General features: G+C 70.6%; 205 protein-coding genes, 11 tRNA genes, 1 other RNA gene, 3 pseudogenes and 1 riboswitch. Of the genes and pseudogenes, 116 read left to right on the forward strand and 104 right to left on the reverse strand.

The genetic code is table 11. The annotated features are described in order from the left end of the window. Positions 1-91: 91 nt before the first annotated feature. Positions 92-1,141, reverse strand: coding sequence for an ABC transporter permease (locus ACFZDC_RS03625; RefSeq protein ID WP_391319744.1), 1,050 nt, complete (start codon positions 1,139-1,141; stop codon positions 92-94). A gap of 130 nt (positions 1,142-1,271) precedes the next feature. Between ACFZDC_RS03625 and hrpA the strand changes: the two genes are divergently transcribed. From hrpA to ACFZDC_RS03640, 3 genes are all read left to right on the forward strand, one after another. After that, positions 1,272-5,216 carry an ATP-dependent RNA helicase HrpA gene (gene hrpA / locus ACFZDC_RS03630; RefSeq protein ID WP_391319746.1) on the forward strand — a complete coding sequence of 1,315 codons (3,945 nt, stop codon included), beginning with the start codon at positions 1,272-1,274 and terminating at the stop codon, positions 5,214-5,216. 97 nt (positions 5,217-5,313) lie between these two features. After that, positions 5,314-5,388: transfer RNA gene (locus tag ACFZDC_RS03635), tRNA-Asp, on the forward strand. A gap of 144 nt (positions 5,389-5,532) precedes the next feature. Next, positions 5,533-5,724: a DUF6274 family protein gene (locus ACFZDC_RS03640; protein ID WP_391319748.1), complete on the forward strand. Its 192-nt coding sequence runs from the start codon at positions 5,533-5,535 to the stop codon at positions 5,722-5,724. A gap of 460 nt (positions 5,725-6,184) precedes the next feature. On the opposite strand, the gene bldC is transcribed toward ACFZDC_RS03640, so the two are convergent. Both bldC and ACFZDC_RS03650 read right to left on the reverse strand, forming a co-directional pair. Next, positions 6,185-6,391 carry a developmental transcriptional regulator BldC gene (bldC, locus tag ACFZDC_RS03645; RefSeq protein ID WP_003949541.1) on the reverse strand — a complete coding sequence of 69 codons (207 nt, stop codon included), beginning with the start codon at positions 6,389-6,391 and terminating at the stop codon, positions 6,185-6,187. Positions 6,392-6,911: 520 nt separating this feature from the next. Next, positions 6,912-7,754, reverse strand: coding sequence for a hypothetical protein (locus ACFZDC_RS03650; protein WP_391319750.1), 843 nt, complete (start codon positions 7,752-7,754; stop codon positions 6,912-6,914). A 200-nt stretch (positions 7,755-7,954) separates the two neighbouring features. Here ACFZDC_RS03650 and ACFZDC_RS03655 point away from each other — a divergent pair, with 200 nt between their 5' ends. Both ACFZDC_RS03655 and ACFZDC_RS03660 read left to right on the forward strand, forming a co-directional pair. Beyond that, on the forward strand, positions 7,955-9,061 hold the full coding sequence (locus ACFZDC_RS03655) for a Glu/Leu/Phe/Val dehydrogenase dimerization domain-containing protein (RefSeq protein ID WP_391319752.1): 1,107 nt from the start codon (positions 7,955-7,957) through the stop codon (positions 9,059-9,061). Positions 9,062-9,379: 318 nt separating this feature from the next. Beyond that, a complete protein-coding gene (locus tag ACFZDC_RS03660; RefSeq protein ID WP_391319754.1) occupies positions 9,380-9,625 on the forward strand; it encodes a DUF3073 family protein in 246 nt (81 codons plus the stop codon). A 66-nt stretch (positions 9,626-9,691) separates the two neighbouring features. On the opposite strand, the gene purM is transcribed toward ACFZDC_RS03660, so the two are convergent. The 5 genes from purM to ACFZDC_RS03685 form a co-directional block, all read right to left on the reverse strand. Next, a complete protein-coding gene (purM, locus tag ACFZDC_RS03665) occupies positions 9,692-10,759 on the reverse strand; it encodes a phosphoribosylformylglycinamidine cyclo-ligase (RefSeq protein WP_391319756.1) in 1,068 nt (355 codons plus the stop codon). Between the two features lie 43 nt (positions 10,760-10,802). After that, positions 10,803-12,332: an amidophosphoribosyltransferase gene (purF, locus tag ACFZDC_RS03670; RefSeq protein WP_391319758.1), complete on the reverse strand. Its 1,530-nt coding sequence runs from the start codon at positions 12,330-12,332 to the stop codon at positions 10,803-10,805. Between the two features lie 201 nt (positions 12,333-12,533). After that, positions 12,534-12,977 carry an META domain-containing protein gene (locus tag ACFZDC_RS03675; protein ID WP_391319760.1) on the reverse strand — a complete coding sequence of 148 codons (444 nt, stop codon included), beginning with the start codon at positions 12,975-12,977 and terminating at the stop codon, positions 12,534-12,536. 56 nt (positions 12,978-13,033) lie between these two features. Then, positions 13,034-13,831, reverse strand: coding sequence for a sterol carrier family protein (locus ACFZDC_RS03680; RefSeq protein WP_391319762.1), 798 nt, complete (start codon positions 13,829-13,831; stop codon positions 13,034-13,036). A 33-nt stretch (positions 13,832-13,864) separates the two neighbouring features. Then, entirely contained in the window at positions 13,865-14,335 is a 471-nt protein-coding gene (locus tag ACFZDC_RS03685) for a hypothetical protein (protein ID WP_391319764.1), read from the reverse strand. Positions 14,336-14,364: 29 nt separating this feature from the next. Between ACFZDC_RS03685 and ACFZDC_RS03690 the strand changes: the two genes are divergently transcribed. Further along, complete coding sequence (locus ACFZDC_RS03690; RefSeq protein ID WP_391319765.1) at positions 14,365-14,556, forward strand: hypothetical protein; 192 nt, start codon at positions 14,365-14,367, stop codon at positions 14,554-14,556. A 51-nt stretch (positions 14,557-14,607) separates the two neighbouring features. Here the strand turns inward: ACFZDC_RS03690 and purL are convergent, their stop codons facing one another. From purL to purS, 3 genes are read right to left on the reverse strand one after another with little or no spacing between them, the layout of a single operon-like run. Continuing rightward, complete coding sequence (gene purL / locus ACFZDC_RS03695) at positions 14,608-16,866, reverse strand: phosphoribosylformylglycinamidine synthase subunit PurL (protein WP_391319767.1); 2,259 nt, start codon at positions 16,864-16,866, stop codon at positions 14,608-14,610. Continuing rightward, entirely contained in the window at positions 16,863-17,543 is a 681-nt protein-coding gene (purQ, locus tag ACFZDC_RS03700; RefSeq protein ID WP_391319769.1) for a phosphoribosylformylglycinamidine synthase subunit PurQ, read from the reverse strand. The genes purL and purQ overlap by 4 nt, the downstream gene beginning before the upstream one ends. Continuing rightward, positions 17,540-17,803: a phosphoribosylformylglycinamidine synthase subunit PurS gene (gene purS, locus ACFZDC_RS03705; RefSeq protein WP_015659417.1), complete on the reverse strand. Its 264-nt coding sequence runs from the start codon at positions 17,801-17,803 to the stop codon at positions 17,540-17,542. The genes purQ and purS overlap by 4 nt, the downstream gene beginning before the upstream one ends. Before the next feature lie 311 nt (positions 17,804-18,114). Between purS and ACFZDC_RS03710 the strand changes: the two genes are divergently transcribed. The 8 genes from ACFZDC_RS03710 to ACFZDC_RS03745 all read left to right on the forward strand — a co-directional run bounded on the left by ACFZDC_RS03710 (position 18,115) and on the right by ACFZDC_RS03745 (position 22,617). After that, positions 18,115-18,432, forward strand: coding sequence for a histone-like nucleoid-structuring protein Lsr2 (locus ACFZDC_RS03710; protein WP_391319771.1), 318 nt, complete (start codon positions 18,115-18,117; stop codon positions 18,430-18,432). A gap of 156 nt (positions 18,433-18,588) precedes the next feature. After that, a tRNA-Gly gene (locus tag ACFZDC_RS03715) sits at positions 18,589-18,663 on the forward strand. Between the two features lie 76 nt (positions 18,664-18,739). Next, positions 18,740-18,812 (forward strand) — tRNA-Gly (locus tag ACFZDC_RS03720). A gap of 131 nt (positions 18,813-18,943) precedes the next feature. Continuing rightward, positions 18,944-19,882, forward strand: coding sequence for an ATP-binding cassette domain-containing protein (locus ACFZDC_RS03725; protein WP_391319773.1), 939 nt, complete (start codon positions 18,944-18,946; stop codon positions 19,880-19,882). After that, positions 19,879-20,658, forward strand: a complete 780-nt coding sequence (locus ACFZDC_RS03730; protein WP_391319775.1) for an ABC transporter permease — start codon at positions 19,879-19,881, stop codon at positions 20,656-20,658. Before ACFZDC_RS03725 ends, ACFZDC_RS03730 begins: the two co-directional genes overlap by 4 nt. Positions 20,659-20,686: 28 nt before the next feature. Then, positions 20,687-21,907 carry a histidine kinase gene (locus ACFZDC_RS03735; protein WP_391319777.1) on the forward strand — a complete coding sequence of 407 codons (1,221 nt, stop codon included), beginning with the start codon at positions 20,687-20,689 and terminating at the stop codon, positions 21,905-21,907. Beyond that, positions 21,904-22,518, forward strand: a complete 615-nt coding sequence (locus ACFZDC_RS03740; RefSeq protein ID WP_391319779.1) for a response regulator — start codon at positions 21,904-21,906, stop codon at positions 22,516-22,518. The genes ACFZDC_RS03735 and ACFZDC_RS03740 overlap by 4 nt, the downstream gene beginning before the upstream one ends. 23 nt (positions 22,519-22,541) lie before the next feature. Then, a tRNA-Gly gene (locus ACFZDC_RS03745) sits at positions 22,542-22,617 on the forward strand. 41 nt (positions 22,618-22,658) lie between these two features. On the opposite strand, the gene ACFZDC_RS03750 is transcribed toward ACFZDC_RS03745, so the two are convergent. The 6 genes from ACFZDC_RS03750 to ffs all read right to left on the reverse strand — a co-directional run bounded on the left by ACFZDC_RS03750 (position 22,659) and on the right by ffs (position 31,580). Continuing rightward, positions 22,659-23,558, reverse strand: a complete 900-nt coding sequence (locus ACFZDC_RS03750) for a phosphoribosylaminoimidazolesuccinocarboxamide synthase (RefSeq protein WP_391319781.1) — start codon at positions 23,556-23,558, stop codon at positions 22,659-22,661. Between the two features lie 124 nt (positions 23,559-23,682). Further along, a complete protein-coding gene (locus tag ACFZDC_RS03755; protein WP_391319783.1) occupies positions 23,683-25,179 on the reverse strand; it encodes a N,N-dimethylformamidase beta subunit family domain-containing protein in 1,497 nt (498 codons plus the stop codon). A 219-nt stretch (positions 25,180-25,398) separates the two neighbouring features. Further along, the gene (locus ACFZDC_RS03760; protein ID WP_391319785.1) at positions 25,399-27,468 is read right to left on the reverse strand and encodes a hypothetical protein; all 2,070 of its coding nucleotides are present in this window, start codon (positions 27,466-27,468) and stop codon (positions 25,399-25,401) included. A gap of 261 nt (positions 27,469-27,729) precedes the next feature. Further along, on the reverse strand, positions 27,730-28,980 hold the full coding sequence (gene purD / locus ACFZDC_RS03765) for a phosphoribosylamine--glycine ligase (protein WP_391319787.1): 1,251 nt from the start codon (positions 28,978-28,980) through the stop codon (positions 27,730-27,732). Between the two features lie 154 nt (positions 28,981-29,134). Further along, positions 29,135-31,429 carry a DNA polymerase III subunit gamma and tau gene (locus tag ACFZDC_RS03770; RefSeq protein ID WP_391319789.1) on the reverse strand — a complete coding sequence of 765 codons (2,295 nt, stop codon included), beginning with the start codon at positions 31,427-31,429 and terminating at the stop codon, positions 29,135-29,137. 56 nt (positions 31,430-31,485) lie between these two features. Further along, positions 31,486-31,580: signal recognition particle sRNA small type (gene ffs, locus ACFZDC_RS03775), an RNA gene on the reverse strand. A 97-nt stretch (positions 31,581-31,677) separates the two neighbouring features. On the opposite strand from ffs, the gene ACFZDC_RS03780 reads away from it, so the two are divergent. The 5 genes from ACFZDC_RS03780 to ACFZDC_RS03800 all read left to right on the forward strand — a co-directional run bounded on the left by ACFZDC_RS03780 (position 31,678) and on the right by ACFZDC_RS03800 (position 38,481). Next, positions 31,678-31,765: transfer RNA gene (locus tag ACFZDC_RS03780), tRNA-Ser, on the forward strand. 354 nt (positions 31,766-32,119) lie between these two features. Continuing rightward, positions 32,120-34,144: a cell wall-binding repeat-containing protein gene (locus ACFZDC_RS03785; protein ID WP_391319791.1), complete on the forward strand. Its 2,025-nt coding sequence runs from the start codon at positions 32,120-32,122 to the stop codon at positions 34,142-34,144. 130 nt (positions 34,145-34,274) lie between these two features. Then, on the forward strand, positions 34,275-35,171 hold the full coding sequence (locus ACFZDC_RS03790; protein ID WP_391319793.1) for a phosphorothioated DNA-binding restriction endonuclease: 897 nt from the start codon (positions 34,275-34,277) through the stop codon (positions 35,169-35,171). Between the two features lie 79 nt (positions 35,172-35,250). Further along, positions 35,251-38,052: a SpoIIE family protein phosphatase gene (locus ACFZDC_RS03795; protein WP_391319795.1), complete on the forward strand. Its 2,802-nt coding sequence runs from the start codon at positions 35,251-35,253 to the stop codon at positions 38,050-38,052. Between the two features lie 57 nt (positions 38,053-38,109). Then, entirely contained in the window at positions 38,110-38,481 is a 372-nt protein-coding gene (locus ACFZDC_RS03800; RefSeq protein WP_391319798.1) for an SgcJ/EcaC family oxidoreductase, read from the forward strand. On the opposite strand, the gene ACFZDC_RS03805 is transcribed toward ACFZDC_RS03800, so the two are convergent. The 4 genes from ACFZDC_RS03805 to ACFZDC_RS03820 form a co-directional block, all read right to left on the reverse strand. Next, positions 38,447-39,082, reverse strand: coding sequence for a poly-gamma-glutamate hydrolase family protein (locus ACFZDC_RS03805; RefSeq protein ID WP_391319800.1), 636 nt, complete (start codon positions 39,080-39,082; stop codon positions 38,447-38,449). The genes ACFZDC_RS03800 and ACFZDC_RS03805 overlap by 35 nt on opposite strands. A gap of 27 nt (positions 39,083-39,109) precedes the next feature. Beyond that, the gene (locus ACFZDC_RS03810; protein WP_391319801.1) at positions 39,110-40,897 is read right to left on the reverse strand and encodes a copper resistance protein CopC; all 1,788 of its coding nucleotides are present in this window, start codon (positions 40,895-40,897) and stop codon (positions 39,110-39,112) included. Between the two features lie 65 nt (positions 40,898-40,962). After that, entirely contained in the window at positions 40,963-41,724 is a 762-nt protein-coding gene (locus tag ACFZDC_RS03815) for an SDR family oxidoreductase (protein ID WP_391319803.1), read from the reverse strand. Continuing rightward, positions 41,721-42,197, reverse strand: coding sequence for a cupin domain-containing protein (locus tag ACFZDC_RS03820; protein ID WP_391319805.1), 477 nt, complete (start codon positions 42,195-42,197; stop codon positions 41,721-41,723). The genes ACFZDC_RS03815 and ACFZDC_RS03820 overlap by 4 nt, the downstream gene beginning before the upstream one ends. A 343-nt stretch (positions 42,198-42,540) precedes the next feature. On the opposite strand from ACFZDC_RS03820, the gene ACFZDC_RS03825 reads away from it, so the two are divergent. The 6 genes from ACFZDC_RS03825 (at position 42,541) to ACFZDC_RS03850 (ending at position 46,135) form a co-directional block, all read left to right on the forward strand. Further along, a complete protein-coding gene (locus ACFZDC_RS03825) occupies positions 42,541-43,134 on the forward strand; it encodes an HhH-GPD-type base excision DNA repair protein (RefSeq protein ID WP_391319807.1) in 594 nt (197 codons plus the stop codon). 61 nt (positions 43,135-43,195) lie between these two features. Next, positions 43,196-43,864, forward strand: coding sequence for a DUF308 domain-containing protein (locus tag ACFZDC_RS03830; RefSeq protein WP_391319809.1), 669 nt, complete (start codon positions 43,196-43,198; stop codon positions 43,862-43,864). 76 nt (positions 43,865-43,940) lie between these two features. Further along, complete coding sequence (locus tag ACFZDC_RS03835; protein ID WP_391319811.1) at positions 43,941-44,270, forward strand: hypothetical protein; 330 nt, start codon at positions 43,941-43,943, stop codon at positions 44,268-44,270. Positions 44,271-44,314: 44 nt separating this feature from the next. Then, a complete protein-coding gene (locus tag ACFZDC_RS03840) occupies positions 44,315-44,440 on the forward strand; it encodes a hypothetical protein (protein ID WP_391319813.1) in 126 nt (41 codons plus the stop codon). A 658-nt stretch (positions 44,441-45,098) separates the two neighbouring features. Then, positions 45,099-45,395, forward strand: a complete 297-nt coding sequence (locus ACFZDC_RS03845) for a type II toxin-antitoxin system VapB family antitoxin (RefSeq protein WP_004943146.1) — start codon at positions 45,099-45,101, stop codon at positions 45,393-45,395. Positions 45,396-45,493: 98 nt separating this feature from the next. Further along, positions 45,494-46,135, forward strand: coding sequence for a LytR C-terminal domain-containing protein (locus ACFZDC_RS03850; RefSeq protein WP_391319815.1), 642 nt, complete (start codon positions 45,494-45,496; stop codon positions 46,133-46,135). A 16-nt stretch (positions 46,136-46,151) separates the two neighbouring features. On the opposite strand, the gene upp is transcribed toward ACFZDC_RS03850, so the two are convergent. After that, entirely contained in the window at positions 46,152-46,787 is a 636-nt protein-coding gene (upp, locus tag ACFZDC_RS03855) for a uracil phosphoribosyltransferase (RefSeq protein ID WP_391319817.1), read from the reverse strand. Between the two features lie 96 nt (positions 46,788-46,883). On the opposite strand from upp, the gene ACFZDC_RS03860 reads away from it, so the two are divergent. The 9 genes from ACFZDC_RS03860 to ACFZDC_RS03900 all read left to right on the forward strand — a co-directional run bounded on the left by ACFZDC_RS03860 (position 46,884) and on the right by ACFZDC_RS03900 (position 52,307). Beyond that, entirely contained in the window at positions 46,884-47,099 is a 216-nt protein-coding gene (locus ACFZDC_RS03860) for a hypothetical protein (protein WP_391319819.1), read from the forward strand. Between the two features lie 330 nt (positions 47,100-47,429). Beyond that, entirely contained in the window at positions 47,430-47,969 is a 540-nt protein-coding gene (locus tag ACFZDC_RS03865) for a hypothetical protein (protein ID WP_391319821.1), read from the forward strand. Positions 47,970-48,046: 77 nt separating this feature from the next. Next, positions 48,047-48,478 (forward strand): tRNA adenosine(34) deaminase TadA, encoded by a 432-nt coding sequence (gene tadA / locus ACFZDC_RS03870; RefSeq protein WP_391319823.1) that lies wholly within the window; start codon positions 48,047-48,049, stop codon positions 48,476-48,478. A 45-nt stretch (positions 48,479-48,523) separates the two neighbouring features. Further along, positions 48,524-48,608: transfer RNA gene (locus tag ACFZDC_RS03875), tRNA-Ser, on the forward strand. A gap of 172 nt (positions 48,609-48,780) precedes the next feature. Beyond that, the gene (locus ACFZDC_RS03880; RefSeq protein ID WP_391319825.1) at positions 48,781-48,960 is read left to right on the forward strand and encodes a hypothetical protein; all 180 of its coding nucleotides are present in this window, start codon (positions 48,781-48,783) and stop codon (positions 48,958-48,960) included. A 19-nt stretch (positions 48,961-48,979) separates the two neighbouring features. After that, on the forward strand, positions 48,980-49,273 hold the full coding sequence (locus tag ACFZDC_RS03885) for a Dabb family protein (protein ID WP_391319827.1): 294 nt from the start codon (positions 48,980-48,982) through the stop codon (positions 49,271-49,273). A 175-nt stretch (positions 49,274-49,448) separates the two neighbouring features. After that, positions 49,449-50,291, forward strand: coding sequence for a SigB/SigF/SigG family RNA polymerase sigma factor (locus ACFZDC_RS03890; RefSeq protein ID WP_391320686.1), 843 nt, complete (start codon positions 49,449-49,451; stop codon positions 50,289-50,291). A 313-nt stretch (positions 50,292-50,604) separates the two neighbouring features. Beyond that, positions 50,605-51,522 carry a SigB/SigF/SigG family RNA polymerase sigma factor gene (locus ACFZDC_RS03895; protein WP_391319829.1) on the forward strand — a complete coding sequence of 306 codons (918 nt, stop codon included), beginning with the start codon at positions 50,605-50,607 and terminating at the stop codon, positions 51,520-51,522. A 308-nt stretch (positions 51,523-51,830) separates the two neighbouring features. Continuing rightward, positions 51,831-52,307: a hypothetical protein gene (locus ACFZDC_RS03900; protein ID WP_391319831.1), complete on the forward strand. Its 477-nt coding sequence runs from the start codon at positions 51,831-51,833 to the stop codon at positions 52,305-52,307. A gap of 41 nt (positions 52,308-52,348) precedes the next feature. Here ACFZDC_RS03900 and ACFZDC_RS03905 read toward each other — a convergent pair whose 3' ends face one another. Continuing rightward, positions 52,349-52,543, reverse strand: a complete 195-nt coding sequence (locus ACFZDC_RS03905; RefSeq protein ID WP_391319833.1) for a hypothetical protein — start codon at positions 52,541-52,543, stop codon at positions 52,349-52,351. Between the two features lie 205 nt (positions 52,544-52,748). On the opposite strand from ACFZDC_RS03905, the gene ACFZDC_RS03910 reads away from it, so the two are divergent. The 3 genes from ACFZDC_RS03910 to ACFZDC_RS03920 all read left to right on the forward strand — a co-directional run bounded on the left by ACFZDC_RS03910 (position 52,749) and on the right by ACFZDC_RS03920 (position 56,695). Continuing rightward, positions 52,749-53,243: a MarR family transcriptional regulator gene (locus ACFZDC_RS03910; RefSeq protein ID WP_391319835.1), complete on the forward strand. Its 495-nt coding sequence runs from the start codon at positions 52,749-52,751 to the stop codon at positions 53,241-53,243. Positions 53,244-53,256: 13 nt separating this feature from the next. Then, the gene (locus tag ACFZDC_RS03915; protein WP_391319837.1) at positions 53,257-55,770 is read left to right on the forward strand and encodes a DHA2 family efflux MFS transporter permease subunit; all 2,514 of its coding nucleotides are present in this window, start codon (positions 53,257-53,259) and stop codon (positions 55,768-55,770) included. Positions 55,771-55,873: 103 nt separating this feature from the next. Continuing rightward, entirely contained in the window at positions 55,874-56,695 is an 822-nt protein-coding gene (locus ACFZDC_RS03920; RefSeq protein WP_391319838.1) for a YceI family protein, read from the forward strand. Here the strand turns inward: ACFZDC_RS03920 and ACFZDC_RS03925 are convergent. Next, positions 56,678-57,388 (reverse strand): ANTAR domain-containing protein, encoded by a 711-nt coding sequence (locus ACFZDC_RS03925; protein WP_391319840.1) that lies wholly within the window; start codon positions 57,386-57,388, stop codon positions 56,678-56,680. The two genes, ACFZDC_RS03920 and ACFZDC_RS03925, sit on opposite strands and share 18 nt — an antisense overlap. A 54-nt stretch (positions 57,389-57,442) precedes the next feature. Beyond that, positions 57,443-58,105, reverse strand: coding sequence for an ANTAR domain-containing protein (locus tag ACFZDC_RS03930; protein ID WP_391319842.1), 663 nt, complete (start codon positions 58,103-58,105; stop codon positions 57,443-57,445). Between the two features lie 293 nt (positions 58,106-58,398). Between ACFZDC_RS03930 and ACFZDC_RS03935 the strand changes: the two genes are divergently transcribed. After that, positions 58,399-58,743, forward strand: a complete 345-nt coding sequence (locus ACFZDC_RS03935; protein WP_391319843.1) for an STAS domain-containing protein — start codon at positions 58,399-58,401, stop codon at positions 58,741-58,743. A gap of 55 nt (positions 58,744-58,798) precedes the next feature. Then, entirely contained in the window at positions 58,799-59,269 is a 471-nt protein-coding gene (locus ACFZDC_RS03940) for a TIGR03618 family F420-dependent PPOX class oxidoreductase (RefSeq protein ID WP_391319845.1), read from the forward strand. Here the strand turns inward: ACFZDC_RS03940 and ACFZDC_RS03945 are convergent, their stop codons facing one another. The 7 genes from ACFZDC_RS03945 to ACFZDC_RS03975 form a co-directional block, all read right to left on the reverse strand. Further along, on the reverse strand, positions 59,270-60,025 hold the full coding sequence (locus tag ACFZDC_RS03945) for a TetR/AcrR family transcriptional regulator C-terminal domain-containing protein (protein WP_391319847.1): 756 nt from the start codon (positions 60,023-60,025) through the stop codon (positions 59,270-59,272). It abuts the gene before it with no gap. Between the two features lie 227 nt (positions 60,026-60,252). Further along, entirely contained in the window at positions 60,253-62,475 is a 2,223-nt protein-coding gene (locus tag ACFZDC_RS03950; protein ID WP_391319849.1) for a glycosyltransferase family 39 protein, read from the reverse strand. Next, positions 62,472-63,950: a glycosyltransferase gene (locus ACFZDC_RS03955; RefSeq protein WP_391319850.1), complete on the reverse strand. Its 1,479-nt coding sequence runs from the start codon at positions 63,948-63,950 to the stop codon at positions 62,472-62,474. The genes ACFZDC_RS03950 and ACFZDC_RS03955 overlap by 4 nt, the downstream gene beginning before the upstream one ends. Positions 63,951-63,964: 14 nt before the next feature. Beyond that, positions 63,965-65,623, reverse strand: a complete 1,659-nt coding sequence (locus ACFZDC_RS03960; protein WP_391319852.1) for an ATP-binding protein — start codon at positions 65,621-65,623, stop codon at positions 63,965-63,967. Further along, positions 65,620-66,360: a response regulator gene (locus ACFZDC_RS03965; RefSeq protein ID WP_391319854.1), complete on the reverse strand. Its 741-nt coding sequence runs from the start codon at positions 66,358-66,360 to the stop codon at positions 65,620-65,622. Before ACFZDC_RS03965 ends, ACFZDC_RS03960 begins: the two co-directional genes overlap by 4 nt. Positions 66,361-66,543: 183 nt before the next feature. Continuing rightward, positions 66,544-67,416 (reverse strand): DUF2797 domain-containing protein, encoded by an 873-nt coding sequence (locus tag ACFZDC_RS03970; protein ID WP_391319856.1) that lies wholly within the window; start codon positions 67,414-67,416, stop codon positions 66,544-66,546. A gap of 41 nt (positions 67,417-67,457) precedes the next feature. After that, positions 67,458-67,826 (reverse strand): HGxxPAAW family protein, encoded by a 369-nt coding sequence (locus ACFZDC_RS03975; RefSeq protein WP_391319858.1) that lies wholly within the window; start codon positions 67,824-67,826, stop codon positions 67,458-67,460. Positions 67,827-67,908: 82 nt separating this feature from the next. On the opposite strand from ACFZDC_RS03975, the gene ACFZDC_RS03980 reads away from it, so the two are divergent. Further along, complete coding sequence (locus ACFZDC_RS03980; protein ID WP_391319859.1) at positions 67,909-68,400, forward strand: MarR family transcriptional regulator; 492 nt, start codon at positions 67,909-67,911, stop codon at positions 68,398-68,400. A 579-nt stretch (positions 68,401-68,979) separates the two neighbouring features. After that, positions 68,980-69,771, forward strand: coding sequence for a DUF2637 domain-containing protein (locus ACFZDC_RS03985; RefSeq protein ID WP_391319861.1), 792 nt, complete (start codon positions 68,980-68,982; stop codon positions 69,769-69,771). A 79-nt stretch (positions 69,772-69,850) separates the two neighbouring features. Here the strand turns inward: ACFZDC_RS03985 and ACFZDC_RS03990 are convergent. Continuing rightward, a tRNA-Arg gene (locus ACFZDC_RS03990) sits at positions 69,851-69,923 on the reverse strand. 215 nt (positions 69,924-70,138) lie between these two features. Beyond that, positions 70,139-70,229 (reverse strand) — tRNA-Ser (locus ACFZDC_RS03995). A gap of 194 nt (positions 70,230-70,423) precedes the next feature. On the opposite strand from ACFZDC_RS03995, the gene ACFZDC_RS04000 reads away from it, so the two are divergent. Together ACFZDC_RS04000 and ACFZDC_RS04005 are read left to right on the forward strand one after the other, a co-directional pair. Beyond that, a complete protein-coding gene (locus ACFZDC_RS04000) occupies positions 70,424-70,891 on the forward strand; it encodes an SSI family serine proteinase inhibitor (protein WP_391319863.1) in 468 nt (155 codons plus the stop codon). 246 nt (positions 70,892-71,137) lie between these two features. Further along, positions 71,138-75,664, forward strand: coding sequence for a PAS domain-containing protein (locus tag ACFZDC_RS04005; RefSeq protein ID WP_391319865.1), 4,527 nt, complete (start codon positions 71,138-71,140; stop codon positions 75,662-75,664). A gap of 48 nt (positions 75,665-75,712) precedes the next feature. Here the strand turns inward: ACFZDC_RS04005 and ACFZDC_RS04010 are convergent, their stop codons facing one another. Next, positions 75,713-76,294, reverse strand: a complete 582-nt coding sequence (locus ACFZDC_RS04010) for a TetR family transcriptional regulator (protein ID WP_391319867.1) — start codon at positions 76,292-76,294, stop codon at positions 75,713-75,715. 126 nt (positions 76,295-76,420) lie between these two features. Here ACFZDC_RS04010 and ACFZDC_RS04015 point away from each other — a divergent pair, with 126 nt between their 5' ends. Next, positions 76,421-77,626, forward strand: coding sequence for an MFS transporter (locus ACFZDC_RS04015; RefSeq protein WP_391319869.1), 1,206 nt, complete (start codon positions 76,421-76,423; stop codon positions 77,624-77,626). A 30-nt stretch (positions 77,627-77,656) separates the two neighbouring features. On the opposite strand, the gene ACFZDC_RS04020 is transcribed toward ACFZDC_RS04015, so the two are convergent. From ACFZDC_RS04020 to ACFZDC_RS04055, 8 genes are all read right to left on the reverse strand, one after another. Further along, the gene (locus ACFZDC_RS04020; protein WP_391320688.1) at positions 77,657-79,312 is read right to left on the reverse strand and encodes a long-chain-fatty-acid--CoA ligase; all 1,656 of its coding nucleotides are present in this window, start codon (positions 79,310-79,312) and stop codon (positions 77,657-77,659) included. A 233-nt stretch (positions 79,313-79,545) separates the two neighbouring features. Next, positions 79,546-80,103: a SigE family RNA polymerase sigma factor gene (locus ACFZDC_RS04025; protein WP_391319871.1), complete on the reverse strand. Its 558-nt coding sequence runs from the start codon at positions 80,101-80,103 to the stop codon at positions 79,546-79,548. 147 nt (positions 80,104-80,250) lie between these two features. After that, positions 80,251-81,417, reverse strand: coding sequence for a lipid-transfer protein (locus tag ACFZDC_RS04030; RefSeq protein ID WP_391319873.1), 1,167 nt, complete (start codon positions 81,415-81,417; stop codon positions 80,251-80,253). Next, positions 81,414-81,812 (reverse strand): MaoC/PaaZ C-terminal domain-containing protein, encoded by a 399-nt coding sequence (locus ACFZDC_RS04035; RefSeq protein ID WP_391320690.1) that lies wholly within the window; start codon positions 81,810-81,812, stop codon positions 81,414-81,416. The genes ACFZDC_RS04030 and ACFZDC_RS04035 overlap by 4 nt, the downstream gene beginning before the upstream one ends. Before the next feature lie 12 nt (positions 81,813-81,824). Next, the gene (locus tag ACFZDC_RS04040) at positions 81,825-82,856 is read right to left on the reverse strand and encodes an acyl-CoA dehydrogenase family protein (RefSeq protein ID WP_391319875.1); all 1,032 of its coding nucleotides are present in this window, start codon (positions 82,854-82,856) and stop codon (positions 81,825-81,827) included. 1 nt (position 82,857) lies between these two features. Continuing rightward, a complete protein-coding gene (locus ACFZDC_RS04045) occupies positions 82,858-83,808 on the reverse strand; it encodes an OB-fold domain-containing protein (protein WP_391319876.1) in 951 nt (316 codons plus the stop codon). Next, entirely contained in the window at positions 83,805-84,956 is a 1,152-nt protein-coding gene (locus ACFZDC_RS04050) for an acyl-CoA dehydrogenase family protein (protein WP_391319878.1), read from the reverse strand. The genes ACFZDC_RS04045 and ACFZDC_RS04050 overlap by 4 nt, the downstream gene beginning before the upstream one ends. 304 nt (positions 84,957-85,260) lie before the next feature. Further along, complete coding sequence (locus ACFZDC_RS04055; RefSeq protein WP_391319881.1) at positions 85,261-85,575, reverse strand: hypothetical protein; 315 nt, start codon at positions 85,573-85,575, stop codon at positions 85,261-85,263. 370 nt (positions 85,576-85,945) lie between these two features. On the opposite strand from ACFZDC_RS04055, the gene ACFZDC_RS04060 reads away from it, so the two are divergent. Then, on the forward strand, positions 85,946-86,812 hold the full coding sequence (locus tag ACFZDC_RS04060; RefSeq protein WP_391319883.1) for a bifunctional DNA primase/polymerase: 867 nt from the start codon (positions 85,946-85,948) through the stop codon (positions 86,810-86,812). A 39-nt stretch (positions 86,813-86,851) separates the two neighbouring features. Here the strand turns inward: ACFZDC_RS04060 and ACFZDC_RS04065 are convergent, their stop codons facing one another. Together ACFZDC_RS04065 and ACFZDC_RS04070 are read right to left on the reverse strand one after the other, a co-directional pair. Beyond that, a complete protein-coding gene (locus tag ACFZDC_RS04065) occupies positions 86,852-87,514 on the reverse strand; it encodes a hypothetical protein (RefSeq protein ID WP_391319885.1) in 663 nt (220 codons plus the stop codon). Between the two features lie 231 nt (positions 87,515-87,745). Next, positions 87,746-87,830 (reverse strand) — tRNA-Ser (locus tag ACFZDC_RS04070). A gap of 65 nt (positions 87,831-87,895) precedes the next feature. Here ACFZDC_RS04070 and ACFZDC_RS04075 point away from each other — a divergent pair. Further along, a complete protein-coding gene (locus tag ACFZDC_RS04075) occupies positions 87,896-88,219 on the forward strand; it encodes a hypothetical protein (RefSeq protein ID WP_391319887.1) in 324 nt (107 codons plus the stop codon). A gap of 83 nt (positions 88,220-88,302) precedes the next feature. Beyond that, positions 88,303-88,863: a hypothetical protein gene (locus ACFZDC_RS04080; RefSeq protein WP_391319889.1), complete on the forward strand. Its 561-nt coding sequence runs from the start codon at positions 88,303-88,305 to the stop codon at positions 88,861-88,863. Between the two features lie 269 nt (positions 88,864-89,132). Here the strand turns inward: ACFZDC_RS04080 and ACFZDC_RS04085 are convergent, their stop codons facing one another. Further along, positions 89,133-90,629: a trypsin-like peptidase domain-containing protein gene (locus ACFZDC_RS04085; RefSeq protein WP_391319891.1), complete on the reverse strand. Its 1,497-nt coding sequence runs from the start codon at positions 90,627-90,629 to the stop codon at positions 89,133-89,135. 335 nt (positions 90,630-90,964) lie between these two features. On the opposite strand from ACFZDC_RS04085, the gene ACFZDC_RS04090 reads away from it, so the two are divergent. The 3 genes from ACFZDC_RS04090 (at position 90,965) to ACFZDC_RS04100 (ending at position 93,716) form a co-directional block, all read left to right on the forward strand. Beyond that, on the forward strand, positions 90,965-91,792 hold the full coding sequence (locus tag ACFZDC_RS04090) for a glycerophosphodiester phosphodiesterase family protein (RefSeq protein WP_391319892.1): 828 nt from the start codon (positions 90,965-90,967) through the stop codon (positions 91,790-91,792). Positions 91,793-91,966: 174 nt separating this feature from the next. Beyond that, a complete protein-coding gene (locus ACFZDC_RS04095) occupies positions 91,967-92,608 on the forward strand; it encodes an ATP-binding protein (RefSeq protein ID WP_391319894.1) in 642 nt (213 codons plus the stop codon). A 142-nt stretch (positions 92,609-92,750) separates the two neighbouring features. Then, positions 92,751-93,716 carry a DUF5926 family protein gene (locus ACFZDC_RS04100; protein ID WP_391319896.1) on the forward strand — a complete coding sequence of 322 codons (966 nt, stop codon included), beginning with the start codon at positions 92,751-92,753 and terminating at the stop codon, positions 93,714-93,716. 244 nt (positions 93,717-93,960) lie between these two features. On the opposite strand, the gene ACFZDC_RS04105 is transcribed toward ACFZDC_RS04100, so the two are convergent. Both ACFZDC_RS04105 and ACFZDC_RS04110 read right to left on the reverse strand, forming a co-directional pair. Beyond that, entirely contained in the window at positions 93,961-94,575 is a 615-nt protein-coding gene (locus ACFZDC_RS04105; RefSeq protein WP_391319897.1) for a hypothetical protein, read from the reverse strand. A gap of 55 nt (positions 94,576-94,630) precedes the next feature. Then, complete coding sequence (locus ACFZDC_RS04110) at positions 94,631-95,296, reverse strand: bifunctional DNA primase/polymerase (RefSeq protein ID WP_391319898.1); 666 nt, start codon at positions 95,294-95,296, stop codon at positions 94,631-94,633. Positions 95,297-95,902: 606 nt separating this feature from the next. Between ACFZDC_RS04110 and ACFZDC_RS04115 the strand changes: the two genes are divergently transcribed. The 4 genes from ACFZDC_RS04115 (at position 95,903) to ACFZDC_RS04130 (ending at position 100,596) form a co-directional block, all read left to right on the forward strand. Further along, positions 95,903-97,327 carry a SpoIIE family protein phosphatase gene (locus ACFZDC_RS04115; RefSeq protein WP_391319900.1) on the forward strand — a complete coding sequence of 475 codons (1,425 nt, stop codon included), beginning with the start codon at positions 95,903-95,905 and terminating at the stop codon, positions 97,325-97,327. Between the two features lie 136 nt (positions 97,328-97,463). Next, positions 97,464-98,969 carry an aminopeptidase P N-terminal domain-containing protein gene (locus ACFZDC_RS04120; RefSeq protein WP_391319902.1) on the forward strand — a complete coding sequence of 502 codons (1,506 nt, stop codon included), beginning with the start codon at positions 97,464-97,466 and terminating at the stop codon, positions 98,967-98,969. Between the two features lie 93 nt (positions 98,970-99,062). Next, positions 99,063-100,427 carry an aminotransferase class I/II-fold pyridoxal phosphate-dependent enzyme gene (locus ACFZDC_RS04125; protein WP_391319903.1) on the forward strand — a complete coding sequence of 455 codons (1,365 nt, stop codon included), beginning with the start codon at positions 99,063-99,065 and terminating at the stop codon, positions 100,425-100,427. Positions 100,428-100,470: 43 nt separating this feature from the next. Beyond that, positions 100,471-100,596 carry a hypothetical protein gene (locus ACFZDC_RS04130; RefSeq protein ID WP_391319905.1) on the forward strand — a complete coding sequence of 42 codons (126 nt, stop codon included), beginning with the start codon at positions 100,471-100,473 and terminating at the stop codon, positions 100,594-100,596. Positions 100,597-100,767: 171 nt separating this feature from the next. Here the strand turns inward: ACFZDC_RS04130 and ACFZDC_RS04135 are convergent, their stop codons facing one another. Continuing rightward, the gene (locus ACFZDC_RS04135) at positions 100,768-101,340 is read right to left on the reverse strand and encodes a GNAT family N-acetyltransferase (protein WP_391319907.1); all 573 of its coding nucleotides are present in this window, start codon (positions 101,338-101,340) and stop codon (positions 100,768-100,770) included. Between the two features lie 39 nt (positions 101,341-101,379). Further along, positions 101,380-101,823: an ATP-binding protein gene (locus ACFZDC_RS04140; protein WP_391319909.1), complete on the reverse strand. Its 444-nt coding sequence runs from the start codon at positions 101,821-101,823 to the stop codon at positions 101,380-101,382. Positions 101,824-102,065: 242 nt separating this feature from the next. On the opposite strand from ACFZDC_RS04140, the gene ACFZDC_RS04145 reads away from it, so the two are divergent. From ACFZDC_RS04145 to ACFZDC_RS04185, 9 genes are all read left to right on the forward strand, one after another. Then, positions 102,066-102,893 (forward strand): hypothetical protein, encoded by an 828-nt coding sequence (locus tag ACFZDC_RS04145; protein ID WP_391319910.1) that lies wholly within the window; start codon positions 102,066-102,068, stop codon positions 102,891-102,893. Between the two features lie 187 nt (positions 102,894-103,080). Then, a complete protein-coding gene (locus ACFZDC_RS04150; RefSeq protein WP_391319912.1) occupies positions 103,081-103,821 on the forward strand; it encodes a DUF1775 domain-containing protein in 741 nt (246 codons plus the stop codon). Between the two features lie 92 nt (positions 103,822-103,913). Further along, positions 103,914-104,567 carry an SCO family protein gene (locus ACFZDC_RS04155; protein ID WP_391319914.1) on the forward strand — a complete coding sequence of 218 codons (654 nt, stop codon included), beginning with the start codon at positions 103,914-103,916 and terminating at the stop codon, positions 104,565-104,567. After that, on the forward strand, positions 104,564-105,025 hold the full coding sequence (locus tag ACFZDC_RS04160) for a copper chaperone PCu(A)C (RefSeq protein ID WP_391319916.1): 462 nt from the start codon (positions 104,564-104,566) through the stop codon (positions 105,023-105,025). Before ACFZDC_RS04155 ends, ACFZDC_RS04160 begins: the two co-directional genes overlap by 4 nt. Positions 105,026-105,038: 13 nt before the next feature. Next, positions 105,039-106,988: a copper resistance protein CopC gene (locus tag ACFZDC_RS04165; protein ID WP_391319918.1), complete on the forward strand. Its 1,950-nt coding sequence runs from the start codon at positions 105,039-105,041 to the stop codon at positions 106,986-106,988. Between the two features lie 8 nt (positions 106,989-106,996). Next, positions 106,997-108,280: an iron uptake transporter deferrochelatase/peroxidase subunit gene (gene efeB, locus ACFZDC_RS04170; RefSeq protein WP_391319920.1), complete on the forward strand. Its 1,284-nt coding sequence runs from the start codon at positions 106,997-106,999 to the stop codon at positions 108,278-108,280. A gap of 81 nt (positions 108,281-108,361) precedes the next feature. Further along, positions 108,362-109,294 carry a prephenate dehydratase gene (gene pheA, locus ACFZDC_RS04175; RefSeq protein ID WP_391319922.1) on the forward strand — a complete coding sequence of 311 codons (933 nt, stop codon included), beginning with the start codon at positions 108,362-108,364 and terminating at the stop codon, positions 109,292-109,294. A 551-nt stretch (positions 109,295-109,845) separates the two neighbouring features. Further along, a complete protein-coding gene (gene serS, locus ACFZDC_RS04180) occupies positions 109,846-111,123 on the forward strand; it encodes a serine--tRNA ligase (protein WP_391319924.1) in 1,278 nt (425 codons plus the stop codon). Beyond that, entirely contained in the window at positions 111,120-111,923 is an 804-nt protein-coding gene (locus tag ACFZDC_RS04185) for a Cof-type HAD-IIB family hydrolase (RefSeq protein ID WP_391319926.1), read from the forward strand. The genes serS and ACFZDC_RS04185 overlap by 4 nt, the downstream gene beginning before the upstream one ends. A gap of 138 nt (positions 111,924-112,061) precedes the next feature. On the opposite strand, the gene ACFZDC_RS04190 is transcribed toward ACFZDC_RS04185, so the two are convergent. From ACFZDC_RS04190 to ACFZDC_RS04215, 6 genes are all read right to left on the reverse strand, one after another. Next, positions 112,062-112,146 (reverse strand) — tRNA-Ser (locus ACFZDC_RS04190). A 314-nt stretch (positions 112,147-112,460) separates the two neighbouring features. Further along, a complete protein-coding gene (locus ACFZDC_RS04195) occupies positions 112,461-112,631 on the reverse strand; it encodes a hypothetical protein (RefSeq protein WP_391319928.1) in 171 nt (56 codons plus the stop codon). 173 nt (positions 112,632-112,804) lie between these two features. Next, positions 112,805-113,524: an ABC transporter permease subunit gene (locus ACFZDC_RS04200; protein ID WP_391319929.1), complete on the reverse strand. Its 720-nt coding sequence runs from the start codon at positions 113,522-113,524 to the stop codon at positions 112,805-112,807. A 10-nt stretch (positions 113,525-113,534) separates the two neighbouring features. Next, entirely contained in the window at positions 113,535-114,446 is a 912-nt protein-coding gene (locus ACFZDC_RS04205) for an ATP-binding cassette domain-containing protein (protein ID WP_391319931.1), read from the reverse strand. Next, entirely contained in the window at positions 114,443-115,351 is a 909-nt protein-coding gene (locus tag ACFZDC_RS04210) for an ABC transporter permease (protein ID WP_391319932.1), read from the reverse strand. Before ACFZDC_RS04210 ends, ACFZDC_RS04205 begins: the two co-directional genes overlap by 4 nt. Beyond that, positions 115,341-116,306 (reverse strand): ATP-binding cassette domain-containing protein, encoded by a 966-nt coding sequence (locus ACFZDC_RS04215; protein ID WP_391320692.1) that lies wholly within the window; start codon positions 116,304-116,306, stop codon positions 115,341-115,343. The genes ACFZDC_RS04210 and ACFZDC_RS04215 overlap by 11 nt, the downstream gene beginning before the upstream one ends. Before the next feature lie 264 nt (positions 116,307-116,570). On the opposite strand from ACFZDC_RS04215, the gene ACFZDC_RS04220 reads away from it, so the two are divergent. The 10 genes from ACFZDC_RS04220 (at position 116,571) to ACFZDC_RS04265 (ending at position 130,269) form a co-directional block, all read left to right on the forward strand. Further along, positions 116,571-117,413: a M24 family metallopeptidase gene (locus ACFZDC_RS04220; RefSeq protein WP_391319934.1), complete on the forward strand. Its 843-nt coding sequence runs from the start codon at positions 116,571-116,573 to the stop codon at positions 117,411-117,413. Then, positions 117,410-119,164 carry an SDR family oxidoreductase gene (locus ACFZDC_RS04225; RefSeq protein WP_391319936.1) on the forward strand — a complete coding sequence of 585 codons (1,755 nt, stop codon included), beginning with the start codon at positions 117,410-117,412 and terminating at the stop codon, positions 119,162-119,164. Before ACFZDC_RS04220 ends, ACFZDC_RS04225 begins: the two co-directional genes overlap by 4 nt. Positions 119,165-119,428: 264 nt before the next feature. Continuing rightward, positions 119,429-120,376: a MerR family transcriptional regulator gene (locus ACFZDC_RS04230; RefSeq protein ID WP_391319938.1), complete on the forward strand. Its 948-nt coding sequence runs from the start codon at positions 119,429-119,431 to the stop codon at positions 120,374-120,376. Positions 120,377-120,497: 121 nt separating this feature from the next. After that, positions 120,498-121,046: an RNA 2'-phosphotransferase gene (locus ACFZDC_RS04235; protein WP_391319940.1), complete on the forward strand. Its 549-nt coding sequence runs from the start codon at positions 120,498-120,500 to the stop codon at positions 121,044-121,046. 453 nt (positions 121,047-121,499) lie between these two features. Then, positions 121,500-123,710: a plasmid pRiA4b ORF-3 family protein gene (locus ACFZDC_RS04240; RefSeq protein ID WP_391319942.1), complete on the forward strand. Its 2,211-nt coding sequence runs from the start codon at positions 121,500-121,502 to the stop codon at positions 123,708-123,710. 93 nt (positions 123,711-123,803) lie between these two features. Next, the gene (locus ACFZDC_RS04245; RefSeq protein ID WP_391319943.1) at positions 123,804-126,677 is read left to right on the forward strand and encodes an SNF2-related protein; all 2,874 of its coding nucleotides are present in this window, start codon (positions 123,804-123,806) and stop codon (positions 126,675-126,677) included. Beyond that, complete coding sequence (locus ACFZDC_RS04250; protein WP_391319945.1) at positions 126,674-127,918, forward strand: SWIM zinc finger family protein; 1,245 nt, start codon at positions 126,674-126,676, stop codon at positions 127,916-127,918. The genes ACFZDC_RS04245 and ACFZDC_RS04250 overlap by 4 nt, the downstream gene beginning before the upstream one ends. Before the next feature lie 54 nt (positions 127,919-127,972). Next, positions 127,973-128,335 carry a hypothetical protein gene (locus ACFZDC_RS04255; protein ID WP_391319947.1) on the forward strand — a complete coding sequence of 121 codons (363 nt, stop codon included), beginning with the start codon at positions 127,973-127,975 and terminating at the stop codon, positions 128,333-128,335. A gap of 68 nt (positions 128,336-128,403) precedes the next feature. Then, positions 128,404-129,297, forward strand: coding sequence for an LLM class flavin-dependent oxidoreductase (locus tag ACFZDC_RS04260; protein ID WP_391319948.1), 894 nt, complete (start codon positions 128,404-128,406; stop codon positions 129,295-129,297). An 84-nt stretch (positions 129,298-129,381) separates the two neighbouring features. Next, complete coding sequence (locus tag ACFZDC_RS04265) at positions 129,382-130,269, forward strand: HAD hydrolase family protein (RefSeq protein ID WP_391319950.1); 888 nt, start codon at positions 129,382-129,384, stop codon at positions 130,267-130,269. A gap of 76 nt (positions 130,270-130,345) precedes the next feature. Here ACFZDC_RS04265 and cydD read toward each other — a convergent pair whose 3' ends face one another. The 3 genes from cydD to ACFZDC_RS04280 are packed head-to-tail and all read right to left on the reverse strand — an operon-like array spanning position 130,346 to position 136,506. After that, a complete protein-coding gene (cydD, locus tag ACFZDC_RS04270; RefSeq protein WP_391319951.1) occupies positions 130,346-133,903 on the reverse strand; it encodes a thiol reductant ABC exporter subunit CydD in 3,558 nt (1,185 codons plus the stop codon). A 59-nt stretch (positions 133,904-133,962) separates the two neighbouring features. After that, on the reverse strand, positions 133,963-134,982 hold the full coding sequence (gene cydB / locus ACFZDC_RS04275) for a cytochrome d ubiquinol oxidase subunit II (protein WP_391319953.1): 1,020 nt from the start codon (positions 134,980-134,982) through the stop codon (positions 133,963-133,965). A gap of 15 nt (positions 134,983-134,997) precedes the next feature. Further along, positions 134,998-136,506, reverse strand: coding sequence for a cytochrome ubiquinol oxidase subunit I (locus tag ACFZDC_RS04280; RefSeq protein ID WP_391319955.1), 1,509 nt, complete (start codon positions 136,504-136,506; stop codon positions 134,998-135,000). Between the two features lie 207 nt (positions 136,507-136,713). Here ACFZDC_RS04280 and ACFZDC_RS04285 point away from each other — a divergent pair. Next, positions 136,714-137,089, forward strand: a pseudogene (locus ACFZDC_RS04285) (cyclophilin-like fold protein). Between the two features lie 57 nt (positions 137,090-137,146). Here the strand turns inward: ACFZDC_RS04285 and hisC are convergent. Beyond that, the gene (hisC, locus tag ACFZDC_RS04290) at positions 137,147-138,226 is read right to left on the reverse strand and encodes a histidinol-phosphate transaminase (protein WP_391319957.1); all 1,080 of its coding nucleotides are present in this window, start codon (positions 138,224-138,226) and stop codon (positions 137,147-137,149) included. 429 nt (positions 138,227-138,655) lie between these two features. On the opposite strand from hisC, the gene ACFZDC_RS04295 reads away from it, so the two are divergent. The 3 genes from ACFZDC_RS04295 (at position 138,656) to ACFZDC_RS04305 (ending at position 142,287) form a co-directional block, all read left to right on the forward strand. After that, positions 138,656-139,768: a substrate-binding domain-containing protein gene (locus ACFZDC_RS04295; RefSeq protein ID WP_391319959.1), complete on the forward strand. Its 1,113-nt coding sequence runs from the start codon at positions 138,656-138,658 to the stop codon at positions 139,766-139,768. 397 nt (positions 139,769-140,165) lie between these two features. Next, positions 140,166-141,242, forward strand: a complete 1,077-nt coding sequence (locus ACFZDC_RS04300; RefSeq protein WP_391319961.1) for a metallophosphoesterase — start codon at positions 140,166-140,168, stop codon at positions 141,240-141,242. A 181-nt stretch (positions 141,243-141,423) separates the two neighbouring features. Continuing rightward, positions 141,424-142,287, forward strand: a complete 864-nt coding sequence (locus ACFZDC_RS04305; RefSeq protein ID WP_391319962.1) for a hypothetical protein — start codon at positions 141,424-141,426, stop codon at positions 142,285-142,287. Between the two features lie 1,143 nt (positions 142,288-143,430). Here the strand turns inward: ACFZDC_RS04305 and thiC are convergent. Further along, entirely contained in the window at positions 143,431-145,215 is a 1,785-nt protein-coding gene (gene thiC / locus ACFZDC_RS04310; RefSeq protein ID WP_391319964.1) for a phosphomethylpyrimidine synthase ThiC, read from the reverse strand. After that, positions 145,208-145,381, reverse strand: a riboswitch (TPP riboswitch). Its footprint overlaps the gene before it by 8 nt. A gap of 71 nt (positions 145,382-145,452) precedes the next feature. On the opposite strand from thiC, the gene ACFZDC_RS04315 reads away from it, so the two are divergent. Beyond that, entirely contained in the window at positions 145,453-147,036 is a 1,584-nt protein-coding gene (locus ACFZDC_RS04315) for a YibE/F family protein (RefSeq protein WP_391319966.1), read from the forward strand. 88 nt (positions 147,037-147,124) lie between these two features. Here ACFZDC_RS04315 and ACFZDC_RS04320 read toward each other — a convergent pair whose 3' ends face one another. From ACFZDC_RS04320 to ACFZDC_RS04335, 4 genes are all read right to left on the reverse strand, one after another. Continuing rightward, positions 147,125-147,562, reverse strand: a complete 438-nt coding sequence (locus ACFZDC_RS04320; protein ID WP_391319968.1) for an SsgA family sporulation/cell division regulator — start codon at positions 147,560-147,562, stop codon at positions 147,125-147,127. 99 nt (positions 147,563-147,661) lie between these two features. Then, the gene (locus ACFZDC_RS04325; protein ID WP_391319970.1) at positions 147,662-148,576 is read right to left on the reverse strand and encodes an IclR family transcriptional regulator C-terminal domain-containing protein; all 915 of its coding nucleotides are present in this window, start codon (positions 148,574-148,576) and stop codon (positions 147,662-147,664) included. 202 nt (positions 148,577-148,778) lie between these two features. Then, complete coding sequence (locus ACFZDC_RS04330; protein WP_391319972.1) at positions 148,779-148,988, reverse strand: DUF5326 family protein; 210 nt, start codon at positions 148,986-148,988, stop codon at positions 148,779-148,781. 176 nt (positions 148,989-149,164) lie between these two features. Beyond that, positions 149,165-149,482 (reverse strand): cupin domain-containing protein, encoded by a 318-nt coding sequence (locus ACFZDC_RS04335; protein ID WP_391320694.1) that lies wholly within the window; start codon positions 149,480-149,482, stop codon positions 149,165-149,167. A 58-nt stretch (positions 149,483-149,540) separates the two neighbouring features. Between ACFZDC_RS04335 and ACFZDC_RS04340 the strand changes: the two genes are divergently transcribed. The 6 genes from ACFZDC_RS04340 (at position 149,541) to ACFZDC_RS04365 (ending at position 154,376) form a co-directional block, all read left to right on the forward strand. Next, a complete protein-coding gene (locus ACFZDC_RS04340) occupies positions 149,541-149,918 on the forward strand; it encodes a phage holin family protein (protein ID WP_391319974.1) in 378 nt (125 codons plus the stop codon). A gap of 7 nt (positions 149,919-149,925) precedes the next feature. Continuing rightward, positions 149,926-150,417 carry a low molecular weight protein-tyrosine-phosphatase gene (locus ACFZDC_RS04345; protein ID WP_391319976.1) on the forward strand — a complete coding sequence of 164 codons (492 nt, stop codon included), beginning with the start codon at positions 149,926-149,928 and terminating at the stop codon, positions 150,415-150,417. After that, positions 150,414-151,562 carry a cystathionine gamma-lyase gene (locus ACFZDC_RS04350; protein ID WP_391319978.1) on the forward strand — a complete coding sequence of 383 codons (1,149 nt, stop codon included), beginning with the start codon at positions 150,414-150,416 and terminating at the stop codon, positions 151,560-151,562. The genes ACFZDC_RS04345 and ACFZDC_RS04350 overlap by 4 nt, the downstream gene beginning before the upstream one ends. A 214-nt stretch (positions 151,563-151,776) precedes the next feature. Further along, entirely contained in the window at positions 151,777-152,682 is a 906-nt protein-coding gene (locus ACFZDC_RS04355) for a LysR substrate-binding domain-containing protein (protein ID WP_391319980.1), read from the forward strand. 87 nt (positions 152,683-152,769) lie between these two features. Beyond that, positions 152,770-153,252, forward strand: coding sequence for an NUDIX domain-containing protein (locus tag ACFZDC_RS04360; protein ID WP_391319982.1), 483 nt, complete (start codon positions 152,770-152,772; stop codon positions 153,250-153,252). 257 nt (positions 153,253-153,509) lie between these two features. Further along, positions 153,510-154,376, forward strand: a complete 867-nt coding sequence (locus ACFZDC_RS04365) for a GNAT family N-acetyltransferase (RefSeq protein WP_391319984.1) — start codon at positions 153,510-153,512, stop codon at positions 154,374-154,376. A 71-nt stretch (positions 154,377-154,447) separates the two neighbouring features. Here ACFZDC_RS04365 and ACFZDC_RS04370 read toward each other — a convergent pair whose 3' ends face one another. Together ACFZDC_RS04370 and ACFZDC_RS04375 are read right to left on the reverse strand one after the other, a co-directional pair. Then, positions 154,448-154,867 (reverse strand): heme-binding protein, encoded by a 420-nt coding sequence (locus tag ACFZDC_RS04370; protein ID WP_391319985.1) that lies wholly within the window; start codon positions 154,865-154,867, stop codon positions 154,448-154,450. 128 nt (positions 154,868-154,995) lie between these two features. After that, complete coding sequence (locus tag ACFZDC_RS04375) at positions 154,996-156,204, reverse strand: MFS transporter (protein WP_391319987.1); 1,209 nt, start codon at positions 156,202-156,204, stop codon at positions 154,996-154,998. Between the two features lie 143 nt (positions 156,205-156,347). On the opposite strand from ACFZDC_RS04375, the gene ACFZDC_RS04380 reads away from it, so the two are divergent. Both ACFZDC_RS04380 and ACFZDC_RS04385 read left to right on the forward strand, forming a co-directional pair. Further along, positions 156,348-156,806, forward strand: coding sequence for a MarR family transcriptional regulator (locus tag ACFZDC_RS04380; RefSeq protein ID WP_391319989.1), 459 nt, complete (start codon positions 156,348-156,350; stop codon positions 156,804-156,806). Positions 156,807-156,815: 9 nt separating this feature from the next. Continuing rightward, positions 156,816-157,268: a GNAT family N-acetyltransferase gene (locus ACFZDC_RS04385; protein WP_391319990.1), complete on the forward strand. Its 453-nt coding sequence runs from the start codon at positions 156,816-156,818 to the stop codon at positions 157,266-157,268. 58 nt (positions 157,269-157,326) lie between these two features. On the opposite strand, the gene ACFZDC_RS04390 is transcribed toward ACFZDC_RS04385, so the two are convergent. After that, entirely contained in the window at positions 157,327-158,715 is a 1,389-nt protein-coding gene (locus ACFZDC_RS04390) for a serine hydrolase (protein WP_391319992.1), read from the reverse strand. A gap of 991 nt (positions 158,716-159,706) precedes the next feature. After that, on the reverse strand, positions 159,707-161,185 hold the full coding sequence (gene dnaB, locus ACFZDC_RS04395) for a replicative DNA helicase (protein ID WP_391319994.1): 1,479 nt from the start codon (positions 161,183-161,185) through the stop codon (positions 159,707-159,709). Between the two features lie 458 nt (positions 161,186-161,643). Here dnaB and ACFZDC_RS04400 point away from each other — a divergent pair, with 458 nt between their 5' ends. Beyond that, entirely contained in the window at positions 161,644-162,981 is a 1,338-nt protein-coding gene (locus ACFZDC_RS04400; RefSeq protein ID WP_391319996.1) for an MATE family efflux transporter, read from the forward strand. A 142-nt stretch (positions 162,982-163,123) separates the two neighbouring features. Here the strand turns inward: ACFZDC_RS04400 and rplI are convergent, their stop codons facing one another. The 4 genes from rplI to rpsF form a co-directional block, all read right to left on the reverse strand. After that, positions 163,124-163,570: a 50S ribosomal protein L9 gene (gene rplI, locus ACFZDC_RS04405; protein WP_030938854.1), complete on the reverse strand. Its 447-nt coding sequence runs from the start codon at positions 163,568-163,570 to the stop codon at positions 163,124-163,126. An 18-nt stretch (positions 163,571-163,588) separates the two neighbouring features. Further along, entirely contained in the window at positions 163,589-163,825 is a 237-nt protein-coding gene (gene rpsR, locus ACFZDC_RS04410; RefSeq protein WP_003949403.1) for a 30S ribosomal protein S18, read from the reverse strand. 41 nt (positions 163,826-163,866) lie between these two features. Beyond that, positions 163,867-164,454, reverse strand: coding sequence for a single-stranded DNA-binding protein (locus ACFZDC_RS04415; protein ID WP_391319998.1), 588 nt, complete (start codon positions 164,452-164,454; stop codon positions 163,867-163,869). A gap of 75 nt (positions 164,455-164,529) precedes the next feature. Then, positions 164,530-164,820 carry a 30S ribosomal protein S6 gene (gene rpsF, locus ACFZDC_RS04420; RefSeq protein ID WP_369390496.1) on the reverse strand — a complete coding sequence of 97 codons (291 nt, stop codon included), beginning with the start codon at positions 164,818-164,820 and terminating at the stop codon, positions 164,530-164,532. 264 nt (positions 164,821-165,084) lie between these two features. Here rpsF and ACFZDC_RS04425 point away from each other — a divergent pair, with 264 nt between their 5' ends. From ACFZDC_RS04425 to ACFZDC_RS04435, 3 genes are all read left to right on the forward strand, one after another. Continuing rightward, positions 165,085-165,402: a hypothetical protein gene (locus ACFZDC_RS04425; RefSeq protein ID WP_391320000.1), complete on the forward strand. Its 318-nt coding sequence runs from the start codon at positions 165,085-165,087 to the stop codon at positions 165,400-165,402. 177 nt (positions 165,403-165,579) lie between these two features. Next, entirely contained in the window at positions 165,580-166,701 is a 1,122-nt protein-coding gene (gene femX / locus ACFZDC_RS04430) for a peptidoglycan bridge formation glycyltransferase FemX (protein WP_391320002.1), read from the forward strand. A gap of 83 nt (positions 166,702-166,784) precedes the next feature. Then, complete coding sequence (locus ACFZDC_RS04435; RefSeq protein WP_391320004.1) at positions 166,785-167,816, forward strand: alanine racemase; 1,032 nt, start codon at positions 166,785-166,787, stop codon at positions 167,814-167,816. A gap of 90 nt (positions 167,817-167,906) precedes the next feature. On the opposite strand, the gene ACFZDC_RS04440 is transcribed toward ACFZDC_RS04435, so the two are convergent. Continuing rightward, the gene (locus ACFZDC_RS04440) at positions 167,907-169,439 is read right to left on the reverse strand and encodes a glycosyltransferase 87 family protein (protein WP_391320006.1); all 1,533 of its coding nucleotides are present in this window, start codon (positions 169,437-169,439) and stop codon (positions 167,907-167,909) included. Positions 169,440-169,568: 129 nt separating this feature from the next. Next, a complete protein-coding gene (locus ACFZDC_RS04445) occupies positions 169,569-172,232 on the reverse strand; it encodes a transglycosylase domain-containing protein (protein WP_391320008.1) in 2,664 nt (887 codons plus the stop codon). Between the two features lie 362 nt (positions 172,233-172,594). Here ACFZDC_RS04445 and ACFZDC_RS04450 point away from each other — a divergent pair, with 362 nt between their 5' ends. The 3 genes from ACFZDC_RS04450 to ACFZDC_RS04460 all read left to right on the forward strand — a co-directional run bounded on the left by ACFZDC_RS04450 (position 172,595) and on the right by ACFZDC_RS04460 (position 175,850). After that, positions 172,595-173,278, forward strand: a complete 684-nt coding sequence (locus ACFZDC_RS04450; RefSeq protein WP_391320010.1) for a helix-turn-helix transcriptional regulator — start codon at positions 172,595-172,597, stop codon at positions 173,276-173,278. A gap of 43 nt (positions 173,279-173,321) precedes the next feature. After that, positions 173,322-174,404, forward strand: coding sequence for an inositol-3-phosphate synthase (locus ACFZDC_RS04455; protein WP_391320012.1), 1,083 nt, complete (start codon positions 173,322-173,324; stop codon positions 174,402-174,404). Positions 174,405-174,539: 135 nt separating this feature from the next. After that, on the forward strand, positions 174,540-175,850 hold the full coding sequence (locus tag ACFZDC_RS04460; protein ID WP_391320014.1) for an MFS transporter: 1,311 nt from the start codon (positions 174,540-174,542) through the stop codon (positions 175,848-175,850). Between the two features lie 45 nt (positions 175,851-175,895). Here the strand turns inward: ACFZDC_RS04460 and ACFZDC_RS04465 are convergent, their stop codons facing one another. Further along, the gene (locus ACFZDC_RS04465) at positions 175,896-177,338 is read right to left on the reverse strand and encodes a CCA tRNA nucleotidyltransferase (protein ID WP_391320016.1); all 1,443 of its coding nucleotides are present in this window, start codon (positions 177,336-177,338) and stop codon (positions 175,896-175,898) included. A gap of 257 nt (positions 177,339-177,595) precedes the next feature. On the opposite strand from ACFZDC_RS04465, the gene ACFZDC_RS04470 reads away from it, so the two are divergent. The 7 genes from ACFZDC_RS04470 (at position 177,596) to trxA (ending at position 187,406) form a co-directional block, all read left to right on the forward strand. Further along, the gene (locus tag ACFZDC_RS04470; protein WP_391320018.1) at positions 177,596-179,968 is read left to right on the forward strand and encodes a DUF6049 family protein; all 2,373 of its coding nucleotides are present in this window, start codon (positions 177,596-177,598) and stop codon (positions 179,966-179,968) included. 46 nt (positions 179,969-180,014) lie between these two features. Then, a complete protein-coding gene (murJ, locus tag ACFZDC_RS04475; protein WP_391320020.1) occupies positions 180,015-182,381 on the forward strand; it encodes a murein biosynthesis integral membrane protein MurJ in 2,367 nt (788 codons plus the stop codon). 118 nt (positions 182,382-182,499) lie between these two features. Further along, on the forward strand, positions 182,500-184,200 hold the full coding sequence (locus ACFZDC_RS04480) for a protein kinase family protein (protein ID WP_391320022.1): 1,701 nt from the start codon (positions 182,500-182,502) through the stop codon (positions 184,198-184,200). Between the two features lie 22 nt (positions 184,201-184,222). Next, a complete protein-coding gene (sigM, locus tag ACFZDC_RS04485; protein WP_391320024.1) occupies positions 184,223-184,948 on the forward strand; it encodes an RNA polymerase sigma factor SigM in 726 nt (241 codons plus the stop codon). Then, entirely contained in the window at positions 184,945-185,880 is a 936-nt protein-coding gene (locus tag ACFZDC_RS04490) for a zf-HC2 domain-containing protein (RefSeq protein WP_391320026.1), read from the forward strand. The genes sigM and ACFZDC_RS04490 overlap by 4 nt, the downstream gene beginning before the upstream one ends. 171 nt (positions 185,881-186,051) lie before the next feature. Beyond that, positions 186,052-187,023, forward strand: a complete 972-nt coding sequence (gene trxB / locus ACFZDC_RS04495) for a thioredoxin-disulfide reductase (RefSeq protein WP_391320028.1) — start codon at positions 186,052-186,054, stop codon at positions 187,021-187,023. 50 nt (positions 187,024-187,073) lie between these two features. Continuing rightward, positions 187,074-187,406, forward strand: coding sequence for a thioredoxin (trxA, locus tag ACFZDC_RS04500; protein ID WP_097217897.1), 333 nt, complete (start codon positions 187,074-187,076; stop codon positions 187,404-187,406). A 137-nt stretch (positions 187,407-187,543) separates the two neighbouring features. Here trxA and ACFZDC_RS04505 read toward each other — a convergent pair whose 3' ends face one another. The 9 genes from ACFZDC_RS04505 to rpmH form a co-directional block, all read right to left on the reverse strand. Next, the gene (locus ACFZDC_RS04505) at positions 187,544-188,161 is read right to left on the reverse strand and encodes a GNAT family N-acetyltransferase (protein WP_391320031.1); all 618 of its coding nucleotides are present in this window, start codon (positions 188,159-188,161) and stop codon (positions 187,544-187,546) included. A 316-nt stretch (positions 188,162-188,477) separates the two neighbouring features. Beyond that, positions 188,478-189,578: a ParB/RepB/Spo0J family partition protein gene (locus ACFZDC_RS04510; protein WP_391320033.1), complete on the reverse strand. Its 1,101-nt coding sequence runs from the start codon at positions 189,576-189,578 to the stop codon at positions 188,478-188,480. Then, complete coding sequence (locus ACFZDC_RS04515) at positions 189,575-190,648, reverse strand: AAA family ATPase (RefSeq protein ID WP_391320696.1); 1,074 nt, start codon at positions 190,646-190,648, stop codon at positions 189,575-189,577. The genes ACFZDC_RS04510 and ACFZDC_RS04515 overlap by 4 nt, the downstream gene beginning before the upstream one ends. A 289-nt stretch (positions 190,649-190,937) precedes the next feature. Beyond that, complete coding sequence (gene rsmG / locus ACFZDC_RS04520) at positions 190,938-191,654, reverse strand: 16S rRNA (guanine(527)-N(7))-methyltransferase RsmG (protein WP_391320034.1); 717 nt, start codon at positions 191,652-191,654, stop codon at positions 190,938-190,940. 118 nt (positions 191,655-191,772) lie between these two features. Further along, the gene (locus ACFZDC_RS04525; protein WP_391320036.1) at positions 191,773-192,279 is read right to left on the reverse strand and encodes a R3H domain-containing nucleic acid-binding protein; all 507 of its coding nucleotides are present in this window, start codon (positions 192,277-192,279) and stop codon (positions 191,773-191,775) included. Between the two features lie 15 nt (positions 192,280-192,294). Further along, positions 192,295-193,566 carry a membrane protein insertase YidC gene (gene yidC, locus ACFZDC_RS04530; protein ID WP_391320038.1) on the reverse strand — a complete coding sequence of 424 codons (1,272 nt, stop codon included), beginning with the start codon at positions 193,564-193,566 and terminating at the stop codon, positions 192,295-192,297. A gap of 3 nt (positions 193,567-193,569) precedes the next feature. Further along, complete coding sequence (gene yidD / locus ACFZDC_RS04535; protein WP_391320040.1) at positions 193,570-193,935, reverse strand: membrane protein insertion efficiency factor YidD; 366 nt, start codon at positions 193,933-193,935, stop codon at positions 193,570-193,572. Further along, positions 193,932-194,303 (reverse strand): ribonuclease P protein component, encoded by a 372-nt coding sequence (gene rnpA / locus ACFZDC_RS04540; protein WP_391320042.1) that lies wholly within the window; start codon positions 194,301-194,303, stop codon positions 193,932-193,934. Before rnpA ends, yidD begins: the two co-directional genes overlap by 4 nt. Before the next feature lie 20 nt (positions 194,304-194,323). Beyond that, complete coding sequence (gene rpmH, locus ACFZDC_RS04545; protein WP_005482975.1) at positions 194,324-194,461, reverse strand: 50S ribosomal protein L34; 138 nt, start codon at positions 194,459-194,461, stop codon at positions 194,324-194,326. A gap of 373 nt (positions 194,462-194,834) precedes the next feature. On the opposite strand from rpmH, the gene dnaA reads away from it, so the two are divergent. The 9 genes from dnaA to ACFZDC_RS04590 all read left to right on the forward strand — a co-directional run bounded on the left by dnaA (position 194,835) and on the right by ACFZDC_RS04590 (position 207,925). Next, positions 194,835-196,784 (forward strand): chromosomal replication initiator protein DnaA, encoded by a 1,950-nt coding sequence (dnaA, locus tag ACFZDC_RS04550; RefSeq protein ID WP_391320044.1) that lies wholly within the window; start codon positions 194,835-194,837, stop codon positions 196,782-196,784. A 1,219-nt stretch (positions 196,785-198,003) separates the two neighbouring features. Further along, entirely contained in the window at positions 198,004-199,134 is a 1,131-nt protein-coding gene (dnaN, locus tag ACFZDC_RS04555; protein ID WP_391320046.1) for a DNA polymerase III subunit beta, read from the forward strand. 192 nt (positions 199,135-199,326) lie between these two features. Beyond that, on the forward strand, positions 199,327-200,202 hold the full coding sequence (gene gnd, locus ACFZDC_RS04560) for a phosphogluconate dehydrogenase (NAD(+)-dependent, decarboxylating) (RefSeq protein WP_391320048.1): 876 nt from the start codon (positions 199,327-199,329) through the stop codon (positions 200,200-200,202). 52 nt (positions 200,203-200,254) lie between these two features. Then, positions 200,255-201,376 (forward strand): DNA replication/repair protein RecF, encoded by a 1,122-nt coding sequence (gene recF / locus ACFZDC_RS04565; protein WP_391320050.1) that lies wholly within the window; start codon positions 200,255-200,257, stop codon positions 201,374-201,376. After that, positions 201,373-201,909, forward strand: a complete 537-nt coding sequence (locus tag ACFZDC_RS04570) for a DciA family protein (RefSeq protein WP_391320052.1) — start codon at positions 201,373-201,375, stop codon at positions 201,907-201,909. Before recF ends, ACFZDC_RS04570 begins: the two co-directional genes overlap by 4 nt. A 362-nt stretch (positions 201,910-202,271) precedes the next feature. Beyond that, on the forward strand, positions 202,272-204,341 hold the full coding sequence (gene gyrB, locus ACFZDC_RS04575; protein WP_391320054.1) for a DNA topoisomerase (ATP-hydrolyzing) subunit B: 2,070 nt from the start codon (positions 202,272-202,274) through the stop codon (positions 204,339-204,341). Positions 204,342-204,383: 42 nt separating this feature from the next. Continuing rightward, positions 204,384-206,978, forward strand: a complete 2,595-nt coding sequence (gene gyrA, locus ACFZDC_RS04580; protein WP_391320056.1) for a DNA gyrase subunit A — start codon at positions 204,384-204,386, stop codon at positions 206,976-206,978. A gap of 18 nt (positions 206,979-206,996) precedes the next feature. After that, the gene (locus ACFZDC_RS04585; RefSeq protein WP_391320058.1) at positions 206,997-207,737 is read left to right on the forward strand and encodes a DUF3566 domain-containing protein; all 741 of its coding nucleotides are present in this window, start codon (positions 206,997-206,999) and stop codon (positions 207,735-207,737) included. 111 nt (positions 207,738-207,848) lie between these two features. Further along, a tRNA-Ile gene (locus tag ACFZDC_RS04590) sits at positions 207,849-207,925 on the forward strand. Positions 207,926-207,980: 55 nt separating this feature from the next. Here the strand turns inward: ACFZDC_RS04590 and ACFZDC_RS04595 are convergent. The 12 genes from ACFZDC_RS04595 to ACFZDC_RS04650 form a co-directional block, all read right to left on the reverse strand. After that, positions 207,981-209,138, reverse strand: coding sequence for a tyrosine-type recombinase/integrase (locus ACFZDC_RS04595; protein ID WP_391320060.1), 1,158 nt, complete (start codon positions 209,136-209,138; stop codon positions 207,981-207,983). Continuing rightward, a complete protein-coding gene (locus ACFZDC_RS04600) occupies positions 209,138-209,326 on the reverse strand; it encodes a helix-turn-helix domain-containing protein (protein WP_061922262.1) in 189 nt (62 codons plus the stop codon). The genes ACFZDC_RS04595 and ACFZDC_RS04600 overlap by 1 nt, the downstream gene beginning before the upstream one ends. Then, positions 209,323-210,714 carry a replication initiator protein RepSA gene (repSA, locus tag ACFZDC_RS04605; RefSeq protein WP_391320062.1) on the reverse strand — a complete coding sequence of 464 codons (1,392 nt, stop codon included), beginning with the start codon at positions 210,712-210,714 and terminating at the stop codon, positions 209,323-209,325. The genes ACFZDC_RS04600 and repSA overlap by 4 nt, the downstream gene beginning before the upstream one ends. After that, positions 210,711-210,950, reverse strand: coding sequence for a hypothetical protein (locus ACFZDC_RS04610; RefSeq protein ID WP_391320064.1), 240 nt, complete (start codon positions 210,948-210,950; stop codon positions 210,711-210,713). Before ACFZDC_RS04610 ends, repSA begins: the two co-directional genes overlap by 4 nt. An 8-nt stretch (positions 210,951-210,958) precedes the next feature. Beyond that, on the reverse strand, positions 210,959-211,138 hold the full coding sequence (locus ACFZDC_RS04615; protein ID WP_391320066.1) for a hypothetical protein: 180 nt from the start codon (positions 211,136-211,138) through the stop codon (positions 210,959-210,961). A 92-nt stretch (positions 211,139-211,230) separates the two neighbouring features. After that, the gene (locus ACFZDC_RS04620) at positions 211,231-211,776 is read right to left on the reverse strand and encodes a diguanylate cyclase domain-containing protein (protein WP_391320068.1); all 546 of its coding nucleotides are present in this window, start codon (positions 211,774-211,776) and stop codon (positions 211,231-211,233) included. 3 nt (positions 211,777-211,779) lie between these two features. Further along, positions 211,780-212,079: a SpdD protein gene (locus ACFZDC_RS04625; protein ID WP_391320070.1), complete on the reverse strand. Its 300-nt coding sequence runs from the start codon at positions 212,077-212,079 to the stop codon at positions 211,780-211,782. 13 nt (positions 212,080-212,092) lie between these two features. Continuing rightward, on the reverse strand, positions 212,093-212,278 hold the full coding sequence (locus tag ACFZDC_RS04630) for a mobile element transfer protein (protein WP_391320072.1): 186 nt from the start codon (positions 212,276-212,278) through the stop codon (positions 212,093-212,095). Positions 212,279-212,289: 11 nt separating this feature from the next. Then, entirely contained in the window at positions 212,290-212,958 is a 669-nt protein-coding gene (locus tag ACFZDC_RS04635; protein WP_391320074.1) for a DUF2637 domain-containing protein, read from the reverse strand. Continuing rightward, positions 212,955-213,227 carry a hypothetical protein gene (locus ACFZDC_RS04640; RefSeq protein WP_391320076.1) on the reverse strand — a complete coding sequence of 91 codons (273 nt, stop codon included), beginning with the start codon at positions 213,225-213,227 and terminating at the stop codon, positions 212,955-212,957. The genes ACFZDC_RS04635 and ACFZDC_RS04640 overlap by 4 nt, the downstream gene beginning before the upstream one ends. Before the next feature lie 10 nt (positions 213,228-213,237). Next, positions 213,238-214,578: an FtsK/SpoIIIE domain-containing protein gene (locus ACFZDC_RS04645; protein ID WP_391320078.1), complete on the reverse strand. Its 1,341-nt coding sequence runs from the start codon at positions 214,576-214,578 to the stop codon at positions 213,238-213,240. Positions 214,579-214,580: 2 nt separating this feature from the next. Continuing rightward, positions 214,581-214,910 carry a hypothetical protein gene (locus ACFZDC_RS04650; RefSeq protein ID WP_391320080.1) on the reverse strand — a complete coding sequence of 110 codons (330 nt, stop codon included), beginning with the start codon at positions 214,908-214,910 and terminating at the stop codon, positions 214,581-214,583. A gap of 163 nt (positions 214,911-215,073) precedes the next feature. Here ACFZDC_RS04650 and ACFZDC_RS04655 point away from each other — a divergent pair, with 163 nt between their 5' ends. Then, entirely contained in the window at positions 215,074-215,865 is a 792-nt protein-coding gene (locus ACFZDC_RS04655) for a UTRA domain-containing protein (protein WP_391320082.1), read from the forward strand. Next, the gene (locus ACFZDC_RS04660) at positions 215,865-216,530 is read left to right on the forward strand and encodes an ElyC/SanA/YdcF family protein (RefSeq protein WP_391320084.1); all 666 of its coding nucleotides are present in this window, start codon (positions 215,865-215,867) and stop codon (positions 216,528-216,530) included. Before ACFZDC_RS04655 ends, ACFZDC_RS04660 begins: the two co-directional genes overlap by 1 nt. A gap of 488 nt (positions 216,531-217,018) precedes the next feature. Here ACFZDC_RS04660 and ACFZDC_RS04665 read toward each other — a convergent pair whose 3' ends face one another. The 3 genes from ACFZDC_RS04665 to ACFZDC_RS04675 all read right to left on the reverse strand — a co-directional run bounded on the left by ACFZDC_RS04665 (position 217,019) and on the right by ACFZDC_RS04675 (position 220,329). Further along, a complete protein-coding gene (locus ACFZDC_RS04665; protein ID WP_391320085.1) occupies positions 217,019-218,311 on the reverse strand; it encodes a helix-turn-helix domain-containing protein in 1,293 nt (430 codons plus the stop codon). A 1,354-nt stretch (positions 218,312-219,665) separates the two neighbouring features. Then, positions 219,666-219,800: a hypothetical protein gene (locus ACFZDC_RS04670; RefSeq protein ID WP_391320087.1), complete on the reverse strand. Its 135-nt coding sequence runs from the start codon at positions 219,798-219,800 to the stop codon at positions 219,666-219,668. 199 nt (positions 219,801-219,999) lie between these two features. Then, positions 220,000-220,329 carry a MarR family transcriptional regulator gene (locus ACFZDC_RS04675; protein ID WP_391320089.1) on the reverse strand — a complete coding sequence of 110 codons (330 nt, stop codon included), beginning with the start codon at positions 220,327-220,329 and terminating at the stop codon, positions 220,000-220,002. Positions 220,330-220,436: 107 nt separating this feature from the next. On the opposite strand from ACFZDC_RS04675, the gene ACFZDC_RS04680 reads away from it, so the two are divergent. Next, positions 220,437-220,841 carry an STAS domain-containing protein gene (locus ACFZDC_RS04680; RefSeq protein WP_391320091.1) on the forward strand — a complete coding sequence of 135 codons (405 nt, stop codon included), beginning with the start codon at positions 220,437-220,439 and terminating at the stop codon, positions 220,839-220,841. A 465-nt stretch (positions 220,842-221,306) separates the two neighbouring features. On the opposite strand, the gene ACFZDC_RS04685 is transcribed toward ACFZDC_RS04680, so the two are convergent. Together ACFZDC_RS04685 and ACFZDC_RS04690 are read right to left on the reverse strand one after the other, a co-directional pair. Next, positions 221,307-225,503 carry a hypothetical protein gene (locus tag ACFZDC_RS04685; RefSeq protein WP_391320093.1) on the reverse strand — a complete coding sequence of 1,399 codons (4,197 nt, stop codon included), beginning with the start codon at positions 225,501-225,503 and terminating at the stop codon, positions 221,307-221,309. 561 nt (positions 225,504-226,064) lie between these two features. Then, positions 226,065-226,541, reverse strand: a complete 477-nt coding sequence (locus ACFZDC_RS04690) for a hypothetical protein (protein ID WP_391320095.1) — start codon at positions 226,539-226,541, stop codon at positions 226,065-226,067. Positions 226,542-226,743: 202 nt separating this feature from the next. On the opposite strand from ACFZDC_RS04690, the gene ACFZDC_RS04695 reads away from it, so the two are divergent. Both ACFZDC_RS04695 and ACFZDC_RS04700 read left to right on the forward strand, forming a co-directional pair. Then, positions 226,744-227,220: a hypothetical protein gene (locus ACFZDC_RS04695; RefSeq protein WP_391320097.1), complete on the forward strand. Its 477-nt coding sequence runs from the start codon at positions 226,744-226,746 to the stop codon at positions 227,218-227,220. 110 nt (positions 227,221-227,330) lie between these two features. Further along, on the forward strand, positions 227,331-227,519 hold the full coding sequence (locus tag ACFZDC_RS04700; RefSeq protein WP_391320099.1) for a 4Fe-4S domain-containing protein: 189 nt from the start codon (positions 227,331-227,333) through the stop codon (positions 227,517-227,519). A 27-nt stretch (positions 227,520-227,546) separates the two neighbouring features. Here the strand turns inward: ACFZDC_RS04700 and ACFZDC_RS04705 are convergent. Then, positions 227,547-227,903, reverse strand: a pseudogene (locus ACFZDC_RS04705) (glycosyltransferase family 2 protein); the annotation flags it as partial. Here ACFZDC_RS04705 and ACFZDC_RS04710 point away from each other — a divergent pair. Next, positions 227,902-227,982 (forward strand): annotated as a pseudogene (locus ACFZDC_RS04710) (glycosyltransferase family 2 protein); the annotation flags it as partial. The pseudogenes ACFZDC_RS04705 and ACFZDC_RS04710 overlap by 2 nt on opposite strands. A gap of 324 nt (positions 227,983-228,306) precedes the next feature. Here the strand turns inward: ACFZDC_RS04710 and ACFZDC_RS04715 are convergent. Then, positions 228,307-228,633 (reverse strand): DUF6344 domain-containing protein, encoded by a 327-nt coding sequence (locus tag ACFZDC_RS04715; RefSeq protein ID WP_391320101.1) that lies wholly within the window; start codon positions 228,631-228,633, stop codon positions 228,307-228,309. 347 nt (positions 228,634-228,980) lie between these two features. Between ACFZDC_RS04715 and ACFZDC_RS04720 the strand changes: the two genes are divergently transcribed. Further along, complete coding sequence (locus ACFZDC_RS04720) at positions 228,981-229,109, forward strand: DLW-39 family protein (protein ID WP_003999697.1); 129 nt, start codon at positions 228,981-228,983, stop codon at positions 229,107-229,109. The last annotated feature ends 12 nt before the right edge of the window (positions 229,110-229,121 follow it).

A 229,121-nucleotide genomic window follows, 5' to 3' on the forward strand; every position in this document is an offset into this window, starting at 1 on the left:
TAGAGTGCGGTCACGAGGGTGTCCAGGTTCGTCGTCACAAACGATCATGGACACCCTCTCCTCGCGCCCGCAGGCATTTGGAAAGACTCGTCTAGTGCTGCGGGCGGCTCGGGCGGCCGCCCGGGTGGCGGTGGCGCCAGATCAGGAAGACCGCGCAGGAGACGACGGCCCAGCCCGCCAGCACCAGGAAGGGGAAGGCGTGCTGGTACCCCGTGAAGTACACGGCGGTGTGCTGGGCGTTCACGGAGGCCCCGGGCGGGAGCCAGCGGCCGATCGTGCCGAGCGGGGAGGGCAGCAGGGGCCAGGAGACGGCGCCACCGGACGAGGGGTTGCCGAGGAGCACCATCAGGCCCCAGGTCGGCAGCATGGCCCACCGCCCGACCAGGGTGTTGAACATCGTGAACACCAGGCCGGAGGCGAACATCGTCAGGGCGAGGATCAGCCAGGACTCCACGAACGGCAGGTTCAGCGCCCCCAGCAGCCAGTCCACCACCGCGGCGATGGCGAAACCGCCGAGCAGGGCGTAGGCGGCGGTGAAGGCGATGCGCTCCAGGGGGTTGAGCGCCCGGGCGTGCACGCTGAGCTGGATGGCTCCGACGAAGCCGATGATCACGGCTGCCAGCGAGATGTAGAAGATCGCCAGGCCCCGCGGGTCGCCCTTCTGCAAGGGCTTGAGGTCGTGGACGACCACCGGCGTGCCGGCGGCCCTGCCCACCCTCACCGCCGCCTCCCCGAGCAGCTGGGCGACCGACGCCCCGGACGCCCCCGAGACGTCCAGTGTGACCGCGCGCCCGTCGGGCGCCTCGGCCACCGCGAAGACCTTCTGCTCGTCCACCGCCCGTACCGCAGCCTCCCGGCTGTCGTACACCTGCGGCTCGAGCGAGGCGTGCAGGGCCTGCTCCATGCCGTCGACGAACCGCCGGGCGGCCGGCGCGCCGTGGGCGCCGACCACCGCGGTGGGGATGGTGTGCGGGGCCGGGTTGGCCATGGCGTACGTGTAGGAACCGGCGAACAGCCCGGCCGATGCGGCGAGAATCAGCGTCAGGACGGTCGCGGGCAGGAAGGACGACCGCCGGAAGGCCGCCCAGCGCTCGGCCCAGGTGGACGGCCGGCCGTGGAGACCGTGCGGCGAATCGGACATAACGCCCACGCTAGATCACCCGGCCGCCCCTGATCCCTCGGCGGACACCCGTTCCGGGAAACGGGCAGGTCACGGGCACGGGGCAAATCGTTCGCCAGCGATTTCCCCGAGGTGAGATCCTGGACCGCGTATGTCTACGCACCCAGCCCCCGCCCTCGGCACCCTCACCCCCCGCCTGACCGAGTTGTCGCTGCGCGAAGCGCACCGGCTCGGCCGGCGGCTCGAGGGCGCGCGCAAGATCCGTAAGCCGGAGGCCCGTGCCGCCGTCCTCGCCGAGATCGAGGCCGAGATCGACAAGGCCGAGGCACGGATGGACGAGCGGCGCTCCCGTGTGCCCGCCATCGGCTATCCGGAGCAGCTGCCCGTCAGCCAGAAGAAGGACGAGATCGCGGCCGCCATCCGCGATCACCAGGTCGTCATCGTGGCCGGCGAGACCGGGTCCGGGAAGACGACGCAGATCCCGAAGATCTGTCTTGAGCTCGGGCGCGGGGTCAGGGGCATGATCGGGCACACCCAGCCCCGCCGGATCGCCGCGCGCACCGTCGCCGAGCGGGTGGCGGAGGAGCTGAGGACGCCCCTCGGCGAGGCCGTCGGCTGGAAGGTCCGTTTCACCGACCAGGTGAACCCCGACGCCACCTTCGTCAAGCTGATGACGGACGGCATCCTGCTCGCCGAGATCCAGACCGACCGCGAGCTGCGCGCCTACGACACGATCATCATCGACGAGGCCCACGAGCGGTCCCTCAACATCGACTTCCTGCTCGGGTATCTGGCGCAGCTGCTGCCCAAGCGCCCGGACCTGAAGGTCGTCATCACCTCGGCGACCATCGACCCCGAGCGCTTCTCCCGGCACTTCGGGGACGCCCCGATCGTCGAGGTCAGCGGGCGGACGTATCCGGTGGAGGTGCGCTACCGGCCGCTCCTGGAGGAGGAGTCGGAGGACGTCGACCGGGACCAGATCACCGCGATCACGGACGCCGTCGAGGAACTGATGGCGGAGGGCCGGGGCGACATCCTGGTCTTCCTCTCGGGTGAGCGGGAGATCCGCGACACCGCTGACGCCCTGGAAAAGAAGAAGTACCGCTTCACGGAGGTACTGCCCCTCTACGCCCGGCTGTCCCACGCGGAGCAGCACCGGGTCTTCCAGCCGCACACCGGCCGCAGGATCGTTCTGGCGACCAACGTCGCCGAGACCTCCCTGACCGTCCCGGGCATCAAGTACGTCATCGACCCGGGCTTCGCGCGGATCAGCCGGTACAGCCACCGCACCAAGGTGCAGCGGCTGCCCATCGAACCGATCTCCCAGGCCAGCGCGAACCAGCGCAAGGGCCGCTGCGGCCGTACGTCCGACGGCATCTGCATCCGGCTGTACAGCGAGGACGACTTCCTCGCCCGGCCGGAGTTCACGGACGCCGAGATCCTCCGTACGAACCTCGCCTCCGTCATCCTGCAGATGACCGCGGCCGGCCTCGGCGACATCGAGAAGTTCCCCTTCATCGACCCGCCGGACCACCGCAACATCCGCGACGGCGTGCAGCTGCTGCATGAGCTGGGCGCGCTGGACCCGGCCCAGAAGGACCCGCGCAAGCGGCTCACGGACACCGGCCGCAAACTGGCCCAGCTGCCGGTCGACCCCCGCCTGGCCCGGATGGTCCTGGAGGCCGACAAGAACGGCTGTGTCCGCGAGGTCATGGTCATCACGGCCGCGCTGTCCATCCAGGACCCGCGCGAGCGCCCGGCCGAGAAGCAGGCCCAGGCCGACCAGCAGCACGCCCGCTTCAAGGACGAGACCAGCGACTTCCTCGCCTATCTGAACCTGTGGCGGTACGTCCGCGAGCAGCAGAAGGAGCGGGGATCCAGCTCCTTCCGCCGGATGTGCAAGCAGGAGTACCTGAACTTCCTGCGCATCCGGGAGTGGCAGGACATCTACACGCAGCTGCGCACGGTCGCCAAGCAGATGGGTATCCACCTCGCCGAGGAGGACGCCCCCGCCGACCGCATCCATGTCTCCCTGCTCGCCGGCCTCCTCTCCCACATCGGGATGAAGGACGTGAAGGACGGCAACAAGAACGAGTACCTGGGGGCCCGCAACGCCAAGTTCGCGATCTTCCCGGGCTCGGCGCTGTTCCGGAAGCAGCCCAAGTTCGTGATGTCGGCCGAGCTGGTGGAAACCTCGCGGCTGTGGGCGCGGGTCAACGCCAGGATCGAACCGGAGTGGGTCGAGCCGCTCGCCGAGCACCTCCTGAAGCGGACGTACAGCGAACCGCACTGGGAGAAGGACCAGGCCGCCGTGATGGCGTACGAGAAGGTCACGCTGTACGGCGTCCCGATCGTCGCCCAGCGGAAGGTGAACTACGGCCGCATCGACCCCGAGGTCTCCCGCGAGCTGTTCATCCGCAACGCGCTGGTCGAGGGCGACTGGCGCACACACCACAAGTTCTTCACCGACAACCGCAGACTCCTCAGCGAGGTCGAGGAGTTGGAGCACCGGGCGCGGCGCCGCGACATCGTCGTGGACGACGAGACGCTGTTCGACTTCTACGACCAGCGGGTTCCCGAACACGTCGTCTCGGGCGCCCACTTCGACTCCTGGTGGAAGCGCAAGCGCCACGAGCAGCCCGACTTCCTCGACTTCGAGCGGGAGATGCTCATCCGCGAGTCGGCGGAGGCGGTCACCAAGGCCGACTATCCGGACAGCTGGCAGCAGGGCCCGCTCAAGTTCCGGGTGACGTACCAGTTCGAGCCCGGCGCGGACGCGGACGGCGTGACCGTGCACATCCCGCTCCAGGTGCTCAACCAGGTCACCGACGAGGGCTTCGACTGGCAGATCCCGGGCCTGCGCGAGGAGGTGGTGACGGAGCTGATCCGCTCCCTCCCCAAGCCCGTCCGGCGCAACTACGTGCCCGCGCCGAACTATGCGAAGGCGTTCCTGGAGAAGGCGGTGCCCCTGCAGGAGCCGCTGACCGTGACGATGGCGCGCGAGCTGAAGCGCATGGTCGGCGTCCCCGTCGAGGCGGACGACTTCGACTGGGCGAGGGTGCCGGACCACCTGAAGATCACTTTCAGGATCGTGGACGAGCGGCGCCGCAAGCTCGCGGAGGACAAGGACCTGGATGCGCTGAAGCTGCGCCTGAAGCCGAAGGCGAGGAAGGCCCTCTCCCAGGCGGCAGCGGCGACCGCTTCGCGCGAGGGCGGCGAGTCCCTGGAACGCACGGGCGTGACGGACTGGACGATCGGCACGCTGACCCGGGTCTTCGAAACCCGCCGGGCCGGGCAGCCGGTGAAGGCGTATCCGGCGCTGGTGGACGACGGCGACACCGTCTCGGTCCGTCTCTTCGACACCGAGGCGGAACAGGCCGAGGCGATGTGGAAGGGCACCCGCCGGCTGATCCTGCGGAACATCCCGGTGAACCCGGCGAAGTTCGCGTCCGAAAAGCTGACCAACGCCCAGAAGCTGGCGCTCTCCGCCAACCCGCACGGCTCCGTCCAGGCCCTCTTCGACGACTGCGCGACGGCCGCGGCCGACCAGCTGATCGCGGACTTCGGTGGCCCGGTGTGGGACGAGGAGTCGTACCGGAAGCTGTACGACAAGGTGCGTGCGGAGATCGTCGACACGACGGTCCGCACGGTCGGCCAGGTGCAGCAGGTCCTCGCGGCCTGGCAGGCCTGTGAGCGCCGCCTGAAGGCCGTGCGCAGCCCTGCCCTGCTGGCGAACCTCGCGGACGTCCGCCAGCAGCTGGACGCCCTCGTGAAGCCCGGTTTCGTCACCTGGGCGGGCATACGGCGCCTGCCCGACCTGATGCGCTACCTGGTGGCCGCGGACCGGCGCCTGCAGCAGATGCCGACGGGCGTCCAGCGGGACACCACCCGCATGGAGAAGGTCCACGAGATGCAGGACGAGTACGCCTGGCTCCTGGAACAGCTGCCCCAGGGCCGGCCGGTGCCCTCCTCGGTCCTGGACATCCGCTGGATGATCGAGGAGCTCCGGGTCAGCTACTTCGCTCACGCGCTGGGCACGGCGTACCCGGTCTCCGACAAGCGGATCGTGAAGGCGATCGACGCGGCCGTGCCGTAACCGTTCGCGCACAGGGGGTGAGTTCGACCAGGGCGGCTCACCTCCTGTACAGTCTCTTCTCGCAGCGCAACGCAACAAACCGAGCGCCGCGAAACTTGGTCCTGTGGAGCAGTTTGGAGTGCTCGCCACCCTGTCAAGGTGGAGGCCGCGGGTTCAAATCCCGTCAGGACCGCCCAAGAGAAGGGCCCCCGAAAGGGGGCCCTTTCTGCTGCTGCCCTCACGTCCCGCGCAGCCGTCGGCGCCCTTGACGGCGTCACATTCCCTCGGTACCCAGAAGGCAGGGCCCGCTTCCCTCTGTGGCCCCTGGAGGTGGCGTATGGCGGCATCGGCCAGGCACGAGACGCGCGCGCTGCTGAGGGCGCATCTGGCGGCCGCCACGTCCTACCGGCATCTCACCCGCCACTGCCCGATCTGTCATCACCTGCTGCGGCTGACCCTGGACTCCGGCCCCCGCCCCCAGGACGCGGGCGAAGAGGCGCTCGAGGACGAGAACCCCCGCAGCACGTGACCGGCGCCGTCCCCAACACCCGCCAGGACGTGGCACGCTGGAATGCCTGGTTCCACTACCGCACGCGGTCCGGGGGCAACAAGTGCTCCGGCATGTGACGGGAGTCACCGCATGAGTTTTTGAAACAGCGGTACTTACCCCTCTCCTACCACTAGTCAATTTAATATGTGCAATTGCACCAACCGAAAGGCACGTTCACAGTCGTTCCCACACCCCTCCCCAGACTCCGACAAGGGCGCTCACAGCCACCCCGGCACACCCACGAGCAGCGCACAAAAAAGATCGCGCTGGACCCGGCGGAGTCCAGCGCGATCTACGACGCACCCTGTGTCGCTGCCTACAACGTTCTCTTCGGCTTGGGCGTGGGCCCTGTTGGGGCAGGTCCCGCGTCGCTCGGAGCTAGGGTTTCGGGCACCTCGACCGGTTTGGGGACCAGCCGGTTTGCCCGGTATTCAGTTGTTCAGGCCTCGCTGCGCTGCTGCGGGATGCCCGCGAGCAGAGCGCGGACTTCGGCCTCGCGGTAGCGGCGGTGCCCGCCGAGCGTACGGATGGACGTGAGCTTGCCGGCCTTCGCCCACCGCGTCACCGTCTTGGGGTCGACACGGAACATGGTGGCGACCTCAGCCGGGGTCAGCAGCGGCTCGGCATCAGGGGTGCGAGCGGTCATGAGCGGCCTCCTCGGGAGAACCGAACCTTCTCGGTTCTTTCCTCTAAATTCTGCACCTTGACCCGCGTTGCCCGAAATGGACGACGCGAGTCGAGTCGGTTATAGGACGAACGGCTTGTCCTCGGCACTACAACTACACCATCTGTCCAGCCGCGTCGGCCAAACCGATGGAATTGCCCTCCCAGGTGTTCATCAGCGACGGAAGCCGATGGACCATGCCATAGCGGACAGTCACGCCACTGTGACGATCAGTCACAGGGCGATCAGGAGGCACCAGACCCCCCAAAGCGCGCAATGCTGGGATTCCGCCCATAGTGGAGCATAGTTGGACGGAGGAAACCCTCCCCGGGCTCCTTGTCCTATTTTGGCACGAGGGGCGGTAAGAGGCGCAAGGGCCGTGTAAGTGCCGTCCGTCACCCTTGAGGCAAAACGCCCGGATCGGGACCAACATCCCGTCAGGTGGTCTAAGTCCCGTAGACCGTACGTCGTTCCAGGCGATTTCGACCGTGATGTACGTCACTCAGTTCGCGGAACGCCGGTCCCGCACCGTCCGCCACCGCTCCACCAGCCGCCCGTACGCCTCGCCGGCGGCCATCCCGTCGCCCCGGCGCAGCGCCTCGATGCCCTCGGCGACGTCCGCCGCCGAGTGGTCGTCCTCCAGTTCGCCGGCCGGCACCGTGTGCACCAGACCGCCGTAGTCCAGCTCCACCAGCGAGCGCGGATGGAACTCCTCCAGCCAGCGGCCGACGTCCACCAGTCCGTCGATCAGCGGGCCCTCCTCGATGGCGTCCTTCAGCGTGCGCAGCGCCCGTGCCACCCGGCGCCGGGCCTGGACCATCGGCGTGCGGTAGCGCAGCATCGGCGGCACCTCGGCGGTCCCCTTCTCGTACCGGCGCTCCTCGTCGGAGACGAGTACGAACCAGTTGAGCGGGACCTGCCAGGTCGCCGTACGGATCCAGGGGCGGGCGTCCGGGTTGCGGGCGAGCCAGCGCTCGTAGTCCTGGGCGGCCTGGCGGCGCACCATCGGCGGCAGCACCGCGTCCAGCACCGGCGGGGGCAGTTCCTCGGCGAGGTCACCCAGGGCCTGCCAGCCGCGCAGCCGTGTCCGCCAGGGACAGACGCAGACCACGCCGTCGACGTCCAGCACGAAGGCGTCGCCGCTTTCGTGCACCGGCACCGGGATCGGCGGGGTGGGCAGCAAGTCGGCGAGCGAGCGGCGCAGTTCGTCCTGATAGGAGGGGCGGTCGGGGCGCCGGGCGTAGCGCGCCCAGTGCGTGCGCTCGGGCTCCGGGAAGGCGGCCAGCGGCTCGTACACGCGCAGGTACGTGGCGTAGGGGACGACCACGGAGGACACCTTGGGCACGCCTGCTCCCTCCCCATCGGACCCGGCTCGAAACCACTGCAAATCGTCCCACGGTGATGCGTGCAACTACGGCACGCGAGAGTGATCCTTAACACTGCGCGGATGGCTGGTGGGCCGAGGCTCTACGCTCATGCCACAGCACCCGCCACCCGCACGGGGGCTGAGCCCCACCCGCCGCTCTTTACACAGGAGTCACCACAGTGACCGACGTAACCGGCGCACCTGCTGAGGTCCTGCACACCCTGTTCCACTCGGACCAGGGCGGCCATGAGCAGGTCGTGCTCTGCCAGGACCGCGCCACCGGCCTCAAGGCCGTGATCGCCATCCACTCCACCGCCCTGGGCCCGGCCCTCGGCGGCACGCGCTTCTACCCGTACGCGACCGAGGCCGAGGCCGTCGCCGACGCCCTCAACCTCGCGCGCGGAATGTCGTACAAGAACGCCATGGCCGGCCTGGACCACGGCGGTGGCAAGGCCGTGATCATCGGTGACCCGGAGCGCGACAAGACCGAGGAGCTGCTGCTCGCCTACGGGCGCATGGTCGCCTCGCTCGGCGGGCGCTACGTCACCGCGTGCGACGTGGGCACGTACGTCGCCGACATGGACGTCGTGGCCCGCGAGTGCCGCTGGACCACCGGCCGCTCACCCGAGAACGGCGGCGCCGGCGACTCCTCCGTGCTCACCGCCTTCGGCGTCTACCAGGGCATGCGCGCCTCCGCCCAGCACCTGTGGGGCGATCCCTCGCTGCGCGACCGCAAGGTCGGCATCGCCGGCGTCGGCAAGGTGGGCCACCACCTGGTCCGGCACCTGCTGGACGAGGGCGCCGAGGTCGTGATCACCGATGTGCGTGCCGACGCCGTCCAACGGATCCTCGGCCGGCACCCCGAGGGTGTGACGGCCGTCGCCGACACCGAGGAGCTGATCCGGGGCGCCCATGTCGGCGGTCTCGACATCTACGCCCCCTGTGCCCTCGGCGGCGCCCTGAACGACCTCACCGTGCCGGTGCTGAGCGCCAAGGTGGTGTGCGGCGCCGCCAACAACCAGCTCGCCCACCCGGGCGTGGAGAAGGACCTCGCCGACCGCGGGATCCTCTACGCGCCGGACTACGTGGTGAACGCGGGCGGGGTCATCCAGGTGGCGGACGAGCTGCACGGATTCGACTTCGACCGGTGCAAGGCGAAGGCGGCGAAGATCTTCGACACCACGCTGGCCATATTCGCACGTGCGAAGGAAGACGGCATTCCGCCGGCCGCCGCGGCCGACCGGATCGCCGAGCAGCGCATGGCGGACGCCCGCACGGCCCGCTGATCCGGGCTCCGCGGGCCCCGACCGGGTATCCGATCGCACCCACGGGCGGTACCCGTCGGCGGGAACTTAGAGAGAACTCTCACTTCCACCGGCGGGTCGTACCCCGATAAGTGGTTAAAATCGCCACTGACCAGCGAGGACGGGGCGCCTCGAGGGTCCTGTGCACACGCGCGTGCTGCGGGCGACGTACCGTATGGGCGCGGGCTCAGGTACCGTGGAAGCCCTACGGACCGGCCTCTCCATGGAGAGTCCGTTCCAGATCATGAACGCGTGTCAGACTCTGGGGCCGTCGAGCCCCGTCGTTGAGGGGGTCGAGCCATGGGGCGCGGCCGGGCCAAGGCCAAGCAGACGAAGGTCGCCCGCCAGCTGAAGTACAACAGCGGCGGGACGGACCTCTCACGCCTGGCCGAGGAGCTGGGCGCATCGACGTCGAACCAGTCACCGAACGGTGACCGCTTCGAGGACGATGAGCATGACGACGACGACCTCTACTCTCGGTACGCCGACCTCTATGAGGACGACGACGAGGACGAGGGTCCTTCACAGCACCGTCGCGGTGCTTGACCTTGCACTGAGCATGAACCCGGTCGGTGGCACAGCCACCGACCGGGTTCTGTGCTGCCCGCAGGCTCAGCCCGCGTAGTCCCCGACCAGCTCGGCGCCCGTCTCCTTGGCGCCCCGGTCGGTGATCTCGCCGGCGACCCATGCGTCGACCCCGCGGTCGGCCAGGGTCGCGAGAGCCACGTCCGTGGACCCCTCGGGGACGATCGCGATCATGCCGACGCCCATGTTGAGGGTCTTCTCCAGCTCCAGGCGCTCGACGTTCCCGGTCTTCCCGACCAGGTCGAAGACGGCGCCCGGGGTCCAGGTGGCACGGTCGACGGTGGCGTGCAGCTCGTCCGGGATGACCCGGGCCAGGTTGGCCGCGAGTCCGCCGCCCGTGATGTGGCTGAACGCGTGCACCTCGGTGGTGCGGGTCAGCGCCAGGCAGTCCAGCGAGTAGATCTTCGTGGGCTCCAGCAGCTCCTCGCCGAGCGTGCGGCCCAGCTCCGCGACCTCGGACTCGAGGGCCAGGCCCGCCCGGTCCAGCAGGACGTGGCGGACCAGGGAGTACCCGTTCGAGTGAAGCCCGGAGGACGCCATGGCGATCACGGCGTCACCCTTCCGGATACGATCCGGGCCCAGCAGCCGGTCGGCCTCCACGACGCCCGTACCGGCGCCGGCGACGTCGAAGTCGTCCTCGCCCAGCAGACCGGGGTGCTCGGCCGTCTCGCCGCCCACCAGGGCGCAGCCTGCCAGCACACAGCCCTCCGCGATGCCCTTCACGATGGCCGCGACGCGCTCGGGGTGGACCTTGCCCACGCAGATGTAGTCGGTCATGAACAGCGGCTCGGCGCCGCACACCACGATGTCGTCCATGACCATGGCGACCAGGTCGTGGCCGATCGTGTCGTAGACGCCCAGTCGGCGCGCGATGTCGACCTTCGTGCCGACGCCGTCCGTGGCGGAGGCGAGCAGCGGGCGCTCGTAGCGCTTGAGCGCGGAGGCGTCGAAGAGCCCGGCGAAGCCGCCGAGGCCGCCCAGGACCTCGGGGCGCCTGGTCTTCCTCACCCACTCCTTCATCAGCTCTACGGCGCGGTCGCCCGCCTCGATGTCGACGCCTGCCGCTGCGTAGCTGGCACCAGTGGTCTCAGACATGAACCTGGAGAACTTTCGTGTCGTCCTGCTCGAACAGCGGGGGTTACGGGCGGCGGATCGCGTCGGAGGCGGCCGTCGCGGCGGGTCCCGCGGCCAGCTCGGTCTCCAGCAGCTGCTTGCCGAGCAGCTCGGGGTCCGGCAGCTCCATCGGGTACTCGCCGTCGAAGCAGGCGCGGCACAGGTTCGGCTTGGCGATCGTGGTCGCCTCGATCATGCCGTCGATGGAGATGTACGCCAGCGAGTCGGCGCCGAGCGAGGTGCCGATCTCCTCGATGGTCATCCCGTTGGCGATCAGCTCCGCTCGGGTGGCGAAGTCGATGCCGAAGAAACAGGGCCACTTCACGGGCGGCGAGGAGATCCGGATGTGGACCTCGGCCGCGCCCGCCTCGCGCAGCATGCGCACCAGGGCCCGCTGGGTGTTGCCGCGCACGATCGAGTCGTCGACGACGACCAGGCGCTTGCCCTTGATGACTTCCTTCAGCGGGTTCAGCTTCAGGCGGATGCCGAGCTGCCGGATGGTCTGCGAGGGCTGGATGAAGGTCCGGCCGACGTACGCGTTCTTCACCAGACCCGCGCCGAAGGGGATGCCGGACGCCTCCGCGTAGCCGATGGCGGCCGGGGTGCCGGACTCCGGGGTCGCTATGACCAGGTCGGCCTCCACCGGGGCCTCCTTGGCCAGGCGGCGGCCCATCTCGACGCGGGAGAGGTACACGTTCCGGCCGGCGATGTCGGTGTCCGGGCGGGCCAGGTACACGTACTCGAAGACACAGCCCTTGGGCTTCGCTTCCGCGAATCGGGAGGTGCGCAGGCCGTTCTCGTCGATGGCGACGAACTCGCCCGGCTCGATCTCCCGGACGAAACTGGCGCCGGTGATGTCCAGGGCGGCGGTCTCGGAAGCCACCACCCAGCCGCGCTCGAGGCGGCCGAGGACCAGCGGGCGGATGCCCTGCGGGTCACGGGCGGCGTAGAGCGTGTGCTCGTCCATGAAGACGAGCGAGAAGGCGCCCTTCACCCGCGGAAGGACCGCGTGGGCGCCCTCCTCGATGGTCAGCGGCTTGCCGTCCTCGTCGACCTGGGCGGCCAGCAGGGCCGTCAGCAGGTCGGTGTCGTTGGTGGCCGCGACCCGGGTGGACCGGCCGTTGTTGTCCTTGGGCAGGTCGGCGACCATCTCGGCGAGCTGCGCCGTGTTGACCAGGTTGCCGTTGTGGCCGAGCGCGATCGAGCCGTGCGCGGTGGCACGGAACGTCGGCTGGGCGTTCTCCCACACGGAGGCACCAGTGGTCGAGTAGCGGGCGTGACCGACCGCGATGTGACCCTGGAGCGAACCGAGCGAGGTCTCGTCGAAGACCTGGGAGACCAGGCCCATGTCCTTGAAGACGAGGATCTGGGAGCCGTTGCTGACCGCGATTCCCGCGGATTCCTGACCCCGGTGCTGGAGGGCGTAGAGCCCGAAGTACGTGAGCTTTGCGACCTCTTCACCCGGAGCCCAGACACCGAAGACGCCGCAAGCGTCCTGGGGGCCTTTTTCGCCGGGAAGCAGATCGTGATTGAGTCGACCGTCACCACGTGGCACGCCACCGAGTGTAGGCGAGATCGACCACTGGTCCGAATTGGGGATACGCGCCCGTAACGGGTCAGGCGCTGTGGATCACCTTGGTGGTTTCTTCGTTTTCGCAGGTCAAAAAGGTTCGAGGAGAGTTGGGCCGGTCCGTGGCGGCCCTGCGGGCGGCGGTTGCGGACCCGCTCGCCGTATGCGTGAGTGAGGTGTCGCACATCATTCGGGTGCGTTGCGGGTGAGGTGGACGACATCACCGTCGCCATCGGTGAGGGTCAGCTTCCCGTCGTGGACCCTGGCGGTGAGCGTGCCGGTGGTCAGGGCGCGGGCGAGGGCGCGCTCGAAGGCCATCCGCTCCGGCCCGCAGGCCATCCTGGTCGTGCGGAGGTCACCGAAGGTGATCCGGTCGCCGTGAACGGTGGCCCGGGCGCCGAAATGGTTGCAGCCGAGGTTGCCGGCCGCCTGGCCGTCCGTGCCGATCCGGATGCGGGCGGCGGCGGGCGCGTGCCGGGTGGTGCCGTCGACGGTGAGGCTGTCGACCCGCCAGGCGACACCGGTCACGGGCTGCCGCACGCCGGCCGGGCCGCTGTCCGCCTGGCCGCCCTGCGCGCTGCCACAGGCCACCGTGAGCGGGACGAGCACGGCGGCCGCCGTCAGGGTCATGCGCTGCTTGTACCGGTTCATACGGATTCGACGGCCGGTCCGGGCCGCCGGTTCCGTCACGACATCAGCGGCAGCAGGTCCCCGATGTCGGCCCGCTCCCCGCTGGCGCTGACGTGGGCCTCGGCGACGGCGTCCTTCCAGGTCAGCCGGCCGCTGGCGAGCCGGAGCCAGGTCAGCGGGTCGGTCTCCACGACGTTGGGCGGGGTGCCGCGGGTGTGCCGGGGGCCCTCGACGCACTGCACGACGGCGTACGGCGGTACGCGCACCTCGGTGGAGCCGCCGGGCGCCTTCACGGCGAGGGCGTCGGCGAGGAGCCGGGTGGCGGCGGCCAGGGCCTGGCGGTCGTAGGGCACCTGGAGGCCGGGGACGGCGGCGTTGAGGTCGTCGGTGTGGACGACCAGTTCGACGGTGCGGGTGACGAGGTAGTCGTCCAGGGGCATCGAGCCCGCGCTGGTGTCCAGGAGCCGGTTGCCGGGGTGCTCGTCGAGGAGAGCGTGCAGGCTCTGCTCGATGTCGGCGAGATAGGCGTCGAGGTCGGGATGGCCGGCGGCGAGACCCAGGGTGAAGTCGTCGATGTCGGCGGCGCGGGTGGCGGTGGAGAACGCCCACTCGACGAGCGTCACGGTCGGCTTCGGGGGCGCCGGGACGGCCAGGGCGCGCTGCACGGCGGTGATCGCCATCCCGATGTGCGCGACCAGCTCGCGTACGGTCCAGCTGCCGAGCCGGGTGGGCAGGGCGAACTGCTCGGGAGTGAGGCCGCGTACGGCCTCCCGGACGTTCCCGAACTGGGCGAGGACCGCGGTGCGGGTCCTGGCGGGGTCGTAGCTGCGGGCGCGCTTCTTGGCCGGTGGCATGGCAGCGAGCCTATGCCTTCACGGCGTAGTCCCTCAGACCCTTTTGCACCAAGTCGAAGGCGAGCCGGGCGCGTCGGCGGCGTCGGCGGCCACCTGCTCCGTGCTCTCGCCCTCGGCGACCCGGCGGTGCTCCTCGAGAGGGCGTGCCCTGGTCTCGGCGGCCGCGCCGGGCTTCCTCATCCCGATGGCGGCCGGCATCACCGCGATCGGCGTCGTCACCGGCCGGCTCACCGACCGCGGCTGGTCCGAGCGGACCTTCGTGATCAGTGGCTCCGTCGTCACCACGGCCGCCTTCCTGCTCCTCGCCACACCGGCACCCACACCTCGCTGGGGCAGCCGCGCGCCACCCTGCTGCTCGTCGGCCTCGACTTCGGCCGGTTCCTCGGCCGGCTGATCCAGCTGGTGCAGCAGGCGGCACCCCGCCACCAGCTCGGCGTCGCCACCACCTCCCGGCCGCTTCTTCCAGACCCTCGGCACGGCCCTCGGCGCCGCCCTCTTCGGCACCCTCCTCAACCGCCTGTACGACGGCCCCGGTGACGCCGGTTTCCCTGGCCGCCCCGCGCGGGGCCGCCCACACGCGGGCAGTGGCGGCCTACGTCTCCGCGATGGACACGGTGTTCCCGTGCCGGGCCGGGGTGATGGCCCGGTGCCTGCTGCCGGCCCTGCGACTGCCGGGCGCCCGGCCGGCGGATGCGGAGCCCGCGCCGGAGGCCGTGGCCGCATGAGGAAGACCCCGCCCGGGAAGTTTCCCGGACGGGGCCTCACGCGTCAGGCGGTTACGCCAGCAGCGCCGGAATGGTTCCCTCGTGCGCCTCGCGCAGCTCGGCGAGGGACAGGGAGAACTCGCCCTGGAGCTCCACCGAGTGGCCGTCCACGACACCGATGCGGGTGGCCGGCAGACCCCGGGCGCCGCACATGTCGTTGAAGCGGACCTCCTCCGAGCGCGGCACCGCGACGATCGCGCGGCCGGCCGACTCGGAGAGCAGGAAGGTGAAGGCGTCCAGGCCGTCGGGTACGACCAGACGCGCGCCCTTGCCACCGAGCAGCGCCGACTCCACGACCGCCTGGATCAGACCGCCGTCGGACAGGTCGTGCGCGGAGTCGATCATGCCGTCGCGAGAGGCGGAGATCAGGATCTCGGCCAGCAGCCGCTCGCGCTCGAGGTCGACCTGCGGGGGCAGGCCACCGAGGTGGTCGTGGACCACCTGGGACCAGGCCGAGCCGCCGAACTCCTCACGCGTGTCGCCGAGCAGGTAGATGAGCTGGCCCTCCTCCTGGAAGGCGACCGGCGTGCGCCGCGCGACGTCGTCGATGACACCGAGCACGGCGACCACCGGGGTCGGGTGGATGGCCACCTCACCCGTCTGGTTGTACAGCGAGACGTTGCCACCGGTGACCGGGGTGCCGAGCTGCTGACAGGCGTCCGCCAGACCGCGCACGGCCTCCGCGAACTGCCACATCACCGCCGGGTCCTCGGGGGAGCCGAAGTTCAGGCAGTCCGACACCGCGAGCGGCTTGGCACCCGTCGTCGCCACGTTCCGGTAGGCCTCCGCCAGCGCCAGCTGGGCGCCCGTGTACGGGTCCAGCTTGGCGTAGCGGCCGTTGCCGTCCGTGGCGATCGCGACGCCGAGGCCGCTCTCCTCGTCCACGCGGATCATTCCGGAGTCCTCCGGCTGGGCGAGGACGGTGTTGCCCTGCACGAAGTGGTCGTACTGGGACGTGATCCACTTCTTGGAGGCCTGGTTGGGAGAGCCCACCAGCTGGAGGACCTGGTCCTTCAGCTCCTCGCCCGACGACGGCCGCGGCAACTTGTTCGCGTCGTCGGCCTGGAGGGTGTCCTGCCACTCGGGGCGGGCGTACGGACGCTCGTAGACCGGACCCTCGTGCGCCACCGTGCGCGGGTTGACGTCGACGATCTTCTCGCCGTGCCAGAAGATCTCCAGACGGTCGCCGTCCGTCACCTCACCGATGACCGTGGCGATGACGTCCCACTTGGCGCAGATCTCCAGGAAGCGGTCGACCTTGTCCGGCTCGACCACCGCGCACATCCGCTCCTGCGACTCGCTCATGAGGATCTCCTCGGGCGAGAGAGTCGAGTCGCGCAGCGGTACGTCGTCCAGGGTGACGCGCATGCCGCCGGAGCCGTTGGAGGCCAGCTCGGACGTGGCGCAGGACAGGCCCGCCGCGCCGAGGTCCTGGATGCCGACGACCAGCTTCTCCTTGAACGCCTCCAGGGTGCACTCGATGAGGAGCTTCTCCTGGAAGGGGTCGCCGACCTGGACCGCGGGCCGCTTGGACGGCTTGGCGTCGTCGAAGGTCTCGGAGGCCAGGATCGAGGCGCCGCCGATGCCGTCGCCGCCGGTCCGGGCGCCGTACAGGACGACCTTGTTGCCCGCGCCGGAGGCCTTGGCGAGGTGGATGTCCTCGTGCCGCATCACACCGATGGCACCGGCGTTGACCAGCGGGTTGCCCTGGTAACAGGAGTCGAAGACGACCTCGCCGCCGATGTTGGGCAGGCCCAGGCAGTTGCCGTAGCCGCCGATGCCGGCGACCACGCCCGGCAGGACGCGCTTGGTGTCGGGGTGGTCGGCGGCGCCGAAGCGCAGCGGGTCCACGACCGCGACCGGGCGGGCGCCCATCGCGATGATGTCGCGGACGATGCCACCGACACCCGTGGCCGCGCCCTGGTAGGGCTCGACGTACGAGGGGTGGTTGTGCGACTCGACCTTGAAGGTGACCGCGTAACCCTGGCCGACGTCCACCACGCCCGCGTTCTCGCCGATGCCGACGAGCAGCGCGTCCGACTGGGGCGCCTTCTCACCGAACTGGCGCAGATGGACCTTGGAGGACTTGTACGAGCAGTGCTCGGACCACATGACCGAGTACATGGCGAGTTCGGCGCCGGTCGGGCGGCGGCCGAGGATCTCCACCACCCGCTCGTACTCGTCCTTCTTCAGACCGAGTTCGGCCCAGGGCAGCTCGACGTCGGGGGTCGCGGCCGCGTGCTCGACCGTGTCCAGAGGCGTCCGGCTCATGCGTTGACCAGCTTCTTGAGGATCGAGGTGAAGAACGGGAGCCCGTCGGTACGGCCGGTACCGATCAGCGGCTCGACGGCGTGCTCGGGGTGCGGCATGAGGCCGACGACGTTCCCGGCCTCGTTGGTGATGCCGGCGATGTCCCGCAGCGAGCCGTTCGGGTTGAAGTCGAGGTACCGGAAGACCACCCGGCCCTCGGCCTCCAGCTTGTCGAGCGTGTACTCGTCGGCGACGTACCGGCCGTCCATGTTCTTCAGCGGGATGTGGATCTCCTGGCCCTGGCGGTAGTCGCCGCTCCAGGCGGTCCCCGCGTTCTCCACCCGCAGCTTCTGGTCGCGGCAGATGAAGTGGAGGTGGTCGTTGCCGAGCATGCCGCCCGGGAGGAGGTGGGCCTCGGTGAGAATCTGGAAGCCGTTGCAGATGCCGAGAACCGGAAGTCCGGCCTTCGCCTGCTCGATGACCGTCTCCATCACCGGGGAGAACCGGGAGATGGCCCCGGCCCGCAGATAGTCGCCGTAGGAGAAACCGCCGGGCAGCACCACGGCGTCGACCTGCTTGAGGTCCTTGTCCTTGTGCCAGAGGGCGACCGGTTCGGCGCCCGCGAGGCGGATCGCCCGCTGTGTGTCCCGGTCGTCGAGACTGCCCGGGAAAGTGACGACGCCAATACGAGCGGTCACTTGGCCGCCTCCGCCACTTCCTCGACCTTGACGGTGAAGTCCTCGATCACGGTGTTGGCGAGGAAGGATTCCGCAAGATCGTGGATGCGGGCGAGCGCGGCCTCGTCGACCGGCCCGTCGACTTCCAGTTCAAAACGCTTTCCCTGACGTACGTCCGAGATCCCCTCGAAACCCAGGCGCGGCAGCGCACGCTGGACCGCCTGGCCCTGGGGGTCGAGGATCTCCGGCTTGAGCATGACGTCGACTACGACGCGTGCCACTGGCACTCCCGGTGTGTGGTGCTGAGCAGGTTCCTTCAGACTACCCGCACAAAATTTCTACGCGAGTAGAGTTGTAGGAAACTACGTGAGGCGCATCACGATCGGGTGACGGACGGGCGGCCCCGCGAAAAGTTCTGGGAAAGTTCGACCGGTCCGCCCACGGCAGCTATTGCTCGGAGACACGCGGACGGTTTTAGTCGGGCTTCACTTTGCATTGCCGGGCACTGTACAAATGAATTGGCAATAGCCGATACTCGGCACGTCATCGCCGATGAGCTGTATCGACGTGCCGCACGAAGGGACCGATATTCGTGGCGCAAAAAGTCGTGGTCACTCTCTTTGACGACATCGACGGCTCGAAAGCGGCGGAAACGATCGCCTTCGGACTCGACGGCAAGTCGTACGAGATCGACCTGAACGAAACCAACGCCAAGAAACTGCGCAAGGCGCTCGCGCCCTACGTGGAGGCCGGCCGCAAGCGGTCACGTTCCGGCAAGGCGTACAAGCAGACGGAGGTCGCTCCCGACCCGGCGGCCGTCCGCGCCTGGGCCCAGGCGAACAAGATGGACGTGCCGGCGCGCGGACGCATCCCCAAGAAGGTCTACGAGGCGTTCAGCGCCGCGCAGTGATGCCCGCGAAGGGGCAGCTCTCAGGGTCCGTCAGCGGGCCCTGGGGGCCGTGCACTTGGCCGGGACGGGAACCGACTTGCGCAACCCCCCCGCTGATCAGCTAGTGTCTGGGGCACGCCGAGGGGTGAGGCCGAAGGGCCGGATCCCACGGACCGTGCGGGTGTAGTTCAGTAGCAGAACATCCCCCTTCCAGGGGGAAGGCGCAGTGTGCAATTCCTGTCACCCGCTCCAGCACCGGTCAGGACCACTCTCGTGGATCAGGTAGGCTGGTGCTCGCACCGATCGGTGGGAACCGGTCGGGAGCAGTGCGGACGTAGCTCAGTTGGTAGAGCGCAACCTTGCCAAGGTTGAGGTCGCGAGTTCGAGCCTCGTCGTCCGCTCGGGAATGAGACCCCGGTCCACTGGACCGGGGTCTTTTCGTGCCCACGGCGAGCGCCCGTCTGACATTTGTCATACCGGGTGATGACACCACGCACTGCTGATCCTCGCGCCCCGCCGGGACGCTGAGGGCATGGACATCGACGAACACGAGCACGTGATCGAGGTCACAGACCTGCGGCGTGTCTACGGGGGCGGGTTCGAGGCCGTGCGCGGAATCGAATTCTCCGTCGCGCGCGGGGAGATCTTCGCGCTGCTGGGCACCAACGGCGCGGGCAAGACATCGACGGTCGAACTGCTGGAGGGGCTCGCCGCACCGGCCGGGGGCCGGGTCCGGATCCTCGGCCACGACCCCTACCGCGAGCGGGCCGCCGTACGCCCCCGCACCGGAGTCATGCTCCAGGAGGGCGGCTTTCCCTCCGACCTGACCGTCGCCGAGACCGCCCGGCTGTGGGCGGGCTGTACCAGCGGGGCCCGGCCGGAAGCAGAGGTCCTGGAGCTGGTCGGGCTGGGCCGGCGAAGCGGCGTACGGGTCAAGCAGCTGTCCGGCGGTGAGCGGCGGCGCCTGGACCTGGCGCTCGCGCTGATCGGCGACCCGGAGGTGCTGTTCCTGGACGAGCCGACGACCGGACTGGACGCCGAAGGCCGCCGGGAGACCTGGCAGTTGGTGCGCCACCTGCGGAACGCGGGCACGACCGTGTTGCTCACCACGCACTACCTGGAGGAGGCGGAAGGCCTCGCCGACCGGCTCGCCATCCTGCACGAGGGACGCATCGCCGCCTCCGGAACCCCGGCCGAGGTCACCGCGGGCCGGCCCGCCCGGATCTCCTTCGAACTGCCCGAGGGCTACTTCCTCGGCGACCTGCCGCCCCTCGCCGACCTCGGCGTCTGCGGGCACGAGCTCGCCGACAGGGTCGTACGGCTGCGCACCCGGGAACTTCAGCGGACCATCACCCGGGTGCTGACCTGGGCCGAGCGGGCCGGGGTCGAGCTGCGCGGCCTCGACGCGCGCTCGGCCTCACTGGAGGAGGCGTTCCTGGGGATCGCGCGGGAGCAGGAGGTCATGGCATGAGCGGCCTCGCATGGGCACCGGCGGGCCGCAGGCTGCGTGCGCTGGCCAGGGCCGAACTCGCCCTCCTCGGCCGCAACCGCGGTGTCGTGTTCACCGCCCTGGCCGTGCCGCTCGCACTGCCGTTCAGCGTGCGGCCGGCCCTCGACCAGATGGATCTGCGGAAGGAGGGGCTGACCGTCGGCGCGGTGATGATGACGGCCGCGATCGGCTTCTCCTTCCTCTTCGCCGTCTACACCTCCCTGGTCAACGCCTACGTCGCCCGTCGCGAGGAACTCGTCCTCAAGCGGCTGCGCACCGGCGAACTCACCGACGCCGAGATCCTCACCGGAACGGCCCTGCCCGCGGCCGGTCTCGGCCTGGCCCAAGCCCTGCTGCTGTGCGCGGGCTGCGCGGTACTGCTGCACACCGGAGCGCCCAGGGCGCCGTTCCTGACCCTGCTGGGGCTGGCGGCGGGGCTCGTGCTGAGCGCCGCGCTGGCCGCGCTCACCGCGTCCTTCACCAGGAGCGTGGAGAGCGGCCAGGTCACCGCGCTGCCCCTGGTGTTCGTCTCCATGATGGGCTCCGGCATCGCGATCCCCACCGAGGTGATGCCCGACCGGCTCGCCTCGGTCTGCGAACTCCTCCCGCTCTCCCCGGCCGTCCGGCTGGTACGCGGGGGCTGGACCGGCCAGTTGAGCGCCTACGAGGTGCTCGGCGCGGTGGCGACCACGCTGGCCTGGACCGTGGTGGCGGTGTTTGCTGTACGGCGGTGGTTCCGGTGGGAGCCGCGCCGGTGAGGAACGGGCTGTGACGGGGGGGCAGCGGATGAGCGGGCCGCGGGGGTGGTGGCGGCGCAAGAGCACGCCCGCGAAGGTGGAGGCGTACACGCGCTGGTCGTTCCACTTCTTCGCGCTGATCGAGGTGGCCCTGATGGGCCTGCCGGTCTTCGGGCAGGCCCCGCCGGGCGTCGCGGTCTGGCTGGTGTCGCTGCTCGCCGTGCACGCCCTCGGCGCGGGCCTGACGGCCTCCCGGGCCCTGGACTGGCACCGGGGCAGGCGCCCCCAACCGACGGGCCTTCTCAGGGTTTTCGGCGCCCTCACCTTCGTGCTCGCCGTGGCCGCGCTGGGGTTCGACAGGTACGGGCCCGGCGGCGACGGCATGTCCACGGCCGCCGGCTCCGTCTTCGGCGGCGTGCTGACCTTCGGCGCCGGCACGCTGACCCTGGGAGTCCGCGACCGCGGACGCGTGCTCGCGATCGTCACGGGCTTCGCGGGCGGTGCCGGTCTCGTCGCCTTCCCCCTGGGCGTGCCCGGGCCCGCCGCGGTGGTCACGGCCCTGGCGGTGCTCGTCGGGGCCGGGTTCCTGGCCCTCAGCGCCATCTTCTCCGTGTGGCTGCTCAACGTCGTCTACCGACTCGACGAGGCCCGTGAGACCCGGGCCCGGCTCGCCGTCGCCGAGGAGCGGCTGCGCTTCGGGCGCGACCTGCACGACGTACTGGGCCGGAATCTCTCCGTGATCTCCCTGAAGAGCGAGCTGGCCGTGCAACTGGCCCGGCGCGGGCGGCCGGAGGCCGTGGAGCAGATGGTCGAGGTGCAGCGGATCGCCCAGGAGTCGCAGCGGGAGGTGCGGGACGTCGTACGCGGGTACCGGGAGGCCGACCTGGGGGTGGAACTCGCCGGTGCCCAGGGTGTGTTGACAGCCGCCGGGATCGACTGCGGGGTGCGGGCCGAGGCCGCGGGGCTGCCCGCCGAGGTTCAGTCCGCGCTCGGCTGGGTGGTGCGCGAGGCGGTCACCAATGTGCTGCGGCACGGGGACGCGGGACGGTGCGACGTGGGGCTGGCAGTGCGGGAGGGGCATGTGGTGCTGACAGTGGAGAACGACGGTGTGGCCGGCCCGAGTGGCAGCGGCGGCTCGGGGCTCGCGGGGCTGCGGGAACGACTGGCCGCCGTGGACGGGACGCTGGAGGCGGGGCTCGTCGGCCGGGACCGGTTCCGGCTGGTTGCCGAGGTGCCGTTGAGGCAGAAAGTGAGCGAAGTCATCTCATGAGCAGCCCGGTACGGCTGTTGCTCGCCGACGACGAGCATCTGATCCGGGGCGCCCTGGCGGCCCTGCTCTCCCTGGAGGACGACCTGCTGGTCGTCGCGGAGGCGGCGAGCGGGCCCGAGGCGCTGGCGATGGCACGCGCTCACGAACCCGATGTGGCCGTGCTCGATCTCCAGATGCCCGGCGCCGACGGTGTGAAGGTCGCCACATCCCTGCGCGCCGAACTGCCCGGCTGCCAGGTGCTGATCGTCACCGGTCACGGCCGGCCCGGACACCTGAAGCGGGCGCTCGCGGCCGGTGTGCGGGGGTTCGTCCCGAAGACGGTCAGCGCCCAGCGGCTCGCCGAGATCATCCGGACCGTGCACGCGGGAAACCGGTACGTCGATCCGGAGTTGGCCGCCGACGCGATCTCCGCGGGCGACTCCCCGCTGACCGTGCGGGAGGCCGAGGTGCTGGAGCTGGCCGCCGACGGCGCGCCGGTCACGGAGATCGCCGAACGGGCCGCGCTGTCGCCGGGGACGGTGCGGAACTACCTCTCCTCGGCCGTCACGAAGCTCGGCGCGGAGAACCGTCATACGGCAGTGCGTCTCGCACGCGAGCGAGGTTGGGTATAGTTGCTCTCGCGCCACGGCGCACTGCGGACGTAGCTCAGTTGGTAGAGCGCAACCTTGCCAAGGTTGAGGTCGCGAGTTCGAGCCTCGTCGTCCGCTCCAGAACGAAGGCCCCCGGTTCCCGCCGGGGGCCTTTCGCGTGTCTACGACCAGCTGGTGCCCGTCAGCCGCTCGTACGCCTCCACGTACTTCGTCCGGGTCGCCTCGACGACCTCCTGCGGCAGCGGCGGCGGGGGCTGCTCGCTCTTGCGGTCCCAGCCCGACTCGGCGGAGGTCAGCCAGTTCCGGACGAACTGCTTGTCGTACGACGGCTGCGCGCGGCCCGGCTGCCACTGGTCGGCCGGCCAGAAGCGGGAGGAGTCCGGGGTGAGGACCTCGTCGGCGAGGACGAGGGTGTCGCCGTCGAAGCCGAACTCGAACTTGGTGTCGGCCAGGATGATGCCCCGGGTGCGGGCGATGTCCCGGGCGCGGGAGTACACGGCGAGGGTGGCCTGGCGCAGCTGGGCGGCGGTCTCCGCGCCGACCTGGCGGGCGGCCTCCTCGTAGGAGACGTTCTCGTCGTGCTCACCGACCTCGGCCTTGGTGGCCGGAGTGAAGATCGGGCCGGGCAGTTCCGAGCCGTCGACCAGGCCCTCGGGGAGGGCGAGGCCGCACACGGTCCGGGACTCCTGGTACTCGACCAGGCCGGAGCCGGTGAGGTAGCCGCGGGCCACGCACTCCACCGGGACCATCCGCAGGGACTTGCAGATGAGCGTGCGGCCCGCCCAGTCGGCGGGGGCGCCCTCGGGGAGCTCGGTGCTGATCACATGGTTCGGGGCCAGGTCACGCAGCTGGTCGAACCACCACAGGGAGAGCTGGGTGAGGACCCGACCCTTGTCGGGGATCTCCGTGGGCAGCACCCAGTCGTAGGCGGACATGCGGTCGCTGGCGACCATCACGAGGTCGCCCGCCTCGTTCTGGTACAGCTCGCGCACCTTTCCGGTGTGCAGGTGCACCAGGCCCGGAACCTGAAGCGGCTCGGGCTTTTCTACGAATCCGGACACGGTTCCTCCCCGTGGTTGAAGACAAAGGGGCGCCCGTTGGGCCCGAATAGGGTGGTGGTGGGCGACGGGTGGGCCCAAGTGCCTCGATTCTCCCGTATGCGGGTGATCGGGGTGTGGCCAGGGGTCAGTCCCGTTTGCAGATGCGGTCCAGCAGGTTCGCCGTGGCCCGCTGGATGCGGTGGTCCACATGGCCCGGGCGGTCCAGGGACGGGGACCAGGCGAACGTGCCCGAGGCGAACACCCAGGCGCCGGAGGGTGCGCGGTACAGGGAGGTCTCCTGGTGCCGCAGGGCTCCGTCGTTGTCGGTGTAGGGGGAGTGGGCGAGCAGGATGCGCGCGTCGTGCTCGGGGAGCGGGGTGCGCGGGAAGTAGCGGTCGGCCTCACCGGCGACCAGGCCCTCGATCGCGTCCCCCTCGCGCGCGCCGGTGGCGTCCCACAGCCAGTGGCCCGCGTTGCGGACGATCAGCGGATGCGGCTCGGGGACCCGGCCCGCGTACTGGATGCCGACCAGCTGCTGCTCGGGCCGGTCGATCTCGCGCCACAGCACCGGCTTGCCCGGGCCCTTGCGTTTGCGGCAGGTCAGCAGCCGGTCGGGGACGCCGGACGGGGAGGGGCCCAGCTCCACCTGCCAGTACATGGTGTTGGCGGAGAGGAAGACCAGCGAGGTGCCGCGGTCGCGGGCGCCCTCGACGGCACGGCGCATCGCCACCGACCAGTACTCGTCGTGGCCGGGGAAGACCAGGCCGCGGTAACGGGTGGGGTCGACGCGGCCGGCGTGCAGGTCGCGGGCGTCGGCGTAGGCGAGGTCGTAGCCGTAGCGTTCGGCCCAGCGGATGAAGTCGTAGGCGTGTCCGACGTGCAGGGGCAGGCCCGCGCCCGCGTACGGGCGGTCGAAGGAGACGGTGGTGGCCGCGTCCGCCTCGCCCAGCAGGCCGCCCTTCTCGTCCCAGGCGTGGTAGAGGCTGGCACCGGTGCGGCCGTCCTCCGGGTAGAGGTTGTACGCCTGCCAGGTGATGTCGGGCAGCAGCAGGAGCAGATCTGCCGGGTGGTCGTCGCGGACCGTGAAGGGCACGTGGGAGCGGTAGCCGTCGGCGGTGGTCAGGACGGCCACGTAGGCGCCGACACTCCAGTAGGAGGGCACCTGGAGGCGCCAGGAGAGCCACCAGTGGTGACAGGAGACCGTGCGGTCGGCGGCCAGTGGCGGCGGCTGGACGATGCCGGAGAGCCTGGGGCTGGTGGTGATCTTCGCGGCGCCGTCGCCGCCGTAGTGGCCGATCCGGTAGATGTCCACGCTGAACTGCTGTGGCGGGTCGACCGTGATGTGGAAGTCGATCGCCTCCCCGGGCGTGACCGCTCCGGTGGAGGTGAAACCCTTGATCTGGCGGTGCACGTCGTCGGCCGAGCACGGGCCAGCACCGGCCGAGCGCGGCGCGGGGACGCGCGGCCTCTCACCGGCGAGCTGCGGCGGGCTCGGGTCGACGTACCAGGGCACGACGTGTCCCGTGTCGTCGAAGTAGGTCTCGCTACCGCGCAGCCAGGGGACAGGGCCCTGACCGAAGGGGTCCGTGACGGCGTGCGCGAGTGCTCCGGACTCCCAGCGGCGGATGTGGTCCGAGGCCATGGTCGCTCCCCTCCCTCATGCCCCCGTGTCCTCTGACGGTGGTGCTCGGTCGTGCTGTCGTATGTCGCATGCCTTTGCCATGTGCGTGGTCGGTCCCAGCACATCACATTACGCACGGGCCCGGTCACTATTCGTTGCGAATTGACCTGAAGTGGAAGACGGTTTTCCGTTACCCGCGTTAAGGCCCCGGGCCGGCGAGGGATCGGGCGGCGACCGGTGTCAGACGAGCCGGACCGGCTTCTCCGGGCGTATGCCGGACGCGGCCAGCCAGTCGCGCAGCGGGCCCGGGTCTCCCTCCTCGATCAGGCTGAGGACCTTGGGCGCGAGGTCGGCGGCCCGCTCTCCGCCCAGCAGCAGGGAGGGACCGTCGAGCCAGTCGAGGGCGGGGGTCGCGCCGGCCGTGTCGACGGCGGCGCAGCACACCATCGCGGTCACGTGTTCGGCGAGGAGCTCGCGAGCGCTGCGCGGGGGCTGGAGCGGGAACAGCGGCAGGGCACCGTCGTCCCACAGGGCGCTGGCCTGAACCTGTCCCGCGGCGGACGCCCCTCTCGGCGCGGAGATCTCCTCCCGGGCCAGCGCCGCGCTGAGACCGGCGGCGAGGGCGGCACTGCGCTCGGTGCCGGGGTCGGCGTCCTCGTCGGGGTAGGCGCCGGGGAACGGAGCGGCGGCGCCGGCTTGGGGGACGGGGAGCGGCTGGTCGTCGGCGGCGGTGCCCTGGTCGCCGGTTTCCGGAGCGAGGGCGGTGGCCCGGTCGTCGGCGGCCGTGCCCCGGTCGCCCGGTTCCGGGGCGAGGGTGGTGACCTGATCGCTCGTTTCCGGGCCGAGGACGGTGGCCTGGTCGCCCGTTTCGGGGCCGAGGGCGGTGGCCCGGTCGTCGGCGGCCGTGCCCCGGTCGCCCGGTTCCGGGCTGAGCGCGGTGGCCTGGTCGCCGTGGACGGTGGTGCTCTCGGCGTCGTGGACGTCCGGCCGCCGGGCGGTGTGGGTGGCGTCCGGGCGGCCGGGTTCGGTGAGGTGGTCCAGGACGCGGGCCAGGGTGGGACCGCCGGGCTCGGGCGCGCTGGGGCCGGGGGCGGGGCGGACGCCGAGGGAGTCCAGCACGCGGTGCAGCCGGGCCGCGTCGGCACGCCAGGTGCGGTCGACGACCTCCTCCGGGTACGCCAGCCAGTCCACCGGGGCCCAGTCCGGACCGCGCTCGGCCGGGCCGCCGTGGAAGAGGCGGGCGGCGAGCAGGGAGGCGGCCTCGTCCACGGCTCCCGGTTCCTCCAGGAGGTCACAGGCGGGGCGCTCGCCGAGGCGGGAGGCGAAGCCCTCGGCCAGCCGGTCGCGCCGGGACAGCTCGGTGAGCGCGGCCACGACGCCCGCGTCCAGCCGGGAGGGCCAGCGGCCCATGCGCCAGGCGGGCAGCGCCACCCTCGTCAGCAGGCGGTCCCAGCCCGCGTAGGCGAGACCGACCTGCTCCTGGGCGACGATCCGCAGTCCGTAGTCCACGGCCTGCGCGCGCTCGGCCGCCGCCGCGGCGACCCCGCGCTCCATCTGAACCGCGTGCTCGCGGCAGCTCCGCAGCAGCAGCCGGGCGACCCAGCCGAGGACCTTGCACACGCCCCGGGTCAGGGGGCATCGGCCGGGCGTCGAGGCCACGGCCACGGTCGCGTCCAGACCGCGCACGAAGCGGCGGGCGGCCGCTATGTCCGGGTGCGCGGAAGGGCCCGTACCGGCGACGACCGGGGCGAGGACCGCGCGCAGCTCGCCGACGCGCATCCACCACAGGAACGGGGAGCCGATGACGAGTACGGGGGCGGCGACGGCACGGCGGTGGGCACCGAAGCCCGATCCGGGGCCCGCCGGCTCGTCGTGCGCCGGCCGCGCGGGCGGGCCGTGAGCCGGATGGGTGCGGTCCTCCAGCCAGCTGTCGCAGTCCGGGGTGAGCGCTATGGCCGAGGGCGCGGGAACGTCCAGGCGCTCGGCGAGGTCACGCACGAGCCGGTACAGGTCAGGAGCCGATTTCTCCGCGATCGGGACCGTGGGGCTCACCGCGGGGCGGGCGCGGGCCACCACCAGGGCGATGCCGACGGCCGCCAGCAGCACGAGCCCGGCCGCCACGCCCACCACCCAGCGGGCGACGTCCCAGCCGGGGCCGACGAGATGGCCGGTGGAACCGCCGGTCAGCAGAATCACCTCGGCGGCCGTCGGCAGCAGGGCCACGGCCAGCGCCCGGCCCCGGATGCGCAGCACGGCCAGAGCCCGTGAGCGCGCTGCCTGAGCGCCCACCTCCACACCGATTCCGGTCACGAGCGGATCTCACCCCCTCCCTGGCGATCCCGTGCTGTCCTGGCGTTGCTCACTCCCCCACTGTGGCACCCGCCACTGACATCGCAATGCCGGTGGGCCAAGTGCCGGAATGCTTGCGCCGCACCCTAGTTGGGGCCTCGGTCCCCGTCAGCCGTATGGGGGATTGCTCACTCGATGGAATGGCCTTGGTCAGAGGTGGGTGACAGACAGCAAAGATCAGGCCCCGGATTTTCGTCCGGGGCCTGGGTGGTTCAGGGCAGGTCAGGCGCCTGCCGCCTGCGCCGCGATGTCCGTGCGGTGCTGCGAGCCGTCGAGGCCGATGCGGGTCAACGCGCGGTACGCCCGCTCGCGGGCCTTGGCCAGGTCCTCGCCGGTCGCCGTGACGGACAGCACCCGCCCGCCCGCGCTGACGACCGCGTCACCCTGCCGCTTCGTCCCGGCGTGCAGGACGTAGGCGTGCGGGGCGTCCTCGGCGGCCACCGCGTCCAGGCCGGTGATCGGGTCACCGGTGCGCGGCGTGCCGGGGTAGTTGTGCGAGGCGACGACCACGGTGACCGCCGCGTCCTCGCTCCAGCGCAGGGGCGGCACGTCGCCCAGGGTGCCGTTCGCCGCGGCGAGCAGGACACCGGCCAGCGGGGTCCTCAGACGGGCCAGCACGACCTGGGTCTCCGGGTCGCCGAAGCGGGCGTTGAACTCGATGACCCGGACACCGCGCGAGGTGATCGCGAGCCCGGCGTAGAGCAGACCGGAGAACGGCGTGCCCCGGCGGCGCATCTCGTCCACGGTCGGCTGCAGCACCGTCTGCAGCACCTCTTCGACCAGCTTCGGGTCGGCCCAGGGCAGCGGCGAGTACGCGCCCATGCCGCCCGTGTTCGGGCCCTCGTCGCCGTCCAGGGCGCGCTTGAAGTCCTGGGCGGGCTGCAGCGGGACGACGCTGCGGCCGTCGGTGACGGCGAACAGGGACACCTCGGGCCCGTCGAGGAACTCCTCGATCACCACGCGCTCGCAGCCGGCCGCGTGGGCCTTGGCGGCTTCGATGTCCTGCGTGACGACGACACCCTTGCCGGCGGCCAGCCCGTCGTCCTTGACGACGTAAGGGGCGCCGAACGCGTCGAGGGCCTCGGCGACCTCTGCTTCCGTCGTGCACACGTACGACCGCGCGGTCGGCACCCCGGCCGCCGCCATCACGTCCTTGGCGAAGGCCTTGGACCCCTCGAGCTGCGCGGCCTCCCGTGAGGGGCCGAACACCGGGATGCCCGCCTCGCGCACGGCGTCGGCCACACCGGCGACCAGCGGCGCCTCCGGGCCGACGACGACGAGGCCGGCTCCGAGGTCGCCGGCCAGCGCGGCCACGGCCTTGCCGTCGAGCGCGTCGACCTGGTGCAGCTCGGCGACCTCGGCGATGCCGGCATTGCCGGGAGCGCAGTACAGCGCGGTGACGTCGGGATCGAGGGACAGGGAGCGGCACAGGGCGTGTTCGCGGGCGCCGCTGCCGATGACGAGGACCTTCACGGGGTCAGCCTACTGGCAAGGTTGCCGAAGACCGGGCGGCGGGGATCCTGTGGGTTCCTACGAAGGGCGCGGAGGGCGGGTCACCGCGCCGGTTCGGGGCGGCCCCGGCCGCCGGAGCCCGTCGAGCCCGCGCTGCTGCCCCTCGCAACCATCCCTACTCGTTGGAGAACTCCTCCACCACCGTCGCCCCCAGCTCCCGCACGATCAGTTCGTGGCCGGACAGGGCCGACTCGTCCAGGTCGGGGTCGTCGTCCTCGGGGATGTCGTCCTCGGGGGCGACGGGGGGCGGCTCCGCGGCGGGAGGGGGCTGCGGGGCAGGGGTGGCCGACGCCGGGGAGGCAGGGGCGCCGCCCCGGGGTGCGGCGGGCGCCGGGGAGGCCGGCTGGGGTGCTGCCGGACGAGGAGCGGCAGGGGCGCCGTAGCCACCACCGGCGGGCGCGCCGCCGTAGCCGCCGCCTCCGCCGCCGAAGCCGGAGGAGCCGCCGGGCGACGGGGGTGCCGAACCGCCCGAGGGGTCGACGATCGCCTCGATCTTCCACTGCACGCTGAACTGCTCGGCCAGCGCCTGCCGCAGCACGTCCTCGCTGCCGCTGCTCGCGAAGTTGTCGCGGGCTCCGGCGTTGACGAATCCGAGCTGCAGGGTGGTGCCGTCGAAGCCGGCCACCTGGGCGTTCTGGCTGAGCAGGATCCAGGTGAAACGGCGCCGGTTCTTGACGGCCTCCAAGATGTTCGGCCAGAGCATGCGGGGGTCGAGCCCACCTGCGGGGGCGGCGGCAGCCGGAGCAGGAGCAGGAGCAGGAGCCGAGGGTGCTGCCTGGTGCTGGGACTGGGCCGGAGCGGGGTCCTGCGCGGCGCCCGCCGGAGCGGCCGTGGGCCAGCCGCCGGGACGCCGGCCGCCGCCGGCGGGGGCGGCGGTGGGCCAGGCACCGGTGGCGGGGGCCGAGGGAGCGGCGGCCGCCGGGGCCGGTGCCGCGGGAGCGGGCACGGGAGCCTGGGCCGCGGGAGCATGGGCCGGGGGCGCTGGAGCGTGGGCCGGGGGCGCTGGAGCTGCCGGGGCAGGGGGCGCCGGAGCCGGCGCGGGAGCGGGCTGAGGGGCCGCGGGCGCGGGGGCGGCGGGACCGCCGGGAGCACCGCTGGGGCCGGCCGGCCCACCCGTAGCGCGGACGGCCGCGCGGGCGGCGGCAGGTCCACCGCCGGGCGACACCGGCGCGCCGCCCTGGGCCGGGCCGGCGTGGGCCTCGGGTCCGGGGACGTACCCCATGGCAGGCGCGCCGCCCCCGCCGGCGAAGCCGACGCCGCGCTCGAGACGGTCGAGGCGCGCCATCACGGACCGCTCGTCCCCGTAAGCGGCGGGGAGCAGGACCCGTGCGCAGATGAGTTCGAGCTGGAGGCGGGGCGAGGTGGCGCCGCGCATCTCGGTGAGGCCCTCGTTGACGAGGTCGGCGGCGCGGCTCAGCTCGGCGGCGCCGAAGGTACCGGCCTGGGCCTGCATGCGCTCGAGGACGTCCGCCGGGGCGTCGATGAGTCCCTTGTCGACGGCGTCCGGAACGGCGGCGAGGATCACCAGGTCCCGCAGCCGCTCCAGCAGATCGGCGACGAACCGCCGCGGGTCGTTGCCCCCCTCGATGACGCGGTCGACGACCTCGAAGGCGGCGGCACCGTCACCGGTGGCGAACGCCTCGACGACGGAGTCGAGCAGGGACCCGTCGGTGTAGCCGAGCAGGGAGGTGGCCATGGCATAGGTCACACCCTCCTCCCGCGCGCCGGCGAGGAGCTGGTCCATGACGGACATGGAGTCACGCACGGAACCCGCGCCGGCCCGCACGACGAGCGGAAGCACGCCCTCCTCGACGGGGATGGCCTCCCGTCGGCACACCTCGGCCAGGTAGTCCCTGAGGGTTCCGGGCGGCACGAGCCGGAACGGATAGTGATGCGTACGCGACCGGATGGTCCCGATGACCTTCTCGGGCTCCGTGGTGGCGAAGATGAACTTGAGGTGCTCCGGCGGTTCCTCGACGACCTTCAGCAGGGCGTTGAAGCCGGCCGACGTGACCATGTGGGCCTCGTCGATGATGTAGATCTTGTACCGGCTGCCCGCGGGTCCGAAGAAGGCCTTCTCGCGCAGCTCACGGGCGTCGTCCACACCACCGTGGGAGGCCGCGTCGATCTCGATGACGTCGATCGAACCCGGGCCGTTGCGGGCCAGGTCCCGGCAGGACTGGCACTCGCCGCAGGGAGTCGGAGTGGGACCTTGCTCACAGTTCAGACAGCGGGCCAGGATGCGCGCGCTGGTGGTCTTCCCGCACCCACGCGGCCCGCTGAACAGGTACGCGTGATTGACCCGGTTGTTCCGCAGCGCCTGCTGCAGCGGGTCGGTGACATGCTCCTGCCCGATGACCTCGGCAAAGGTCTCCGGGCGATAGCGGCGGTACAGCGCGAGAGACGACACGCATACGAGGTTATAGGCGCCCACCGACAACGGGCCCCGGCAGCGGACCCGGGAACGCAAACGCCCCCCACGCACCCGCCAGAGCCAACCTACCCTTGCTGCCTTCCGGCCCTGGGGGAGTTCAGTCAGATAGCGCCGCGTGAGGGGCTATGCCCACAGTACCCGATCGCGACCCGCGGGCTGTACCCGATGTCGGCCTGCGGGAACGAGTTCGCGAGCACTCCCCTCGGTCATGTAATGTTTCCGGCGGAGGATTCGCCTAGAGGCCTAGGGCGCACGCTTGGAAAGCGTGTTGGGGGCAACCCCTCACGAGTTCGAATCTCGTATCCTCCGCCAGTGCCTCACCGGGCACGATGTCGAAGGGCCCCACTGTTCGCAGTGGGGCCCTTCGACGTTGTCCGTCTCCGTCCGCCTTTTCGTCCCAGTCCAGCGTCGGCGGCTCGGATTCGCGTGGTTCATGGCCGATCCAAGGCGGCACGGAATGTCGGTGCTCGAGGATCAGGAGGACGGCCGCCTCACCGGCCGTCCGGCCTGCCTCCCGACCAGCCCTTACCGCGGTGTGCCCCGCCTTCCCGGCTGTCGCGGCCTGCCACTAGTGTTTCGCCGCTGCCGGGCGGACGACGAACACGATGCCGTCCGTTCGCCTCGGGGGAGAGGCCCGGTGGCCATCCATTCACCCGTGGGGGCACATTGAACACGCCTGCGCGCCGCAGATCCGCGGCGCTCACGACCGTCGCCGCGCTCGCGGCCGGTCTCGTCGCCGGGCTTCCGGGCCCGGCGACCGCCGTCGCCGGCAGTTGGCCGGCCGTCGACGGCAAACTGCTGTACACCGACGGCGGCGGTCAGATGGGGTTCGTCAACCCCGATGGGTCCTCGTCGTCGCAGTTCTACCCGACCGGAAACCAGGGCGCCTGGTCCGCCGACGGCAGCCAGATCGCCTTCGTGAACCCTTACGACGACCACATACGCACGGAATGGGCCGGCCAGGAGGAAACCGGTGCCGACATCACCATGCCGACGGGCAGCGGCTGGCATCCGGCCGACCCGACGTACTGGTACGGCGGCGGCGACATCGTCTTCACCGCCGCGGGCCGACTGCGGGTGACCGCGGCCGACGGCACCCGGACGCCCCGGGCACTGTTCGGCACCGACGTCGACGGCTGCGACTCCAAGCCCAGCGGCGCGGTCAACGGCATGCTGGCCTTCGTGCGCACCGGCACCAGCTGCGCCACCGCCGGCACTCCGGCCGTGTGGGTCTACAACGGCCGTACCGGGACGTTCACCAAGCTGGCCGACAACGCGAAGGACCCGAGCGTTTCCCCGGACGGCCAGTCCGTGGCCTTCACCCGGTCGGTCGACGGGCACAAGCAGCTGTTCACGGTCAAGACCGACGGCACCGGGCTGACCCAGGTCACCACGGATGCCACCGACCACAACCGGCCCGCCTGGTCGCCGCAGGGCAACCGGATCGCGTACGACATCTACGTCTCCGGCAACCCGGACGTCGCCCAGGGCCCGCAGGTGTGGATCCACGACCTCGGCACGGGCACGGAGACGCAGGTCCCCCAGGGTGACGGCACCGACGTGGCCTGGCAGCCGATCAGGGACAATGCGATCTCCCGGGTCTACGGCTCCGACTCGTACGACACCGACATCGCGTCGTCCAAGTGGACGTGGAACACCGTCGGCAAGAGCACGCCCGGCCTGACGAACGCGGGCGCGGCCGTCCTCATCAGCAAGTCGGACTCGGCGTACGCCACCACCGCGACCTCGCTGGCCGGCAAGAAGCGCGGACCGGTGCTGATGACCTCCGGCACGAGCCTGGACTCCTCGGTGCAGACCGAGCTGAAGCGCATGCTGCCGAAGGGCCGGACGGTCTACCTGGTCGGCGAGACCAAAATCCTCAACAGCACGGTGGCGTCCAAGGTGACCTCACTCGGGTACGTCGCCAAGCGGCTGTCGGACGTCTCGCGCTACTCCACCTCGGTGGCCGTGGCCAAGACGATCACCAGCACGCCGAAGTACGTCTTCCTTGCCACCGGCACCGACTACCACAACGCCCTCGCGGCCAGTTCCGCCGCGGGCTCCCTGGGCAGTTCGGGGAGCGCGGTCGTGCTGCTGACCGACGGCTCGACCATGACCGCGTCCGTCTACGGCTACCTCAACAAGTACAGCCCGAGCACCACGAAGATCGTCACGGTGGGGACCGACGCCGAGTCGGCGCTGACCAAGGCGTACCAGGCCGGCAAGATACCGCACTGGCCCAGCAAGTACAGCTACTACCGAGTCGCCGGCGGCACTCCGCAGTCGAACGCCAGGCAGCTTGCCGAACTGTGGTGGTCGCTGCCGTCGAACGCCGCTGTGGCCTCCGTGGGCAGCTGGCGCGGCGGTGTCTCCGCGTCGTCGGCGATGACCACCTACGGTCCACTGCTGTGGACCGACGTCAGCTCACTGCCGTACGACACCAAGAACTACCTGATGCGGAGGTCGGCGAGCGTGAACCACGTCGCCGTCTTCGGCGGCACCAGCTCGGTCGACGCGTCCGTCATCTCGAAGATAGGTGGATCCATCGGCGTGGGCAGCCACTACGTCTACACCCCGTACTACAAGGGAGCGGCCCCGCAGAGCCCGACCGCCCAGCCGCAGTCCCTGGGTACCAACAAGCCCGCTCCGAGCCCGGACCTGGCCCCTCTCCAGGTGACGGCCAAGAGGTAACTGCCCGGCCCGGGTCGCCTACACCTGCGACCCAGGCCGCGCCGGCCTGCCACCCGGTCCGCGGCAGGCGCACGAGCACGACCGCACGCACCCCGTGACGCCCGGCGAGGCGTCGCTACGATCACCGGTCATGGATTGGCTGGAGCGCGCCGCGAAGCTGAGGCAGTGGAGTCGGGACGGGGTGCGGGCGCCGCACAAGCCGTTGCTCCTGCTGTATGCGCTGGGCCGTTTCCAGGCGGATGCCGAGGGTCGGCTGCTGTACAGCGCGGTGGAGGCCGACTTGAAGCACCTGCTGGCGGAGTACGGTCCGGCGCGCGGCACGACGCCCGCCTATCCCTTCCACCATCTGGTCAACGACGGGGTGTGGGAGGTGCGGACCGATCATGGTGTCGGCAGCCCCGGCACCGGCGTACGGGAGCTGCGGGCCGGCCGGGCCACCGGACGGCTGGCCCCGGACCTGCGAGTGGCGCTGAGGCGGGAGCCGTCGCTCCTGGGCCGCATGGCAAGGGTGTTGCTGGATCTGCACTTCCCGCCGTCGCTGCACCAGGACTTGTGCGAAGCCGTGGGCCTCGCACCGGAGCGGGCGGAGACGGACGCCCTGACAGCGCCGCAGAGGCGGCAACGGGACCGGCGGATGCGGGAGATGGTGCTGACCGCCTACGAGTACCGGTGCGCCTTCTGCGGTTACGACGGCATGATCGGCACGGTGCCCGTGGCGCTGGAGGCCGCGCACGTGCGCTGGTGGGCGTTCGACGGCCCGGACGACGTCGACAACGGACTCTGCCTGTGCTCGCTGCACCACAAGCTCTTCGACAAGGGCGTCCTCGGCATGGGCGACGGCCACCGCATCCTGGTCTCCCAGCGCTTTGTCGGCCGCAGCCCCGCCGCCCGCGAACACGTCACAGCGCTGGCCGACCGCCCGCTCATCGGCCCTCGGCCCGGTGCCCACCCCGTCGCGGCGGCGCACCGCTCCTGGCACCTCAGGCAGGTCTTCCACGGCAGCCCTCGACCTGCCACGGCTTACTGACCGCGGAAACATGTGATCCAGCACCATGGTCCCGGGCCTCGGTCAGCATCGGCCTCCCGTAGTGGTGTTATCTAGGAGTATGGAGGTATTTTCCGGGCGCCCTGGGGGCCCGGAGCGTCTTCCGCCCGTCGGACGCTCGCGGGAACCTCGCGCTTCCCTGCTGGACCTGCGCAGTGCGGCGGGACAGGTGTTCCTTCTCCAGGTCGTCATCGTGGTGCTGCTGGTCGTGGCCGCGGTGGCGGCGATGGTGCTCCAGACGGCGAGTGACGCGGTGCACCAGGGGCGCCGTGAGTCGGTCGTCGCGGCCCAGGCGTTCGCGAGCGCACCCGGCGTGGCCGAGGCGCTGCAGAGCCGGGATCCGACAGCGGTGCTCCAGCCGCGGGCCGAGGCGGCCCGCAAGCGCACGGGCGTGGACTTCGTCGTCGTCATGAACACGGCGGGGATCCGCTACACCTACCCCTACCCGCGGGAGATCGGGAAGAAGTTCGTCGGCACCATCGGACCGGCGCTGCAGGGCCGTACCGTCGTCGAGCAGGCCGGCGGGCCGCCGCTGCCCGCGGGCAAGGGGACGGCCGTACAGGCCGTGGTCCCGGTGACCGACCCGCACGGCAAGGTGGTCGGCCTGGTCTCCGCCGGAATCACGGTCAGGAACGTGGCGGGACTGTGGATGCCGCAGCTGCCGATCATCCTGGGCAGCGGCGCGGCCGCGCTGGCGCTGGCCATGACGGGAACGACGCTGGTGTCCCGGCGGCTGCGGCGGCATACGCACGGCCTGGCCCCGGCGGAATTGGCGCAGCTGTACGAGCACCATGACGCGGTCCTGCACGCGGTGCGGGAAGGAGTGCTGATCATCGACGCCGACGGACGACTGCTGCTGGCGAACGACGAGGCGACGCGGCTGCTCGGGCTGCCGGCGGACGCGCGGGGGCGCCCGGTAGCGGAACTGGGACTGCCGGAGCCGGTCCTGCGACTGCTGTCGTCGCCGGAGCCGGTCACCGACGCGGTGCATCTCGTCGGGGACCGGTTGCTGGCGGTGAACAAGCGGCCGGCGTACCCGCGCGGCGGCCGGGGAGGCAGCGTGGTGACCCTGCGGGACACCACGGAGCTGGCGGCGGTCTCGGGGCGGGCCGAGGTCGCGCGGGAGCGGCTGAGGCTGCTGTACGAGGCCGGGATCCGGATCGGGACGACGCTGGACGTGGGGCGTACGGCCCAGGAGCTCGCCGATGTGGCGGCGCCACAGTTCGCCGACCTCGTGACGGTGGATCTGCTCGACGCGGTGCTGCGGGGCTGGGAGCCGACGGCGGAGGGATGGCTGCATCTGCGCCGGGCGGCGATCGGCGGCGCACAGCGGATGATGCCGGTGTATCCGCTGGGCGAGGTGATCACGTTCTCCCCCCGCGCCCCTCAGATGCGGACACTGCGCGAGGGAAGGAGCGTGCTGGAGGCGGACCTGCGGCAGGCGTCCGGTTGGCGGGAGCAGGATCCGGAGCGCGCCCGGAAGGCCCTGGAGTGCGGGTTGCGGTCGCTGGTGACCGTTCCGCTGCGGGCGCGGAACGTGCCGCTGGGCGTGGTGAACTTCTACCGGACCGGGGATTCCCCGACGTTCGAGGCGGAGGACCTCTCCTTCGCGGAGGAGCTGGCCGCGCGGGCGGCGGTGGCCCTCGACAACGCCAGGCGGTTCACCCGGGAGCACGCGATGGCGGTGACGCTGCAGCGCAGTCTGCTGCCGCGGGGGCAGCCGGAGCAGGACGCGCTGGAGGTGGCCTGGCGGTATCTGCCCGCGGAGGCGGGGGTGGGCGGGGACTGGTTCGACGTCATCCCGCTTCCGGGCGCCCGAGTGGCACTGGTGATGGGTGACGTCGTCGGTCACGGGCTGCACGCGGCGGCGACCATGGGCCGGCTGCGCACCGCGGTGCACAACTTCGCCACCCTGGACCTGCCCGTGGACGAGGTGCTCGGCAACCTGGACGACCTGGTCGTCCGCATGGACAACGAGGAGAACACGGACGATGCCGCGGAGGACCACGAGGGTGAGGGGGTGACCGGGGCGACCTGTCTGTACGCGGTCTACGACCCCGTGACGGGCACCTGCACGGTCGCTCGTGCCGGACACCCGGCACCGGTGGTGGTGCGCCCGGACGGAACGGTCACCTGTCCCGGCGTGCCGGTCTCGGCGCCACTCGGCCTGGGCGGCTACCCCTTCGAGACCGCGGAGCTGTCCCTGCCGGAGGGTTCACAACTGGTGCTGTACACCGACGGGCTGGTGGAGAACCCCACCCACGACATCGACGTCGGGATGAAGAGGCTGCGCCGGGCGCTGGAAGGGTCCGGGGACCGCACTCCGGAGGAGACGTGTCAGGCGGTGATCGACGCGCTGAAGCCGGCACACTGCTCCGACGACATCGCCCTGCTGACGGCGCGTACCCGCGTGTTCCCGCCCTCGCGCGTGGCCGAGTGGAACGTGCCGCCGGACCCGGCGCGGGTTCCCTCGGTGCGGGAGCGCTGCCGGAAGACGCTGCAGGAGTGGGGGCTGGAGGAGACTGCGTTCACCACGGAGCTGATCGTCAGCGAGCTGGTCACCAACGCGATCCGGTACGGCTCGCCGCCGATCGGCGTGCGGCTGCTGCGCGGACGCTCCCTGATCTGCGAGGTGTCGGACGGCAGCGGCACCTTGCCGCGCCTGCGCCGGGCGGCGACCACGGACGAGGGCGGACGGGGGCTGTTCCTGGTGGCGCAGTTCGCCCAGCGGTGGGGAACGCGGTACACGACCCGCGGCAAGGTCATCTGGGCGGAACAGCTTCTTCACGAGGGCGCGTCCGGCGCCACGGGCCACGTACCGGTCGACTTCCTTCTCGAGCAGTTCGACGACCCCGACCTGTGAGCCCGGACAGCACGGAGTCCCGCGTGCCAAGGCCCCGGCCGGTGAAGGAGAACCGTGATGCACGGTACGACAGACACCGAGGCCATCCTGCGCGGCGTCCTCGACCAGTGGAAAGCAGGCGTCGACCACCACGAGCCGCAGCGGGTCGCCTCCCTCTTCACCGAGGACGCGACCTTCCAGGGACTGCACCCCTACAGCGTCGGCAGGCAGGGCGTCGCCGACTACTACGCGTCCCAGCCGCTCGGCATGGCGGTCGAGTACCGCCTGCTGGAGAGCAGACGCCTGTCCGACGACATCCTGCTCGGATACCTGAGCGTCGACTTCTCGTTCACCGACCGGCCCACGCTGAGCCTCAACCTCGGTGTGGTGGTGCAGCGTTCGCGGGACGAGTGGCTCATCGGCCACTACCAGGTCTCCCGCCTCGACTAGGTCGCCGCTGCGCCGTCAGCCGCTCGACTCCGGCGGTCAGGGCGGCCGCCACCGGCCGCGGGGGAAGGTCCGGGGCTCCCTGGACCTTCCCCGGGCGCCGGGTCCGTGCGGTCAGGGGCAGTTCGACCTGGACGCCGCCCGCCGGGGCCAGGTTGACGGGGTTGCGGGGGTGCAGGCCCCGGAGGCCGGCCGGGATGCTCTCCCACTCCGTGACGGCCTCGAAGTCCGGGGCGAGAAGCGTGAGGCTGTGGCGCAGCGTTCGGGCCGCCTCGCGGTTGGTGCCGCCCAGGAAGATCGCTCGGGGGGTCTCGGGCCTCAGGTGACCGTGCAGGGACACCACCACCGTCACGGAGGCGAGGAACTCCCGCAGGGCCGCGCAGTGGGGTACCGACATCCGGTGCGAGGGGATGTGGACCGGGTCGCCGGCCGGCTGGGTGAAGACCAGGGCGGTGGCTCCCGTGCCGGCCGCCACCTCGCCGGCCAGCTCCGCCGTGCCGCCCTCCGTGCCGCCGTGCAGGGCCAGCAGTCCGACGTCCGACCCGGTCGTCAGGGAGACGGCGAACTCGACCCCCTCGATCACCACTCGTTCGCTGCGCTCCATCTCGCCCTCTCCCCGGGAGCGTGACCGCTACCGCGCCACCCGCACGGCCTTCGCCACGGTCACTTGGTCCACCTCCGACACCCGTACCGTCACCTTCATCGTCCACGTCCCCGGGATCGGCACGCCGAAGGAGTCGGCGGCCCAGTAGCCGCCCCGGTCGGTGACCCTGGTGTCCAGGGGGCCGATCCGCTGGGCGGCGAGGGTGAATGTGATGCGCAGTTCGGGGACCGAGGCCAGGCCGCCGTCGGGGCCGTAGACCACCGCCTGGACGGAGTTCGCGCCGACCCGGCCGGGGTCCAGGGTGATCTGGACCTTGCCGTGGCCTTGGGAGGTGCCCACGTCGAAGGGGATCGTGGTGACCGAGGCGGCCGGGATGCCGGCCGCCGGCGTCTCGGACCGCGCCGCCTCGGCCGCCGCCCGGCCCGGCAGCGTGCTCGTCAGGAGGGTCGTCAGCACGAGGACCATGACGCCCATCGCCACCTCGGCCAGGACCGAGCGGCGGAGGCGGCCCGGCAGCGTGTGCGGTGCGGCGGGGGGCTCGGGGGGCGGAGGGAGCGGGGGGCCGCCGGCCGGTTCGGGGACGCGGTCGCGCAGCGGTGCCCGGGACGGGCTCGCCAGGCGGGCCGTCCAGCGGCGGGAGCGGGACGCCACCGCGAGCAGCAGGGCGACCGCCGCCAGTTTCGCCACCAGGAGGCGGCCGTACGCCGTGTCGGTGAGCGCCTGCCAGGAGCCCAGGCCCCGCCAGGACTGGTAGACGCCGGTCGCCACCAGGACCGTCACCGAGGCGAAGGCCAGACGGGAGAAGCGGGTGACGACCCGTGCCGGCAGTGCGGCCGGGTCCGGTGCCGCGCGGCGCAGGGTCAGCAGCAGGGCTGTGAGGCCACCCAGCCAGGCCGCCATCGCCAGCAGGTGGAGGGTGGCCGACGCGATCGCCACCGGGACCTGGCGGCCCACCGAGGCGTGTTCCGAGGCCGCCCAGGTCAGGGCGAGGGCCACGGACAGGGTCCCGGCGGTCGTCAGGGCGGCTCGGCGGGGGATCCCGCGCCTCCACCGCCTCGGGGACAGGGTGCAGGCGCCTGCCAGGAGCAGCAGGGCCAGGCGGGCGAGCAGGAGTTCGCCGGGGCGGGCCGTCGCCGTGCGGGCGAGGGAGGAGAGGGCGAACGCCGAGGTCGGGGCGGCGCCCTCCTCGTACGGGGCCCTGAGGAGGAACAGGACGGTCGTCGCGGCCGACAGGGTCCACCAGGCGGCCAGGGCCGGTCGGCGCAGCTGTGCCCGGGCCGGCGGACGGCAGTACGCCACGAACGCCGCCGTGCCCAGGAGCAGCGCCACGGAGAGGTAGGCCGCATAGCGCGCGATGTTGTAGAGGCTGCTCGTCGCCCGGTTCTCCGACCGGTCCGGGAGCACGCTCGTCGTGGTCGCCGTACGCTTGCCCACCGAGAAGGTGAGCGCCCCGGACACCGGGTGGCTGTCCGCCGACACCACCCGCCAGGCCACCGTGTAGGTGCCCGTGCCCAGCCGGGCGGGCAGGGATGCGCGGGCCGTGTCGGAGCGGCCGGGGGCGTGGTCCGCCTCGCCGGTGCGTACGCGGTGGTTCTCGGGGTCGTAGACGCGGAACGAGTCGGTCAGCAGTCCGACCGATTCCGTGAAGGTCAGCGTCACCTGCCGGGGCGCCGACCTCAGGACCGTTCCGTCGGCGGGGTCGGTCTCGCGCAGGGCCGCGTGGGCCGAGGCGGGGGCGGCCGTGCCGAGCAGGAGCAGGAACAGGCCCGCGCAGAGGACGGTCAGCCGCCGTAGCCACCCCTGTCGGTCGCGCACCTGATCCCTCCCGCTCCCTGGCCCGCACGTCCTCCGTATACGTACGGAGCGATCGGGCGGCGCGCTCACCACGTCGGCCGTGCCGACACTCCGCCGTCCACCACCAGGTCGTGGCCGGTGATCCAGGAGGCGAGGGGCGAGGCGAGGAACACGCAGGCGTCGGCGACGTCCCGGGCGCGGCCCAGGCGGCCGGCGGGGACGGCCCGCAGCCAGCGGCGTACGCCGTCCGGCCAGGCCTCCGCCAGGCCCTCCCGGTCGATGAGGCCGGGCGAGACCGAGTTGACGCGGATGCCGTGCGGGCCGTACTCCAGGGCGGCCGCGCGGGCGTGCATGACGACGGCGGACTTGGCGGCGCCGTAGTGGGCGTGGCCGGGGGAGGGCCGGGCGGCCTCGATGGAGGCGATGTGGGTGACGGTGCCGCCGCCGTGCTCGCCCAGGTGGGCGGCGGCGGCCTGGGTGCAGGCGAAGACGCTGGTGAGGTTGGTGTCGACGACCGTGCGCCACTGGGCCGCCGTCATGCCGGCCAGGGGCTGGACGGGCTGGATCGCCGCGTTGTTGACGACGGCGGTGAGACGGCCGCCGGACCACTCGGTCGTCTCGCGGATCAGCCGGTGGCAGGCTCCCTCGTCCGTCAGGTCCGCCCGCAGGACGACCGCCGCGCCGCCCAGCTCCCGGATGCGCGCGGCGACTTCGCCGGCCGCCTCCACCGCCGTACGGCAGTGGAGGGCCACCGCCGCGCCCTCCTCGGCGAAGCGCAGGGCGATGGCGCGGCCGATGCCCCCGCCCGCGCCGGTCACCAGGGCGGTCTGTCCGTCGAGCAGGGTCATGGGCGGCACAGTTCCGCGATGCGGGCGGCCTGTGCCGGGTAACGCGCCGTGAGGTCCGCCGCCTCGCCCGGTTCGTAGCCCTCGTAGGTGAATCCGGGAGCCATCGTGCAGCCGAAGAAGGTCCATGCGCCGCCGGGTGCCACCCGGGCGCCCATCCAGGTGCCGGCGGGCACGGTGAACTGGACGTGCTGGCCGGCGCGCAGGCCGGGGCCCAGGACGGCGGTGCGGGTCGTGCCGTCGGGGGCAAGGAGCAGCAGCTGGAGCGGGTCGCCCAGGTAGAAGTGCCAGACCTCGTCGCTGGGGAGGCGGTGCAGGGCGCAGAAGTCGTCGGTGGTGAGCAGCGCCACGATGGCCGAGCCCTCGGGGCGGCCGTCCGCCCGTTCGGGCCCCACCCAGGTACGCCGGAACAGGCCGCCCTCGTGGGGGATCGGCTCCAGCTCGTAATGGGCGATCAGCTCCTCGGGCGTGGTCACCCGGAAAGGCTACCTTCCCGGCGGAGGCGGCCAGTTGGGCGTGCTTGCGGCGTGCGACGCGAGTGATCGCAGGTCCGGCCGGCCTGCACGCCCCGGCACACCGCGCGCTCCTCGCCGGGGGTCTCCCCAGCTGCACGTACGGCGGCGCTCCGGTTCGCCCCGGACAACTCCCCCGCGCCCGGCAGGCGTTAGGGGTGGGCCGCTGCGGGGGACGACGGCTTCGGTGCCGGCGGCGTCCATGCGGCGGTTCCGGTCGGCAGGCGGTCGCCCCGCGCCTCGCGGGCGACCGAGCGGGAGTCGCCCCCCGGCTGCGCCACGCCTCCCGGCGAGCGATCATCGACCCATGGACGTCACTCTGCACCTCGCCCAGGACCCCGAGGCCGACGCACTGCTCGGCCGCAGTCCGCTGGCCGCGCTGACCGGCATGCTGCTGGACCAGCAGATCCCGATGGAGTGGGCGTTCAAGGGCCCGGCGACCATCGCCGGACGGATGGACGCCGAGGACCTGGACGCGCACGAGATCGCGGCCATGGACCCGGAGGCCTTCGCCGCGCTGCTCTCCGAGAAGCCCGCCGTGCACCGCTACCCGGGGTCGATGGCCAAGCGGATCCAGCAGCTGTGCCAGTACCTGGTCGAACACTACGACGGAGACGCCGAACTGGTCTGGAAGGGCGTCGAGGACGGCCAGGAGCTGCTGAAGCGGCTCCAGGAGCTGCCCGGGTTCGGCAAGCAGAAGGCGCAGATCTTCCTCGCGCTGCTCGGCAAGCAGCTGGGCGTGCGGCCCAGGGGCTGGCGGGAGGCCGCCGGAGCCTACGGCGAGGAGAAGTCCTTCCGGTCCGTCGCCGACATCACCGGGCCCGAGTCGCTGGCGAAGGTGCGCGCCCACAAGCAGGAGATGAAGGCGGCGGCCAAGGCCGCGAAGACCGCGGAGAAGTGAGCGTCAGCCGGGTGGCCCCTCCCCAATGGCGGGGCAGGCCCGGGCGGTCCAAGCATGGAGCATGACCGAAGCACCCAGTGGAGGTCCCTCCTGGGACCGTGAGTACGACGACCGGAACGTCCACGCGGGCCACGCACCGCAGGGGCACCACGAGCCCGAGCCGCCGTTCGAAGGTCCCCTGCACGCCCTGTCCCGGGCAGCCTGGCAGGTCGTCCTGGTCACCGGCATCGCCTCGCTGATCCTCGGCGTCGTGGTGCTCATCTGGCCGGGCCCCTCCCTGCTGGTGGCGGGCGTCCTGTTCGGGGTGTACCTCGTCGTCAGCGGCGTCTTCCAGCTGGCCGCCGCCTTCGGCACCCACCTGAGGACATCACTGCGGGTGCTCGCCTTCATCAGCGGCGCCCTGTCGATCCTGCTGGGGCTGTTCTGCTTCCGCGGGCCCATGCAGTCGATCCTGCTGCTCGCCCTCTGGATCGGCATCGGCTGGCTGATCCGCGGGATCACCCAGACCCTGGCCGCCGTCTCCGACAGCCGCATGCCCGCCCGGGGCTGGCAGATCTTCCTCGGGGTCGTCACCTTCATCGCCGGCATCGTGCTGATCGACGCGCCGTTCCAGTCGGTCGCCGTGCTGACCCTGGTCGGCGGCTGGTGGCTGGTGATCGTGGGTGTCGTGGAGATCGTCACCGCGTTCCGCGTCCGCGGCCGCGCACAGCAGGTCCCGCGCACGGTGTGATCCCGGTGTGGGCCGAGCGGGCGGATCTCGTGCGCCGCGCGATGCGGTGCGGGGGCCACGCGGGCACAGACCAGCCGTGAGCAGGACCCCGGGTCTCCCCCGCACGAGCACCCGCACCTGGCTGCGGGTCCTCGTGCTGCTCCTGGCCGTGTGGGTGCCCGGCGCCCATGTGCAGGCGCAGGCGGCGTCCGCCCTGGCCGTGTCGGCCGAGACCGCCGAGCACGATGTCCTCGGCACGCTGCTACGGCCGCCCGTCCGCGGCCTCCACCAGCCCGACGCGCCCGAGCGCACCGCACCCCTGCCCGACCCGGCGGCACCCGTCCGTCCGGCGCTCGGCCCGTGCCCCGCCGTGCCACGGCCGCCGTACGCCGTGCCCCTGCTGAGGTCGGTGGTCCTGCGCTGCTGACCGTGCCCTCCCCCAGGCCAGTCAGCCCGACGCAAGGAACAGCCATGCCCACAGACCCGTACGCGGTCCTGCGCGCCCTGCTGCGCGCGGAGGCCAGGCGCAGCGCGCCGCCCCGGCCGGACGGAAAGAACCCGCGACCGCAGCAGCCGGCGAAGGAGGACGGCCGCTGACCCGCCGGCGGGGGCGGCCCACCGCCTCCGCCGGGCCGTACCGAACAGGGAACGGGTGATCTCACGGCCGGCCTGGGTGCCGACCGAGCGGGTGAGGGACCTGAACACCCCTGTGTTCCCCACCTGTTCGCCCAGCGACGGCTCCTCCTCGGGCGCCTCGGCCCCGGGGGCCCGGGGAGACTTCGAGGCCCCGGGCGCCTCGGGCCGCCCGGCACTCAGCCTCTCGCGCGCCGACTCGCGGTCCACAGCCTGTGCATAACATTTCCGGCCCGCCCTCGACCCGGCATCACCCCTCGACCCGGCATCGCCCGGCTGCCCCGGCCGGGTGATGCCGGACAGGTCGCCCTTGATGTCCGTGAGTGCCGGTGGCGCCCGCGGCCGGACCGTGCCGGTTGAGCACGGCGAGCAGGACGCGGACCGGTGCGTCCGGGTGGCACCGGCCGTCCCGGTGGAGGGCGCCGAGGTGCGGGGCGGGACCGGTGATGGCGTACCCGGAGGTGATCTCCCGAGCCCTCGGCGGGGAGCGTCTCGCTGTCACTCATCCCCGGCTCCCGCCCCCCGGCATTTCCCGGTTTCACCCGTTTGGATACGGCTTTTCCAGCGTCGTACTCCGCCGTCATGGCTGCGCCCGGAAGGTCTTGACCGGTAGGCTTTCCGTGTGATCTTCAAGCGCATCGGAAACGGCCGGCCGTACCCCGACCACGGCCGGGAAAGCACCCGGCAGTGGGCGGACGTCGCACCGCGCCCGGTCCGCCTCGATCAGCTCGTGACCACCAAGCAGCAGCTCGACCTGGAGACACTGCTCGCCGAGGACTCGACGTTCTACGGCGACCTCTTCGCGCACGTCGTGAAGTGGCAGGGCGACCTGTATCTGGAGGACGGCCTCCACCGTGCGGTCCGCGCCGCCCTCCAGCAGCGCCAGGTGCTGCACGCGCGCGTGCTCGAGCTCGACTGACCCGGCGCGACACGCCCGTTGCCCCTTTCGGGTTCCACTGAGCGGCCTCGACTGATCATCTAATAGGCATCGCCGCTCGGGCACACTACGCTGCGCCCATGAGCATGCTGACTCCCCCTGGCATGGGCGGCCAGTACCGGATCACGGGGGACAAATACCCTCGGATGCGCCCTCCCCGGCGGCGCGGCAGGCTCGCGTTCGTCGTGCTGGCGTCCGTCGCCGCGCTCGGTCTGATCGGCTGGGGCACGCTGCAGCTCATCGACGTCTTCACCGGCGGCGAGAAGACCCCGGCGGCCGGGCGCGCGTCGGACTGCCGCACCAAGGCGAGCCCCGCCGCCCAGGTGGCCACGGCGCTGCCGAAGCCCGGCGAGATCACCGTGAACGTCTACAACGCCACCGCCCGCGCCGGGCTCGCCAAGGCCACGGCGGACGAGCTGAAGAAGCGCGGCTTCAGGATCGGTGACGTGGGCAACGCGTCCAAGGAGTTCGACAAGAAGGTCAAGGGCACCGGGATCCTCGTCGGCCCCGCCTCCGCGCTCAACACCTCGCTGCCGGTGCTCGCCACCCAGCTGGCCGGCGCCGAGCGCCGCACCGACGCCGCCCGCAAGGGCGCCGGTCTGGACCTGATCATCGGCGACGGGTTCAAGAACCTCACCCGGCGGACGGCCGCCGACCAGGCCCTGGCCAAGCTGACCACGGCCGGGCAGACGCCCGCCACGCCGAAGAAGAAGAACTGCTGAAACCGGACCGGCAGGGCTACTCGGCAGCGCCGTACAACCGGTCGCCCGCGTCTCCGAGGCCGGGGATGATGTAGCCGTGCTCGTTGAGGTGGTCGTCGACGGCCGCCGTGACGACCGTCACCGGGGTGCCCGCCAGCTCGCGCTCCATGACCTCGACGCCCTCGGGGGCGGCGAGCAGGACCACGGCGGTCACGTCGTCGGCGCCGCGCCTGATCAGCTCCCGGATGGCAGCGACCAGCGTGCCGCCCGTGGCCAGCATCGGGTCCAGCACGTACACCTGACGGCCCGAGAGGTCCTCGGGCATGCGCGAGGCGTAGGTGGAGGCCTGCAGCGTCTGCTCGTTGCGGATCATGCCGAGGAAACCCACCTCGGCGGTCGGCAGCAGCCGGACCATGCCGTCCAGCATGCCGAGGCCGGCCCGCAGGATCGGCACGACCAGCGGACGGGGCCGGGCGAGCTTGACGCCGGTGGTCTGCGCGACCGGCGTCCGGATGTCGACGGCCTCGGTGCGCACGTCCCGCGTGGCCTCGTAGGCGAGCAGGGTGACCAGTTCGTCGGCGAGCCGCCGGAAGGTCGCGGAGTCGGTGCGCTGGTCGCGCAGCGTGGTGAGCTTGTGGGCGACCAGGGGGTGGTCGACGACGTGGAGACGCATGTCCATAACAGTAACCGCGGCCGTCGGCAGCTCACGCTGGCATCAAACCCGCCGTGCGAGGGAAAGTGGGAGGGACGGACCCCGGGTGGTGTGACTGTGCCTGACCTGCCTGACCACGAGACCGAGGCCGCCGTGGGCGCCGGCTCCACCGGACCGCGGCAGCCCGAGACGGAAGCCGAGCGCCGGCGCCGCCGCGCCCAGTTCCTGCGCGACCTCGCCGAGGCCCGCGCGCTGCGCGACCGCGTTCAGCCCCGGCGCGCCAAGGCCGCCCGGTTGCGGCACGCCATGCGGATGCGAACGTTCCGCTGGTAGGGAAGGCCGTCGTACGATCCCCGCAGGGAAGATCCTGGTAAGGAAGATCACCGCGCACGCCGGTGTTCCCGCGGTGGGAGTGCGGGAGCGCCCGGAAAAGCCGCGTACGATCCGCAGGTGGCGGCAACGAGCACGCTGACGGGTCGTTCGCCCTCCAGACCCGGACGCACGATCAAAACAGCCAGACACAGGGAGCCGAAGACGTCCCCTGAACGCCTTGTTTCTGCCACGATTCCGAGTGGGTGGGGCTCGGAGCACAGCTCTCTCCGCCCAGAACCTCCGCCGGGGGGACCCCCAACCGGCACGCCTACGACCAGTGGGAGAGTCACGGTGTACTTCGCCGCACTGCTCGCGCGCACCGAAGACGGGTGGGAAGCGAGCGACACAGAGCTCGACGATGTGGAGACCCTGTCGGATCTGGCCGATCTGGCCAGGGAAGCCACTCCCGACGAGGACACGGTGTTCGTCCTGATCGAACAGGAGGACTCCTGGTTCGGTCTCGTCCGTGTGGACGGCGAGGAGGACCCTCGCATCTTCGTCTCCGACGCGGCCGCCGCCGCCCGCAGCGCCTACGGGGAGCTGCTGCTCACGGACGAGCTGCTCGGCCGGGAGCCCGGCGCCGACGACGGCCCCGACCTGGATGCCCTGGACCTCGACGGCACCGAGGAGGGCGAGTCCGAGGAGGAGGACGACGACGACGCGCCGACCACGTCCGTCAGCACGGTGCCGCACGGCCCGGTGGGCGACGGCCGGATCCTCGACGACCTGGGTGTCAGCGAGAAGGAGCTGCGGGGCCTCGATCCGAACGACGCGCTGGCCGAGATCGCCGAGGCCCTGGGCGCCTCGGAGGTGCTGGAGACCGTCCGCTGACCACGCCCGAACAGCCGCAGGACCCACAGGACACGGAGCGGGCACCGGACCCGGTACGCGACCGCTGGCGGGCCGCGATGCGGCTCGCCCTGGACGAGGCAGAGCTGGCCGTCCGGGGCGGGGACGTCCCCGTCGGCGCTGTCGTACTGTCCCCGGACGGTACGACGGTGCTCGCGACCGGACACAACGAGCGCGAGGCGATCGGCGACCCCACGGCCCACGCGGAGGTCCTCGCGATCCGGCGGGCCGCAGCCGGGCTCGGCCAGTGGCGGCTGACCGGATGCACCCTGGTCGTCACGCTCGAGCCCTGCACGATGTGCGCGGGCGCGCTCGTGCAGTCCCGCGTGGACCGGGTGGTCTACGGCGCCCGCGACGACAAGGCGGGAGCGGCCGGCTCCCTCTGGGACGTCGTACGGGACCGCCGGCTCAACCACCGGCCCGAGGTCGTCGAAGGCGTCCTGGGCGAGGACTGTGCGCGGCTCCTCACGGAGTTCTTCCGGGACCGCTGAATACCGATTTCAAACCATGCCCCGCCTTGCTGTAAGGTCTCCCTCGGTAGCGTGTCCGAGCGGCCGAAGGAGCTCGCCTCGAAAGCGAGTGTGGCGCAAGTCACCGAGGGTTCAAATCCCTCCGCTACCGCTGAAGAAGGGTCCCGTCGCGAGACGGGGCCCTTCGTGCGTGTCCTCAGCTGCTCGGCGGGCCGCACGGCAAGAGTTCTCGGCGGGCAGGCCGTTGGTCCGCCACGAGGGCGTGAAGTTACACTCGCCGCCGGCAACAGGGCCCGCGAGGCACAGGCACAGGGGAGGCCGCGGTGGCGGTGAACGCCAAGAAGATCGCCGTGTACGTGCTCGTGGTCTTCGCGCTGTACGTGATCATCACGGACCCGGCCAAGGCGGCCGACTACGTCCAGATAGCCTTCGAGGGCATTTCGGACGCGGCCAAGGCCATGGGCGACTTCATGACCTGGATCGCCAACGGAGCAAAGAGCTGAGAGAGCTGAGGTACACCCCATGATCCGCCACCTGGTCCTCTTCAAGCTCAACGAGGGCGTCGACCGCGACGATCCGCGGGTCGTCGCGGGCGTGGAGGCCTTCAGGGCGCTCGGCGACCGGATCGAGGAGCTGCGCTTCTGGGAGTGCGCCTGGAACATCAGCGACCGGCCGATCGCCTACGACTTCGCGATCAACTCGGCGGTCGAGGACACGGACGCACTCAAGCGCTACCTGGAGCACCCGGACCACCAGGCCGGCGTCGCGCTGTGGCGGGAGTTCGCCACGTGGGTGATCGCCGACTACGAGTTCTGAGCACCTCGCCCAAGGAGCCCCCCGCCCTGGACGGCGGGGGGCTTTCGTGCGTCCGGCGACCCAACTTGGCGCTGGTTGACCACAACACGATGTTATCGGGTGCTTGCACACAGTGCACATGTCTTGTGATGCTATGACCGCTTTTGACGGATGATTGACCGATGAAGAGGTGGCGTTGACCGTGTCGGCCAGTACTGCGCCGCCCCAGGACGAGGCGACCGCGCCCACCTCCGCCCCCGCCGCCCCCGAGAAGCGCCGCGGCGCCGACACCCGCGCCCTGACCCAGGTGCTCTTCGCCGAACTGAAGGACCTCAGGCCGGGCTCCCCGGAGCACAACCGGGTGCGGGGGGCACTCATCGAGGCCAACCTCCCGCTCGTGCGCTACGCGGCCGCCCGCTTCCGCTCCCGCAACGAACCGATGGAGGACGTGATCCAGGTCGGCACCATCGGTCTGATCAACGCCATCGACCGGTTCGACCCCGACCGGGGCGTGCAGTTCCCGACCTTCGCGATGCCCACCGTCGTCGGCGAGATCAAGCGGTACTTCCGGGACAACGTCCGCACGGTCCACGTACCGCGCCGGCTGCACGAGCTGTGGGTCCAGGTCAACAGCGCCACCGAGGACCTCACCACGGCCTTCGGCCGCTCACCGTCGACCGCCGAGATCGCCGAGCGCCTGCGGATCAGCGAGGACGAGGTGCTCTCCTGCATCGAGGCGGGACGGTCGTACCACGCCACCTCGCTGGAGGCCGCACAGGAGGGCGACGGGATGCCCGGCCTGCTGGACCGCATCGGCTACGAGGACCCGGCCCTGGACGGCGTCGAACACCGCGACCTGGTCCGCCATCTCCTCGTCCAACTCCCCGAGCGGGAACAGAGAATCCTTCTCCTGCGCTACTACAGCAATCTCACCCAGTCACAGATCAGCGCGGAACTCGGTGTCTCCCAGATGCACGTCTCGCGACTACTCGCCCGTAGCTTCCAGCGACTGCGGTCCGCGAATCGGATCGAGGCATAACCGGCGCACAGGAGCACGGTCCGGAACACACCAGATCACACCGGATCGAAAACAGGATCGAGTGGTAACCGGCGCGAGCGAATCGCTCACCAGGGCGGTTCCCGACAGTTGTGCGCCGAAAAACCGTCAGACCCCTTCTTTCCAGGGCCGATTCGCATCTCGCATGTCGACATGTCACTACAGCGTGTTGCCGACATGTGACATTCTGCGGGAAGCGCGTTTGCCGGAGCTCCGGCGCCGGTATTCAGGTGAAGGCTGCGTTGCTCGAAAGGCATCGCCGCCGCGACCGTCCCGCGACCCTGAAGGGGGTGGCATGTCCGCAGACCAGGGCAGCTCGAAGGTGCTCACACCCACGAGCGAGGCAGCGCCCACGGAGCTCAACGCTCTCGACGTGCTCGATGACGTCACGGCCCTCCAAGCAGTGCCGGCCCCGCCCGTCCCGCCCGCCGAAGCCGTTCCGGCCTCGGCGGACATCGACACCCGCACCCTGTCCCGCTCCCTGTTCCTGCGGCTCGCCGCACTCGCCGAGGACAGCCCCGAGCGCGCCTATGTGAGGGACACTCTGATCGAGCTGAACCTCCCGCTCGTGCGCTATGCGGCGGCTCGCTTCCGCTCCCGCAACGAGCCGATGGAGGACATCGTCCAGGTCGGCACGATCGGCCTGATCAAGGCGATCGACCGCTTCGACTGCGAACGGGGCGTGGAGTTCCCGACGTTCGCGATGCCGACGGTCGTGGGTGAGATCAAGCGCTTCTTCCGCGACACCTCGTGGTCGGTGCGCGTCCCGCGCCGGCTGCAGGAGCTGCGCCTGGCCCTCACCAAGGCCAGCGACGAGCTGTCCCAGAAACTGGACCGCTCCCCGACGGTGACGGAGCTGGCCGCGGTCCTCGGCGTCTCCGAGGAGGACGTGGTCGACGGCCTCGCGGTCGGCAACGCCTACACCGCCTCCTCGCTCGACTCCCCGGCCCCCGAGGACGACGGCGGCGAGGGCTCCCTGGCCGACCGGCTCGGCTACGAGGACACCGCGCTGGAGGGCGTGGAGTACCGCGAGTCGCTCAAGCCCCTGCTGGCCAAACTGCCGCCCCGGGAGCGCCGGATCATCATGCTGCGCTTCTTCGCCAACATGACCCAGTCGCAGATCGGCGAGGAGGTCGGCATCTCCCAGATGCACGTCTCCCGGTTGCTGACCCGGACGCTCGCCCAGCTGCGCGAGGGACTCATCTCCGACTGAGGCTTCTCATCTGACGGAGCATCAGCCCCCCTGGCCGGATGCTTCGTACCGGGATGCTTCGTACGACGACATGGACACATGGCCGCCGAGGCGCCGTTACGGCAGCGTCGGCGGCCGTCGTGTGTCTGGGCGTGGGCCTGGCCGCGTGCGGGGGCGGAGGCGGAGGCGGGTATGTGGCGGTGGGCGGCGTGCCACGGCCGGCGGGTACGGCGGGGAAACCCACGGGAGCGGTACGGATGGTGCCGCTGGACGGGCCGAGCGGCGGCGGCACATCCCCCTCGCCGGCCGCGACTTCACACGCGCCGGCGGTGCGGACCGCGTCGCCCGCCACCGGCCCGGCGGCCGGGCCTGTCGGCCCGGCCGGGCCGGCCGGGCCGACAGGCGCCGCACCGAGCACCACCGGTCAGGTCACGACCGCCCCTGAGCGGCCGCCGACACCCACCCCAACTCCTCCCTCCCGTACGGCGACCCCCGCGCCCGCCGACCTCGGCTGGGGCGATCCCGAACGCGAGGACACGGACCAACGCCGGTGCGAGAAGGTGACCGTGCCCTTTCACAACTCCGGTGGCGAGCCGGTGCGTTCGGGCACGGTGACGTTCGGCACCCACATCATCGGCGCGCTCGGCATCGACTGGGGGACGGTCGAGTCGACCGTCGGCCTTCCGGTGCCGATCGGGCCGGGAGTGCGCACGGACCACACCTGGACGGTGTGCGTCGACGCCTGGCGCGTACCGCTCGGCATGCACATCGAGACACGCGAGGTGTCCGTCCAGTGGAGCCCGTGACCTCCGGCAGGAGCCGGTGACCTCGGGCAGCCGGCCGGGCCCTACTTGATCGCCAGCCAGGCCACCACGGCGACGACGGCCACGGCGACGACGATGCCGACGATCAGGCCGATCCGGGGACCGGAGGAGGCCGCCTGCTGCTGCCGTCCCTGAGGAGCCTCGTCGACGAACGCGCGGAACATCTGAGTGCTGCCTGCGGGGTCGTGGTTGCCCTGGGGGCCCTGGGTGTTAGCCATGGCCCGAGACCCTAGCGAATCCGGGTGCCCGACCCAAGTGCGGGGCCACCAGGACAGAGGGGGGCACGCCACCCGTCCCCATCTGCTTATTCACCCTCGCAATACGTGCCTTTGCCAAGTTTTTGCGCCACGGGTCCCCGATTTGTTTGCCTGCAGCAACCAACCGCTATTATGGTTGCCCCAAGCAACGAATACGGGAGGTGTGATGGCCGAGCGGGCGCAGTTCGAGGAGCTGGCGCGTCAGCTCAGTGCCGTCGGAGCCGTGAAGCGGGACATGGGACGCATCCTGCCGCCCGAGTGCCCGGCCGGCTCGGCCGCCGTGCTGACCCTGCTCGGGCGCCACGGCGACATGCGCATGAGCAAGCTCGCCGAGCTGCTCGCCGTGGACATGTCGGTCACCAGCCGGCATGTCGCGCACGTCGCCGCACGCGGCTGGATCGAGCGGTCACCGGACCCCGCGGACAAGCGCTCGCGCATCCTGCGGCTGACGCCACCGGGCCTGGAGCAGCTCGCCGAGCTGTCCCGGCGGACCACCCATCTGCTCGCCGAGCGGCTGAGCGACTGGACCGACGAGGAGGTCGGCCAGCTCATCCGGCTGATGACGCGCCTGCGCGCCAGCTTCGGCGACTGCCGGTCCGCCCCGCCGCGGCTGCCCGCACCCGTAGTCGAAGAGACCACCCGTACACCCGCAAGCACGTAAGAAAAGGAAGTCCATGGCAACGACCACACCAGCCGGTGTGCGGGCTCACGCCAAGCACGGGGGAGGCGCAGGCCACGCCCCGATGACGCACCGGCAGATCATGGAGGCCCTGTCCGGGCTGCTGCTCGGCATGTTCGTGGCGATCCTGTCGTCCACGATCGTCTCCAACGCCCTGCCGCAGATCATCGGCGACCTCGGCGGCGGTCAGTCCGCCTACACCTGGGTGGTCACCGCCGCCCTGCTGTCGATGACCGCGGCCACTCCCCTGTGGGGCAAGCTCGCCGACCTGTACAGCAAGAAGGCGCTCGTCCAGATAGCCCTGATCATCTATGTCGTCGCCTCGATGGCGGCCGGCCTGTCGCAGAACCCCGGCATGCTGATCGCCTGCCGTGTGGTGCAGGGCATCGGCGTCGGCGGTCTGTCCGCACTGGCGCAGATCGTCATGGCGGCGATGATCTCCCCGCGTGAGCGCGGCCGTTACTCCGGCTACCTGGGTGCCACCTTCGCCGTCGCCACCGTCGGCGGCCCGCTGCTCGGCGGTGTCATCACCGACACCTCCTGGCTGGGCTGGCGCTGGTGCTTCTACGTCGGTGTCCCCTTCGCGATCATCGCGCTGATCGTGCTGCAGAAGACCCTGCACCTGCCCGTGGTCAAGCGGCAGGTCAAGGTCGACTGGGCCGGCGCGTTCTTCATCTCCGCCGCCGTCTCCCTGCTGCTGGTCTGGGTCACCTTCGCCGGTGACAAGTACGACTGGATCTCCTGGCAGACGTACGCGATGGTCGGCGGTTCCCTCGTCCTCGGCGCGCTGTTCGTGCTCACCGAGTCCAGGGCGAGCGAGCCGATCATCCCGCTGCGCCTGTTCAAGAACCGCACCATCACGCTCGCGTCGCTGGCCTCGCTGTTCGTCGGTGTCGCGATGTTCACCGGCACGGTGTTCTTCAGCCAGTACTTCCAGCTCGCCCGCGACAAGTCCCCGACCATGTCCGGCGTCATGACGATCCCGATGATCGGCGGTCTGTTCGTCTCCTCGACCGTCTCGGGCCAGTTCATCACCCGCACCGGCCGCTGGAAGGCATGGCTGGTCAGCGGTGGCGTCCTGGTGACGGCCGGTCTGGTGCTGCTCGGCGGCATCCGGTACGACACCGACTACTGGAAGATGGCCATCTTCATGGCCCTGCTGGGCCTCGGCATCGGCATGATGATGCAGAACCTGGTCCTCGCCACGCAGAACCAGGTGGCGCCCTCGGACCTCGGCTCGGCCAGCTCCACGGTCACCTTCTTCCGCTCCCTCGGTGGTGCGGTCGGCGTCTCGGCGCTGGGCGCGGTGATGTCCCACCGCATCACGCACTACGTCAAGGACGGCATCTCCGCCCTGCGCCCCAAGTACCGGGCGGCCCTGGCCGGCTCGAGCTCCACCGACAGCATCCCGGACATGGGCACGCTGCCGGCCCCGCTGCGCAGGCTTCTGGAGAGCGCCTACGGCCACGGCATCGCCGACGTCTTCCTCATCGCCGGCTGCCTCGCCGCCGTCGCCTTCCTGATCACGCTGTTCATCAAGGAGGTCCCGCTGAGGACCAAGGGTGCGCTGGCCCAGTCCGCCGAGGGTGAGGCCGCCGTGGCCGACCCGGCCGCCGCTCCGGCCGTCGCGGAGGCGCAGCAGATCCCGGCCCAGGTCGCCGCCACGACCGAGGCCGACCCGGCCACGGCGACCGCCACCGCCACCGCCACGCAGCAGCTGACCGCCGTCACCGCGGTCGCCGAGCCCGGCGGCACCCCGGTCCACGGCTTCGTCCGCGGCGTGGAGAGCGCCCCGGTGCCGCAGGCCGCGATCACGCTGATCTCCCTTACCGGCCGCCAGCTCGGCCGCGCGGTCGCCCAGGCCGACGGTTCCTACGGGCTGCACGCCCCGGGCACGGGCTCGTACGTGCTGATCGCCTCCGCCGACGGCTACCAGCCGCAGGCCTCCACGATCGTGGTGGGCGAGGAGCCGCTGTCGTACGACATCCTGCTCAGCGGCACCAGCGGGCTGGCCGGTGTGGTCCGGGCGACCGGGAGCGCGCTGCCGGTCAAGGACGCGATGGTGATCGTCACCGATGTGCGCGGGGACCTGCTGGCCACCGCCGCCAGCGGTGAACAGGGCGAGTTCGCCTTCACCGACCTGGTGCCGGGCACGGTGACCGTCGCGGTCAACGCGAGCGGGTTCCGGCCGCGCGCGCTGCCGGTCGAGGTCGCCACCACCGGGGTCACCCGGATCGAGGTCGACCTGGACGCCGGCGCCCGGCTGCAGGGTGTCGTGCGGGCCCCGCACGGTCCGCTGGCCGACGCCCGCGTGACGCTGGTGGACCAGGCGGGCAACGTGGTCGGCACGGCCACCACCGGGACGGACGGGGCGTACGCCTTCACCGACCTGGACAACGGCGAGTACACCGTCATCGCGACAGGCTACCCGCCGGTGGCCACCGCCCTGACCCTCTCCGGCGCCGGAGCCGACGACCACGACATCGAACTCGCCCACCCCGGCGAGTAGCTCGACCCACGGCCCGTGGTGCGCGCCGCTCCTGAAGGTGCGGCGTGTGCCATGGGCCGGTTTCCTACGACCACTTCGTAAGGCTTTGCAGGGAGAAAACCGGATGGGACTGACCGCGAGGATCCGCACCCGGGACGGATGGGCCGTGTCGCACGCGGTCGTCACCGTGACCGACATGACCGGTACGCAGGTGCTGCGGGCCGAGGCGGACGCCGAGGGGGCCGTACGGGACACCACCGAACTGGCGCCGGGGGCGTACACCGTGATCGTGACCGCCGTCGGGTACGCGCCCGCCGCCTCCAGCGCCATCGTCACCGCCCGTGGGCGGGCGGAGGTCGGCACGGTGACGCTGGCCCGCCGGGGCGGCACCGAACTGCCGCCGCCCGGCCCCTGGACCATCGACCCGGTGCACTCCTCGGTCGCCGCCGTCGCCCAGCACCTCGGGATCTCCAGCGTGCACGGCCGGTTCACGGAGTTCGGCGGGACCATCGAGATCGCGCCCGACGACATCACCAAGTCACGGGTGGAGGCGGTCATCCGGGCGGCGTCCGTCGACACCGGCAACGGCATGCGCGACACGCACCTGAGGTCGGCGGACTTCCTCGACGTCGAGCGGCACCCGGAGCTCACCTACCGGTCCACGGGCCTGACCCAGGCCGGCCCGGACCGCTGGACGGTGCACGGCGAACTGGCGATGCACGGCGTCGCACGCCCGGTCGAGCTGGACCTGGCCTACCTCGGCACCGGCGCCGACCCGTGGGGCGGTACCCGCGCCGCCTTCCGCGCGACCGCCGAACTGCACCGCGAGGACTTCGCGATGAACTACAACCAGGTCCTGCAGGCGGGCATCGCCGCCATCGGTACGACGCTCAGGATCGAACTGGACGTCCAGGCGGTCCAGGGCGAGTCACTGCCGGTCGCCTGACGCCCTCCGGCCGCCGACCCGGGCCACCAGGTCGGCGCACAGGTCACGGAGCTTGACGTTGCGGTCCTGCGAGACGCGCCGCAGCCGGGCCATGGCCGTCTCCGCATCCAGCCGCTCCCGGCCCATGACGATGCCGACGGCCTGGTCGATGACGCTGCGGGACAGCAGCGCGAGCCGCACATCGGCGGCCGAGGACCGCTCGCGCTCGATGTGCAGGGCGGTGTTGATCACTACGGTGGCCCGCAGGGCGAGGTCCCGGGCCTCTTCCCGGCCCTCGCCGAGCGCGCCCGGTACGGTGCCGTAAAGGTTCAGGGCGGCCCCCGCCTCGCCCTCGACCACCAGCGGCACCGCCAGGACGCAGCACACCCCGCTGGACACGGCGAACGCCGTGTACGCCGGCCAGCGTCTCTCTCTGGCCAGGTCGGGGGCGTACTGCTCGCTCCCGGTCTCGGCCGCGTCGACGCACGGGCCGGACCCGTTCTCGTACTGGCGCTGGTCCAGCCCACTGGGGAGGCCCGCGCTGCCCGCCAGGGTGAGCAGCCGGTCGGACCGGCGCACGGTGATGCTGCAGGCGGCGGCGCCGGGCACTTCCTGCACGGCGCGGTCGGTCAGGTCCCGCAGCAGCGTGTCCAGACCGCCGCCGCGCGTCAGGACCCGGTCCAGGGTCTCCGTCTCCGGGCTGTCAGGTCGCATGCACGTACGGATATCCCGAGAACGGCCGTCGACGCAGGCGCCCCGGTTCGACCGTCAGTTCTCCGTCACACCCACGATCCGCCGGGCCAGCTCCCGCAGCTTCGTGTTCTCCCGCTGGGAGGCGCGGACCAGGCTCTCGAAGGCCGCCGCCGCGTCCATGTCGAGGCGTTCCATGAGGATGCCGGTGGCCTGGCCGATCAGGTCCCGGGTGTGCATGGCCTCGGTGAGCTGTTCCCGGACCGTCACCGAGTTCAGGGCGAGGCTGACATGGGTGGTGAGGAGGCGGCCGAGGCGGGTGGCGGTCTCGTCGAAGGCGTGCGGGTCGCGGGAGTAGGCCGTCAGCACGGTGAGCCGGCGCCTGTCCGCGCGCAGCCGCAGCGACAGCACCGAGCGCAGCCCGAGGCCGGACAGCGGGCCCTGCCCGCCGTCACCGCCGCCGTCCGCCATGCGCACCACGGGCGAGGTCCACAGCTGTTCCCAGTGGGGCAGGCCCGGGTCCTCGGCATCCCGCACGAGGTCGTCGCTCCAGGCGACCGTGCGCAGGCTCTCGCCGCGCTCGAGTTCGCAGACCCCGGCGTGCTCGGCGCCGGGCAGCAGATGCACGGCCAGCTGGACGGCGGTGCTGAGCGTGGCATGCGGGGTGGTGGTCTCGTGCAGTTGCCGAGCCGCCACCGTGAGCGCTTCGGCCAGCTCAAGACCGACCGGAAAGCGGGTCATATCGGAAAAGTCAGACGAAGCCACCACGAACCTCTCGAATGACACGGCCGTACGGCCATGCTCAGGAGAGCTCCGCAGCACATTCCCGACTGCGAGCACACGACACCTGCACTTTAGCTGCTCCAATGAGGTGAAGTGACGTTCGGCCGACGCCCGGCCACCGGCCTGCTTCGGCCGCCCGCCGGGCCATGGTCCAATGGACCCGTCGGTCAGGAAGCAGCCCCCGGGGGCACCGCTCCGCCCGAACCGGAAGCGGAACCCAGACCCCCGCCCGCCCGCCAGGTGAGAGTGCCGTGACCCTCCTCCCGACTCCTTCGCCACCCGGCGAGCCCGGCCGCACGCTGCTCACGCTGCCGCCGGAAGTCGACCTGTGCACCGCGCCCCGCCTGTACGCCCGGATCCTCTCGGTCGCCCACGCCCGCCGGCTGCGCCTGCTGGTGCTGGACCTGACCCGCACCCGGTTCATGGACTCCCAGGGCGCTCACCTGATCCACGACGTACGCCGGCTGCTGCGCCCGCACACCGAGGTCCGGGTGGCCGCCCTCCCGGACGGCCTGCCGAGCCGCGTGCTCACCCTGACCGGGGTGCGCCGGGACGTCCCGGTGTACGAGGACACGGCCGCGGCGCTGACATCCTGAACGTGTGCCCGACAGGGTCGGGCCGGCCGGGCCGTACTCGCTCTAGGCTGCGCCCATGGCACCCGACATCGCGACGAACACCCGTGTGTCCCTGTCCGAACTGCTGGACTTCGTACGCCCCCGCCACCACGCGATCCTGCTCACCCGCCGGGCCGACGGCAGCCCCCAGGGCTCCCCACTGACCTGCGGGGTCGACGACTCGGGCCGGATCGTCGTCTCCACCTACCCGGAGCGCGCCAAGACCCGCAACGCCCGGCGGGACCCCCGGGTCAGCCTCATCGTCCTGAGCGACGACTGGAACGGCCCCTGGGTCCAGATCGACGGCACGGCGGAGGTGATCGACAGCCCCGATTCGGTGGAGCCGTTGGTCGAGTACTACCGGAACATCGCCGGCGAACACCCGGACTGGAACGAGTACCGCGAGGCGATGGTCAAGCAGGGCAAGTCGATCATCCGTGTGACGCCGGAGCGGTGGGGGCCGGTGGCGACGGGTGGCTTTCCGGCGCGGCTGGTCGCCGGCGAGTAGTCAGCCGCGCTCGACCATCGCCTCGATCCCGGCCACCAGCAGAGCCAGGGCGAAGGTGAAGTCACGGTCCATCGTCTCGGCGACCGTGTCGCCGCCGCGGGCGTCCATGATCTCCTCGTACTCATGGAGGTGGTTCGCGGCCTCCGGGTCCTGCTGGGCCGAGCTCATGGCCTGCTGGTAGTAGTCGTCCGGGGTCAGACCGGAGTCCGCGATCCGGGACAGGAACTGGCCCTCGAGCGTGCCGTAGCCGTACACGAACTGGAACACGGCCGAGATGGCGCTGGTCACGCGGTGCGCGGGCAGCCCGGCGCGGCGGACGACGCGCTGCACGCCGCGGGAGAAGGCGAGCGCGTTGGGGCCGATGTTGAGGTAGCGCCCCGCCAGTGGCGAAAGCCGGGCGTGGCGCACCAGCAGCGCCCGGTACCCGGTGGCCGGCGCCCGCAGTTGCTCGCGCCAGTCGGCGTCGTCCTGTGCCCCGGGCGGCCGCAGCTCGCCGTGGGCGGCGTCCAGGGCGAGTTCGAGCAGGCCGTCCTTGGTGTCGACGTACCAGTACAGGGACATCGCGGTGACGTTCAGCTCGCCGGCCAGCCGCCGCATGGAGAACTTCGCCGGCCCCTCGGCGTCCAGCAGCCGCACGCTCACGGCGGTGATCCGCTCGCGGTCCAGCCCCGATGGCTGTGCGCTGCGCCCACCGCGCCGCGCCTTGCCCTCCAGCCAGACACTGCCCCGCGCCGACCGCCCACCCGCCTTCGCCATCGACGCACCTTCCCAGAACTCCGGCCACTTCCCAAGATGCCGGGACCACGGCGGACCCAAGGGGCGCGGGGCTGTGCACGCGGCTGTGTCGCGTGGGCACGAGCAGCCGTCACGGGCCCGCAGGCGCGGGAATAACCACACCCCGAGCTCTTGGGCGACCGTCCCACGACAGCTGTACGGGAAAGGCGGTGGCCTTCCGGCCACCGCCTCTCATCCCGTGCCGATCGTCAGCCGCTCGTCGTCCGGGTCAGGTCGTAGAAGGTGGCCGAACCGACCGTCACCTTCTTGAAGTTGCTCTGGACCCACGAGCTGATCCGGGCCGACGTACCGCTGTTACCGCCTGACATGCCACCGCCCATGCCACCGCCGGCGATGAAGTAGTGGATCTTTCCTTCCTCCACGTACTTCTTGAACTCGGCCAGTGTCGGGGAGGGGTCGGTGCCGTTGAAGCCGCCGATCGCCATCACCGGGTCACCGGTGGCCAGCTGGTAGCTCGCGGCGCTCTGCGAGCCGACGGAGGCGGCGACCCAGGTGTAGTGGCCCGCGTCCGTCTCCAGCAGCTTCCTGGCCGCGGAGCCGACGTTCGCGCCGTTGAGCAGGCCGCCGGCACCGCCGCCGCCCATGCGGCCGCCTTCGCCGGTCGCGCCGCCGCCCGGGAAGCCGTTGCCGTTCTGCTGCCCCGGCCGCCCCTGCTGGTTCTGGCCCTGGGCGTTGCCGTTCCGGCCCGGCATGCCACCGCCCGGGAAGCCCTGCCCGGGCCCCGGCATGGTCCCGTTGCCGTGCTGCCGACCCTGCCGGCCCTGACCCGGCATGCCGCCGCCGAAGCCGCCGCGCATCCCGCCACCGCCGGGGCCGCCACCACCGAAGCCCATCAGGCCCGCGCCCGCCGGACCGGCCGTCGGGATGGAGCCGGTGTGCGCGGAGTTCACCGTGCTGAGGGTGTACGCCGTCGGACCGGCCAGCGCGGCCAGCAGGCCCACCGCCGCCGCGCCGAGGGCGAGCCGGCGCGAGATACGGTCCGCGAGGACCAGGCCGAGGGCAGCCGCCGGCCCGCCGACCAGGACCAGCCACTTCAGCCAGGGCAGATACCCGGGCGTGCGGTTGAGCAGGACGTAGCCCCAGGCGGCCGCGGCCACCACGGCGGCGGCGAGGGTGACGGACGCCCAGGTCTCCTTCCGTTCCTCCCACAGCAGCCCGGCGCCCATGCCGGTGACGGCCGCGACGTAGGGGGCGAGGGCCACCGTGTAGTACTGGTGGAAGATGCCCGCCATGTAGCTGAAGACCACCATGGTGATCAGCAGCGAGCCGCCCCACACCAGGAACGAGGCCCGCATGACGGACGTACGCCGGGCCATGAGGGTCCCCCCGCTCGGGCGGAGCCGAGAGTGGGGGAGGGTCGCCCACAAGCCCGCGGCCAGCAGGATCAGCGCGGCCGGGACGAGCCAGGAGATCTGGCTGCCGACCTCTGAGCTGAACATCCGGTCCCAGCCGGTGGCGCCCCAGCGGCCGGAGCCGTTGCCTGCACCTCCACCGCCGACGCTGCCGGTCTCGTCACCGCTGATCCGGCCGAGGCCGTTGTAGCCGAAGGTCAGTTCCAGGAAGCTGTTGTTCTGCGAACCGCCGATGTAGGGGCGCGAGGAGGCCGGCCACAGCTCGACGATCGCGACCCACCAGCCGCCGGCCACGACGAGCGCCACGGTCGCCAGGCCCAGCTGCACCAGCCGCTTGCGCAGCTTCACCGGACCACAGACGCCGTACACGATCGCCAGCGGCGGCAGGATCAGGAACGCCTGCAGCGTCTTGGCGAGAAACGCGAAGCCGATCGCGACACCCGCCCACACCAGCCACCTGGTCCGCCCGTCCTCCACGGCCCGTACGACGAAATAGCAGGCCAGCGCCATCAGCAGGGCCAGCAGCGCGTCCGGGTTGTTGAAGCGGAACATCAGCGCCGCGACAGGGGTGAGCGCGAGCACCGCACCCGCGATCAGACCGGCCGCGGGGCTGAACCCGCGCCGCACAGCCGCGTACACGACCGCCACCGTGCCGACGCCCATGAGGACCTCGGGGGTGAGGATCGCCCACGAGTTCAGGCCGAAGATCCTGACCGCCAGCTCCATCGGCCACATGAAGGCCGAGGGCTTGTCGACGGTGATGGCGTTGCCCGCGTCCAGCGAACCGAAGAAGAACGCCTTCCAGGACTTGCTGCCCGCCTGGACGGCGGCTGAGTAGAAGGAGTTCGCGTAGCCGGAGGCGCTCAGGTTGTACAGGTAGGTGACGAGGGTGAGGGCCAGCAGGCCGAGGAAGGCCGGGCGCGCCCAGCGCGGGTCCTCGGGACGGCCGCGCCACGGTCTCCGTAGGAAGGGCTGCCCTGACCGGCCGGACTCGGGGGCCTGCGGGGGAGCCGCGGGCGACGGACCCCAGGCGGCGGGTTGGTCGTAATGGGTGGTCATCGGGGGTCCCCCGGGTCGGTGTCGTGGGAGCGCACCGGCTGCAGCCGCATGGTGGCGTCCCTCCAGCTGCCGTCCGCGGCTTCACCGGCGCGGACCTGGGTGGTCTGGTACCGGTAGGGCTGCTGCGGCACCGGGCGCTGCGGAAGCGGTCCGCTCGGCCCGTACGGCACGGTCGTCGTGCAGGTCGGCGAGGACGGGGTGTGCGTGGCGATCATCGTCGAGCCGCCGCAATCCTCCCCGCGGTCCGAGAAGACCCAGACACGGAAGAGCAGGAAACGCAGCACGGTCGCCGCGAGGTTGGCGGCGATGAGCACGGCCAGCTCGGTGGAGTGCGCCGGGTTGCCGGTGGCCGCGTTCAGGGCGGCCAGGGAGCCGCTGGTCAGGGCGAGTCCGATGCCGAAGACGACCAGCCCCTGCGCCTGGTGCCGTACCGCACCGCCCCGGCCGCGCACCCCGAAGGTCAGCCTGCGGTTGGCGGCCGTGTTCGCGACGGCCGAGACGAGCAGGGCGAGCGCGTTGGCGACCTGCGAGCCGGAGAACTGCCGGAAGACGCTGTAGAGCAGCAGGTAGAAGACGGTCGACAGACCGCCGACCACGCAGAACCCGACGAGCTGGCGGGCGAGCCCCTTGGGCACGTCCTGGATGTCGCGGTCGCGCGGGTCGTCGCCGAAGGGCCGGGTGAGCCGGTCCAGCGGCAGCGAACCGGTGGCCAGGGCCTTGCCGATGCGCCACACGCCCTTGAGGTCGTCGGTGGCCGTGTTCACGATGTGCACGGTCGAGTCCGGATCGTCGACCCAGTCGACCGGCACCTCGTGGATCCTGAGCCCGGCCCGCTCGGCGAGCACCAGCATCTCGGTGTCGAAGAACCACCCCGTGTCCTCCACGAGGGGCAGCAGCACCTGGGCGACATCCCGCCGGATCGCCTTGAAGCCGCACTGCGCGTCGGAGAAGCGGGCCTGCAGCGAGCCGCGCAGGATCAGGTTGTAGGCCCGGCTGATCAACTCACGCTTGGGCCCGCGCACCACCCGGGAGGCGCGGGCGAGCCGGGAGCCGATCGCCAGGTCCGAATGGCCCGAGATCAGCGGTGCCACCAGCGGCAGCAGGGCGTTGAGGTCGGTGGACAGGTCGACGTCCATGTACGCGAGGATCGGCGCCTCGGACGCGGACCACACGGTCCGCAGGGCGCGTCCGCGGCCCTTCTGCTCCAGACGGAAGACCGCGACCTCCGGGATCTCCGCCTCCAGCCGCGCCGCCACCAGCGGGGTGCCGTCCGTGGAGGCGTTGTCCGCGATCGTGATGCGGAAGGCGTACGGGAAGGTGCGGGTCAGGTGCTCGTGCAGTCTGCGGACGCACGGATGGAGGTCCTTCTCCTCGTTGTAGACGGGGATCACTACGTCCAGGACAGGCGTACCGGCGTTTCCGGCCGGGAGGTGCTCCCGCGCCGGCAGGGTGCCGGGAGAAGAGTCGGTTCGCATGGACCCGACACTGGTCAAGCGCCCTGTCGCACCCATGTGGTGGCACTGTGCTGCGCCTGTGAGTGCGATTGCCAGTTCGTTTCGGGGCGCGGCTGCGGCACGGCCGGGGCGAGCGCGGGCAGGTGCACGGTGAACACCGTCCGCCCGGGGGCGCTGTCCACGGTCACGGCACCACCGTGCGCCGCGGCCACGGCCTGCACGATGGCAAGACCGAGGCCCGTCGAGCCGGTGGTCCTCGACCGTGCCGAGTCCCCTCGGGCGAACCGCTCGAAGACGTGCGGCAGCAACTCCGGTGGAATGCCCTGCCCGTTGTCCTCGACGTCGACGCACATCCACGGCCCGCGCCGCTGCACGCGCGCGGTGACGGTCGTACCGGCTGGGGTGTGGGTGCGGGCGTTGCCCAGCAGATTGACGAGCACCTGCTGCAGGCGTGCCGCGTCCGCGGACACGAGCGCGGGCTCGTCGGGCAGGTCGAGCCGCCAGTTGTGGTCCATGCCGGCGGCGCGGGCGTCGCTGATGGTGTCGACGACGAGCGGAACGAGGTCGGTCTGCTCGAACTGCAGCGGCCGGCCGGCGTCGAGCCGGGCCAGGAGCAGGAGATCCTCCACCAGGAGGGTCATCCGCCCCGCCTCGGACTCGATCCGCCCGAGGGCGTGCCGGGTGTCGGGTCCGACCTGTTCGCGTCCGCGTCTGGTCAGTTCCGCGTACCCGCGGATGGAGGCGAGCGGCGTACGCAGCTCATGGCTGGCGTCCGCCACGAACTGCCGTACCCGCGTCTCGCTCTCCTGCCGGGAGTGCAGGGCGCCGTGGACGTGGTCGAGCATGCGGTTGAGCGCGGCACCGACCTGGCCGACCTCGGTGTGCGGGTCGCACTCGGACTCCGGGACCCGCTCGCTGAGGTTCACCTCGCCGGTGTGCAGCGGGAGTTCGGAGACGCGGGTGGCGGTGGCGGCGACCTTGCGCAGGGGGCGGGTGGCGAGGCCGACCAGCACGTGGCCGGCGATACCGGCGGCTACGAGACCGGCGGCGGTGACGCTGATTTCCACGAGGATCAGGGTGTCGATCGTGTTGTCGACCTCGGAGGTCGGCAGGGCGACGTAGTAGGAGCCGTTGTCGCCGCTGCGGTACTCGACCCGGTACTCGCCCGCACCGGGGATGTCGACGGTGCGCTGTTCGCCGTCCTCTCGCGGGACGGATCCGAGGGCGGCGAGCTGCGCCCTGGTCAGCGGCTTCGCGTTCATCTCCAAGTCGCTGGTGGACTTCTCGCCACGCTTGGCGTCGGTGATGACGCCGTTCTCGACCTTGGCCGCGATGGTGCCCGGGTGTTGCGGGCCCTTGGTGACGAAGTCGGTGAGACCCATCGGGTGCGCCTTGAACCTCTGCCCGCCGGGTGCGACGCCGCCCCCGGGCTGCCGGCCCGGCGGCCCGAAGGAACCCGACGCGCGCGAGGCGACCTCGTTCAGCTGGCCGTTCAGCTGGTCGTACAGATGCGACCGCAGGGCAACCGTGGTCACCGTGCCGATGACCGCGCACACCACGGCGATCAGCACCACCGACGCGACGACGAGCCGGGTCCGCAGGGTGCGCGGCCGTCCCTCCCTCACTCTCGGCTTCGCTCGAGCGGGGGGACCCCCACGTCGCTTCTGCGGACGCGGCCGTCGTCGCCCGCTCATGAGGCGGCGGGCTTGATGAGGTAACCGGCCCCACGCCGGGTGTGGATCATGGGCTCGCGGCCCGCGTCGATCTTCCTGCGCAGGTACGAGATGTACAGCTCGACCACATTGGCCTGCCCGCCGAAGTCGTAGGACCACACGCGGTCCAGGATCTGCGCCTTGCTGAGCACGCGCCGCGGATTGCGCATCAGGAAACGCAGCAGCTCGAACTCGGTGGCGGTGAGGTGGATGTTCTCCCCGTCCCGCGAGACCTCGTGACTGTCCTCGTCCAGGGTGAGGTCACCGACGACGAGTACGGAGTCGGACCGCCGGTCGGCTGCACCGGACCTGCGGATCAGCCCCCGCAGCCGCGCGACGACCTCCTCCAGGCTGAACGGCTTGGTGACGTAGTCGTCGCCGCCGGCGGTGAGCCCGGCGATACGGTCCTCGACGGCGTCCTTGGCGGTGAGGAAGAGGACGGGCACGTCGGGCAGCTCGCGGCGGAGCCTGCCCAGCACGGTGAGCCCGTCCATGTCGGGAAGCATCATGTCCAGGACGACGGCGTCGGGCCGGAACTCGCGGGCGGTCCGAACGGCCCCCTGCCCGTCACCCGCACTTCTGATCTGCCAGCCCTCGTAACGAAGAGCCATGCTCAGCAGTTCGGTGATCGACAGCTCGTCATCCACCACAAGCACCCGGACGGGGCTCCCGTCCGGCCTCAGCAGTTCGGTGCGCCCCTGGGGCGAGGTCGTGGTCATGGCGGACACCTTGTCGGGGCCCTCTGAGAACACGCTTTCACGAATCTGTGATTTCCCTAAGAAACGCACAGGCGCCTCTCAGGGAACACCTGGGAACCACTCACGTGCGCGTGAACCCGTGACTGTGGCTTGACCCGGGCGACGTGGCACACGCACCGGGTCGTGGGGCGTCGTCGTGGGGCGTCAGAACAGTCCGTCCTGCTCCCTGGTGAACTCCCGTGCGGGGACGGTGAATGCGCTGACCGCCGAGGGCAGCGGTGCCAGCTCCCAGCCGGTCATCAGCCGTGTGTCGACAACGACGACCCCCCGTCCGGCGACCGCCAGATGCAGATCGGGACCGGCGGCCGCGACCAGCTCACCGCTCACGGCCCCGCCCGGAACGAGCTCGACGACATGAGCGAAGGCGGCCGGTACGCCGAAGAGCCCGAAACGCCCTACATGATCGACGGGTTGACACGGCTCTCTGGTCAACGACTCGGGCCACCCGTCCAGTACGACGGCGCGCGCGTGCAATTCCCGTACCTGGGACGCCCGCTCGTCCTCCGTCCCCGGCAGCGCCGCCCGCACCGCCCGCTTCTCGGCGTACGGAATCCGGTCCGGCACCTGGAGGGCGGCCCGCAGCAGCTCCTCGGTGCGCCGGGCGGCCATCAGGGGGCCGGTACCCAGCCAGCTGAAGCAGACGGCCCCCTGCTCCAGCAGCCGCGCCGACCCGCGCTCGGCGGCGGTGATGCCGACCTTGACCAGGCCCGGCCCGAACCACGCCAGATACACCCGGTACGGCCGCGGATCATCGGCGAGGGTGTCGGCGGCCACGGAGTGCGCCCGGTCCAGCCGCGCGCACTCCTCGCACCGGGCCCCCGTACTCCGCCCCGGCACGCCGGCCCGCACCGGACACGCATGCCCCCGCGCCCCCACACACCGCCGGGCCGAGCCGTCCGCGACGGCGAACGCGACCCGCTGCCCCCACGACAACGCACTCACCCGCCCGCCGTCCCACACCAGCACGGGACCCTCCGGCGTCCAGCGCAGTCCCGAGCATGTCCACATCCGTGCCATCACTCGTGAGCGTACGGGCCCGGACTGACAATCCCGCCGCGTCAGCTCCCGGCCTCGGTGGCCACCGGCTCCGCCTCCCCGGCCCGGGTCGCGGCCACGGCAGCCGTCGCCCCGCGCCGCCCCCGCCCCGCCAGCCGACAGCCGACGCACCCGTCATGCCCGTCCCGGGCCCGCGCATCGCGGACCCGCATCCCCCACTGGTCCCGCGGCCGCACCCCCGGCGGCTTCCCCCAGCCCGACAGATGCAGCGCCCAGGCGACCAGGACGCCCAGGCCCACGATCACCAGCCCGCCCACGAGGGCCGGAACCGAGACCGTGCACACCCCCAGCCCCACCACACCGTTTCCGACGGTCGCGATCCCGAAGCCGGTCCAGCCGGCGATCGTGTGACCCTCGTCGTACAGACTCATGTGGCCCCCTCCAGGGAAAACTCCCTCACGGACTAAGAAATTTATACCACCGAACATCTCACGAGCTAAGGGATTTGAGAAGATGGACGGCACGCCCCGACCGCCCGCCACCCCGGCCCAGGCGCTGTCGGCGATGGACCACCTCATCGCCGCCCACCTGATCGGGCAGCAGGAACTGGCCCGGCGGCTGGGACTGAACGTCACCGACCTGACGTGCTTCGCCTTCGTCCTGGAGGCAGGGGACGACCTGCTCACGGCGGGCGACCTCGCGGCCCGCGCCCACGTCACCACCGGAGCGGTGACCGGCATCCTCAACCGCCTCGAACGTGCCGGATACGTCACCCGCCGCCCCGACCCCACCGACCGCCGCCGGGTCCGTGTGGCCGCCGTACCGGCCGCCGTCACCCGCGTCGAAGCGGTGTACGCGGGCCACTACCGGCGCCTCACGGCCCTGTTCGCCGACTACTCCGCCGAGGAACTGGCGGTCGTCACCGACTGGTTCACCCGGGCGACGGCACTGGCCCACGAGTACCTGGAGAAGCTGAACAGGAACGACCCCGAGGAGGAGTGCTGAGACCGCCCCTCCCCACGACCGGTCTTCACCGACCGAGTCGACGGGAACCCAAGGTGAGAAGTGATCGAACGACTCGGCGGCTGGAACGACCAGCGGCCCGCGGCCTCCACACCTATTTACTGCGCGCCGTCCAGCCAATGATCATGTAATCTCCCGGAATCCGCTGCTTTTCATTCTTCATACAGCTGCATATAGGGCCGCCCGATACCTCAACAAGGTGTTTGTCCGGCTAATCGTTCACCCGATCGCCCCGCATCCACCGCCGAAATGCGCCGTTAGTGGGAACATGACTGAGTCAACGATGGGGCAAGCTCTCGGACCCGCCAGGGGCCGGTCGCACCAGACCGGGAGGGGGTCCGCGCGGCTGGGCTCCTACACCTACATCCCCGCACCGGACCGAAGGGGTGCGGTCAACGGAACCCTGGTGAAGGGGGGCCTCCCCGTCACGCTCGATGTGACCGAGGAGATTCTGCAGGAGTTCATGGATGTCATGAGCGCCCTGGAAAGGGATCTGTCGAGACGGTGGACCGTTACGGAATCCTGGCTCTGCGGTTCCCGAACAGAATAGCAAGCGGCGTCATGCATTACGAGCAAACGGGATACTACCCGAATTCGACCGACGATTATCCGGACGGCTACCAGGGCGGCGGCCGGCACCGGGCACCCACCGACATCTTTTACACTCCTCTGATTCCGCCGGACTCGGCATGGGACCCCGCCGAAGAGCTGGCCTTCATGCTGCAGGACGCCATCGAGGAGCAGCAGCCCAGAATCCCAGCAGCCCGCACCCAGGAACCCGTCCCCGGTCCGGGCCCGAAGGCACCCCGTGAAGCCCTGGTGGAAATCACAGCGGAGTTGCCCACGCTGAAGAGCGTTCCCCGGGGCCATCGCAAGGTCCGGGAACGCCAGCGTCTGGGGACGGTCCGCACCGCCAGTTACTTCATCGCCGCGCTCGCGACCGTCATCGCAGCCGCGGTGAGCATCTTCGGCGGGATGATCGCCTATGACCCGCTACGGTTCGTCGCGGCGTCGCGCATGCAGAGCGGTGTGGTCGCCTGGTGGCCCGTTCTGGTGTTCGGCCCCTGGCTGGTGGCGTCGCTGTCCGTCCTCCGCGCAGCGCTGCACCGGCGGCGGGCCCTGCACTCCTGGTGCGTCATCCTGCTCTTCTCCTCCCTCGCGATCGGGCTCTGTGTCGCCCAGGCGCCGAAGGACATCATCGACACGGCGGCTGCCGCCCTGCCGAGTATCGCCTCCCTGGCCTGCTTCCAGCAGTTGGTGCGTCAGATCACCCTGACCAGGCCGCCCCGTCGGACGCTGCCCCGGCACCGGGTGCGGCCCGCCGAGACCTCCCATGACGAAGCGTCGGCCTGAAGCCGCCGTCTCCCGCTTGGAAGATCGGTATACGGGAAACGCCGAAGGCCCCGGATCTCTCCGGGGCCTTCAACCTGTGTGCACTCGGCAGGATTCGAACCTGCAACCTTCTGATCCGTAGTCAGATGCTCTATCCGTTAAGCTACGAGTGCTTGTTCTTTTATTTTTGTCTCCGCTCCCGGCCCTTCCGGCCCGCTCGCGGCGACAGGAAGAACATTACATGACTGCCGCCGCCATGTGAAATCCGATTCACACACCCCTTGTGACCTGCGGAAACGCGAATCCGGACACGGCGCGTGGCGACGGGACCGGAAGCCTGGGAACGCCGAAGCCCCGGTCCTGGGGACCGGGGCTTCGGGATCAGGCGCGGAGGCGGAGGGATTTGAACCCTCGATGGGCTTTAAGGCCCAAACCGCATTAGCAGTGCGGCGCCATAGACCGGACTAGGCGACGCCTCCCGCACAACCACTCACGCGAGCGCGCGACTGGTGCGTGCAGATGATGACACAGTCGAGCGGGGTGCCACCAATCGCCCCCCACGGTACTAGGCGCGAGGGCCGCAGGGCAAAGGGCTTCGCCCGGCAGGGCGGCGGGTGCGTGTCCGGCGCAACGTCCGGGGGACACGAGCGTTGAGCAGGGCATGGTCTCTGTCATGTCCGTCGTCCCGCGGGGCGTCCTGGCGTCGGCCCTCGCCGCCGTCTCGGTCTCGTCCCTGGCCGCCCTCACCGCCGTACCCGCCGCGGCCGCGCCCGCCGCGCCCCCGCCCGTGCGGCCCGAGGACCGGGCCGGTGATCACCTCACCGTCGTCGTGCGGCACGCCGGCACGGGGCGGGACGGGACGTACGAGGTGTCCTGTCACCCCGGGGCCGGGGATCACCCGGACGTGGCTGGGGCCTGCCGGGTGCTCGACGCGAACACGCGCTGGGGGCAGGACGCCTTCGCCCCGGTGGCCCCCGGCAGCACCTGCATCATGCTGTACGGCGGCCCCGCCACCGCCCACGTGACCGGCACCTGGGCCGGACGGCCCGTGGACGCCCGCTACGACCGCGGCAACGGATGCGAGATCGCGCGGTGGGACCGGCTGGTGCCCCTCCTGCCGAGGATCGATTCCGCCTCGTAGGCGTTTCCTGGCGGAATCACCGGCTTCGTAAAGGTCCCGCGAAGGTCACGCGGAGCCGAGGCGCAGCCGACCCGGAGGAGAACCGTGCGGTCACATGTTCACCTCACTTCCTCGTGCGACCTCCCTCTCATCCGGCGTCGCGAGCGCGACCCGTGCCCTTAGACTCCCTCGCGTGACACGTCGCGGGCCGGTTGGCAAGATGGCCCGAGCGGTCGGCAAGGTGCGGTAACAGGGAGGAAGCGTCTCGTGAGCAGCAGGCCATCCCGAGGCGCTGCTCGCCTCGCAGCCATACTCGACGCGCTGCCCGACGCGTTGGTCCTGGTCAACGCCAACGGAACCGTCGTCAACGCCAACACCATCGCCCTGGAGGCCTTCGAGGCGCCGGGTACCGCGCTCGTCGGGCGCGGGCTGCTCGATCTGCTGCCGCAGTTCGACTCCCGGCTGATCCCCGGCTCGATGCGGCGACCCGACCACATGGATCCGCGGGGCCGGACCAAGCCGACGCGGATGGTCGCGCGGCGGACGGACGGGACCGAGTTCCCGGTCGAGGTCACGAGCGCGAACCTGGAGAACGGGCAGCAGGCGTACGACGGTTACGGACACACCGGTGACGAGCTGCTGATGCTCGTCGTGCGGGATCTGTCCGGGACCGTGGACACCGAGGCCGAGCTGGCCCGTTCGCAGCGGCAGACCGAGATGATCCTGCGGGCCGCGTCCGAGGGCGTCGTGGGCACCGACACCGACGGGCGGATCGTGCTCGTCAACCCGGCCGCCGCTCAGATACTGGGGTACCGGGCCGGTGAACTGGGCGGCAAGGAGCTGCACACCCTCGTGCTGCACTCGCGCGCCGACGGTTCCCCCTTCCCGTACGAGGACTCGCCGCTCGCCGACACGCTGCGCTCCGGGCGCAAGCACCGGGTGCGTGGGCAGGTGCTGTGGTCCAAGGGCGACGAGAAGGTTTCGGTCGATCTGACCACCGCGCCCGTGCGCGACGGCGACCAGCTCGTCGGTGCCGTCATGACCTTCGCGGACCGACGGCCGTACGACGCCCTCGCCGAGGAGAAGGCCACGCTGGAGAAGGCGCACGCCGAGGAACTGGAGCGGCTCTCCGAGGAGCACGCCTCCGAGCTGACCGCGCTGCGCCAGCGGCACGTCGCCGAGGTCGAGGAGCTGCGCGAGCAGCACCAGGAGGAGCTGGCGTCCGGCGAGGAGCGGTACGCCGCGCTCGCCGAGCGGGAGAAGGACCGGTACGAGGCACTCGCCGGGCGGCACGAGCAGCTGCTCACCCTGCTCGCGCGGTCGCTGCGCGGGCCGCTGGACGAGTTGCGCCGTGAGCTGTCCGCCCTGGCCGCGGACGACGCCGGGCAGCTGTGGCCCGAGGCCAACCAGGTGCTGCACCACCTCTCGGCCGGTTACTCGCGCATCACCACCCTCATCGACAACGTCCTCGGCTACCAGCGGCTGGACGCGGGCACGGAGGACATCACCCGTACCAAGGTGATGCTCGACGCCGTCGTCGCCGCCGGTGTGGACGGGGCCGTCGAGCTGATCGGGCCGGGGCGCGTGCAGTTCGCCGTGCACGCGCCGCCCATCGAGGCCGAGGTCGACCCGCAGCGGCTCGCCACCGCGCTCGCGCATCTCGTCGCGGACGTGGCGGGCGTCGACGCCACCGGCAACGCGCCCGTGTCGGCGGGCGGTTACATGGACAACACCGTCGTGGTCGCGGCCGCGCAACGCGGTGAGGTCGCGCGGATCGAGGTGCGCGGGCCGTACGCCGGGGGAGACCCGGTGCACGAGCCGATGGTGCGCGGGATCGTGCGGGCGCACGGCGGTGTGCTGCAGACGCACGAGGTGCCGGGCATGAGCGGCAACGCCTACGTCCTCGAAGTGCCGCTCGGCGGCGGGGCCGGAGCGGTCGCCGCACAGGCTCCGGACGCCGAGGACGAGGCTGCCGAGGCTGCCGAGGCTGCCGAGGCTGCCGAGGGCACCGTCGGTGGGCGGCGGCGGGCCCGGCGGTCCTCCACGGACGCGTTCCTGGAGAGCGACGCTCCCGGTGACGCCGGTGACGCCGGTGACTCCCGTGCCGGCGGGACGGCCGTGCCGACCGGGCGGCGCCGCAGGCGTGCGGCGGCTGCCGTCGAGGCGGCCCCGGTCTCGGACGAGGGCCCGGAGGCCGCGTCCGGCGGGACCGGACGGCGGCGCGGACGGCCCGCCGAGACCGACGCCGGTGCGGGTGTGGCCGAGGGTGCCGTGATGACCGCGGCCGAGCATGCCGCGGGGACCGCCGCCGCGGGCAGTGGGCTCGGCGGAACCGTGCCGCCGCAGGGAGTGCCCGCGCCCACGGGTCGCCGTGCCCGGCGTGACACCGGCGAACCGCAGGCCGCCCTGCCGCCCGCGCTGCCCGCGGCCGGTACGCAGTCCGCTCAGCCCGTCCCGGCCGAGGACGAGCAGCCGACCGGGCGGCGCCGTGCGCTGGCCGCCGCCGCGGAGCGGGCCGCGGCGCAGGAGGCGGGAGCCCGTACCGTCTTCGCCCTGCCCCCGGCCGAGGCCGACCGCTCACCCGGCTCCGCGGATGCGGCGACGGGTATGGGTGTGGCCATGGCTCCGGGTACGGCTCCGGGTGCGCAGGCGCCCGGTCAGGTGCGGGTGCCCGTGGAGGGGGCGCCGGGCGACGCCGGCCGGCATGACGCCGTACCGCTCGACCAGGCCGAGGACCACACCCCGCCGCAGCCGCACCCCACGACCGCACCGACCGGTCGCCGTCGGCGGGCCGTGGCCCAGCCGGGGGAGGCGGCGCCCGCCGCTCCCGGCGCGCCCGCACAGGCCGTCCCGCCCGCACAGGCCGTTCCACCCGTTCCGGCCCAGGCGCATCCCGGACAGGTTCCGCCGACCCCGGGGCCTGGGATTCCGGCGCAGGGTACGGCCACGCCGACGGGACCCACGGGCCGGCCGGGCGTGGTGGCTCAGGCCGGTGTGGCGGCCCAGGCGGCCCCCGGTCAGCCGGTGGCCGTGCCCAACCCCGCCGTGCCCAACCCCGCCGTGCCCGCGCAGGGCACCGCGGGCCAGGGCGTACCGGTGCCGCCGCCGGGCCAGCCGGCTCCGGCCCAGGGGGCACCCGGCCAGCCGATTCCGGCCCAGGGGGCACCCGGCCGACCCGGGCCCGCGCAGGCCGCTCCCGGCCAACCCGTGCCCGTGCACATGACACCCGGCCAGCCGGTACCCGCACAGATCGCTCCCGGCCAGCCCGTACCCCCGCACATGACACCCGGCCAACCCGTGCCCGCGCAGGCCGCCGCCCCCCACGGGCAGCAGGCGCCCGCCGTGCCCGCCCCGGCGGCCCAGTCCACCCCGTCGGCCGGCATGCCGGCGGCGCCGCAGCCCGCCCAGCCGCTGCCGGCGCAGACCGCCCCGGCCGCCCCAGTCCCCGCGGCCGCCCTCCCCCAGCAGTGGCCCGGAACCGGCGACACCTCCGGCGCGGGTGTCCCGGCGCCCCAGGCAAGCCCCGCGCCGCTGACGGCGCAGCCCGGCCCCGCCACCCCCGCGCCCGGCACCCCGCTCCCCCCGGAGCACGCCGGTGTCCAGCCACCGCGGGCGGCCCAGCCGCTGCCCGCCGAGGCCTCGGGACCCGCGGCCGACCCGAACTCCACGCAGGGCCGGGCCATCAGCGTGCGCACGCTGGGCCAGGGCGTGCCGTTCTCGCGGCAGGCCGCGCAGGTGCAACAGCCGACGGCGACCCCGCCCCCGCACGCGCCGGGCGGTTCCGGCCGCCGGCGCAAGCTGGGCACGCGCCCCGACCCGGCCGGACAGCCGGACCCGCAGCCGGAGCAGGCCGGGCGTCCGCATCCCCCGGCCGTGCAGCCGCCCGGGCAGCCCTCGCTCGCGGGGCAGTCCCGGCTCGCCCCGGCCACCGAGGGCGCCGGACGGTCGTACGCCATAGGCGCCCCGGACGCGAACGCGGCCGAGGGGCCCGAGCCGCTGGACGGACCCGGCGGGGCCATCGAGGTCGCCGACACCCCGCGCCCGCAGCCGCTGGACGACGAGCTTCCCCCGGAGCCGCTGGACAACCCGCGCCGGCTGCTGGTGTGGCCCGCGCCGGACGTGACGACCCAGCAGGCGCTGAGCGACCGCGGCTACCGGCCGGTCATCGTGCACTCGCGCGAGGAGGTCGACGCCCAGATCGCGGCCTTCCCCGCCGCGCTGTTCGTGGACCCGCTGACCGGGCCGATCACCCGTACCGCACTGCAGTCGCTGCGCCAGGCGGCGGTCGCGGCCGAGGTGCCGGTGCTGGTCACGGCCGGGCTCGGGCAGGCGACGCGCGAGGCGGCGTACGGCGCCGATCCCGCCGTACTGCTGAAGGCGCTGGCGCCGCGCGACAGTGAGCAGCATCCGCCACGGGTGCTGCTCATCGAGGAGCACGCGGAGATCGCGCTGGCGCTGACGGCGACGCTGGAGCGACGCGGGATGCAGGTGGCGCGGGCCGCGAGCGACAACGACGCGGTGACGCTGGCGGGGCAGTTCCGGCCCAACCTCGTGGTGATGGACCTGATGCAGGTGCACCGGCGGCAGGCCGGGTTCGCCGGGATCATCGACTGGCTGCGCGCGAACGGGCAGCTCAACCGCACCCCGCTGGTCGTCTACACCGCCGCCGTCGACCAGGCCGACCTGCCGCGGCTGGCCTCGGGCGAGACGGTCCTGTTCCTCGCGGAGCGGTCCACCAGCACCGATGTGCAGGCGCGGATCGTCGACCTGCTGGCCAGGATCGGCACCAACTAGGCACCAGCCCGGCGCCAACCAGACGCCTACCGGGCTCCGTTCACAGCACTAGCGCGCGACCAGCCTGCGGGCCGCCTCCTTGATCGAGGTCCGCAGGCGCTCGCGGTCGGTGTCCTCGCCGCCCGTGAGGATGCGCCGCATCTGTGGCACGACCGCGCTCCAGTTGGCGAGGGCGACCAGGAGGAAGAACAGGTCGCCGGACGGGATGGCGTCGGTGATGACACCGCGGGCCTGGCCGTCCTCGATCGCGGCGACCTTGCGGGCGTAGTGCTCCTGGCGCTCCGCCTCGTCGGCCAGTTCGGCGCTGCCGTACTCGATGCCCTCCCAGAAGAGCAGACGCAGCAGTTCGGGGTGGGCGGCGTGGTAGTCGAGGAGCCGGTCGATCCAGCCCTCGATGTCGTCCGGGTCGACGGGGACGGCCGCGGCCAGGTCGACCATGGACCTGCCCAGGACCTGCGTGAACAGCTCCGCCTTGTTGCCGAAGTAGGCGTAGATCAGCTGCTTGTTGGCCTTGGCCTCGGCGGCGATGCGGTCGATGCGGGCGCCCGCGATGCCGTGCCGGGCGAACTCCGCGACCGCCGCGTCGTAGATACGGGCCTTGGTGGCCTCGGGATCCCTGACTGCTGCCATGCGGCCAGCGTACCGCGCTTGTAACCAACGGTTTGGTTGACAGGGAATCCAGGGGAGGTGCAGCCTGTTGAGGCAACCAACCAACCAGTTAGAAGTGCGAGCCGGCTCTAAGGAGTGCCTCCCCTCATGCCGTCAGCGACCACCACCCACCAGGCGCCACAGGTCCGGATCCCCACCCGGGAGCAGACCGCCTCCGGACGGTTCTTCCTCCTGCTCATCGCCGTCTGCACCGCCGTCACGGCCGCCAACATCTACCTCGCGGCCCCGCTGCTCCCGCTCATCGCCCACGATTTCGGCACCGTCCCCTCGGCCGTGACCTGGATCGCCTCGGTCGCACAGTTCGGCTATGCGGCCGGTCTGCTCTTCTTCGCCCCGCTCGGCGACCGCGTCAACCGGCGCCCGCTGGTCGCCCTGCTCTCGCTGGCCACCGCGGCCGCGCTGGGGCTCGGCGCGGCCGCCCCCGGCACCGCCGCCCTCGCGGCCGCCGTCTTCGTGGCCGCCGCGGCGACCGTGATCCCGCAACTGCTGGTCCCGTTGGTCGCCGCACGCGCCCCCGCCCACCACCGCGCCCGCCATGTCGCGGCCGTCATCGCCGGCCTGTTCACCGGCATCGTCGCGGCCCGGGTCGTCGGCGCACTGGCCGGGCAGGCCTTCGGCTGGCGGTGGGTGTTCGCCGGGTCCGGCGCGCTGACCCTCCTCCTGGGCCTGGCCACGGCCCTGGCCCTGCCCGCGGAGCGGCGCCCTCGCGAGGGTGCGCTGTTCTCGGGCCTCGCCGAGCTGCCCGGCCTCGTCCGCCGGTCCCCCGACCTGTGGCGGGCGTGCGTGCGGCAGGCCGGGATGTTCGGAGCCTGGAGCGCCCTGTGGACCTCGCTCGCCCTGCTGCTGACCGGCCCGGCGTACGGCCTGTCCACCGCTACCGCCGGTCTGTTCGGCCTCTTCGGCCTCACGGCCAGTGCGGTGGCCCCCCTCGCGGGCGGCCTGGTCGACCGCCTCGGCGCCGCGAAGGTCGTCCGGTACGCCTATTTGCTCGCCGCCGTGTCCGTGCCGCTGTTCTGGCTCGGCGGACACGTGCTGGTCGCGCTGTTCGTGGCCGCCGTCGCCATCCACGCCGCCCTGGTCGCCTCCCACGTCGCCAATCAGACGCTGGCCCTGACGACCACCTGCGCCCCGGCCACCGCCAACACCGCCTATGTGGTCGCCGGCTTCACCGGCGGCGCCCTCGCCTCCATCCTGGCGGGCCTCGCCTTCAGCCACTGGGGCTGGGGCGGGGTCAGTGCGGTGGCGGGGCTGTGGCTGGTGCTGGGATGGGGGAGCACGGCGGCACGGCGGTGACGGCGGCCGTACTCCCCTGCCGTGTCCGGCTCAGAGGCTGGTGACGTCCAGCGTCCCCTCCGCGTAACGCCTGCGCAGCACCTTTTTGTCGAACTTGCCCACGCTCGTCTTCGGGACCGACTCGACGACCGTCCAGCGCTCCGGGAGCTGCCACTTCGCGATGCGGCCCTCCTCGGCGAGGAAGGTGCGCAGGGTCTCGAAGTCGGCGCTGGCGCCCTCCCTGAGGACGACCGTGGCCAGCGGGCGCTCGCCCCACTTGTCGTCGGGTACGGCCACCACGGCGGCCTCGGCGACATCCGGGTGGGACATCAGCGCGTTCTCCAGCTCGACCGAGGAGATCCACTCGCCACCGGACTTGATGACGTCCTTGGCGCGGTCGGTGAGGGTGAGGAAGCCGTCGGGGGAGATGGTGCCGACGTCACCGGTCTTCAGCCAGCCGTCCGCGCTGAACTTGTCGGCGGGGCGCAGCGGTTCGGCGTCGGGACCGTTGTAGTAGGCGCCCGCGATCCACGGGCCGCGCACCTCCAGCTCGCCCGCGGACTCGCCGTCCCAGGGCAGGCGTTCGCCGCCGGGTCCGGTGAGGCGGCCCTCCACTCCGGCCGGGAAGCGGCCCTGGGTGAGGCGGTAGGCGAACTCCTCCTCGGTGCCGACCGCGTGGGCCGGCGGGCGGGACACCGTGCCGAGCGGAGAGGTCTCGGTCATGCCCCAGGCGTGGCAGACCCGCATGCCGAGCCGGTCGAAGGCCTCCATCAGGGCGGGCGGGCAGGCCGAACCGCCGATGGTGACCTGGGTGAGGGAGGAGACGTCCCGGGGCTTGTTCGTCAGCTCGGCGAGCAGGCCCTGCCAGATGGTGGGGACGGCGGCCGCGTGCGTCGGCCGCTCCCGCTCGATCATCTCGGCGAGCGGGGCGGGCTGCAGGAAGCGGTCCGGCATCAGCATGTTGACGCCGGTCATGAACGTGGCGTGCGGCAGGCCCCAGGCGTTGACGTGGAACTGCGGGACCACGACCAGCGACGTGTCCTGGTCGGTCAGGCCCATCGACTGGGTCATGTTGACCTGCATGGAGTGCAGGTAGATCGAACGGTGGCTGTACACGACGCCCTTGGGGTCCCCGGTCGTGCCGGAGGTGTAGCACATCGCGGCGGCCTGACGTTCGTCCAGCTCGGGCCAGTCGTAGGTGGTGGGCCGGCCGGCGATCAGCTCCTCGTACTCGTGCACCCGCGCGGTGGCGCCCTCGAGCGGGGAGCGGTCACCGGGGCCGGAGACGACGATGTGCTCCACCGTCGGCAGCTTGGGCAGCAGCGGTGCGAGCAGCGGGATCAGCGAACCGTTGACGATGATCACCCGGTCGGCGGCGTGGTTGACGATCCACACCAGCTGCTCGGCGGGCAGCCGCAGGTTGAGTGTGTGCAGCACCGCGCCCATGGACGGGATCGCGAAGTACGCCTCGACGTGCTCGGCGTTGTTCCACATCAGCGTCGCGACCCGGTCGTCGCCGCGGACGCCGAGTTCGTCCCTGAGGGCGTTCGCCAGTTGCACCGCGCGCGCCCCGGCCTCGGCGAAGCTGCGCCGCTGGGGCTCGGCCTCCCCGGTCCACGTCGTGATCTGGGACCGGCCGTGGACCAGCACCCCGTGCACGAGGATGCGGGTGACGGTCAGTGGTACGTCCTGCATGGTGCTCAGCACGGCGTCCTCCCGGGCGACATTGCCTACGCGGTGGTAGAGGGTTGCGCTGATTCTGCGCACATACCGCGCGGTATGTCACTAGGGGGAGGAAAACTCGGCCGGGCCTGTGGCGAAAGTCCCGTGTCCCTGGTCGCCGGTGCAGATGTCGCAATCCACACCAGGCCAGAAGGCCCTCACCCATTTCAAGATCACTCAGTCGTGGTGTCCGTCACCAACCTCCGTGGATAGAACAACTAGCGCACCATCCCCAGCTCGGGATCCTCGCGCAGCTTGCCCAGGGCCCGGGAGACCGCCGACTTCACCGTGCCCACCGAGACCCCGAGCACCTCGGCCGTCTGGGCCTCGCTGAGGTCCTCGTAGTACCGGAGGACGACCATCGCCCGCTGTCGCGCGGGCAGCTTGGTGATCGCCCGCCACATCGCGTCGTGCAGCGCCTGCCGCTCGGCCGGGTCGTCCTCGCCGAGCACCGGCTCCGGCTCGGGCAGCTCGTCGCAGACGTACTCGTCCACTCTGCGCTTGCGCCACTGCGAGGTCCGCGTGTTCAGCAGCGCCCGGCGCACATAGCCGTCGAGCGCCCGGTGGTCCTCGATCCGCTCCCACGCCACATAGGTCTTGGTGAGTGCGGTCTGCAGCAGGTCCTCGGCATCGCTCGGGTTGGCGGTCAGCGAGCGCGCGGTGCGCAGCAGGACCGGCTGGCGGGCCCTCACGTACGACGAGAACGACGGGTACGCGGGGGTCTGCCGCGCCGGTGCGGCGGCGGCCGAGGCGCTGGTGCAGACGGGTGTGGTCATGGCTCCACGCTAGGAGCGCGCGGTGCTCGGGCGGATCGGCCCCAGGTCCCGAAGCCGGATCCCCCTCAGGTTGTAGGAGTGGGGCTGCCTCCACCTCCTGAAGGTGGACTACGGGCGCACCGCTGCTGCGGGTTCACCCCTGAGGACTCATCCGTCGGCCGTCAGGACCAGCCCCGACGTCGGCACCCCGGTACCGGCCGTCACCAGGGTCCGGGTCGCCCCCGGTATCTGGTTGACGGCCGTACCCCGCAGCTGGCGCACCGCTTCCGCCACTCCGTTCATCCCGTGCAGATACGCCTCCCCGAGCTGGCCCCCGTGGGTGTTCAGCGGCAGCCGTTCCTCCGCCGCGAAGTCCGCCGCCTCCCCCCTTGCGCAGAACCCGAACTCCTCCAGCTGCATCAGCACGAACGGTGTGAAGTGGTCGTAGATGATCCCCACGTCGATGTCGGCCGGCCCCAGTCCCGACGTCCGCCACAGCTGCCGGGCGACCACCGCCATCTCCGGCAGGCCGGTCAGGTCGTCCCGGTAGAAGCTGGTCATCTGCTCCTGCGCCCGGCCGGCGCCCTGGGCTGCCGCCGCGATCACGGCGGGCGGACGCGGCAGGTCCCGGGCCCGCTCCAGCGACGTCACCACCAGGGCCTGGCCGCCGTCGGTCTCCTGACAGCAGTCGAGCAGTCTGAGCGGCTCCGCGATCCAGCGGGAGGCGGTGTGGTCGGCGAGGGTGATGGGGCGGCCGTGGAAGTAGGCCGCCGGGTTCGTCGCCGCGTACTTCCGGTCCACCACGGCCACGTGCCCGAACGCCTCGGGGGTCAGCCCGTAGGTGTGCAGATACCGCTGGGCCGCCATCGCCACCCAGGAGGCCGGGGTGAGCAACCCGAACGGCAGTGCCCAGCCGAGCGCGGCCCCTTCCGCCGACGGCTCCCGGTGCTGCACGCCCACGCCGAACCTGCGGCCCGACCGCTCGTTGAACGCCCGGTAGCACACCACCACCTCGGCCACTCCCGCGGCGACCGCGAGTGCCGCCTGCTGGACGGTCGCGCAGGCCGCGCCGCCGCCGTAGTGGACCCGGGAGAAGAAGGACAGGTCTCCCATCCCGCAGGCCTGGGCCACCGTGATCTCCGGGCTGGTGTCCATCGTGAACGTCACCAGACCGTCCACGTCCCCCGGTGTGAGCCCCGCGTCGTCCAGCGCGGCTCCCACCGCCTCCACCGCCAGCCGCAGCTCACTGCGCCCGGAGTCCTTGGAGAACTCGGTGGCTCCGATGCCGATGATCGCCGCCCGGCCGCCGAGGGAGTCCCGTGCGCGCACGCTCATGACACGGTCTCCCGAGGGGTCAGGGTGACGGTCACGGTGCCGCTCACGTGCCTCCCCAGGGCGTTGGCCCCGACCACGCGCACCGTCGCCGTGTCTTCCTCGACCGCCTCGATCCTGCCCGTCAGCACCATCGTGTCCCCCGGGTGGTTGGGCGCCCCGAGCCTGATGGCGACCTTGCGGAGCACCGCCGACGGGCCGAAATGGTCCGTGATGTACCTGCCCACCAGCCCGTTCGTCGTCAGGATGTTCATGAAGACATCGGGTGAGCCCTTCTGCCGGGCCAGCTCCGCGTCGTGGTGCACGTCCTGGTAGTCCCGGGAGGCGATGGCCCCGGCCACGATCAGCGTGCGCGTGATCGGGATCTCCAGCGGCGGCAACTCGGCGCCCACCCTCAGTGACTCCATGCCTCATTCCCCACTCGCGATCAACTCCCCGAGTTCCTGCAGCACTTCGGCCCCACATCCCAGATGGGCGCCCAGCTGCCGCCCCCACAGGAAGTGCCGGTGCACCGGATGGTCGAGGTCGGCTCCGGCTCCGCCGTGCAGATGCTGACCGGTGTGGACGACCTGCTGCCCCGCCTCGGCGGCCCACCAGGCGGCGGTCAGCGCGTGCGTGGCGTACGGCAGCCCCGCGTCCCGCCGCCAGGCGGCCTCGTACGCCGTCACCCGTATCGCCTCGGTGTCCAGGTGGGCGTCGGCGGCCCGGAGTTGGACGGCCTGCCGGGTGGCGAGCGGGCGCCCGAACTGCTCCCTGGTGTTGGTGTGTGCCACCGCCCGCGCCAGCGACCCGGCGCACACCCCGGCCTGCAGCCCGGCGAAGGCGGTGCGGGCGGTGGCGAGGACGTCCGCGTAGACACCGGCATCCGGGCCGCCGAGGGGTTCCGCCGGTGCGCGGTCGAGGAGGAGCCGGGCCGCGGACCAGGGTGCCGTCAGCTCGACCGGGACGGTCCGCGTGCCGTCGCCGAGCGGGGCCAGCCACAGACGGCGGTCGGTGTCGGCGACCAGGACGTGGGTGGCGTCCCGGAGCCAGGGGACGGCGGGGACGGAGCCGGTCAGCCCGCCTCGCGCCAGGGCCCGTACTCCCCCCTGCGCCGGAAATGCCCCGCCGACCACCACCGAACCGTCCTCGATGCCGGGCAGCAGCCGCTCCCGCTGCTCCGGGGTGCCGTGGGAGGCGACCGCCAACAGGCCGTACACGCACGTCGCCGCGTAGGGCACCTGGGCCGTCGTACGCCCCTGTTCCTCCAGGAGCAGCACGAGCCCGAGCAGGCCGAGTTCCGTCACGGCGCCGATCAATCCCGCCGTGCACAGGGCCTTCCACAGGTCGGGGTCGCTGCCGGTGCCGACGGCCCCCAGCCGCTCGTGGGTGGCGAGGTCACCGAAGATCCGCGCGGCCAGGTCGCGGGCCTCGGCCTGGGCCTCGGTGGGCGTGAAGTCCATGTCACCCCTCGCCCTCGACGGCCCGGAAGACCGGCAGGACCAGGGCGCCCTCCTCGGCACCCTCGTCCTCGTATCTCCGGAACTCCGCCCGGACCGGCAGGCCGATGCGCACCTTGTCGTGGGGGACGCCCACCACGGTGCTCACCATCCGCACGCCTTCGGCCAGTTCGATCAGGCCGACGGCATAGGGACCCGACGCGTCAGCGGCGTGATCGGATTCTGTGAAGGCCGGGAAGGGCGGGTGGTGCATCACCACGTACGAGTAGACCGCGCCCCCGCCGCTCGCCTCGACCGTGTCCCAGTCCAGGCAGCCGCAGGCGTTGCAGCCCGGCAGCCAGGGGTGGCGCAGGGTGCCGCAGCCCGTGCAGCGCTGGATGAGGAGCCGGTGCGCGGCCACGCCCTCCCAGAAGCCGGCGTTGTCCCGGTTGACCACCGGGCGGGGGCGCCGCGCCCGGGGGGCGCGCCGTGCGGGGGCGTACTTGAGGATGCGGAAGCGGTGCGTGCCCACCAGGTCGCCGCCGGCCCTCACGTCCATGCGGGTCGTGACGAAGTACCCCGCGCCCAGCTTCGTCGTTTTGCGGTCGGAGACCGACTCGATCACCGCGTCGAAGCTGACCTCGTCGCCCGGACGCAGGGGCCGTAGGTACTCCTGCTCGCAGTCGGTGGCCACCACGGACGTGCAGCCCGACTCGTCCAGCAGGCCGAGGAGTTCGTCATAGGCCTCGGTGCGTCCCTCGTGGCCCGAGAGGCCGCCCATCGTCCATACCTGGAGCATGGTGGGCGGAGCGATGGCGTCCGGCCCGCGGTACGCCGGATGGGTGTCTTCCATCGCCTCGCACCAGTGACGGATCATCGGTGCGTTCACCGGGTCCTTGCCGACGCACGCGACGGCGGCCGCGCGCCCCTCGTAGGCCTTGAGCCGCACCCCCAGCTCGTCCACCTCTTCGCTCACCTCGGCCCCCTCGTCATCCCGAGCCGCATCGTCGCGACGATCTCCCGCTGCACCTCGCTCACCCCGCCCCCGAACGTGTTGATCTGCGCCGCCCTGTTCAGCCGCTCCAGCTCGCCGTCCCCGACCGCGCCCGGGGAACCGGAGCGGATCAGTCCCGCATCTCCGACGATCTCCTGACACATGCGATACGTCGCGACAGCCGTTTCCGTTCCCGCGACCTTCACCGCGCTGGCGTCCCCGGGGGCGAGCCGGCCCGCCCCCACATCACCCGCCAAACGCCAGCTGAGCAGGCGCGACGCGGCCAGCCGGACATGCGCCTCAGCCGCCAGAAAACGCACCCACGGCTCGTCAATCCGACGCCGCCCGGTCACCGGATCGGGGGTACGGGCGGCGGCGAGGGCAGCGGCGTGGAACTCCTCGGCCTGCATGCCGATGGCCGCGAGGGCGACCCGTTCGTGGTTGAGCTGGCTGGTGATCAGCGACCAGCCCTCGTTCTCGGCGCCGACCAGGTTCTCCGCGGGGACGCGGACACCGTCGTAATACGTGGCCGTCGTCGTCTGACCGCCCACGGTCTCGATCGGTGTCCAGGAGAAGCCGGGGGTGTCGGTCGGGACGAGGAGGAGGGAGATGCCCCGGTGCCGGGGCGCGTCCGGGTCGGTGCGGCAGGCGAGCCAGATCCAGTCGGCGTGCTGGGCGCCCGAGGTGAAGATCTTCTGCCCGTCGATCCGCCAGCCGTCGCCCTCCCGCACCGCCCGGGTCCGCAGCGAGGCGAGGTCGGTACCGGCCAAGGGCTCGGTGTAGCCGATCGCGAAGACCAGGTCCCCGGCGAGGATCCGGGGCAGGAAGTAGGCCTTCTGGCGCTCGCTGCCGTACTTCATCAACGTCGGGCCGACCGTGTTCAGGGTGACCATGGAGACGGGGGCGCCGGCCCGGTACGCCTCGTCGAAGAAGACGAACTGCTCGTCCGCGCCCCGGCCCTGGCCGCCGTACTCGGCCGGCCAGCCGAGCCCCAGCCAGCCGTCGGCACCGATGCGGCGCAGCAGGGCCCGGCTGTCGGCGACTTCGCCACGCTCGGGCAGCAAGCCGCGGAAGTAGGCGCGGAGTTCGGCGCGCAGACGCTGCTGCCGCTCGGTGGGGGCGAGGTGCACGGCGGGCCCTCCCGGCCTCACTTGCCTGACGGGACGGTTTCTGACTGTCCGTCAGATAGGGGGCGGTGTCAAGGCCGGCCGCCCCGAGCCGGCACGCCGGAAGCCCGCCCCCGCGCCCGCACCGGAGCGCCGGAAGGCCACCCCCGCGCGCCCGTCGGCGCACTACCGGAAAACGCCCCGACGGCCACCCCCACGCACCACCGAAAACGCCTGCGCGGCGGCACCGGAGTACCGCCGCGCGGACGCGTTGCGACCCTGAAGCACACCCCTGAGGGCCCTCCCCACGAGGGACCTCAGCCGACGCTCACCACCACAGCCGGGTGAAGTGGATGGCCACGTTCTCGTTGCCCTGTTGGATGGCCGTCCAGGCGGAGCCCTTGACCTGGGCGGTATTGCTCTGATTCGAGGCGCCGGAGCCGGCCGCGTTCTGTTGTGTGGTGGACGAGTTTCCGTTGTTGTCGTGGCCGACCCCGCTGCCGACGATGCTCGCCACGCCGGCGTTCGATCCGTCGTCCGCGAAGGCGCCGTTGTCCGCGGCAGCGACACCGGCGAAGAGGGCGGCGGCGAGCGGGAGGGCGGAGACGGCGGCGAGAACGCGGGCGGTACGGATGCTTGCCATGTTGTTCCTCCAGAACGGAGCACTCAGCGGCCCTGAGGCCGAAAGTACGTGAAGTACGGCTTGCGCCAAGGCAGTTGGCCGACCACCTCGGCTGTCGTGAACGACGTCGCGCCTCCAGAGTTGCCCACCGAATCCCCAGCGAACCAGCCCGGAAGGCATGATTCGCACGCAAGCGTGATGACATGTCGATAAACCCCTATCGTCACTTTTGGGCATCTCACCTCACAAACAGGGAACAGCCGGGGCATTCACTCACCAAGCACCACAAGAGGCGAATCGTTCCGGCAGCTTTCCGGCCATTCCCCCTCGCCCCGGCGCGCCACCCCGCCCCCCACTTCCCTTTTTCGAACGTACGTACGAACATGGATCCATGGCCACCACCGACCGGCAGGCCACGACGCTGGCCCTCGCACACGCCCTGTCAGCCGCCGAACGCGGACTGGCCGTCATCCCCCTGTCCCGGACGAAACTGCCGGCCCTGCGCTCCCCGCACCGCGACGCCCCCGACCCCACGCCCTGCCACGGCGAGTGCGGCCGCTTCGGCCACGGCGTGTACGACGCCTCGACCGACCCGGCCCGCATCCGCGAGCTGTTCGCCGCCGCACCCTGGGCCACCGGTTACGGCATCGCCTGCGGCCTGCCCCCGCACCACCTGATCGGCGTCGACCTGGACACCAAGTCCGGCACCGACTCCTCGACCGCCCTGCGTGAACTGGCCCTGCGCCACCTGTTCACGATCCCGGAGACGGTCGTCGTCCTCACCCCCAGCGGTGGCCGCCACCTGTGGCTGACCGGCCCGCCCGACGTCGTCGTCCCCAACTCGGCCGGCCGGCTGGCCCCTGGTATCGACATCCGGGGCGCCGGCGGTTACCTCGTGGGCCCCGGCTCCCGCACCGACCACGGCGTGTACGCCGCCGCGCCCGGCACCGCGCACCTGACCCCCGCCCTGTGCCCGCCGACCCTGCTACGGCTGCTCGTGCCCCCGCCCCGCACCGAGCACCCGGCACCGCCGCCCGCCGGCGACCACGGCCGGGGCTTGGTCCAGTTCGTGATGACCGCCCACGAGGGCCAGCGCAACACCCGGCTGTTCTGGGCGGCCTGCCGCGCCTACGAGAACGGCATCGGCCCCGCCCTGCTCGCCCCCTTGATCGAGGCGGCCCTGAACACCGGCCTCTCCGAGCGCGAGGCCCGGGCGACGATCGCGTCGGCGGCCCGGATGACGGGGCATCGGCCGTGAGGGCCACGCACCTCGGTGCGCTCGCGACCGCCGTGATGACTACGGCGTGTAGACCTGCTCCAGTCGGTCGATGGAACCGTCGTCGCCGGTCTCGTACCTGAACACCAGGCCGGAGTCGGGGTGCGCCTCGATCCAGTCGATCAGCTCCTCCACGCCGATGCGCCGGCTCTCACTGCTGTCGGTGACGGGGTTGGTGGCGGTGACGTAGGCGGCCTGGTCCAGGGCCCAGCGGCTGTCCTCGCCGGTGACGACGAACGGCGCACCGTCACTGTCCTTGCCGGGGCATCCCCAGGCCCCGTGCCGGATGACGAGGTTCACCTTGCCGGTGCTGCCGTCGAGTTCCTCGACGCGGTAGACGGCGAACTCGTCGGGATCGACGTGGTCCGGGTCCGGCGCCTCGCTGACACAGCCGGCCGCCGGTGTCGCCGTGGTCCCGGCCGGACCGGTGGCCTTGGAGGCGGGCGACGCGGTCGCGGTGGCACCCCCGCTCGCCGAGGCCCCACCCTTGCCGCTGCCGCCGCCCTTGCCGCCGCTCTTGTCCTTGCCGCCCGCCGTGCCGGGCGCCGAACCGGCCGTGGCGTCGGCGCTCCGCGCAGCGCCGGCCCCGGCGGCGGAGTCGCTCCCCTGGCACCCGGTGAGCACGGCGGTCAGCGCGACCGACACGAGCGCGACGACGACGGGTCTGAGGCGATGGGCATTCATCCGGGACGTCCCCCTGTTCACGGGCGGCCCGACCGGCCGCACCCGGATCCGGACCGTAGCGCCCAGCCGCGCGCACCGCGCCACCGGAACGGCCTGTGTCACGGACCCGGGACAGTGCCGTCACCTCGCACGGATCATGTGAGGCCCGCAGACCGGGACCAGCACGCACCTCCCCGGCGCAACAGCAACGACCCCGCACCAGTGTCCCGGGTACGGGGTCGTTCTCCTGCGCGGTGGGTGTGGGATTTGAACCCACGGTGACTCGCGCCACGACGGTTTTCAAGACCGTTCCCTTAGGCCGCTCGGGCAACCCACCTCGGCCCCGTCCCACCTGGGGCGGAGCGGGTACAGCGTACCGGGCTCCGGCCACGCGCGGGGCTCTTGGTCCACACGGGGTCCCCTGCCTCTGCCTCTGCCTCTGCCCAAGATCTCTCCGGATCGACCTTCTGGGCGTACAACAACCTGGACACCAGGTGGGAGTACAGGACCGACTGCGCGAGCTTCGTCTCCAAGGCCCTGGACCACGGGGGGCGGAATTCCTCGATCATTCCGCACGAGGAGAACGCCAAGGTGGAGGATCTCGTCTTCTTCAAGTGGAAGAGGGAGAGGGGTTACCACCATGCGGCGATCGTCTCGTCCATGGTGCAGGGGCATGCGGGGATCGTGCAGCACGGCCCGAAGAATCAGACCACCTCCACGAGGTGATCAATCGGCACGGCCACACCTCGAACCCGATCCACAAGGTCACGATCATCAGGCCCAAGACCCGCTCGTAACAAGGACGTGAGATGCCCAGGTTGAAGCAGAGCCACACAGCGGCCGGATGGCTGGCGGCAGCAGTTTTGCTGACGTCTGGATGTGCTGTCCTCGACAGCAGCTCTGCTGATGCGAGAGGGCCAGGCGCGTCCTACGAGCAGGCGTACGCCGACCACGAGCCGTTGCACGTGGTCGGCTACCCCTCCACCGGCTCTCTGCTGGTGATGCAAGAGCTCGTGTGGGACATCGCCGACGGCAAGGCGGATGAGCTTCGCAAGCTGGCGACCAGCGACAGCAGCGAGGCGCAGGCCGGAAAGACCGCTGAGAACTGGATCAAGGGTTTCGGTGCCGGCGCCCGCGGAAGAGTGACAGGCGATTTCTATGACGGTGGTTCAGAGCGCCAGGTCGTGATCCTCTACTTCCATGCCACCCGTCAGATCAAGGAGTTCACCGTTCGACTCGATGGCGACGCGGGCAAGGAGGACTGGCGGGTCTTGATGAAATCGACCGATTTCAAGGACGCCACCCACGCTCCCGGCTGGGCGCCGAAGGAGCCGGGAGCAACCGGCTCCAGGATGAAGAACAACGGCTGATCGCCTGACTACACGAGGCCCCCGCCCTCCGGCTCGTTCCGGAGGGCGGGGGCCCGTCATCTCCCATGTCGCGGCGCCCTTCGACCTCTGGTCCGCAACAGCGCCCATCCTCGACCGGGGCGGGGTCGTGGGGGCGAAGTCCCTCCATGAGGGCCCGCGGAAAGTCCCGGCGGGCCGGTACGGGATCCGCCGACTGCCGGGTGGACCTGCCCAGGGATGCCAGGAAGGGGTGCCCCTCCCCGAGAGGCACCCCTACGCGCGCGTGCCGGTCAGCTGTCGCCCACCCGGGAACCGAGGGTGAGGTCCACCGTGTGATCCTCACCGCCCCGCTTGTAGGTGATCGCCACCTTGTCGCCGGGCTTGTGGGTCCAGATCTCGCCGATCAGGGTCGGGCCGCTGTCGATCACGTTGTCGTCGAGCTTGGTGATGACGTCCCCGGGCTTGAGGCCGGCCTTGTCGGCGGGACCGCCCGACTCGACCGCGGCGGCGCCGCCCGTGCCCTGGTCGGTGATCTTCGCGCCGTCGCTGGAGTCCTCCAGGGAGACGGACGCGCCGATCTTGGCGTACACCGGCTTGCCGGTCTTGATCAGCTGCTTGGCGACGTACTCGGCCTGGTTGATCGGGATCGCGAAGCCGAGGCCGATCGAACCCGACTGGCCGGAGCCGAAGCCGCCGCTGCCGCTGGACTGGATCGCCGAGTTGATGCCGATCACCGCGCCGGAGGAGTTCAGCAGCGGACCGCCCGAGTTGCCGGGGTTGATGGACGCGTCGGTCTGCAGGGCGCTCATGTAGGAGGCCTTGCTCGAGGAGCTGCCGTCGCTGGAGGCCACCGGACGGTTCTTGGCGCTGATGATGCCCGTGGTGACCGTGTTGGACAGCCCGAAGGGGGCGCCGATGGCGATGGTCTCGTCACCGACGGCCACCCTGTCCGAGTCGCCGAGGGCGAGGGGCTTGAGGTCCGACGGGGCGTTCTTGAGCTTGATGACGGCGACGTCGTAGCCCTGGGCGTGCCCGACGACCGCCGCGTCGTACTTCCTGCCGTTGGGGAAGGTGGCCGTGAGCTTGCCGCCGTCGACGGCGTCCGCCACCACGTGGTTGTTGGTGACGATGTGGCCCTGGGTGTCGAAGACGAACCCGGTACCGGTGCCGCCCTCGCCGCTGGTGCTCTCCGCCTCGATGGTGACCGTGCTGGGCAGCGACTTGGCGGCCACGTTGGCGATCGTGCCCGGGGCGCGCTTGACCTGCGAGGCGCTGTTGTCCGAGGCGGAGACGGTGGTGGAGCCGTTGCTGTCGTTGTCCTTGGCCAGGGTGTAGCCGAGGCCGCCGCCCAGGCCGCCGGCGGCCAGCGCGGCCACGAGGACCGCGGCGACCAGCCCGCCGCGCCCGCTGCGGGGCTTGGGGGCGGGCTGCTGGTACGACGACCCCCAGCCTGCACCCGCGCCGCCGGAGCCGTCACCGTAGGACGGCGTGGCCGGGGGCGGGGGCGGCCAGGAGCCGTCGGGGGCCGGGCCGCCGTAGGGCTGGTGGGCGTGGGGGGCGGGTCCGGAGGCGTACGCCTGCTCCGACGGGCCGGCGGGGGCCTGCGCTGCGGCTGCGGTGCCCTGCTCCCCGGCGCCGGGGCCGCCCTGGTCCACCGGCGGAAGCGGAGCCGTCGGCGCGCCCCCGTCGGGCACGGAGCCCTGCGGCGAAGCAGCGGGAGATGCCACCGGCACAGGAGGTGCGGACGGGGCCGGGGGTACCGCGTTGCCCTCGTTCTCGGTGCTCACAGCTCTTCTCCTCGATCCACGGCTGTTGTTCTCGGTCGCACTCGGTCACACTCGCTCATGCTCGCTCACGCTCGTCGCGGCGTGCACGTTCGTCGCCCGTGAAGCGTGGGCCCGGCGCGATGCAGCTGTGCATGGTTCCGTGTTCCTGTTGTATGCAGTCAGCTTTTCCCACGGGCCGTCAGAGCACCATAAGCGCTGCCTGTGGGTCCAGCGGCACCCTTTATATACGACTTTTAAGGCAAAAGTTACATAAATGAACAGGCCGGATGCCCCGTTCGCCGCACGGACGCACCCGCGCCGCCCCGTGTACCCCGCGTCGGTGGCACCATGACGCGGTGACCCACGCACCACAGCACGCCATCCAGGTCGTCGCGCACCGAGGGGCCTCCGAGGATGCACCCGAACACACCCTGGCCGCGTACAAGAAGGCGATCGAGGACGGGGCGGACGCCCTGGAGTGCGACGTACGGCTGACCGCCGACGGTCATCTGGTCTGCGTCCACGACCGGCGGGTGAACCGCACCTCCAACGGCCGCGGTGCCGTATCGGCCCTGGAACTGGCCGACCTCGCCGCCCTGGACTTCGGCTCGTGGAAGTCCCGCGACGTCTGGCGCGGGCGGGACGAGGAGCCCGACTGGGAGCACCGGCCGGAGGACCCGGCGGAGACCTCCGTACTCACCCTGGAGCGGCTGCTGGAGCTGGTCGCGGACTCCGGGCGGCGGGTGGAGATGGCCATCGAGACCAAGCACCCCACACGCTGGGCCGGACAGGTGGAAGAGCGGCTGCTGCTCCTGCTGAAGCGCTTCGGACTGGACGCACCCGCCTCGGCGGCCGAGTCGTCGGTACGGGTCATGAGCTTCTCGGCGCGCTCCCTGCACCGCGTGCGCGCCGCGGCGCCGACGCTGCCGACGGTCTACCTGATGCAGTTCGTCTCGCCCAGACTGCGCGACGGACGGCTGCCGGCGGGCGTGCGGATCGCGGGCCCCTCGATCCGCATCGTGCGCAACCACCCCGGATACGTGGAGCGGCTGAAACGAGCCGGTCATCAGGTCCACGTCTGGACCGTGAACGAGCCCGAGGACGTCGACCTCTGCCTCGAGCTGGGCATCGACGCCATCATCACCAACCGCCCGCGCGCGGTGCTGCGCCGGCTGGGTCGCTGAGTTCGGGAGGACAAGGCCGCAAGAGCCGGGTAAGGACCCGTCCACACCCCTTGACCCCGGCGCCCGGCTACACCATCCTCCATTCTCGGCCACACCAATGAAATCCAGCCACACGACGACAGGCCCGTCACCGGGAGTGCTCCGGCGCATTCGCCCCGTATGCGGTCGTTGCGAATGCGTCACCGCAAGGGGATTGGCCGGTTTCCGGTACAGGCCAAAGGGGCATCCACACCGTGGCGTGGGGCAAAGGAGGTCTCGGGGGTGGCGTTGGTGGTGGCACAGGAGGTGCCCACGTCGTCGAGCATGGCCGTACCCCATGGCCCTGCGGGCGTGGGGAAGGCGAGGCACCGGATGCGTGCGCAGCTGCGCAGCGGAGGTGTTTCGGAAACGGTCATCGATGATGCCGTACTGATCCTTTCCGAACTTTTGAGCAACGCCTGCAAACACGGCCGGCCCCTGGGGGACGCTCCGGCCGGCGACGGTGATGTGCGCGCCGCATGGCGGGTGGACGTCCGCGGGCGGCTCATCGTGGAGGTGACGGACGGCGGCGGCCCGACTCGGCCGGCTCCGGCCACCCCGTCGGTCACCGCGCACGGCGGCCGCGGGCTCAACATCATCACGGCCCTCGCCGACGACTGGGGTGTGCGGGACGACATCCAGGGCGAGGTGACGGTCTGGGTGGTGGTCAACGACGATGTCCACGATCCTGATGCCGGGGGCGGCGGGGGCGGCGGTTTCGCTACGCGCGTCACCGCCTCCGCGGTTCCGGCCATGGCCGAACTGGACTTCGCCGACGCGTTCGACGAGCTGGACTGAGACCTTCCCCGGCACGGGAATTGGCCACAGGTTCGCACCCCCGGCTCGCCCACGTGTCCGTTGTCCACAGGTTCCCGTCGGTCGTGCCCCGAACGGCTAGGCTCCCGAGCGTACGAGACAGCCGTAACCGGGAGACCCCACGATGGCCAAGAAGCGACCCCAGACGAAGGCCAAGCGGCCGCAGCTCAGCGACGCAGAGGTCCCGGTCGTCGGCGCCCGCGAACCCTGCCCCTGCGGCAGCGGCCGGCGCTACAAGGCCTGCCACGGCCGGGCCGCCGCCCACGCCACGACCGAACTGGTGCACCGCCCGTTCGAGGGTCTGCCGGGCGAGTGCGACTGGGTGGCACTGCGCGAACTGGTGCCGGCCGCCACCGTGGAGCTGACCCTGCGGGGCGGCCTGCCGGAGGGGGTCCCATCGGTCAGGCTCGCCACCGTGCTGCCGATGGCCTGGCCCGCGCTGCGCCGCGACGACGGCTCGGTCCTGCTCGGGTTGCAGAACGACACGCCCTCCGGTGACATCAGCCGCGACCTCGCCGACACCCTCCAGCGCGCCCTGGAGGCCGAGCCCGGCACTCCGGTGGAGGGCCGCCGCGCTCCCGCCGAGGGCCCCCGGCTGCAGGATCTGCTCGACCCGGAAGGCGCGTTCGAGCCAGTTGTGCACAGCGGCTTCGAGTTCTGGGTGCCGGACGCGGAGAACGCCACCCCGGAGGTGGCCGCCTCCCTGGAGCGCGCCAACGCCGCCGCCATCCCGACCGCGAAGCTGTCCGGCGTGGATGCCGCGTACTGGTGCGAGACCCCGGAGAAGAACCACCTGCGCTGGGTCATGCCGCATGCGGAGGAGCAGCTTCTGGACGCTCTCGCCCGGCTGCACGCGGCCGGGCGTTCCAGCCTCGGCGAGGGCACCCGGCTGGTGGGTTCCTTCCGTGCTCACGGCCTCACGGTGCCGGTCTGGGACCTGCCGAGCGGGGTCACGGCCGAGGACGTGGAGAAGCCGGCCGCCGAGTTCGCCGAACGGCTGGCCACCGCCCTCGCCGTCACCGAACCGCTCACGCCCGACGAGCGACGGGCCCGCGGCGGACTGACAAGCCGCCAGGTCACGCTCAGCTGAGACACCCCCGGACACGGATCACGGCTGACCGACCGGTCAGTCGTGACGACGGCGCCCGGATCAGGTGACTCCTGTCACAACTACCCGTCGTGACAGGGAAATCAGTGTCCGAATAGCCGAGATCGAATTTGCGAACCGCCGATCTCTTGTTACCGTTCCAGTAGCCCGGTTGCTGGTGCATCCCCCGTCGCCAGCAACCGGGTCTTTCCATGTCCGGGTGCGCTGTACGGCGCGACGCCGAGCGTCAACTCCCGTTGGCCTCACCGGAGTTGCTGGCCGAGCGCAGCAGCAGCGGCCCCTCGGGCCCGCGTCCGGCGAACTCGCCGACCGCCGTGTAGGAGTCCAGCGCGCCCCGGGTGCGTTCGCGAGGCGTCTCACAGGTGGCGGGCTCGTCGTCGGCGGCCTCGGCGCAGTGCGTCTGCACGGTCCGGCCGCCCGGCCCCATCAGGCTCAGCTCAAAGTCCACGGCCTCGCCGGTGGTGTTGCGGTAGTAGGTGCGTGCCCAGACGTCCTCGCCCTGCGTCATCACACAGGTCTGCGCCTCGACGCCGTCGGCGGAGGAGAGTTCGGGTCCGCACCTGGCGGCGGTGGCAAGGCCCAGGCCGAGCACCAGTGGGGAGCGCGTCGGAGCGGCCGAGGGCGTCCCGGCGGCGGCGCGCGAAAGCGGGGGTACGACGGCCTTCCCGTTCTTCCCCGCCCGCCCGGTGGAATCGCCCACCTGCCCCGCGGACGCCACGGCCAGCGGCAGTGCGGCCGCGGCCGCCACGACACCCGCGAGAGCGAGCAGACGAAGCCTTCGGGGGTCCGGCCCGCCGCGGTGCGACGGTCGCGTGCCGTGACCCCCAGAAATGCGCAGCATATAGCGGAAGATAACGACCACGGGCGCCATCGGGCCGCGCCCGCGCCCGACACCCTTACAACTCGGGCGCGCTCACACCCGTACGAGTGAGGGCGTCGACCACCGCGTCCACCACGGCCTCCACATCGGGCACCCAGGGCGAGGCCGAGCCGGGCAGCGGGGGGCGCTCCCAGCGGACGGCGCCCTGGCCGGTCTCGGAGGGGGGCAGGGCGAGGTAGCCGCCCTCCCCGTGGAAGCGCAGCGAGCCGGGTACGAAGTCCTTGGCGTAGAGCAGCTCACCCAGCTGCTCCAAGGAGTACGGCTTGACGAGCACCGCCCAGCGGGTCGGCGCGGCGATCACCGGGCCGAGGCGCATGCCCCGCCGGTCGAGCAGGGCGAGCGCGCGCGCCGCCGCGAGCGCCGGCAGGCTCACCGCGCAGGGCGCCGTGCCTCCGGTGGCCATGATGATCGGCGCTCCCGGCCGGTTGGTCCACCACCAGCGCACCATGCGCGCGTCGGTGGTGGCCGCGAGCAGGCCGGGGTCGAAGGGGTGCGCACCGGGCACCGTGCATTCCGGGTCGGGGCAGCCGCATCGGGCCCGCCCCTGCGGGTCCGGGGCCACTCCCGGGAGCACGGGCCACTGCCATTCCGTCGCGAAGGTCAGGGCCGCGCTGATCAGCTCAGGCCCCCCGTCGTTCCGCCTGGACAGGAGCCTGCGTCGCCTTCCGAGGATCTCGCGCATGTGCGCTCGTTCCTTTCCGTTGCACCGCTGGCAACACCGTGGACCACATCACACCATGTGTCGATCACTTCACTGTGCGTACCTGTTGGCGCATCACACCCCTGCGCACGGCAGAGGGAACCCCAGGGGGCCAAACGTTGACCGCTTCCTTAGTGCGTCCATCAAAAGCACGGGTGCGGCGCGGGGGTGGCGAAGCCTGGCGTTTTGCCGTCGCGCGTGTTTCTCTCCGCCTCCGCCGCGGGAGGATGGGGCTCGGCCGTCGGTGGCTATGACGCCCGGGTCCGTCGCCAGGTTCCGGGTGGCCCCCAACCACCCCTGGCTTTCTCCGAGTACGTACCCATCACGACCGCTGTGACGCTCTGTGGAGCAAGGCCAGTCGACCGCAATGAACCGATACCCGAGTCAGTTTTAAGCCAACTTGGCAGTAAGGCAAGGGTTTCGAAAGAAACCCACATCAGACCCACGGACACCAGGAATCCCCGCAGGACAATGCTGGACATCCCCTCACGAGTGCGTGTACATGTGGAGACACTGCTAGCGGCGCAGAATGACATGGGGGTTTGCGATGCTTTTGAGCAATACGCACCGGTCTGAAGGCCGAACGCCATGAACGCCCCGCACCCTCCGAAAGTGGCTGGAATCGATCCAACGGTTCCCACGCCCGCCCACACTGCCGCGCCCACACCCGCCGCCCCGGGCGCCACCCCCTCTCCGGACACCGCACTTCCCGTCACCGACGCCCCCGTCCCCAGCGGCCCCCCTCCCGGCACCCTGCTGCAGGACCGGCTGGCCGGCTGGGTCTCGGACCTCACGACCCTGCACGAACTCACCGAGCGCCTGTCCCGCACGAACGCGCTCGACCCAGCCCTCCACGAACTGCTGCGCGCCGGATCCGCCCTCGTCGGCGCCCGGCGCGGCCTGGTCGTCCTGGAACCCGGCGACGGACTCGGCCCCCATGCCACCGTCGGCCTCGGACTCGGCCGCGCCGACCTCGGCCACATCGAAACCGTTCCCCGCGGCTCCCACCCCTACGGCACCCTCCTCGACGCCGGCGCGGGCACCGAGATCGTGCACGCCGACCTGCTCGCCGAGGACGGCCTCGACCCCCGCCACCGCGAGGTGGCCGCCCGCCTCGGCTACGCCGCCAGCTACGCCCTCCCCCTGGCCACCGATTCCGCGGGCCGCCTCGGTGCCGCCGTGTGGCTCTACGACGAGCCCGCCGAACCGGACGAGCGCCGCCGCCACCTCGTCGGCCTGTACATCCGCCACGCGGCCGAGCATCTGACCCGGCTGCTGGAAGTCGAGCGCACGCGCGCGTGCGTGGCGACCATCACCGAGGAACTGCTCCCCTCACGGCTGCCCCGGGTGGCCGGCGTCCAGCTCGCCGCCCGGAACCGCTGCGGCGCGCGCGGCGGCGGCGACTGGTACGACGCGCTGCCGCTGCCCGATGCGGCCCTCGGTCTGTCCGTCGGCTCGGTCACCGGCTCGGGACCGAGCGCGGTGGCCGCCATGGGCCGGCTGCGCGCCTCCCTCAGGGCCTACGCCGTGATGGAGGGCGAGGACCCGGTCGCCGTCCTGTCCGACCTGGAGCTGTTGCTGCGCCTGACCGAGCCCGCCCGCTCGGCCACCGCCCTGTTCGCCTACTGCGAACCGGCCCTGCGCAAGATGACCCTGGCCGGAGCCGGGCACAGTCCGCCGCTGCTGATCGGCGAGCGGCGCACCGAGTTCGCCGAGACCTCCGTCTCCGCGCCGCTCGGCATGCTCGCCTGCTGGGAGGCACCCAGTGCGGAGATCCAGGCGGAGGCCGGGGAAACCGTCCTGCTCTACACCGACGGACTGCTGCACCGTACCGGCGAGCCCATGGACCGCGCCTTCGCCCGGCTGCGGGCGGCCGCCGCGAGCGTCCCGCGCGCGCTGCGCCGCGACCCCGGGGCCGTCGCCGACCACGTGCTGCGCACCGTCCTGCCGGACGGCCTGGACGCGGCCGACAGCGAGGAGGACGTGGTCCTGCTCGCGGCCCGCTTCGACTGAGTGATTCCGCCGGGCCGTCCGGCATGGCCAGGCATAACAGGTCTTCCGCCCCGGGCCGCTGCGGGTACGACCGTACGATGATGGAGGTCCCCGCTCGGCCACAAGCATGAGCGTCGCGGGCCCGGGGGGAGATCACATGCGTACCGAGGAGGATCACGTGTCCGACGAGCTCAACCCGGCTGTGCCCGATTCTGCTACCGCAGAGGGCCCCGAGACCGAGTCCGAGGAGCCCATCAAGCAGCGGAAGAACGGCCTGTACCCGGGCGTCTCCGACGAGCTGTCCGAGAACATGAAGTCCGGGTGGGCCGACACGGAGCTGCGTGACCTGGAGCCGATCCCGCAGGCCGCCGAGACCGCCCGCCGCCGCGCCGCACTCTCCGCGCGCTTCCCGGGCGAGCGCCTGGTGATCCCCGCGGGCAACCTGAAGACGCGCTCGAACGACACCGAGTACCCCTTCCGCGCCTCGGTCGAGTACGCCTACCTCACCGGCAACCAGACGGAGGACGGCGTCCTGGTCCTGGAGCCCACGGCCGGGGGCCACCAGGAGACGATCTACCTGCTGCCGCGCTCCGACCGCGAGAGCGGCGAGTTCTGGCTGTCCGGCCAGGGCGAGCTGTGGGTCGGCCGCCGCCACTCCCTCACCGAGTCCGAGGCGCTCTACGGCATCCGGGCCGCCGACGTGCGCGAGCTGGCCGACGCGCTGCGCGAGGCCACCGGCCCGGTGCGGGTCGTCCGCGGTTACGACGCCGGCATCGAGGCGGCCCTGACCGACAAGGTCACCGCCGAGCGCGACGAGGAGCTGCGCGTCTTCCTCTCCGAGGCCCGCCTGATCAAGGACGAGTTCGAGATCGGCGAGCTGCAGAAGGCCGTCGACTCGACCGTGCGCGGCTTCGAGGACGTCGTGAAGGTCCTCGACAAGGCCGAGGCGACGAGCGAGCGCTACATCGAGGGCACGTTCTTCCTCCGCGCGCGCGTGGAGGGCAACGACGTCGGCTACGGCTCCATCTGCGCGGCCGGCCCGCACGCGTGCACGTTGCACTGGGTGCGCAACGACGGCCCGGTCCGCTCCGGCGACCTGCTGCTGCTGGACGCGGGCGTGGAGACGCACACGCTGTACACCGCCGACGTCACGCGCACGCTGCCGATCAACGGCACGTACAGCGAGATCCAGAAGAAGATCTACGACGCCGTGTACGAGGCCCAGGAGGCCGGTATCGCGGCCGTCAGGCCGGGCGCCAAGTTCCGCGACTTCCACGACGCCTCCCAGCACGTGCTCGCCGAGAAGCTCGTCGAGTGGGGCCTGGTCGAGGGCCCGGTCGAGCGCGTTCTGGAGCTGGGCCTGCAGCGCCGCTGGACCCTGCACGGCACCGGCCACATGCTCGGCATGGACGTCCACGACTGCGCGGCCGCCCGGACCGAGACGTACGTCGACGGCACGCTGGAGCCGGGCATGGTCCTCACCGTGGAGCCGGGCCTGTACTTCCAGGCCGACGACCTGACGGTGCCCGAGGAGTACCGGGGCATCGGCGTCCGCATCGAGGACGACATCCTCGTCACCGAGGACGGCAACCGGAATCTCTCGGCGGGTCTGCCGCGCCGCTCCGACGAGGTCGAGGCTTGGATGGCGACCCTGAAGGGTTGATAAGACATTGATGGCCGGGCACCCGGGAAGGTGCCCGGCCATCGGCGTGTCCGTACGCGTGTGCAGTTTCACGTGCCTAGGGGGAGGGTTTTAGTGGACGGCTTCTGGTCCGGGGTGGGTGTGGACCTGCATCTCGAACCCGACGCGGCGGACGGCCGCCGCGTCGGTCTGGAACGGGCGCTCAGGGACGCCGTACGCGACGGGCGGCTCGCGCCCGGAACCCGGCTGCCGGCCACACGGCGGCTCGCGGCGGAACTCGGCATCTCGCGCGGCACCGCGAAGGCCGCCTACGACCAGCTCGTCGCCGAGGGCTATCTGACGGCCCGGCAGGGCTCGGGTACCCGAGTCGCCGAACTGCCGGCCGTCGAGGCGGAGGAACCGGGGACGGCGGCACGCGCGCGTGCGCCGCGTTTCGACCTCCGGCCGGGCAGCCCCGACGTGGGCGCGTTCCCGGCCGCTGCCTGGCTGCGCGCGCTGCGCCGCGCCATAGCGACGGCGCCCTCACTGGCGTACGACTACGGCGACCCGCGCGGCCGGATCGAACTGCGTACCGCGCTCTCGGGCTACCTCGGGCGGGCGCGCGGGGTGCTCGCGCCGCCGGAGCGGATCGTGATCACCTCCGGGTACGTCCAGGGCCTCGCGCTCCTCACGCGCGTCCTGGACGGCGCCTCGGTCGCCATGGAGGACCCGGGGCTGCCCTTCCACCGGGAGGTGGTGCGGCGCAACGGCGGGACCGTGCTGCCGGTGCGGGTGGACGAGCGCGGGGCCCGTCCGGGGGAGCTGGGCAATGCGGCCGCCGTGGTGGTCACCCCGGCCCACCAGTACCCGACCGGGGTGACCCTGCACCCCGAGCGGCGCCGTGCGCTCACCGAGTGGGCACGCGCGCGTGGCGGGCTCATCGTCGAGGACGACTACGACGGCGAGTTCCGCTACGACCGCCAGCCGGTGGGCGCGTTGCAGGGCATGGCCCCGGGCCAGGTGGTCTACCTGGGCACCGCGTCCAAGACCCTCGGCCCCGCGCTGCGGCTCGGCTGGATGGTGCTGCCGCCGCAGCTGGCCGACGCGGTCGCCGACGCCAAGCTGCACAGCGACCACCACACCGAGACCATCGGGCAGCTGGCGCTCGCCGAGCTGATCGACAGCCACGCCTACGACCGGCACGTGCGCGCGTGCCGGCTGCGCTACCGGCGCCGCCGGGACCAGCTCCTGGACCGGCTGGGCACGCGGCGGGGGGTGCGGGGTATCGCGGCCGGACTGCACGCGCTGATCGACGTGCCCGACGAGGCCGAGGTCCTGGCCCGTGCCGAGGCGGAGGGGCTCGCCGTCGGCCATCTGGGCAGCCATTGGCACACACCCGGCGAGGGGCGGCCGCAGGGCCTGGTCGTCGGCTACGGCACACCACGGGAGCGGACGTACCCGGATGCGCTGGAGGTGCTGGCCAAGGTCCTGGACGCCTGAAATGGACCACTGAAGCGACAGTGGATCAGCTCCGGCCGACCGGATGGGCGAGTACCGGCGCTTCTTCGGCACGGGTGTGACGGTGGCCCGCACCCTGCGTCCGCTGGTGGTGGCTTTGCTGCTGCTGGGTGCTGGGGTACACCGGGCCGGCTGCTGCTGGGCGCGCTGATGCAGGTGGCGGCCTGGGCGATGGGGCCGGCGGCCCGCGCCGCCGGCCGTGCGCGGCGCACGGTCACGGAGCCGGTGCTCGCGGGCTGACCGGCAAGGGACCGTCATGGCCGGGGAGGTCGGGAAGGCCGCTTGTCCGCCTCAGAACCGGAGAACCGGGCCGAAAAGGCGTCTACGGAACGGGGGCGTGGTCGTGCAGCACGCGCTGGAAGAGCCGGCAGTCCCGCCATCGTCCGTTGATGTGCAGGTAATTCGAGGCAAGACCGATCGGCTCGAACGCGCATTTCTGCAGCACCCGCTGGGAACCGGTGTTCTCGGTCAGCGTGGACGCCTCGATCCGGTGCAGTCCCATCGTGTCCCGGGCGATCCGGCAGACCTGCCCCACCGCGGAGCTGGCCAGTCCCTTGTTCTGCTGGTCGGCGGCGACCCAGTACCCGAGATACGAACTGCAGAAAGGGCCCCGGGAAATCCCGGACAAGGTGATCGCCCCGACGATCCGGCCGTCCGCAGCCTCGAACACCCATGGCACCACGGCGCCGTCGGCGCGCTGCCGCAGCAGCCCGTCGATGCGCTCCGCCTGGCCCTCGGTGGTGAAGAAGGATTCCGGTCTGACCGGCTCCCACGGTTCCAGGTGTGCACGGTTGTCCGTATAGGCGGAGGCGAGCGCGAAAGCGTCTGCCGCGGCGAGCGGACGCAGGATCACTCCGCCCGCTATTTCCTTGCTCTCCATGGATTCGACAAGCATGCGCGCACCCTAGCGGCGCGGTTTCCCCCGGAGCGGCCGTCATGCCGTAAGCAGGGAAGGATCTTTCTTCCACTTGAGGATCTTGTCGAAACTCACCACCGTCCCGGCCCGGCCCGGCTTGGCACCGATGTGCACGTGGTCGGCGAGTTCCCGGATCAGACACAGCCCGCGGCCGTGCTCGGCGTCCGGGCGGGCGGGCCGGATGTCCTGGGTGCGGGTTAACCCGGGGCCCGAATCGGCCACTTCGATCCGGCACTTCTCGCCGTCGAGGTACGCGGTCACCCGGTAGGCCTCCGAGCAGCCGCGGGAGGCGTCCCCACCGTGCTCGACCGCGTTCGCGCACGCCTCGCTGAGGGCGACGGACAGATCGTAGGAGACGTCCGGGTCGACGCCCGCCGTCTCCATCGTGCCGATCAGCAGCCGCCGTGCGAGCGGGACGCTCGCGGCCTCGCGGCGAAGATGGAGTGACCACCAGATGCTCATGCTCCAGCCTCCCGGCCGCGGCTCGACATACCGTTACCTATTGCCGCGCGTGCCCGGCCGTAAGCACACCGTTGACGTGACTCCGCCCATATGGGCGATGCGCCCCGGGAGGAATCGGTGTATGAGGGATGACTTTTCGCGGAGGATGATCTTCCATTCGTAACGGCGGTCTTTCCCTGCGTGACGGGATCCCGCGCCCTGCCGCAGGTGTCGGGCGGGCCCAGTGCGATGATTGGCCCGCCATGACTGCCCCCCACCCGCGCACGGCGCGTCCCGGAGCCGGGCTCCGGATCCTGCGGGCCGCGGTGTTCGCCGCGGTCTGCGTCGTGCTGGCCGCGGCCGGGCACACCCTGGCCTCCTGCGCGCGCGTGCCCCTGTGGACGCTCGGCGCGGGATTCGCCGGCTCCCTGCTGCTCGTGGCGCCGCTCGCCGGACGCGCTCGCTCGCTGCCCGGCATCGCCGCACTGCTCGCGCTCGGCCAGACCGTGCTGCACACGCTGTTCGGGCTGGGCCAGCACACGGCGTCCGGCGCGATGGCAATGGGCTCGAGCGACGTGCCGCAGAGCGACAGCGCGCTCGTCGAGCGGGCCGCCCGGCTCGTGTGCGGGTCCAGCCCCTCGGCGCTCACCCCCGGGCACGCCTACCGGCTGCTGCTCGACGCGCACCTCATCGATCCCTCGGACCAGGCCGTCGGCACCATGCCGGCCATGCGCCACATGGACGACGCCGCCGGCTCCTCGGCGTCGCTGCTGCCCTCCCTGCCGATGCTGCTCGGCCACGTCCTCGCGGCCGTCGTCGCCGGCTGGCTGCTGCGCCGCGGCGACCTGGCCCTCCTGCGGCTCATCGAGCTGTCGGCGCACGGAGTCGCGGAGGGGGCACTCATGCGATCCCTGCGCGGAGCGCTCGCGCTGGCGCACGCCCTGTGCGCCGGGCTGCTGCCCGCGACCGAGCCGGCCCCGCGCGGCCGTCGTACCGCCCGGGACGAGGCTCCCGCCCCGCACACCACCGCACTCCAGCACACGGTGATCCGGCGCGGCCCGCCCGCCGCCGCGTTCCTCCTCGCCGCCTGACACGACGCGACCACACTCCACCGGACCCGGGAACGGAGCCGGACGAGAGGGGCCGCCGTCGTGCGGCACGCAGCGTTGCGCGTGGTGTGAGCGACACGGCCGAGACGCCGGTCCCGCGCACGCGTATCCCTTTCACCCGGACACCGGATTCACACCGGAACTCACGCAGAGTGGAGTGCTCCCTGCCATGAGGGCTTCTCGTATCGCCGCCGCCACCGCCGTCGCGGGCACGGCCGTCCTCGCCCTGTCCGCCCCCGCCTTCGCGCACGTCACCGTGCAGCCCGAGGGCTCGGCCGCCAAGGGCGGCTACGCGGTCGTCGACTTCAAGGTCCCCAACGAGCGCGACGACGCCTCGACCACCCAGGTCGAGGTGAACTTCCCGGGCGACCACCCGCTGGCCTCCGTCATGCCCGAGCCGATCGCCGGCTGGAACGTGAAGGTCACCAAGTCCAAGCTCGACAAACCGCTGACCATGCACGGCGAGAAGATCGGCGAGGCGGTCACCAAGGTCACCTGGACCGCCGACGGCAAGGGCATCGAGCCCGGCTACTTCCAGAAGTTCCCGCTCTCGGTCGGCGCCCTGCCCGAGGACACCGACCGGCTCGTGTTCAAGGCGATCCAGACGTACTCCAACAAGGAGGTCGTGCGCTGGATCGAGGCGGCGCAGGACGGCCGGGCCGAGCCCGAGAACCCGGCTCCGGTGCTGGAGCTGTCCGCCGCCACCGGCGACCACCACGGCACCTCGACCGCCGATGACGCCTCGGACGAGACCGATGGCAAGACCGGCGCCAAGACCGGGACGGCCGCCGCCGAGGGCTCGAAGGGCGGCAGCGACACCACCGCACGCGTGCTCGGCGTGGTCGGCATCGTCGTCGGCGTCGCGGGCGTGGCCTACGGCGTCCTCGCGGGCCGCCGCCGGACCGCCTGACCCCACCGTTCCGCACGCGCACGCCGGGGTCGTGCGACGCTGTCGTACGACCCCGGTGCGCGCCGGAGCTCTCACATCTGGGACATTTTTCTATGCGCAAGAAGACGTTCGCCGCGGCCGCGCTGCTCGCCGCCGCCACCCTGACCCTCTCCGCCTGCGGCAGCGGCGACGACGGCAAGTCACCCGTCGCCGTGGTCTCCGAGGAGACCGACTCGGGCAAGGCCGCCACCGTCCTCGACAAGCCGTTCGAGAAGCCGGACCTGGTCCTGACCGACACCCATGGCAAGAAGTACGACCTGCGCGCCGAGACCAAGGGCCACCCCACGCTGATCTACTTCGGCTACACGCACTGCCCCGACATCTGCCCCACGACCATGAGCAACATCGCCGTCGCCAAGAAGGCGCTGCCCGAGGCCGCGCAGAAGGACCTGAGGGTCGTGTTCGTCACCACCGACCCCGCCCGTGACACCCCCGCCGAGCTGGGCAAGTGGCTCAAGGGCATCGACCCGCAGTTCATCGGCCTGACCGGGGACTTCTCCACCATCCAGGCCGGTGCCCGCTCCGTCGGCATCTCCATCGAGCCGACCAAGAAGGACAAGAACGGCAAGGCCGTCTCGGTGCACGGCACCCAGGTCATCGCCTTCTCCCCGAAGACCGACGGGGGTTACGTCCTCTACGGCGAGGACGCCACGGTCGACGACTACACCAAGGACCTGCCCAAGCTCGTCGAGGGAGCGAAGCCGTGAGGCGTGCGCTCCTTCCCGCGGCCGCGCTCGCCGGCGCCCTGACGCTCGCGGGCTGCGGCACCGGCGCGGACTCCGGCTCCTCGAAGGCCGAGCTGTCCGTGAGTTCGCCCTACATGCCGCGGCCGGTCTCCGCCGACATGGCCGCCGGTTTCCTGACGATCACCAACAAGGGCGGCGCGAAGGACGAGCTGACCTCGGTGACGAGCGACGTCGCGGGCCGGATCACCATGCACAGCACCGTCGGCGGGGCGATGGAGGAGAAGACCTCCTTCGCCATACCCGCGCATGGTCAACTCGTGTTCAAAAGCGGTGGCAGCCATCTGATGTTCGAGAATCTGAGGCACCAGCCGGAGCAGGGCCAGAAGGTCACCCTGAAGCTCGCCTTCGCCAAGTCCGAGGCCCTTACCGTCGAGATGCCGGTGAAGTCCGCCACGTACAACCCGTCGACCGGCCACTGATGGAGGGACCACCTTGACGCGGACCATCACCCCCCGCCTGCGCACCCTGGTGCTGCTGCTCCTCGCCGTCACCGGCGCGCTGCTCGCGGGCGCCGGACCGGCCTCCGCGCACGCCGCGCTGACCGGCAGCGACCCCGCGCAGGGGGTGGTGGTCGACAAGGCACCCACCCAGGTGTCGCTCACCTTCTCCGAGAAGGTGGCGATGAGCGACGACTCGCTGCAGGTCCTCGACCCCAAGGGGAAGAAGGTCGAGGTGGGTTCGCCCACCAACGTCAGCGGGACGACGTACGCCGTGAAGCTCAAGAGCGGCCTGGCCAAGGGCACCTACACGGTCGCCTACCAGGTCGTCTCCGCGGACAGCCACCCCGTCTCGGGCGCCTACACCTTCTCCATCGGGGCACCCTCGCAGACCGTCGTCTCCGGCGTCGGAACGGCGGCGGGCGGCGGAGTCGTCGGCTGGCTGTACGCGATCGGGCGGTATGTGTCGTACGCCGGGTTCATCGTGCTGGCGGGCGGCGCCGCCTTCGTACTGGCCTGCTGGCAGCGCGGCTCGGGCGTACGGGCGGTGCAGCGACTCGTGGTCGGCGGCTGGCTCGCGCTCACCGCGGCCACCCTGTGGCTGCTGCTCCTGCGCGGCTCCTACACCTCCTCGGGGACGCTCGGCGACGTCTTCGACCTGAACCTGCTCGGCCAGGTGCTGCAGACCAAGACCGGCGCCGCGCTGGTCTCCCGGTTGCTCCTGCTCGCCGCCGCCGCGCTGTTCATCGCCGTCCTCTTCGGCGCCTACAACCGGCGGGAGGAGGGCGAGGAGAAGCGGGACCTGACCTTCGGGCTCGCGATCGGCGGGGTGGTCGTGGCCGCCGGCCTCGCGGCGAGCTGGGCCATGGCCGAACACGCCTCCACCGGGCTCCAGCCGGGCATCGCCATGCCCGTCGACGTGCTCCACCTGCTGGCCGTCGCCGCCTGGCTGGGCGGCCTCACCACTGTGCTGGTCGCCCTGTACCGGGCGCCCGCCGAGGCCCCGGTCGAGGCCGCCGCGATCCACCGCTTCTCCCGCGTCGCCCTCGGCTCCGTCCTCACCCTGGTCGCCACCGGCACGTACCAGTCCTGGCGCCAGCTGGGCTCCTGGTCGGCGTTCACCGAGACCAGGTACGGGCAGCTGCTGCTGGTCAAGATCGGGCTGGTCGCCCTGCTGGTGGGCATCGCATGGATTTCGCGACGCTGGACGGGACGACTCGTGGACTCGGCCACGGCAGCCGTCACCCGGAAGGCGAAGCAGCGCGAGAAGCAACAGGTCGGCTCCGCGGTCACGAAGACGTCCGGGAAGAAGTCGGCGTCCGGCGAAGCCGAGGCGGCAGCCTCCGGTGACGGCAAGCGCGCCGCCCAGCTCGCCAGGCAGCGGGCCGCGGTGGACGCGGCCCGGCAGAAGCGGCTGCGGGACGGCGACCCGAGCCGCATCGGCCTGCGCCACTCGGTGCTCGCGGAGGCGAGCGTCGCGGTCGTGCTGCTCGCCGTCACCACCTGGCTGACCCAGACCGAGCCGGGCCGTACCGAGCAGGACGCCAAGGCGGCCACGTCGTCGACCTCGTCCTCCTCGTCCTCCTCGTCGTCGGATTCCTCCGGCGCGCTGACGCTGGACATGCCCTTCGACACCGGCGGCACCGACGGCAAGGGGCTCGTGCGGATCGACCTCGACCCCGCGCGCGTGGGCGGCAACGAGATGCACGTCTACGTCCAGCGGCCCAACGGGCGCGCCTTCGACGTCCCCGAGGTGAAGGTCACCTTCACCCTGGACGCGAAGAAGCTCGGACCGCTTCCGGTGAACCCCGACCACATCACCACCGGCCACTGGTCGGCGAGCGGAGTGCAGATCCCCCTGGCGGGCCAGTGGAAGATCGCTGTGACCGTGCGGACCTCCGACATCGACCAGGTGACCGTCTCCAAGAACGCGCAGATCGGCTGAATCGCACCATGCCCGACCAGTCCATTCCTCAGGCCCGTACGCCCGAATCGGCGGTGGCGGAATCCGCCGGCGGCAGCGGCCGGGGTGTCTCCCGGCGCGCCCTGCTCGGCACCGCCGGGGCCACCGGGCTCGTGCTCGGCGCGGCCGGTGGAGCCGTGGGATACGCGGCAGCGCCCGCCCAGGCCGCTCCGCTGACCTCGGTGGGCTCCGGCCGGGCGATGTTTCACGGGAAACATCAGCCCGGCATCACCGAGGGACTGCAGGCCCGCGGTCACCTCGTCGCGTTCGACCTGGTGGCGGGCGCGGGACGCAAGGAGGCGGCGGCCCTGCTGCGCCGCTGGTCGACGACGGCCGAGCGGCTGATGGCGGGCGAGGCGGCTCCCCACGAGGACACCGATGTGGCCCGGGACGCGGGCCCGTCCTCGCTGACCCTCACCTTCGGCTTCGGCCACAGCTTCTTCGGCAGGACCGGCCTGGAGAAGCAGCGGCCGGGGGCCCTCGACCCGCTGCCCGCCTTCTCCTCCGACCAGCTCGACAAGGCGCGCAGCGACGGTGACCTGTGGGTGCAGATCGGCGCCGACGACGCCCTGGTCGCCTTCCACGCGCTGCGCGCGATCCAGAAGGACGCCGGCAGCGCGGCCCGCGTCCGCTGGCAGATGAACGGCTTCAACCGCACGCCGGGCGCCACCGCCCACCCGATGACGGCCCGGAACCTCATGGGCCAGCTCGACGGCACCCGCAATCCCAAGCCGTCCGACGCCGACTTCGACAAGCGGATCTTCGTGCCCGCCCCGGGTGAGCCCGCCTGGATGGCGAACGGCTCCTACGCCGTCGTACGCCGTATCCGCATGCTCCTCGACGACTGGGAGAAGCTGTCGCTCACGGCCCAGGAGGCGGTCATCGGGCGCCGGAAGGCCGACGGGGCGCCGCTGTCCGGAGGCGGTGAGACGACCCCGATGGACCTGGAGAAGACCGACGCCAAGGGCGAGTACGTCGTCCCGATCAACGCGCATGCCCGGATCACCCGGCCCGACCGGAACGGTGGCGCGGCCATGCTGCGGCGCCCGTTCTCCTACCACGACGGCATCGACGCGGACGGCACGCCGGACGCCGGGCTGCTGTTCGTCTGCTGGCAGGCGGACCCGCTGCGCGGCTTCGTGCCGGTGCAGCGCAAGCTCGACCGCGGCGACGCGCTGTCGACGTACATCCGGCACGAGGCGAGCGGTCTGTTCGCGGTGCCGGGCGGTGCGGCCGAGGGAGAGTACGTGGGACAGCGGCTGCTGGAAGGGTGATCGCAGGTTTCAAACCACTCGGTCGAGTGGCGTCCATGAGACGTGAGGGTCGCGTTCGCCCGTGCCCATTAGGGTGAGGACATGCCAGCGAGCTATGCGTATCTCGGTCCCGAAGGCACCTTCACCGAAGTCGCCCTGCGCACGCTTCCGGAGTCGGCCACCCGGGAGCTGATCCCGTACGTGTCGGTGCAGTCCGCGCTCGACGCGGTGCGGTCCGGCGAGGCCGAGGCCGCCTTCGTGCCGATCGAGAACTCCGTCGAGGGCGGCATCACCACCACCCTGGACGAGCTGGTCGCGGGCGAGCCGCTGATGATCTACCGCGAGGTGCTGCTGTCGATCACCTTCGCCCTGCTGGTCCGCCCGGGCGCCACGCTGTCGGACATCAAGACGGTCTCCGCGCATCCGGCCGCCCAGCCGCAGGTCCGCAACTGGCTCAGGAAGAACCTCCCGGACGCCCACTGGGAGTCGGCCGCCTCGAACGCGGACGCCGCGCGGCTGGTCCAGGAGGGCCAGTACGACGCCGCCTTCGCGGGCGAGTTCGCCGCCGCCCGGTACGGCCTCGAGGCCCTGGAGACCGGGATCCACGACGCGGAGAACGCGCAGACCCGGTTCGTGCTGGTCGGCCGCCCGGCCCGGCCCGCCGCGCCGACCGGCGCCGACAAGAGCTCGGTGGTGCTGTGGCAGCGGGACGACCACCCCGGCGCCCTGCGCGACCTGCTCGGGGAGTTCGCCACCCGTGGCATCAACCTGATGCTGCTGCAGTCCCGTCCGACCGGCGCCGGCATCGGCAACTACTGCTTCTGCATCGACGCCGAGGGCCACATCTCCGACCGGCGGGTGGCCGAGGCGTTGATGGGGCTGAAGCGGATCTGCCTGCAGGTTCGTTTCCTCGGCTCCTATCCGCGTGCGGACGTCCAGCCGGGCGAGGCCAGGTCCACCCTGCCGGGGACCTCTGACGAGGAGTTCGTGGCGGCGGCGGACTGGGTGGCGCGCTGCCAGGACGGCCGGTTCTAGCGCGCTCGTAGTCTGCTTCCGGCCAGTCGTACCTGCACATCTTCGTTATCCACAGAAGTTATCCACAGGTGCGCTTCTCGACCTGGGGACAAGTCGACAAGGTGGTGGGACTCGGTCGACAAATCGTCCTGGACATCCCAGATGCGGCCACCGTCCCGCAGGTCACCCTTCGTCCACTCGTTTCCTTTGGTTCATCTTTTGGAGCGACCCCTTTCCACCCGAAAGTGGGTGTCACCCCGGTTTGAACCGGGAATTCATCAGTCCGGCCAGAAGTTCCGGAGTGATCAATTCCGAAATCCACAGACTTTCCGCACAGCCTGTGGATAACTCTTCCCGGCGTGGGGATTCCTGTGGACAACGGCCCCCTCAAGTGCCGCTCTCCACAAGGGAATCCGGTCAACAAGGCATCCACCGGCTGCCTCGTTCCAGGGAATGAGACGGCCTTGATTGACCCCCTCGACACTCTGCGCAATTGCCCCATAACGGCACGTAAGGCGCGAGTCGCAATAGTGAGTCGTGGCCCGCGAGCTCGCACCGGTAGCCTTGGCCCCGTGATTGACCTTCGCCTGCTCCGTGAGGACCCCGACCGTGTGCGCGCGTCCCAGCGCGCCCGTGGAGAGGACGTCGCGCTCGTCGACTCTCTCCTGTCTGCCGACGAGCGGCGCAGGTCCTCCGGCGTCCGCTTCGACGAGCTGCGCGCCGAGCAGAAGCAGCTCGGCAAGCTGATCCCCAAGGCCACCGGCGACGAGAAGGCCGAGCTGCTCAAGCGCGCCGAGCAGCTGAAGGCCGACGTCAGGGCCGCCGACGCCGAGCGCGACGCGGCCGACGCCGAGACCCAGCAGCTGCTGCTCCGGCTCGGCAACCTCGTCCACCCCGACGTGCCCGTCGGCGGCGAGGAGGACTTCGTCACGCTGGAGACGCACGGCACCGTCCGCGACTTCGGCGCCGAGGGCTTCGAACCCAAGGACCACCTGGAGCTGGGCCAGCTCCTCGGCGCGATCGACGTCGAGCGCGGCGCCAAGGTCTCCGGCTCCCGCTTCTACTTCCTGACCGGCGTCGGCGCCCTGCTGGAGCTGGCCCTGGTGAACGCGGCGATCGCGCAGGCCACGGCGGCCGGCTTCACGCCGATGCTGACCCCGGCGCTGGTCCGTCCGCAGTCCATGGCCGGCACCGGCTTCCTCGGCCAGGCGGCTCAGGACGTCTACCACCTCGACAAGGACGACCTGTACCTGGTCGGCACCTCCGAGGTCCCGCTGGCGGCGTACCACATGGACGAGATCATCGACGGCGACAAGCTGCCCCTGCGCTACGCCGGCTTCTCGCCGTGCTTCCGCCGCGAGGCCGGCTCGCACGGCAAGGACACGCGAGGCATCTTCCGCGTGCACCAGTTCGACAAGGTCGAGATGTTCTCCTACGTCACTCCCGAGGACTCGCAGGAGGAGCACAAGCGCCTGCTGGAGTGGGAGAAGCAGTGGCTGACCTCGCTGGAGCTGCCGTTCCGCGTCATCGACGTCGCCTCCGCCGACCTGGGCGCCTCGGCCTCCCGTAAGTACGACTGCGAGGCGTGGATCCCGACCCAGGGCAAGTACCGCGAGCTGACCTCCACCTCGGACTGCACGGAGTTCCAGTCCCGCCGGCTGTCGATCCGCGTCCGCGAGGGCAAGCAGGTCCGCCCGCTGGCCACGCTCAACGGCACCCTGTGCGCCGTACCGCGCACGATCGTGGCGATCCTGGAGAACCACCAACAGGCCGACGGCTCCGTCCGGGTCCCCGAGGTGCTGCGCCCGTACCTGGGCGGCCGGGAGGTCCTGGAGCCGGTCGCCAAGTGAGCGCCGGATTCCCCTTCCGACTCATCGCCACCGACCTCGACGGAACGCTCCTGCGCTCCGACGAGTCGATCTCGCAGCGCACCCGTGAGGCGCTCGCCGCGGCCACCGCGGCGGGCGCGGCCCACATCGTCGTCACCGGCCGCGCGGTTCCCTGGACCCGGCACATCCTGGACGACCTCGGCTACGACGGCCTCGCCGTCTGTGGCCAGGGCGCCCAGGTGTACGACGCCGGGGCGCACCGCCTGCTGACCTCCGTGACCCTGGACCGGCAGCTGGCGGGTGTGGCCCTGGCCAAGATCGAGGCCGAGGTCGGCCCGCTGTACCTGGCGGCGAGCCGGGACGGTCTGGACGGCGAGGTGCTGGTGGGGCCCGGTTATGCGGTCACCGGCAAGCTTCCGGCGACGCCGTTCACGGACGCGTCGGACCTGTGGACCGCCCCGCTGAACAAGGTCTACATACAGCATCCGACGCTGAGCGACGACGACCTGGCGGAGGCGGCCCGCCGCGCGGCCGGCGGTTTCGTCACGGTCGCCATGGCGGGCGAGGGGATCGTGGAGCTGCTGCCGCTCGGGCTGTCCAAGGCCACGGGCCTGTCCCTGGCGGCCCGCCGCCTGGGCCTGAAGGCCGCCGACACGATCGCCTTCGGCGACATGCCCAACGACATCCCGATGTTCGCCTGGGCGTCCCGGGGTGTGGCCATGGCCAACGCCCACAAGGAACTGCGGGCGGTGGCGGACGAGGTGACGGCCTCCCACGAGGAGGACGGCATAGCGGTGGTCCTGGAGAGGCTGCTGGCGTAGCCGTCGAGGCGCTCCCCGCCGCCGCGGGCAGTCGTTCCGCAGGCGCAGGGGGGCACGGCCTGCGGCGCCGGGGTCTTCTCGGCGACTGCACGCCCTGCCCACCCCAAAGCCCGGCCGAGGTGCAGTGACAACGTCTCGCGGAGGATGCACGGATCGAACGTGCGCGGGGTTGCCCCCGACCACGGCTTAGCAAGCCGGTGCCTTACCACTCGGCCAATCCTCCGGGTGGGCGGCCCACGCGAGAGCGACATCGCGTGCTCGAAGCGGCCGCCCCGGGCAGCTCCCGTGGCTCTGCGGAGGGGTAGCGACTACTCCGGAGCCTGCCTCGAGCTGCCCTGTCGGGAGCTGGACGTACTGCCGTGCATGGGCATCGTCCGGCTCCTCTCCCAGTTCGTGACGCCGGGACGTTCCCGGCGGATGGGGCACAACCACTGTGTCCCATCCGTCGAGTCGGGCGCCACTGAATTAACCGGTGCGCGGCATCGGCCCGGGGTGGCGAAAAGTCCCGCCTGCCCTCCGGGCGGACGACGGGACTTTTCACCACAGGCCCTGTCGGCGGCGCCGTCTGCGCCGGCGCGCCTTGCCGAAGAACCAGACCGCCGGCGGCTCGTCGGACCGCCACGGCCGCGGCTCCGGGTCCTCGGCCCGCCGGCGGGCGGCGAGCATCCGGGCGCGGACGGACGCCTCGGAGGTCTCGACGGCCCGCACGAAGGCCTCGTCCAGGACGGCCTCGCCCCGGAGGCCGCCGTCCCGGAGGCCGCCCTGATCCCTCGTGCCGCGGTATCTCCTGTGCCGTCTACGGCCTCCGGGCCGTACATCCGCTGCCCAGTGTGCCCGCGGGGAGGGAGGTCCCCGTCAGGTCCACCGGACCCCTTCGGGGCCTACTCCTCGCCCGCCAGCGTCAGCGCCCGCAGCTTCTGGCCGGCGTACCAGGTGGCCAGGACGGTGACCGCGACCAGCAGCACCGTGGCCGTGGTCAGCCCGACGTCGGAGGTCACCAGGTCCCCGCCGGCCACCTTGTGGGCGACGGCCAGCGACCACTGCTGGACGCTCAGGGTGCGGGCGCCGGGCACCAGGGAGCCGAACAGGGCCTCCCAGACCAGGGCGTAGACCAGCCCGAAGACCACCGCGTGCCGGGACACCGTGCCGAGGAGCAGGAACAGTGCGGAGTAGGCGATGGAGGAGACGAGCGCGGCCACGGTGTAGGCGACGGCGACCTGCTGTCCGTTGCCGTTCAGGACGAGTCCCGCGATCAGGGTCGGCACCGCCGAGAACACCATGGTCACCGCGACGGCGACGATCAGCTTGGTGAAGACGATCGTCGGCCGCTTCAGCGGCTTGGACAGCAGGTAGACGACGGAGCCGTCGTCGATCTCCGGGCCGATCGCGCCCGTGCCCGCGATGACGCCGATGATCGGCACCATGGTGGCGAGCGCGAAACCGCCGAGGACATCTGCGGCCGTCTGGTCGTCGGCCCCGGTCAGGCCGCGTACGGCCACGGAGATCACGAGCAGCAGCAGGGGCAGCGCGCCGAGGATGAGGGCCCGGCGGCGGCCGAGCAGGGCCCGATAGGTGAGCCGGGCGACAGTGGGGTCGTACATCTTCGGCCTCCTACGCCGCGACCAGGTAAGAGAAGACTGACTCGAGGGACTCGTCGGACGGCGAGACCGTGAGCAGCCGGATGCCGTGGTCCCTGGCGACCTTCGGCAGCAGGGCGGTGAAGCGGCCGAAGTCGACGGCCTGGACGCGCAGCGCGCCCTCGGTGACGTCGACCTCGATGCCGGACGTCGACGGGTCGGCGATCAGCGCGGCCGCGAGGGCCCGGTCGTCGCTGGAGCGCACCAGGTAGCGGTGCGGACGGTCGGTCATCAGGCGGCGGATCCTGCGGAAGTCGCCGCTGGCCGCGTGCCGTCCGGCGACGACGACCTCGATGTGCCGGGCGAGCTGCTCGACCTCTTCGAGGATGTGGGAGGAGAAGAGCACCGTGCGGCCCTCGTCGCCCATCCGGCGCAGCAGGTCCATGAGCTGCATGCGCTGGCGCGGGTCCATGCCGTTGAAGGGCTCGTCCAGCAGGAGCAGGGAGGGATCGTGGACCAGGGCGCTCGCCATCTTCACACGCTGCCGCATGCCCTTGGAGTACGTGGAGATCCTCCGGTCCTGCGCGTACTCCATCTCGACCGTGGCAAGGGCCCGCCCGGCCGCCTTGGCGCCGAGTCCGTGCAGCTCGGCGTTGGCGACGACGAACTCGCGGCCGGTGAGGAAGTCGTACATCGCCTCGCGCTCGGGGACGATGCCGATGTGCCGGTAGATGGTCTCGTTGCGCCACACCGGCTGCCCGTCCAGGGTGACCGTGCCGGTGGAGGGGGCGAGGAAGCCGCCCATCATGTTGATGAGGGTGGACTTTCCGGCGCCGTTGGGGCCGAGCAGGCCCGTGACGCCGGGCCCGATGGTCATGGTGATGTCGTTGACGGCGACCACGTTGCCGAACCAGCGGGAGACGTGGTCGATGGAGAGCGTGGTCACAGTCCCACCTTCCGGTAGCGGCGGATCAGGAGGCCGTAGCCGGCGGCGATCAGGCCCAGGACCATGAGGACGTAGATCACGCCCTGCCCGGTCGTGGGTCCGTTCGCTCCCGGGAATGCCGAGGTGGCGCCGAGGAACGCGGACTGGACTCCGTCGATGAGCGTGACGGGCGAGAAGAGGCCGATCCAGGGGATGGCGCCGGTGCTGTTCTGCACCTCGGCGATGGCCTGGAGCGTGGAGACCGCGCCGTAGGAGATGGTCATGACGGCGATGACGGCCGCGATGCCGAAGCCACGCCGCGGGGTGACCGAGGCGATGACCAGGCCGATACCGGCGAAGAGCAACGAGAGCAGTGCCACGGAGACGAGTCCCTGTGCGAATCCCTTGGTCTGGTCGGCGAAGTCGAGCTTGGCCAGCAGCGCGCCGATGTAGAGCACGAGCAGCGGGGCCGCGGTGAGGATGAACAACGCGGAGGCCAGCGCCGCGTACTTCGCGCGCACGTAGTCGGCGGTCTCGATGGGCCGCGAGAAGTACAGCGGCACGGTCTTGAAGCGCAGGTCGCGCGAGACGGACTGGGGGGCCTGCGAGGCGACGTACAGGCTGATGACGGCCTGCATGATGATCGCGTAGCGCGTGTAGTCGACGGGCAGTTCCTTCGCCTTCGTGGCGACCGCGACGGCGACCATGATGGCCCCGGGCACGCACATCACCACGAAGAGCAGCATCGGCAGCACCTTGGACTTCACCGAGCGGCCGAGACCGTAGGCGCCGCGCAGGGACTGCGAGTACAGCGAGCGGCGGGCGTAGGCGCGGCCGAGGCGCGGGCCGTCGTAGCCGCGGTAACCGATGTCGTGGATGCGGGTCTGGTCGCCGGGGGGCGGTGCCAGGGGATGCTCAACCGCCATGACCGACGGCCTCCTTCCGCTGCTCGTCGCTGCTGGTGAACACCTCGGATATGTGGTGCCGGCGCTGCTCCATGCGGACCAGGCCGAGGCCCAGGTCGGCGACCACGTCGCGCACCAGGTCGTACGTCTCCTCGCCCGATGCGGTCAGCAGCAGGATGTGGCCGGCGCCGGGCAGACCGCCGCCCTCGTCGTGCGTGTCCACCCCGCGCGCGTGGAGCGCCTCGCGGACCGCGCGGGTGCCGTCGGGGTGGTCGTCGCTGTCGGTGACCTCGATGGCGAGTGTCGTCGTGGTCTGGGTGAAGTCGTTGGTGGAGCTGGAGCGCAGCAGCTTGCCGCCGTCGACGACGACGACGTGGTCGCAGGTGCGCTCCAGTTCTCCCAGCAGGTGGGAGGTGACCAGGACCGAGATGCCGAAGTCGGTGTGGATGCGTCGGATCAGGCCGAGCATCTCGTCGCGACCCACCGGGTCGAGGCCGTTGGTCGGCTCGTCCAGGAAGACCAGCTGCGGGTCGTGCACCAGGGCCTGGGCGAGCTTCACGCGCTGCTTCATGCCGGTGGAGTAGCCGCCGATGGGGCGGTAGCGCTCCTCGTACAGGCCGACATGGCGCAGGGTGTCCGCGGTGCGCTCGCGTGCGGCGGTGGCCGGCAAGCCGGACATGCGTGCCATGTGGACGACGAACTCGGTGGCCGAGACGTCGGGCGGCAGGCAGTCGTGCTCCGGCATGTAGCCCACGCGCTCGCGGATGGCGGCGCCCTTGGTGGCGACGTCGAGGCCGAGCACCTCGGCGCGGCCCTCGGTGGCGGGAGACAGACCCAGAAGGATCTTGATCAGGGTGGACTTGCCGGCGCCGTTGGCTCCGACGAGTCCGGTCACACCGGCTCCGATGTCCACGGACAGCCGGTCGAGCGCGGTCACCCGGGGGAACCGTTTGCTCAGGCTTTCGGTCGCGATCACAGTCACGCCCTAGACGGTAGTGACGCAGACCACGCCGGGCGTCAGACCTCAGAGCCGTCTTCGCGTCAGACTCGAGTAGTACAGGCCCTAAGGGATCCCCTGCCTGAGAGTTATCCCCCGTCGCCACCCGTCACCCGTCACCCGTCACCCGTCACCCACAGGCGTTGTCCACAGCCCTTGATCCCGCCATTGACGCCGCCTCTAACAACTGTCACATTCACCAGTGTCACGTTACGGACGCGTACCGCAGTCGACGGGGGCGGCATGACGACGGCAGTGAGCAGCGAACTCCCCGTGGAGTTGCGGGGGTTCGAGCGGGTGCAGCGCCTCGCCTACGAGTGCGCCGAGGCGGTGGCGGCACGCCTCGAGCCGGGCGTGACCGAGCGCGAGGCGGCGCGGATGCAGCGCGAGTGGCTGCGCGAACGGGGGGTACGGGACTGGTTCCACCTGCCCTTCGCCTGGTTCGGTGACCGCACGGCGTTCGTGAACTTCCGCATCCCGCTGCAGTTCTTCCCGACCGACCGCGCCCTGGAGCCGGGGATGCCGTTCATCCTGGACATGGCCCCGGTGTACGAGGGCTTCACGGCCGACATCGGCTACTCCGGCTCACTGGGCGTCAACCCGGTGCAGGACCGGCTGATGGCCGACCTGGAGGCGCACCGCGAGCTGATCCTGCGCGAGGTGCGCGAGCGACGGCCACTGCGTGAGATCTACGAGGACGTGGACCACCTCATGGTCCGCCAGGGCTACGCCAACCGGCACCGTGCGTATCCCTTCGGCGTGATCGCCCACAAGGTGGACCGGGTGAAGCAGCGCCGCTGGTCACCGCATCTGTTCGGGTTCGGCACCCAGTCCCTCAGGGGTCTGGCCGCCGACGCCCTGCACGGCCACCGCGAGGGCTGGTCGCCCCTGTGGTCGCCGTACCGCTTCTCCGACCATCCGCCGCGGCCGGGCCTGTGGGCGGTCGAACCCCACCTCGGCTTCAGGGGTACGGGCGCGAAGTTCGAGGAGATCCTGGTGGTCACCGACTCCCGGGATCCCGAGCAGAGCGCGTTCTGGCTGGACGACGATCTGCCGCACGTGCGGCGCTGGGCGGAGGCGAAGTGACGCTGAAGGGTGCGCGTGAGCGCCGGGTGCACACCGGCGGGGTCGAGCTGTGTGTGGCCGAACTGGGCGATCCTGAGCAGCCGACGGTGGTGCTGGTGCACGGCTACCCGGACAGCAAGGAGGTCTGGTCCGAGGTCGCCGCCCGCCTCGCCGACCGCTTCCATGTCGTCCTGTACGACGTCCGGGGCCATGGTCGGTCCACGGCACCGCGCCCGCTGCGCGGCGGCTTCACCCTGGCGAAGCTCACGGACGACTTCCTGGCGGTCGTGGACGCGGTGAGCCCGGACCGCCCTGTGCACCTGGTCGGCCACGACTGGGGCTCGGTGCAGTCCTGGGAGTTCGTCACCGTGGGCCGCGCGGAGGGCCGTATCGCCTCCTTCACGTCGATGTCCGGGCCGTCCCTGGACCACTTCGGACACTGGATCAACGCGCGCGTGAGACGTCCCACGCCCCGCCGGGTGGGCCAGCTCCTCGGCCAGGGCGCCAAGTCCTGGTACGTCTACCTGCTGCACACGCCCGCCCTGCCGGAACTGGCCTGGCGCGGCCCGCTCGGCCAGCGCTGGCTGAGGATCCTGCAGCGGGCAGAGAAGGTTCCCGTCGGCGACTACCCGACCTCCTCCCTGCCCTCCGACGCGGCCCACGGAGCCTGGCTGTACCGGGACAACGTCCGGGCCCGGCTGCGCAGGCCACGCCCGGACGCGTACGCGCACGCGCCGGTGCAGCTCATCACACCCCTGGGAGACGCGTTCCTGTCGGAGCGCCTGTACGACGACCTGGAGCAGTGGGTGCCGCGGCTGACCCGGCGCACGCTCCCGGCCAAGCACTGGATCCCGCGCACCCGGCCCGACCAGGTCGCCGCCTGGATCGGGGAGTTCGTGACGAGGGTCGAGGGCGGGTGTGCGGAGACGGGGACCACCGGTCGCCATGCCGACCGGTTCGGCGGGCAGTTGGTGCTGGTCACCGGTGCGGGCAGCGGCATCGGGCGGGCCACGGCCTTCGCGTTCGCGCAGGCCGGCGCGCGTGTGGTGGCCGTCGACCGCGATGCCGAGGCCGCCACCCGCACCGCCGAGCTGTCCCGGCTGATCGGCGCGCCCGGGGCCTGGGCGGAGCCGGCGGACGTCTCCGACGAACAGGCCATGGAGAAGCTCGCCGAGAGGGTGCACCGCGAGTACGGCGTGCTGGACGTGCTGGTCAACAACGCGGGGATCGGCCTGTCCGGCTCCTTCTTCACCACCACGACCGACGACTGGCGCAAGGTCCTGGACGTCAACCTCTGGGGTGTGATCCACGGCTGCCGCCTCTTCGGCGCGCGCATGGCCGAGCGTGGGCAGGGCGGCCACATCGTCAACGTCGCCTCGGCGGCCGCCTATCAGCCCTCCCGGGCACTGCCTGCCTACAGCACCTCCAAGGCGGCGGTCCTGATGCTCTCCGAGTGCCTGCGCGCCGAACTGGCCTCCCAGGACATCGGAGTCACGGCGATCTGCCCCGGCTTCGTCAACACCAACATCACCTCGACAGCCCGCTTCACCGGCGTCGACGAGGCCGAGGAACGCCGCCGTCAGAAACGCTCGGCCCGCCTGTACGGCCTGCGCAACTACCCCCCGGAGAAGGTCGCCGAGGCCGTCCTGGAGGCGGTGACACACAACAGAGCGCTCGTACCGGTGACTCCGGAGGCCCGGGGCGCACGTCTCCTGTCGCGCTTCATGCCGGGGGTGTTGAGGAGGGTCGCCCGGGTGGAGCCGAGGCTGTGAACGACGAGCCGGCGTGCCCGCGGGCCGCCGGCCCGCCGGGGTGAGGGGGGTGTCCCCGCGCGAGCGCAGCCGCGCGTCGGGGAGGGTGGGCGGGGGGAGGTCCCCCGCGCGAGCGCAGCCGCGCGTGGGGGAGGGCGGGCGGGGGAGGTCCCTCGCTCGAGCGACGCCGAGAGTGAGGGAAGCACCCCGCGAGCGCGGTCGAGCGGAACCCACCCACCCCCGGCCCCGGCCCCGGCCGGCGGTCCCCGACCGAGGAAGCCGCGCATGACCGACTCCCCGGCCCAGAAGAGCTACCGCATCGAAGACCTCGCCCACCACACCCGCACCACCGTGCGAACCATCCGCGCCTACCAGGACAAAGGCCTCCTCCCCCGTCCCGAGCGCCGGGGCCGTGCCAACCTCTACTCCGACATCCACCTCACCCGCCTCCTCCAGATCAGCCACCTGCTGAACCGCGGCTACACCCTGGCCTCGATCAAGGAGCTCCTGGACGCCTGGGACACCGGCCGCGGCCTGGGCGGGGTCCTCGGTCTGGTCACCGAGGTGGAGGGACCGTGGACCGACGAGGAGCCGGCCCGGATCACCCGCGCGGAGCTGAGCACCCGCTTCGGCGGCACCCCCGACGAGGACGCCGTGGCCGAGGCGGTCGAACTCGGCGTACTGGAACCGGTCGACGGCGACCCCGACACCTTCCTTGTGCCGAGTCCCCAAGAGCTGTCCGTCGCGGCCGAGTTGCATGCTGCCGGGGTCCCCCTGTCCGCGATCTCTGGTCATCTGCGGGAGTTGAGGGGGCAAGTGGAGCACATAGCCGCCCGTTTCCTGGAGTTCACCGGCGAGTACGTCTTCGCGCGCTACCTCGACGACGCCACCCACCGCACGGACGCCCACGCGGCAGAGGCCGCCTCGCTGGTGCGCCGGCTGCGACCCCTGGCCCGGCAGACGGTGGATGCCGAACTGGCCCGCGCCATGCGCGTCTTCGCGGTCCAGCACCTACGGACACGTCTGGTCACCGGGCAGCCGGCGTCGCCGCGCGAGGAGACGCGTCCCGTCGACCTTCCCGTGGAGACGATCAGGGCTGTGGAGCGCCTTGTTGGCGGCGCGCACACGTCCCTCTTCATCGCGCTCGCTGCCGAACGGGAGGTGCGTGCACGGGTCTTGGACGGCCTTGTCCCACCGGAGGGCGCACACACCGAACTTCGCGAATCACCCTGAACTGGTGCGCGGTTGTCCACAAGTCCTCCAATTCGCTTGTGGATAACCTCACTTGGTTGTGGATCAAACCTGCGGACGAAAACCACCTGCGTGATCCGCGTCTCTCCAGCACGCTGGAGGCATGGACGAAAGACGCACCGTGAAGGTGTCGAAGTACCTCTCGAAACACCTCCGCCACCAACCGGAACGCATCGGTCTCAGCCTCGACGAGGGCGGCTGGGTGGAGATCGACACACTGATCGCCGCGGCCGCCGCGCACGGATTCCGGTTCACGCGCGCGGAACTCGACCACGTGGTGGCCGCCAACGACAAACAACGCTTCGCGATCGAAGGCACGAAAATCCGTGCCAGCCAGGGCCACACCGTCGAGGTCGACCTCGGCCTGCCCCCGGCGACCCCGCCGCCGTACCTCTACCACGGCACCGTGGCCCGCAACCTGGACGCGATCCGCGCCGCGGGCCTCAGGCCCATGAACAGGCACGACGTCCATCTCTCGGCCGACCGTAAGACCGCGGCCCGGGTCGGTGCCCGCCGCGGCCGCCCCGTCGTGCTCGCCGTGGACGCCGGCGCCATGCACCGCGACGGCCACGTCTTCCACCTCAGCGCCAACGGCGTGTGGCTCACCAAGGCCGTACCGGCGCGCTACCTGCGGTTTCCCGATCCGCGCTGACAACGGCACAGCCCGGTGCACGGGCGCACGCAGAACATCCCACGGCCCTGCCCCGTGCGTGGCTCAGCAGGCACGCACAGTGACCGATTTCGGCCATGGCCGGTGCGTCCCCTTACTTTCGGACGCATGAGTCTGCGTCTGAGCACCGTCAGCACGGTGGGCCGTGGATACGGCCCGTCGCGGTCCTGGGACAGTCGTCGTGACGCATACGGATTCCTCGAAGCCGCCTGCTGGTCGATACGGTCGAGGGCTGCGACAGCCGGTGACCCCCAGGGCCATGGGCTCCCGAGCCGCTCCCCCGGCCCGCGAAAGGTCGCAGGATATCCACTGCCGGCGGGGCCGAGGCCATGTGTACTCAAAAGGACGGCCGCCGCCACAGCCGGTTTGGGCACGGCACGCCGGCGGCGCCATGATGGGGCCGTCCGAGTAGCCCCGGTGCGGTGGGAGCAGCAGATGCGGCGAGACGGGAACACATCCCCGTCCGATCTCCAGCTGAAGATCGTGTTGCACGGTACGAGACCGCCTCTGTGGCGGCGGATCGTGCTGCCGTCCGACACCTCGCTCGGCACGCTGCACGACGCGATCCAGGTCGCCTTCGGCTGGCACGGTGGGCATCTGCACCTGTTCACCGACGAGTTCGGTCGGGGGTACGGTGTCGCCGCCGACCTCATCGACCTCGGTTTCGGCCGCGAGGTCGGAGACGAGGACGCCACCGCGCTCGGCGACGTGCTCACCGAGGAGGGGGCACGGCTGCGCTACACCTACGATTTCGGGGACGACTGGGAGCACGGGGTCACGCTGGAGAAGACGCTGCCACGCCCGGCGGACGCGGAGCGCATGGTGCGCTGCGTGGGCGGCCGCCGCGCCGATGTGCCCGGCGAGGACATCGGCGGCGTGTGGGGGCTGGCCGACGTGCTCGAACTCCTCGACCGCCCGGACGGGGCCGAGCACGACGTGCACGGCGAACTCGTCGCCGGGCTCCGCGCGGCGGGTTACGATCCGGCGGCCTTCGACCGGGACGAGATCACCGGGCGGCTCGCCCGGCTGACGCCGGACAGGGCGTCCGGCACGGCGAGCCAGCCGCCCGGTGGTCCGGCCGGACGCGGCGGTGCCCGTCGGCCCACCGCCGAGGACGTGGCGTTGTGTACCTGCGGGCGGTGCCGGGTGGGCGATCCGGCCGAGGATGCGCCTGTGCTGCGCCCGGTCACCCTGGCTCCGCAGGAGGACCTTGTCGCCGCTGTGCGGGATGTCCCGCTCTGCGACGCGGCGCTGCGGCTCGCCGCCTGGTGCCGCGAGGGACGACAGGTCACCGCCGGCCGGGTGCTGCGGCCCGCGCTCGCCCGTGAGGCCGTCGAGAAGCTCGGCCTGTGGAAGCTGGCCGGCGACGACTCGCCGTACGCCGATGCCGTCGCGCGGGCTCGTGCGTTGAAATCGCTGCGCAGCGCCAAGGACGTGGCCGTTCTCGACGATCCGTGGTGGCTCGCCGTGGACGGCGGGCTGATCACGATCAGCGGGGGCCGCGCGTGGGGTGGCGCGGCAACCGACTTCTCCGGTGAGGACCTTCTGGAGTTCTGGGCCGCCACGCTGGGCGATCTGCTGGAGGAGATCGGTGAGACGGGGGTGCTGGACGGGTGGCACGGTGAGCTCGGCGAGCTGACGGCCGAGATCGCCGACGGACTGGTCGGCCTGCTGTACGACGCCCCGGACGACGCCTGGGTGGATGTCCACGACCTGCGCGCGAAGACCCGTGAGGCGGGCGAGAACGGACCGGAGTTCGATCTCTTCCAGGCTCTGTTCGCGGCGTCCTTCCGAGTACTGGGCGAAGGGCTTGCTCTGTTGGGCGCGGTGGAGTACGAGCCCGGTGACAGCGACGATTCGCCCGAGCAGGCTCTGCGCACACCCCTGAACGCCATGGGCGGGCAGGAGCCGGGCAGTTCAGGAACCTCCTCGGCGGCGTCGGACCGGTCTCGGGACGACAGGCGCGGCGACCGCATGCGGCTCACCCCTCTCGGCCGCTACGGGCTCCGCGCCTACCTGATGGAGTGCGGTGTGCCCGCGCCGCTGCTCGGTGAGTACGCCGAAGCGGACGCCGGCGCTCTGCTCCAGGGGCTCCTGGGCTACTCCCCCGAGGAGATGCGCCGGGAGGTCGAAGGGTGGCTGGAACACCGCTCCGCGGCGGATGCCGCGGTGGGGCTGCTCGACGCCTGCGCGGGAGACGGCCCCGAGGCCGCGGCGAAGCGCGCCGTGGCCCAACTGGTGCTGGCCGAACTCGACGACCCCCGGGCACGGCGGGTGCTGCGGAAGGCAGCGGACTCCGATGTCGCGGGGTGCCGCCAGGTGGCCACCGCGGCCCTGGGCGCACGCCCCGGGGCAGAAGCGCACCGGGACCCGGCGCAGGCGGAGGAGGCCGGGTTGTGGCTGCTCATCGACGGGCTGTCGCTCCTCGCCGGTCCCCAAGAGAACGAGGAGCTGGTCCGGGGCTTCCTGGAGAACTGGAAGACGGCGCCGGAGGCGCTCGAACAGCGGGTGGACGACCTGTGGCGGGTGGAGCACCCGGCCACCGCGCAGGTCCTCGCCGAACTGGGTGAGGGCTTGCGCGGCGTCGACAAGCGGCTGGCCAAACGCATACGCACCGCGGCGAACAAGGCGCACTCCCGCCGGTGACGAAGGAGCGGCCGAAACCGCTGGTGGGTGACGGCGCGTGGTGGGAAGCGGGGCGCGGTGCGGCTCGCTTGCACAACGATGAGGCGAAAGAGAATGGCACGAGTCGTCGTACGGGAGCCGGGCAGCGGCATGAGGAGCGTGCCGCCACTGGCCACACCGGAGTCGGCCGCCTGGGCGCGGGGTCTGCTCGACGGCGGCTGGGCGGCGGTGTTCCTGCCCGGCGAGCCCGCCCGCCTCGGCCGACTGCTGCTGTGGCAGCCTGCCGGAGCAGCCGACGGGGATGGCATGGCACCAGCGGGTGTCGAGACCGAGGCGGTGGAGCTGGTGCTGCCGCACGGCCGCTCGGTCAGGCGGCGCAAGGTGGTGGGCTACGCGCTGCCCGTCGCTCTCGCCGTTGCCGCCCTGACCGGGGCACAGCCACCGCATCCCTCGGCGGCGGCCTGGCAGGCCGCCGTCCGCCTCGCGCTGCGGCTGCTCGCCGACGGCCGTGTCCACCCGGCCCTCACCCCCGCCGGCTACGACAGCTGGCAGGCGGGTCCCTTCACCACAGCCCAGCGGCAGACTCTGGACGCCCTCGCCGCCGCGTTCCCGCCCCACGCCCACTGCCTGCCCGAGCCCGGCCCGACACCGCTGCGGATCGCCGAACCGGCCGCGCTGGTACGCCAGTTCTGCGATGCGGTCGCCGACGACCTGGTCCGCACCCCGGCCGCCCCGCTCGCCATGGGAGCCCTGCCGTACGCGAGGCGCGAGGCGCGTGCCGTGCCCGCCCTGCGCGAGTGGGCCGAGGAGACCGCCGCCGCGTTCACCGCCGAGGTCGGCGTCTCACTGCGCGTCGACCTGCCCGAGGGGCGGCGCAGGCAGTTCCGGGCCGTCCTGCAACTGCACACCGCGGCGGATCCGGCACTGGTCATCGACGCCGCACGCCTGTGGAGCGAACCGGCCGAAGTGGAACGGCTGCTCGGCCCGCGCGCCGAGACCGAGACGCTGCTCGCGCTGCGCCGCGGCGCCCGCGTCTGGCCACCGCTCCAGCGGTTGCTGGAGGACGCCGCTCCCGATCAGCTCCGGCTGACCGACGACGAAGCCTTCGAGCTGCTGGGTGACGCCACCGACGCGCTGCGCGCGGCCGGTATCGACGTGCACTGGCCGCGCGAACTGGTCAAGGCACTCACCGCAACCGCGGAGATCGGGCAGCGCACCGCCCCCGGCTCCAGCGCGGGCGGCCTCCTCGACGCCGACGCCCTCCTCGACTTCCGCTGGCAACTCTCGCTGGGCGGCGAGCCGCTCACCGAGGCCGAGATGGACGCCCTCGCCGAGGCCCGCCGCCCCCTCGTCCGGCTGCGTGACCAGTGGGTGGTCGCCGACCCGAAGCTGGTGGCCCGTGCCCGGCGCCGCCGGATGGAACCGCTCGCCCCCATGGAAGCGCTCGGCGCCGCGCTGACCGGCGAGGTGGAAAGGGACGGCGAGCCGATCCCCTGCGCGGCGGTCGGCCAGTTCGGCGACCTCGTCGCTCGTATCCGTGATCCCGAAGCCCGCACTCCCGCCCCGCAGCCCGCCGCTCTCAAGGCCACCTTGCGCGACTACCAGAAGCGGGGCCTTGCCTGGCTGGCCGAAATGTGCGAACTCGGCCTCGGCGGCTGTCTCGCCGACGACATGGGTCTGGGCAAGACCATCACCCTGCTCGCTCTGCATCTGCACCGCCAGACCGACCCCGCCACCACGGGCCCCACGCTCGTCGTCTGCCCGGCCTCGCTGCTCGGCAACTGGCAGCGCGAGGCGGCCCGGTTCGCGCCGGCCACTCCGGTGCGCCGCTACCACGGCGGCGACCGGCACCTCGACGACCTGGCCGGCGACGAGATCGTCCTGGTCACCTACGGGGTGCTGCGCCGCGACCGCACAGTCCTCGCCGAGAACGACTGGTCACTGATCGCCGCCGACGAGGCCCAGCACGTCAAGAACCCCTACGCCGTCACCGCCCGCGAACTGCGGGCCCTGCCCGCCCGCGCCCGCGTCGCCCTCACCGGTACCCCCGTGGAGAACAACCTCTCCGAACTGTGGGCGCTCCTCGACTGGACCACCCCCGGACTCCTCGGCCCGCTCACCGCCTTCCGCGACCGCCACGCCCGCGCCATCGAGTCGGGCGACAATCCCGAGGCCGCCGAGCGCCTGTCCCGGCTCGTCCGTCCCTTCCTGCTGCGCCGCAGGAAGTCCGACCCGGGCATCGCGCCCGAACTGCCGGCCAAGACCGAGACCGACCGCGTCGTCTCACTGACCGCCGAACAGACCAGCCTGTACGAAGCGGTGGTCCGCGAGACCATGGCGAAGATCGAGGAATCCGAGGGCATCGCCCGCCGCGGCCTGGTGCTCAAGCTACTCACCGCGCTCAAGCAGATCTGCAACCACCCGGCCCAGTACCTGCGCCAGTCCAGTCCTTTGCGCGGCCGGTCCGGCAAACTCGACCTGCTCGACGAACTGATCGACACCATCACCGCCGAAGGCGAGTCGGTACTCGTCTTCACCCAGTACACGAAGATGGCGACCCTCCTGGAGAAACACCTCGCCGAACGCGGCACCCCCACCGTCTTCCTGCACGGCGGCACCCCCGTCCCACGGCGCGAGGAGATGGTGGAACGCTTCCAGCGAGGCGAAGTGCCGGTGTTCCTGCTGTCGTTGAAGGCGGCTGGCACCGGACTCAACCTCACCCGCGCCACCCACGTCGTGCACTACGACCGCTGGTGGAACCCGGCCGTCGAGGATCAGGCCACCGACCGCGCCTACCGCATCGGCCAGGACAAACCCGTCCAGGTCCACAAATTCATCGCCGAGGGCACCGTGGAGGACAAGGTAGCCAAGCTCCTGGAATCCAAGCGCGCGCTCGCCGACGCCGTCGTCGGCTCCGGCGAGGCCGCCCTCACCGAACTGTCCGACGCCGACCTCGCCGAACTCGTCGCCCTCGGGAGGCAGCCGTGAGCCCCTCGGTCCCCGGCCCACGCCGCGCGCCGGCCCGAGGTGGGCGTGCCTTCGCCGCGACATGGTGGGGGCAGGCATGGGTGACGGCCCTGGAGGGCTCCACCCTGGACGCCGGGCGCCTGTCACGCGGACGCACCTACGCCCGCAAGGGCATGGTCGGCCCGGCGACCGTCACCCCGGGCCAGATCAAGGCAGCAGTCCAGGGCAGCCGGCCACGCCCGTACCGCTCCGCCGTCCACCTGCCCGTCCTCACCGACACCCAGTGGGACACCCTCCTCGACACCATCGCGGCCCGAGCCGGACACCTCGCCGCCCTCCTCGACGGCGAGATGCCCGCAGAACTCGTCGACGACGCCCGCCACGCCGGCGTCCCGCTCCTCCCGCAACCCACCGAACTCGACCCCGAATGCTCCTGCCCCGACTGGGGCCACCCCTGCAAGCACGCCGCCGCGCTCTGCTACGCCATCGCCGCCACCATCGACGACGACCCGTTCGTGCTGTTCGCGATGCGGGGCCGCGGACAGGACGACGTCCTCGCGGAGCTGCGCGCACGCCGCACAGCGCGCCGGACCGTCGACACCCCGCCCGCTCCGGCCAGCGTCCACGCGGCCGGCGCCTACGCCGCGTGGGCCGCCCTGGCCGAGCACGATCCGGGGTTGCCCGACCTGCCTGAACCATCCGCCCACGTCGCGGCGCTGCCGGTTCCCCCGCCGTCCGGCAGCGGTCTGACCAGCGCGGACCTGGAGCGCCTGATGACCGACGCCTCCGTGCGGGCGACACGGCTGCTGTCCGGCGACACCACCAGCCTGCACCTGACCCAACACCAGGACGCCGTACGCATCGCCGCCAACAGCCCCGGCCCCGAGTGGTTCCACCACCTGATCCAGAACATCGGCGCACATGCCACCGCCTTCGCCCGTCTCACCCGCGCATGGCGCCACGGCGGCCTCACCGGCATCACCGTCGCCGAACAGCCCCACAGCCCGGACCCGTCGGCGATGACAGCAGCCCGCACCGCCCTGACCACGGCCCTCGCCGAAATGACCGACACCCCGGTCCGCCTCAGGACCTGGCGCAACCGCCTCACCCTCACCGACCACGGCATCCAGGTGCGTCTGGGGCCCGACGCCCGCTGGTACCCCTACCGCCAGGAGAACGACGGTGAATGGTGGGCGGCGGCACCGGCCGACACCGACCCCGTTGCCGCGCTCACCGCGATCTGGCAGCGGACTGGGACGTGACGGCAGCGGTGGTGCAGTGGCGTCCGTTTTACCGGATGTGAGGACAGGGGCGGGATGAGACTGGGCGACGCCGAGTACGTGGCAGCGCTGGACGAGACCATGGAGATCCTTCAACGTTGGGCGCGGGAAGGCCGCACCGACGGCTGGTACAAGTCCCTCAGCCAAGCGCTGAAGGCGGAGGGGCACAACGTCCACTACCGCGGCCCGATCATCAGCCACCTGCTCGCTGACGCGTGCCGCCGGGACAGTCAGGGGCCCCAGCCCATGCTCTCCGTCATCGTGATCCTCAAGGCAATCGGCAGGCCCGCCGGCCAGTTCTTCGAGCTGGCGAACGGGGCCCCGTTCCACCGGACGGCTGCGGACTGGACCTGGGAGCAGAAGCGCGCCCGCGTCTTCGCGCGCCACCGCGAGGGCTGAAGGTAGCCCCAGCCGGGGATGCCCGGTGCTGTCGTTGCTCCCAGTCACCGGAGCATAGAGTCGTAGGCATGCGACTGAGCACCGTGATCCTTCCCATCCACAGGTGGGGCGAGGGACAGAAGGTCTGGCAACGCGCCGAAGACCTCGGCTTTCACACCGCCTATACCTACGACCACCTCTCCTGGCGCACCTTCCGGGACGGACCGTGGTTCGGGGCGGTACCCACTTTGACCGCAGCAGCGATGACTACGCAGAGTATGCGACTGGGTACTCTCGTAACCTCGCCGAACTTCCGGCACCCGGTGACCCTCGCCAAGGAACTGATCTCCCTGGACGACATCTCGGGCGGCCGCGTCACCCTGGGCATCGGCGCGGGCGGCACCGGCTTCGACGCGACCGCCCTCGGCCAGGAGCCGTGGACGCCGCGCGAGCGCGCCGACCGGTTCGCCGAGTTCGTACCGCTGCTCGACCGACTGCTCACCGAGGACGCGGTGTCGTACGAGGGCCGGTTCTACTCGGCGCACGAGGCGCGCAACATACCCGGCTGCGTGCAGCGGCCCCGGCTGCCGTTCGCGGTGGCGGCCACCGGCCCGCGCGGACTGAAGCTCGCCGCGCGGTACGGACAGGCCTGGGTCACCACCGGCGACCCGAAGCTGTACGAGAGCGGTACCCCCGAGCAATCGGTCCAGGCCCTGCGCGGCCAGTTGGAGAAGCTGTCCGAGGCCTGCGCGGCGGCCGGCCGGGACGTGGCCGGGATGGAGAAGGTCCTGCTCACCGGGTTCACCCCGGACCGCGGCCGGCCGCTCGAGTCCCTGGACGCCTTCGTGGACTTCGCCGGCCGCCACCGGGAGCTGGGCTTCACCGAGATCGTGATCCACTGGCCCATCCCGGACTCCGACTTCGCCGCGGACGAGAAGGTCTTCGAGCGCATCGCCATGGATGCGCTCGCCCAGCTGCTCTGACCCGGTGACGGACGTGGCCTGTCGGCCATCTGTGATGTGTCTGTGGACTCGTCCGTGCGGACTTCCGCACGGCCGTGCGGGCATATGCGCGAGAATGGCCCGGTGACCTCAGCGACCAGACAGCCCGGGACCCCGGCCGCCGCCCTAAGGCCGCGGCTGATCGCCACCGACCTCGACGGCACTCTGCTGCGCGACGACAAGTCGGTCTCCCCGAGGACGGTCGCCGCGCTGGCCGCCGCCGAGGCCGCGGGCATCGAGGTCTTCTTCGTCACCGGCCGCCCGGCCCGCTGGATGGACGTCGTCAGCGACCACGTCCACGGTCACGGCCTGGCGATCTGCGGCAACGGCGCCGCCGTGGTCGACCTGCACGGCGGACCCGGTACCCACCGGTTCGTGAAGGTGCGCGAACTGGCCCGCGCGAACGCGTTGGCCGCCGTGCGTCTGCTGCGCGAGGCGGCACCCGGCACGGTGTTCGCGGTCGAGCAGACGTACGGCTTCCACCAGGAGCCGGCCTACCCCAAGCTGCACATGGAGATACCGGACAACCTGCTGCCCGCCGAGGAGCTCCTCGCGCCCGAGGGCCCGGACGCCGACCAGCCCGTCCTCAAGATCCTCGCCTACCACCCCGACCTCGACCCGGATGCCTTCCTCACCCTGGCCCGCCTGGCGATCGGCGACCGTGCCAACGTCACCCGCTCCAGCCCCAGCGCCCTGCTGGAACTCAGCGGCCCCGGCGTCTCCAAGGCCAGCACACTCGCCCTGTGCTGTGCCGAGCGCGGCATCTCGCACGAGGAGGTCGTGGCCTTCGGGGACATGCCCAACGACGTCGAGATGCTGACCTGGGCCGGCCGGTCGTACGCGATGGGCAATGCCCACCCGGACGTCATCGCCGCCGCCTCGGGCCGTACGGTCGCCAACAACGAGGACGGCGTGGCGGTCGTGATCGAGCGTTTGATCGCCGAACACCCATGACCCCACCGCTGGTCGGGGCTCACGGGTAGCGGCCTCGCAGGGTGCCTGCCACACCACCGTCGCGGTACTCCCTCTGTCACAGAGCCTCGAGCGGGGCCCGGGTGCGCCTGCCGCCACGCTCCGTCACCGCCCCGACCAGCGACTCCGCCGCCCTCTCCCGCCGCGCCATGGTCCGCAGCGGCCCGTCCACGGCGGCCAGCTCCACGTAGGGACCCCGCTGCACCACCCGGCCCGCATCGAGCACGACCACCTCGTCCACCGCGTCGAGGCCCGCCAGCCGGTGGGTGATCAGCAGCGTCGTACGGCCCGCGGTGGCGGCCAGCAGATCCGAGGTGAGTGCGTCCGCCGTCGGCAGTTCCAGGTGCTCGGCGGGCTCGTCCAGGACGAGCACCGGGAAGTCGGCGAGCAGCGCACGCGCCAGTGCGAGCCGCTGCCGCTGGCCGCCGGACAACCGCGCCCCGTGCTCGCCGACGAGCGTGTCGAGTCCGTGGGGCAGCCCCTCCACCCAGTCCAGCAGCCGGGCCCCGGCCAGTGCGTCGCGCAGGTCGGCCTCGGTGGCGTCCTTCCGGGCCAGCAGCAGGTTCTCGCGCACGGTGCTGTCGAAGAGGTGCGCGTCCTGGGCGCACAGTCCGACGAACCGTCGTACGTCGTCACCGGCGAGCGCGCACGCGTCGACACCGGCGAGCGTGTACGAGCCCGCCCCCGGGTCGAGGAACCGCAGCAGCACCTGGGCGAGGGTGGTCTTGCCGGAGCCGGAAGGACCGACGACGGCGATCCGGCGCCCCTCCTCCAAGGTGAGGTCGAGTCCGGCGATCGCGTCCCGGTGCTGCCCCTCGTGCCGGGCGGTCAGGCCCCTGACGACGACCGGGAAGGGCGCGGCGGGCGCCTGCCGGGGCCGCTCGGGTTCCCGTACGGGCTCCGGGGCGTCCAGTACCTCGTACACACGCTCCGCACTGCGGCGCACCCGCTGCCGGTAGCGCACGGCGAGCGGCAGTCCCAGTACGGCCTCGAAGGCGGCCAGCGGGGTGAGGACCACCACGGCCATCGCCACCCCGTCGAGCCGCCCCGCGGCCACCGCCTGGGCACCGAGCAACGCGGAAGCGGTGACGGTCAGACCGGAAAGGAGCGCGGTGAGCCCGTCGCCGAGCGCGGTGACGCTGGCGGCGCGCGAGGCGATCCGGGTGAGCGTGCCGTCGGCCTGCCGGGCCGCGGCCGTACGGGCCGGCAGCGCGCCGGCGACCGTCAGTTCCGCGGTACCGGTGAGCAGGTCGGTCACGCGGGTCGCGAGCACGCCCCGGGCGGGCGCCAGCCGCCGCTCGGCACGCCGGGCCGCGGCCGCGGTGACCAGGGGAACCCCGACACCGGCCGCGCAGAGCCCCGCCGCGAGTGCGGCCCCGGCCTCGGGCAGCAGCCAGGCCGTGAAGGCGACGGAGGCGCTGGAGACGGCGATCGCGACGCCGGCGGGCAGCAGCCAGCGGAGCCAGTAGTCCTGGAGCGCGTCCACGTCGGCGACCAGCCGGGAGAGCAGATCGCCGCGGCGTGCCGTCCGCAGGCCCGCGGGCGCCAGCCGCTCCAGCCGCCGGTAGACGGCGACCCGGGTGTCGGCCAGCATCCGCAGCACGGCCTCGTGCGACACCAGCCGCTCGGCGTACCGGAAGACGGCCCGGCCGATCCCGAAGGCCCGCGTCGCCGTCACGGCCACCATCAGGTACAGCACCGGCGGCTGCTGCGAGGCCCGGGAGATGAGCCAGCCGGAGGTGGCCATCAGCCCGACGGCACTGCCGAGGGCCAGGCTTCCGAGCAGCAGAGCGAAGAGCAGCCGGCCGCGCCGGGGACCGGCCAGGGCCCGGACCCGGGCCGGCACCCGCCGCCGAGGGGCGGCGGCGGTGCGGGGTTCGGCCTCCGCAGGGCCGCTCGTTTCGAGGGCGCGCGTACCGGGGCCGTCGTGCTCGGCGGCCACAACGGCAGGCGCCGCGCCGACAGTCGACTCGGCGCCGGACACCTCGGGCAGATCCAGCCGCACCACTCGGTCCGCAACCTCCAGCAGCGCCGGCCGGTGCACCACGAGCAGCACCGTGCGGCCCACCGCGAGGCGCCGCACCGCTGCCACGACATCGGCCTCCGTCGCTCCGTCCAGTGCCGCCGTCGGCTCGTCCAGCAGCAGGACGGGCCGGTCGGCGAGGAAGGCCCGGGCCAGCGCGAGCCGCTGCCGCTGCCCGGCGGACAGCCCGGCCCCGTCCTCTCCGAGCACCGTGTCGGGCCCCTCGGGCAGCGCGTCCACGAACTCCAGCGCACCCGCGTCGCGCAACGCCCGCCGTACGGCGGTGTCGTCGGCTTCGGGCCTGGCCAGCCGTACGTTCTCCGCGATGGTCCCGGCATACAGGTGCGGCCGCTGCGGCACCCACGCGATACACGACCGCCACTTCTCGAGGTCGACGTCCGCGAGATCGGCGTCCCCGACCCGCACCCGGCCCTCGGTGGGCCGTACGAACCCCAGCAGCATGTTCAGCAGGGTCGACTTGCCCGCGCCGCTCGGCCCGACCAGCGCCACCGTCTCGCCGGGCTCGACGGTGAAGGACACGTCGGTCACGGCATCCGTCGACCGTCCCGGGTAGCGGATGGTCACCCCGTCGAAGGCCACCGGCCCGGCGGGCACCGCCGCGGTCCCGTACGCCGTCACCGGCGTCTCCAGCACGGCGAAGATCTCCTCCGCCGCTGCCAGCCCCTCTGCCGCCGCGTGGTACTGCGCGCCCACCTGGCGCAGCGGCAGATACGCCTCAGGCGCCAGCACCAGGATGACCAGGCCGATGTAGAGGTCCATGTCGCCGTGCACCAGGCGCATGCCGATGGTCACAGCGACCAGGGCGACCGACAACGTGGCCAGCAACTCCAGGGCGAACGAGGAGAGGAAGGCGATCCGCAGGGTCCGCATGGTGGCCTGGCGGTACTCGCCGGTGATCCGGCGGATGGACTCGGCCTGTGCCTTGGCGCGGCCGAACACCTTCAGGGTGGGCAGCCCGGTGACCACGTCCAGGAAGTGGCCCGACAGCCGGGACAGCAGACGCCACTGACGGTCCATCCGTGACTGGGTGGCCCAGCCGATCAACATCATGAAGAGCGGGATGAGGGGCAGGGTGCCGACGATGATGGCCGCCGAGACCCAGTCCTCGGTGACGATCCGCGCCAGGACGGCCACCGGGACGACCACCGCGAGCCCCAACTGCGGGAGATAGCGGGAGAAGTAGTCGTCAAGGGCGTCGACCCCACGTGTGGCCAGGGTGACCAACGAGCCGGTCCGCTGTCCGCTCAGCCATCCGGGGCCCAGCTGAGCAGCGTGCTCCAGCACCCGCCGCCGTAGCTCCGACTTCACGGCCGCACTCGCGCGGTGTGCCGCCAGCTCGGTGAGCCATGCGACAACCGACCGGCCCACGGCTACGACGGCGAGCAGCAGCAGGGGAGTGCGGAGTTCAGGGAACGACTGCCCATCCTGGAAGGCTCCGACCACCACCTCGGCGATGAGCATCGCCTGGGCGATGACCAGGCCGGCCCCGACGGCTCCCAGACCGACGACCGCCACCAGGAACAAGCGGGTGGCTCGGGCGTATCGCAGGAGGCGCGGATCGATCGGTTTCACGTGAAACATGCCCTTCGGACCAGAGGGTGTGTTTCACGTGAAACGCACCCCCGGCGGACTCAGTGTGCGGCGCCGGCGGAAGCGTCGGGAGCGATGTGCTGCGTGCCGATCCGCTTGCGGAACACCCAGTAGGTCCAGCCCTGGTAGAGCAGGACGATCGGAGTGGCGATCGCCGCACACCAGGTCATGATCTTCAGGGTGTACGGGCTCGACGAGGCGTTGGCGACCGTCAGACTCCAGTCCCCGTTGAGCGTGGACGGCATGACGTTCGGAAAGAGCGACAGGAAGAGCATCGCCACGGACGCCACGATGGTCACGCCGGACAGCGCGAACGACCATCCCTCGCGCCCCACCTGGTTGGCCACCAGAGCGGCCACCAGGGCGGCGACCGCCACGATCAGGGCGACCAGGCTCTTGCCGTCACCGCTGTCGGCCTGCGTCCACAGCAGAAAGCCGAGCGCCACTACAGCCGTGACGAGACCGACCCACAGCGCCAGCTTCCGTGCCCGCAGCCGGATGTCACCGACGGTCTTGAGCGCGGTGAACACCGCCCCGTGGAAGGTGAAGAGTGTAAGCGTCACCAGGCCGCCGAGCAGGGCGTAGGGATGGAGCAGGTCCCCTAGAGTGCCGACGTACTCGAAGTGCTGGTCGATCTTGACGCCGCGCACGATATTTCCGAAGGCCACCCCCCACAGGAACGCCGGGATGAGCGAGGTCCAGAAGATGGCCGTCTCCCAGTTGCGCTGCCAGTTCTCCTCGGGTCGCTTCGCCCGGTACTCGAAGGCCACGCCCCGGACGATCAAGCAGACCAGGATGACCAGCAGCGGCAGATAGAAGCCGGAGAAGAGGGTGGCGTACCACTCCGGAAAGGCGGCGAAGGTCGCACCGCCCGCGGTGAGCAGCCACACCTCGTTGCCGTCCCAGACGGGTCCGATGGTGTTGATCAGTACCCGCCGCTCGGGCCGGTTCCTGGCGAGCAGCTTGGTGAGAATGCCGACCCCGAAGTCGAAGCCCTCCAGGAAGAAGTAGCCGGTCCACAGGACGGCGATCAGGACGAACCAGACGTCGTGAAGTTCCATGACTGTCCCCTCGGCCTAGTACGAGAAGGCCATCGGCTTGTCGGCGTCACGGGTGTCGCCGCCGATCTTCGTGGGCGGGTTGAGGTCGGCATCGGTCAGCTCGGGCGGCCCGCTCTTGACGTACTTCGCGAGCAGCTTGACCTCGATGACGGCGAGGATGGCGTACAGCGTGGTGAAGACGATCATCGAGGTGAGGACCTCGCCCTGGGAGACACCGGGGGAGACCGCGTTCCGGGTCTGCAGCACACCGTAGACGGCCCAAGGCTGACGGCCCGTCTCGGTGAAGATCCAGCCCCAGGAGTTGGCGATCAGGGGGAAGGCCAGGGTCCAGATCGCGATGCGCCAGTACCAGGTGGTGAGCTTCGGGCCGAGTGCTGTGTTCCTGAACAGGACCAGGTGCGGCACCTCGTCGTCGCCCACCCTCAGGTGCTCCGGCAGCATGAACTTCTTGCGGGTCAGCCAGAGTCCGGTGAGGCCGATGGCGAAGGAAGCCATGCCGAAGCCGATCATCCAGCGGAAGCCCCAGAAGGCGACGGGGATGTTGGGCCGGTAGTCGCCGGGCCCGAACTTCTGCTGCTCGGCCTTGTTGACGTCGTTGATGCCGGGCACGTACGACGTGAAGTCGTCGTCGGCGAGGAAGGACAGCAAGCCCGGGATCTCAATGGCCACGGAGTTGTGGCCCTTCTCGACGTCACCGTAGGCGAAGATCGAGAACGGCGCCGGCTTCTGGCCGTCCCAGAGTGCCTCGGCTGCCGCCATCTTCATCGGCTGCTGCTTGAACATCACCTTGCCGAGCACGTCGCCGCTGACCGCCGTGAGAAGACCGGCGATGACCACGGTGACGAGGCCGAGCCGCAGCGAGGTCTTCATCTCCCGGATGTGCCTCTTGCGGGCCAGGTGGTAGGCGGAGATGCCCACCATGAAGGCGCCGCCGGTCAGGAAGGCCGCGGAGAGGGTGTGGAAGGCCTGGCTGAGCGCGGTGTTCTGGGTCAGGACGGCCCAGAAGTCGGTCAGCTCGGCACGCCCCTTCGCCTTGTCGATCTTGTAGCCGACGGGGTGCTGCATCCAACTGTTGGCCGCCAGGATGAAGTACGCCGACAGGATCGTGCCGATCGAGACCATCCAGATGCAGGCGAGATGGATCTTCTTCGGCAGCTTGTCCCAACCGAAGATCCACAGGCCGATGAAGGTGGACTCGAAGAAGAACGCGATCAGGGCCTCGAAGGCGAGCGGCGCACCGAAGATGTCACCGACGAAGCGCGAGTAGTCCGACCAGTTCATGCCGAACTGGAACTCCTGAACGATGCCGGTGACCACACCCATCGCGATGTTGATCAGGAAGAGCTTGCCCCAGAACTTCGTCGCCCTGAGGTACTTCTCCTTCTCCGAGCGGACCCAGGCCGTCTGCAGCCCGGCCGTGAGGGCGGCCAGGGAGATCGTCAGCGGGACGAACAGGAAGTGGTAGACGGTGGTGATGCCGAACTGCCAGCGCGCCAGTGTCTCCGGCGCCAAAGCCAATTCCACGTCGTCAGCTCCTTACTCCGCCGTGGTAGCGGCAGCCTGCCCCTTTTGTTCCGTACATCACGGGAGCAGCCGGGCACGCTTGTGAAAGCGTTCACATTCACAAGCCATTATGACGCACCGATTTTCGGCCCGGTAGGGCGGGGTGGTTCTAGTGCCACCACGTCAAGACCTGGGTAGTAATTTCAACATCTTGTTGAATTGCGCGCCATGCAGATACGGATGTCCTGGCCCGCGGGCAACATCACCGCGCCCCTCGGCGACACACCGATCACCCAGGCCCTCGCGAAGACCCTGCCGCTCGCGGCCACCGCCCGCACGTGGGGGCAAAGAGGTGTATGTCGACACAAGGATCGCTGTTTCCCGTGAAACGAATGCCCGGCAGGTCGTGGCACCGGGCACCGTGGCCTTCTGGACGGAAGGCGACGTGCTGGCCCTCCCCTACGGGCCCACACCCCTCTCGCGAGGCGACGAGTGCCGCTTCGCCAGCCCGTGCCATGGCCTCGGACGCGTGGAGGGGAACGCCGTGGTCCTGGCAAACGTGCGCGACGGCGTCCCCGTACGCGCGGATTTGACCGACGAGTAGGGCCCCGCACGAGGCGAGGCCCACTCGGAACCGCTTCGGACCCCTGTACGAAGCCCCTCAGATCTCCTTGTGGAACGCTTCCGCCACCTTCAGGAAGATGTCGTTCGCCTCGGTCTCCCCGACCGTCACCCGCACGCCCTCGCCCGGGAACGGCCGGACCACCACACCGTGCTCCTCGCAGGCCGCCGCGAACGCGACCGTGCGCTCCCCCAGCCGCAGCCATACGAAGTTGGCCTGGGTCTCCGGCACCGTCCACCCCTGCACGCGCAGTGCTTCGACCACACGCGTGCGCTCGCACACCAGCGAGCCGACCCGGCCCAGCAGCTCGTCCTCGGCCCGCAGCGAGGCGATTGCCGCCTCCTGCGCGAGCTGGCTGACCCCGAAGGGCACCGCCGTCTTGCGCAGCGCCGCCGCCACCGGCTCATGGGCGATCGCGAAACCGACGCGCAGCCCCGCGAGGCCGTACGCCTTGGAGAAGGTGCGCAGGACGCACACGTTGGGCCGCTGCCGGTACAGCTCGACACCGTCGGGCACCTCGGGGTCGCGGATGAACTCGCGGTAGGCCTCGTCCAGCACCACCAGCACATCGCCGGGCACCCGGTCGAGGAACCGCTCCAGCTCGGCCCGCCGCACCACCGTGCCGGTCGGGTTGTTGGGGTTGCAGACGAAGATCAGACGTGTCCGGTCGGTGATCGCGTCCGCCATCGCGTCCAGGTCGTGCACATCGCCCGGCGTGAGCGGCACCTGCACCGACCGGGCGCCGCTGATCTGCGTGATGATCGGGTACGCCTCGAAGGACCTCCAGGCGTAGATCACCTCGTCGCCGGGGCCGCTGGTGGCCTGGATCAGCTGCTGGGCGACGCCCACCGAGCCGGTGCCGGTGGCCAGGTGGGACAGCGGGACACCGAAGCGATCCGACAGCTCGTTCATCAGCCCGGTACAGGCCATGTCCGGGTAGCGGTTGAAGTTGCAGGCGGCCGCGGTCACGCTCTCCATCACACCGGGCAGCGGCGGATACGGGTTCTCGTTGGAGGACAGCTTGTAGGCGACCGGCCCGCCGGCCGCGGCGGGCTTGCCCGGCTTGTAGGTGGGGATACCCCCCAGCTCGGCGCGCAGCTTCGGGCTCGTCTCGCTCACCGCAGTCCTCCTCGCGACCACCGGCGGCCCATCGACGCCGTCGGCTTCCAATACTCCTCACCTTATGAGGATTCGGCTCCCCTGCGAACAGGTGCAGGACAGCAAGAGGCGAACCTCATTGGTCCCACAGGCATCAGGGGCATCACCATACGAAGGCGCACGTATCGGGGGGCGCGCCGTACATATATCTATGCGCCGGTGGCTCGCGCCGTAGCGCGCATCACCCGTGAAGGTGAGTTGAGACCTCTTCGAGACATCGGGCACTTGGCAGGCCCATGCGCGTCGACAAGACACGTCGTGGCATGGGAGCGCTCAACCGACTTATTTTCTAAGGCAGTTGATCCTAAATGACCATGCAGAAACGTGCCTGTCAACGCCTGCATATGCGTCCGCACTACCCCACCACATGAGCCCTACTATCGGCTCGCCATGACAGCAGCAGGGAAGCACCAGGTGAGCCGCGCGGAAACCTCACGTCGAAGCAGTCGGCCGGGCCGGGCGGGCATCAGAGACGTCGCCGCCGCCGCCGGGGTCTCCATCACAACCGTCTCCGACGCCCTCAACGGCAAGGGCCGGCTCCCGGATGCCACCCGGCGCCACGTCCGCGAGGTGGCCGACCGACTGGGGTACCGCCCCTCGGCCGCCGCCCGCACCCTCCGTACCGGCAAGTCGGGACTGATCGGCCTGACCGTGACGACGTACGGGGATGAACCTTTCACCTTCACGGAGTTCGCCTACTTCGCCGAGATGGCCCGGGCCGCCACCTCGGCCGCGCTCGCCCGTGGCTATGCCCTGGTCATCCTGCCCGCGACCTCCCGCCACGACGTCTGGTCCAACGTGGCCCTGGACGGCACGGTCGTCATCGACCCCTCCGACCAGGACCCGGTGGTCAGCGAACTCGTCCGGCAGGGCCTGCCGGTCGTCTCCGACGGCCGACCGGCCGGCGCCCTCCCGGTCACCGCCTGGGTCGACAACGACCATGAGGCCGCCGTCCTCGGCATCCTGGACCACCTCGCCGACGCCGGCGCCCGCCGCATCGGCCTGCTCACCGGCACGACGACGGACACGTACACCCACCTGTCGACCACCGCCTACCTGCGCTGGTGCGAGCGCGTCGGCCAGGACCCGGTCTACGAGGCCTACCCGGCCCACGACCCGTGCGCGGGCGCCGTCGCCGCCGACCGGCTGCTCGCCCGTCCCGACCGGCCCGACGCCGTCTACGGCCTCTTCGACCCCAACGGCACCGACCTGCTCGCCGCCGCCCGCCGCTACGGCCTACGCGTCCCGGACGACCTGCTGCTGGTGTGCTGCAGCGAGTCCACGGTGTACGCCAACACCGAGCCGCCCATCACCACGCTCTCCCTGAAGCCGCGCCGGATCGGCACGGCGGTGGTCCAGCTCCTCATCGACGCCATCGAGGGCGTCGAGTCGGACCACCCCGTCGAACAGGTGATACCGACCGAGCTGATCGTGCGTACCTCGTCCCAGCGACGCCACCCGCGCACGACCGTCAGCCCACCGCGGACTCCGGAAGAGGGATAGCGGGCGGATCCCAGGACGGCCCGGGTGTCCGTGCGGCCCCGGGACGGCCGCCCGCCCGCCACGGCCGAGACGCCGGCCACGAGGGCCCGCACCGGGGCCGCACGGTTCGGTCGGCTCCCCGGCCAGGCCCCGGTCGGAGCCCCGCGCAGGGCTCCGTACGCCCCCCAAGGTGTCGGCCGACCATCGAGCCGTACGGCCGACACGTGACGGACAGCCGGTCGAACCCCTGCCCAAACGGGGCGAAAGCCACGGTGAACTGGAGTCTTGCTCTGATTCACCACCCCTGGGTCATCACACGGCGCGACGCGCATTCCTATGATGGGCGCACGACACCGCGGGCCGCTGCGACCAGGCAGTCCGAAGCGGTGCAGATGCGGCGCGATGGTGGAGGGGTCTGATGACTCAGGGGGCCGGTCAGGGACCCGAGGTGGAGCGGACGGCGACGCTGCGCGACTTCCGGGTACCCGCGTACGTCCACGAGACCGGTCCGTACGTCCACACCCACCCCGGGGGCACCATCCCCGCCGCGGACGAGACCTACCCCGAGGGCTACACGCCCACCCAGCGCGACCTGCCCGTCATCAACCGCGGCGACACGCTCCAGGTCCCCGTGGAACCGGCCCCCACCGCCCCCGCCCCGCAGGCCGCGGCCGGTCCCGGCCCGCTGTACGTCGTCGGCGACGTGCACGGCTACCTGGACGAACTGCTGGCCGCCCTGCAGGAGAAGGGCCTGATCGACGCCTCCGGACAGTGGTGCGCGGGCACCGCCCGGCTGTGGTTCCTCGGCGACTTCACCGACCGCGGTCCGGACGGCATCGGCGTCATCGACCTGGTGATGCGGCTGTCGGCCGAGGCGGCCGCGGCCGGCGGCTACTGCAAGGCCCTCATGGGCAACCACGAGCTGCTGCTGCTCGGCGCCAAGCGGTTCGGCGACACCCCCGTCCACTCCGGTGCGGGCACCGCCACCTTCCAGGCGGCCTGGCTGCTCAACGGCGGCCAGAAGACCGACATGGACCGCCTCCAGGACCACCATCTGCAGTGGATGGCCCGCCTCGACGCCGTCGAGGAGGTGGACGGGTATCTGCTCATCCACTCCGACACCACTGCCTACCTCGACTACGGCGACTCGATCGAGGCGGTCAACGACACCGTCCGCGAGGCCCTGACCCGCAACGACGCGGACGAGGTCTGGGACCTGTTCCGCAAGTTCACCAAGCGCTTCTCCTTCCGTGACGAGGGCGGCGCCGACGCCGTGCGCTCCCTCCTCGATACGTACGGCGGCACCCGCGTCGTTCACGGCCACAGCCCCATTCCCTACCTGCTCGGCGAAGTGGGCTCCGAGGACGACGAGGAGGACACCGGCCCTGTCGTCGAGGGACCGCACGTCTACGCCGGGGGACTCGCCATCGCCATGGACGGCGGCGTCACCATGGCCGGAAAACTGCTGGTCCAGCAACTTCCCCTGGATATCTGAGGGTTCACCGGGCTGACGCACCCCCACCGCGTGAGCGCAGGTCGGCACGCAATTTCCGCCAACCCCCTGTCACCGTGTGCCGTCACGGCTCTACCATCGGCTTATCCGTAGCAGGCTCCCCTCCGTTTCTGCCCGACGGCTCGCCGGCGTGCGAGCCCCCAGCCCTACGGAGCATCGGGGGATGCACATGAACAGCGTTCCGCAGCACCTGCTGAGCGAGGACCGCCAGGAATTCGAGCGGATCCTCGATGAGGCGCTGCGCTCCGCCCCACACCGCCCGGAACTGGCCGCTGTCGGTCAGCGGCTCAACCCCGAACAACTGCGCACCATGGCTCTCAACGCCACCGCACTCATAGCGGCGGCCGCGGCGACCGAGTACCAGCACTATGTGAAGGCCCGCGAGGAACTGCGCCACCCGGTGCCGTCCACCCCTTCGACCGACCACGCTTCCGGTTCCGCCGAGGCGGGTGCGGACGCGATGGGGCTCACCACCAGCCTCGGCGAGGCCGCCGAGGCCACCGGGGCGGGTGCCGTCGCCGTGATCGCGGTACTGGCCCCCGTCCTCGCCGGAACCGCCGCGGCGATCTTCCTGCTCGTCGGCTACATCCTGAAGATGCTGGACCCCGGCCAGGGCTTCGCCCAGACCATGCTCACCGCGGGCTGGGTGTTCGGCGCCATGGCCGCGGCCGCGATCCTCGTCGCCGCGGCCGGGCTGGTGCTCACCGCCCTGCGCAACAGCGCCGCGGCGGAGGCCGGAGCCCACAGCGCGGCGAGTGAGGAGGTGGCCAGGGCCAGAGAGGCCTGGCGCGAGGCCCTGCTGGAGCGCGGCATCCTGCCGTTCCTGCGGGACGCGCTCGCCCAGCCCGGCACGGCCGCCCTGCATCGCGCGGCCCCGCAGCCCCCGAGCGGCCGTATGCCGCGCCTGGGCTACGACCGGCCCGGCTTCAGCAGCCCCGACGACGGCTCGGCCCCCGGCCGACCGAGCTTCACCAGCCCCGACTACACCAGCCCCGACTTCGGCGGCCCGGAACACCAGCCGGAATAGCCGACGGCTCGCGCCCCCATCAGGGGCGCGAGCCGAGCGGGGCGGGTGGAGGGATCCCCTGCCGGACCAAGGGGGCCATAGCCACCCGGTCACGTGGGATCCGGCAGGCGCACGACCGCGATGCCTCCGCTCTGGGCCACTGCCGGCCGGGTACCGTCCGGGATGCAGCGCCGCGACGGGGGTGGGGACATGGGTGGCTCCGTAGGCCCCCTCCCGGCGTGATGCCTCCACCTCGGGCCATTCCGTCACCGCGCCGGTGGTGACGTCGATCAGTCTGGGGCATCCCTGCAGTGAGACCACCCGGCCGCCTCCCGCGAGCACCGTGCCGACCGGGAAATCGACGGGGTTCCGGTGCAGCCACCGGCGTTCGGACAGGGACCAGACGCCGGGTTGTCCAGGGCCCAGAGCAGGCGTCCTCGTCATCGAGGAACTCGTCTCCGGTCGCCACCACCACCCGGTCATGGCCGAGCCGGCACGCCGACTCCACCTCGGCGTCGAGGCCAGGCTGCATCGGCAGCACCCCGGGCCGGTCCGGTACGACCGGATCCCTCAGCGCACGTTCCAGATCGAAGACCTCGACGATTCCGTACGGCTGCCACACCCGGCCGGCCACGAGCAGATGCCTGCCGTCCCGGCTCACCGACACCTGGGAGTGGAACACGTCCCTCTCCTCGCGCGGACCCGAAGTGAGCCGCTTGCCCGACTCCACCTCCTCGACCTGGAGGACGTGGTACTCCTCCGGGCAGTGCACCAGGATCTCTCGGCCGTCCCCCAGCACTCCCAGCGCCACGGGGTAGTCGAAGTCCTCTGCGGGGTACGGGCTGCGCGTCAACTCCCGTACGGGGGCGGGATCCACACAGCAGCAGGGCCCTGCTCCCGCGTTCGGTGTGGACGACGGTGTAGCGGCCGGACGGAGAGACCACGCCTCGGTCGAACCCGGCACCGTGGCCGGTCGGCGTCCGCCGTTCCACACCGGCGGAGTTCCAGGCACGGCCGCCCACCGGGTCGACCAGATCGTCGCCCCGCCAGACAAGCGACCGGACCGGAGCCGTCGTCTCCAGCAGCACCACAGTTCCCCCCTGTGGCGACCAGCGGTGGCGCTGCTTCCCGGAGATGCCCGGGAGCAGCGCCCATCTCGATGCGTCAGTCCGCCAACGGCAGGTACACCCGGTTACCCGCGGCCGCGAACTCCTTCGACTTCTGGGCCATGCCCTCCTCGATCTCGGCCCGGCTGCCGCCGTGTTCGCGGCGGATGTCCTGCGAGATCTTCATGCTGCAGAACTTCGGCCCGCACATGGAGCAGAAGTGGGCCGTCTTGGCCGGCTCGGCCGGCAGCGTCTCGTCGTGGAACTCCCGTGCCGTGTCGGGGTCCAGGGCGAGGTTGAACTGGTCCTCCCACCGGAACTCGAAGCGGGCGTCGGACAGCGCGTCGTCCCACTCCTGCGCATCGGGGTGCCCCTTGGCGAGATCGGCGGCATGGGCGGCGATCTTGTAGGTGATGACGCCGGTCTTGACGTCGTCGCGGTTGGGCAGACCCAGGTGTTCCTTGGGCGTGACGTAGCAGAGCATCGCCGTACCCCACCAGGCGATCATCGCGGCGCCGATGCCGGAGGTGATGTGGTCGTACGCCGGCGCGATGTCCGTCGTCAGCGGGCCGAGCGTATAGAACGGAGCTTCATCGCAGATCTCCTGCTGAAGGTCGATGTTCTCCTTGATCTTGTGCATCGGGACGTGTCCCGGGCCCTCGATCATGGTCTGTACGTTGAAACGCTTCGCGATCCGGTTGAGTTCCCCGAGCGTGCGCAACTCCGCGAACTGCGCCTCGTCATTGGCGTCGGCGATCGAGCCGGGCCGGAGGCCGTCACCCAGCGAGTACGTGACGTCGTAGGCCGCGAGGATCTCGCAGAGTTCCTCGAAGTTCTCGTACAGGAACGATTCCTTGTGGTGCGCCAGGCACCACGCGGCCATGATGGAGCCGCCGCGCGAGACGATGCCGGTCTTGCGGTTGGCGGTGAGCGGCACGTACGGCAGGCGCACGCCCGCGTGGACGGTCATGTAGTCCACGCCCTGCTCGGCCTGCTCGATGACGGTGTCCTTGTAGATCTCCCAGGTCAGCTCCTCGGCCTTGCCGTCGACCTTCTCCAGCGCCTGGTAGAGCGGCACCGTGCCGATGGGTACGGGGGAGTTGCGCAGCACCCACTCTCGGGTGGTGTGGATGTTGCGACCGGTGGAGAGGTCCATGACCGTGTCGGCGCCCCAGCGGGTCGCCCAGGTCATCTTCTCGACCTCCTCCTCGATGGAGGACGTGACGGCGGAGTTGCCGATGTTGGCGTTGACCTTCACCAGGAACCGCTTGCCGATGATCATCGGCTCGATCTCCGGGTGGTTCACGTTGGCCGGAAGCACCGCTCGGCCCGCCGCGATCTCCTCGCGGACCACCTCGGGTGAAACGTTCTCCCGCAGGGCCACGAACTCCATCTCGGGCGTGACCTCGCCCCGGCGTGCGTACGCGAGCTGCGTGACCGCGTTGCCGTCACGGCCCCGGCGCGGCTGGCGCGGGCGCCCGGGGAAGACCGCGTCCAGGTTGCGCAGCCCGCCGCGGGGCGAGGTGTGCTTGATCCCGTCGTCCTCGGGGCGGACGGGGCGGCCCGCGTACTCCTCGGTGTCACCGCGGGCGATGATCCAGTTCTCCCGCAGCGGCGACAGGCCCCTACGGACATCCGTTTCGACGAGTGGATCGGTGTACGGGCCCGACGTGTCGTACAGCGTGACCGACTGCCCGTTGGTGAGGTGCACCTGACGGACCGGCACGCGCAGGTCGGGGCGCGTGCCCTCGACGTACGCCTTGTGCCAGCCGATGGACTTCCCGGCCCCCTGGGACGTCTCGTCCTGAACGGAGGCAGGCGTGCGTGCGTCCTTGTTGGTCATGAGACCTACTCCCTACGCCGGCATTACCCGGTAACAGGTTCGGCGGTCGACGCAGCGGTTTCCGTCCGCCGATGTGTCCCGTGAAACCTCGTTCCACGTGAAACATCGCGAATACGGAGGTCAGCGCCCTCTCAGCCCGGTGCTCCGAGCTCCCGCGTGTGCAAAGGTGGCTCCACGCTAGCGTCAATTCGGGCGCGGTGAACAGAGGGCCTCTACCGTTCTTGCGATGATCGGGCGGTGACCAGGATGGAGCAGTACCCGTACCCACCGCCCGAGCCGCCGCGCGGTGGCGACTCCGGACAGGGCGGTGGACACGGCCATGACGGCCACGCATCCGGGGGTGGGCCGGTGCAGGCCCCCCACCACAACAGTGGTGCAGCCCATACCCACGTGCCGGGGCACCCTGGCCAGGGCAACGGCCGTGACCCCGGGCATGCTCAGGGGCACGGGCACACCCACGACTCCAGTACCGGCGACGGCCACGGCCATCCGCAAGACCGGAGTCCGGGCGGCGGCCACGCGCACGGTCACAGTCACAGCCATGGACCCGCCGCGCCTGTCTCGAAGCATCTACGCAAGGTCATCGCTGCGATCCTGATCCCGTTCACGGCAGCGGTCGTGGTCGGCCTGGTGCTGCTGTGGCCCGGGGGAGCTCCGCCGCACCAGCGCACCGGCGTCGGCTTCGACCGCCAGACGCAGCAGGCCACGGTCACCAAGGTGGTCGAGGTGAGCTGCAAGTCGGTGAACGCCTCGGGGGACACCCCGACCGGCGACATCTCCACCGCCGAGGGCAACTCGGCGCAGCAGGAGGCGAAGGGCAGCTGCAAGAAGGCCACGGTCCGGGTCGACACCGGTAAGGACCAGGGCCGTACGTTCACCGAGATCGTGCAGCCGGACCAGCCACGGCAGTTGCACCGGGGCGAGAAGGTCGTGGTCGCCTATGAGCCCTCGGCCCCCAAGGACCTGCAGTACTCCGTCACCGATGTGAACCGTACGTTCCCGATGGCACTGCTGGCGGGGATCTTCGCGCTCGCCGTCGTGGTGGTGGGCCGGCTGCGCGGTGTCATGGCGCTGGTCGCACTGGCCGTGAGCTTCCTGGTGCTCACTCTGTTCATCCTGCCGGCGATCCTGCAGGGATCGAATCCGCTGCTGGTGGCCGTCGTCGGGGCAAGCGCCATCATGCTCATCGCGCTCTACATGTGCCATGGGTTGTCGGCCCGTACGTCGGTCGCGGTGCTCGGCACGCTCTGCTCCCTTCTGCTGATCGGCATCCTCGGCTCGGAGTTCATCGACTGGGCCGTGCTCACCGGCAACACGGACGACAACACGGGTCTGATCCACGGCCTGTATCCGTCGATCGACATGAGCGGTCTGCTGCTGGCCGGGGTCATCATCGGTTCACTGGGTGTCCTGGACGATGTGACGGTGACACAGACGTCGGCGGTCTGGGAACTGCACGAGGCCAATCCGGCGATGGGCTGGCGCGGGCTGTACCGGGCGGGCATCCGGATCGGCCGTGACCACATCGCCTCGGTGGTCAACACCCTTGTCCTCGCCTATGCCGGTGCCGCGCTGCCGTTGCTGCTGCTGTTCTCGATCGCGCAGAGCAGCGTGGGCACGGTGGCCAACAGCGAGCTGGTGGCCGAGGAGATCGTGCGCACGCTGGTGGGTTCGATCGGCCTGGTCGCCTCGGTCCCGCTCACCACCGCCCTGGCCGCCGTGGTGGTGTCCGCCGACCGGCCGGGACCGGAGAGGGCAGCCTCCGCCGGGACACAGCCCGCTCCGGCGCGCGGCGGCAGAGGTCGACGCCGGAAGCGGTGAGCCGTGAGGGCGTAAATCCACTGAAGAAGCGTTACTGCGCAGTCTCGGGCGAGACGGCGAAGCCCCTGCACCTCGTTGCCGTAACGCTTCAGCCGGCGCTCTGTTCCTCGGCCAGGATGCGGTCCAGGGCCTCGTCGAGGTGGGCGTCGAAATCCGCCAGCGCACCCTCCTGACCGAGCGGAACAAGCTTGTCCGTACGGTCGAGGAAGGCCACGAGCGGCGGCGTCGAGGAGCGGAACAGGGCCTGGTCGCAGCCCACCTGAAGCCGGATCAGTACCTCGCCCAGCACCTCCGCGTCGGCGGGGGCGATGTGCACATCCCCCTCCCCGCACGGCCGCCCGACTCCGTCGATCAGCAACTCCCGGCCGAACGCCCAGGTCACCGGGGCATCACCGGGCAGATGGAAAGTCAGCCGCACGGCATAGGGATCAGAGGTCTCGTAGCGCAACTCCACCGGGATGCGGAAGGAGAGCTCCTCCGACACGAGAAAGCTCATCATGACTTCTGCCTGTACGGATTCGCGCATCGCCTACCCCGTCAAATGACATCGACTGGCCGGGATTGATCCCTCGACCGTGGGTCAAATCTTGCTGAACGTGCACACGAGATCACAAGGAGTGAGTTTTCAGATACTGATAGAGAGGGTCAGTGACCCCAGATGGCGTCCGATCCCGGCCTGCAACCGGTGGGCGGCGGGCAGCAGCCGGTCGGACTGATGAGCGGGGAGCGAAATGGCCATCGTGGCCGCCGTGGTGCCGACCGTGATCGGTACCGCCGCGCAGACCGTCCCGAGCGCGTACTCCTGACGCTCCACCACCGGCTCCATCCGCGCCGTCCTGGCCAGCCGCCGCAGCAGGGCGTGGCTGTCGCGCACGGTGTACGGCGTGAGGGACTGCACCGGATAGCGGGCCAGGTGTTCCCGGCGTGCGTCCTCGTCCAGTTGGGAGAGCAGGCACTGCCCGATCGCATGGGCGTGCCCGGTTTCGCGGAAGTCCGCCCATTCCTCGACCGCCGGAGCCTCCCGCGAGTCGGAGACGCACATGACCTCGATCTCGCCGTCCCGGTACATCGCGTAGTACACCGGCACACCGATGGAATCACGCCAGTGCGCGAGGGTGTCGGCCACCGTGCTGCGACGTTTCTGCTGTGCTCCGCTGCTGCTCAGCCGCTCGGCCGCGTCGCCGAGGAAGAACAGCCCTTTCTCGCGGCGCAGATAGCCCTCGTGCACGAGAGTGCGCAACAGGTGATAGGTCGTGGGCAGGGCCAGGCCGGTCTCACGGGCGAGTTGTTTGGCGGGGGCGCCGTACTCGTGTGCCGCGACGGTCTCCAGCAGGCGCATCGCGCGCTGGACGGATCCGATGAGGGTCGCGGCGGGCGGTTGCCCCGGGACGTCCGCGGAGCCTGCGGGTCCGGGGGCGGTCGCGGCGTGCGGTTGTCCCGGGACTGTCCCGCCGGGTGGCCGCTGCACGGGGGGTGTGCAGGAGCGGGGTGAGGTGGGGGGTGCGTGGGGTTCTGCAGGTGCGGTGTCAACCGTGGCCAAGGGTCACTCCCGAAGCGCGAGGTGGGGGCAGCCCGTGCGGAGAGAACACGGGTGGGGGTGTATGCCGCCCGCGGGGCCCGGCCCCGCGTGGGGTTCCGGACTCTAACCGCCCGCCACCGCGTGCAGACGGCCTGCCGGGGAAACTTCCCTCCCCCGAGGGAACCGGTGATTTCGCGTTACCGGTCACCGGCTCCCACGACGCTCACCAGTCGCTGCGCGACGAGGACGACATGAACTTGCGCACGATGTAGATCAGTCCGCCGACCAGGGCGACGAAGACCAGCGCCTTGAAGAGCAGGCCGATCACGAAACCGACGACGGTCGCTATCAGGCTGCCGAACACGACCAGGGCGATGACCGGCACCGCGACCCACTTCACCCACCACGGCAGCCCCGCGAAGATCTCTCGCATTGCCCTCGTCCTTTGCGTCCGATTGCGTCCGACTGCGTTCACGGCGTACTGCGCGCTGCCGTGGACGCGGTTCTCGATGTCTGCACTCGATGCTAGGGCCGCCACAGGGTCCCGCGGGGGCCACGCACCCCTTGTCCTCCCCTGACCCGCCCCCTAGGGAACCCCGAGACCCGGACTCACGCCTCAGGCGGAGAGAAGACGACCAGGACCCGCAGATCCTCACTGATGTGATGGAACTTGTGCGCGACGCCGGCCGGCACGTACACCACGCTGCCCCGCGCCACCTCCGTGGTCTCCAGACCGACCGTGATCGAGGCGCGGCCGCTGACGACGACGTACACCTCGTCCTGCTGGTGCGGCTTCTGTGGGTCGTGCTCGCCCGCGTCGAGCGCGTACAGGCCGACCGACATGTTCCGCTCCCGCAGGAACTGCAGGTAGGCCCCGTCGTTGGCGGCGCGCTCCGCCTCCAGTTCGTCCAGCCGGAATGCCTTCATCGAGTTGCCGCCCTCGCCCCACTGCTTGTCGTCGATCCCGTCTGCCACGATCAGACACATGAAGAATTTCGTAGTCAAGATGATCGCCAACGCAGGCGCCCTGGCGGTCGCCGTGTGGCTGCTCGACAAAATCACCCTCACCGGTGACAGCACCGGCAAGAAGGCCGGCACGCTGATCGTGGTCGCGCTGATCTTCGGCCTGGTCAACTTCCTGGTCAAACCGATCGTGAAGGTGCTCACCTTTCCCCTGTTCCTCCTGACCCTGGGGCTGATCACCCTGGTCGTCAACGCGCTGATGCTGCTGCTGACGTCGTGGGTGTGTGGAAAGCTCGATCTGAGTTTCCACGTGGACGGCTTCTGGACGGCCGTGCTCGGGGGCCTGATCATCTCCGTCGTCTCCTGGGCACTGCACCTCGTCCTGCCCGACGAGGACTGAGTACGCCATGACCTACCGCGTCTGTTTCGTGTGCAGCGGGAACATCTGCCGCTCCCCCATGGCCGAGGCCGTCTTCCGCGCGCGGGTGCAGGAGGCCGGTCTGGCTGAGCTGGTGGAGATCGACAGCGCCGGCACCGGCGGCTGGCACGAAGGGGAGGGCGCCGACCCGCGCACCGTGTCGGTCCTCCGTGAACACGGCTACGGCACCGGGCACACCGCACGTCGGTTCCAGCCTTCCTGGTTCGCCGCCATCGACCTGGTGATCGCCCTGGACACCGGCCATCTCAAGGCCCTGCGCCGGCTCGCGCCCACCGAGGAGGACGCCCGCAAGGTACGTCTGCTGCGCTCGTACGACCCCGCGGCCGACGACGACCTCGACGTACCGGACCCGTACTACGGGGGCCGGGACGGCTTCGAGGAGTGCCTTGAGATGGTGGAGGCGGCGAGCACCGGCCTGCTCGCCGCTGTACGGGCACAACTGAAGGGACAGGCCGCATGAGCGACACCCCCAAGGACGCGGACCGCGTCGGCGACGGCACGCGCGCGGTACGGGCCGGGCTGCCCGAGCCGGTCAAGCACGAGCCGACCCTGCCCGGACCGGTGTTCGCCGCGCACTTCCACCTGCCGGGCGAGGTGACGGGACCGTACTCCTACGGCCGTGACGACAACCCGACCTGGACGCTGCTGGAGCGTGCCATCGGGGAGCTGGAGGCGCCCGGGCGGGACGGTGTCGAGACGCTGGTGTTCGCCTCCGGCATGGCGGCGATCTCTTCGGTGCTGTTCTCGCAGCTGCGTTCCGGGGACACGGTCGTACTGCCCTCCGACGGCTACCAGGCGCTGCCACTGGTGCGTGCCCAGCTGGAGGCGTACGGCATCGAGGTGCGCACTGCGCCCACGGGCGGTGACGCCCAGGTGGAGGTTCTCGACGGCGCGCGGCTGCTGTGGATCGAGTCGCCCTCGAACCCCGGGCTCGACGTGTGCGACATCCGGCGTCTGGTGGAGGCCGCCCACGCGCGCGGCGCTCTGGTGGCCGTCGACAACACCCTCGCCACCCCGCTCGGACAGCGCCCGCTCGAGCTGGGCGCCGACTTCTCCGTGGCCAGCGGCACCAAGCAGCTGACCGGGCACGGTGACGTGCTGCTGGGCTATGTCGCCGGGCGCGATGCCGAGGCGATGGCCGCCGTACGCCGCTGGCGCAAGATCGTCGGCGCTGTCTCCGGGCCCATGGAGGCCTGGCTCGCGCACCGCTCCCTCGCCACGCTCCAGCTGCGTGTCGAGCGGCAGAACACGACGGCCCTCACGGTCGCCGAGGCCCTGCGGCAGCGGCCCGAGGTGTCCGGGCTGCGCTATCCGGGGCTGCCCGACGACCCCGCGCACAAGGTCGCCTCCCAGCAGATGCGCGGCTACGGGTGCGTGGTCTCCTTCACCCTGCCCACACGCGCGCGTGCCGAGCGTTTCCTCGCGGAGCTGCGCCTGGTCGAGGACGCGACGAGCTTCGGCGGTGTGCGCTCCACGGCCGAACGCCGTGGCCGCTGGGGCGGGGACGCGGTGCCGGAAGGCTTCATCCGCATGTCCGTCGGCGCCGAGGACTCGGAGGACCTCGTGGCGGATGTGCTGCGGGCGCTCGACGCGTCCGCACAGTGACCGCACCAGGGGTATTCGGGCCGCTCTGCGGGCGGTCCGAGCCTCCCCCCTCGTGGCTCGGACCGCCTCCGGTTCCGCGCGCGAAGAACCGCGCGAACAAGGCTAGTTGACTCTCTGTCAGTGTCCAATCACGGTAGCGACAGAGACCTATCGACTTATTTATAGTTGGTGCCTGCCTGGGGGCCGGAGGAGGGCAGGGAAGGGGAGGGCTGCCATGGATCTGGCCTTGCTGCGCACCTTCGTCACCGTGCACCGGGCCGGTTCCTTCACCCGCGCCGCCGCCCTGCTGGGCCTCTCCCAGCCGGCCGTCACCTCCCAGATCCGCACGTTGGAGCGCCAGTTGGGCCGCCCCCTGTTCCTGCGGCAGGCCCGCGGGGTGACGCCCACGACCATCGGCGACGAGCTCGCCCACAAGGCCGCCCCCCACCTCGACGCCCTGGTGGAGATAGCCGAGAGGGGCCTGGACGACGAGTCCTCGTTACGTACGCTGCACCTCGCCGGCCCGCCGGAGTTCACCGCCGAACGGGCTCTTCCCGCCCTGACGGAACTCACCGGCGACGACGGCCAGGGCTTCGCCCTGCGCGCCTCCTTCGGCACCGCGGAGGAAACGCTGGAGGGGCTGGCGGCCGGACACCACGATCTGGCCCTCAGCACGGTCAGGCCCCGCGGTGCCCTGCTGACCGCCACCCCGCTCTGCGACGAGGAGCACGTGCTGGTCGCCGCCCCGCGCTGGGCCGAGCGGATCGGCCCCGGAGCGCTGCGTCTCAAGGGAGCGCTCGCCTTGGAGAACCTGCCTGTCGTCGAGGTCCACGAATCACTGCCCTTCGTCTCGCGCTACTGGGCCTCCGTCTTCGACTCGCGCCCGGCCGCCTCGGGCACGGTCATCGTCCCCGACCTGCGCGCGGTGCTCGCCTGTGCCATGGCGGGCGCCGGACTGACGGTGCTGCCCCGCTATCTGTGCGCTCCCGGACTCGAACGCGGCGAGATCGTGACGCTGCACGACCCCGCGGTGCCGCCGCTGCGCACGTACTTCCTGGCGGTGCGCACCGGAACGCTCGCCATGCCGCACATCGCGCGGGCACACGAGTGGCTCCAGCGGGCCGCCGCGCGCTGGTGCTGAGGCCCCGCCCCGGCGGTTCACGCGGTGCACTCGGGTGGTGGCGCTTTGCGATGTTTCACGGGGAACCAGCGGGGCCACATTTCTCCCATGACCGTCCGACCCGTGGTCAAGCGCACCGCCCGTGCCGTTCTGCTGGACGGTGACGACCTGATCCTGATCAAGCGCACCAAGCCCGGTGTCGATCCCTACTGGGTCACTCCCGGTGGCGGGGTCGAACCCGAGGACCCGACCGTCGTCGACGCCCTGCACCGCGAGGTGTACGAGGAACTCGGCGCCAAGATCACCGACGTCGTGCCCTGCTTCGTGGACACCGTGGAGCACATCGGGGATGACGGCGGCACGACCGGCGTGAAAGTACAGCACTTCTTCGTCTGCCGACTGGAGTCCATGGACCCGTCACTGCGCCACGGCCCGGAAGTGGAGGAGCCTGCGGGAGAGTACGACATTGTCCGTGTCCCGTTCACCCGGGTCGGCATCGCCTCCGTCCACCTCGTTCCGCTGTCGCTGCGGCACTACCTGGACGGCAATATCGAGGGCGTCCGCGCCATACACGCACCCGACCTCGGGTAGTCCGCCGACCGGTCAGTCCCCGACGGCGACCAGCTCCTCGACCTGGCAGCGAACAGATCCCTGTCCGACAGCGATGATCTCCGCCCCGGACTTCACGGGTCCGGGCCGGCGTACGGGCCAGGGGGCTGTCTGTGTTTCACGTGAAACACAGACACCTGGCCACGGCCTGCGCGAAGGGCCGCGACATGACCAAAAGCACCTGCGTCTGCGTCGAAACAGGTGGACGTCGGGGGTGCCGGTCGGACAGCCTGACCTGCGTGCCGACTCCTTCTCTCGCTGCTCTTCCCATCCGCCGTCTGACGCTCCGCGATCTCAGCGCCTGCGCCGACTTGTCCGAAGACCGGGGGTGGCCACGCGAGGAACACAAGTGGGGCCTGCTCCTCACGGCCGGCAAGGGCTACGGCATCGACGATCCCGCCGGCGGACTCGTCGCCGTGTGTGCCGTCACGGAGTACGGCTCTTGGGAGCGGACTGACCTGGGCGCCATCGGCATGGTCCTGGTGGCCGAACGCCACGCCCGCAGAGGCGTCGGACGCCGCCTGATGCGGCATGTCGTATCGGCCATGGGCGCCACACCGCTGACTCTGCACGCCACCCCCTACGGGCGCCCGCTCTACGAAGAACTGGGCTTCAAGGTCACGGGTCGGGCGGAGATGCTGACCGGACACTTCCTCCCCGGCAGGACGGAATCCGGGGTCGCGACGCGTGCTGCCATCGCCGAGGACCTGCCCTCGATCCTGCGTCTCGACGAGGAGGTGTTCGGCGCCGACCGCACTCCTCTGATTGCCCGCCTGCCCGCTTTCACCGACCAGTTGCGCGTGGCCGAGGACAGCGGCCGGATCATCGGCTACGCGGCCGCATGGCCCAACGAGGACACTCATGTCGTCGGCCCCCTGATCGCCCGGGACACCAAGACGGCGAAGGCCCTCATCGCCTCGCTCGCGGCCCATACGGACCGCCCGCTGCGCACCGACATCGACGTGCGCCACGAGGAGCTGCTGGCCTGGGCCAAGGCAAGGGGGCTGGCGTCCGTGGCCTTCAACGACGTCATGACCTACGGCATCCCGGACCTGCCGGGGGACTGGACCCGCCGGTTCGCGCCGCTCACGGTGGCCGCGGGCTGAGTGCCGCATGACGAACGCCGGCCCACCGCTCCAGAGCGGGGGCCGGCATCCTCCCGCCTCGGGGGTTCCGATCAGGCGAGCGCCTGGAGGGCCGCGGTGGCGAAGCCGTGGTCCTGGTCCGGCGCTCCGCCCCCGACACCGATCGCACCGATCAGACGGCCGTCCCGGTGGACGGGGAGGCCGCCCGCGATGAACAGCAGGGGCCGGTCGAGGGCCGTGGGCAGCGTGTGGAAGAGGCCACCGGGCTGGACGGCCTCGACGAGGTCGGCGGTGGCCGTGTTCAGCTGGAGCGCCGTGTAGGCCTTGCGGGTGCTCGTCTCACCGGAGATCAGCACGGCCCGGTCGTCCCTCCGGAAGGCGAGCAGGTGGCCGCCGGCGTCCAGGACGGTGACGCTGACGGTGACTCCCGCGTCCTCGGCCGCCCGGCGGGCCGTGGCGACGAGCAGCTCGGCGTCCTCGATGGTGAGCGGGGCGACGGTGGTGGTGCTCATGGAGCGTTCTCCTTGGTGCGGTGTTGCATGAGGTGACGTGGTGCCGCGGAGACCGGGGGACGGCGCACGCCCCCCAGCGGTTCGGCAACGGTCGGTACGGGTGGCGGTGCCCCGTGGGCCGAGTCGGCTCAGTGGTGGACGGGGGTCCGCTGCCCTGTCGGCGCCCCGGCGCCCACCACGGCGCTCCGCGCGCTGTCGCGGCGCTCCAGGGCGGCCGAGAGGACGGCGAGGACCAGCGCGGCCGCGGCGAGGGCGGCGCCGACCCAGTTGGGGGCGGTGTAACCGAAGCCGGCTGCGATCACCATGCCGCCGAGCCAGGCGGAGAGGGCGTTGCCCAGATTGAAGGCGCCGATGTTCACGGCCGACGCGAGTGTCGGAGCGCCGTGGGCCTGGTCGAGGACGCGCTTCTGCAGGGGCGGGACGGTCGCGAAACCGAGGGCGCCGATCAGGGCGATGGTCACAGCGGCCGCGATCTTGTTGTGCGCGGTGAGTGTGAACAGCGCGAGAACGACGGCCAGGGCGCCCAGCGAGACGCACAGCATCGGCATCAGCGCGCGGTCGGCGAACTTGCCGCCGACGAGGTTGCCGCCGACCATGCCGAGCCCGAACAGGACCAGCAGCCCGGTGACCGACCCGTCGGCGAAGCCGGCGATGTGGGTCATCATCGGCGCGATGTAGGTGATGGCTGCGAAGACACCGCCGAAGCCGAGCACGGTCATCGCCATGGCGAGCAGGACCTGGGCGTTCTTGAAGGCGGCCAGTTCATGGCGCAGGTGCACGCCCTCGGGCCTCGGCATCTCGGGCACCAGCTTGGCGATGCCGGCAAGGCCCACGACACCGAGGACGGCGACGATGCCGAAGGTGACGCGCCAGCCGACGTGCTGCCCGATGAGCGTGCCCAGCGGGACACCCACGACGTTGGCGACGGTGAGACCGGTGAACATCATGGCGATGGCTCCGGCCTTCTTGTGGGGGGCCACCAGCTCGGCCGCCACGACCGAACCGATGCCGAAGAAGGCGCCGTGGGCGAGAGAGGCGATCACCCGCCCGATCAGCATGATCGCAAAGGCGGGTGCCACGGCGGAGAGCAGGTTTCCGGCGATGAACAGGCCCATGAGCAACATCAGCATCCGCTTGCGCGAGACCTTGGTGCCGAGCACGGTCATCAATGGGGCGCCGAGCACGACGCCGAGCGCGTATCCGGTCACGAGCAGGCCCGCCGTGGGGATGGAGACCCCGAAGTCGCCCGCCACCTCGGGCAGCAAGCCCATGATCACGAACTCTGTCGTTCCGATTCCGAAGGCCCCGATCGCGAGGGCCACAAGCGCGAGAGGCATGGGGGAGTACACCTTCCCAGACGATTGCAGGAGCACTTTGCGTGCGTCCACAATAGTTGCAGACGCGGGTTAACTGCAAGCGAGGACTATTGCGGGCGTGCTCTACCCTGGATTCAGCCGCTCCGGGACGGAGGAAAACGCCAATGACAGCGACGGACCCCGCGCTCACCGCCCTTGCTCAGGGCTGGTGTGCCCTCTCTCTGCTGCACGGGAGGATCGAGGCGCACATCGAGCGCGCCCTGCAGACGAAGCACGACCTGAGCGTGCGCGAGTACTCCCTGCTCGACGTGCTCAGCCGGCAGCACGATGGCGAGGGCGGCCATCTGCAGATGAAGCAGGTCGCCGATGCGGTGGTCCTCAGCCAGAGCGCCACCACGCGTCTGGTGACCCGCCTGGAGGACCGGGGTCTGCTGGAGCGCTACCTGTGCCCCACCGACCGTCGCGGCATCTACACCAATGTCACGGAGGCGGGTCTGCGACTGCTGGAGGAGGCGCGGCCCACCAATGACGCCGCCCTGCGCGAGGCCCTGGACGAGGCGGCCGGGACTCCCGAACTGGCCCCGCTGGTGCGGGTCGTGGAGTCCCTCAACCTGCCCGCATAGGGTGCGGACATGGGAGATCTTGAGATACGCCGTACGAGCCCGGCCGACGTGCCGGCGATCGTCGCCATGCTCGCCGACGATCCACTGGGCGCCCAGCGCGAGTCGCCCGACGACATGACGCCTTACCTGGCGGCGCTGGAGCGGCTGAGTGCGGACCCGAACCAGCAGCTCGTGGTGGCGGTGCGCGAAGGGCGTGTCGTCGGCACCCTCCAGCTGACGGTCATCTCCGGGCTCTCCCGCAAGGGAGCGACCCGCTCGATCATCGAGGGTGTACGCATCCACGCCGACGAACGTGGCAGCGGACTGGGCACACAGCTCATCGAGTGGGCGATCGAGGAATCCCGGCGCCAGGGCTGCCAGTTGGTACAGCTGACCTCCGACAGCAGCCGCACGGACGCCCATCGTTTCTACGAGCGGCTCGGCTTCACCGCCTCACACGTGGGTTTCAAACTCCAGCTCTGAGAGGAGCCGGGGGGGCTGGTGTTTCACGTGAAACACCAGCACCCGGTAGGCCGGCAGGTCAGCCCACGATCCCCCGCCAGCCGTCAGGGTCCACTCCACCGGGCACCCCGGCCCCCTCCTCGTAGGGCTGCCGTGTGAACACGAACGACCCGAGGTCCAGATGGCTCACGGAACCGTCCGGTCGCCGTACGGCCCGCAGGAGCTCTCCCCCGTAGTAACCCTCCAGCCCCGTCCAGGTGCCGTCGCCGTTGGCCCGGAAGCGCGCACGGCGGCCGGTGCCGGAGATCGGCTCCAAGGAGACAAGACCGTCGGCCGTCACCCGCAGGGCGAAGGCATGCGTCCCCCAGTACCACTGGCCTGCCAACTCCAGTACGGACGGATCCACTTCACGCAGTGGATGCCAGGGCGCGGGAAGCCGTGGCTCGGCCTCGGCGAGGATACGGACCAGGTCGGCTGCCACGGCGGACAGCACGGGGCCGGACGTGCAGTTGGCCAGCACCACCGCTGCCACGTCGTCCTCCACGCTGATGCTGAGGTTGGCGAGGAAGCCCGGCAGCGAGCCGGAGTGCCCCACGATCAGCCGGCCGTCGCGGTTCTGGATCTGCATGCCCAGGCCGTACGTGGCGCCGTCCACGACGTCCGAAGCCTCGGCGGGAGCTGCGGGGCTACGCATCTCCTGTACCGATTCCGCGCTCAGCACCCGATCGTCTCCCCTGACCAGGAAGACGGCGAACCGCGCGAGGTCGGCGGTGGTGGACCAGAGTTGCCCGGCCGGCGCCATTCGGGCGAGGTCCTCCACGGGTTCGGGCAGCAGTGCGTCGGCCCACGGATGCACCGCCCAGCCACCCGCGGACGGCGCCTGCGGCCGGGTGCTGGTGCGCTCGAGGCCCAGGGGCTCGAGTACCTCCCCGTGGAGTACGTCCGCCCAAGGGGCGCCGCGCAGTTCCTCCACCAGTGCGCCGAGGAGCGTGTAGCCGGGGTTCGAGTAGTGGTGCCGCCTGCCGACGGGATGCAGCAGGGGCCGCTCACCCAGTACGTCGCTCAGCTCGGGACGCAGCGAGCCCGGAGTCCGCTCCCACCACGGCCCGGGCGACTCCGCGGCCAGACCGCCCGTGTGCGCGAGCAGTTCGGCGATGGTCGCCTCCCCCGCGCCGGTGCCCGGCAGATACTTCTCCAGCGGGTCACCGAGGTCGAGCACGCCCTCGTCTCGCAGCCGCAGCACCAGTACGGCCGTGAACGTCTTCGTGATCGACCCGATCCGGTACTGCACGTTCTCGTCCGGCGCGTGACCGTCCACCGAACTGCGCGCCCCGTGCCACACGGCCCGCCCGTCCCGCACGACCGCCGCGACCAGCGAGGGAGCCCGCCCTTCGGCCTGCGCGACAGCGATCCGGTGCAGCAACGCCCGGCGTGTGCTGGGCAGCAACTCTTCCTGGGATGTCGTCATGCCCCTAGTCCACCGGGCGGCCCGGCCCACGTCGAATTCATTTGGCCGACCCGAAACGTGGTGCCCAGGTCCTCGGCCGGATGGGGGATCTCGCGGCTCGTGTCATAGAGCATTGCGCTGACCAGCAGGTACCTGATCTGTCTCAGGACGTTGCCCTGCACCTCTGTCTCACCTCCCATGGCATTTCCTCGGGGGCGACACGAGCGTGCCGGATGATGGGGCGGTGCAGCTCCCCTACGTCCACCGCGTCACCAAGTACGACCCCGCCGACCGTGACGAACACGGGCATTACACCGGCAGTGAGGACACCGTCAGCGATCACGGCAAGGTGGCCCACACCCGGGAGCTCGGACTGTTCCCCGAACGCCTGGACGCCTCCCCGTACGCCTTCGAGGCCGAGGAGGAAGAGCAGGTCATCCAGCGGCCCGGCGATGACGACTTCCGGGCCGACCTGCACAGGGCAGTCGTCACCGGCCGTGGAAGAGACGTGTCTCGACGGTGCCTCACGATGGCACCGCCTCACCAGCGACACCATCGACCCCGTTCGCGTGGGACTGGCTCCCCGGGGCCGTCTCGCCGTCTGGCCATCCCTGTCCACCGACATCGATGCCGTCGTGAGCCCTGTCCGCTGATGGCCTCGTCGAAGGCGTGTGGCAGGACGACGACGGCAACATCCGTAGTGCCATCGCCGAAGAGGACGAGTTCCCCGAACTGACCGCCCGGATATCCCGTGCTCATGCCGCCGCGCTCATGCCTGGATATACGGGTGAACGTGCGCCTCTGTGCACTGCTGTCATACCCGACAACGACGGAGTCCTACGAACTCGTTGGCGAACCGAGCCGACGCCTGGCGACCGCGACTGGGCACTTCGTCAGCCCAAGGGTGAGCGCTTCGACCGGCCTGTCTCAGATTGGTGGCCCACCGGCCATCGAGTGGCCATCGGTATCGTGAGATTCGGCCACGGCTTCCGGGATCCCACACCGGAACGGATCAGGTCTGGGCCATGTCCACGAAGCGGGAGTAGTGGCCCTGGAAGGCGACGGTGATGGTCGCCGTGGGACCGTTTCGGTGCTTGGCGACGATGAGGTCGGCCTCGCCCGCCCGCGGGGACTCCTTCTCGTAGGCGTCCTCGCGATGCAGCAGGATGACCATGTCGGCGTCCTGCTCGATGGAGCCGGACTCACGCAGGTCGGAGACCATGGGCTTCTTGTCGGTCCGCTGCTCGGGGCCACGGTTCAGTTGGGAGAGCGCGATGACCGGGAGCTCCAGCTCCTTGGCGAGCAGCTTGAGGTTACGGGACATGTCCGAGACCTCCTGCTGACGGCTCTCGGCGCGCTTGGAACCGCCGGACTGCATCAGCTGGAGGTAGTCGATGACGACCAGCTTCAGGTCGTTGCGCTGCTTCAGCCGCCGGCACTTGGCACGGATCTCCATCATCGACAGGTTCGGGGAGTCGTCGATGTACAGCGGTGCGGCCGAGACGTCCGGCATGCGGCGGGCCAGCCGGGTCCAGTCATCGTCGGTCATCGTGCCGGACCGCATGTGGTGCAGGGCGACGCGGGCCTCGGCGGACAGGAGACGCATCGCGATCTCATTGCGGCCCATTTCCAGCGAGAAGATGACGCTGGGAAGGTTGTTCTTGATCGAGGCGGCCCGTGCGAAGTCCAGCGCGAGCGTCGACTTACCCATGGCGGGACGGGCCGCGATGACGATCATCTGGCCCGGGTGCAGGCCGTTCGTCAGCGAGTCGAAGTCCGTGAAGCCGGTGGGCACACCCGTCATCTCGCCGCTGCGCGAGCCGATCGCCTCGATCTCGTCGAGGGCGCCCTCCATGATGTCGCCGAGCGGCAGGTAGTCCTCGCTGGTGCGCTGTTCGGTGACCGCGTAGATCTCGGCCTGGGCCCGGTTGACGATCTCGTCGACGTCGCCGTCCGCCGCGTATCCCATCTGGGTGATGCGCGTGCCGGCCTCGACCAGGCGGCGCAGGACGGCCCGTTCGTGGACGATCTCCGCGTAGTACTCCGCGTTCGCGGCCGTCGGCACGGTCTGGACCAGGCTGTGCAGATAGGCGGCGCCGCCGACCTTGTTGATCTCGCCGCGCTTGGTGAGTTCGGCGGCGATGGTGATGGGGTCGGCCGGCTCGCCTTTCGCGTAGACGTCGAGGATCGCCTGGTAGATGGTCTCGTGCGCCGGCTTGTAGAAGTCGTGGCCCTTGAGGATCTCGACGACGTCGGCGATGGCGTCCTTGGACAGCAGCATGCCGCCCAGGACGGACTGCTCGGCGTCCAGGTCCTGCGGCGGTACCCGCTCGAAGGAGGAGCCCCCGCCGTCCCAGCCTCCGCTTTCCCGGCCCCGGTCGTGCTGTTCGTCACGGCCCCGGCCGCCATCGCTTCGCCGACGGGAGGCGGGCAGACGATCGCTGGGTCCGGTGTCGGCCCACGGATCGTCCAAGGGCTCGGAAATGCTCACCGAGCCACCTCCTCCCGTCCGCACGGCGGACCTCGCCGTGCCCTCTGTTGTACGGCACGACACTGACAAATGAGAGGCCCAACTCCGGTACTGACGCGTCGGATTTGTGAGGTTTCCCGGGTCGACGGAAGGAGCGGGCGCCGGACAACGGTAGGCCCGTCGGCACCGTCAGCCAATCTGGTTATCCACAGGCCATGTGGACGACGGCCCGGATGCTGTGGAGAACCCGCCGAAACCTGTGCACGACCCGGTGGACAGCCCTGTGAACAAGCCCTCGATCACACCGGGCGCAACGCTCTGAACTGGACTTTTATCCTCCACCGCCTGTGCAGAAGAAAAACTTCCCCGCTCGGGCCAAGATCGCCCCGAACGGTGTGCACATGCAGACGCGTCGGGAGCTTAGGTAAGGGCCAGTACTACTTTGCATCTCTTACCTGTGGACGGTTACATTAGTGGCCATGACGCAGGCCCCAGCGATCCCCCAGGCCACCGGGCGTCGGCACGACCGAGAGATCATCGCGCTGGCCGTCCCGGCCTTCGGCGCACTCGTCGCCGAGCCTCTGTTCGTCATGGCGGACAGCGCGATCGTCGGCCACCTCGGCACCGCACAGCTCGCCGGTCTCGGTGTCGCCTCGGCTCTCCTCACCACCGCCGTGAGTGTCTTCGTCTTCCTCGCCTACGCCACCACAGCCGCCGTGGCCCGGCGCGTCGGCGCCGGCGATCTCCAAGCGGCCATCCGTCAGGGCATGGACGGCATCTGGCTCGCACTGCTCCTGGGAGCGGCGGTCATCGCGCTCGTCCTTCCCCTGGCCCCGGGGATCGTAGACCTGTTCGGCGCATCCACCACCGCGGCACCTTACGCCACCACGTACCTGCGCATCTCCTCACTCGGCATCCCGGCCATGCTGATCGTGCTTGCCGCCACCGGTGTGCTGCGCGGCCTGCAGAACACCAAGACCCCGCTGTACGTCGCCGTCGCAGGCTTCGTTGCCAACGCCGGGCTCAATGCGGGCCTGGTCTACGGCGTCGGACTCGGCATCGCCGGCTCCGCCTGGGGCACCGTCATCGCACAGTGCGGCATGGCGGCCGTCTATCTGACCGTGGTCGTTCGCGGGGCCCGCCGACACGGGGCGTCCCTGCGTCCGGACGCCTCCGGCATCCGGGCCTCGGCCCAGGCCGGTGTTCCGCTGCTCGTCCGGACGCTGTCCCTGCGGGCGATCCTCATGCTTGCCACTGCTGTCGCGGCACGCCTCGGCGACGCCGACATCGCCGCCCACCAGATCATCCTGTCCCTGTGGAGCCTGCTGGCCTTCGCCCTCGACGCGATCGCCATCGCCGGGCAGGCCATCATCGGCCGCTACCTGGGCGCGAGCGATGCCCGGGGCGCCCGCGAGGCCTGCCGCCGCATGGTCCAGTGGGGCATCGCCACCGGTGTCGTACTCGGCCTGCTCGTGGTGGCCGCCAGGCCGCTGTTCCTCCCGCTGTTCACCAGCGATTCCGTGGTCAGGGGCGTCGCCCTGCCCGCACTGCTGATGGTGGCCCTCTCCCAGCCCATCTGCGGGATGGTCTTCGTCCTGGACGGCGTCCTGATGGGTGCCGGGGACGGGCCGTATCTGGCCTGGGCGATGGTGATCACCCTGGCAGTGTTCTCTCCGGTGGCGCTGCTCATCCCCACGCTGGGCGGAGGCCTCACCGCGCTCTGGGCGGCCATGACCCTGATGATGACGGTCCGCATGCTCACCCTGTGGCTGCGGGCCCGCTCGGGCAGATGGATCGTGACGGGCGCGACCCGCTGAGCAGACCACCCGGCTTGGGCCACCCCGGTTTCACGTGAAACATGCCGCGCCCCGCGCCCGGCGAACCCCGATGCCGAACACGAAGAGGGGCCACCCCCACTGGGGGCGGCCCCTCTCTCAGCTGCTTGAGCCGAGCGCAGCGTTACGCCGCGACGACCTCGATGTTGACCTTGGCGGCAACCTCGGGGTGCAGACGCACGGACGTCTCGTGGGCGCCCAGGGTCTTGATCGGCGCACCGAGCTCGATGCGGCGCTTGTCGACCTCGGGGCCACCGGAAGCCTTGATCGCGGAAGCGATGTCGGCCGGGGTGACGGAACCGAAGAGACGGCCGGCGTCGCCGGAGCGGACGGCCAGACGGACCTTCACGCCCTCGAGCTGGGCCTTGACCTGGTTGGCCTGCTCGATGGTCTGGATCTCGTGGATCTTGCGGGCGCGGCGGATCTGCTCGACGTCCTTCTCGCCACCCTTGGTCCAGCGGATAGCGAACTTCCGCGGGATGAGGTAGTTGCGAGCGTAACCGTCCTTGACGTCGACGACGTCGCCGGCGGCACCGAGGCCAGAGACCTCGTGGGTGAGGATGATCTTCATGTGTCGGTCACCCTTCCCTTATCGCGCGGTGGACGTGTAGGGCAGCAGCGCCATCTCACGGCTGTTCTTCACGGCCGTGGCGACGTCACGCTGGTGCTGCGTGCAGTTGCCGGTCACGCGGCGGGCACGGATCTTGCCGCGGTCGGAAATGAACTTCCGCAGCATGTTCGTGTCCTTGTAGTCCACGTACGTGACCTTGTCCTTGCAGAAAGCGCAGACCTTCTTCTTCGGCTTGCGCACAGGCGGCTTCGCCATGGTGATTCTCCTGTGTGATCAAGAAGTGGGGATGCGAGCCCCTAGAAGGGGGGCTCGTCCGAGTAGCCGCCACCGCCGCCGCCGCCGGAGCTTCCGCCCCAGCCGCCGCCGCCCTGGTTGCCACCGGCGGGAGCGCCGGTCGCCCACGGGTCGTCGGCAGGAGCGCTGCCGCCCTGCTGGCCGCCGCCGGGGCCTCCGCCCCAGCCGCCGCCACCCTGGCCGCCACCGCCGCCGCCGTAACCGCCCTGGCCACCGCGAGCGCCACCGGCGGTCTTGGTGACCTTGGCCGTGGCGCTGCGCAGGCTGGCGCCGACTTCCTCGACGTCCAGTTCGTAGACCGTGCGCTTGACGCCCTCACGGTCCTCGTAGGACCGCTGCTTCAGCCGGCCCTGCACGATGACGCGCATGCCTCGCTGGAGCGACTCGGCGACGTTCTCCGCCGCCTGACGCCAGACCGAGCAGGTCAGGAACAGGCTCTCGCCGTCCTTCCACTCGTTGGTCTGACGGTCGAAGGTGCGGGGAGTGGACGCGACGCGGAACTTCGCGACCGCCGCACCGGACGGGGTGAAGCGCAGCTCGGGGTCGTCGACAAGATTGCCGATGACCGTGATGACGGTCTCGCCTGCCATGGGGGAACCTCTCGGCGGGTTTGCTGCTGGCTGCTTGGTGCTACTCGAAACCCGAGATCAACTGAGCGGCAGAGCTCAGTGGGTCTCGGGACGGAGGACCTTGGTCCGGAGGACCGACTCGTTCAGGTTCATCTGGCGGTCGAGCTCCTTCACGACCACAGGCTCGGCCTGCAGGTCGATGACCGAGTAGATGCCCTCGGGCTTCTTCTTGATCTCGTACGCGAGACGACGACGGCCCCAGGTGTCGACCTTCTCCACCTTGCCGTTGCCCTCACGGACGACGGAGAGGAAGTTCTCGATCAGGGGGGCGACAGCGCGCTCCTCCAGATCGGGGTCGAGGATGACCATCACCTCGTAGTGACGCATGTGGAACCCACCTCCTTTGGACTCAGCGGCCACGGTCGTTCCGTGGCAGGAGGGTTGTGATGCGTACGCAACGGTATCGGCCGCCACTGACAATCGGGGGTTCCGCTGGGAATCCCCGCCGCGGATCTGGGCAGACACCGGTGCAGACGGTACAGACTACCCGCAGACCTGCTTCCGGTTGAAATCCGGGCGTGGGGACCGTCAGTCTGTACACATCGGGTGTGTATGGCGCTACAGTGCGCCGCGATCCGCAGGAGGTGCCTCATGGCACAACAGGCATTGCGACCCAACACCGCCGGATCCCTCTTCGCCACCGACGGCAAGCCTCATCCGCTTCAGGACACCCTGATGGCGGTGACGCTGGTCCTCGGGGTGCTGGCCCTCGTCACGTCCTTCTTCCACAGCCTGCACCTGATCAGCTCCTGGGCCGGCCTGGTGGGGCTCGTCGTCGGCGCGTACGGGCAGTGGATCTCGGTGACCACGCGCGAGCGCTTCGGTCTGATCCTGGGTCTCGGTGCCTCCGGCGTCGGTTTCATGCTCGGCATGGCGAACGGCGGGCTGTTCGGCGGGCTCATCGGCTGACCCCGCCCACCGCCGGACCGACAACTTCCCCCGCACCGTGCAGACGCCTCGGCGGCCCACGCCGCGGCGAAGGTGTCGTACGCCCAGCCGGGGCGCTCGCGAGGCGCAGTAGGCTTCGGCGCGAGAGCCGGAGCCCCTGAACCCATGGGGACACACCAGCCCGAGGAGCGCCCCGACATGAGCCTGACCCTGAGGACCATCAGCCGCGAGCAACATCTGGCCTACATCCAGAGCCTGCCGGCGGCGAGCCACATGCAGGTCCCGTCCTGGGCCGATGTGAAGGCGGAGTGGCGCGCGGAGAACCTCGGCTGGTTCGACGAGCGCACCGGCGAGATGGTCGGCGCCGGCCTGGTCCTCTACCGCCAACTGCCCAAGATCAAGCGCTACCTCGCCTACCTCCCCGAGGGCCCGGTCATCAACTGGTTCGCGCCGAACCTGGACGACTGGATCCAGCCGATGCTGGCCCACCTCAAGCAGCAGGGTGCCTTCTCCGTGAAGATGGGGCCGCCGGTGATCATCCGTCGCTGGAACGCGGAAACAATCAAGAAGGGCATCCAGAGCCCGGACGTGAAGCGCCTGCGCGACATGGAGGCCGACTTCATCGAGCCGCGCGCCTTCGAAGTGGCCGACAAGCTGCGCCGGATGGGCTGGCAGCAGGGTGAGGACGGCGGCGCCGGCTTCGGCGACGTGCAGCCGCGCTACGTCTTCCAGGTGCCGCTGGCCAACCGCTCCCTGGAAGACGTCCACAAGAACTTCAACCAGCTGTGGCGCCGCAACATCAAGAAGGCCGAGAAGGCCGGCGTCGAGGTCGTCCAGGGCGGCTACCAGGATCTGGCCGAGTGGCAGCGGCTGTACGAGATCACGGCTGTGCGCGACCACTTCCGGCCCCGGCCGCTGTCGTACTTCCAGCGCATGTGGACGGCCCTCAACACCGAGGACCCCAACCGCATGCGGCTGTACTTCGCGCGCCACAACGGCGTGAACCTGTCCGCAGCGACCATGCTGATCGTCGGCGGGCACGTCTGGTACTCCTACGGCGCCTCCGACAACATCGGCCGTGAGGTCCGGCCCTCGAACGCGATGCAGTGGAGGATGCTGCGCGACGCCTACGCGCTCGGCGCCACCGTCTACGACCTGCGCGGCATCTCCGACTCGCTGGACGAGACGGATCACCTGTTCGGCCTGATCCAGTTCAAGGTCGGCACCGGTGGGCAGGCCGCCGAGTACCTCGGCGAGTGGGACTTCCCGCTGAACAAGCTGCTCCACAAGGCGCTCGACATCTACATGTCGCGCCGCTGAGCCGCGGGCGTTTGATTCCATAGCCTTCACACCTCTCCCACCCCTGATCCACCGCAGCCACGAGAAAGGTCCCGGGTCCGGCCATGGCGCTCACGCTTTACGTCGACACCGCGCGCTGGCGGGCGCACCACAAGCACGTGCAGGAGCAGTTCCCGGGACTTGTCCCGGTCTGCAAGGGCAACGGCTACGGCTTCGGACACGAACGGCTGGCGGAGGAGGCCACCCGGCTGGGCTCGGACATCCTCGCCGTCGGCACCACCTACGAGGCCGCACGCATCAAGGACTTCTTCAGCGGTGACCTGCTGGTGCTGACGCCGTACCGGCGCGGCGAGGAGCCGGTCCCGCTGCCGGACCGGGTGGTCCGGTCGGTGTCGTCGGTCGACGGCGTGTACGGCCTCGTGGGCGCCCGTGTCGTCATCGAGGTGATGTCCTCGATGAAGCGGCACGGCATCAGCGAGCAGGACCTGCCGCAGCTGCACCAGGCCATTGAGAATGTCCGGCTGGAGGGCTTCGCCATCCACCTGCCGCTGGACCGCACCGACGGCTCGGACGCCGTCGAGGAGGTCATCGGCTGGATGGACCGGCTGCGCGCGGCCCGGCTGCCGCTGCACACCATGTTTGTCAGCCACCTCAAGGCCGATGAACTGGCCCGGCTCCAGCAGCAGTTCCCGCAGACGCGGTTCCGCGCCCGCATCGGTACGCGGCTGTGGCTGGGGGACCACGAGGCCACCGAGTACCACGGCGCCGTCCTGGACGTCACGCGGGTGGCCAAGGGCGACCGCTTCGGCTACCGGCAGCAGAAGGCGGCCTCGGACGGCTTCCTGGTGGTCGTGGCGGGCGGTACGTCGCACGGGGTGGGCCTGGAGGCACCGAAGGCCCTGCACGGCGTCATGCCGCGCGCCAAGGGTGTCGCCCGGGCCGGCCTCGCCACGGTGAACCGGAACCTTTCGCCGTTCGTCTGGGGCGGCAAGCAGCGCTGGTTCGCCGAACCGCCGCACATGCAGGTGTCGATCCTGTTCGTCCCGTCGGACGCCCCCGAGCCGAAGGTCGGTGACGAGCTGGTGGCCCATCTGCGGCACACCACCACTCAGTTCGACCGGATCGTGGACCGCTAGTCCGGGCCACCGAACCGCGAAGGCCGTACACGAAGCGCTCGTGTACGGCCTTCCGCATGCTCCACCGGGGCTGACCGAGGGGTTGTTCGCTCAGAGCGAACGCTCCCCGGGCGGCGGCGGTTCGGGCCTTCCCCAGTCCACCTGAGGCGCCTCGAAGTGCGCGGCGTGCCGCGGGGGATGGGCCGCCGCGCCGAGCACGAAGACGTCCTCCGCGCCGTCGAGGGCCCCACCCGAGGGGTCGTCGTCCTCGGCCCGGCGCACCACGTCCCGCTCGGGCATGAGGATGTCCCGTACGACGACGGCGCACAGGTACAGCGTGCCCAGCAGATGAACCGCGATCGCCCAGTGGTAGCCCTGCGTCGGCAGGCCCTTGTGGGCGTCTCCGCTGGTCGTGTAGGCGAGGTACATCCAGATGCCCAGGAAGTACGCCACCTCGCACGCCTGCCAGATCAGGAAGTCCCGCCACTTGGGCCGGGCGAGGACCGCCAGCGGCACGAGCCAGAGGACGTACTGCGGGGAGTAGACCTTGTTGGTGAGGATGAAGGCCGCCACCATCAGGAAGGCGAGCTGGGCGAAGCGCGGCCTGCGCGGAGCGGTGAACGTCAGCGCCGCGATACCGAGGAAGCACAGCACCACCAGCACGGTGGCCGCGGTGTTGACGAAGTCGGTGGTGGGCGGGTGGCTGGAGTTCTGTGCCCAGATCAGCCAGAAGGAGCCGAAGTCGACGCCCCGGTCATGGCTGAACGAGTAGAACTTCGACCAGCCCTGGAAGGCGAAGAGCATCACGGGCAGGTTCACGACCAGCCAGGCCACGACGGCTCCGCCCACGGCCTGGAAGTACTCCCGCCACCGCCCGGCCCGCCAGCACAGGACGAGCAGCGGGCCGAGCAGTACGACGGGATAGAGCTTGGCGGCCGTGGCGAGCCCCAGGAGGACCCCGAAGGCCAGAGCCCGGCCCCGGGACCACATCAGCATCGCGGCGGCCGTCAGGGCCACCGCGAGCAGGTCCCAGTTGATGGTGGCGGTGAGGGCGAAGGCCGGCGCCAGAGCGACCAGCAGCCCGTCCCACGGCCGTCGGCGGTGGGTGCCGGCCACACAGACGGCGATGATGGCCGCGCACACCATCAGCATCCCGGCGTTGACGAACCAGTACCACTGCTCCTGGTGCTGGATGGTGCCGCTGCCGGGTGTGAGCCAGGCGGCCACCTCCATGAAGACACCGGTCAGCACCGGGTATTCGAGGTAGTCCATGTCGCCCGGAAGCCTGTCGAAGTACGGCACCAGCCCATCGGCGAAGCCGCGCCCCTGGTACAGGTGCGGAATGTCCGAGTAGCAGGCGTGCGTGTACTGGGAGCTCGCACCGAAGAACCAGGCGCTGTGGTAGCAGGGCGCCTTCTGGACGAGGCCGAGCGCGAACATGCCGATCATGACGAGCGTGACCACCCGCACGGGAGTCCACCACGTCGTCCCGAGCAGGGCACGTCGCCCGATGGGGCCACCGATCAGCTCGCTCCCGGCCGCGGCAACCTCGTCCTCCCTGGTCGGCCGCACCGGCTCTGCACCGGAGGACCGCACAGGCTCGGGCTCGTGCACGCCGGTGGGCGTCATCTCTGCACTGGGCATGGGACACATCCTGCCGTACCAGCCTAGGAAAACGCCGAGGGCCGCCGCACCTCGTGGGTGCGGCGGCCCGCGTTTCACGTGAAACATCCTTGACGGGCGATATGACCGGCCATCGGTCACATAGCCGTGCTAGCCATTTTGACCTGCGAAGATGCCTCCGTTGCCATTTCCTCTGGTGTTGCCGGTCCCGGTGGTGTCCGTGACTGTCGGCGTGGGTGTCGTCCCCCCGTCCGTGCCACCGTTTCCTGTGCCGCCATTGCCGGTGCAGTTGTTGCCCCAGCCGAACTGGCAGGACTGGCTCGGCGACGGAGACGGGGACGTGGCCGTTTCGCTCGGTGTCGGGCTCGGCGAGTCACTCGGCGTCGCGCTGGGCGTGATGGTGACCGACGGAGTCGGGGTGGGCGCACCCGCCTCGTCCTGGACGTCACCGATCACCTCGGCCTCCGGGAAGCCGGGGTCGTTCGCGTTCTTCAGCGCGGCCTTCATGTACTCGGTCCACACCGACGTCGGGATGTCACCACCGTGGATGGAGTCCACCCCGGCGGTGCCGTTCATGGACAGCAGCTTGTGGTCCTTGGGGTTCTCGCGGAACATCGCCACGGAAGTCGACAGCTGCTGGGTGTAGCCGACGAACCAGGCCGACTTGTTCTTGTCGGTGGTACCGGTCTTGCCCGCCGCCGTACGGCCCAGGGCCTTGGCGTTCTGACCCGTACCGTTCTGGATGACGTTCTCCAGGACGTCCGTGACGTTGTTGGCGATCTTCGCGGCCATCGCCTGCTTCACCCCCTTGGGCCTGACGAAGTCGGGCTGGTCCGCGCCGTCCTTCTTGACAGCGGTCACCGAGTACGGGTCCACCTGCTTGCCGGATGCCGCGAAGGTCGCGTAGGCGTCGGCCATGCGGATCGCGCTGGGCGTCGAGGTTCCGATGGCGAACGACGGGTTGAGGTCCTGCGACATGCTCTGGTCGAGGATGCCGGCCGATCGCGCGACATCACGGACCCGGGACATCCCCACATCGACGCCGAGCTGCACGAACGGCGTGTTGATGGACTGCTCCATCGCTTTGCGCAGAGTGATGTAACCCCATCGGTGAGGACTCTCGTTGTTCTGGAAGAAGTACGAGTTGTCCTTGTTGAGGTAGTACGACCCGTCCGGCCTTCTGACCTTGAGATGGTCGTTGCCGTTGTACTTGCTCAGCGGCGAGATGCCCACGCCGTCGGACTTGTACGTGCCGTACTCCATCGCCGCGGCCAGTACGAACGGCTTCCACGTCGAACCGACGGGGACACCGGAGGTGTCGGCATTGTTGGTGAAGTGGCCGTTCTCGTAGCCGTCACCGCCGTAGAGAGCGACGATCGCACCGTCCCTGGGGACCACCGACGCCGCACCGAACTGGACGTACTTGTCCAGGCTGCGGTGCTTCGGGTCGAGTCGCTGCTTCTGGATCTTCTTCACGGCGGCGCTCAGGGCGTTGACCTTGTCCCTCTTGAAGGTCGTGTAGATCTGGTAGCCGCCCTGGTCGAACTCCGCCTCCGTGATGTGGGAGTGGTTGAGGACGTACTTCTTCGCCGTGTCGGCCAGGTAGCTGATCTGGCCGGTCATGCCCTTGGTGGCCTTGCGGCCCTGGGGGTCGGGGTACTTCTTGATGGCTTCCTGGTACTGGACGTCCGTGAGGTGCTTGTCCTTGTGCATCTCGCTGAGGATCCAGGACCAGCGTTCCTCGGAACGCTTGCGGTTGGCGTCGGGGGTCGCCGCCTTGTCGAGGTCGGCGTTGCCGGCCGGGTCGTAGTACGTCGGACCCTTCAGAAGCGCGGCGAGGAAGGCGCACTGGCTCGGCGTGAGCTTGACCGCGTCGACGCCGTAGTAGGTCTGCGCGGCGGCCTGGATGCCGTAGGCGCCGCGGCCGTAGTACGAGGTGTTCAGGTAACCCTGCAGGATCTGCGGCTTGCTGAACTTCGTGCCCACCTTGATGGAGATGAACATCTCCTTGAACTTACGGGTGATGGTCTGGTCCTGGCTGAGGTACGTGTTCTTGACGAACTGCTGGGTGATGGTCGAACCACCCTGCGTCTGACCGCCTCGCGCCATGTTGGCCAGGGCCCGCGCGATACCCATGGGGTCGACGCCCGAGTCCTGGTAGAAGCTCTTGTTCTCCGCCGAGATCACGGCCCACTGCATGGCCTCGGGGATCTTGTCGATGGTGACGTTCTGGCGGTTCACACCCGTGCCGGTGGCCACCATCTGCGTCTTGTCGGCCCAGTAGTAGACGTTGTTCTGTGACTGGGCTGCGAGGTTCTCATTGGGGACCTGCACCATCGCGAAGCCGATACCGACCATCGCGACCAGGCTGCCGAAGAAGGCGATGCACAGCCCGGAGACGAGCTTCCAGGACGGCACCCAGCGGTGCCATCCGTACTTGCCCGCCCGCGGATAGTCGATGAACCGCTTCTCACCGGGAGCCGTCGTGGCACGGCCTCTGCCACGCCCGGGGCCGGTCGCCCCGCCCGGGCCGCCGCGCCGGCCACCCGGGGGTGCGTTGTCGGCGGCCTTGCGTCGGCCGCCGCCTCTCTGCGCCGCCCGGCGTGCCTCGGCCCGGCCGCTGTAGGGGCGCTCTTCACCTCCCGAGCCGTAGGAGTCCGACCCATAGGAACTCGGCCCATAGGAGTCGGCAGAAGACCCGGTGGCGCCTCGCGGTGCCGCACTGCGGCCGGAGGACGAGCCGGACTGACCGCGTCGGGCCGCGGCACGTCCGCCTCCCTGCGGCTGCGGCGGTTTGCGACGGTGCTCGCTCATCGAACGATTACTCCTCGGGCAGGCGCACCCGTGCGCGCCTGGAAACGGCGGCTGGTTTCCGGTCCCCCCGAAGTACGGATGAGGTCGGTTCCGCATTCACCCGTACTGCACCGGGGACAACGACGCCCCCCAGCGTCACTTGGTTCCCGGTGGTGTGCATGCCGCACAGACTACGCACCGTCAAAACCGTCCGAGCCTCGAAGTTCGCCTCAAAACAGGCAACTCACCTCCTACGAATCGGTGATGTGATCCCGTTCACCGTCCTCCCCCTTGTCGCGTGCGGAAGGCCGTTCTATCGTCGTGATGTATCGAGTCGATACATCAGGGTGAGATAAGGTCGCAGCGGACCGAAGGGGGCGATCATGAGCCGGCGTTCCGGCATCCTTGAGTTCGCCGTACTCGGGCTGCTGCGCGAGTCCCCGATGCACGGCTATGAGCTGCGCAAACGACTCAACACGTCTCTGGGTGTCTTCCGGGCGTTCAGCTACGGGACCCTGTACCCCTGTCTCAAGACGCTAGTCGCCAACGGCTGGTTGATCGAGGAACCGGGCAGCACCCACGAGGACGCCCTCGCCGCTCCGCTCGCCGGCCGCCGCGCGAAGATCGTCTACCGGTTGACGGCGGAAGGTAAGGAGCACTTCGAGGAGCTGCTCTCGCAGACCGGGCCAGACGCGTACGAGGACGAGCACTTCGCCGCACGGTTCGCCTTCTTCGGGCAGACGTCGCGCGATGTGCGCATGCGCGTGCTGGAGGGCCGGCGCAGCCGCCTGGAGGAGCGCCTGGAGAAGATGGGCGCCTCCCTGGCACGCACCCGGGAGCGCCTCGACGACTACACGCTTGAGCTCCAGCGCCACGGGATGGAGTCCGTGGAGCGCGAAGTGCGCTGGCTGAACGAGCTCATCGAGAGCGAACGGGCCGGTCGGGACCTGAGTGGTTCCGCATCCGGGGGGTCCGCTCAGCAGGACATCACATCTGGATCGGCGGGCGGCCTGCCCCGTGCCGGGGACACCTCCGGCACGGATACGCCCGACGACACCGCCACGTGAGACCCACGCAGGGCCTCACTCGTACACACAGGGAGCAACCGGAATGGGTTCGGTTCGCGTAGCCATCGTCGGCGTGGGCAACTGCGCGGCGTCGCTGGTACAGGGAGTCGAGTACTACAAGGACGCCGACGCGGCGGCCAAGGTCCCCGGCCTGATGCACGTGCAGTTCGGTGACTACCACGTGCGCGACATCGAGTTCGTCGCCGCGTTCGACGTCGACGCCAAGAAGGTGGGCCTCGACCTCGCGGACGCGATCGGCGCCTCCGAGAACAACACCATCAAGATCTGCGACGTGCCCACCTCCGGTGTCACCGTCCAGCGCGGCCACACCCTCGACGGTCTCGGCAAGTACTACCGCGAGACCATCGAGGAGTCCGACGCCGAACCGGTCGACGTCGTACAGGTCCTCAAGGACAAGCAGGTCGATGTCCTGGTGTGCTACCTGCCCGTCGGCTCCGAGGACGCGGCGAAGTTCTACGCCCAGTGCGCCATCGACGCCAAGGTCGCCTTCGTCAACGCCCTCCCGGTCTTCATCGCCGGCACCAAGGAGTGGGCGGACAAGTTCACCGAGGCCGGTGTGCCGATCGTCGGTGACGACATCAAGTCCCAGGTCGGCGCCACCATCACGCACCGCGTGATGGCGAAGCTGTTCGAGGACCGCGGTGTCATCCTGGACCGCACGATGCAGCTGAACGTCGGCGGCAACATGGACTTCAAGAACATGCTCGAGCGCGAGCGCCTGGAGTCCAAGAAGATCTCCAAGACGCAGGCCGTCACCTCCCAGATCCCCGACCGGGACCTCGGCGAGAAGAACGTGCACATCGGCCCGTCCGACTACGTCGCCTGGCTGGACGACCGCAAGTGGGCCTACGTCCGCCTCGAGGGCCGCGCCTTCGGTGACGTCCCGCTGAACCTGGAGTACAAGCTCGAGGTCTGGGACTCCCCGAACTCCGCGGGTGTCATCATCGACGCCCTGCGCGCCGCGAAGATCGCCAAGGACCGCGGCATCGGCGGCCCGATCCTCTCCGCTTCGAGCTACTTCATGAAGTCCCCGCCGGTCCAGTGCTTCGACGACGAGGCCCGCGAGAACGTCGAGAAGTTCATCCGCGGCGACGTCGAGCGCTAGCTCGACACAGCGCAGTGCGCTAGCTCGACACAGCGCAGTGCGCCAACCGCGCCGAAGAGAACGCTCCTGCCAGGGCTGTGAGGGTCCCCGGGTTTCCTGGCCCGGGGACCCTCTGCATGTGTGAGGCTGTGCGTCATGCCCGTCGTCCGTGACCTGCGCGTCCTGCTGCGCCTACGCGACTTCCGACGCCTGCTGTCCGTACGTCTTCTCTCCCAGGGAGCCGACGGCGTCTATCAGGTCGCGCTCGCCGCGTACGTCGTCTTCTCCCCGGAGAAACAGACCTCGGCCACGGCGATCGCCTCGGCGATGGCGGTCCTGCTGCTCCCTTACTCACTGGTCGGCCCCTTCGCGGGTGTCCTGCTGGACCGCTGGCGGCGCCGACAGGTTTTCGTGTACGGCAACCTGCTGCGGGCGCTGCTGGCAGCGGCGACCGCCGTACTGATGGTCAGCCACGTCCCGGACTGGCTGTTCTACCTCTCGGCGCTGTGCGTCACGGCCGTCAACCGCTTCATCCTCGCCGGACTGTCCGCCGCCCTGCCGCGCGTGGTCGACACCGAGCGCCTGGTACTCGCAAACTCCCTGTCCCCGACGGCCGGAACGCTCGCCGTGACCGCCGGCGGCGGCCTCGCCTTCGCGGTACGGCTCGTGGCGTCGGGCTCCGATGCCGCAGTGGTCCTGCTCGGCGCTTTCCTCTACCTGTGCGCCGCTCTCGCCTCGCTGAGTGTGGCTCCCACGCTGCTCGGCCCCGACCGGGAGCCGGCCCGGCCCCACCTGAGGACCGCACTCGCCAACACCGCACGCGCTCTGCTCGCGGCCGTCAGGCATCTGGCCGAGCCCCGGCGCCGGGAAGCAGCCTGGGCACTGGCAGCGATGACGCTCATGCGCTTCTGCTACGGCGCGCTGCTCGTCCTCCTGCTGGTGCTGTGCCGATACGCCCTCTCCGCGACCCCCGCCGACGGCCTTCGGCTGCTCGGACTCGCGCTGGCGGTGTCCGGTGCGGGGTTCTTCGCGGCCGCCGTGGTGACGCCATGGGCGGTGGGACGGATCGGCCCCGGCCGCTGGATCGTGACCTGCTCCGGCGCGGCCGCGGTCCTGGAACCCGCGCTCGGCCTCCCGTTCGCCACCGGCCCCCTGCTGGTAGCTGCCTTTGTCCTCGGACTCATCACCCAAGGCGCCAAGATCGCCACGGACACGATCATCCAGGCGTCGGTCGAGGACGGCTTCCGGGGCCGGATCTTCTCCGTGTACGACGTCCTCTTCAATGTGGCCTTCGTCGGCGCTGCCGGAGTGGCCGCCCTGATGCTTCCCCCGGACGGCCGCTCGACGGCGCTGGTGATTCTCGTCGCCCTGCTCTATGGCGGCATCGCTGTGACCATGTCCCGCTTCGAAACACACCGAGACCACAAAGGGGGCGATGTTTCACGTGAAACATCGCCCCCTCGATAGGGCCTCGGGCCGTGTTTCACGTGAAACATGACCCTGGCACACGGCTCAGCCTTGTGCGGCCCACCATTCCTTGAGCGCCGCCACCGCCGCATCGTGCTCCATCGGGCCGTTCTCCAGGCGTAGCTCCAGCATGTGCTTGTACGCCTTGCCAATGACGGGGCCGGGGCCGATACCCAGGATCTCCATGATCTGGTTACCGTCGAGGTCCGGGCGGATCGAGTCCAGCTGCTCCTGCTCCTGGAGCTGGGAGATGCGCTCCTCCAGGCCGTCGTAAGCCCGTGACAGCGCCGCCGCCTTCCGCTTGTTCCGTGTGGTGCAGTCGGAGCGGGTCAGCTTGTGCAGGCGGTCCAGGAGCGGGCCCGCGTCACGGACGTAACGGCGCACCGCCGAATCCGTCCACTCGCCGGTGCCGTAGCCGTGGAAGCGCAGGTGGAGTTCGACCAGACGTGAGACGTCCTTCACCAGCTCGTTGGAGTACTTCAGGGCCGTCATGCGCTTCTTGGTCATCTTCGCGCCGACCACCTCATGGTGGTGGAACGAGACCCGGCCGTCCTTTTCGAAGCGGCGCGTACGCGGCTTGCCGATGTCGTGCAGCAGCGCGGCCAGCCGCAGTGTCAGATCGGGGCCGTCCTCCTCCAGCGCGATCGCCTGCTCCAGCACGATCAACGTGTGCTCGTACACGTCCTTGTGCCGGTGGTGTTCGTCACTCTCCAGACGCAGGGCCGGGAGCTCGGGCAGGACGTGGTCGGCGAGTCCGCTGTCGGCCAGCAGGGTCAGGCCCTTGCGCGGATGCGCGGAGAGGACCAGCTTGTTCAGCTCGTCCCGGACCCGCTCGGCCGAGACGATCTCGATCCGCCCGGCCATCTCCGTCAGCGCGGTGACGACCTCGGGGGCGACCTCGAAGTCCAGCTGGGCGGCGAACCGGGCGGCCCGCATCATCCGCAGCGGATCGTCCGAGAACGACTCCTCGGGCGTGCCGGGGGTACGCAGCACCCGGGCCGCGAGGTCCTCGAGGCCTCCGTGCGGGTCGATGAAGTCCTTCTCCGGCAGCGCCACGGCCATGGCGTTGACCGTGAAGTCGCGGCGGACCAGATCCTCCTCGATGGAGTTGCCGTACGCCACCTCGGGCTTGCGTGAGGTGCGGTCGTACGCCTCCGACCGGTAGGTCGTGATCTCGATCTGGTAGCCGCCCTTGTGCGCGCCGACAGTGCCGAACGCGATCCCGACCTCCCAGACGGCGTCCGCCCATGGACGCACGATCTTCAGTACGTCCTCGGGGCGCGCGTCGGTGGTGAAGTCCAGGTCGTTGCCGAGCCGGCCGAGCAGCGCGTCGCGGACCGAGCCACCCACCAGGGCGAGCGAGAACCCGGCCTCCTGGAAGCGGCGGGCGAGATCGTCTGCGACGGGGGCCACCCGCAGCAGCTCGCTCACAGCACGGTGCTGCGCCTGGCTCAGGGCAGAGGGAGTGTCATCGTTGGGGTTCGGCACAACAGAAGAGGGTACGTGGCCCCGGCGGCCTGGGGCGCCTCCATTCGGCAGGAGTGGACCCCTGCCGCCATACCCGTACAAGGGCTGCACTTACGGCGTACGCCCGCTCTCTCCTCGATACTGGATACAGCGGACAGGTCGCCGCTGTCCCACGATCTTGTGGAGCAGACCGCGGCACTTCCCCTCAGCGCACATCGTTACCATGCGTGGACGCACATTCCGACGACCACTGACGACGACGAGGGACGGGCGAGCGCGTGGCCGAGGCGGCTGACTTCCAGGGGACCAGTGCCTCACCTGCCCGCCGGTGGCTGCGGCGTACCGGAGCACTGCTCGCCGGGGCGCCCCTGCTGGCCGGGCTTCTCCAGCTGCCCGCCGCGGGGCCGGCACAGGCAGCCTCCCCGGCCCCGGTGTCCGTCTCGCTGGACTCACTCAGCCCCAGCGCCCCCACGGACGGGGACACGCTGACCGTGTCCGGCACGGTGACCAACAACGGCAAGCAGAACGTCACCGGCGCCCACGTGGGCCTGCGGGTGGGTCCCCTGCTCAACACGCGTTCGGCGATCGACGCCATCGGTCGGCACTCCGATGACCTCCCGAGCGGTACCGGCTCCGAGATCGGCGGCCAGTACGAGGAGCAGTTCGCCAAGCTCACCCCGGGCGTCGCGGAGCACTTCAGCATCTCCGTCCCGGTGGACAAGCTGGACCTCGGCGAGGACGGCGTCTACGCGTTCGGGGTCTCCTTGTCCGGCCAGACCTCGGCTCGGCCCTGGGAGCAGGTGCTCGGCATCAAGCGGACGTTCCTGCCGTGGCAGCCCTCCGAGGCCGACACGAAGACGAAGACGACGTTCCTGTGGCCGCTGATCTCCTCGGCCCACATGACGGCCAGGACCGGCGCCGGCGAGCTGCAGACACCGGTCTTCCTCAATGACGACCTGGCCAAGGAGATCGCTCCGGGCGGCCGGCTGGCCCAGATGCTGGAACTGGGCAAGGACCTCGACGTCACCTGGGTGATCGACCCGGACCTGCTGGCGTCGGTGGACGCCATGGCGGGCAACTACCGGCTCCAGGGCGACGGCGGCAGCACCACGGCCGGCACCCACCAGGCGGTCGCCAAGCAGTGGCTGGTGAACCTGCAGAAGGCCGTGGCGGGCAAGGAAGTCGTCGCGCTGCCCTTCGCCGACCCCGACCTGGCCTCCCTCGCGCACAGCGGCACCAGCGTCACCGGCTCGCTCAGCCACATCAAGGACGCCACCGACGTCGCCGCCACCACAGTGAAGTCCGTGCTTCACGTCACCCCCAGCACCGACTTCGCCTGGCCCGTGGAAGGCGCCGTGGATCCGTCGATCATGAAGGTCGCTACCTCCGCCGGTGCCGACCGGGTGATCGCCCGCAGCGACAGCCTCCAGGAGACCGCCGGGCTGTCCTACACCCCTTCCGCCGCCCGTCCGGTCGGCGGCGGTACGACGGCGGTGGTGGCCGACGCACGGCTGTCCACGGCCTTCGAGGGCGACCTGACCACGGCGGACTCGGCCACGCTGGCCGTGCAGAAGTTCCTGGCCCAGAGTCTGGAGGTGAACGCGCAGACGGATGAGCAGCGCAGCATCGTCGTCGCCCCGCAGCGCATGCCGTCGCCGAGCCAGGCCCAGGCGATGGCAGCGGCGCTGAAGGCGCTCCAGGACGGGACCTGGGCCCAGTCGCAGAACCTCACCGCGGCAGCCAAGGACAAGCCCGACCCGAACGCCGCCACGCGCATCCCCTCCACGTCCGCGTATCCCTCCTCGCTGCGCAGGCAGGAACTACCGCGGGCGGCCTTCGAGCAGATCGCGAGCACGCAGGACAAGCTCGACAACTTCAAGGTCATCCTCAGCGACCAGTCACGCGTGGTCACTCCGTTCGGGCTGGCCATAAACCGTGAGATGTCCACGTCGTGGCGAGGGCGCGGTGCGGAGGCGGAGAACTTCCGGGACGACGTCGAGACCTGGCTCGACCACCTCACCGACCAGGTCAAACTGATCGACAAGTCCGAGACCAAGCTCTCCGGGCGCAGCGCCACCATCCCGGTGACCGTGCAGAACAACCTGGTCCAGCCCGTGAGCCACCTGGTGCTGCGGCTCACCTCGACGATGCCGACCCGTCTGAAGATCGGTGGCAAGGCCTACTACGAGCAGCGCGTCGAAATCTCCGGCGGGCACAGCCAGTCCGTGAAGTTCACCACGTCGGCCAACGCCAACGGCCGGGTCACGGTCTTCGCCCAGCTGTACACCGAGGACGGCCAGGAGTACGGCGACCCCGTCAGCTTCGACGTGAAGGTCACCGAGGTCACGCCCACCGTCATGCTGGTCATCGGCGGCGGCGTCCTCCTCCTCGTCCTCGCCGGCTTCCGGATGTACACCCAGCGCAAGCGCGCGGCCGCCCGCCAGGCCGAGGACGACGGCCCGGAGGCCGCCGGCGCCGGGGAGGAAACCGGTGACGGGCCGGGGAACCCCAGCGCCCCCGGGGACCGTCTCCATGAGGAGTCCGCTGCCCCCTCCGGGGCAGACGACCCGGAGCAGCCGAGTGACCCTGCGCCGGACACCGCACCGGAAAGCGCCGACCCGTCCGGGACGGGTGAGAGAGTGGACCGTTGAGCGATGTCGTGGCCGGTGTGGCCCGGGACGATGAGGTGGGGTAACCATGAACGCGCCGTACGACGGTGACCGCGGCCAGGGCGCGGCCGGCTCGGGCTACCCCGAGCCGCCGCCGGAGCCCGGCCAGGTGCCGCCGCAGCACGCGGCGGACATGTACCTCCAGGACGCCTACGACCAGGACCCCTACCGGGCGCAGGATCTGGCCGCCCAGGACCCGGTCGCCGAGGCGCTCTACGACCGTGCCGCGCATCCTCCGCCGCCCCCGGGCACGTACGAGCCGCAGCCGCCGCTGTACGCCCCGCCGGCCCAGTCGCCGTACGCTCCCGACCCTCGCGTGTGGGCCCACACCCCTGCACCGGAGCCGGACGGCGGCGCCACCCAGTACCTGCCGCACGGCGACGACCCTCGTACGACCCAGTTCGTGGGCGTGGACGACCTGGTTTCGCACTCCGGTGAGGAGTATCACGAGCCGGACGCCTTCGCGCACCTCTTCCGCGACCAGCAGCAAGGTGGCGGGCCCGGGCCCATGGACCCTCCCGCCGTCCCCGGCCCGGCCGTGGCCACGGGCGGTGGGCAGGGCCCCGTAGGGCCGTATCCGGCGGCCCCGCACGCCCAGAGCCCGCAGCACGCGAACCAGTACGCCGAGGCTGCCTATCAGGCCGGTCCCGCCGCCGGAAACCCGGCGCAGCCCCCCGTGCCGGCCCCGGCCGCGGCGCCCGATCCCGCGGGTCCGTCCGCTCCTGCCGAGGCCTCGGCACCTGCGGCTCCCGCCACGAAGAAGGGCGGGCGCGCCTCGGGGCTGCTGAAGTCCAGCGCCGTCATGGCGGCCGGCACGATGGTCTCCCGGCTCACCGGTTTCATCCGCTCCGCGCTGATCGTCTCGGCACTGGGCCTCGGCTTCCTCGGCGACTCCTTCCAGGTCGCCTACCAACTTCCGACGATGATCTACATCCTCACCGTCGGCGGTGGCCTCAACTCCGTCTTCGTGCCCCAGCTGGTGCGGGCCATGAAGGAGGACGAGGACGGCGGTGAGTCCTTCGCCAACCGGCTGCTGACCCTCGTGATGGCGGCCCTGGCCGCGCTGACCGGGCTCGCGATGCTCGCCGCGCCGCTCCTGGTCCGGATGCTGTCGAACCCGGTCGCCACCAACCCGGCGGCCAACGACGTGGCCGTCACCTTCACCCGCTACTTCCTGCCCTCGATCTTCTTCATGGGCATCCACGTGGTGATGGGTCAGATCCTCAACGCGCGCGGCAAGTTCGGCGCGATGATGTGGACCCCGGTGCTGAACAACGTCGTCATCATCGTGACGCTCGGCATGTTCATCTGGGTCTACGGCAGCGCTGCCAACTCCCACATGACCGTCACCAGCATCCCGCCCCAGGGCCAGCGGCTCCTCGGCGTCGGGGTACTGCTCGGTCTGGTCGTACAGGCCCTCGCGATGATCCCGTACCTGCGCGAGACCGGCTTCCGGATCCGGCTGCGGTTCGACTGGAAGGGCCACGGTCTGGGCAAGGCCGCGATGCTCGCCAAGTGGACGGTCCTCTTCGTCCTCGCCAACCAGGCCGGCGCGATGATCGTGACCCAGCTGTCCACCGCCGCGGGCAAGGACTCCGCCATCGCCGGCACTGGTTTCGCCGCCTACGCCAACGCCCAGCTGATCTGGGGTCTGCCGCAGGCCATCATCACGGTGTCCCTGATGGCCGCGCTGCTGCCCCGCATCTCGCGTTCGGCCGCCGAGGGCGACGGCGGTGCCGTCCGCGACGACATCTCCCAGGGCCTGCGGACGACCGCCGTCGCCATCGTCCCCATCGCCTTCGGCTTCGTCTCGCTCGGCATCCCGATGTGCACGCTGATCTTCGGTTCCTCGGGCACCAACGAGGCGACCAACATGGGCTACATGCTGATGGCCTTCGGTCTCGGCCTGATCCCGTACTCCGTGCAGTACGTGGTCCTGCGCGCCTTCTACGCCTACGAGGACACCCGCACGCCCTTCTACAACACCGTCATCGTCGCCGCGGTCAACGCAGGCGCCTCGGCGCTCTGCTACTTCCTGCTGCCGCCCCGCTGGGCGGTCGCCGGCATGGCCGCGGCGTACGGACTCGCCTACGCGATCGGTGTGGGCGTCGCCTGGCGGCGGCTGCGCAAGCGGCTCGGTGGTGACCTGGACGGCGCACGGGTGCTGCGGACCTACGCGCGGCTCGGTATCGCCTCGGTGCCGGCGGCCCTGCTCAGCGGCGCGGCCTGCTACGGCATCGGGCACACTCTCGGTCAGGGCGTCGTCGGCTCCTTCGCCGCGCTGTTCGTGGGCGGAGCGATGCTGCTCGGCGTCTTCTTCGTGGCCGCCCGCAGGATGCGGATCGAGGAACTGAACTCGCTCGTGGGAATGGTGCGCGGGCGTCTGGGGCGCTGAGGCGGGGGTAGGCGCACAACCATCGTCCGCCGCTGTGTGTCGTGCATAGCGGCGGACTGTGGGCACAATTGGTTTCGGCGTCGGACAGCGTGCAACGGATGGGGAGGCAGGGACGACGGTGGCGGAACGGAGCACGGCTGCCGTCGACGTGGCAGACAACAGCGGTGATCAGCCGCTGACCGCCAAGGCGGACCAGTCCACGGCCGACGGGGTGGCCCAGAACCCGGAGCGGGACACGGACAGCGACGAGGCACAGGGGAGCGGGGGGCCAGAGGGTCCCGGCAAGAAAGCCTCACCGCCAGAACTGCACAGCGGTCACAAACTCGCCAGACGCTACCGTCTCGAGGAGTGCGTCACCCGTCTGGACGGATTCAGCAGCTGGCGTGCGGTCGACGAGAAACTCCGTCGTGCCGTCGGCGTCCACATCCTGCCCGCTGACCATGCGCGAGCCCGTTCCGTACTGGCCGCCGCCCGTTCCTCCGCGCTGCTCGGCGATCCGCGCTTCGTGCAGGTCCTGGACGCCGTCGAGGAGAACGACCTCGTCTACGTCGTGCACGAGTGGCTGCCCGACGCCACCGAACTGACCACGCTGCTGGCGGCCGGCCCACTGGAGCCGCACGACGCCTACCAGATGGTCAGTCAGATCGCCTCCGCCATGGCCGCCGCCCACCGCGAGGGCCTCGCCCATCTGCGGCTGAACCCGAACGCCGTCCTGCGCGCCTCCACCGGCCAGTGGCGCATCCGCGGCCTCGCCGTCAACGCGGCGCTGCGCGGCATCAGCTCCGACACCCCACAGCGCAACGACACCGAGTCGATCGGCGCCCTCCTGTACGCGGCACTCACGCAGCGGTGGCCGTACGAGAACGACGCGTACGGTCTGTCCGGCCTGCCCAAGGACGTCGGTTTGATCGCACCGGACCAGGTGCGCGCCGGTGTCCACCGCGGCCTGTCCGAACTCGCCATGCGGGCCCTGGTCAACGACGGCGCCACCGCCTCGCGCCACGAGGCCCCGTGCACCACGCCGGAGGAGCTCGTCAAGGCGATCGGCGAGATGCCCCGCATCCGCCCCCCGGAGCCGGCGTTCACGGCCCCGCCGGACTACCAGCGCACGACGTACCAGCAGGGCACCTACGGCCACCCGGCACCGCGCCCCGGCGTCACGCAGCCGATCACCCCGCCGCCGCCCCCTCTGCAGAGCCGCACCGGCAGGGTGCTGAAGTGGGCGGTCTCGGCGCTGCTCATCGCCGCCCTGGGCCTGGGCAGCTGGCAGCTGGCGGACGCCCTGATGGACCATGGCGACAAGTCGAACGACACCAACAAGACCCAGACGCAGGACGGCGGCGGCACGAGCCCGAAGAACCCGACGTCCGGCAAGCCGATCGCCATCAAGGGCGCCCGTGACTTCGACCCGTTCGGCAAGGACCAGTCCGAGAAGCCCGACGGCATAGGGAACGCCTACGACACCAGCAACGCGAGCTACTGGCAGACGGACTTCTACCTGAGCCCGGAGTTCGGCAACTTGAAGTCAGGCGTCGGCGTCATCCTCGACCTGGGCAAGGTTCAGCAGGTCGGAAAGGTAACGGTCACCTTCGTGGGGCAGACGTCGGTCGAGCTACGGGCGGCGAGCGCTGACGCGGGAGCGGAGCCGACGTCGTTCGACGCCTACACCAAGGCTGCCAACGGCTCGGGCACCACCGTGGTGCTGCAGCCCGGCACGTCACTCAAAACCCAGTACCTCCTGGTGTGGTTGACCAAGCTGCCTGCGGACGGTCAGGGCCACTGGCGCGGGAGAGTGGCAGACATCAAGGTGACCAGCTGAGGTCTCCACTCGGGAGGGGCAGATGGCAGAGGGCGCCGGATATGACGGAGTGAGCGACCAGGACCTGCTCGCCCGCCACGTTGAAGGCGACCCCGATGCCTTCGGTGAGATTGTGCGGCGGCATCGGGATCGGCTCTGGGCCGTGGCGTTGCGGACGCTGGGGGACCGGGAGGAGGCCGCTGACGCCGTTCAGGACGCCCTGGTGTCGGCCTACCGGGCTGCCCACACCTTCCGAGGGCAGTCGGCCGTCACCACCTGGCTGCACCGGATCACCGTGAACGCCTGCCTGGACCGTGCGCGTAAGGCGGCCTCCCGCAAAACCGCTCCGGTCGACGACACGGAGCGACTGGAGCAGCTGCTGGAGCCTCACGAGTCGGCTTACGCTCCCGCCGAACGGAACGATCTGCACCGGCAGCTCCTCGAGGCGCTCGGCACGCTTCCGTACGAGCAGCGTGCGGCTCTGGTGCTCGTGGACATGCAGGGCTACCCCGTGGCCGAGGCCGCTCGGATCCTTGACGCACCCACGGGGACGGTGAAGAGCCGATGCGCCCGAGGCCGAGCCAGACTGCTTCCGCTGCTCACCCATCTGCGGCCCGGAGCCGTCGGTGACGAGAAAGAACCCGAGCCGGGACGGAACCGAGTGCACGGGACATCCGTCCCACCGTCAACGGGGTCCCCTGACGAGGACCCACGAGATACCGGGCCAAGCGATTCAGCCGTAGTGAAGGGCGGAGGTGGGCGAGCGTGACTTCGACGGACACGGCCGGGCACCCGGACGTCGCCGAGATCTCCGACCTCACCGAAGGACTCCTCCCGCCCGTCCGAAGCACGGAGGTACGGCGCCACCTCGAAGGCTGCGAGCGGTGCGCGGACATCCACGCCTCGCTGGGGGAGATTCGGGGGCTGCTGGGTACCGTGCCGGGCCCACCGCGGATGCCGACCGACATCGCCGGGCGTATCGATGCCGCCCTCGCGGCCGAAGCGCTGCTGGCCTCCACCGCACCTGCAGCCCTGGATGCGCCCGTCCTGGTTTCCGCCTCCGAAGACGCAGCCGACGGGGGCACTGGCGGTCGTGTTTCACGTGAAACGTCGGCCGTGGCGGACCGCCCGGTCGGCCGACCCCATGCGGCGACTGGTCCGGGACGCAAGGGGCGCGAGCTCGGGCGGCGCCGGAGGACGGTCGTCCTGGGTACTGTTCTCACGGCTGCCCTCCTGGGTGCCGGGTCCCTGGTCCTGCATTCGCTCAGCGGCGGTGGCTCCAGCACGACGGCACACGACCAGCCGACACCGTCCGCCCGTGCCTTCTCCGGGAACAGCGTGAAGAGTCAGGTGAAGGATCTGCTCGCCACAAAGAAGGGTGCGCAACGGGGCTCCGACAGTCAGCGGCCGCGCTCGGGCGTCGAGTCCGACCAGAACAGCCCCGCGTCGACCCAGAGCGCGAACACCCTCATCCAGACCCAGCCCTCGGTTCCCGACTGTGTCCGGCACGTGATCCACCGCAGCGACGCCGTCCTGGGCGCCAAGGTGGGCACCTATGCCGGGAAGAGCGCCTATCTCGTCGTGCTGCCCGACGCCGACGACGGCAACCGGGTCACGGCCTATGTGGTCGACGCGGCCTGCGTCAGTCAGAACCCCGCCTCCGGCGAGGTTCTGCTCAAGCAGTCCTTCCCACGGTCCTGAATACGGACAGGGATTCGTCTCCATCAGTGCGGTCATCCGTACTGTGTGCCTTCCCCGTGTGCCCGGACACACCGGGAATGCGCGCCCCTTAGGATCCGTTGGGTGGGGTGAGAGTTCCGAAAGGGGCTCCCGCCGGTCGACTGACACAGACCAGAGACGAGGAATCAAGCCGTGAGCGACGTCCGTAATGTGATCATCATCGGCTCCGGGCCCGCCGGCTACACGGCGGCGCTCTACACCGCGCGCGCGTCGCTGAAGCCCCTGGTGTTCGAGGGTGCCGTCACCGCCGGTGGTGCGCTGATGAACACCACCGAGGTGGAGAACTTCCCGGGCTTCCGCGACGGCATCATGGGTCCCGACCTGATGGACAACATGCGGGCGCAGGCCGAGCGCTTCGGCGCCGAGCTGGTTCCGGACGACGTCGTCTCCGTCGATCTGACCGGTGAGATCAAGACCGTCACCGACACCGCGGGCACGGTCCACCAGGCGAAGGCCGTCATCGTCGCCACCGGCTCCCAGCACCGCAAGCTCGGCCTGCCGAACGAGGACGCACTCTCCGGTCGTGGCGTCTCCTGGTGTGCCACCTGTGACGGGTTCTTCTTCAAGGACCAGGACATCGCCGTGATCGGTGGTGGCGACACCGCGATGGAGGAGGCGACCTTCCTCTCCCGGTTCGCCAAGTCCGTCACGATCGTCCACCGCCGTGACACCCTGCGCGCCTCCAAGGCCATGCAGGAGCGTGCCTTCGGCGACCCGAAGATCAAGTTCGTCTGGGACAGTGAGGTCGCCGAGATCCAGGGCGACCAGAAGCTCTCCGGTCTCAAGCTGCGCAACCTCAAGACCGGCGAGCTGTCCGTGCTGCCTGTGACGGGTCTGTTCATCGCGATCGGCCACGACCCGCGCACCGAGCTGTTCAAGGGCCAGCTGGACCTGGACGAGGAGGGCTACCTGAAGGTCGCTGCTCCGTCCACCCGCACCAACGTGACCGGTGTCTTCGCCGCCGGCGACGTCGTCGACCACACCTACCGTCAGGCGATCACCGCGGCCGGCACCGGCTGCTCCTCCGCCCTCGACGCCGAGCGCTTCCTCGCCGCCCTCGCTGACGAGGACAAGGCCGAGCCCGAGAAGACCGCCGTCGTCTGACCTCCACCCCCTTCCCCGCCCCACCGCACGATCAAATTAAGGAGCCCGCCGTGGCCGGCACCCTGAAGAATGTGACCGACGACTCCTTTGAGCAGGACGTCCTCAAGAGCGACAAGCCCGTCCTGGTGGACTTCTGGGCCGCCTGGTGCGGTCCGTGCCGCCAGATCGCCCCGTCGCTCGAGGCGATCGCCGCCGAGTACGGCGACAAGATCGAGATCGTCAAGCTCAACATCGACGAGAACCCGGGTACGGCCGCCAAGTACGGCGTCATGTCCATCCCGACCCTGAACGTCTACCAGGGTGGCGAGGTAGCCAAGACGATCGTCGGTGCCAAGCCGAAGGCCGCCATCGTGCGCGACCTCGAAGAGTTCATCGCCGAATAGTCGGGCGGTGCCGTCGAGCGGGCGGCACATGTTTCACGTGAAACACGAATGGGCCAACCCCACCGGGTTGGTCCATTTGCGTGCCGCCCTCAGTTGAAGCCGATCTCTACACGCCGCAGCGCCGGTGCCGACCGCCTCTACAACGGTCGCAGCGCCGGTTCCTTCTGTACGGCCCCCAGAAGCCGGTCCAGCGCCAGCTCCACGTCTTCCTTCCAGGAGAGCGTCGAACGCAGCTCCAGCCGAAGCCGGGGATGCGTGGGGTGCTGCCGGACCGTCTTGAAGCCCACGGCCAGGAGATGGTCGGCGGGCAGCAGACAGGCGGGCTCCTTCCAGCCGGCGTCACCGAACGCCTCGATCGCCTTGAAGCCACGCCGCAGCAGATCCTTGGCGACCGCCTGGACCATTACCCGGCCCAGCCCCTGCCCCTGATAGCTGGGCATGATGAACGCCGTCATGAGCTGAACGGCATCCGGGGAGACCGGACTGGTAGGGAACGCCGTGGAGCGCGGGACGTAGGCCGGCGGCGCGTAGAGCACGAAACCCACGGGGACATCGTCGACGTAGACCACCCGGCCACACGAACCCCAGTCGAGCAGGACGGCGGAGATCCAGGACTCCTTCTCCAGAGCGGAGGTACCCGCCCTTACCGCGGCCTCGCCGCTGACGGGGTCCAGTTCCCAGAAGACGCACGAGCGACAGCGCTTGGGAAGGTCCTGAAGGTTGTCCAGCGTGAGCGGTACGAGCCGACGGCCCATGAAGGCTGTTCCTCGCTTTCTTCGCCCGCAGCGTCGCGAGCGGCTGTCAGAGCGCTCCGTTCCCTGAGCAGGCTGCCGACGAATCCGCCGACCACCCCGAGACCCAGGCCCGCGCTCACCAGTCCAGTGCGGCTCATCGATCGCATGCCCCCGTCTCCCCACTCAGAGATCTGCCAGGTGGATGCGCCCTATCCATTCGCATCGTAGCCACGATGCGATTCCCTAGATACCGCCTCAAAGCAAAAGAGCGGACCGAGTCCCGGTACACACCGGACACGATCCGCTCCCCCGCACATTCGGCGGGACCACCCGACGATCAGTCGTCCTGATCCTCGAAATCGCCCTCCTGGAGGCCCTTCTGCAGGACCGGCCCCTCGCCCGGGGCGAGAGAGCCGAGGATCCGCTCAAGATCCTCCATGGAGGCGAACTCGACGGTGATCTTGCCCTTCTTCTGCCCGAGATCGACCTTCACCCGGGTCTCGAAGCGGTCCGACAGGCGGGTGGCCAGCTCGCTCAGCGCCGGCGAGACCCGGGCACCGGCCCGTGGGCCCTTGGACCGCTGGGTCGTCTGGGGCCGCGAGCCCATCAGGGTCACGATCTCCTCGACGGCCCGCACGGAGAGACCCTCGGCCACAATGCGATGGGCCAGTCGGTCCTGCTCCTCGGAGTCCTCGACGGCCAGCAGTGCCCGGGCGTGCCCGGCGGAGAGAACTCCGGCGGCGACCCTGCGCTGCACCGCCGGCGACAGCTTCAGCAGCCGCAGGGTGTTGGAGACCTGGGGACGGGATCGCCCGATGCGATCCGCCAGCTGGTCGTGCGTGCAGTTGAAGTCCTTCAGCAGCTGGTCGTAGGCAGCCGCCTCTTCAAGCGGGTTCAGCTGCGCCCGGTGCAGGTTCTCCAGCAGGGCGTCCAGGAGGAGCTTCTCGTCATCGGTGGCCCGGACGATCGCCGGGATGGCCTCGAGGCCGGCCTCACGGCAGGCTCGCCAGCGACGCTCACCCATGATCAGCTCATAGCGGGCGGGGCCCACCTGTCGTACGACGACGGGCTGGAGGAGACCGACCTCCGTGATGGAGGTGACCAGTTCCTGGAGCGCGTCCTCGTCGAAGACCTCACGCGGCTGACGCGGGTTCGGCGTGATGGAGTCGAGGGGGAGCTCGGCGAAGTGAGCACCCATCGGAGCCGCAGGCGCGTCCGTGAGAGGGCTCGCCGAGGGCTCCTCGGTTTCATGTGAAACAGGTGGCAGCGTGGCCACCTTCGCCGCGGCCACCCCTCGGTCGGTCGTCAGCACCGGGACCGCTGCCGGGGACGTGGACGCTCCGCTCCCCATCGCGGACGGAGCCGGGTTCTTCTCGGTCGGGGCAGCAGGGATCAGGGCGCCGAGTCCACGGCCCAGCCCCCTCCGTCGCTCGCTCACTGGATCCCCTCCACCATGTTCGGATCGTTCTGGGCGCCGATATGGGCCTGGCTCGCGTCGTAGCTGACGCCAACACCCTTCAGCGCGATTTCTCGGGCCGCCTCAAGATAGGAGAGGGCACCGCTCGATCCAGGATCGTAAGTCAACACCGTCTGCCCGTAGCTCGGCGCCTCGGAGATACGGACCGAGCGGGGGATGCTCGTCCGCAGCACCTCGTCACCGAAGTGAGTGCGCACCTCCTCCGCGACCTGCGAGGCGAGACGCGTCCGGCCGTCGTACATGGTGAGCAGGATGGTCGACACATGCAGCGTGGGGTTGAGGTGCCCCCGCACCAGGTCCACGTTGCGCAGCAGCTGGCCCAGCCCCTCCAGCGCGTAGTACTCGCACTGGATGGGGATGAGAACCTCCTGGCCCGCCACGAGCGCGTTGACCGTCAACAGACCGAGGGACGGTGGGCAGTCGATGAGGATGTAGTCCAGCGGCTGCTCGTAAGCCTGGATCGCGCGCTGGAGCCGGCTCTCCCGGGCCACCAGGGACACCAGCTCGATCTCCGCACCGGCGAGATCGATGGTGGCGGGGGCGCAGAAGAGGCCTTCGACGTCCGGGACAGGCTGGACGACCTCGGCGAGAGGCTTGCTCTCGACCAACACGTCATAGATGGAGGGGACTTCGGCATGGTGGTCGATCCCCAACGCCGTGGACGCATTGCCCTGTGGGTCGAGGTCGATCACAAGGACACGGCCGCCGTGCAGAGCCAGCGAAGCGGCAAGGTTGACGGTGGTCGTCGTCTTGCCCACGCCACCCTTCTGGTTGGCGACCACGATGACTCGGGTCTGCTCCGGTCGCGGCAGGCCTTCGCCCGCGCGACCCAGAGCCTCCACCGCCAGTTGGGCAGCACGACCGATGGGAGTGTCGTCCATCGGAGGCGGTGTTTCACGTGAAACATCCGCCCCCATCGACTCGGTACGGGGACCGGGGACCGGATCGGTCATCGGTCCCGCGATGTTGGCGTCGGACCGCAAGGATTCACTCTCCTCGACTTCAGGCTCGCAATGAACAGAGCCTCCCATGTCTTCGGGGTCGTGAACCAGTGAGGCCTGGTGTTCTGTGGAGAAATCCACCTCTGTGGACAACTCCGGTGCCTCTCCGAGTGAACCGAGAGGCTTTCGGTCGCGGGGTTCGGCCGCAGCGCGGCCGCGACTGATGATGCCGTGCAGCAGTGAGCGACGTTTCACGTGAAACACCATGCACAGCAACAGCGACCGGATCTTCGCGACACTCCGGCTTGCGTAGGTTTGGCAGCTTGTGTGGAGTACGTCTCGTCGTCAGGACGGATCAGAGACGGCGGTTCCCTTGGGGTCAGCGACGGCGTCGTGTCCGCCCCGTCCGGGCCGCCTTGGCTCGCTTGGCCGCGAAGCGCACACCGCCCGGGCTCTCACCCACCTCGACCCGTACGACGGTGGAGGGGGGATCCACCACACCCTCACCCACATGCAGGATGGACGTCGACACCGCCCCGAGCTTGCTGAGTGCGGTGGCTGCCGCCTTCAGCTCCTCCTCGGCCGTGTCCCCCTTGAGTGCGAGCATCTCGCCGTAGGGGCGCAGCAGCGGAATGCCCCAGGCGGCCAGGCGGTCCAGGGGGGCCACGGCGCGGGCGGTCACCACGTGGACCGGCGTCAGCTTGCCCATGACCTCCTCGGCCCGGCCCCGTACCACGGTGACGTGATCCAGGCCCAGCAGCTCGACGACCTCGGTGAGGAAGGTGGTGCGCCGCAGCAAGGGCTCCAGCAGCGTGATGTTGAGGTCGTCCCGGACCAGGGCCAGCGGAATGCCCGGCAGGCCGGCGCCCGAACCGACATCGCACACCGTCACCCCCTCGGGCACAGCCTCCGAGAGGACCGCGCAGTTCAGCAGGTGCCGCTCCCACAGCCGGGGCACTTCGCGCGGGCCGATCAGGCCACGCTGCACGCCCGCCTCGGCGAGCAGCTCCGCATAGCGGACCGCATCGGCGAAGCGATCACCAAACACTTCCCGCGCCTGCTCGGGCGCGGGGGGAAGCTCCGCTGCCTCCGTCACGGGGACCGTCCTTCCGTACAGCGCCGGTGCTTCGCGCACCGGCCACCAGAACTACCAGGCTGACAAAGTTCGGCCCCGTCTGCTCAACAGACGGGGCCGGTGAAACGGGGGGAGCCGATCAGGCGGGAAGTACGACGACGAAGCGCTGCGGCTCCTCGCCCTCGGACTCGCTGCGCAATCCGGCGGCCTTGATCGCGTCGTGCACGACCTTGCGCTCGAATGGGGTCATGGGCTCGAGCTTCACGGACTCGCCGGAGCTCTTGACCTCGGCGGCGGCCTTGGCGCCCAGCTCGGACAGCTCGGCGCGCTTCTTGGCCCGGTAGCCCGCGATGTCCAGCATCAGCCGGCTGCGGTCGCCGGTCTCCCGGTGCACGGCCAGGCGCGTCAGCTCCTGGAGTGCCTCCAGTACCTCGCCGTCCGGGCCTACCAGCTTCTGCAGGTCCCGGCTGCCGGTGTCGCTGATGATCGACACGGAGGCGCGGTCGGCCTCGACGTCCATGTCGATGTCGCCGTCGAGGTCGGCGATGTCCAGCAGACCCTCGAGGTAGTCCGCCGCGATGTCACCCTCCTGCTCCAGGCGGGTGAGGGTGTCTGCACCCTCGGCGGAGGTGGTGCCTTCCGTCACGGGATGGGCTCCTTCTTACTTCTTGGACGGGGACTTGGGCCGCTGCGGGCCACCCTTGCGCTGGCCGGACTGGGCCTTGCTACGGGTGGCCGAGCCGGGCTTCTGAGGCTGCTTGGCAGCGGCGGGCTTGGCGTCCTGCGGCTCGTCGGACTTCTCCAGCGAGGTGACCGGGGCATCGTCCGGCTGCTTGGGCCCGGACTGGCGCTGGGCCTTGGTCTGACGCTTGGGCTGCTGGCGCCGCGCGGCGGTGGCGGTGGCGGTGGTCGTGCCGTCCTCGGTCTGCACCACGGCCTGGCTCTCGCTCTTCACCACGGTGCCGTCGGCCTGGGCGGCGAGGCCGGCCTTGGTCAGCGCATTGATGAACTTGCGCTCGGCCTCGTTGCGGTCGCGGCCCTTGGTGACGATGGCCCTGACGATGGTCTTCTCGCTCCGGCGGCGGATCTTGCCGTGGTGCGTCACGTGCTTGGTGAGTCGCTCCAGGTAGGCGGCCTGCGCCTTGGAACCCGGGGTCGGGTTGTTGTGAATCACGTACATCTGCTGGCCCATGGTCCACACGTTGGTGGTCAGCCAGTAGACGAGGACACCGACCGGGAAGTTGATACCGAAGAAGGCGAACATGATGGGGAAGACGTACATCAGCATCTTCTGCTGCTGCATGAACGGCGTCTTCACCGTCGTGTCGACGTTCTTCGTCATCAGCTGGCGCTGCGTGTAGAACTGCGACGCCGACATCAGGACGATCATGACCACGGTCACGACCCGCACGTCCATGACCGAGGCGCCCAGCGCGTGGATCGTGTCGGCGCCGTCCCTGAACTTCGCGGCGAGCGGGGCCCCGAAGATGTGCGCCTTACGCGCGCTCTCCAGCAGCGACTCGTTGATGACGCCGATGGTCTGGCCCGACGCGATGCCGTTGAGCACGTGGTACAGGGCGAAGAAGAACGGGGACTGCGCCAGGATGGGAAGGCACGAGGAGAGCGGGTTGGTGCCCGACTCCTTGTACAGCTTCATCATCTCTTCGGACTGACGCTGCTTGTCGTTCTTGTAGCGCTCCTGGATCTTCTTCATCTCGGGCTGGAGCGTCTGCATGGCCCGGGTCGCCTTGATCTGCTTCACGAAGAGCGGGATCAGGCAGATGCGGATCAGGATCACCAGAGACACGATGGACAGGCCCCAGGCCCATCCGGTGTCGGGGCCGAAGATGGCGCCGTACACCGCGTGGAACTGGACGATGACCCAGGAGACAGGTGTCGTGATGAAGCTGAAGAGGCTGGCAATCGTGTCCACTAATCATGCTCCTTGGGCATGGGACGAAGTCTCTGCGGCCGGGCTCGAAGGAAGCTCGGAATCAGGCTTCTTTTCGGTGGCCGGTTCGGCGGCGGAGGTCCCGCCCTTGCGTGCGCGCCAAGCGTCGCGCAGCAGTTCGTGCCACCGCGGGCGCTTGCGCGGCGGCACATGGTCCACACCGCCGAGCGACCACGGATTGCACCGGAGGATGCGCCAGGCGGTGAGTGCCGTTCCCTTGACCGCGCCGTGCCGGTCGATGGCCGTGTAGCCGTAGTGGGAGCACGACGGGTAGTACTTGCACACCGGCCCCAGCAGTGGACTGATCGTCCACTGGTACAGCTTGATCAGAGCCAGCAGCGGGTACTTCATCGCGCGCCCCCTCCCAGCAGCCGCTCAATGGCGGCATCCAGGTCTCGGGCCAGCTGTGCGTGGTCTGCGTCGCCCGCTCCGGGCAGCGCTCGTACGACTACCAGGCTACCGGGGGGAAACAGGGCGACTCGGTCACGCATCAGATGGCGCAGTCTGCGCTTCACTTGGTTGCGCACAACCGCGCCACCCACAGCCTTGCTCACGACGAAACCCGCACGCGTCGGGGGAGCGCTCTCCCCAGGCGCGTGCGGGTCCGTGGCACCGCTACGAAGGTGGACGACGAGGGTCGGCCGGCCTGCCCGACGACCTCGTCGTACCGCGGTCGCGAAGTCCTCGCGCCGCCTCAGCCGATGCTCGGTAGGCAGCACGACGTCATGACCTGATCAGATCAGGCGGACAGGCTGGCGCGACCCTTGCTGCGGCGGTTCGCGAGAATCGCGCGGCCGGCACGGGTACGCATCCGCAGGCGGAAGCCGTGGGTCTTCGCGCGACGACGGTTGTTCGGCTGGAAGGTGCGCTTGCTCACTCGGGGGCTCCAGAAAAAATCGGTAGTGGCGGGGTGCCGTCCTGGCTGTCACCGTGCGCCCACGAGTAGCTCGCGTCACGCCCGAGTGCACCGCTTCCCGATCACCTGAAGTGATCTGTGCCCATCGGAGGCAGGCGGCAGCAGCCATCGACAACTCGACCTGGTTACGGTACGCGGGGCTACGCCATCCGGTCAAACCAGGGGTCCCGGAGAGACACTATCCACAGGCTGGGGACAACGACTTGAACCGCACCCGCCGCGCTGACTACCGTGGCTGAACTCCGATTCGTTCCTTTATCCCCAGCCGAACCGATATTCATCCCGACCCGTCCGCGAACCACACGTTCGTGGGACCTGTGAGAGAGCGTGCCCTGTGGCTGACGTACCTGCCGATCTTGCCGCAGTGTGGCCACGAGTACTGGAGCAGCTCCTTGGTGAGGGCCGCGGACAGGGGGTCGAGGCGAAGGACGAACACTGGATCCGGCGCTGCCAGCCGCTCGCCCTGGTCGCGGACACCGCTCTGCTCGCCGTACCGAACGAGTTCGCGAAGGGCGTGCTGGAGGGCCGTCTCGCGCCGATCGTCAGCGAGACCCTGAGCCGCGAGTGCGGCCGCCCCATCCGCATCGCGATCACCGTGGACGACTCCGCGGGCGAACCTTCGGCCCCGCAGGCACCCCCTGCCCAGTCGCAGCCGCGCTACGAAGAGCCGCAGCCGCGCTACGAGGAGCCGGAGCTGCCCTCCGGACCGTACGAGGGTTATGGCCGCCACCGTGCCCCCGAACCGCTCCCGGGCAGCGAGCCGGCATCCCGCGGGGACCAGCTGCCGACCGCCCGCCCCGCGTATCCGTCCGAGTACCAGCGCCCCGAACCCGGGGCATGGCCGCGGCCCACGCAGGGCGACTACGGCTGGCAGCAGCCGCGCCTCGGCTTCCCCGAGCGAGACCCCTACGCCTCGCCGTCGCACGACACCTACGGCTCCTCCGGGCAGGACGCCTACGGTTCGCCGTCCCAGGACTACCGCCCGCAGGGCATGGAGCGCCCGTCGTACGACCCGCAGCGCGGCGAGTACGACACCCCGCGCCCGAAGTACGACCGCCCGGACTACGACGCTCCCCGCGCCGAGTACGACCAGCGCGACCCGGTGCGCCGGGAACTGCCCGAGCAGTCGTCCGGTGTCGGCCCGGTGCGCCGAGGCGGCCCGTCGCGCCCCGACCTGCCGTCCGCCGGCGGCAGCGGTACGTCCGGTCCGCAGGCCGCGCAGCCCGCGCCGGCGAGCGGTCCCGGTGAACCGACCGCGCGGCTGAACCCGAAGTACCTCTTCGACACGTTCGTCATCGGGGCCTCCAACCGGTTCGCGCACGCGGCCGCGGTGGCCGTCGCCGAGGCGCCCGCGAAGGCGTACAACCCCCTGTTCATCTATGGGGAGTCGGGACTCGGCAAGACGCATCTGCTGCATGCGATCGGGCACTACGCGCGCAGCCTCTACCCGGGCACGCGGGTGCGGTACGTGAGCTCGGAGGAGTTCACCAACGAGTTCATCAACTCCATCCGCGACGGCAAGGGCGACAGCTTCCGCAAGCGCTACCGCGAGATGGACATCCTCCTTGTCGACGACATCCAGTTCCTCGCGGACAAGGAGTCGACGCAGGAGGAGTTCTTCCACACCTTCAACACGCTCCACAACGCCAACAAGCAGATCGTGCTGTCCTCCGACCGGCCGCCCAAGCAGCTGGTCACGCTGGAGGACCGGCTGCGGAACCGTTTCGAGTGGGGTCTGATCACGGACGTCCAGCCGCCCGAACTGGAGACGCGTATCGCGATCCTGCGCAAGAAGGCGGTGCAGGAGCAGCTCAACGCCCCGCCGGAGGTCCTGGAGTTCATCGCCTCGCGGATCTCGCGGAACATCCGTGAGCTGGAGGGCGCGCTGATCCGGGTGACGGCGTTCGCCTCGCTCAACCGGCAGCCGGTGGACCTGGGCCTGACCGAGATCGTCCTGAAGGACCTGATCCCCGGCGGCGAGGATTCCGCCCCGGAGATCACGGCGACCGCCATCATGGCGGCCACCGCCGATTACTTCGGGCTGACGGTGGAGGACCTGTGCGGCACCTCGCGCGGCCGCGCCCTGGTCACCGCCCGACAGATCGCCATGTACCTGTGTCGCGAGCTGACCGACCTGTCGCTGCCGAAGATCGGCGCGCAGTTCGGCGGCCGTGACCACACGACCGTCATGCACGCCGACCGCAAGATCCGCGCGCTGATGGCCGAGCGGCGCTCGATCTACAACCAGGTGACGGAGCTGACGAACCGCATCAAGAACGGCTGACACGGCTGTACGACAGCGCTGAGGGCGCCCCGGGAAGGAGATCCCGGGGCGCCCTCAGGCTTTTGCGGGCAGGGGGAACGCCGATGGCACGGTGCTCGCGGGGCGCCTGGAGGCGGCCGGGAGCCACCGCTCGCCCACGGCGCCCGCGCTTGCAGCAGGCCACGGATCAGCCCAGCGACCGCAGGCCGGCCTGCCGAGGCCCGTCAGCGGGCGAAGGCGTCGGCAGGCCGAGACACCGCACCTCAGCCGAAGGCGCCGACGGGCCGCAGTGACGCCCGCCGGCCCGAGGCGCCGGTCGGCCGCGGCAGCGCGCAGGGCACCCAGACGTCCGGGAGCAGGTGATCGCCGGGTGCCGGGTAGCGCGCCCGGGAAGCGCGCCGGAGGGGGCCCGGGGCGGCCGATGGGGGCGTCGGGGAGGCTCCCCACAGCCTGTGGAGCGTCCTTCGTCGGTCATCCGGTGTTCGATTAAGTGCCTGGTTACGGCCACTCTCCACAGATTCGGTGACTTTCTTGCGTCCACATCCTGGGGACTGCGGAGTTGTCCCGAACTGTGTCCACAGGGAACCTGGGGAAACGGCGTCCGCCCAGCTCAGTTGCCTGTGGAATCGTGGACGAACGATCTCCACAGACTGTGGACGAAGCGAGGATCCACAGGCTGTGTACGAAGTTGTCCACGGGCAGCCCACAGGCTGGAGCCTGTTGTCCCCAGCGATCGGCCGCTTCTCCACATGGCTGTCCACTGTTCGGCAACCCGACGCACCCGCTCACCGCGTCGAGTGAAAGCCGTCACACGAAGGTGCCGGATTGGGGTGTGGGAAACGTGGGTAAACCTGGGGACACAGCTGGGGAGAACTGCCCTCGGGCTGTGGGCGGTGTGTGCAGAACTTTCTGTTCTCCACAGATACCCCCGGTTGTCCACCGCCTCCATGCACAGGGTCAGTGGACAAAATTCCCGCTCTGAGCTGGGCAAACGTGGTTATCCACGGTATCCACAGGCCCTACTACTACTCCCGACTAGAGAGAGCTGGGAATCCGTTTCGAAGCGGGACCTGTGCACAACTCGCTCTCTCGAGCCCGGCTGCCCCTCGGAGCGACTTGACCCCGACAGGCACCTACTGTCAGTGCGGTGCGTCAGACTGGTCCCCGGTGTCCTGCCCGTCGCAGTGGGCGGTGGCACCGAGTCGGAGGACTCAGTAGCAACAGCAGGAGGCGGCTTACGGTGAAGATCCGGGTGGAACGCGACGTACTCGCGGAGGCAGTGGCGTGGGCTGCACGCAGCCTCCCGGCCCGTCCGCCGGCGCCTGTCCTCGCCGGCCTCCTGCTCAAGGCCGAGGACGGCCAGCTGAGCCTGTCGAGCTTCGACTACGAGGTCTCCGCCCGCGTGAGCGTCGAGGCGGAGGTCGAGGAGGACGGCACCGTCCTCGTCTCCGGCCGACTGCTCGCCGACATCTCCCGCGCCCTCCCCAACCGCCCGGTGGAGATTTCCACAGACGGTGTACGGGCGACCGTGGTCTGCGGCTCCTCCCGGTTCACCCTCCACACCCTGCCTGTGGAGGAGTACCCGGCGCTGCCGCAGATGCCGAACGCGACGGGCACCGTCCCCGGTGAGGTCTTCGCGGCCGCCGTCTCCCAGGTGGCCATCGCCGCCGGCCGTGACGACACGCTGCCCGTCCTGACCGGTGTGCGTATCGAGATCGAGGGCGACACGGTCACCCTGGCCTCCACCGACCGCTACCGCTTCGCGGTCCGCGAGTTCCTGTGGAAGCCGGAGAATCCGGACACCTCCGCGGTGGCCCTGGTCCCGGCCAAGACGCTGCTGGACACCGCCAAGTCGCTCGGCGCCGGTGACAGCGTCACGCTGGCGCTGTCCGGTTCCGGTGCGGGCGAGGGCCTCATCGGTTTCGAGGGCGCGGGCCGTCGTACGACCACGCGTCTGCTCGAGGGCGACCTGCCGAAGTACCGCACGCTGTTCCCGACCGAGTTCAACTCCGTCGCCGTGATCGAGACCGCCCCCTTCGTGGAGGCCGTCAAGCGTGTGGCCCTGGTCGCCGAGCGCAACACCCCGGTGCGACTGAGCTTCGAGCAGGGCGTGCTGATCCTGGAGGCCGGCTCCAGCGACGACGCACAGGCTGTGGAAAGGGTCGACGCCCAGCTGGAGGGCGACGACATCTCGATCGCCTTCAACCCGACGTTCCTGCTGGACGGCCTGAGCGCCATCGACTCCCCCGTGGCCCAGTTGTCGTTCACGACGTCCACCAAGCCCGCGCTGCTCAGCGGCAGGCCGGCGGTGGACGCCGAGGCGGACGAGGCCTACAAGTACCTGATCATGCCGGTGCGGCTGAGCGGCTGAGCGGCTGGGGCTGAGCTGTCGGAAGTCGTCCACAGGCCGGTGGAGAACCGCCCGGCCTGTGGAAGAACCCGCAGGTGGGGGGCCACGCATGAGCGCGTATGCCCACAGCTGTGCGAGACCGTCCGGGTTTAGGGTCGTGTGTGGGTGCGAACTCGCCCCACACGCCACACAGCGACCTAAGGAACACAACTGATGGAGCTCGGTCTCGTCGGCCTCGGCAAGATGGGCGGCAACATGCGGGAGCGGATCCGCCGCGCGGGCCACACCGTCCTCGGATACGACCGCAACGCCGACCTCGCGGATGTCCACAGCCTGGAAGAGCTTGTGGGCAAGCTCAGCGGTCCGCGTGTGGTCTGGGTGATGGTCCCGGCGGGCGAGCCCACCCAGTCCACGATCGACCAGCTCGCCGAGCTGCTGGAGCCCGGCGACGTGGTCGTGGACGGCGGCAACTCCCGCTGGACGGACGACGAGAGGCACGCCGAGGAGCTGGCCGCCAAGGGCATAGGCTTCGTCGACTGCGGTGTCTCCGGTGGCGTCTGGGGCCTGGAGAACGGGTACGCGCTGATGTACGGCGGCGACGCCGAGAACGTCGCCAAGGCGCAGCCGGTCTTCGACGCGCTCAAGCCGGAGGGCGACTTCGGCTCGGTGCACGCCGGCAAGGTCGGTGCGGGCCACTTCGCGAAGATGGTCCACAACGGCATCGAGTACGCGATGATGCAGGCCTACGCCGAGGGCTGGGAGCTGCTGGAGAAGGTCGACTCCGTGGAGAACGTCCGCGAGGTCTTCCGCTCCTGGCAGGAGGGCACGGTCATCCGCTCCTGGCTGCTCGACCTCGCGGTGAACGCCCTCGAGGAGGACGAGCACCTGGACGGCCTGCGCGGTTATGCACAGGACTCGGGTGAGGGACGCTGGACTGTGGAAGCCGCCATCGACAACGCGGTGCCGCTTCCCGCGATCACCGCGTCGCTGTTCGCCCGGTTCGCCTCCCGCCAGGAGGACTCGCCGCAGATGAAGATGATCGCCGCGCTGCGCAACCAGTTCGGCGGCCACGCCGTAGAGAAGAAGTAATCCACAGGGTCGCCCCGCGATCCACAACCCTGGGGGAGGTCGGCGAACGACCATGCACGTCACGCATCTTTCGCTGGCCGACTTCCGCTCGTACGCCCGGGTCGAGGTCCCGCTCGACCCGGGCGTCACCGCCTTCGTCGGCCCCAACGGCCAGGGCAAGACCAACCTGGTCGAGGCGGTGGGCTACCTCGCGACCCTCGGCAGCCACCGCGTCTCCTCCGATGCCCCCCTGGTCCGCATGGGGGCCGAGCGGGCCGTCATCCGGGCGCAGGTCAGGCAGGGCGAGCGACAGCAACTGGTCGAGCTGGAGCTGAACCCCGGCCGCGCCAACCGCGCCCGCGTCAACCGGTCCTCGCAGGTCAGGCCGAGGGATGTACTGGGGATCGTACGGACCGTGCTGTTCGCGCCCGAGGACCTCGCCCTGGTGAAGGGCGACCCCGGTGAGCGGCGCCGGTTCCTGGACGAGCTGATCACCGCGCGCTCCCCGCGCATGGCGGGCGTGCGCTCCGACTACGAGCGGGTGCTCAGGCAGCGCAACACGCTCCTGAAGACCGCCGCCCTGGCGCGCAGGCACGGCGGGCGCTCCATGGACCTGTCCACGCTCGACGTGTGGGACCAGCATCTCGCGCGCGCGGGCGCCGAGTTGCTGGCCCAGCGGCTCGATCTCATCGCCGCGCTGCAGCCGCTGGCCGACAAGGCGTACGAGCAACTGGCACCCGGTGGCGGGCCGGTCGCGCTGGAGTACAAGCCGTCCGCGCCCGGCGAGGCGCACGTGCGCGAGGAGCTCTACGCCCAGCTGATGGCGGCTCTCGCGGAGGCGCGCAAGCAGGAGATCGAGCGGGGCGTCACCCTTGTGGGCCCCCACCGGGACGATGTGACGCTCAAACTCGGTGAGCTGCCCGCCAAGGGCTACGCCTCGCACGGCGAGTCCTGGTCCTATGCGCTCGCGCTGCGCCTCGCCTCCTACGACCTGCTGCGCGCGGAGGGCAACGAGCCGGTGCTGATCCTGGACGACGTATTCGCCGAACTGGACGCCCGCCGCCGTGAGCGGCTGGCCGAGCTGGTCGCGCCCGGCGAGCAGGTGCTGGTCACCGCCGCTGTGGACGACGACGTACCGCTTGTACTGGCCGGCGCCCGGTACGCGGTGGCCGACGGGACGGTGGAGCGCGTATGAGCACCGAGGAACCCACTCCCGAGAAGGCTCCGGAACCCTCCGGTGTCGACCTCGCGCGCGTGGCGTTGCGTGCCGCGAAGGAGCAGGCACGCGCGCGTGGGGACGCGGCGCGGCAGAAGAAGCAGGCGCGGCGCGGCGGCGGTCTGCGCTCCGGCGCGGGCGCCGACGGTCGTGACCCGTTGGCGCTCGGTGCCGCGATCAACCGGTTGATCAGCGAGCGCGGCTGGGAGGCTCCGGCCGCGGTGGGCGGCGTCATGGGCCGCTGGCCGGAGATCGTCGGCGAGGACCTGGCCAAGCACTGCGTGCCGCAGAGGTACGACGAGGACGAGCGCGTGCTGTCCGTGGGGTGCGACTCGACGGCGTGGGCGACCCAGCTGCGGCTGCTCGCCCCGGCCCTGGTCGCCCGGCTCAACGAGGACCTCGGCCACGGCACGGTCCGGCTGATCAAGGTGCACGGCCCCGGCGGCCCGGCCCGCCGCTACGGCCCGCTGCGCGCTCCGGGGAGTACGGGCCCCGGCGACACCTATGGGTGACGTACCTCACGTCGTGGAGTCGACGCCTGGTGTCGGCGTGCCCCTGTGCACAGGTGTGGATCGCCACCGGATCGCCCTCTGACCCCCCAGTAGCCAAGGGTTGACGGCTCGAAGCGCTGAGTGCCGCTGTGAGCCCCTCGGAGCCCCCTTCCGTATATCGGGACCCGGCCGAGACCAGTTGAGGGCGGCACATGGGGACTCAGGTGCCCGCAAAGCCCCATCACTGTCGGCGCTACCGGTAGACTGGAAGCCAATCCCGCCCCAACGTGGGGACCGCCCGGGAAAAGCTGAGCAACGCTGATCAAGGCTGACCAACGCAACATGCCGCAGCCGCTCCGGCAATCCGCCGACGAGCCCGGCTCGTGCTGTGCCAGAAAGGGCGCTTCGTGGCCGATTCCGGCAACCCCAACGAGAACATCCCGTCCACCGACGCCGGCGTGAACGCCGAGGCCACAGCCTCCGCTTCCTACGACGCCAGCGCCATCACCGTGCTCGAAGGGCTGGACGCGGTCCGCAAGCGACCCGGTATGTACATCGGCTCAACCGGTGAGCGCGGTCTGCACCACCTGGTGTACGAGGTCGTCGACAACTCGGTCGACGAGGCGCTGGCCGGCTACGCGGACACCATCGACGTGACGATCCTCGCCGACGGCGGAGTGCGTGTCGTCGACAACGGCCGTGGCATTCCCGTGGGCATCGTGCCCTCCGAGGGCAAGCCGGCCCTCGAGGTCGTGCTGACCGTGCTGCACGCGGGCGGCAAGTTCGGCGGCGGCGGCTACGCTGTCTCCGGCGGTCTGCACGGTGTCGGTGTCTCCGTCGTGAACGCCCTGTCGTCCAAGGTCTCCGTCGAGGTGAAGACCGACGGGTACCGCTGGACGCAGGACTACAAGATGGGCGTCCCGACGGCACCGCTGGCCAAGCACGAGCCGACCGAGGAGACCGGCACGTCGGTCACCTTCTGGGCCGACGCGGACATCTTCGAGACCACCGAGTACTCCTTCGAGACGCTGTCGCGGCGTTTCCAGGAGATGGCGTTCCTCAACAAGGGTTTGACGATCAAACTCACTGACGAGCGCGAGTCGGCGAAGGCGGTCGCAGGCGCCGACGAGGCGGGTGCGGACGAGAAGGCCGAGGTCAAGGCGGTCACGTACCACTACGAGGGCGGCATCGTCGACTTCGTGAAGTACCTCAACTCCCGCAAGGGGGACGCGGTGCACCCCACCGTCATCGACCTGGACGCGGAGGACAAGGACAAGAGCCTGTCCCTCGAGGTCGCGATGCAGTGGAACAGCGGCTACAGCGAGGGCGTGTACTCCTTCGCCAACATCATCCACACCCACGAGGGCGGTACGCACGAGGAGGGCTTCCGCGCGGCCCTCACGAGCCTGATCAACAAGTACGCGCGCGACAAGAAGCTGCTCCGCGAGAAGGACGACAACCTCACCGGTGACGACATCCGTGAGGGTCTGACCGCGATCATCTCGGTCAAGCTGAGCGAGCCGCAGTTCGAGGGCCAGACCAAGACCAAGCTGGGCAACACGGAGGCCAAGACCTTCGTGCAGAAGGCGGTCTACGAGCACCTCAACGACTGGCTGGACCGCAACCCGGTCGAGGCCGCGGACATCGTCCGCAAGGGCATCCAGGCGGCCACCGCGCGCGTGGCGGCCCGCAAGGCGCGTGACCTGACCCGCCGCAAGGGCCTGCTGGAGTCGGCGTCCCTGCCGGGCAAGCTGTCGGACTGCCAGTCGAACGACCCCACCAAGTGCGAGATCTTCATCGTCGAGGGTGACTCCGCCGGCGGTTCGGCCAAGTCCGGCCGCAACCCGCAGTACCAGGCGATCCTCCCGATCCGAGGCAAGATCCTCAACGTCGAGAAGGCCAGGATCGACAAGATCCTGCAGAACCAGGAGATCCAGGCGCTGATCTCCGCCTTCGGCACCGGCGTGCACGAGGACTTCGACATCGAAAAGCTCCGGTACCACAAGATCATCCTGATGGCGGACGCCGACGTCGACGGCCAGCACATCAGCACCCTGCTGCTGACCTTCCTGTTCCGTTTCATGCGGCCGCTGGTCGAGGCCGGGCACGTGTACCTCTCCCGCCCTCCGCTGTACAAGATCAAGTGGGGCCGGGACGACATCGAGTACGCGTACTCGGACCGGGAGCGCGACGCGCTGATCGAGATGGGCCGGCAGCGCGGCAAGCGCATCCGTGAGGACTCGATCCAGCGCTTCAAGGGTCTCGGCGAGATGAACGCCGAGGAGCTGCGCGTGACCACCATGGACCAGGAGCACCGGGTCCTCGGCCAGGTCACCCTCGACGACGCCGCCCAGGCCGACGACCTGTTCTCGGTCCTCATGGGCGAGGACGTCGAGGCACGCCGCGCGTTCATCCAGCGCAACGCCAAGGACGTCCGCTTCCTCGACATCTGAGTCGGTCTCAGCTGACCGCACCAGGAAGGATCCCCACCAGCAATGGCCGACGAGAACACCCCCGTCACCCCTGAAGAGGGCGGCGAAATCACGATGCGCGTCGAGCCCGTCGGGCTCGAGACGGAGATGCAGCGCTCGTACCTGGACTATGCGATGTCCGTCATCGTGTCCCGTGCGCTGCCCGATGTCCGGGACGGTCTCAAGCCCGTCCACCGCCGGGTGCTGTACGCGATGTACGACGGCGGCTACCGCCCCGACCGCGGCTTCTACAAGTGCGCCCGTGTCGTCGGCGACGTCATGGGCAACTACCACCCGCACGGCGACTCCTCGATCTACGACGCGCTGGTGCGCCTCGCCCAGCCGTGGTCGATGCGCATGCCGCTGGTCGACTCCAACGGCAACTTCGGCTCCCCGGGCAACGACCCGGCGGCGGCGATGCGGTACACCGAGTGCAAGCTGGCGCCGCTGTCGATGGAGATGGTCCGCGACATCGACGAGGAGACCGTCGATTTCACGGACAACTACGACGGCCGCTCCCAGGAGCCGACCGTCCTGCCGGCCCGCTTCCCGAACCTGCTGATCAACGGCTCGGCCGGTATCGCGGTCGGCATGGCGACCAACATCCCGCCGCACAACCTGCGCGAGGTCGCGGCCGGTGCCCAGTGGTACCTGGAGAACCCCGAGGCGTCGCACGAGGAGCTGCTGGACGCGCTCATGGAGCGCATCAAGGGCCCCGACTTCCCGACCGGGGCGCTCGTCGTCGGCCGCAAGGGCATCGAGGAGGCGTACCGCACCGGCCGCGGCTCCATCACGATGCGCGCGGTGGTCGAGGTCGAGGAGATCCAGGGCCGTCAGTGCCTGGTGGTCACCGAACTGCCGTACCAGGTGAACCCGGACAACCTGGCGCAGAAGATCGCCGACCTGGTCAAGGACGGCAAGATCGGCGGCATCGCGGACGTCCGCGACGAGACGTCGTCCCGCACCGGCCAGCGCCTGGTCATCGTCCTCAAGCGGGACGCGGTCGCCAAGGTCGTGCTGAACAACCTGTACAAGCACACCGACCTCCAGACGAACTTCGGCGCCAACATGCTGGCGCTGGTCGACGGGGTGCCGCGGACGCTCTCGCTCGACGCGTTCATCCGCCACTGGGTGACGCACCAGATCGAGGTCATCGTCCGCCGGACGAAGTTCCGGCTGCGCAAGGCCGAGGAGCGCGCCCACATCCTGCGCGGCCTGCTGAAGGCCCTGGACGCCATCGACGAGGTCATCGCGCTGATCCGGCGCAGCGACACCGTCGAGATCGCGCGCACCGGCCTGATGGAGCTCCTGGAGATCGACGAGATCCAGGCCAACGCCATCCTCGAGATGCAGCTGCGCCGTCTGGCCGCCCTGGAGCGCCAGAAGATCGTCCAGGAGCACGACGAACTCCAGGCGAAGATCACCGAGTACAACCAGATCCTCGCCTCCCCGGTCCGCCAGCGCGGGATCGTCAGCGCGGAACTGGCCGCGATCGTCGAGAAGTACGGCGACGACCGCCAGACCAAGCTGATCCCGTACGAGGGCGACATGTCCATCGAGGACCTGATCGCCGAGGAGGACATCGTCGTCACCGTCTCGCGCGGCGGCTACGTCAAGCGGACGAAGACGGACGACTACCGGGCGCAGAAGCGCGGCGGCAAGGGTGTGCGCGGCACGAAGCTGAAGGAAGACGACATCGTCGACCACTTCTTCGTCTCCACCACGCACCACTGGCTGCTGTTCTTCACCAACAAGGGCCGGGTATACCGGGCGAAGGCGTACGAGCTGCCCGAGGCCGGCCGCGAGGCGCGCGGCCAGCACGTGGCGAACCTGCTCGCCTTCCAGCCGGACGAGGCCATCGCCGAGATCCTCGCGATCCGCGACTACGAGGCGGCGCCGTACCTGGTCCTGGCCACCAAGTCCGGCCTGGTCAAGAAGACGCCTCTGAAGGATTACGATTCGCCCCGCTCCGGCGGCGTGATCGCGATCAATCTGCGCGAGCGGGAGGGCGGTTCCGACGACGAGCTGATCGGTGCCGAACTCGTCTCGGCCGATGACGATCTGCTTCTGGTCAGCAGGAAGGCACAGTCCATCAGGTTCACCGCCTCGGACGACACCCTGCGCCCGATGGGCCGCGCCACCTCCGGCGTCAAGGGGATGAGTTTCCGCGAGGGCGACGAGCTTCTCTCGATGAATGTCGTTCGACCCGGTACGTTCGTGTTCACTGCGACGGATGGTGGGTACGCGAAGCGGACCGCCGTCGACGAGTACCGCGTCCAGGGTCGCGGCGGCCTCGGCATCAAGGCCGCCAAGATCGTGGAGGACCGCGGTTCTCTCGTCGGCGCGCTGATTGTCGAGGAGAGCGACGAGATCCTCGCCATCACCCTGTCCGGCGGTGTGATTCGTACGCGAGTCAGCGAGGTCAGGGAGACGGGCCGTGACACCATGGGCGTCCAACTGATCAACCTGGGCAAGCGCGATGCCGTGGTCGGCATCGCACGTAACGCCGAGGCGGGGCGCGAGGCGGAGGAGGTCGACGGCGAGGAGGCCGTCGACGAGTCCGCCGAGGGTGCCGCGACCACCGGCACGGACGAGGGTGAGGCGCCCTCGGCTGAGTAGCACGAGGAGTGAGTCATCGTGAGCGGAGCCACGGGCGCCGGATCGGCCGGTACCTCCACGGGTACGGAAACGGACGGCGGCGGCCGTGGCTCCGCCGCGAGCGCGGGGAGTGCGACCGACCCGCACACGACCAACCTGAAGCCGGTGAAGGCTCCCGTGACGGACTCTTCCGGCACCCATGGACCCCAGGGGGCAACTGTGACGGACACCCGAGGCCCGCAGACCCAGCCCGGGGCCGGCCCGGCCGAGGGGCGGCCGGCGTCCCCGCTGCCCGGCGAGCGGCGCCCCGAGCAGCCCGACGGGCCCTACCACCCGCCGCAGGCCTATCCGGCGCAGGCCCCGGCCGGCGCCGTGCGCCGGCCGCGCACCGGTGCGCGGACCGCGCCGCGCACCCGCAAGGCCCGGCTGCGCGTCGCCAAGGCCGACCCGTGGTCGGTCATGAAGGTCAGCTTCCTGCTCTCCATCGCGCTGGGCATCTGCACCATCGTCGCCTCGGCGGTGCTGTGGATGGTCATGGACGCGATGGGCGTGTTCTCGACGGTCGGCGGCACGATCTCGGAGGCGACCGGGTCCAACGAGGCGAACGGCTTCGACCTGCAGGCCTTCCTCTCCCTCCCGCACGTCCTGACGTTCGCGGCGATCATCGCGGTCATCGACGTGGTCCTCGCGACGGCGCTGGCGACGCTCGGTGCGTTCATCTACAACCTCTCCGCGGGCTTCGTGGGCGGCATCGAGCTGACGCTGGCCGAGGACGAGTGACCTCACCTGCCGACTCCCCTGACAGTCCCCGGACAACGGATTTTGGGACTGCCGCCCTCGTGCGCTAATCTTCAGGAGTCAGCGCGCGGGACATACACCGCAGAGCGCGGCGGGGCTATAGCTCAGTTGGTTAGAGCGCATCCCTGATAAGGATGAGGCCACAGGTTCAAATCCTGTTAGCCCCACCAGCGAGAAGACCCCCAGCCGGTATCGGCTGGGGGTCTTTGACATCTACGGCTGACATCAGCCGATGAGTGGATCTTCTAGAAGCTCGGCGAGCAGGCCGACCGCTTCCCGCTCACTCTCGCCCACCACGTGCGTGTAGACGTCCATGGTCATGCTGATCTGACTGTGGCGGAGGATCGCCTGGGCGACCTTGGGGTGGACCTTCAGGAAGGCGAGCAGGGTGCCGCAGGTGTGCCGAGCGAGGCGGACCGTGATTCGGCGGACGCCGGTGCGCTTCACGAGCCGATCGAAGGTCCGGGAGAAGCCCACCGGGTCGATCATGCCGCCGTGCTCGGAGGAGAAGATCAGGTCCTGGTCCGGCTCCTGCGACCAGTGCTCACCGGCGATCTTCCGTTCCAGCTCTTGGAGCTCCCGGCGCTCCTCCAGGACGCGGGCGCAGAACTCCGGGAGCGGGAGCACGGCCTGGGAGGACTCCGTCTTGAGGTCCTTGAGGACCAGGCCCACGCCCTTGACGCGCTGCACCTGCTTGACCGGGGTGAAGTGGCCGGCCTCGAAGTCGATGTCCTGCCAGCGCAGGCCGAGCACCTCGCTGCGGCGGAGGCCGAGGACCAAGACGAGAACGCAGGCCGCGTAGAGGCGGTGAGCGCGGACTGAGCGCAGGAAGGCGATCGCTTCCCGAGCGTTCCACGCCGTGCCCTTGTCCTTGGTCACCTTGGGCATGTCGACCAGCAGGGCGACGTTGCGCGTGACCAGCTCCTCGCGCATGGCCCGGTTGAGCGCGTTCCGGAGGACGCGGAGGACCTCGAAGCGGGCGGAGGCACCGACCTTCTCCCGCGCCAGCGTGGCCATGAAAGCGCGGATCTGTGCTGGGGTGAGCTTGACCAGCGGCTTCTTTCCGAGGTGAGGCACGAGGTAGAGCCTCACCTTGGACTCGTACTTGACGTACGTGTTGTGCTCGCGCTCCGGAGCGACGATGTGCTCCAGCCAGTAGGCCATCCACTCGCCGAGCGTCCAGGACCGGGACGGCACCGGGATGCCGTTGCGCTCCTGGTCCTGGAGCTTGCCGAGCTTCTCGTTGGCTTCGTCCCAGGTCCGGCCGTACACGTACTTGCGCACCCGGTTGCCGTCCGTGTCGGTCACGTACGCGGCACCCTGGTAGCGACCATCGGACCGCTTGGTGACCGTGCCGCCGCCGTTGGGCCGACGCTTCGCCATCAGGCGGCCTCCCCGATCTGAGCAGTGATGAAGTCGTGCACCGCCTGGTCCGGGATACGCCGGCACCCGTCGACCTTGATGGACATGAGGCGGTGCGTACGGATCAGGTCGTAGACCTTGGTCCGGCCCACCTTCAGCCGCGCCATGACCTCAGGCACGGTCAGCAGGACAGGGGCGGCAGTGGTCATGCGTCGGCTCCTTCCAGGGCGTACAAGGCGTGTACTTCTTCGCGGGCGATCTCGCGGCTGTGCTGGATGTCCCGGTGGATGTTGGCGGCGAGCCAGGACTCGCCGGGGGTGTGGCCGTGTCCGGCGTAGGCCCAGTGGGCGAGGGTGAGTGTGGTGGCTTCCTCGTCGTTGGGGTCGGGCAGGCCGAGGGCGGCGCGTTGCTGGGCGGCGCGGTAGTCGGCGCGGACCTGGCGCAGCGCGCCGAGGGTGGTGGAGTAGCGGCGGGACTTGGTGGAGAAGTGGCCGCGGAAGCCGAGCATGTGCGCCCAGTCCCGTAACTTCCGGTCCGGGTAGAGCGGGTGCAGGTCGAGGCAGGCCGCGATGAGCCGGGCCGGGTGGTCGGGCACTTCGAGGAGGGCCAGGGCCTCTTTGTTGCCGATGCGGCGGTCTACGGTGCCGGTGGTCTCGGCAGCTTTGGTGGCGTACTTGGCCACGTAGGAGGCGACGGCCTGTTCGGTGATGTCCTCGCCGTGGCCGAAGGCGCCGATGGGCTGGACGTCGAGCTGGGTGCCCCAGCGCAGCGTCCGGGCCGGTTGGTCCCCAGCCGGGGGCACGTCGACCGCGACGCGGGGCGCAGCGGCCTGGACGGCGTCGGTGAGCAGGTCGAGGGTGGCCCAGGCCGGGGGCGGGCTGTCGGGTCCTTCGGGGCCGTCGAAGCGGATCACGGCGTGGAAGTGGACGGCTCCGCGCTTTTGGTACTCGGCGACCTTGCCGAAGGAGACGCGGGACTGTTCGTGTGCGGCTTTCTGGGTGAGGCCGGCCCGCTTGGCGATCTCGCGGCGCAGGTAGATCGTGAAGTAGCGCCACAGGTCGGAGGCGTGGTTGTTCCACAGCACGGCGCCCGCGTAGTCGTACGACTCGGGGTCGAGCGGAGTGCCGAGTTCGGGGGCGTCCTCCTGGTGGTGGGTGCCGCAGCGGCAGGGCCGGTTGCCGGGGCGGTTGTGGACCGGGCCGAATGAGGGCGCGGTGAGGGTGGCGAAGACGCGCGGGTGGTCGCGGATGGTCTCGGGGGTGCCCTTCTTGGGGTCGCCGACGAGGCCGGCGCGGATGAGGTGGTAGGTGTCGCCCGCGTAGGTCCAAGCGCAGGCAGGGCAGCGGGAGGCCCGCCGGTTGCCGCAGGCCACGCGCAGGACGCCGCCGGGTTCGGTGTCGGTGGAGTAGGAGTGCAGGACGTGGCCGGTGGCCGCGTCGCGGGTGACGGTGGTGCCCGTCAGGCGGATGGGGTCGGTGCAGCCGCCTGTGCGGCGGATCTGGTCTTGGATGCGGTCGAAGCCGTCTGACCCGGCCAGCCTCAGCACGTCGGCGAGGGTGGCCGGGTCCAGGCCCGCCATGGTGGCGGCGTCGGTCACGCGGCACCGTCCGCGGTTTCGGCGATCCGGTCGAGGACCGAGGCGGCTTCCTCGGCGACGCGGGCCAGGGCGCGCAGGGCGTCGGCAGTGCCCGGACGGGCGATCAGTGCCAGGTCGACGAACTCGCCTCCGACACGGAGGCTGACGAAGCCTTCGTCTTCGGGCGTGGGGGCGAACACGCTCAGGCGGGCGGTGGTGTCGGGCTCCAGGTGGGCGGAGGTAGTGATCGTCCTCATGGCTGCGGTCACCTCCCCGCGCGGGCGAGGCGGGCGGCAGGCGCGGTGCCCGAACCCTTGCAGGCCGGGCAGGTCACGCGGAGGGTGATGCGGCTGCCGTCACGGTGCCGGCCGCCGGTGGTGATGTGGGCGGTGGCGTGGCCGTCGCAGTCGCGGCAGACGCGCGTGTTCGGGGCGTGCTGGGACATGATGGGGCTTCCCTTTCGGGTCCGGTGGCTCTGGAGGGAGTCAGGCGCCCGGAGCGGCGGATCTTTGGCGAGTGAGGCCGCTCCGGGGGCCGTCATGGGCGGGTGTGGCGCCTGCCGTGGCCCTTGACTGCGTACATCGCCGCGTCGGCGGCAGCCAGGGCGTCGGTGAGGGTCGGCACTGGCAGGTGGGAGCAGTAGCAGCGGCCGACCGATGCCGAGACCGGCAGACTGTGGCCGTCGTGTTCGACCGGCCCGTTCAAGGCGAGTTGCAGGGCCTGGAGGCTGGGGGTGCGGCCGGGGTCGGTGATGATCGCGGCGAACTCGTCTCCGCCGAGGCGGGCGGCGATGCCGTAGCGCCCGACCCAGGTGTTCAGCCGGCGGGCGGTGGCGGTGAGTACCGCGTCTCCTGCGGCGTGGCTGTGGATGTCGTTGGTGGCCTTGAAGTCGTCCAGGTCGATCAGGAGCACCAGGGCTGCAGGGTGCTTGGCGAGCAGGTGTTCGGCGCGGGTGGTCCATCCGGCGCGGGTGTGCAGGCCGGTCAGCGGATCCCGGCGGGCGGTGGCCAGGCGACGGACGAGGAGGCCGCCATGGACGGCCCAGCCCAGCGTGGGTAACGCGGCGGCGATCAGGGTTTCCATCGTTCAGCGTCCCTTCCGCAGGTCGGTGATGAGGAAGCGGAGCACGACGGCGGTCACGGCGACGGAGACGGCGGTGATGGCGACCGCGAGGAGCATGGAGACGAGGACGGCGCCGACGACCAGGACCACGGCCCCGCCACAGGCCGCGAGGGCGAGAGCGCTGCCCGGGGTGATCTGGACGGTCGGTCGTTGGGAGACCGGCGCGGGAACGACCGCGGCCGGGGCCTGAACCGCGGGGACGTGAGCGGTCGCCGGTGCCGGTGCGGGGGCGATGTCCTGGGGCGGGTACTTCGGTGTGAACACGATCTTCCTCCTGTCAGGCGTTGCAGCGGTGGGTGCGGGCGGCGAGTTCGGCTGCGGAGCGGTCGCGGTGTTCGGTGGAGAAGCCGCAGCCGGGAGCGGTGCAGGCGGCGGTGTGCTTGGTCTGGCCACGGCCGTTGTCGTAAGTGCCGACCTCGACCGGGCCGACGCGGATCACGTTGTAGAAGCGGTTCGGACGCACGGGCTGACCTCTCAGGTGAGTTGGAGTTGCGCGGCGATGGCTTGGCAGGTCGGGGCGGGCAGACCGAGCCGGGCGGTGAGCGCGTCGGCGGTGATCTGCTCGCCCGTGCTGGTGCGGTGTGCGTCGGCGATCGAGCGAGCGTGGTCGAGCAGTGCCGGCGGAACGGCCGGGGCGGCCGGAGGCTTCACAGGCGCCGGGGTCAGTTCCGGAGCCGGGGCCGGGGCCGGGGGCACCGGTTCGGGTGTGTCGGCGCGGTGCACCTCGACTTCCGAGGCGGACGGTTCTTCGTCCGGCTCCGGCTCCACGGCGGCCGGGGCAGGGGCGTGGACGAGGAGGGTGCCGCCGAGGAAGGCAAGGGCAGGCCATCCGGCGACGAGGATGCGCAGCCAGGCGGGCACCTGGTGCAGGTCGAGCAGTCCGGCCGTGGCTACGTTGGCGCCGAGCGAGGCCGCCAGGGCGATGGCGAACCAGGTCCAGGACGAGCCGTCCCGGCCGGTGCGCAGCCGACGCCAGGCGGCGACCAGCAGCAGGTCCACCGAGACCGGATAGGCCCACGCCTTCCATCCGGACTGCCCGGCCGCCGAAGCCAGGTCGTGCAGGTGCGCGAAGGAGAGAGCACCGGCGATAACGGCCTGTACGAGTACGGCGTCCGGACGAAGGCGTCGGGTTGGTGTCGTCATGACTGCTCCCGAGAAGATTGGCCCAGCGCGCGCGCCACGGTGTCGCAGTCGGCCGGGGTGTAGGCGGTACGCACACCGGAGATGGAAAGTCCCGACGCGTCCGCCAGCGAGGCCAGCGTGTAGGGCCGGGGACTGGTGAACTCCCGGGCGTAGGCCAGGTGGGCGCGGATCTGTCGGTCGATCTCGTCCCGCTGCTCTCGCAGTGAGGCGAGCTGACGAAGGAAGTCGGTCGGGGCCAGGGAGTCCAACGCAGTCAGCGGCTTCGGCATGGCGGTTCTCCTACTCGGTGACCGGGCGCGGCTTGACCAGCGACGGACCAGACGCCGGCACCTCGGCAGGCACGTGCGGCCGGTACGGATCGAGGGCGGGAAGGTCCGGGACCAGGTGGGCGAAGTCCCGGCACGCTGCCTTCGCTTCATCGCGGGAGGTGTGGGGGGTGCGGATCTTTGCCCAGCCGCCGGAGGAGTCGGCCGCCACGGCGGTGCCGGGGCGTTCGGCAGGGATGAGGCTGGCGGCCGCGACCGCGTCCGGAGCCACGTCGGCGAGGCCCATTTCGGCGGTCTGTTTGTCGTTGACGCGGTGCACCACGCGGCCGGTGAGCTGGGCGCGGAGCATGGTGGCGCCCTTGCCCAGCTCGGAGCCGAAGCGCTGCCCGCACACCTCCAGGTAGATCCCGACCGCACGGGCCATCTGCGCCAGCCGGATCAACGCGGTCACGATCCGCTCCCGCCGCTCCTCATCCTTCTTCGAGGAGATCAAGAACAGCTCGGCCACCTCGTCCACCAGGACGACGACGGGCACCGGCCGTAACCGCTCGGGCAGGTCCCACATGTCCGAGACGCCGTGCGCGCTTAGCAGGTCGAAGCGGGACTCCATCTCCCCCACCAGCACATCCAGCAGCGAGGCCGAGTCGTCCGGTGTGGTGACCAGGGCCGACAGCCGGGGCACGTAGGCGGAGTGCTCGACACCGCGCTTGCAGTCGATCCCGACCAGCGCCACCGGCAGCCGCGCCAAACCCTTGATCAGATTCCGCTGATAGACGGACTTGCCCGAGCTGTTCGCGCCGAGCGTCAGCGCCATGGGCACCTGACGGTAGTCACGGACGAACGCCGTGCCGTCCTCCCGCAGCGCCACCGGCACCGCCAGACCCTCAGGGCGAGCCCCACGCGGCAACCGGACCCGGCGGAGCACGTCATAGCCGGTCATCCGCAGCTCGACGTACCCCGGCTTGGTCTCGGCGATGGTCACCGAGTGCACGCCCCAGGCATGCCGCAGCCGCTCCGAGGCGGCCATCAGGTCGGCCGGTTCCAGGCCGGCGGGAAGCCGCAGCGTCACACGAAGCCCCGTCGACGTGCCCCGCACGCGACGCACCTTCGGCGGGACCGGCAGCACCTCACGGCGGGCCACGTTCCGGGCGAGGAAGGCCCGCATCCGCGACGGCTGCACCGTCAGCCCGCACACGTCCATCGTCGAGCGGTAGGTGAAGGTGAACCGGCCCCAGGTGACCGGCAGCCCGACCAGCGACCAGTACACGCGCGGCGCGCGCACCTTCGCGTAGCCGAGACCGCCTGCCCCCGCGAGGACTCCGGTGGTCTCCAGGACCATGGACAGGTCGGTCATGGTCAGGCCACCGGGGTGATCGCGACCGCGCGGAACGAGATGCCGTGCCGCTTCTGGCCGTTGAACTCGTTCTCCCAGTCCCGGGCCTTGAGGCCGACCACCTTCACCGGCATGCCCGGCGCCAGGCCCTCCGGGTAGCCGGTCTCGGGGACGGTGACCTGGTAGAGGTTCCCCTCCCCCTCGTCCGAGACCAGCAGGCCCACCGTCGACAGAGCGGCACCGGTCTCCCGGTCCATCGCCCGCTCACCGGTCTTGGCGTTGGCCAGCTTCGGCGTCGGCGCGGTCGCCACGAACACCACAGCGGTCGACGTGTCGATCTTGAAAGACGGCATGAAGCACTCCCTTGAGTCGAGGTCTGTGGGCAACACGAAGAAGGCCCACAGTCGCCGCTGTCCTAGGACTGCGCGGGACCTGAGGAGACTTTCGCACGCAGTCCTGGGACTGTCAACAGTCCTGGGACTGTGCTTGACTTGGTGTGTCGAGAGGAGTCGGACGATGACGCCCAAGTGGCGCGAGCTGGCGGACAAGCTGGCGGAGCAGATCAAGCGGGGTGACTACCCGCCGGGTCGGCAGCTCCCGCAGATCAGGGAGCTAGTTGCGCAGGGCGAGGGCTCGAAGTCCACCGTCCACCAGGCCTACAAGGCTCTTGAGGCCGAGGGCCTGGTGACGTCTTCTCGCGGACACGGCACCGTCGTACGCGAGCGGGTCCCGCTCAAGCGACTCGGTATTGCCAGGTATGACAAGGCCAAGTGGCGTGACGGCGACGAGGTGGCGTTCATCGCTGACCGTGTGGCCTCTGGACGTAGCTACCGCCGGAACGAGCAGACGCAGACGGTCAGCCTGGTGGAAGCCCCACCAGCGGTAGCAGCTGCGCACGGCCTGCCCGAAGGCGCCGAGGTGTACGCGCGAGCGAGGCTGGTGAAGGAAGGCGACCAGCCGACCCACACCCTGACCAGCTACTACCGGCCCGAGCACGTCGAAGGCACACGGCTGGTGGACCCAACCCCGGGACCAGCCGGCCGAGGCGGTGGCTTCCGGGTGCTGTATGACGCGGGCTACGAGATCGACCACATGAAGGAAGAGCTGTTCGCCAGAGCTCCCACGCCCGATGAGGCGAAGCTTCTGCAGCTCCCGCCGGGCGAACCCGTCGTCGAGTTGCATCGGACGACCTACACGGCCTCTGGCACAGTGGTCGAGTTCGCGATCGGTGTGCACGCGGCTTCGCGCTTCGCCTGGGAGTACGACTTCAAGGTCCCCGACTCGGCGAAGGACAAGAAGGGGCAGTGATGATCTCTGCACGGGCATGGGCCGACACTCGGCGCCTGTGGGACTACCACCAGATGGGCCACACCCTGCGGCCGTGCTCAGTCGCCATCGGACTGGGCAGTCATGACCTGGGCGTAGCCGAGACAGCGGTGGGCCTGTACAAGCGCGGCATGGCTCCACTGCTTGTGTTCACGGGAGCCACCAGTCCCACGACGCGGGAGCGCATGCCCCGAGGGGAAGCCGTGCACTACCGAGAGCGCGCGCTTGAGCTTGAGGTCCCCGACTCGGCCATCCTTGTGGAGCCACGTGCGCGGAACACGGGGGAGAACATCCGCTTCTCCCGAGAGCTGTTGGAGGAGGCCGGCGTCGATGTGTCGTCCGTCCTGCTGATCAGCAAGCCGTATGAGGAGAGGCGAGCCTACGCCACCGCACGCAAGCTGTGGCCCGCGGTCGAGATTGTCAGCGCCTCCAGCCCGATGACGCTGGACGAGTACGTCGACTCCATCGGGGACCCGCGGCTGGTCATCGACATGCTTGTAGGAGCGCTACAGCGACTGCTCATCTACCCGGCGCAGGGCTTCATGGTCAGCCAGCCCGTGCCGGACGACGTACTCGAGGCCTACGACCGGCTGTGCCACGCGGGCTTCACTAGCCGACTCCTGGTTACCGACCAGCCCTCTGCCTAAGTCGCACTGGTTCCCGACCTATCAGCCCCTGTGCTGTTACAGATTTCTCTACCTCATCAAGCCCCGGCTACGCTCCGCTCCGCCGGGCGCGCTTCCCGGCTCCGCTGCGGGCGCCGCTCCTGCCTCCGGCCCGCTCCGCCCGCGCTGCGCCGACGCGCGCCCACATGTGGACAGGGCCGGAGGCCATGAGGCGATCACCGCAAAGCGCAGCCACGGTCAGAACAGTGCCTCCGGCGGGGGATCGGCCGGCACCGGGATGGAGGGGGCGCCGTCGCCGCCCGCGCGTCCATAGTGGCGGATGCTGGGGGCTCCCATCCCGCACACCATCGACCCAGGCAGAGCCGAGCGGACGCGGCCCAGGGCGTCAAGGTCGTTCGTACAGTGGCGCGCTCCACCTTGACGCCCTGAACCACGCCCGCTCCACGGTGTGTGGGTCGACGGCGTACGGGATGGCAGCTAGGAGCGTCATGTAGGTGTGCGTGCGCCGCTCAAACCTGACCATCGATGGGTAATGCCTCGTCCTGCGCTACCACCGACAATGAGGTGCTACCCACCAAGAGATTGAACCTGGTACTGAGCCCTAGTGGAATGACACTCTTGGTGTCCGCGGCCACAGTGCGGGCGACGTCAAGGAGTGGTTGCGGTATTGCCAGGCGGTCGGGTCGGTTCGGCAGCGAGAACGTCTCGGGCCCGCCGGGACCGCGCGTCTTGGTACTCGCACGGGCAGTTGCACGGAGGGGGCGACGGACGCCCGGGTACAGCGCTGCATACAGCCCAGCGAACGCACTGACGTGGCTTGCCCCTGCACCGGTAAGACGGCAGACCGTAATGTCCTCGATAGTGCGTCTCTCGACCAGGTAGGGCGGCAGCACCTCAGGATCCGAGCACACAAGCTTCGTGACCGCCCAGATACCCGCATCGGAGCGGGCCGACGCATCGACGTTGTGAATGTCGACCAAGAGCTGCCAAACGTCTGACGGCTGAGCCGTCCGGTGAAACTGCTCCAAGCGCCGTGGTATGCGGAACAGGTTCCTGTCGAACACCTCGTTCCAGCGCTCCATGGCTTGTCGCGCCCCGGCCTGCCTGCGACGGTCAGTGTCATAGTCCGCGATGATGCGCTCGCGCTGAGCGCGAACTTGCTTCTGTCGCAGGTCACCTAGTTCGTGTGTGAGGACGTGACGTATGCGCTGAACGGGCCGGCCGTACGACGCTGCCAATTCGATCAGATTCGGGTCGTCCAGGGCAGGCCCCCGCCAGGGGCCAGGCCTGGGCACATAGCGCTCGGCCATAGCCACGACAAGCTCAGCTACGCGAGCTTGACGACGCTGGACGGCTGGCGTCTGATCGATGGCTTGCTCCAGCAGCCTACGAGGCATGCCCAGGGCGGCGGCGACTTCGTCCACAAACCGTGGACGACGGCTCGGGACGATGCCCTCGTTCTCAAACCTTCGATAGTTCTTGGGGGAGACCCCAAGGCGGCTCACCACGTCTTGGGCACGCAAGCCGGCGCCGCGCCGGTAGTCTGCAAGCGTCCACGAGGTGTGCGCATCAAAGTTCATGAGCTGCCAAGGGTGGACCTTCAGTGCCCGGGCGAGGGCTCGCACCCGCGGCGGGTCTGGCACTCGGTGCCCATTTTCGTAGGCCAGGATTTGTGCCTTCGTCGCCCCGACAGCCCGTGCCAATGCGTCAGCGGTCATCGCCTCCGCTCCGGGATGCCTAGAGGCGTCCATACGGCACTCCCGCAGCGCAGAGGGGCTGAAATCAGCCATGCCCCGTGCCATCCGTATGCTCTTTCTCGTCGGTGGGACCAGTTTAGGGGTACCATTCGAGGGCGAGGCTGTCCTCACATCGTGACTCACCTAAGGGCGTGACCAGCACTGTCATGTCATTTAGCGGCAGAACTGGTGGATGCTCCTGCGGAAAAGCGCGATGTTAGAGCCCGTTGGCCGCACGGTTTAAGGACCTCGGTCCGCGTGTATCGGTTAGGGAAGAGGCCCTGTACCCCCACGGTTCATGACGCCGTAGGCGGGGGCACAGGGCCGGCGTGTGGGAGTGAGCTCCCGGAAGGCCCTCTGTTGCAGCAGGGGGCCTTACGCGTCTAGAGGTGACTGTCGATCATATGGCGCAGCCAGGCACCCAGTGCCTGGAGCGTCAGCCAGACTGACACCTTCTTGACGATCTTCCGGTAGCTACGCTCCCCGCCCTCCGGCGGGTTTTCCGTACGCGGCACCTTCCTCTCGGTCGCGGAGCCGATCGGCTCCGATCGGATGACCCGATCGACGGTTTGCGCCTCGAGAAAGATGTTGGGAAGAGCTTACCGGTTTCCGTAGACAACACCGCTCCATGAGTGACACGACCAGCGCCAACTGCCGCACAGAGTCGTTTTTTGACGGTACGTTCGCGCTACTTCCGGCGGAAGTGAGATGCAGCGGCAGCGAACGTGTTGGCGAGAAACGCCTGTTGAGAGGCATCAACCTAGGGGGGGCGTCTCCTCAGGTTGGTTGCGGGTCATGGAGTCCGCCTACGACATCTGACGTAGACGTGATCATTGCTGCAGCCGTTCACTCCGAATGCTGTGGCGTCGGTCACGCGACGTGCGTCCTGGACTGTGTAGGTGACACCCCCGGTAGGCGCCCCCTACGGCTGGGGAACGTACCGTGCTTCCGACGCTGATTCCCGCACCCTGTCGGCATCCCAGCCAGACCTATACGTTCAGTGGCCTCGGCTTGCAGCGGGCGAAGGCAACGAGCGCGGTCGCCATCCTCGCGCGTGCTCGGCGTCCGAGTAGACCGCATCGATGCTGCGCCCAGGGATGCCAGCTGGGGAACTGACACCAACGCCTGACACCAACGGCAGCGGACCGAAGCGGTCAGCCAGGGATGGTGGCGAACCGGAGATCGAAGCCCCCAGCGGATGGACCAATCGCGAAGACGCTATGTGATCGACCTGATAAGGATGAGGCCACAGGTTCAAATCCTGTTAGCCCCACCAGCGAGAAGACCCCCGGTCCACCAGGTCCGGGGGTCTTTTGGCACCTGGAAGCAGGTCATTGTCGCCGGGAGGCGGGGGTTCAGGTGGCGACGCTGACCCTGGGGTCAGTCAGCGCCCCCGCCATCGGCTGCGTCGGGAAGGGCCCTACTTCAGCGCGACCCCGTCCCCCGCCGCCGTGGCCGAACCGGTCGTCCCCGTTCCCGCGAAGTGCCAGCGCCAGGTGCCGGAGGCGTTCGCCGTGATCGTCGTCTTCAGCTTGCCCGCGCTGTCGGTGCGCACCGTCTTGACGGTGGTGTACGTCGAGGCACCGGTTGTATGTACATCTCAAGACTGTTGTAGGCGTGTCCCACGCGTGCCCGAAGCAGCGAGCAACGACGGGGAACAGCGGTGACGTGCAGGGCGGAGGCCGCGGAACGGCAGCCCAGTAGGACCTGGTAGGACCGCCACTGCCTCGCACCGTTGAGCCGGCCGAGCACCGCTACTGAGTGACCGGCTTCCTGACGCGGTCGGACTCGTCCTGTACGAGCAGGGACAGCAGGGAAGCCACGGAGAGGCCGGCTTCTGCCGGGTGGCGCAGCACCTTGTCCGGCTCGATGCGGTACGTGTTCGTGCGCCCGTCGCGGGTGTGGGAGAGGTAACCGTCTCGCTCGAGATCGGAGATGATCCGCTGGACGGCGCGCTCCGTGAGCCGGCAGTGGGCAGCGATGTCGCGGATCCGGACGTTCGGGTCGTCGGCGATGGCTGCCAGCACGCGCGCGTGGTTGGTGATGAACGTCCATCCGGTGTGAGATTCGGGCACTCCAACCATGCCCTGCATTTTAGGGGGCACCATTGCCGGAACCCAGATACATGACATACTTTTCATGTAACAGTTGACCTGTTCCCGTGAGGGAGAACCACAGAAGGGGCCCGAGCGTGTCCTGGGACGAGGCCGTCATGCCAAGGCTCATGAGTAACGTCGGCGGGAAGCAGTGGCCGGATCAGGTCAACGAGCATGCCCCGGAAGGGGCTGAGGTGACTCAGCACGCATGGCGCGGTGCCTGGGTCGTCGTCGCGCAGGGCTCCTACGACATGCACTCGATCACGCCTCTGGCAGACGCGCTGGAGACGGCGGCCAAGAAGCACCCGAAGGTGGTCCTCGACGCCTCCGGCGTTGACTTCGCGGACTCGACGTTTCTGAATCTGCTGATTCGTACGCATCAACTGGGCAACCTGCGCGTGGCCGCGCCGCCGCAACAGCTTCAGCGTCTCTTCGAGATCACCGGAGCCGACACCGTCCTGCAGATACGAGGGACGGTGGAAGCCGCCGCCGTCGCCTGAGCCACGGCGGTCGCCGAACGGGCGGTCCGGGCTGGAGCGTCAGGGCCCGCAGGAAGGTGCCCCGCAGGAGGGTGTCCAGCACGGACGGCGAGCACCCCGCGCCGCCGCGCGAGCCGGGACTCCCGCACGGCGCTGCTGCCGCCGGGAAGGTGCCAGGTGAGCCGGGTGGTGAACAGTCCCGCCCCTCGGCGCGCTGCTGGGGCTGCCCCACGGGCCGGGCCTGGACCTCGGCCGGAACGGGAGCCGGCGAAACGCCGTCCTGCCGAGCCGTCGCGCAGCCCGCGGAGTGCGGCATGGTGCCCGGCCGGCCCGGCCCCGGCACACCAGTTCATGGCATACAAAAGGCCCGACCGCTGGCGACGGGGGATGCACCAGCGATCGGGCTATGGCCAAGGGTAACAAGGTTGCGGGGCCCGGGGGAGGCAAACGATGTGTTCGTTGCGGTACTTGGCTGATCTTGGTCGGTCAGCGGGGGCACGGGGGGTCGTACGACACGCGGGGGAGGTATTCGTGCCACCTCTGGGGGGTCAGCACGCCCCGGGTGACCGAGCAGATGTGCCGGATGGCCTCGTCGGCGTCGAGGCGCCACAGACGGACCGTGTCGGCGCCGCTCGACACCCCGAGTACCTGGCTGTTGGGGCTGAAGGACAGGAAGTTGCCCGTCTTGGCGTAGGGGCTCATCGACTGGCCGATGGGGGTGGCCGAGGAGGGGTGGGTCACGTTCCACAGCCGGACCGTGTTGTCGTTGCCGCCACTCGCCAGGGTGCGGCCGGACTCGCTGAACGTCAGTGACGTGACCGCCTCCGTGTGGCCGGTGAGAGGGGAGCCCAGCGCCGTCACCGCGCCCGGGTCGGTGACGTCCCAGAGCCGTACGGTGTCGTCGTCGCTGCCGCTGGCCAGCGTGTGGCCGTCGGGGCTGTAGGCGAGCGCGTTGACCGGGCCGGAGTGCCGGGTGAGCGCAGGGCCGAGCTCGGCGGTACGGGCGGGGTCGGACACGTCCCACAGCCGGATGGTGCTGTCCGCGCTGCCACTGGCGAGCGTGTGTCCGTCCGGGCTGAAGGCGAGGGCGTCGACGAAGCCCCGGTGGCCGGTGAGCGGTTTTCCGAACGGGACGGCTCGGGAGGGGTCGGCGACGTTCCACAGCTGGATGGTGCGGTCGTCGTAGGCGGTGGCCAGGGTGCGGCCGTCGGGGCTGTAGGCCAGCGCGTCGGGGCCCATGAAGCGGGTGCGCAGGGCGAGAGGCGGTCCGGCGGCGGCCGGGTGCGCCGGGTCGGTGACCTTCCACAGGTACACCGCCCGGTTCCCGGTCAGTACGGCGAGGATGCGGCCGTCGGGGGAGAACACCATGGACCGCTGGCCGCCGTCCGCGGGCATGAACGGTCTGCCCAGGGACACGGGCCGGCCGGGAGTCGCCACGTTCCACAGCCGGATCCTGCCGTCGCGCGCCGCCGTGGCGAGCACCTTCCCGTCCGGGCGGAACGCCCCGCTGCGGCCGATCATGTCCGGCGTCGGTATCGACCACAGCCGGACCTTGCTGTCACCGCTGCCGGTGGCGAGGGTCCGGCCGTCGGGGCTGAACCCCAGGGCGTACATCTCGCCGCTGCTGCCCGCGAGCGGCTCGCCGACCTGCGAGGGGGACGACGGGTCACTGACGTTCCACAGGCTCGCCGTGCTGTCGGCGCTGGCCGCGGCGAGACGCCCGCCGTCGGGGCTGAACGCCACGGACCAGATGGGGCCGGTGTGGCCGGTGAGCGGTGAGCCGATCGGTGCCCCGTGCGCCGGGGCGGAGACGTTCCACAGCCGGATGGTGTCGTCCGCGCTGCCGCTGGCGAGGGTGCGCCCGTCGGGGCTGAAGGCCACCGAGTGCACGAGGTCCGTGTGGCCGGTCAGCACGGTCGGCAGGGGCTCGGGGTGCCGTGGATCGGCCGTGTTCCACAGCCGGATCGTGTCGTCGTCACCGCCCGCCGCGAGCGTGCGCCCGTCGGGGCTGAAGGCCACGCAGCGCACCGCCGCCGTGTGGCCGCCCAGCGTGCCGAGCGCCTTGGGCCGGCGCGGGTCGGCCACGTCCCACAGGCGGACGGTGTGATCCTCGCCCGCGGAGGCCAGCGTGTGTCCGTCCGGGCTGAAGGCGACCAGGTAGATCGTGCCGGTGTGGCCGGTCAGTGGCCGGCCGAGCGAGGCCGGGTGGGCGGGGTCGGCGACGTTCCACAGCCGGATCGTGCCGTCGTCGCCCGCGCTGGCCAGGGTGTGCCCGTCGGGGCTGAAGATCGCGCTGCTCACCCAACTCGTCTGAGCGGTCAGGGCGTTGCCCAGCGGCTTGGGGCGGCTGGGGTCGGCCACGTTCCACAGGCGGACGGTCCGGTCGTAGGAGGCCGTGGCCAGGGTCTTGCCGTCGGGGCTGAAGGAGGTGAGGTAGACGGCGCCGGTGTGGCCGAGCAGGGGGGTGGCCAGGGGCGCGTTCACGATCGAGATCAGCCTGCTGTACGTCCCCTCGTCGTCGGGGCGCAGGTCGTGGGCCACCAGGTCGAGCTGGGCGGCCAGCGACGGATCCGTGTGCTGGACGCGGTCCGCCTCGGCGAGGACCTGTTCGAACACGGCGTCGTCCCGCTGCTGCCACGCCACCACCGCCGAACCTGCGGCGAGGATCGCGAGCACGACCAGGGCCGCCACGGCGGCGCGGCTGATCAGGACCGTGCGCTTGCGCAGCCTGACCGAGGCGGCCAGGAACTGCACCGCGCTGCGTGTCAGGTAGGTGTCCCCGGCGGACTTCGCCCAGGTGCGGGCCTGCTCCAGGCGGGAGCCCCGGTAGAGCAGCGAGCTGTCCCGTTCGGAGGCCTCCCAGGCGCGGCCGTCCTCCTCCAGCCGCTGGCGCAGCAGGTGGTCGCCCCGGTCCTCGTCGATCCAGTGGCGCAGCCGCGGCCAGGCGTGCAGCAGCGCCTCATGGGTGATCTCGACGGTCTCCGCGTCGAGCGTCACCAGCCGGGCGCGCACCAGCGCCTCGAGCGACTCCTCCGTCTTGCCGGGGTCCGCCGACTCCTGCGCCAGCTGGCGGCGCGTGCCGCGCCTGCGCGTGGCCTGGGTGTCCTCGCCCAGCCGGACGAGCCGCAGCAGGAGCAGCCGGGCGGCCGAGCGGGCGGCCGGGTCGAGGCTGGACCAGGCGCGTTCGGCGGTCGCCGCCACCGCCCCCTGGATACCGCCCGCCGCGCGGTAGCCGGCCAGCGTCAGCCGGCCCGCCTTCCGGCGCTGCCAGGTGGCGAGCAGGGCGTGCGAGAGGAGCGGGAGCACCCCGGCGTCGTGCGCTCCGCGCGGGCCGTCGGCGCTCACCTCCCGCACGATCAGCTCGGCCAGCCCCGGTTCCAGCTCCAGTCCCACGGCCTTGGCGGGGCCGGTCACCGCCTCCCGCAGCTCCGCGGTGGTCAGCGGCCCGAGCACCATGTGCCGGTGCTGCAGCGCGTCGGCCAGCTCCGGGTAGCCGAGGCACTGCTCGTAGAAGTCGGCGCGAACGCCGAGGACCACGAGGACGGGGGCGGCACCGGGCGATTCCGCGGGCGGGGTGCAGGCCGCGTGCAGGAACTGGACGAAGGTACGGCGGCCGGGCTCGTCGGGGCAGAGGGTGAACGTCTCTTCGAACTGGTCGACGATGATGACGGGGCGGGGGGCGAGGGAGGCGGTGCCTCGCGCGTCGCCGGCCGACCGCGCGGCCGAAGTGGCCTCGGCGTCCCCTCGTACGACCGCTGAGGCGCCGGCGTCCCGTCGCGCGGCCGAGGAGGCGTCGCCGTCCGGCTCCGGCCCCGACGACGCGTCGCCGGGCAGCCGCTCCTGCGCGGCCGTCTCCCGGCGCGCCCACGCCGTGACCGCCTCCCGCACCCCGCGGGTGAAGTGCGGGGCGTCGGAGCCCGGCGCGGCGGGGTTCCGTGCCGCCTCCTCCTCGGCCTCGCGCGCCTCGGCGGCGAGGGCGGTGAGTTCGGGGACGCGGCGGGTCAGCTCGCCCAGCGGATCGGCGCCCGGTACGAGCTGGAGCACGACGCTCGGCCGGTCGCCGCCGTCCCGCAGCGCGCCACCCTGCACCGCGGGCACCAGACCGGCATTCAGCAGGGACGACTTACCGGCGCCCGACGCGCCGACGAGCATGATCAGGCCGCCCTTCCTCTCGGCGGCGCGCAGCTGGGCCACCAGGGCCTCCGTGCTGCGCTCCCGCCCGAAGAACCACCGGGCGTCCTCCTGGCGGTAGGGCGCCAGCCCCCGGTAGGGGCACACGCCCCCGGCGACGGGCGGGGCCGGAACCGGAGGCGACCGGTCCTCCTGCGCGGGCACTGCGGGGCGGTCGCCCGCCGGGTCGGCCAGCGCGCGCTCCCACAGGCGCTGCCACTGGCCGAGGTCGTAGAGGCCGGAGGAGACGGGAACGGGCCGCGAACGCCGCGCCTCCGGGATCAGGATCTGCAGGACGGCCGCGAGGGCGGCGAACTGGGCCGGTACGTTCTTGGCCCGCCGCCAGTCGCTGATGCGCTGGGCGGACACCCGCACGGGCCGCCCGCGCTCGTCCACCCGCTGCAGCCGTACGACCGCTTCCGACACGCTCTTGAGGGGAGGGTTGCCGGCCTCCTTGTACAGCAGCGCGAGGCGCTCGGCGAAGGCTGTGCGTGCCCCTGAGTCGGAACTCAAGGTCCCACCCCTCACTCCACCTGTATCTGGACGTCCGGACCGGAAAACTCACCCTATACGGCTGACCTGCGGTAAAGCCCTCGTCCGAAGACCGGCACCTCCTCTGCGGGACCGTCACATGGCAGGATCACGACCCGGTAGCCGCCTCATCACGGACCGTCCGGACAGGCCACCGGCTCGACGCGCGGAGACACCGCCCATGGCGCCGAACGTTCTCGGTCAACTTCGGCCGGGAGGCGGCGGAGACACCGAAGACGCCAGAGACATCACGGATACGACGGACATCGCAGGCATCGGCGACCGGTGACCGGCCCGGGCCGGCCCCTGCTCTTCCCACTCCTGCGACGCACTTCGATTCGCGCCGACACGCCGACGCGGCGCGGATCGACGCCACCCGCTCCGTCCGGCACCGGTCCCCACGAGGGGAGGGACCGGTGCCGGACGGGCCGGTGCCGGTACGGCGGCCACGTACCGGACGTACACATGGCCCGAGGGGCGGAGATGGCCCGAGACTCGCCCACGGGGCCCGGGAGCACGCCCCACATGCCCGGGAGCTCGCCGCTAGGCCATCCACCCGGCGGTGCGAGCGGCGGCGACGGCGCTTCGTTCGGCCTCGTCGGCGATGGCGTTCAGCGACATGTTCCGGCCCTGTGCCGTCCCGCCCGCGGCGGCGGCCGCCGCCTGGGAAGCGGTCAGCGCGGCCCGAAGGGCCGAGGTGGCGCCGGTTCCGTCCCGCGACGCGGCCACCTGGGCCGCCAGTGCCGCCGCCGCGGCGGCGTTCCGTGCGCAGCGGGCGTCCGCCGCGGGATCGGGGTCGCTGCCGGCCGGCGCGTCGAGTGACCCGGCCGCCAGCCGCAGCGCGCCGGCGGCCCTGCCGACGGGACTCGTCGGCACGAGCTGGGCGGCGTCCTGGGGGATCCCGGCGTGACGGCAGGTGGCGACGGCGCGGTCGTACGCGCTGCGTGCCCGGTCGGCATGGACCTTTCTCAGCGCCGCCGCCGGCGCGGTTCCTGTCACTGCCTCTTCGCGTCCGCTCATCTTCGGTCTCCCTCGGCCGGGACGCACCGGTCCGGTGGATTGCGGGACCGGGCGCGGGCAGGGTGCCACGTCGGCCGTGAAGAGGCCAGAAGCGCGCGGGAACCCGGCAACGCGGCCGGCACGGGGGACCGGACCGCCCTGGAAACCTGACGTACCGTCAGTTAAGGTCTGTCCGCCGGTCGTTCTCGAAGGGGTGAGTGCCATGGTGAAACGTCCCGACTGCCCGCAACCTCCCGGCGCCCCGCGCTGGGTCGCGATGTTCTACCGGCCGTCACGAGCCTCCTGGCGGGTGGGCGCCGAGTCCCCCGACCGAACCCCCGTGCTGTACGCGGTGGGAGACATGGCCCAGACGGTTCGCGCGCGTGGGGACGATGTGACGGTCGCTCTGTGGGGCCCGCGGGACGGCGCCTGGCACCGGTTCGACAGCCCGGCCGCAAAGGAGCCCGCCCCCTCGCCCGGTCCGCCCCCGGAGCGGGCCGTGGAGCCGGTCAGGCTCGCCGAGCGCATGGCGGACCGCCGGCACCAGGTGCTCATGGCCGGCCTGAGCAAGGCGGGTCTGTACGACCTCTCCCCCGAGGACGAGTTGGCGGTACGCGCACTGGTCGACGGGCTCGACGAGCCGGCGGTCCGCCGGGTCGCCCACTGGCTCGCCACCGCCGGCCGGCCGCGGAGCGGTTAGGAAGCCCCGGTTCACCGTGCGGTCCGCCGGGCAGTGACGTCCTGGAAGTCAGTGAGCCGACCGGCGGCCCGCCCTCGGGCAGGCCGAGGTCACCTACGGCTGGAGGACGTATGAAGGTCTCCGTCGACCGCGGCGTGTGCTACGGCTCGGCCGAGTGCGCGCACCGGGCCCCGTCCGTGTTCGCGTTCGAGGACGGTTTCGGCGTCGTCCGGCCCGGCCGGGAGGAGAGCGGGGGCGATCCCCAGGTGCGCGAGGTGGCCGAGAAGTGCCCCTCGCAGGCCATCGCGCTCACCGAATGACGCCGGGGACCGTGGCGTGCCCGCCGGTCAGCCACCGGCAGGGTAGGTCCACGCGAAGTCCGCCAGCGCCCGTGCCCTGGCCTCCACCACGGCCATGCGGGCGTCCCGTTCGGCCGGATCGACATGCGGGGCCTGCCCGGTGACCTGCCCCTCCCACTTCCGGTACAGCAGCCCCATCTCCGCGGAGAACCACCCGGTCCGTCGTCGGGGTCGCCGGGGAACCCGGCCGTGGAGCCGTCGGGCAGCAGATCCAGAACCCGGGAGGTCGCCCAGCCGATCGTGCAGGGCGGTCAGTAGATCCCGGCGGACGAAGAGCGTCGCCGGATGCACCTGGGCCCGGAACCCGTTCTCCTTCCAGAACCGCAGGACGCACCCGCGCTCGATCCGGCGCATCACCGTGGTCACCGCTGTCCACGCACCGTCAGCCCGCTTCCTGCCGGAGGCCTACAAGTCACTAAGAGCGGTTCCGCACGGTCCCCGGGCAGCACGACGTCGCAGACGTCCATGAGGAGGCTCCGGTGCCGGCCGCTGTCGCGCACCATCCGCGCGCGAGGACCTCGTAGGAGCGTGCCGCGCCCGGGCCGCGTGTCGTCCGCGATCTCCCCGCAGGCCTTGGGCACCGGTCCAGGCTACGACCTGCGAAGGGGACCTGACGACTCGGCGGCGGGCCCCGTGAACAGCGCAAGACCCCCGGCCGATCCCGGCCGGGGGTCTGTCCGTGTCGACTGATGCGTACGCAAGTCGCCGTGCTGTCGAAACGTCTGCGGTCCTGCGTGCTGCGATCGGCTCAGCAGTCGAGCGGTGCCGTGGCCTGGTCGGCAGCGTCCGTCTCGGCTTCGGTCTCGCCGAGGGGGCGGTGCCGGCAGCTGGGGGACTTACCGTGGGCCTCGGCCCGGATGCGTTGTTTCATCGTGGGGGGCAGGGCCCTGCCGTAGGTCCAGGCCCAGTGGTTCATCGCCGGGCTCGCCGGGGCTGTCCGGTGCTCGGTGCCGGCCGTCGGGGTCTCGGTCTGGGCGACCGCGGTGGTCGCGGTGACGAGTCCGAGCGCCGTGCACAGCGCGAGGAAGGCGGTGACGATGGCGGTCCACAGCTTCACGACCTTGGTCTGGGTCATGGCCCCTCACTTTCGGGTTGGGCGATTTGCGTACTTTCCTCATGATGTGTATGGGGGTCGTGAAGTGGTGGACCGACGCCCGTGGCGCGGCGATGTTCCGATGAACACCACTCGGATGGGTGTAAGGCGGTAGAAAAACATCAAAAAGCAGGTGAGGGCGAGCGAAGGGGAGAAAGTAACGGCCCGTGAGGGCGTGATCACCCTCCGGTCGCAACGCTCGCCGACCTGGCCTATTGCGCTGGTGGAGGCGGGAGTTGGGGCCCGGCGCAGGTCACCGATCGATATCGGTCGGTGTGTATAGTCGGGCGCCAGAGGTCCCCTACGTCAAGGAAAGACGAGGTCGCGCGGTGAAGAAGCTGCTCCTGGTCGCACTGGCCGCCATCGGCGGGCTCCTCGTGTACCGCCAGATCCAGGCGGATCGCGCCGAGCAGGATCTGTGGACGGAGGCGACTGACTCCGTGCCCACGGGTTCGTGAGTACCGATCCAG

Source organism: Streptomyces sp. NPDC007905 (assembly GCF_042959345.1).
GTDB lineage: Bacteria > Actinomycetota > Actinomycetes > Streptomycetales > Streptomycetaceae > Streptomyces.

Bases quoted from the DNA above. Each gene is read 5' to 3' on its own strand.
- bldC (WP_003949541.1), bottom strand. From the start codon at position 6,391: ATGACCGCTCGCACCCCTGATGCCGAGCCGCTGCTGACCCCGGCTGAG.
- ACFZDC_RS04220 (WP_391319934.1), top strand. From the start codon at position 116,571: ATGACGACGGCAGTGAGCAGCGAACTCCCCGTGGAGTTGCGGGGGTTC.
- femX (WP_391320002.1), top strand. From the start codon at position 165,580: ATGAGCCTGACCCTGAGGACCATCAGCCGCGAGCAACATCTGGCCTAC.
- ACFZDC_RS03975 (WP_391319858.1), bottom strand. From the start codon at position 67,826: ATGAGTCTGTACGACGAGGGTCACACGATCGCCGGCTGGACCGGCTTC.
- ACFZDC_RS04505 (WP_391320031.1), bottom strand. From the start codon at position 188,161: ATGGGCCGTCGGCTCGTACCGCTCACGCTGGACAACCTTCAGGACCTT.
- ACFZDC_RS04025 (WP_391319871.1), bottom strand. From the start codon at position 80,103: ATGACCACACCCGTCTGCACCAGCGCCTCGGCCGCCGCCGCACCGGCG.
- ACFZDC_RS04360 (WP_391319982.1), top strand. From the start codon at position 152,770: ATGACCGTCCGACCCGTGGTCAAGCGCACCGCCCGTGCCGTTCTGCTG.
- ACFZDC_RS04350 (WP_391319978.1), top strand. From the start codon at position 150,414: ATGAGCGACACCCCCAAGGACGCGGACCGCGTCGGCGACGGCACGCGC.
- ACFZDC_RS04150 (WP_391319912.1), top strand. From the start codon at position 103,081: ATGAGGGCTTCTCGTATCGCCGCCGCCACCGCCGTCGCGGGCACGGCC.
- ACFZDC_RS03840 (WP_391319813.1), top strand. From the start codon at position 44,315: ATGCCCACAGACCCGTACGCGGTCCTGCGCGCCCTGCTGCGCGCGGAG.
- ACFZDC_RS03740 (WP_391319779.1), top strand. From the start codon at position 21,904: ATGAGCAGCCCGGTACGGCTGTTGCTCGCCGACGACGAGCATCTGATC.
- ACFZDC_RS04210 (WP_391319932.1), bottom strand. From the start codon at position 115,351: ATGGCGGTTGAGCATCCCCTGGCACCGCCCCCCGGCGACCAGACCCGC.
- ACFZDC_RS04370 (WP_391319985.1), bottom strand. From the start codon at position 154,867: ATGAGCACCACCACCGTCGCCCCGCTCACCATCGAGGACGCCGAGCTG.
- ACFZDC_RS04445 (WP_391320008.1), bottom strand. From the start codon at position 172,232: ATGAGCGAGCACCGTCGCAAACCGCCGCAGCCGCAGGGAGGCGGACGT.
- ACFZDC_RS04715 (WP_391320101.1), bottom strand. From the start codon at position 228,633: ATGACCCAGACCAAGGTCGTGAAGCTGTGGACCGCCATCGTCACCGCC.
- ACFZDC_RS04320 (WP_391319968.1), bottom strand. From the start codon at position 147,562: ATGCGCGAATCCGTACAGGCAGAAGTCATGATGAGCTTTCTCGTGTCG.
- ACFZDC_RS04105 (WP_391319897.1), bottom strand. From the start codon at position 94,575: ATGCTGCGCATTTCTGGGGGTCACGGCACGCGACCGTCGCACCGCGGC.
- ACFZDC_RS04650 (WP_391320080.1), bottom strand. From the start codon at position 214,910: ATGCCGTCTTTCAAGATCGACACGTCGACCGCTGTGGTGTTCGTGGCG.
- ACFZDC_RS03915 (WP_391319837.1), top strand. From the start codon at position 53,257: ATGGCAACGACCACACCAGCCGGTGTGCGGGCTCACGCCAAGCACGGG.
- ACFZDC_RS04675 (WP_391320089.1), bottom strand. From the start codon at position 220,329: ATGGTTGGAGTGCCCGAATCTCACACCGGATGGACGTTCATCACCAAC.
- ACFZDC_RS03755 (WP_391319783.1), bottom strand. From the start codon at position 25,179: ATGGCCTCGGACCACATCCGCCGCTGGGAGTCCGGAGCACTCGCGCAC.
- ACFZDC_RS04460 (WP_391320014.1), top strand. From the start codon at position 174,540: ATGCCCGTCGTCCGTGACCTGCGCGTCCTGCTGCGCCTACGCGACTTC.
- ACFZDC_RS03830 (WP_391319809.1), top strand. From the start codon at position 43,196: ATGACCGAAGCACCCAGTGGAGGTCCCTCCTGGGACCGTGAGTACGAC.
- ACFZDC_RS03660 (WP_391319754.1), top strand. From the start codon at position 9,380: ATGGGGCGCGGCCGGGCCAAGGCCAAGCAGACGAAGGTCGCCCGCCAG.
- ACFZDC_RS04610 (WP_391320064.1), bottom strand. From the start codon at position 210,950: ATGAGGACGATCACTACCTCCGCCCACCTGGAGCCCGACACCACCGCC.
- ACFZDC_RS04380 (WP_391319989.1), top strand. From the start codon at position 156,348: ATGACAGCGACGGACCCCGCGCTCACCGCCCTTGCTCAGGGCTGGTGT.
- ACFZDC_RS03735 (WP_391319777.1), top strand. From the start codon at position 20,687: ATGAGCGGGCCGCGGGGGTGGTGGCGGCGCAAGAGCACGCCCGCGAAG.
- ACFZDC_RS04000 (WP_391319863.1), top strand. From the start codon at position 70,424: ATGTCCGTCGTCCCGCGGGGCGTCCTGGCGTCGGCCCTCGCCGCCGTC.
- ACFZDC_RS03985 (WP_391319861.1), top strand. From the start codon at position 68,980: ATGCATTACGAGCAAACGGGATACTACCCGAATTCGACCGACGATTAT.
- rpsR (WP_003949403.1), bottom strand. From the start codon at position 163,825: ATGGCGAAGCCGCCTGTGCGCAAGCCGAAGAAGAAGGTCTGCGCTTTC.
- ACFZDC_RS04665 (WP_391320085.1), bottom strand. From the start codon at position 218,311: ATGGCACGGGGCATGGCTGATTTCAGCCCCTCTGCGCTGCGGGAGTGC.
- gyrA (WP_391320056.1), top strand. From the start codon at position 204,384: ATGGCCGACGAGAACACCCCCGTCACCCCTGAAGAGGGCGGCGAAATC.
- ACFZDC_RS03790 (WP_391319793.1), top strand. From the start codon at position 34,275: ATGGATTGGCTGGAGCGCGCCGCGAAGCTGAGGCAGTGGAGTCGGGAC.
- murJ (WP_391320020.1), top strand. From the start codon at position 180,015: ATGAACGCGCCGTACGACGGTGACCGCGGCCAGGGCGCGGCCGGCTCG.
- ACFZDC_RS04065 (WP_391319885.1), bottom strand. From the start codon at position 87,514: ATGAATGCCCATCGCCTCAGACCCGTCGTCGTCGCGCTCGTGTCGGTC.
- ACFZDC_RS04240 (WP_391319942.1), top strand. From the start codon at position 121,500: ATGCGGCGAGACGGGAACACATCCCCGTCCGATCTCCAGCTGAAGATC.
- ACFZDC_RS04515 (WP_391320696.1), bottom strand. From the start codon at position 190,648: ATGGGAGGCTCTGTTCATTGCGAGCCTGAAGTCGAGGAGAGTGAATCC.
- ACFZDC_RS03925 (WP_391319840.1), bottom strand. From the start codon at position 57,388: ATGCGACCTGACAGCCCGGAGACGGAGACCCTGGACCGGGTCCTGACG.
- ACFZDC_RS04645 (WP_391320078.1), bottom strand. From the start codon at position 214,578: ATGACCGACCTGTCCATGGTCCTGGAGACCACCGGAGTCCTCGCGGGG.
- ACFZDC_RS03910 (WP_391319835.1), top strand. From the start codon at position 52,749: ATGGCCGAGCGGGCGCAGTTCGAGGAGCTGGCGCGTCAGCTCAGTGCC.
- ACFZDC_RS04425 (WP_391320000.1), top strand. From the start codon at position 165,085: ATGGCACAACAGGCATTGCGACCCAACACCGCCGGATCCCTCTTCGCC.
- ACFZDC_RS04330 (WP_391319972.1), bottom strand. From the start codon at position 148,988: ATGCGAGAGATCTTCGCGGGGCTGCCGTGGTGGGTGAAGTGGGTCGCG.
- thiC (WP_391319964.1), bottom strand. From the start codon at position 145,215: ATGACCAACAAGGACGCACGCACGCCTGCCTCCGTTCAGGACGAGACG.
- ACFZDC_RS03800 (WP_391319798.1), top strand. From the start codon at position 38,110: ATGCACGGTACGACAGACACCGAGGCCATCCTGCGCGGCGTCCTCGAC.
- ACFZDC_RS04010 (WP_391319867.1), bottom strand. From the start codon at position 76,294: ATGGCAGCAGTCAGGGATCCCGAGGCCACCAAGGCCCGTATCTACGAC.
- ACFZDC_RS04100 (WP_391319896.1), top strand. From the start codon at position 92,751: ATGGCCAAGAAGCGACCCCAGACGAAGGCCAAGCGGCCGCAGCTCAGC.
- ACFZDC_RS03965 (WP_391319854.1), bottom strand. From the start codon at position 66,360: ATGACCACGACCTCGCCCCAGGGGCGCACCGAACTGCTGAGGCCGGAC.
- purL (WP_391319767.1), bottom strand. From the start codon at position 16,866: ATGAGCCGGACGCCTCTGGACACGGTCGAGCACGCGGCCGCGACCCCC.
- yidD (WP_391320040.1), bottom strand. From the start codon at position 193,935: ATGAAGTACCCGCTGCTGGCTCTGATCAAGCTGTACCAGTGGACGATC.
- ACFZDC_RS04265 (WP_391319950.1), top strand. From the start codon at position 129,382: ATGCGCGAGAATGGCCCGGTGACCTCAGCGACCAGACAGCCCGGGACC.
- ACFZDC_RS04440 (WP_391320006.1), bottom strand. From the start codon at position 169,439: ATGCCCAGTGCAGAGATGACGCCCACCGGCGTGCACGAGCCCGAGCCT.
- ACFZDC_RS04435 (WP_391320004.1), top strand. From the start codon at position 166,785: ATGGCGCTCACGCTTTACGTCGACACCGCGCGCTGGCGGGCGCACCAC.
- ACFZDC_RS03970 (WP_391319856.1), bottom strand. From the start codon at position 67,416: ATGGCACGGATGTGGACATGCTCGGGACTGCGCTGGACGCCGGAGGGT.
- ACFZDC_RS04200 (WP_391319929.1), bottom strand. From the start codon at position 113,524: ATGTACGACCCCACTGTCGCCCGGCTCACCTATCGGGCCCTGCTCGGC.
- sigM (WP_391320024.1), top strand. From the start codon at position 184,223: ATGGCAGAGGGCGCCGGATATGACGGAGTGAGCGACCAGGACCTGCTC.
- ACFZDC_RS04055 (WP_391319881.1), bottom strand. From the start codon at position 85,575: ATGGCAAGCATCCGTACCGCCCGCGTTCTCGCCGCCGTCTCCGCCCTC.
- ACFZDC_RS03955 (WP_391319850.1), bottom strand. From the start codon at position 63,950: ATGCGAACCGACTCTTCTCCCGGCACCCTGCCGGCGCGGGAGCACCTC.
- ACFZDC_RS04260 (WP_391319948.1), top strand. From the start codon at position 128,404: ATGCGACTGAGCACCGTGATCCTTCCCATCCACAGGTGGGGCGAGGGA.
- ACFZDC_RS04340 (WP_391319974.1), top strand. From the start codon at position 149,541: ATGAAGAATTTCGTAGTCAAGATGATCGCCAACGCAGGCGCCCTGGCG.
- ACFZDC_RS04600 (WP_061922262.1), bottom strand. From the start codon at position 209,326: ATGACCACTGCCGCCCCTGTCCTGCTGACCGTGCCTGAGGTCATGGCG.
- ACFZDC_RS03940 (WP_391319845.1), top strand. From the start codon at position 58,799: ATGGCACCCGACATCGCGACGAACACCCGTGTGTCCCTGTCCGAACTG.
- ACFZDC_RS03950 (WP_391319849.1), bottom strand. From the start codon at position 62,475: ATGACCACCCATTACGACCAACCCGCCGCCTGGGGTCCGTCGCCCGCG.
- ACFZDC_RS03920 (WP_391319838.1), top strand. From the start codon at position 55,874: ATGGGACTGACCGCGAGGATCCGCACCCGGGACGGATGGGCCGTGTCG.
- ACFZDC_RS04120 (WP_391319902.1), top strand. From the start codon at position 97,464: ATGCGTACCGAGGAGGATCACGTGTCCGACGAGCTCAACCCGGCTGTG.
- ACFZDC_RS04660 (WP_391320084.1), top strand. From the start codon at position 215,865: ATGATCTCTGCACGGGCATGGGCCGACACTCGGCGCCTGTGGGACTAC.
- ACFZDC_RS04695 (WP_391320097.1), top strand. From the start codon at position 226,744: ATGGTGAAACGTCCCGACTGCCCGCAACCTCCCGGCGCCCCGCGCTGG.
- ACFZDC_RS04570 (WP_391320052.1), top strand. From the start codon at position 201,373: ATGAGCACCGAGGAACCCACTCCCGAGAAGGCTCCGGAACCCTCCGGT.
- ACFZDC_RS04335 (WP_391320694.1), bottom strand. From the start codon at position 149,482: ATGAAGGCATTCCGGCTGGACGAACTGGAGGCGGAGCGCGCCGCCAAC.
- ACFZDC_RS04375 (WP_391319987.1), bottom strand. From the start codon at position 156,204: ATGCCTCTCGCGCTTGTGGCCCTCGCGATCGGGGCCTTCGGAATCGGA.
- ACFZDC_RS04245 (WP_391319943.1), top strand. From the start codon at position 123,804: ATGGCACGAGTCGTCGTACGGGAGCCGGGCAGCGGCATGAGGAGCGTG.
- ACFZDC_RS04130 (WP_391319905.1), top strand. From the start codon at position 100,471: ATGGGCGAGTACCGGCGCTTCTTCGGCACGGGTGTGACGGTGGCCCGC.
- ACFZDC_RS04095 (WP_391319894.1), top strand. From the start codon at position 91,967: ATGCGTCACCGCAAGGGGATTGGCCGGTTTCCGGTACAGGCCAAAGGG.
- ACFZDC_RS04450 (WP_391320010.1), top strand. From the start codon at position 172,595: ATGAGCCGGCGTTCCGGCATCCTTGAGTTCGCCGTACTCGGGCTGCTG.
- ACFZDC_RS03945 (WP_391319847.1), bottom strand. From the start codon at position 60,025: ATGGCGAAGGCGGGTGGGCGGTCGGCGCGGGGCAGTGTCTGGCTGGAG.
- ACFZDC_RS04115 (WP_391319900.1), top strand. From the start codon at position 95,903: ATGAACGCCCCGCACCCTCCGAAAGTGGCTGGAATCGATCCAACGGTT.
- ACFZDC_RS03805 (WP_391319800.1), bottom strand. From the start codon at position 39,082: ATGGAGCGCAGCGAACGAGTGGTGATCGAGGGGGTCGAGTTCGCCGTC.
- ACFZDC_RS04300 (WP_391319961.1), top strand. From the start codon at position 140,166: ATGACTCAGGGGGCCGGTCAGGGACCCGAGGTGGAGCGGACGGCGACG.
- ACFZDC_RS03930 (WP_391319842.1), bottom strand. From the start codon at position 58,105: ATGACCCGCTTTCCGGTCGGTCTTGAGCTGGCCGAAGCGCTCACGGTG.
- ACFZDC_RS04255 (WP_391319947.1), top strand. From the start codon at position 127,973: ATGAGACTGGGCGACGCCGAGTACGTGGCAGCGCTGGACGAGACCATG.
- ACFZDC_RS04135 (WP_391319907.1), bottom strand. From the start codon at position 101,340: ATGCTTGTCGAATCCATGGAGAGCAAGGAAATAGCGGGCGGAGTGATC.
- ACFZDC_RS04635 (WP_391320074.1), bottom strand. From the start codon at position 212,958: ATGACGACACCAACCCGACGCCTTCGTCCGGACGCCGTACTCGTACAG.
- ACFZDC_RS04345 (WP_391319976.1), top strand. From the start codon at position 149,926: ATGACCTACCGCGTCTGTTTCGTGTGCAGCGGGAACATCTGCCGCTCC.
- gnd (WP_391320048.1), top strand. From the start codon at position 199,327: ATGGAGCTCGGTCTCGTCGGCCTCGGCAAGATGGGCGGCAACATGCGG.
- ACFZDC_RS04390 (WP_391319992.1), bottom strand. From the start codon at position 158,715: ATGACGACATCCCAGGAAGAGTTGCTGCCCAGCACACGCCGGGCGTTG.
- ACFZDC_RS03725 (WP_391319773.1), top strand. From the start codon at position 18,944: ATGGACATCGACGAACACGAGCACGTGATCGAGGTCACAGACCTGCGG.
- ACFZDC_RS04620 (WP_391320068.1), bottom strand. From the start codon at position 211,776: ATGGAAACCCTGATCGCCGCCGCGTTACCCACGCTGGGCTGGGCCGTC.
- ACFZDC_RS03960 (WP_391319852.1), bottom strand. From the start codon at position 65,623: ATGAGCGGGCGACGACGGCCGCGTCCGCAGAAGCGACGTGGGGGTCCC.
- ACFZDC_RS04030 (WP_391319873.1), bottom strand. From the start codon at position 81,417: ATGAGCGTGCGCGCACGGGACTCCCTCGGCGGCCGGGCGGCGATCATC.
- ACFZDC_RS04110 (WP_391319898.1), bottom strand. From the start codon at position 95,296: ATGCGCGAGATCCTCGGAAGGCGACGCAGGCTCCTGTCCAGGCGGAAC.
- ACFZDC_RS04235 (WP_391319940.1), top strand. From the start codon at position 120,498: ATGGACGAAAGACGCACCGTGAAGGTGTCGAAGTACCTCTCGAAACAC.
- ACFZDC_RS03815 (WP_391319803.1), bottom strand. From the start codon at position 41,724: ATGACCCTGCTCGACGGACAGACCGCCCTGGTGACCGGCGCGGGCGGG.
- ACFZDC_RS04145 (WP_391319910.1), top strand. From the start codon at position 102,066: ATGACTGCCCCCCACCCGCGCACGGCGCGTCCCGGAGCCGGGCTCCGG.
- ACFZDC_RS04690 (WP_391320095.1), bottom strand. From the start codon at position 226,541: ATGAGCGGACGCGAAGAGGCAGTGACAGGAACCGCGCCGGCGGCGGCG.
- ACFZDC_RS04015 (WP_391319869.1), top strand. From the start codon at position 76,421: ATGCCGTCAGCGACCACCACCCACCAGGCGCCACAGGTCCGGATCCCC.
- rplI (WP_030938854.1), bottom strand. From the start codon at position 163,570: ATGAAGATCATCCTCACCCACGAGGTCTCTGGCCTCGGTGCCGCCGGC.
- ACFZDC_RS03730 (WP_391319775.1), top strand. From the start codon at position 19,879: ATGAGCGGCCTCGCATGGGCACCGGCGGGCCGCAGGCTGCGTGCGCTG.
- ACFZDC_RS04060 (WP_391319883.1), top strand. From the start codon at position 85,946: ATGGCCACCACCGACCGGCAGGCCACGACGCTGGCCCTCGCACACGCC.
- ACFZDC_RS04700 (WP_391320099.1), top strand. From the start codon at position 227,331: ATGAAGGTCTCCGTCGACCGCGGCGTGTGCTACGGCTCGGCCGAGTGC.
- ACFZDC_RS03825 (WP_391319807.1), top strand. From the start codon at position 42,541: ATGGACGTCACTCTGCACCTCGCCCAGGACCCCGAGGCCGACGCACTG.
- efeB (WP_391319920.1), top strand. From the start codon at position 106,997: ATGCCCGACCAGTCCATTCCTCAGGCCCGTACGCCCGAATCGGCGGTG.
- ACFZDC_RS04305 (WP_391319962.1), top strand. From the start codon at position 141,424: ATGCACATGAACAGCGTTCCGCAGCACCTGCTGAGCGAGGACCGCCAG.
- upp (WP_391319817.1), bottom strand. From the start codon at position 46,787: ATGCGTCTCCACGTCGTCGACCACCCCCTGGTCGCCCACAAGCTCACC.
- ACFZDC_RS03640 (WP_391319748.1), top strand. From the start codon at position 5,533: ATGGCGGCATCGGCCAGGCACGAGACGCGCGCGCTGCTGAGGGCGCAT.
- ACFZDC_RS04615 (WP_391320066.1), bottom strand. From the start codon at position 211,138: ATGTCCCAGCACGCCCCGAACACGCGCGTCTGCCGCGACTGCGACGGC.
- pheA (WP_391319922.1), top strand. From the start codon at position 108,362: ATGCCAGCGAGCTATGCGTATCTCGGTCCCGAAGGCACCTTCACCGAA.
- ACFZDC_RS04295 (WP_391319959.1), top strand. From the start codon at position 138,656: ATGACAGCAGCAGGGAAGCACCAGGTGAGCCGCGCGGAAACCTCACGT.
- ACFZDC_RS04080 (WP_391319889.1), top strand. From the start codon at position 88,303: ATGCCCAGGTTGAAGCAGAGCCACACAGCGGCCGGATGGCTGGCGGCA.
- ACFZDC_RS04655 (WP_391320082.1), top strand. From the start codon at position 215,074: ATGACGCCCAAGTGGCGCGAGCTGGCGGACAAGCTGGCGGAGCAGATC.
- purM (WP_391319756.1), bottom strand. From the start codon at position 10,759: ATGTCTGAGACCACTGGTGCCAGCTACGCAGCGGCAGGCGTCGACATC.
- ACFZDC_RS03895 (WP_391319829.1), top strand. From the start codon at position 50,605: ATGTCCGCAGACCAGGGCAGCTCGAAGGTGCTCACACCCACGAGCGAG.
- ACFZDC_RS03675 (WP_391319760.1), bottom strand. From the start codon at position 12,977: ATGACCCTGACGGCGGCCGCCGTGCTCGTCCCGCTCACGGTGGCCTGT.
- ACFZDC_RS04640 (WP_391320076.1), bottom strand. From the start codon at position 213,227: ATGCCGAAGCCGCTGACTGCGTTGGACTCCCTGGCCCCGACCGACTTC.
- ACFZDC_RS04415 (WP_391319998.1), bottom strand. From the start codon at position 164,454: ATGGCAGGCGAGACCGTCATCACGGTCATCGGCAATCTTGTCGACGAC.
- ACFZDC_RS03905 (WP_391319833.1), bottom strand. From the start codon at position 52,543: ATGGCTAACACCCAGGGCCCCCAGGGCAACCACGACCCCGCAGGCAGC.
- rpsF (WP_369390496.1), bottom strand. From the start codon at position 164,820: ATGCGTCACTACGAGGTGATGGTCATCCTCGACCCCGATCTGGAGGAG.
- ACFZDC_RS04155 (WP_391319914.1), top strand. From the start codon at position 103,914: ATGCGCAAGAAGACGTTCGCCGCGGCCGCGCTGCTCGCCGCCGCCACC.
- ACFZDC_RS04400 (WP_391319996.1), top strand. From the start codon at position 161,644: ATGACGCAGGCCCCAGCGATCCCCCAGGCCACCGGGCGTCGGCACGAC.
- ACFZDC_RS03680 (WP_391319762.1), bottom strand. From the start codon at position 13,831: ATGCCACCGGCCAAGAAGCGCGCCCGCAGCTACGACCCCGCCAGGACC.
- tadA (WP_391319823.1), top strand. From the start codon at position 48,047: ATGCGGCTCGCCCTGGACGAGGCAGAGCTGGCCGTCCGGGGCGGGGAC.
- ACFZDC_RS04230 (WP_391319938.1), top strand. From the start codon at position 119,429: ATGACCGACTCCCCGGCCCAGAAGAGCTACCGCATCGAAGACCTCGCC.
- ACFZDC_RS04355 (WP_391319980.1), top strand. From the start codon at position 151,777: ATGGATCTGGCCTTGCTGCGCACCTTCGTCACCGTGCACCGGGCCGGT.
- ACFZDC_RS03625 (WP_391319744.1), bottom strand. From the start codon at position 1,141: ATGTCCGATTCGCCGCACGGTCTCCACGGCCGGCCGTCCACCTGGGCC.
- hrpA (WP_391319746.1), top strand. From the start codon at position 1,272: ATGTCTACGCACCCAGCCCCCGCCCTCGGCACCCTCACCCCCCGCCTG.
- ACFZDC_RS03980 (WP_391319859.1), top strand. From the start codon at position 67,909: ATGGACGGCACGCCCCGACCGCCCGCCACCCCGGCCCAGGCGCTGTCG.
- ACFZDC_RS04140 (WP_391319909.1), bottom strand. From the start codon at position 101,823: ATGAGCATCTGGTGGTCACTCCATCTTCGCCGCGAGGCCGCGAGCGTC.
- ACFZDC_RS03850 (WP_391319815.1), top strand. From the start codon at position 45,494: ATGAGCATGCTGACTCCCCCTGGCATGGGCGGCCAGTACCGGATCACG.
- ACFZDC_RS03885 (WP_391319827.1), top strand. From the start codon at position 48,980: ATGATCCGCCACCTGGTCCTCTTCAAGCTCAACGAGGGCGTCGACCGC.
- ACFZDC_RS04595 (WP_391320060.1), bottom strand. From the start codon at position 209,138: ATGGCGAAGCGTCGGCCCAACGGCGGCGGCACGGTCACCAAGCGGTCC.
- recF (WP_391320050.1), top strand. From the start codon at position 200,255: ATGCACGTCACGCATCTTTCGCTGGCCGACTTCCGCTCGTACGCCCGG.
- ACFZDC_RS04040 (WP_391319875.1), bottom strand. From the start codon at position 82,856: ATGGACTTCACGCCCACCGAGGCCCAGGCCGAGGCCCGCGACCTGGCC.
- ACFZDC_RS04385 (WP_391319990.1), top strand. From the start codon at position 156,816: ATGGGAGATCTTGAGATACGCCGTACGAGCCCGGCCGACGTGCCGGCG.
- ACFZDC_RS04455 (WP_391320012.1), top strand. From the start codon at position 173,322: ATGGGTTCGGTTCGCGTAGCCATCGTCGGCGTGGGCAACTGCGCGGCG.
- cydB (WP_391319953.1), bottom strand. From the start codon at position 134,982: ATGGAACTTCACGACGTCTGGTTCGTCCTGATCGCCGTCCTGTGGACC.
- ACFZDC_RS03795 (WP_391319795.1), top strand. From the start codon at position 35,251: ATGGAGGTATTTTCCGGGCGCCCTGGGGGCCCGGAGCGTCTTCCGCCC.